The 230,686-nt window shown below is 40.3% G+C and carries 197 protein-coding genes, 10 pseudogenes and 5 riboswitches (2 of these 212 running past the window's edge); of the genes and pseudogenes, 125 read left to right on the top strand and 82 right to left on the bottom strand.

The annotated features are described in order from the left end of the window. The 6 genes from CZ382_RS18955 to glpX form a co-directional block, all read left to right on the top strand. A protein-coding gene (locus CZ382_RS18955) for an MDR/zinc-dependent alcohol dehydrogenase-like family protein (protein WP_088053548.1) crosses the window boundary here: on the top strand, positions 1-27 show its end. Its footprint begins 1,056 nt before the window's first position; 27 of the gene's 1,083 nt are visible here — the last part of the coding sequence; its start codon lies off the left edge, out of view; the stop codon is at positions 25-27. A 71-nt stretch (positions 28-98) separates the two neighbouring features. Continuing rightward, entirely contained in the window at positions 99-1,370 is a 1,272-nt protein-coding gene (locus CZ382_RS18960) for an MFS transporter (protein WP_088052719.1), read from the top strand. 362 nt (positions 1,371-1,732) lie between these two features. Beyond that, positions 1,733-2,737, top strand: a complete 1,005-nt coding sequence (locus tag CZ382_RS18965; protein ID WP_088052720.1) for a dihydroxyacetone kinase subunit DhaK — start codon at positions 1,733-1,735, stop codon at positions 2,735-2,737. Between the two features lie 14 nt (positions 2,738-2,751). After that, on the top strand, positions 2,752-3,408 hold the full coding sequence (gene dhaL / locus CZ382_RS18970) for a dihydroxyacetone kinase subunit DhaL (protein ID WP_088052721.1): 657 nt from the start codon (positions 2,752-2,754) through the stop codon (positions 3,406-3,408). Positions 3,409-3,535: 127 nt separating this feature from the next. Beyond that, a complete protein-coding gene (gene rpiB, locus CZ382_RS18975; protein ID WP_088052722.1) occupies positions 3,536-4,024 on the top strand; it encodes a ribose 5-phosphate isomerase B in 489 nt (162 codons plus the stop codon). 17 nt (positions 4,025-4,041) lie between these two features. Beyond that, the gene (glpX, locus tag CZ382_RS18980) at positions 4,042-4,989 is read left to right on the top strand and encodes a class II fructose-bisphosphatase (protein ID WP_088052723.1); all 948 of its coding nucleotides are present in this window, start codon (positions 4,042-4,044) and stop codon (positions 4,987-4,989) included. A 372-nt stretch (positions 4,990-5,361) separates the two neighbouring features. Here the strand turns inward: glpX and CZ382_RS24915 are convergent, their stop codons facing one another. After that, the gene (locus CZ382_RS24915; protein WP_088052724.1) at positions 5,362-5,637 is read right to left on the bottom strand and encodes a GNAT family N-acetyltransferase; all 276 of its coding nucleotides are present in this window, start codon (positions 5,635-5,637) and stop codon (positions 5,362-5,364) included. Next, positions 5,541-5,900, bottom strand: a complete 360-nt coding sequence (locus CZ382_RS24005) for a hypothetical protein (RefSeq protein ID WP_140392754.1) — start codon at positions 5,898-5,900, stop codon at positions 5,541-5,543. The genes CZ382_RS24915 and CZ382_RS24005 overlap by 97 nt, the downstream gene beginning before the upstream one ends. 141 nt (positions 5,901-6,041) lie before the next feature. On the opposite strand from CZ382_RS24005, the gene manA reads away from it, so the two are divergent. From manA to CZ382_RS19015, 6 genes are all read left to right on the top strand, one after another. After that, positions 6,042-6,998 (top strand): mannose-6-phosphate isomerase, class I, encoded by a 957-nt coding sequence (gene manA / locus CZ382_RS18990; protein WP_088052725.1) that lies wholly within the window; start codon positions 6,042-6,044, stop codon positions 6,996-6,998. Positions 6,999-7,105: 107 nt separating this feature from the next. Further along, entirely contained in the window at positions 7,106-8,236 is a 1,131-nt protein-coding gene (locus tag CZ382_RS18995; protein ID WP_088052726.1) for a hypothetical protein, read from the top strand. 236 nt (positions 8,237-8,472) lie between these two features. Then, complete coding sequence (locus CZ382_RS19000) at positions 8,473-9,189, top strand: FAD-dependent oxidoreductase (protein ID WP_088052727.1); 717 nt, start codon at positions 8,473-8,475, stop codon at positions 9,187-9,189. A gap of 487 nt (positions 9,190-9,676) precedes the next feature. Next, on the top strand, positions 9,677-10,945 hold the full coding sequence (codB, locus tag CZ382_RS19005) for a cytosine permease (protein WP_088052728.1): 1,269 nt from the start codon (positions 9,677-9,679) through the stop codon (positions 10,943-10,945). Continuing rightward, positions 10,946-12,214: a cytosine deaminase gene (locus CZ382_RS19010; RefSeq protein WP_088052729.1), complete on the top strand. Its 1,269-nt coding sequence runs from the start codon at positions 10,946-10,948 to the stop codon at positions 12,212-12,214. 97 nt (positions 12,215-12,311) lie between these two features. Next, positions 12,312-12,494 (top strand): gamma-type small acid-soluble spore protein, encoded by a 183-nt coding sequence (locus CZ382_RS19015; RefSeq protein ID WP_088052730.1) that lies wholly within the window; start codon positions 12,312-12,314, stop codon positions 12,492-12,494. 36 nt (positions 12,495-12,530) lie between these two features. Here the strand turns inward: CZ382_RS19015 and CZ382_RS19020 are convergent, their stop codons facing one another. Together CZ382_RS19020 and CZ382_RS19025 are read right to left on the bottom strand one after the other, a co-directional pair. Further along, positions 12,531-12,773 (bottom strand): alpha/beta-type small acid-soluble spore protein, encoded by a 243-nt coding sequence (locus tag CZ382_RS19020; RefSeq protein ID WP_088052731.1) that lies wholly within the window; start codon positions 12,771-12,773, stop codon positions 12,531-12,533. 295 nt (positions 12,774-13,068) lie between these two features. Then, positions 13,069-14,280 carry a dicarboxylate/amino acid:cation symporter gene (locus CZ382_RS19025; protein ID WP_088052732.1) on the bottom strand — a complete coding sequence of 404 codons (1,212 nt, stop codon included), beginning with the start codon at positions 14,278-14,280 and terminating at the stop codon, positions 13,069-13,071. A gap of 404 nt (positions 14,281-14,684) precedes the next feature. On the opposite strand from CZ382_RS19025, the gene CZ382_RS19030 reads away from it, so the two are divergent. The 7 genes from CZ382_RS19030 to CZ382_RS19060 all read left to right on the top strand — a co-directional run bounded on the left by CZ382_RS19030 (position 14,685) and on the right by CZ382_RS19060 (position 22,749). After that, positions 14,685-15,287: an ECF transporter S component gene (locus CZ382_RS19030; RefSeq protein WP_088052733.1), complete on the top strand. Its 603-nt coding sequence runs from the start codon at positions 14,685-14,687 to the stop codon at positions 15,285-15,287. A 247-nt stretch (positions 15,288-15,534) separates the two neighbouring features. Then, positions 15,535-16,302 (top strand): energy-coupling factor transporter transmembrane component T family protein, encoded by a 768-nt coding sequence (locus CZ382_RS19035; RefSeq protein WP_088052734.1) that lies wholly within the window; start codon positions 15,535-15,537, stop codon positions 16,300-16,302. After that, the gene (locus CZ382_RS24420; RefSeq protein WP_088052735.1) at positions 16,299-18,074 is read left to right on the top strand and encodes an ABC transporter ATP-binding protein; all 1,776 of its coding nucleotides are present in this window, start codon (positions 16,299-16,301) and stop codon (positions 18,072-18,074) included. The genes CZ382_RS19035 and CZ382_RS24420 overlap by 4 nt, the downstream gene beginning before the upstream one ends. A 232-nt stretch (positions 18,075-18,306) precedes the next feature. Further along, the gene (gene rbsK, locus CZ382_RS19045; RefSeq protein ID WP_088052736.1) at positions 18,307-19,221 is read left to right on the top strand and encodes a ribokinase; all 915 of its coding nucleotides are present in this window, start codon (positions 18,307-18,309) and stop codon (positions 19,219-19,221) included. A gap of 67 nt (positions 19,222-19,288) precedes the next feature. Then, on the top strand, positions 19,289-20,152 hold the full coding sequence (locus tag CZ382_RS19050) for an ROK family protein (RefSeq protein WP_088052737.1): 864 nt from the start codon (positions 19,289-19,291) through the stop codon (positions 20,150-20,152). Positions 20,153-20,408: 256 nt separating this feature from the next. After that, positions 20,409-20,517, top strand: a riboswitch (SAM riboswitch). A 73-nt stretch (positions 20,518-20,590) separates the two neighbouring features. After that, entirely contained in the window at positions 20,591-21,703 is a 1,113-nt protein-coding gene (locus tag CZ382_RS19055) for a 5-methyltetrahydropteroyltriglutamate--homocysteine S-methyltransferase (RefSeq protein ID WP_088052738.1), read from the top strand. A 182-nt stretch (positions 21,704-21,885) separates the two neighbouring features. Further along, complete coding sequence (locus tag CZ382_RS19060) at positions 21,886-22,749, top strand: hypothetical protein (protein ID WP_088052739.1); 864 nt, start codon at positions 21,886-21,888, stop codon at positions 22,747-22,749. Between the two features lie 265 nt (positions 22,750-23,014). Here the strand turns inward: CZ382_RS19060 and CZ382_RS19065 are convergent, their stop codons facing one another. From CZ382_RS19065 to CZ382_RS19085, 4 genes are all read right to left on the bottom strand, one after another. Next, positions 23,015-25,120 (bottom strand): SA1320 family protein, encoded by a 2,106-nt coding sequence (locus tag CZ382_RS19065; protein ID WP_088052740.1) that lies wholly within the window; start codon positions 25,118-25,120, stop codon positions 23,015-23,017. 15 nt (positions 25,121-25,135) lie between these two features. Further along, entirely contained in the window at positions 25,136-26,014 is an 879-nt protein-coding gene (locus CZ382_RS19070) for a DUF1672 family protein (RefSeq protein ID WP_159457838.1), read from the bottom strand. Between the two features lie 601 nt (positions 26,015-26,615). Beyond that, on the bottom strand, positions 26,616-28,283 hold the full coding sequence (locus CZ382_RS19080) for a M20/M25/M40 family metallo-hydrolase (protein ID WP_088052743.1): 1,668 nt from the start codon (positions 28,281-28,283) through the stop codon (positions 26,616-26,618). A gap of 33 nt (positions 28,284-28,316) precedes the next feature. Next, positions 28,317-29,696, bottom strand: coding sequence for an alanine/glycine:cation symporter family protein (locus CZ382_RS19085; RefSeq protein ID WP_088052744.1), 1,380 nt, complete (start codon positions 29,694-29,696; stop codon positions 28,317-28,319). Positions 29,697-29,930: 234 nt separating this feature from the next. Here CZ382_RS19085 and CZ382_RS19090 point away from each other — a divergent pair, with 234 nt between their 5' ends. Further along, positions 29,931-30,671 (top strand): IclR family transcriptional regulator, encoded by a 741-nt coding sequence (locus CZ382_RS19090; protein WP_088052745.1) that lies wholly within the window; start codon positions 29,931-29,933, stop codon positions 30,669-30,671. 51 nt (positions 30,672-30,722) lie between these two features. Here the strand turns inward: CZ382_RS19090 and CZ382_RS19095 are convergent, their stop codons facing one another. From CZ382_RS19095 to pruA, 3 genes are all read right to left on the bottom strand, one after another. Next, the gene (locus tag CZ382_RS19095) at positions 30,723-32,015 is read right to left on the bottom strand and encodes a Glu/Leu/Phe/Val family dehydrogenase (RefSeq protein ID WP_088052746.1); all 1,293 of its coding nucleotides are present in this window, start codon (positions 32,013-32,015) and stop codon (positions 30,723-30,725) included. 110 nt (positions 32,016-32,125) lie between these two features. Further along, on the bottom strand, positions 32,126-33,328 hold the full coding sequence (locus tag CZ382_RS19100) for an ornithine--oxo-acid transaminase (RefSeq protein ID WP_088052747.1): 1,203 nt from the start codon (positions 33,326-33,328) through the stop codon (positions 32,126-32,128). A 28-nt stretch (positions 33,329-33,356) separates the two neighbouring features. Beyond that, complete coding sequence (gene pruA, locus CZ382_RS19105) at positions 33,357-34,904, bottom strand: L-glutamate gamma-semialdehyde dehydrogenase (RefSeq protein WP_088052748.1); 1,548 nt, start codon at positions 34,902-34,904, stop codon at positions 33,357-33,359. 276 nt (positions 34,905-35,180) lie between these two features. On the opposite strand from pruA, the gene CZ382_RS19110 reads away from it, so the two are divergent. After that, complete coding sequence (locus CZ382_RS19110; RefSeq protein WP_407701310.1) at positions 35,181-36,578, top strand: sigma-54 interaction domain-containing protein; 1,398 nt, start codon at positions 35,181-35,183, stop codon at positions 36,576-36,578. A gap of 336 nt (positions 36,579-36,914) precedes the next feature. Continuing rightward, on the top strand, positions 36,915-38,345 hold the full coding sequence (nhaC, locus tag CZ382_RS19115; RefSeq protein WP_088052749.1) for a Na+/H+ antiporter NhaC: 1,431 nt from the start codon (positions 36,915-36,917) through the stop codon (positions 38,343-38,345). A gap of 154 nt (positions 38,346-38,499) precedes the next feature. Here nhaC and CZ382_RS19120 read toward each other — a convergent pair whose 3' ends face one another. The 3 genes from CZ382_RS19120 to CZ382_RS19130 all read right to left on the bottom strand — a co-directional run bounded on the left by CZ382_RS19120 (position 38,500) and on the right by CZ382_RS19130 (position 41,431). Continuing rightward, positions 38,500-39,150: an N-acetyltransferase gene (locus tag CZ382_RS19120; protein WP_140392755.1), complete on the bottom strand. Its 651-nt coding sequence runs from the start codon at positions 39,148-39,150 to the stop codon at positions 38,500-38,502. Further along, positions 39,147-40,259 (bottom strand): mandelate racemase/muconate lactonizing enzyme family protein, encoded by a 1,113-nt coding sequence (locus tag CZ382_RS19125; protein WP_088052750.1) that lies wholly within the window; start codon positions 40,257-40,259, stop codon positions 39,147-39,149. Before CZ382_RS19125 ends, CZ382_RS19120 begins: the two co-directional genes overlap by 4 nt. Before the next feature lie 62 nt (positions 40,260-40,321). Beyond that, positions 40,322-41,431, bottom strand: a complete 1,110-nt coding sequence (locus CZ382_RS19130; protein WP_088052751.1) for an amidohydrolase — start codon at positions 41,429-41,431, stop codon at positions 40,322-40,324. Between the two features lie 208 nt (positions 41,432-41,639). Between CZ382_RS19130 and CZ382_RS19135 the strand changes: the two genes are divergently transcribed. Further along, complete coding sequence (locus CZ382_RS19135; RefSeq protein ID WP_088052752.1) at positions 41,640-42,494, top strand: MurR/RpiR family transcriptional regulator; 855 nt, start codon at positions 41,640-41,642, stop codon at positions 42,492-42,494. Positions 42,495-42,511: 17 nt separating this feature from the next. Further along, a complete protein-coding gene (locus tag CZ382_RS19140) occupies positions 42,512-43,891 on the top strand; it encodes a YjiH family protein (RefSeq protein ID WP_088052753.1) in 1,380 nt (459 codons plus the stop codon). A gap of 247 nt (positions 43,892-44,138) precedes the next feature. Here CZ382_RS19140 and CZ382_RS19145 read toward each other — a convergent pair whose 3' ends face one another. The 5 genes and pseudogenes from CZ382_RS19145 to CZ382_RS19165 form a co-directional block, all read right to left on the bottom strand. Next, entirely contained in the window at positions 44,139-44,759 is a 621-nt protein-coding gene (locus CZ382_RS19145; protein WP_088052754.1) for an FMN-binding negative transcriptional regulator, read from the bottom strand. Between the two features lie 21 nt (positions 44,760-44,780). Then, positions 44,781-45,297, bottom strand: a pseudogene (locus tag CZ382_RS19150) (GNAT family N-acetyltransferase). 24 nt (positions 45,298-45,321) lie between these two features. Continuing rightward, positions 45,322-45,774, bottom strand: coding sequence for a MarR family winged helix-turn-helix transcriptional regulator (locus tag CZ382_RS19155; RefSeq protein WP_088052755.1), 453 nt, complete (start codon positions 45,772-45,774; stop codon positions 45,322-45,324). A 179-nt stretch (positions 45,775-45,953) separates the two neighbouring features. After that, positions 45,954-47,429 (bottom strand): alanine/glycine:cation symporter family protein, encoded by a 1,476-nt coding sequence (locus tag CZ382_RS19160; RefSeq protein WP_088052756.1) that lies wholly within the window; start codon positions 47,427-47,429, stop codon positions 45,954-45,956. Positions 47,430-47,444: 15 nt separating this feature from the next. Beyond that, positions 47,445-49,061: an amidohydrolase gene (locus CZ382_RS19165; protein WP_088052757.1), complete on the bottom strand. Its 1,617-nt coding sequence runs from the start codon at positions 49,059-49,061 to the stop codon at positions 47,445-47,447. Between the two features lie 399 nt (positions 49,062-49,460). Further along, positions 49,461-49,505, top strand: a riboswitch (PreQ1 riboswitch). Positions 49,506-49,589: 84 nt separating this feature from the next. Here CZ382_RS19165 and queC point away from each other — a divergent pair. From queC to CZ382_RS19195, 6 genes are all read left to right on the top strand, one after another. Continuing rightward, a complete protein-coding gene (gene queC, locus CZ382_RS19170; RefSeq protein WP_088052758.1) occupies positions 49,590-50,252 on the top strand; it encodes a 7-cyano-7-deazaguanine synthase QueC in 663 nt (220 codons plus the stop codon). After that, the gene (queD, locus tag CZ382_RS19175; protein ID WP_088052759.1) at positions 50,249-50,686 is read left to right on the top strand and encodes a 6-carboxytetrahydropterin synthase QueD; all 438 of its coding nucleotides are present in this window, start codon (positions 50,249-50,251) and stop codon (positions 50,684-50,686) included. The genes queC and queD overlap by 4 nt, the downstream gene beginning before the upstream one ends. After that, the gene (queE, locus tag CZ382_RS19180; protein ID WP_088052760.1) at positions 50,683-51,405 is read left to right on the top strand and encodes a 7-carboxy-7-deazaguanine synthase QueE; all 723 of its coding nucleotides are present in this window, start codon (positions 50,683-50,685) and stop codon (positions 51,403-51,405) included. Before queD ends, queE begins: the two co-directional genes overlap by 4 nt. 204 nt (positions 51,406-51,609) lie before the next feature. Then, positions 51,610-52,614, top strand: a complete 1,005-nt coding sequence (locus tag CZ382_RS19185; RefSeq protein ID WP_159457839.1) for a TAXI family TRAP transporter solute-binding subunit — start codon at positions 51,610-51,612, stop codon at positions 52,612-52,614. 26 nt (positions 52,615-52,640) lie between these two features. Next, entirely contained in the window at positions 52,641-53,138 is a 498-nt protein-coding gene (locus CZ382_RS19190) for a DUF1850 domain-containing protein (RefSeq protein ID WP_088052762.1), read from the top strand. A gap of 15 nt (positions 53,139-53,153) precedes the next feature. Further along, positions 53,154-55,112, top strand: coding sequence for a TRAP transporter permease (locus tag CZ382_RS19195; RefSeq protein WP_088052763.1), 1,959 nt, complete (start codon positions 53,154-53,156; stop codon positions 55,110-55,112). A gap of 531 nt (positions 55,113-55,643) precedes the next feature. On the opposite strand, the gene CZ382_RS19200 is transcribed toward CZ382_RS19195, so the two are convergent. The 3 genes from CZ382_RS19200 to CZ382_RS19210 form a co-directional block, all read right to left on the bottom strand. Further along, the gene (locus CZ382_RS19200; protein ID WP_088052764.1) at positions 55,644-56,231 is read right to left on the bottom strand and encodes a CalY family protein; all 588 of its coding nucleotides are present in this window, start codon (positions 56,229-56,231) and stop codon (positions 55,644-55,646) included. Positions 56,232-56,409: 178 nt separating this feature from the next. Next, positions 56,410-57,501 (bottom strand): glycerophosphodiester phosphodiesterase, encoded by a 1,092-nt coding sequence (locus CZ382_RS19205; RefSeq protein ID WP_088052765.1) that lies wholly within the window; start codon positions 57,499-57,501, stop codon positions 56,410-56,412. A gap of 132 nt (positions 57,502-57,633) precedes the next feature. Further along, a complete protein-coding gene (locus CZ382_RS19210) occupies positions 57,634-59,283 on the bottom strand; it encodes an alkaline phosphatase (RefSeq protein ID WP_159457840.1) in 1,650 nt (549 codons plus the stop codon). Between the two features lie 413 nt (positions 59,284-59,696). Here CZ382_RS19210 and CZ382_RS19215 point away from each other — a divergent pair, with 413 nt between their 5' ends. The 4 genes from CZ382_RS19215 to CZ382_RS19230 all read left to right on the top strand — a co-directional run bounded on the left by CZ382_RS19215 (position 59,697) and on the right by CZ382_RS19230 (position 65,435). Continuing rightward, on the top strand, positions 59,697-63,653 hold the full coding sequence (locus tag CZ382_RS19215) for a S8 family serine peptidase (RefSeq protein WP_088052767.1): 3,957 nt from the start codon (positions 59,697-59,699) through the stop codon (positions 63,651-63,653). A gap of 74 nt (positions 63,654-63,727) precedes the next feature. Beyond that, positions 63,728-64,210 (top strand): hypothetical protein, encoded by a 483-nt coding sequence (locus CZ382_RS19220; protein ID WP_088052768.1) that lies wholly within the window; start codon positions 63,728-63,730, stop codon positions 64,208-64,210. Between the two features lie 28 nt (positions 64,211-64,238). After that, positions 64,239-64,805, top strand: coding sequence for a signal peptidase I SipW (gene sipW / locus CZ382_RS19225; RefSeq protein WP_088052769.1), 567 nt, complete (start codon positions 64,239-64,241; stop codon positions 64,803-64,805). A 42-nt stretch (positions 64,806-64,847) separates the two neighbouring features. Continuing rightward, positions 64,848-65,435, top strand: coding sequence for a CalY family protein (locus CZ382_RS19230; protein ID WP_088052770.1), 588 nt, complete (start codon positions 64,848-64,850; stop codon positions 65,433-65,435). A gap of 37 nt (positions 65,436-65,472) precedes the next feature. Here CZ382_RS19230 and CZ382_RS19235 read toward each other — a convergent pair whose 3' ends face one another. Beyond that, positions 65,473-66,945, bottom strand: coding sequence for a glycine betaine uptake BCCT transporter (locus tag CZ382_RS19235; protein WP_088052771.1), 1,473 nt, complete (start codon positions 66,943-66,945; stop codon positions 65,473-65,475). Between the two features lie 255 nt (positions 66,946-67,200). Beyond that, complete coding sequence (locus CZ382_RS19240) at positions 67,201-68,919, bottom strand: IS1634 family transposase (protein ID WP_088050135.1); 1,719 nt, start codon at positions 68,917-68,919, stop codon at positions 67,201-67,203. A 387-nt stretch (positions 68,920-69,306) separates the two neighbouring features. After that, a riboswitch (cobalamin riboswitch) is annotated at positions 69,307-69,503 on the top strand. A gap of 489 nt (positions 69,504-69,992) precedes the next feature. Between CZ382_RS19240 and mmgD the strand changes: the two genes are divergently transcribed. From mmgD to proP, 8 genes are all read left to right on the top strand, one after another. Then, a complete protein-coding gene (gene mmgD, locus CZ382_RS19245) occupies positions 69,993-71,099 on the top strand; it encodes a citrate synthase (protein ID WP_088052772.1) in 1,107 nt (368 codons plus the stop codon). A gap of 145 nt (positions 71,100-71,244) precedes the next feature. Continuing rightward, entirely contained in the window at positions 71,245-72,684 is a 1,440-nt protein-coding gene (prpD, locus tag CZ382_RS19250) for a 2-methylcitrate dehydratase (protein WP_088052773.1), read from the top strand. Positions 72,685-72,699: 15 nt separating this feature from the next. Continuing rightward, positions 72,700-73,608 (top strand): methylisocitrate lyase, encoded by a 909-nt coding sequence (gene prpB / locus CZ382_RS19255; RefSeq protein ID WP_088052774.1) that lies wholly within the window; start codon positions 72,700-72,702, stop codon positions 73,606-73,608. Between the two features lie 128 nt (positions 73,609-73,736). Then, positions 73,737-73,838: riboswitch (TPP riboswitch) on the top strand. 107 nt (positions 73,839-73,945) lie between these two features. Beyond that, positions 73,946-74,542: an energy-coupled thiamine transporter ThiT gene (gene thiT / locus CZ382_RS19260; protein ID WP_088052775.1), complete on the top strand. Its 597-nt coding sequence runs from the start codon at positions 73,946-73,948 to the stop codon at positions 74,540-74,542. 430 nt (positions 74,543-74,972) lie between these two features. Further along, positions 74,973-75,776 (top strand): transporter substrate-binding domain-containing protein, encoded by an 804-nt coding sequence (locus CZ382_RS19265; protein WP_088052776.1) that lies wholly within the window; start codon positions 74,973-74,975, stop codon positions 75,774-75,776. Positions 75,777-75,859: 83 nt separating this feature from the next. Further along, a complete protein-coding gene (locus CZ382_RS19270; RefSeq protein ID WP_088052777.1) occupies positions 75,860-76,522 on the top strand; it encodes an amino acid ABC transporter permease in 663 nt (220 codons plus the stop codon). Beyond that, positions 76,519-77,241, top strand: a complete 723-nt coding sequence (locus tag CZ382_RS19275) for an amino acid ABC transporter ATP-binding protein (protein ID WP_088052778.1) — start codon at positions 76,519-76,521, stop codon at positions 77,239-77,241. Before CZ382_RS19270 ends, CZ382_RS19275 begins: the two co-directional genes overlap by 4 nt. 371 nt (positions 77,242-77,612) lie before the next feature. Further along, on the top strand, positions 77,613-79,127 hold the full coding sequence (gene proP, locus CZ382_RS19280; RefSeq protein ID WP_088052779.1) for a glycine betaine/L-proline transporter ProP: 1,515 nt from the start codon (positions 77,613-77,615) through the stop codon (positions 79,125-79,127). Positions 79,128-79,241: 114 nt separating this feature from the next. On the opposite strand, the gene CZ382_RS19285 is transcribed toward proP, so the two are convergent. Continuing rightward, a complete protein-coding gene (locus CZ382_RS19285; protein WP_088052780.1) occupies positions 79,242-79,583 on the bottom strand; it encodes a hypothetical protein in 342 nt (113 codons plus the stop codon). 597 nt (positions 79,584-80,180) lie between these two features. Between CZ382_RS19285 and CZ382_RS19290 the strand changes: the two genes are divergently transcribed. Beyond that, positions 80,181-80,522 carry a DUF2442 domain-containing protein gene (locus CZ382_RS19290; RefSeq protein ID WP_159457841.1) on the top strand — a complete coding sequence of 114 codons (342 nt, stop codon included), beginning with the start codon at positions 80,181-80,183 and terminating at the stop codon, positions 80,520-80,522. Between the two features lie 15 nt (positions 80,523-80,537). On the opposite strand, the gene CZ382_RS19295 is transcribed toward CZ382_RS19290, so the two are convergent. The 4 genes from CZ382_RS19295 to CZ382_RS19310 are packed head-to-tail and all read right to left on the bottom strand — an operon-like array spanning position 80,538 to position 85,239. Further along, the gene (locus tag CZ382_RS19295; protein WP_088052782.1) at positions 80,538-81,566 is read right to left on the bottom strand and encodes an aldose epimerase family protein; all 1,029 of its coding nucleotides are present in this window, start codon (positions 81,564-81,566) and stop codon (positions 80,538-80,540) included. After that, positions 81,563-83,056, bottom strand: a complete 1,494-nt coding sequence (galT, locus tag CZ382_RS19300; protein ID WP_088053550.1) for a UDP-glucose--hexose-1-phosphate uridylyltransferase — start codon at positions 83,054-83,056, stop codon at positions 81,563-81,565. The genes CZ382_RS19295 and galT overlap by 4 nt, the downstream gene beginning before the upstream one ends. A gap of 7 nt (positions 83,057-83,063) precedes the next feature. Beyond that, positions 83,064-84,056, bottom strand: a complete 993-nt coding sequence (gene galE, locus CZ382_RS19305; protein WP_088052783.1) for a UDP-glucose 4-epimerase GalE — start codon at positions 84,054-84,056, stop codon at positions 83,064-83,066. A gap of 1 nt (position 84,057) precedes the next feature. Next, entirely contained in the window at positions 84,058-85,239 is a 1,182-nt protein-coding gene (locus CZ382_RS19310; protein ID WP_088052784.1) for a galactokinase, read from the bottom strand. Between the two features lie 231 nt (positions 85,240-85,470). Here CZ382_RS19310 and glcP point away from each other — a divergent pair, with 231 nt between their 5' ends. Both glcP and CZ382_RS19320 read left to right on the top strand, forming a co-directional pair. Then, positions 85,471-86,832: a glucose transporter GlcP gene (glcP, locus tag CZ382_RS19315; protein WP_088052785.1), complete on the top strand. Its 1,362-nt coding sequence runs from the start codon at positions 85,471-85,473 to the stop codon at positions 86,830-86,832. Between the two features lie 41 nt (positions 86,833-86,873). Further along, on the top strand, positions 86,874-87,866 hold the full coding sequence (locus CZ382_RS19320) for a LacI family DNA-binding transcriptional regulator (RefSeq protein ID WP_088052786.1): 993 nt from the start codon (positions 86,874-86,876) through the stop codon (positions 87,864-87,866). Positions 87,867-88,085: 219 nt separating this feature from the next. Here the strand turns inward: CZ382_RS19320 and CZ382_RS19325 are convergent, their stop codons facing one another. From CZ382_RS19325 to gabT, 4 genes are all read right to left on the bottom strand, one after another. Further along, entirely contained in the window at positions 88,086-88,937 is an 852-nt protein-coding gene (locus tag CZ382_RS19325) for a YitT family protein (protein ID WP_230856043.1), read from the bottom strand. A gap of 27 nt (positions 88,938-88,964) precedes the next feature. Then, entirely contained in the window at positions 88,965-89,753 is a 789-nt protein-coding gene (locus CZ382_RS19330) for a carbon-nitrogen family hydrolase (RefSeq protein WP_088052788.1), read from the bottom strand. Between the two features lie 541 nt (positions 89,754-90,294). Further along, the gene (locus tag CZ382_RS19335) at positions 90,295-91,686 is read right to left on the bottom strand and encodes an NAD-dependent succinate-semialdehyde dehydrogenase (RefSeq protein ID WP_088052789.1); all 1,392 of its coding nucleotides are present in this window, start codon (positions 91,684-91,686) and stop codon (positions 90,295-90,297) included. 106 nt (positions 91,687-91,792) lie between these two features. After that, positions 91,793-93,106, bottom strand: a complete 1,314-nt coding sequence (gabT, locus tag CZ382_RS19340; protein ID WP_088052790.1) for a 4-aminobutyrate--2-oxoglutarate transaminase — start codon at positions 93,104-93,106, stop codon at positions 91,793-91,795. Between the two features lie 127 nt (positions 93,107-93,233). Here gabT and gabR point away from each other — a divergent pair, with 127 nt between their 5' ends. Beyond that, positions 93,234-94,658 (top strand): MocR-like transcriptional regulator GabR, encoded by a 1,425-nt coding sequence (gene gabR, locus CZ382_RS19345; RefSeq protein WP_235000477.1) that lies wholly within the window; start codon positions 93,234-93,236, stop codon positions 94,656-94,658. 50 nt (positions 94,659-94,708) lie between these two features. On the opposite strand, the gene CZ382_RS24920 is transcribed toward gabR, so the two are convergent. From CZ382_RS24920 to CZ382_RS19360, 4 genes and pseudogenes are all read right to left on the bottom strand, one after another. Further along, positions 94,709-94,807, bottom strand: coding sequence for a CobW C-terminal domain-containing protein (locus CZ382_RS24920; RefSeq protein ID WP_088052792.1), 99 nt, complete (start codon positions 94,805-94,807; stop codon positions 94,709-94,711). 35 nt (positions 94,808-94,842) lie between these two features. Beyond that, positions 94,843-94,944, bottom strand: a pseudogene (locus CZ382_RS23525) (GTP-binding protein); the annotation flags it as partial. Between the two features lie 60 nt (positions 94,945-95,004). After that, a complete protein-coding gene (locus CZ382_RS19355) occupies positions 95,005-96,669 on the bottom strand; it encodes a metal ABC transporter solute-binding protein, Zn/Mn family (RefSeq protein ID WP_159457842.1) in 1,665 nt (554 codons plus the stop codon). Positions 96,670-97,470: 801 nt separating this feature from the next. Beyond that, positions 97,471-98,880: an ISLre2 family transposase gene (locus tag CZ382_RS19360; protein ID WP_088052793.1), complete on the bottom strand. Its 1,410-nt coding sequence runs from the start codon at positions 98,878-98,880 to the stop codon at positions 97,471-97,473. Between the two features lie 106 nt (positions 98,881-98,986). On the opposite strand from CZ382_RS19360, the pseudogene CZ382_RS19365 reads away from it, so the two are divergent. Next, a pseudogene (locus CZ382_RS19365) lies at positions 98,987-99,334 on the top strand (permease); the annotation flags it as partial. 109 nt (positions 99,335-99,443) lie between these two features. Beyond that, the gene (locus tag CZ382_RS19370; protein ID WP_088053552.1) at positions 99,444-100,613 is read left to right on the top strand and encodes a pyridoxal phosphate-dependent aminotransferase; all 1,170 of its coding nucleotides are present in this window, start codon (positions 99,444-99,446) and stop codon (positions 100,611-100,613) included. Positions 100,614-100,893: 280 nt separating this feature from the next. Here the strand turns inward: CZ382_RS19370 and CZ382_RS19375 are convergent, their stop codons facing one another. The 3 genes from CZ382_RS19375 to CZ382_RS19385 all read right to left on the bottom strand — a co-directional run bounded on the left by CZ382_RS19375 (position 100,894) and on the right by CZ382_RS19385 (position 103,488). Beyond that, positions 100,894-101,283, bottom strand: coding sequence for a hypothetical protein (locus CZ382_RS19375; RefSeq protein ID WP_088052794.1), 390 nt, complete (start codon positions 101,281-101,283; stop codon positions 100,894-100,896). A gap of 151 nt (positions 101,284-101,434) precedes the next feature. After that, the gene (locus CZ382_RS19380; protein ID WP_088052795.1) at positions 101,435-102,814 is read right to left on the bottom strand and encodes a sensor histidine kinase; all 1,380 of its coding nucleotides are present in this window, start codon (positions 102,812-102,814) and stop codon (positions 101,435-101,437) included. Then, positions 102,811-103,488 carry a response regulator transcription factor gene (locus CZ382_RS19385; RefSeq protein WP_088052796.1) on the bottom strand — a complete coding sequence of 226 codons (678 nt, stop codon included), beginning with the start codon at positions 103,486-103,488 and terminating at the stop codon, positions 102,811-102,813. Before CZ382_RS19385 ends, CZ382_RS19380 begins: the two co-directional genes overlap by 4 nt. A 244-nt stretch (positions 103,489-103,732) precedes the next feature. Here CZ382_RS19385 and CZ382_RS19390 point away from each other — a divergent pair, with 244 nt between their 5' ends. Together CZ382_RS19390 and CZ382_RS19395 are read left to right on the top strand one after the other, a co-directional pair. Next, positions 103,733-104,767, top strand: a complete 1,035-nt coding sequence (locus CZ382_RS19390) for an ABC transporter permease (protein ID WP_088052797.1) — start codon at positions 103,733-103,735, stop codon at positions 104,765-104,767. A gap of 1 nt (position 104,768) precedes the next feature. Further along, the gene (locus CZ382_RS19395; protein ID WP_088052798.1) at positions 104,769-105,443 is read left to right on the top strand and encodes an ABC transporter ATP-binding protein; all 675 of its coding nucleotides are present in this window, start codon (positions 104,769-104,771) and stop codon (positions 105,441-105,443) included. A 214-nt stretch (positions 105,444-105,657) separates the two neighbouring features. Here the strand turns inward: CZ382_RS19395 and CZ382_RS19400 are convergent, their stop codons facing one another. The 3 genes from CZ382_RS19400 to CZ382_RS19410 form a co-directional block, all read right to left on the bottom strand. After that, on the bottom strand, positions 105,658-107,109 hold the full coding sequence (locus tag CZ382_RS19400; RefSeq protein WP_088052799.1) for a carbon starvation CstA family protein: 1,452 nt from the start codon (positions 107,107-107,109) through the stop codon (positions 105,658-105,660). Positions 107,110-107,253: 144 nt separating this feature from the next. After that, positions 107,254-107,979 carry a LytR/AlgR family response regulator transcription factor gene (locus CZ382_RS19405; protein WP_088052800.1) on the bottom strand — a complete coding sequence of 242 codons (726 nt, stop codon included), beginning with the start codon at positions 107,977-107,979 and terminating at the stop codon, positions 107,254-107,256. 4 nt (positions 107,980-107,983) lie between these two features. After that, positions 107,984-109,714, bottom strand: a complete 1,731-nt coding sequence (locus CZ382_RS19410) for a sensor histidine kinase (protein ID WP_088052801.1) — start codon at positions 109,712-109,714, stop codon at positions 107,984-107,986. A 144-nt stretch (positions 109,715-109,858) separates the two neighbouring features. Here CZ382_RS19410 and CZ382_RS24425 point away from each other — a divergent pair, with 144 nt between their 5' ends. Continuing rightward, entirely contained in the window at positions 109,859-110,065 is a 207-nt protein-coding gene (locus CZ382_RS24425; protein ID WP_088052802.1) for a hypothetical protein, read from the top strand. A 121-nt stretch (positions 110,066-110,186) separates the two neighbouring features. After that, positions 110,187-111,857, top strand: a complete 1,671-nt coding sequence (locus CZ382_RS19420) for an IS200/IS605 family accessory protein TnpB-related protein (protein ID WP_235000478.1) — start codon at positions 110,187-110,189, stop codon at positions 111,855-111,857. A gap of 170 nt (positions 111,858-112,027) precedes the next feature. Here CZ382_RS19420 and CZ382_RS19425 read toward each other — a convergent pair whose 3' ends face one another. From CZ382_RS19425 to CZ382_RS19435, 3 genes are all read right to left on the bottom strand, one after another. After that, entirely contained in the window at positions 112,028-112,756 is a 729-nt protein-coding gene (locus tag CZ382_RS19425) for an MmgE/PrpD family protein (protein ID WP_088052803.1), read from the bottom strand. A 430-nt stretch (positions 112,757-113,186) separates the two neighbouring features. Then, complete coding sequence (locus CZ382_RS19430) at positions 113,187-113,645, bottom strand: CoxG family protein (RefSeq protein WP_327365870.1); 459 nt, start codon at positions 113,643-113,645, stop codon at positions 113,187-113,189. 265 nt (positions 113,646-113,910) lie between these two features. Then, a complete protein-coding gene (locus CZ382_RS19435; protein WP_088052805.1) occupies positions 113,911-114,648 on the bottom strand; it encodes a YqjF family protein in 738 nt (245 codons plus the stop codon). A 222-nt stretch (positions 114,649-114,870) separates the two neighbouring features. Between CZ382_RS19435 and CZ382_RS19440 the strand changes: the two genes are divergently transcribed. Continuing rightward, on the top strand, positions 114,871-115,833 hold the full coding sequence (locus CZ382_RS19440) for a bile acid:sodium symporter family protein (protein WP_088052806.1): 963 nt from the start codon (positions 114,871-114,873) through the stop codon (positions 115,831-115,833). Between the two features lie 39 nt (positions 115,834-115,872). Continuing rightward, positions 115,873-117,555 carry a dihydroxy-acid dehydratase gene (gene ilvD, locus CZ382_RS19445; protein WP_088052807.1) on the top strand — a complete coding sequence of 561 codons (1,683 nt, stop codon included), beginning with the start codon at positions 115,873-115,875 and terminating at the stop codon, positions 117,553-117,555. A gap of 432 nt (positions 117,556-117,987) precedes the next feature. Here the strand turns inward: ilvD and CZ382_RS19450 are convergent, their stop codons facing one another. The 3 genes from CZ382_RS19450 to CZ382_RS19460 form a co-directional block, all read right to left on the bottom strand. Continuing rightward, positions 117,988-119,214 carry an IS4 family transposase gene (locus CZ382_RS19450; protein ID WP_088049366.1) on the bottom strand — a complete coding sequence of 409 codons (1,227 nt, stop codon included), beginning with the start codon at positions 119,212-119,214 and terminating at the stop codon, positions 117,988-117,990. Between the two features lie 226 nt (positions 119,215-119,440). Continuing rightward, on the bottom strand, positions 119,441-120,535 hold the full coding sequence (locus CZ382_RS19455; protein ID WP_088052808.1) for a branched-chain amino acid aminotransferase: 1,095 nt from the start codon (positions 120,533-120,535) through the stop codon (positions 119,441-119,443). A 383-nt stretch (positions 120,536-120,918) separates the two neighbouring features. After that, the gene (locus CZ382_RS19460; RefSeq protein ID WP_088052809.1) at positions 120,919-121,728 is read right to left on the bottom strand and encodes a DUF2935 domain-containing protein; all 810 of its coding nucleotides are present in this window, start codon (positions 121,726-121,728) and stop codon (positions 120,919-120,921) included. A gap of 170 nt (positions 121,729-121,898) precedes the next feature. Between CZ382_RS19460 and CZ382_RS19465 the strand changes: the two genes are divergently transcribed. The 11 genes from CZ382_RS19465 to CZ382_RS19510 all read left to right on the top strand — a co-directional run bounded on the left by CZ382_RS19465 (position 121,899) and on the right by CZ382_RS19510 (position 132,660). Then, complete coding sequence (locus tag CZ382_RS19465) at positions 121,899-122,837, top strand: LCP family glycopolymer transferase (RefSeq protein WP_088052810.1); 939 nt, start codon at positions 121,899-121,901, stop codon at positions 122,835-122,837. Between the two features lie 519 nt (positions 122,838-123,356). Then, complete coding sequence (locus CZ382_RS19470) at positions 123,357-124,346, top strand: sugar-binding protein (protein WP_088053553.1); 990 nt, start codon at positions 123,357-123,359, stop codon at positions 124,344-124,346. Beyond that, on the top strand, positions 124,343-125,782 hold the full coding sequence (locus tag CZ382_RS19475) for a sensor histidine kinase (RefSeq protein WP_088052811.1): 1,440 nt from the start codon (positions 124,343-124,345) through the stop codon (positions 125,780-125,782). The genes CZ382_RS19470 and CZ382_RS19475 overlap by 4 nt, the downstream gene beginning before the upstream one ends. Next, a complete protein-coding gene (locus CZ382_RS19480; RefSeq protein ID WP_088052812.1) occupies positions 125,770-127,200 on the top strand; it encodes a response regulator in 1,431 nt (476 codons plus the stop codon). The genes CZ382_RS19475 and CZ382_RS19480 overlap by 13 nt, the downstream gene beginning before the upstream one ends. A gap of 95 nt (positions 127,201-127,295) precedes the next feature. After that, the gene (locus tag CZ382_RS19485) at positions 127,296-128,594 is read left to right on the top strand and encodes an ABC transporter substrate-binding protein (protein WP_188725858.1); all 1,299 of its coding nucleotides are present in this window, start codon (positions 127,296-127,298) and stop codon (positions 128,592-128,594) included. Between the two features lie 94 nt (positions 128,595-128,688). Next, positions 128,689-129,627 carry a carbohydrate ABC transporter permease gene (locus CZ382_RS19490; protein WP_088052813.1) on the top strand — a complete coding sequence of 313 codons (939 nt, stop codon included), beginning with the start codon at positions 128,689-128,691 and terminating at the stop codon, positions 129,625-129,627. 68 nt (positions 129,628-129,695) lie between these two features. Then, positions 129,696-130,448: a carbohydrate ABC transporter permease gene (locus CZ382_RS19495; RefSeq protein WP_371871416.1), complete on the top strand. Its 753-nt coding sequence runs from the start codon at positions 129,696-129,698 to the stop codon at positions 130,446-130,448. Positions 130,449-130,690: 242 nt separating this feature from the next. Beyond that, a complete protein-coding gene (locus CZ382_RS24020) occupies positions 130,691-131,587 on the top strand; it encodes an RNA-guided endonuclease InsQ/TnpB family protein (RefSeq protein WP_407701311.1) in 897 nt (298 codons plus the stop codon). Beyond that, positions 131,581-131,772, top strand: a complete 192-nt coding sequence (locus CZ382_RS24925) for a zinc ribbon domain-containing protein (RefSeq protein ID WP_102414825.1) — start codon at positions 131,581-131,583, stop codon at positions 131,770-131,772. The genes CZ382_RS24020 and CZ382_RS24925 overlap by 7 nt, the downstream gene beginning before the upstream one ends. Before the next feature lie 228 nt (positions 131,773-132,000). Then, the gene (locus CZ382_RS19505) at positions 132,001-132,261 is read left to right on the top strand and encodes an AbrB/MazE/SpoVT family DNA-binding domain-containing protein (RefSeq protein ID WP_088052815.1); all 261 of its coding nucleotides are present in this window, start codon (positions 132,001-132,003) and stop codon (positions 132,259-132,261) included. Continuing rightward, positions 132,262-132,660, top strand: a complete 399-nt coding sequence (locus tag CZ382_RS19510; protein ID WP_088052816.1) for a type II toxin-antitoxin system death-on-curing family toxin — start codon at positions 132,262-132,264, stop codon at positions 132,658-132,660. 58 nt (positions 132,661-132,718) lie between these two features. Here CZ382_RS19510 and CZ382_RS19515 read toward each other — a convergent pair. Continuing rightward, positions 132,719-132,847 (bottom strand): annotated as a pseudogene (locus tag CZ382_RS19515) (N-acetylmannosamine-6-phosphate 2-epimerase); the annotation flags it as partial. A 6-nt stretch (positions 132,848-132,853) separates the two neighbouring features. Beyond that, the gene (locus tag CZ382_RS19520; RefSeq protein WP_088052818.1) at positions 132,854-133,645 is read right to left on the bottom strand and encodes an SDR family oxidoreductase; all 792 of its coding nucleotides are present in this window, start codon (positions 133,643-133,645) and stop codon (positions 132,854-132,856) included. A gap of 241 nt (positions 133,646-133,886) precedes the next feature. Continuing rightward, positions 133,887-133,933, top strand: a riboswitch (PreQ1 riboswitch). Between the two features lie 286 nt (positions 133,934-134,219). Here CZ382_RS19520 and queF point away from each other — a divergent pair. From queF to CZ382_RS19540, 4 genes are all read left to right on the top strand, one after another. Continuing rightward, entirely contained in the window at positions 134,220-134,717 is a 498-nt protein-coding gene (gene queF, locus CZ382_RS19525) for a preQ(1) synthase (protein ID WP_088052819.1), read from the top strand. Positions 134,718-134,771: 54 nt separating this feature from the next. Next, positions 134,772-135,407 (top strand): queuosine precursor transporter, encoded by a 636-nt coding sequence (locus tag CZ382_RS19530; RefSeq protein ID WP_088052820.1) that lies wholly within the window; start codon positions 134,772-134,774, stop codon positions 135,405-135,407. 453 nt (positions 135,408-135,860) lie between these two features. Then, the gene (locus CZ382_RS19535; RefSeq protein WP_088052821.1) at positions 135,861-137,270 is read left to right on the top strand and encodes an APC family permease; all 1,410 of its coding nucleotides are present in this window, start codon (positions 135,861-135,863) and stop codon (positions 137,268-137,270) included. Positions 137,271-137,680: 410 nt separating this feature from the next. Beyond that, complete coding sequence (locus tag CZ382_RS19540) at positions 137,681-138,868, top strand: M24 family metallopeptidase (protein ID WP_088052822.1); 1,188 nt, start codon at positions 137,681-137,683, stop codon at positions 138,866-138,868. A 31-nt stretch (positions 138,869-138,899) separates the two neighbouring features. On the opposite strand, the gene CZ382_RS19545 is transcribed toward CZ382_RS19540, so the two are convergent. Continuing rightward, the gene (locus CZ382_RS19545) at positions 138,900-139,865 is read right to left on the bottom strand and encodes a 2-hydroxyacid dehydrogenase (protein ID WP_088052823.1); all 966 of its coding nucleotides are present in this window, start codon (positions 139,863-139,865) and stop codon (positions 138,900-138,902) included. 175 nt (positions 139,866-140,040) lie between these two features. On the opposite strand from CZ382_RS19545, the gene CZ382_RS19550 reads away from it, so the two are divergent. The 7 genes from CZ382_RS19550 to CZ382_RS19580 all read left to right on the top strand — a co-directional run bounded on the left by CZ382_RS19550 (position 140,041) and on the right by CZ382_RS19580 (position 147,893). Beyond that, the gene (locus CZ382_RS19550) at positions 140,041-141,231 is read left to right on the top strand and encodes a M20 metallopeptidase family protein (RefSeq protein WP_088053555.1); all 1,191 of its coding nucleotides are present in this window, start codon (positions 140,041-140,043) and stop codon (positions 141,229-141,231) included. 137 nt (positions 141,232-141,368) lie between these two features. Further along, positions 141,369-142,367: a pyridoxal-phosphate dependent enzyme gene (locus CZ382_RS19555; RefSeq protein ID WP_088052824.1), complete on the top strand. Its 999-nt coding sequence runs from the start codon at positions 141,369-141,371 to the stop codon at positions 142,365-142,367. After that, positions 142,364-143,218 (top strand): D-amino-acid transaminase, encoded by an 855-nt coding sequence (dat, locus tag CZ382_RS19560; protein WP_088052825.1) that lies wholly within the window; start codon positions 142,364-142,366, stop codon positions 143,216-143,218. The genes CZ382_RS19555 and dat overlap by 4 nt, the downstream gene beginning before the upstream one ends. An 18-nt stretch (positions 143,219-143,236) precedes the next feature. After that, positions 143,237-144,370 (top strand): alanine racemase, encoded by a 1,134-nt coding sequence (gene alr, locus CZ382_RS19565; protein ID WP_088052826.1) that lies wholly within the window; start codon positions 143,237-143,239, stop codon positions 144,368-144,370. A gap of 143 nt (positions 144,371-144,513) precedes the next feature. Continuing rightward, positions 144,514-145,641 carry an RNA-guided endonuclease InsQ/TnpB family protein gene (locus tag CZ382_RS19570; RefSeq protein WP_088052827.1) on the top strand — a complete coding sequence of 376 codons (1,128 nt, stop codon included), beginning with the start codon at positions 144,514-144,516 and terminating at the stop codon, positions 145,639-145,641. Positions 145,642-145,936: 295 nt separating this feature from the next. After that, positions 145,937-147,019 (top strand): tartrate dehydrogenase, encoded by a 1,083-nt coding sequence (locus tag CZ382_RS19575; protein ID WP_088052828.1) that lies wholly within the window; start codon positions 145,937-145,939, stop codon positions 147,017-147,019. A 196-nt stretch (positions 147,020-147,215) separates the two neighbouring features. Beyond that, positions 147,216-147,893, top strand: a complete 678-nt coding sequence (locus tag CZ382_RS19580) for a hypothetical protein (RefSeq protein ID WP_088052829.1) — start codon at positions 147,216-147,218, stop codon at positions 147,891-147,893. A gap of 65 nt (positions 147,894-147,958) precedes the next feature. Here CZ382_RS19580 and CZ382_RS19585 read toward each other — a convergent pair whose 3' ends face one another. The 8 genes from CZ382_RS19585 to rfbA all read right to left on the bottom strand — a co-directional run bounded on the left by CZ382_RS19585 (position 147,959) and on the right by rfbA (position 155,077). Next, positions 147,959-149,653, bottom strand: a complete 1,695-nt coding sequence (locus CZ382_RS19585; RefSeq protein ID WP_088052830.1) for a DUF6044 family protein — start codon at positions 149,651-149,653, stop codon at positions 147,959-147,961. Beyond that, positions 149,616-150,737 (bottom strand): dTDP-4-amino-4,6-dideoxygalactose transaminase, encoded by a 1,122-nt coding sequence (rffA, locus tag CZ382_RS19590; protein ID WP_088052831.1) that lies wholly within the window; start codon positions 150,735-150,737, stop codon positions 149,616-149,618. The genes CZ382_RS19585 and rffA overlap by 38 nt, the downstream gene beginning before the upstream one ends. A 77-nt stretch (positions 150,738-150,814) precedes the next feature. Then, positions 150,815-151,090: a hypothetical protein gene (locus CZ382_RS23545; protein WP_140392756.1), complete on the bottom strand. Its 276-nt coding sequence runs from the start codon at positions 151,088-151,090 to the stop codon at positions 150,815-150,817. Between the two features lie 37 nt (positions 151,091-151,127). Then, positions 151,128-151,493, bottom strand: coding sequence for an EamA family transporter (locus tag CZ382_RS19600; RefSeq protein ID WP_088052833.1), 366 nt, complete (start codon positions 151,491-151,493; stop codon positions 151,128-151,130). A 2-nt stretch (positions 151,494-151,495) separates the two neighbouring features. Continuing rightward, positions 151,496-152,179: a GNAT family N-acetyltransferase gene (locus CZ382_RS19605; protein ID WP_088052834.1), complete on the bottom strand. Its 684-nt coding sequence runs from the start codon at positions 152,177-152,179 to the stop codon at positions 151,496-151,498. Positions 152,180-152,185: 6 nt separating this feature from the next. Beyond that, a complete protein-coding gene (locus CZ382_RS19610; RefSeq protein ID WP_088052835.1) occupies positions 152,186-153,139 on the bottom strand; it encodes a glycosyltransferase family 2 protein in 954 nt (317 codons plus the stop codon). Further along, on the bottom strand, positions 153,118-154,152 hold the full coding sequence (rfbB, locus tag CZ382_RS19615; RefSeq protein ID WP_088052836.1) for a dTDP-glucose 4,6-dehydratase: 1,035 nt from the start codon (positions 154,150-154,152) through the stop codon (positions 153,118-153,120). Before rfbB ends, CZ382_RS19610 begins: the two co-directional genes overlap by 22 nt. Continuing rightward, positions 154,145-155,077: a glucose-1-phosphate thymidylyltransferase RfbA gene (rfbA, locus tag CZ382_RS19620; protein WP_088052837.1), complete on the bottom strand. Its 933-nt coding sequence runs from the start codon at positions 155,075-155,077 to the stop codon at positions 154,145-154,147. Before rfbA ends, rfbB begins: the two co-directional genes overlap by 8 nt. Positions 155,078-156,028: 951 nt before the next feature. Here rfbA and CZ382_RS19625 point away from each other — a divergent pair. From CZ382_RS19625 to CZ382_RS19685, 13 genes and pseudogenes are all read left to right on the top strand, one after another. After that, the gene (locus CZ382_RS19625; protein WP_088052838.1) at positions 156,029-156,502 is read left to right on the top strand and encodes a hypothetical protein; all 474 of its coding nucleotides are present in this window, start codon (positions 156,029-156,031) and stop codon (positions 156,500-156,502) included. Positions 156,503-156,566: 64 nt separating this feature from the next. Beyond that, positions 156,567-157,514: a threonine ammonia-lyase gene (locus CZ382_RS19630; protein ID WP_088052839.1), complete on the top strand. Its 948-nt coding sequence runs from the start codon at positions 156,567-156,569 to the stop codon at positions 157,512-157,514. A gap of 145 nt (positions 157,515-157,659) precedes the next feature. Continuing rightward, positions 157,660-158,517: a glycosyltransferase family protein gene (locus tag CZ382_RS19635; protein WP_088052840.1), complete on the top strand. Its 858-nt coding sequence runs from the start codon at positions 157,660-157,662 to the stop codon at positions 158,515-158,517. A gap of 101 nt (positions 158,518-158,618) precedes the next feature. After that, positions 158,619-158,816, top strand: a complete 198-nt coding sequence (locus CZ382_RS19640) for an alpha/beta-type small acid-soluble spore protein (RefSeq protein ID WP_286170974.1) — start codon at positions 158,619-158,621, stop codon at positions 158,814-158,816. Between the two features lie 122 nt (positions 158,817-158,938). Beyond that, the gene (locus CZ382_RS19645; RefSeq protein ID WP_088052842.1) at positions 158,939-159,688 is read left to right on the top strand and encodes an alpha/beta hydrolase; all 750 of its coding nucleotides are present in this window, start codon (positions 158,939-158,941) and stop codon (positions 159,686-159,688) included. 59 nt (positions 159,689-159,747) lie between these two features. Then, positions 159,748-160,698 carry a dipeptidase gene (locus CZ382_RS19650; protein WP_088052843.1) on the top strand — a complete coding sequence of 317 codons (951 nt, stop codon included), beginning with the start codon at positions 159,748-159,750 and terminating at the stop codon, positions 160,696-160,698. 98 nt (positions 160,699-160,796) lie between these two features. Further along, positions 160,797-162,013, top strand: a pseudogene (gene fdhA, locus CZ382_RS19655) (formaldehyde dehydrogenase, glutathione-independent). A 615-nt stretch (positions 162,014-162,628) separates the two neighbouring features. Then, positions 162,629-163,459 (top strand): MIP/aquaporin family protein, encoded by an 831-nt coding sequence (locus tag CZ382_RS19660; protein WP_088052844.1) that lies wholly within the window; start codon positions 162,629-162,631, stop codon positions 163,457-163,459. Positions 163,460-163,477: 18 nt separating this feature from the next. Further along, positions 163,478-164,971, top strand: a complete 1,494-nt coding sequence (gene glpK, locus CZ382_RS19665; RefSeq protein WP_088052845.1) for a glycerol kinase GlpK — start codon at positions 163,478-163,480, stop codon at positions 164,969-164,971. A 148-nt stretch (positions 164,972-165,119) separates the two neighbouring features. Next, positions 165,120-166,112 carry a dihydroxyacetone kinase subunit DhaK gene (gene dhaK, locus CZ382_RS19670; RefSeq protein WP_088052846.1) on the top strand — a complete coding sequence of 331 codons (993 nt, stop codon included), beginning with the start codon at positions 165,120-165,122 and terminating at the stop codon, positions 166,110-166,112. A gap of 18 nt (positions 166,113-166,130) precedes the next feature. Continuing rightward, positions 166,131-166,751 (top strand): dihydroxyacetone kinase subunit DhaL, encoded by a 621-nt coding sequence (gene dhaL, locus CZ382_RS19675; RefSeq protein ID WP_235000480.1) that lies wholly within the window; start codon positions 166,131-166,133, stop codon positions 166,749-166,751. 6 nt (positions 166,752-166,757) lie between these two features. Beyond that, on the top strand, positions 166,758-167,129 hold the full coding sequence (gene dhaM / locus CZ382_RS19680) for a dihydroxyacetone kinase phosphoryl donor subunit DhaM (protein WP_088052847.1): 372 nt from the start codon (positions 166,758-166,760) through the stop codon (positions 167,127-167,129). A 177-nt stretch (positions 167,130-167,306) separates the two neighbouring features. Further along, entirely contained in the window at positions 167,307-167,852 is a 546-nt protein-coding gene (locus CZ382_RS19685) for a glycerol-3-phosphate responsive antiterminator (protein ID WP_088053557.1), read from the top strand. Between the two features lie 240 nt (positions 167,853-168,092). Here the strand turns inward: CZ382_RS19685 and CZ382_RS19690 are convergent, their stop codons facing one another. Next, positions 168,093-169,790, bottom strand: a complete 1,698-nt coding sequence (locus CZ382_RS19690; protein WP_088052848.1) for a M3 family oligoendopeptidase — start codon at positions 169,788-169,790, stop codon at positions 168,093-168,095. Between the two features lie 149 nt (positions 169,791-169,939). Between CZ382_RS19690 and CZ382_RS19695 the strand changes: the two genes are divergently transcribed. Continuing rightward, positions 169,940-170,170, top strand: a complete 231-nt coding sequence (locus CZ382_RS19695; RefSeq protein ID WP_088052849.1) for a DUF2164 domain-containing protein — start codon at positions 169,940-169,942, stop codon at positions 170,168-170,170. A gap of 309 nt (positions 170,171-170,479) precedes the next feature. Then, positions 170,480-172,039: an FMN-binding glutamate synthase family protein gene (locus CZ382_RS19700; RefSeq protein ID WP_088052850.1), complete on the top strand. Its 1,560-nt coding sequence runs from the start codon at positions 170,480-170,482 to the stop codon at positions 172,037-172,039. 100 nt (positions 172,040-172,139) lie between these two features. Here the strand turns inward: CZ382_RS19700 and CZ382_RS19705 are convergent, their stop codons facing one another. The 3 genes from CZ382_RS19705 to CZ382_RS19715 form a co-directional block, all read right to left on the bottom strand. After that, positions 172,140-173,351 (bottom strand): dicarboxylate/amino acid:cation symporter, encoded by a 1,212-nt coding sequence (locus tag CZ382_RS19705; RefSeq protein WP_088052851.1) that lies wholly within the window; start codon positions 173,349-173,351, stop codon positions 172,140-172,142. Between the two features lie 277 nt (positions 173,352-173,628). After that, the gene (locus tag CZ382_RS19710; protein WP_088052852.1) at positions 173,629-174,483 is read right to left on the bottom strand and encodes a CvfB family protein; all 855 of its coding nucleotides are present in this window, start codon (positions 174,481-174,483) and stop codon (positions 173,629-173,631) included. 576 nt (positions 174,484-175,059) lie between these two features. Next, positions 175,060-175,257, bottom strand: coding sequence for a DUF2188 domain-containing protein (locus CZ382_RS19715; protein WP_088052853.1), 198 nt, complete (start codon positions 175,255-175,257; stop codon positions 175,060-175,062). A gap of 80 nt (positions 175,258-175,337) precedes the next feature. Between CZ382_RS19715 and CZ382_RS19720 the strand changes: the two genes are divergently transcribed. The 4 genes from CZ382_RS19720 (at position 175,338) to CZ382_RS19730 (ending at position 177,826) form a co-directional block, all read left to right on the top strand. Then, on the top strand, positions 175,338-175,691 hold the full coding sequence (locus tag CZ382_RS19720; RefSeq protein ID WP_327365890.1) for a CHY zinc finger protein: 354 nt from the start codon (positions 175,338-175,340) through the stop codon (positions 175,689-175,691). 301 nt (positions 175,692-175,992) lie between these two features. Continuing rightward, on the top strand, positions 175,993-176,232 hold the full coding sequence (locus tag CZ382_RS19725) for an indolepyruvate ferredoxin oxidoreductase subunit alpha (RefSeq protein ID WP_088052855.1): 240 nt from the start codon (positions 175,993-175,995) through the stop codon (positions 176,230-176,232). Between the two features lie 149 nt (positions 176,233-176,381). Beyond that, a complete protein-coding gene (locus CZ382_RS24690) occupies positions 176,382-176,780 on the top strand; it encodes a hypothetical protein (RefSeq protein WP_308777464.1) in 399 nt (132 codons plus the stop codon). A 38-nt stretch (positions 176,781-176,818) separates the two neighbouring features. Continuing rightward, entirely contained in the window at positions 176,819-177,826 is a 1,008-nt protein-coding gene (locus tag CZ382_RS19730) for a Na+/H+ antiporter NhaC family protein (RefSeq protein WP_327366168.1), read from the top strand. Positions 177,827-177,944: 118 nt separating this feature from the next. Here the strand turns inward: CZ382_RS19730 and CZ382_RS19735 are convergent, their stop codons facing one another. Then, complete coding sequence (locus tag CZ382_RS19735; protein ID WP_088052856.1) at positions 177,945-178,175, bottom strand: hypothetical protein; 231 nt, start codon at positions 178,173-178,175, stop codon at positions 177,945-177,947. A gap of 241 nt (positions 178,176-178,416) precedes the next feature. Further along, positions 178,417-179,040 (bottom strand): sporulation membrane protein YtaF, encoded by a 624-nt coding sequence (ytaF, locus tag CZ382_RS19740; RefSeq protein ID WP_088052857.1) that lies wholly within the window; start codon positions 179,038-179,040, stop codon positions 178,417-178,419. Positions 179,041-179,342: 302 nt separating this feature from the next. Here ytaF and CZ382_RS19745 point away from each other — a divergent pair, with 302 nt between their 5' ends. Together CZ382_RS19745 and CZ382_RS19750 are read left to right on the top strand one after the other, a co-directional pair. Further along, positions 179,343-180,158: a ZIP family metal transporter gene (locus CZ382_RS19745; protein ID WP_088052858.1), complete on the top strand. Its 816-nt coding sequence runs from the start codon at positions 179,343-179,345 to the stop codon at positions 180,156-180,158. A gap of 230 nt (positions 180,159-180,388) precedes the next feature. Further along, on the top strand, positions 180,389-182,560 hold the full coding sequence (locus CZ382_RS19750; RefSeq protein WP_088052859.1) for a DNA topoisomerase III: 2,172 nt from the start codon (positions 180,389-180,391) through the stop codon (positions 182,558-182,560). A gap of 266 nt (positions 182,561-182,826) precedes the next feature. On the opposite strand, the gene CZ382_RS19755 is transcribed toward CZ382_RS19750, so the two are convergent. Then, a complete protein-coding gene (locus CZ382_RS19755) occupies positions 182,827-183,393 on the bottom strand; it encodes a DJ-1/PfpI family protein (protein ID WP_088052860.1) in 567 nt (188 codons plus the stop codon). 635 nt (positions 183,394-184,028) lie between these two features. On the opposite strand from CZ382_RS19755, the gene CZ382_RS19760 reads away from it, so the two are divergent. The 3 genes and pseudogenes from CZ382_RS19760 (at position 184,029) to CZ382_RS19770 (ending at position 186,004) form a co-directional block, all read left to right on the top strand. Then, a complete protein-coding gene (locus CZ382_RS19760) occupies positions 184,029-184,820 on the top strand; it encodes an MBL fold metallo-hydrolase (RefSeq protein ID WP_159457843.1) in 792 nt (263 codons plus the stop codon). Between the two features lie 356 nt (positions 184,821-185,176). Beyond that, positions 185,177-185,391 (top strand): annotated as a pseudogene (locus CZ382_RS19765) (SCP2 sterol-binding domain-containing protein). 202 nt (positions 185,392-185,593) lie between these two features. Continuing rightward, the gene (locus CZ382_RS19770) at positions 185,594-186,004 is read left to right on the top strand and encodes a hypothetical protein (RefSeq protein WP_088052862.1); all 411 of its coding nucleotides are present in this window, start codon (positions 185,594-185,596) and stop codon (positions 186,002-186,004) included. Positions 186,005-186,037: 33 nt separating this feature from the next. Here the strand turns inward: CZ382_RS19770 and CZ382_RS19775 are convergent. Next, positions 186,038-188,120, bottom strand: a pseudogene (locus CZ382_RS19775) (thioredoxin domain-containing protein). Between the two features lie 105 nt (positions 188,121-188,225). Here CZ382_RS19775 and CZ382_RS19785 point away from each other — a divergent pair. Continuing rightward, positions 188,226-188,804 carry a recombinase family protein gene (locus CZ382_RS19785; protein ID WP_088052865.1) on the top strand — a complete coding sequence of 193 codons (579 nt, stop codon included), beginning with the start codon at positions 188,226-188,228 and terminating at the stop codon, positions 188,802-188,804. A gap of 284 nt (positions 188,805-189,088) precedes the next feature. On the opposite strand, the gene CZ382_RS19790 is transcribed toward CZ382_RS19785, so the two are convergent. Continuing rightward, entirely contained in the window at positions 189,089-189,307 is a 219-nt protein-coding gene (locus CZ382_RS19790; RefSeq protein WP_088052866.1) for a hypothetical protein, read from the bottom strand. Positions 189,308-189,531: 224 nt separating this feature from the next. Then, the gene (locus tag CZ382_RS19795) at positions 189,532-190,941 is read right to left on the bottom strand and encodes an ISLre2 family transposase (RefSeq protein WP_088049839.1); all 1,410 of its coding nucleotides are present in this window, start codon (positions 190,939-190,941) and stop codon (positions 189,532-189,534) included. A 136-nt stretch (positions 190,942-191,077) separates the two neighbouring features. Between CZ382_RS19795 and CZ382_RS19800 the strand changes: the two genes are divergently transcribed. Continuing rightward, positions 191,078-191,275 carry a hypothetical protein gene (locus CZ382_RS19800; RefSeq protein ID WP_140392757.1) on the top strand — a complete coding sequence of 66 codons (198 nt, stop codon included), beginning with the start codon at positions 191,078-191,080 and terminating at the stop codon, positions 191,273-191,275. A gap of 41 nt (positions 191,276-191,316) precedes the next feature. Next, positions 191,317-192,069, top strand: a complete 753-nt coding sequence (locus CZ382_RS19805; RefSeq protein ID WP_088052868.1) for a PmeII family type II restriction endonuclease — start codon at positions 191,317-191,319, stop codon at positions 192,067-192,069. Positions 192,070-192,112: 43 nt separating this feature from the next. On the opposite strand, the gene dcm is transcribed toward CZ382_RS19805, so the two are convergent. Next, a complete protein-coding gene (gene dcm, locus CZ382_RS19810; protein ID WP_200809550.1) occupies positions 192,113-193,459 on the bottom strand; it encodes a DNA (cytosine-5-)-methyltransferase in 1,347 nt (448 codons plus the stop codon). A gap of 256 nt (positions 193,460-193,715) precedes the next feature. On the opposite strand from dcm, the gene CZ382_RS19815 reads away from it, so the two are divergent. After that, a complete protein-coding gene (locus tag CZ382_RS19815) occupies positions 193,716-194,900 on the top strand; it encodes a recombinase family protein (RefSeq protein ID WP_159457844.1) in 1,185 nt (394 codons plus the stop codon). 76 nt (positions 194,901-194,976) lie between these two features. On the opposite strand, the pseudogene CZ382_RS19820 reads toward CZ382_RS19815, so the two are convergent. Next, positions 194,977-195,159: pseudogene (locus CZ382_RS19820) on the bottom strand (DUF255 domain-containing protein); the annotation flags it as partial. Positions 195,160-195,754: 595 nt separating this feature from the next. After that, positions 195,755-196,081 (bottom strand): hypothetical protein, encoded by a 327-nt coding sequence (locus CZ382_RS19825; RefSeq protein WP_088052870.1) that lies wholly within the window; start codon positions 196,079-196,081, stop codon positions 195,755-195,757. 239 nt (positions 196,082-196,320) lie between these two features. On the opposite strand from CZ382_RS19825, the gene CZ382_RS19830 reads away from it, so the two are divergent. Beyond that, positions 196,321-198,627: a DEAD/DEAH box helicase gene (locus tag CZ382_RS19830; RefSeq protein ID WP_088052871.1), complete on the top strand. Its 2,307-nt coding sequence runs from the start codon at positions 196,321-196,323 to the stop codon at positions 198,625-198,627. A 645-nt stretch (positions 198,628-199,272) separates the two neighbouring features. Here the strand turns inward: CZ382_RS19830 and betA are convergent. Further along, positions 199,273-200,958 carry a choline dehydrogenase gene (gene betA, locus CZ382_RS19835; RefSeq protein ID WP_088052872.1) on the bottom strand — a complete coding sequence of 562 codons (1,686 nt, stop codon included), beginning with the start codon at positions 200,956-200,958 and terminating at the stop codon, positions 199,273-199,275. Between the two features lie 208 nt (positions 200,959-201,166). Then, positions 201,167-202,636, bottom strand: a complete 1,470-nt coding sequence (gene betB / locus CZ382_RS19840) for a betaine-aldehyde dehydrogenase (protein ID WP_088052873.1) — start codon at positions 202,634-202,636, stop codon at positions 201,167-201,169. Between the two features lie 258 nt (positions 202,637-202,894). Between betB and cudC the strand changes: the two genes are divergently transcribed. Then, complete coding sequence (gene cudC, locus CZ382_RS19845; protein ID WP_088052874.1) at positions 202,895-203,458, top strand: choline uptake/conversion transcriptional regulator CudC; 564 nt, start codon at positions 202,895-202,897, stop codon at positions 203,456-203,458. A gap of 34 nt (positions 203,459-203,492) precedes the next feature. After that, on the top strand, positions 203,493-204,389 hold the full coding sequence (locus tag CZ382_RS19850) for a glycine betaine ABC transporter substrate-binding protein (RefSeq protein WP_088052875.1): 897 nt from the start codon (positions 203,493-203,495) through the stop codon (positions 204,387-204,389). Positions 204,390-204,613: 224 nt separating this feature from the next. Here CZ382_RS19850 and CZ382_RS19855 read toward each other — a convergent pair. Continuing rightward, positions 204,614-205,134: pseudogene (locus tag CZ382_RS19855) on the bottom strand (type 1 glutamine amidotransferase domain-containing protein). A gap of 85 nt (positions 205,135-205,219) precedes the next feature. On the opposite strand from CZ382_RS19855, the pseudogene CZ382_RS24430 reads away from it, so the two are divergent. Together CZ382_RS24430 and CZ382_RS19865 are read left to right on the top strand one after the other, a co-directional pair. Then, positions 205,220-205,391 (top strand): annotated as a pseudogene (locus tag CZ382_RS24430) (winged helix-turn-helix transcriptional regulator); the annotation flags it as partial. A gap of 164 nt (positions 205,392-205,555) precedes the next feature. Beyond that, positions 205,556-206,665, top strand: a complete 1,110-nt coding sequence (locus CZ382_RS19865) for a glycerol dehydrogenase (RefSeq protein ID WP_088052876.1) — start codon at positions 205,556-205,558, stop codon at positions 206,663-206,665. 336 nt (positions 206,666-207,001) lie between these two features. On the opposite strand, the gene CZ382_RS24025 is transcribed toward CZ382_RS19865, so the two are convergent. Next, entirely contained in the window at positions 207,002-207,151 is a 150-nt protein-coding gene (locus tag CZ382_RS24025) for a hypothetical protein (RefSeq protein WP_188724824.1), read from the bottom strand. Between the two features lie 159 nt (positions 207,152-207,310). Next, entirely contained in the window at positions 207,311-207,730 is a 420-nt protein-coding gene (locus CZ382_RS19870) for a YmaF family protein (protein ID WP_159457845.1), read from the bottom strand. 204 nt (positions 207,731-207,934) lie between these two features. On the opposite strand from CZ382_RS19870, the gene CZ382_RS19875 reads away from it, so the two are divergent. Then, positions 207,935-208,390, top strand: coding sequence for a flavodoxin domain-containing protein (locus CZ382_RS19875; RefSeq protein WP_088052878.1), 456 nt, complete (start codon positions 207,935-207,937; stop codon positions 208,388-208,390). 82 nt (positions 208,391-208,472) lie between these two features. Here CZ382_RS19875 and CZ382_RS19880 read toward each other — a convergent pair whose 3' ends face one another. From CZ382_RS19880 to murQ, 4 genes are all read right to left on the bottom strand, one after another. Then, positions 208,473-209,120 (bottom strand): C39 family peptidase, encoded by a 648-nt coding sequence (locus CZ382_RS19880; protein ID WP_088052879.1) that lies wholly within the window; start codon positions 209,118-209,120, stop codon positions 208,473-208,475. 339 nt (positions 209,121-209,459) lie between these two features. Continuing rightward, a complete protein-coding gene (locus CZ382_RS19885) occupies positions 209,460-210,320 on the bottom strand; it encodes a MurR/RpiR family transcriptional regulator (RefSeq protein ID WP_088053559.1) in 861 nt (286 codons plus the stop codon). Between the two features lie 13 nt (positions 210,321-210,333). Beyond that, positions 210,334-211,797: a PTS transporter subunit EIIC gene (locus CZ382_RS19890; protein WP_088052880.1), complete on the bottom strand. Its 1,464-nt coding sequence runs from the start codon at positions 211,795-211,797 to the stop codon at positions 210,334-210,336. A 32-nt stretch (positions 211,798-211,829) separates the two neighbouring features. Next, a complete protein-coding gene (murQ, locus tag CZ382_RS19895) occupies positions 211,830-212,729 on the bottom strand; it encodes an N-acetylmuramic acid 6-phosphate etherase (protein WP_088052881.1) in 900 nt (299 codons plus the stop codon). Positions 212,730-213,419: 690 nt separating this feature from the next. On the opposite strand from murQ, the gene CZ382_RS19900 reads away from it, so the two are divergent. The 15 genes from CZ382_RS19900 to CZ382_RS19970 form a co-directional block, all read left to right on the top strand. Further along, positions 213,420-215,255, top strand: a complete 1,836-nt coding sequence (locus CZ382_RS19900) for a discoidin domain-containing protein (RefSeq protein ID WP_088052882.1) — start codon at positions 213,420-213,422, stop codon at positions 215,253-215,255. 419 nt (positions 215,256-215,674) lie between these two features. Continuing rightward, positions 215,675-216,946: a PTS sugar transporter subunit IIC gene (locus tag CZ382_RS19905; RefSeq protein WP_230856131.1), complete on the top strand. Its 1,272-nt coding sequence runs from the start codon at positions 215,675-215,677 to the stop codon at positions 216,944-216,946. Between the two features lie 27 nt (positions 216,947-216,973). Continuing rightward, complete coding sequence (locus CZ382_RS19910) at positions 216,974-217,918, top strand: GNAT family N-acetyltransferase (protein WP_235000515.1); 945 nt, start codon at positions 216,974-216,976, stop codon at positions 217,916-217,918. 30 nt (positions 217,919-217,948) lie between these two features. Continuing rightward, entirely contained in the window at positions 217,949-218,641 is a 693-nt protein-coding gene (locus tag CZ382_RS19915) for a PIG-L deacetylase family protein (protein WP_088052884.1), read from the top strand. Between the two features lie 12 nt (positions 218,642-218,653). Beyond that, positions 218,654-219,727: a DUF871 domain-containing protein gene (locus CZ382_RS19920; protein ID WP_088052885.1), complete on the top strand. Its 1,074-nt coding sequence runs from the start codon at positions 218,654-218,656 to the stop codon at positions 219,725-219,727. Between the two features lie 46 nt (positions 219,728-219,773). Then, positions 219,774-220,082 (top strand): PTS sugar transporter subunit IIB, encoded by a 309-nt coding sequence (locus CZ382_RS19925; protein ID WP_088052886.1) that lies wholly within the window; start codon positions 219,774-219,776, stop codon positions 220,080-220,082. A gap of 9 nt (positions 220,083-220,091) precedes the next feature. Continuing rightward, complete coding sequence (locus tag CZ382_RS19930) at positions 220,092-220,403, top strand: PTS lactose/cellobiose transporter subunit IIA (RefSeq protein WP_088052887.1); 312 nt, start codon at positions 220,092-220,094, stop codon at positions 220,401-220,403. A gap of 334 nt (positions 220,404-220,737) precedes the next feature. Further along, positions 220,738-221,697: an N-acetylglucosamine kinase gene (locus CZ382_RS19935; protein WP_088052888.1), complete on the top strand. Its 960-nt coding sequence runs from the start codon at positions 220,738-220,740 to the stop codon at positions 221,695-221,697. A 19-nt stretch (positions 221,698-221,716) separates the two neighbouring features. After that, entirely contained in the window at positions 221,717-222,595 is an 879-nt protein-coding gene (locus tag CZ382_RS19940) for a MurR/RpiR family transcriptional regulator (protein WP_088052889.1), read from the top strand. A 754-nt stretch (positions 222,596-223,349) separates the two neighbouring features. Beyond that, on the top strand, positions 223,350-224,651 hold the full coding sequence (locus CZ382_RS19945; RefSeq protein ID WP_200809567.1) for an ABC transporter substrate-binding protein: 1,302 nt from the start codon (positions 223,350-223,352) through the stop codon (positions 224,649-224,651). Between the two features lie 76 nt (positions 224,652-224,727). Next, positions 224,728-225,621: a carbohydrate ABC transporter permease gene (locus CZ382_RS19950; protein ID WP_088052891.1), complete on the top strand. Its 894-nt coding sequence runs from the start codon at positions 224,728-224,730 to the stop codon at positions 225,619-225,621. A gap of 37 nt (positions 225,622-225,658) precedes the next feature. Then, positions 225,659-226,501 carry a carbohydrate ABC transporter permease gene (locus CZ382_RS19955; protein ID WP_088052892.1) on the top strand — a complete coding sequence of 281 codons (843 nt, stop codon included), beginning with the start codon at positions 225,659-225,661 and terminating at the stop codon, positions 226,499-226,501. Positions 226,502-227,049: 548 nt separating this feature from the next. Continuing rightward, positions 227,050-228,777, top strand: coding sequence for a zinc ribbon domain-containing protein (locus CZ382_RS19960; protein ID WP_088052893.1), 1,728 nt, complete (start codon positions 227,050-227,052; stop codon positions 228,775-228,777). Between the two features lie 218 nt (positions 228,778-228,995). Continuing rightward, the gene (locus tag CZ382_RS19965) at positions 228,996-230,582 is read left to right on the top strand and encodes an ATP-binding protein (protein WP_088052894.1); all 1,587 of its coding nucleotides are present in this window, start codon (positions 228,996-228,998) and stop codon (positions 230,580-230,582) included. Between the two features lies 1 nt (position 230,583). Next, positions 230,584-230,686, top strand: partial view of a response regulator gene (locus tag CZ382_RS19970; RefSeq protein ID WP_088052895.1) — the start only. It continues 584 nt past the right edge of the window; the window shows 103 of its 687 coding nt (coding positions 1-103); it begins with the start codon at positions 230,584-230,586; its stop codon lies beyond the right edge, outside the window.

The raw sequence follows: 230,686 nt of genomic DNA on the forward strand, positions 1-230,686 counted from the left end.
TCTCTGAAAATTGTTTTAGAGCCTTAATCTAGTAGAATCGCGGAGGGGAAATGCTTTATCCCCCTCCGAACATCTTATTTAAAGGGGAGGGAAACTTCATGTTAAATAGTGAAAATTTTCTGGATAGAATCGGCATTACCAGTAAAATTTCTTGGGGATTTTTAGGCGTTCTTATTTTTATGATGGGGGATGGGCTTGAATTAGCCTTTATTTCACCTTATCTTGTCGATCAAGGGTTATCAGTGACGCATGCTTCTGCATTAGTTACCGGATATGGGATTATGATTGCGATTGCTTCCTGGTTTTCCGGTGTATTGATTGACATGTTCGGGGCTAGAAAAGTCATGCTTTGGGGCTTGATTTCCTATGTTGTTGGACATTCAGCATTTGTCGGATTCGGGGTTAGCAATCTAGATTATATGATCATGCTTCCGACTTACATGTTGCGTGGAATTGGTTATCCACTGTTTGCTTATGGTTTTTTGGTCTGGATTACATATCGGACGCCACAAAAACGTCTCGGTAAGGCGGTTGGCTGGTTTTGGTTTGTTTTCTCAGGTGGTATGAATGTTCTTGGAGCCGGCTTTTCGGCATGGGCCGTCACGCATCTTGGCTATATTAATACATTATGGTCATCTATTTTTTGGGTACTGCTTGGTGCATTTTTTGCATTGGTTGTTAACCGTGACAAACTGGAAAAGGTGTCCACTGCCAAAGGTGTTGATCAGATCAAGGAGCTGGCCCGTGGGATAACGATTGTCGTCAGGGAACCGAAAGTAGGGGTTGCAGGAATCGTTCGTGTTATTAATCAGGCTGCGCAATATGCCTTTCCGGTATTTTTGCCGACATACCTGGCGGCATATGGAATTCCAACGACAACCTGGCTGGGAATATGGAGCGCAATCTTCCTTTCCAATATCGTCTTTAATTTGATTTTTGGTGTTGTTGGCGACAGGTTAGGTTGGCGTAATACGATTATGTGGGTTGGCGGTGTTGGTTGCGGAGTGTTTACACTATTGCTCTATTATACACCGCAAATCATCGGTGGTAACCTAACTGTCATGACGATCGTGGGTATTTTATGGGGTGCCTGCCTGGCAGGTTATGTGCCGATTTCCGCGTTGGTACCTTCCCTTGTCAAAGAAGAAAAAGGTGCAGCCATGTCGATTCTGAATCTGGGCGCCGGACTTTGTGTTTTTGTTGGTCCTGCCATCGTGACTGTATTCTATGGCCTTGTCGGTGCGGTCGGTGTCACCTGGATTTTGAGCGGTCTGTATTTTGCCAGCACCATTATGATGGTTTGGGTTAAACTACCGAATAACGCAAAAACGCTTGATGATATTGATGAAAGGGAAGCAGCATTGGAGTAGAATTGCGTTGGCTGCAAAGGCCTTTTTTAGTCGGCCTACCTTAATATACGCTCACTTTGATGTCTCAAGACTCAGGCTCTTTCCGCTTTACTATAATCACAAAAAACATTGCTATTCCCGCGGGAATCGACGGCTTTCCGTTCCAATCAGCAAGGTTGGTGTATTAAATTAACAAATGGTAAAACCATAAGCGCGCGCTTGAGTGGAAATCGATGAATTAGCACATGTTCAGATTGTTCTTGGCTATATTTTCACTTTCGACTTATGAAATTCATTCGATTGATAGAATAATAATGATATAGTTTTAATACTCTTCGTTAAAATATGAAAATATGCATTAGAGGCAAAGGGAGCTGAATGTAATGAAAAAACTGATAAATAGTCCGGTAGATGTTGTAGAGGAAATGATAGAAGGGTATGTCATGGCACACCCTGATTATATAAGTCAACTGCCAACGAATAAACGGTCTCTTGTGACGAAAAAGGCAAACAAAGATAGAAAAGTTGGTATCCTTATTGGCGGGGGTTCTGGACATGAACCTGCTTTTATGGGATATGTAGGTGCAGGGATGGCAGATGGTGTAGCGGTAGGGAATATCTTTGCCTCCCCCTCCCCGGATCCAATTTTGGAGGTTACCAAAGCTATTGATAAAGGAGCCGGCGTTGTTTATTTATATGGTAACTATGCTGGTGATGTCATGAATTTCGGCATGGCAGCTGAGATGGCAGATTTAGAAGAAGACATAGAGGTAGGAATGGCTTTGGCGACTGATGATGTCGCATCTGCTCTAAAAGCGGAAAAAGAGAAACGTCGTGGTATTGCTGGTGAATTCTTTGTCTATAAAGCGGCCGGCGCTGCAGCTGATTTCGGATATGGCCTAAATGATGTCGTACGAATGGCGGAAAAAGCAAACGAAAATACACGTTCCATGGGTGTTGGCCTTACTCCTTGTTCCTTGCCACAAACTGGTGAACCAAGCTTTGAGATCGGTGAAGATGAGATGGAGATTGGGTTAGGCCATCATGGTGAACCGGGTATTGAAAAAGGAAAACTGGAGTCAGCAGATCGTGTTGCCGAGCGTCTTGTACGTGATATTTTGGCAGATATTGAAATAAATAATGGTGACGATGTGGCGGTTCTCGTGAATGGCTTAGGATCAATCCCCAGAATGGAATTATATATCGTTTATCGCAGGGTTGAACAACTGTTAAATGAACTTGGGATTACTATTTATCGCTCTTATGTGGGGGATTACATTACATCGCTAGAAATGGGAGGATGTTCGGTAACCTTAATGAAATTAGATGATGAATTGAAAAAAGCCGTTCACCATCCTGTTGATTGTCCAATGTTTGTTCAGAAATAAGGAGGATTAAAAAAATGGAATTGACAGCAAGAGAATTTAAAGCATATTTCAAAAAGGTGATTGACATGATCGAAGCAGAAAAGGATTACCTTTGTGAGCTTGATCGTAAATTGGGTGATGGAGATCATGGAGTCACCATGTCAATTGGCTGGCAGGCAGTAAAAGCTAAACTTGATAATGATCTGGTCGACGAGGAGGACTGCGGCAAAATTAGTATTGCTGTAGGGAAAACATTCTTAAATGCTGTCGGTTCTTCCGTAGGTCCGCTATACGCAACGGGCTTCATGAGAGGAGCTAAAATAATTAAGAATAAGGTAGTGCTAAATGGTGAAGATTTAGCGGATTTCTGGGTTGCCTTCGGAAATGGAGTAAAGGAACGGGGAAAGGCTAAGGTAGGAGATAAAACCATGGTTGATACACTCGACCCGTTTGTAAACGTTATAAAGAACAAATATGATGGGACACAGGATTTTTTGCAATTATTTCATGAAGCAGTAACTGCAGCAAAAGAAGGAATGCATGCAACGAAGGATCTTGCATCGAGGAAGGGGCGCTCAAGCAGGCTAGGTGAAAGGTCAATTGGTGTCCAGGATCCGGGTGCAACCTCTGCTTATTACATTTTAGCTACCTTTTTGGAGTTTATTGAAGACTATTCAAGAAAAGTAAGTTAGTTATTTTAAAGAATTTCGCAAATTAAATACAAATAACAGGAATCAGAGTATAGTTCTGATTCTTTTTTTGGAATGTAAAATGAAATTAGTCGATAAAATGATTTATACATTGAAAGGGGTTTTCACCATGAAAATCGCTATTGGAGCGGATCATAACGGGTACGAACTAAAAGAAGGGATCAAAAAATTTATAGAAGAAAATACCGATCATGAAATAGTTGATTATGGCTGTCATTCCTGTGATGCTGTTGACTATCCTGATGTGGCATTTGAGGTATCACAAGCGATTAGTGAAGGTAAACTCGAACGTGGCATTTTGATCTGTGGCACTGGACTTGGTGTTGCAATCGCTGCCAACAAATATCCTGGTATCCGTGCAGCAACATGTCATGATACGTACTCTGCTGAAAGAGCACAGTTGAGTAATAATGCTCAAATAGTAACAATGGGTGCGCAAATTATCGGTGTTGAAGTAGCGAAAAAGGTTGTGGAAGCATATTTGAATGTGGAATGGGCGGAAGGATCAAAACGTAAAGTAGATAAAATTAACGAAAAGGAAAAAGAATTTAGGAGCGGAAACTTTCAGGAAGGTGTAGCAAGTAATCAATGCTGTTGACTAGGGGGAATGATCTAATGCAGTCATTGCTATTAGATTTTTTAAACGTAACGGAATCAGCTGCAATTGCTGCTTTGCCATGGATTGGCAGTGGGGACAAAATCGCTGCTGATGGTGCAGCGACAAATGTCATGCGTGATACGTTTAATCAGATGAACATGAATGGAACGGTTGTGATAGGGGAAGGGGAAATTGATGAGGCTCCTATGCTGTTTATCGGGGAAAAATTGGGACTGGGTAATGGTCCTGAAGTTGATATTGCGGTTGATCCAATTGAGGGCACAACTCCAACGGTAAATGGGCAGCGTAATGCGATTACTGTCATAGCTGCAGCACCAAAAGGAACGTTGCTTCATGCACCGGATATGTATATGGAAAAGCTGGTTGTCGGTCCAAAGGCGAGGGGGAAAGTTAATATTGAATTGCCGCTCCTCGATAACATGAAAGCGGTAGCGCAGGCTAATGGGAAGAAAATGAAAGAATTAAATATCTACATTCAGGATCGACCAAGACATCAGGAATATATTGAGACGATCAGAGCGGCGGGTGCAAAAGTACACCTCTTCCATGACGGTGATGTGATTTATGCAACGGCAACTTGTATGGAAAATGCTGATGTCGATATGTTTATTGGGATCGGTGGGGCGCCCGAGGGTGTTCTTGGTGCCGTCGCTGTTAAATGTCTTGGTGGAGAAATGCAGGCTAGACTCAAGCCACGAAATGACGAAGAAATAGAGCGATGTTTGCAGATGGGCTTACCCGAAACGAAGCTTGTATTGAATCATCAGCAGCTCATTAGCTCGGATGATTGCGTCTTTACTGCTACGGGTGTTACCGATAATCTGCTTTTGAATGGCATCAGGACAGAGCATAGAAACCATATTACACAATCAATCCTTATTAACGGGAAAGAGCGAAAATTACGCTATATTGAAAGCAGGCATACGATTCACTCCAAAGTATAAGATTCACTAAGACATTCGCCATTGTGGGCGAATGTCAAGTTCATCTAAAAGGTAACGGCATAAGGTAGGAGCTATGATAAAATATTGTAAAGAAAACGGGATAAAATTAAAGGATTTGACTGGGAAAGAAAAGGAGTGATTTACCGAATAAGTCTTATTGAAAGCCCTGTGGGAGGTCGTCTCTCGACAGGGCACATCGTTACGATTCAGTAATTGAGAGGTGTGAAAAATAATCGATCGATAGCAACTGGAGAGATGATCGAGGGACGCTAAAAGTCGGTCAATAGACGTCTGAAAACGATCGAGAGATACTCGAAAATGATCGAGAAATAGACTGGAATTTGGCCAGGGATAATCCGAAAAAGGGAGTCGTTACACTCTCTTTTTTAATGAATGAAAAACACGATCCCAGGCAGTTTGCTGCTCGTTTGTAGTACAAACTGGTTTGAAGCCAAATTGATTGTAAATATGAATGGCAGCCAGACTGCTTTCTTGTGTTTTCAAATAGGCCTGCCGGTGATATTGGGAGAGAAGCTTCATTGCTTCAGCTATTAACGGTCTCCCGAGTTTTTTACCTTGAAACTCTGGTGTGATTTCAACCCAATGTAAACGCCCAATCGTTTCTTTATTCCATTCCCCCCAAACCAAGCCGTAGCAGTACCTGCAGCATGTCCATCAGAGGTTTCCAGAAAGATTATCCGCTTGGGCACTTCGTTTGGATGGGGTTTGAATTCATTGTTAAAACGTTCTATTGCTTTGTTTTCATCCGGAAATTCACCTGTTGCCGTCACGATTTTTGCCCATGTTTCACTATCATTTTTTTGTCGAAACAGGCGAAATCGGTAGCTGTTTGGAAGCGAGTTGTTTGGAATATCATCTAATTGATGTAACATATATAATGGGGTATTCAAAAACGATTCTCCTAACTTTTTGCAAGATATTCTTATTATACCATGGGGTACAGGGACGGGCATCTGTCAACAAGAAAGGGAGATTACCTGCTGCTGAAAGAAAGAGTCTGTCCTTGTACTCTAATCAATGGAGGGAAAAAGATGTATCAAGAGCCGATATTTTTAAAGCCTGTATTACAGGAACGTATTTGGGGAGGAAGTAAACTTTCAACATTATATGGTTATGAAATTCCTAGTGATAAAACTGGAGAAGCCTGGGTTATTTCCGCACATGATAATGGTCCAAGTATGATTACTAATGGCCCGCTTGCAGGGAAAACGCTGGCGGACGCTTGGAAGGAGCATGGAGAACTATTCAATAAACGTAAAGATAACAAGGAAGCATTTCCGTTATTGGTTAAAATTCTGGATGCTGACGATGATTTGTCGGTACAGGTGCACCCCGACGATCAATTTGCCCGGGAAGTGGAAGATCAGCCATACGGAAAAACGGAATGCTGGTATGTACTTCATGCAGAGCCGGGAGCTGAAATTGTTTTGGGACACCATGCCAAATCAAAGGAAGAATTAGTATCACGGATGAACAATGGGGAGTGGAGCAAGCTGTTGAAGCATGTCAGCGTTAAGGCTGGTGATTTCATCTATGTTCCAAGTGGTACGATACATGCGATCGGTAAGGGAATCGTCATTCTGGAAACCCAGCAGAGTTCGGATATTACGTATCGTGTTTATGATTATGATCGGGTTGGAGCAGATGGTCACAAGCGGGAGCTACATTTGGAACGAGCGAAAGAGGTTATCACTGTTCCGTATCAACAAGCAGCTCTCAGGCAACAGGAAGAAACAATTGGGGGTTTGACTGTGAAAAAGCTGGTAGAAGAGAAGTACTTCAGTGTTTATCATTGGATGTTGAATGGAGAGACAGTTCGGCATCTAGAGCAGGACTTTTTACAGGTAAGTGTTATTAATGGCAGTGCTACAATAAGAATTGATGGAAAGGCTTATAATATAGTAAAAGGCAATCACTTTATTTTACCCCATGGTATAAGGGAATATGAAATTGCCGGGAAAGCGGAATTTGTCCTATCGCATACGTAAGGAATGGTATCCCGGTTTAAAAATAATGAACTGGGGTATTTTATACATAAGAATCATGAGTTCGACAATTTTCCCAACCAGTATTTGCCTTAAAAGGAAGTGAAAATATGCTTAAATGTATGGCCATCCCCCTAATCATCGTTGGAGTTATACTACTTACAGCATGCAGCACGACAACAATGTCAAATAAGGGTGACCATGCTGAACAAGATCATGCATCAAAAACGGATCAATCAACTGACAGTCAGAAGACAAAGAAAGATCCGCAACAAAAAAACGATAAGGAAGCAATACCGGCGATGAAACCCTTTGAACCGATTGAGCCGCCAAAGGATGCCAGATCATTAGAGGACAATTATTCATCCGATACAAAAACACAGATGCCTGCTGCTGAAGCGCATGGGGAAGACAGCAAAAGAACGGTTCCACTCGGTCAGACCTTATTAAAAGGGAAAAAGGATTTCAGTAATGGGCCGTTAAAAAACAATCGGGTAGTCGCCTTTTATGGTACACCAAAATCGGAGAATATGGGGTTTCTTGGAGAATATTCTCCTGATGAAATGATGGACAGACTAAAGAAGCAGACAGAGGCTTATTCAAAGGCCGATCCCGAACGCCCTGCCATCCCGGCAATTGAACTAATTGCTACCGTTGCACAACGCACACCTGGGTCGGATGGCTTATATATTACCAAGCCAGATACAGAGGTAATTGATCAGTATGCAAAACTTGCCGAAAATAACGGAGCCTTATTAATTTTAGATATTCAGCTGGGGCAGGCACCAGTTATGCGTGAGGTGAGGGAAGTTGAGTCCTATTTAAAATTGCCCTATGTTCATTTAGCTATTGACACGGAATATAGTGTTGAAGAGGGTGAGATTCCTGGTGAAGACTTGGGACATGTCGATGGGACGGAAATCCAGGAGGCAGTCGAATATGTTGACAAACTAGTCGAAAAAAATAATTTGACAGATAAGATGGTGCTTGTCCATCAATTTGGTAATGGTATTGTTACGAATAAAGAACAAATCAAACCGACAGAACATGTTGAAGTACCGCTAAATTATGATGGGTTTGGTGAATCAACGGTAAAAATGAGTGCATATGGGAAACTGGTGCGGGATGAACCAATTCAATATGGTGGATTTAAGCTCTTTTACAAGAAAGATGAACCACTCCTTTCACCAGAAGATGTGTTGAAGCTTGATCCGGCCCCAGCTATTGTAAATTATCAATAATGCAAATAAAGGGATGGAACAAGGTGGAAGGCTCTTTTTCCCAGCTCCTTACTATAAGGGGCAAAGAACCTTTCCACCTCTTTGCGAGCACGGTTACGTTCAATTTCGATTATTTTTGGTATAATTAGGGTAATAATAAAATAAACTCGGAAGTAAATAAGTGTTTCGTCATGTACAAGTCCCCGCTAAACAATATATTATGGGGATTTTAATTATATAAAAGGGAGTTGGATAGCATGGCAAGCTATACGATTAAATTGTTGAAAAAGGAAATAATAGCGAACGAGACCATGGCGTTTCATTGGGAAAAACCAGATGGCTTTGAATTTAAAGCAGGACAATTTGGTGATTTTACCTTAATTGATCCAAGTGAGACGGATGAAGAAGGAAACACTAGAGCATTTTCGTTTGTATATGCACCGAGTGAAAATGAATTGGTTACAGCAACTCGTTTACGTGATTCCGCTTTTAAACGGGTGCTGAAGGATTTGCCTGTGGGCAGTGAAGTGAAATTTGATGCACCCCATGGTAATTTTACATTGCACAAAACAGAATCCACACCAGCTGTTTTTCTGATTGGAGGCATCGGTATTACTCCGATCCGAAGCATGATTGCTGAGGCTACTTATCAAAAAACGTCACATGATATGACATTGCTGTTTTCCAATAAAACCCCGGAAGATGCACCATTCCAGTCTGATTTAAAGGAACTGGCTGAGAAAAATCCAAATTTCAACTTTGTGCCCGTCATGACGGAAACGGATTCCGACGAATGGATCGGAGAAAGCGGCCATATTGACGCTGAAATGTTAAAACGACATGTTTCGGATATCAGTACACCGATTTATTACCTAGCGGGACCTGCCGGGATGGTTCAAGCAATGCACAAAATGCTGGTTGAGGCTGGCGCTAATGAGGATAATATTCGTGCGGAGGAATTTTCGGGTTATTAAGAGTAGTTATTAAAGAATAGGTTATCTAAGCAAAGTCGTTGATAATTTACTACGGCGTGCAGGTCACGGAATATTCAGGGCGTTCCTAGGCATCCTAGTTTTTCCATTGACAAAATAAATGGCATCTGCAATACTATAACTAATTAAATACTGGTACCTTTAATTCAGTCCCGTGAGGCTGACAAGGGAAGCGGAATGCAACATTATGGGTCTGATGTACACAAAAAGGGTGCATTGTCCCCTAAAAGTATAGGTGGCTGATGCCTATAAAAGCAGGCTTCTTGTCGGAACACGGCAGGAAGCCTGCTTTTTTGTGTTCAGCTTTCCGTATTACTTACTTAAATGCTGCACCAACCCGATTTGGTATCAGTTTCACATCATACAGGGTTTAAGATTAAGGCAAACTGAGATTTTACATGTTTTTATTCATACAGACTTTTTACAGTTTGCCAAGTTCAAAACGCCCCTGTTACAGGAGGAAATTGATATGAAAAAGATGGATTCAGAGTTTGCGTTAACAGCAGTACCGAAGACACATCGAAATGGATTTTGGAAAATGCTTGTCGTTATGCTTGGACTAACATTTTTCTCAGCCAGCATGTGGTCTGGTGGAACGCTTGGCCAAGGACTTTCATTTATGCAGTTTATGACAATTGTCATGGCTGGTAATCTGATTCTTGGGGCTTATACTGGCTCACTTGCTTATATTGCGGCAAAAACCGGGTTATCCACACATTTGCTCGCCCGTTATGCTTTTGGGGAAAAGGGCTCTTATTTATCATCACTGCTGCTTTCGTTTACGCAAATTGGCTGGTTTGGTGTTGGGGCTGCCATGTTTGCAGTTCCAGTTCACAAAGCTACGGGAATCGATACGTATGTATTAATCGGGATTGCGGGTATTTTGATGACGGCTACAGCGTTTTTCGGCATGAAAGCACTAGCAATCATCAGCTTCATTGCGGTACCATTGATTACAGTATTAGGTGGTTTTTCCGTTTTTCAAGCGATCGACATGCTCGGCGGGATGGGTGAATTGCTTACCTATCAGCCGAAAGAAGCTATCGGATTGGCAGCCGCACTCACTATCTGTATCGGATCGTTCATTAGTGCCGGTACCCTTACACCGGATTTTACCCGTTTTGCCCGTACGAAACGTTCAGCAGTTATAACTACGTTAATTGCTTTCTTTATAGGAAACACACTAATGTTTATTTTCGGGGCAGTTGGTTCCATTGCGACAGGCCAATCAGACATCTCTGAGGTAATGTTTATCCAGGGTTTGATCATTCCGGCAGTAATTGTTCTTGGCCTGAACATTTGGACAACTAATGATAATGCCCTTTACGCATCAGGTCTAGGACTATCCAATATTACGAAACTGCCTAAAAACAAAGTAGTGATTTTTAATGGAATTATTGGGACACTTGCTGCAATGTGGCTGTACAATAATTTTGTTGATTGGCTGACAATTCTGGGCTCGGCATTACCATCGATTGGAGCAATTATTATGGCTGACTTTTTCATCCTTCATCGGGGTAATTATGCGAAATTAGAGGATGCATGCTTCAAATCAGTTAACTGGGTGGCGTTGTTCGCTTGGGCTGCAGGTGTTGCGATCGCTAACTTGGTACCAGGCATTCCGCCGATCAATGCTTTAATTGGATCTGCTATTATCCATGTTATCGGTACAAAAATAGTTAATCAATTTACGGAAAAAGATGTTGTCATGAAACAGTTGGAAAAGGTGGGGCATTGAATGATTATTAAACAAGCGACATTACGAGGAAAAGAAGGAAAATGGAATATTGTAGTAAATGGGAAAACCATTACCGATGTTACAAAAGATGAGGTGGCAACGGAGGGGGAGCAGGTTATCGATGTGAATGGTTCACTTGTGCTGCCCCCGTTCATCGAGCCACATATTCATTTAGATACTACCCTGACAGCTGGCGAACCGGAATGGAATCAGAGCGGAACGTTATTTGAAGGGATTGAGCGCTGGTCGGAACGGAAAAAAACGGTGACAAAAGAAGATGTTAAAACAAGGGCGAAACAAGCTCTAAAATGGCAAATTGCCCAAGGGATTCAGCATGTACGTACACATGTTGATGTTACAGATCCAGCATTAACGGCATTACAAGCGATGTTGGAAGTAAAGGAAGAGATAGCGGAGTATCTTGATTTACAGATTGTTGCCTTTCCACAAGAGGGTATCCTATCGTATCAAAATGGGGCTGAGTTGCTAGAAGAGGCCCTGAAGATGGGTGCTGATGCGGTTGGTGGTATTCCACATTATGAATTTACTCGGGAATATGGTGTCGAATCGCTTAAAATCGCCTTTGATTTGGCTGAAAAATACGATCGGCTTGTAGACATCCATTGTGATGAAATTGATGATGAACAGTCCCGTTTTGTGGAAGTGGTGGCAAACGAGGCTTATCAGCGGGACCTGGGGAATCGGGTAACGGCCAGTCATACAACAGCGATGGGGTCGTATAATAATGCTTACACACAAAAGCTTTTCCGTCTATTAAAGCTGTCGGACATCAATTTTATTGCCAATCCACTTGTCAATATCCATTTACAAGGGAGATTTGATACGTACCCTAAACGTAGAGGATTGACACGTGTCAAAGAATTGCTTGAGTCAGGAATGAATGTTTGCTTTGGTCATGATGATATTTTTGATCCGTGGTATCCGCTTGGAACAGGCAACATGCTGCAGGTGCTTCATATGGGGATTCATGCTGCACAATTAATGGGGTATGAGCAAATTGTTAATAGTATTGATTTGATTACAAAAAATAGTGCGCGGACAATGCACATGACTAATAATTATGGTATCGAGCCAGGGAAAAAAGCTAATTTAATCGTACTTGATGCCGACAATGAATATGACACGATCCGTAAGCAAGCGACTGTCCGTTACGCTGTAAGAAATGGACAGATCATAGCGGAGACGAAACCGAGTGAAACGTTGGTTAAACTTGAAATTGATGAGCAGGTTGATTTTAATCGTAGTTAGCTTTTGTTGTGGGAACTCTTTTAAAAAAAGGGTTTCTTTTTTTGCATGATCGATAACCTTTTCGGAAAAGGTAAGGGTAAACAAACGAGGTGCTTATATGGAAAACAATAAAAAATACACCGTTGTAGGAACAGACATTGATGAAGTAAAACGAAAAAATGCACAATCCGGTATGTCATACAATGAGGTAAAAGCGTGGCTCGCAAAAACGACAGGTGGACACGGTACTAGTGTGTATAGCGATACGGACCCCAAGGATATACGGAAGGAGAATGAATGATTTTCGCTGGTCCTCAAATGAGCGACCAGCATACATTTAGTTTCGCTTCATTTGCTCTTGAGCCATTCTCACCATTTCCTTAACCATATTACCACCAATGGGGCCACCGACTTTCCCTGCTTGTTCGGACGTAAGTTTTCCATTATATCCTTTTTTTAGCGGAACTCCTTGCTCATTTGCAACTTCGTATTTTACATCGTTAGGATTATGGCTATTTACTTTGTATCCCTTTGCTTTCATAACTTGCCCTTTAAATTGCTCCAAATGCTTTTTCGCCATATCAATCACCTCTTATTCGTAGTATTTCCTGAAAGTGAATGTTCAATCTGGTGAATTAAGGTAGCTTATATGAAAGAGCCACACGCTCGACCTCGGTATTCACCTTAACAGGTCGGAATCGCACGCTTATTTGTACGATTGGCCGGGAATCGATCGAGCTTAGGACAAAGTCGATCAAGGAACACGGGCGTCACTCGCTTATTCATGAATACAAAAAAGCACCACATCTATGGTCATGTTCCCAATGATGTGGCGACTTCACTAGGATTATCTCTAATATTTAGGTTATCTATAATTAATTTTGATGCCTAAGCTCTTTTTCTGATCCTGCTACTACAACAGCTGCTGATGCATCGCCGACAATGTTGACAGAGGTTCTGAGCATATCAAGGATCCGATCAATACCAGCAATTAAGGCGATTCCTTCCAGCGGTAGTCCAATGGAAGTAAGTACCATAGTCAGCATAATGAGACCAGCACCTGGAACACCAGCTGTCCCAATGGATGCCAATACAGTTGTTAACACGACCGTTAGTAATTGAACGAACGACAGATTCAGGTCATAAAATTGGGCGATAAAGATAACCGACACACCTTGATAAATCGCGGTTCCATCCATGTTTATTGTAGCACCAAGCGGTAGAACAAAACTGCTAATTCTGTTCGATACCCCTAAATTTTCCTGTGCATTTTTGATTGTCACCGGCAATGTCCCCGCACTGCTTGCTGTACTAAAGGCAACGATTGCAGCAGGTGAAATTCCTTTAAAAAAGGTTAGCGGACTCATCTTTCCGTACAATTTAACGGCTGATGAGTAGACAAGAGCTGCGTGAATAATGCAGGCGACTAGAACAGCAAGAATGACCTTGATCAATGGCAGTAAAACGGATAGTCCATACTCACCAACAACTGGTGCGACTAGCCCCAGTACTCCGATTGGTGCAAACTTCATGATGATTCCGGTGATTTTATACATAATTTCGGCAAATCCATCAAAAAAGCGATAAATAGGTTGTGCCTTCTCACCTACAAGCGTGATGGCCAATCCGATGAATAAGGCAAAAAAGATAATTTGTAATATATTAGCTTCAGCTAAAGCGCTGAATGGATTTTCCGGTACGATATTTAACAATGTTTCGATTGTTCCCGGTGGTTCTTGTGCAGCAGCTTCTTTTGCCATTTCTGTATTCCCTGCTGAAATATCAAGTCCTTTTCCAGGTGAAAATGCAAATGCAACTGCTAAGCCAATGATAATGGCTAAAGCGGTAGTCAGCAGATAGTAAATAATTGTTTTTGCTCCCATACGCCCGAGCTGTTTCGGATCACCACTGCTGGAAACACCTACGACAAGTGTTGCGAGGATAAGCGGGGCAATAATGAACTTAATTAAGCGTAGAAATAAATCACCAAGGGGTGCAATCACATCAATGGAGTTACCGAAAATAACCCCGAGAATGATCGCCGCAACAAAAGCGATAAATATTTGAGTTACTAAATTTACTTTCATAGATAGATCCTCCTTGTTACAAAACGATAAAAATATTCTAATAGTATAATATTCGACGTAAATATATAAACTCCTGCAAGAAAATATTGGGAGTATATATTTGCTATGACTTCCCCCAGCTATATTAGGTAGATAATAAGTTTAATAGAAAACAATATTCTGTTGCTTTTTATTTGATTATATGTAAATATATGTGACAAGACATATGAATATCGATTACAGGTTTGAGAGGTGGTCACTTCCACTTATGTGATAGTATTCACAAGGGATTGCAGAAAATGTCGATCAAACAATAATGATTGGAGTGAGCAGGACTGATGAATTAACTGGTCCAACGAAAGCATATATTGTTTTAGGAAGTCTGCAGTTACCGAAACATCAAATCCATATAAAGGGGGAGAAACATGAGTAAGGAAAGTATGTGGTCATTTAAATTATCAACTGCTGCGATTGTTTTGATACCTGCGGCAATTGGGATAAACTATCTTGGAAAATTATTTGCCGGGTTGTTAAAGTTGCCACTTTGGCTTGATTCGATTGGCACTGTATTATCCAGTATGCTGGCAGGACCAGTGATTGGAGCTGCATCAGGTATTATTAATAATATTATTTACGGTATAACAGTTGATCCCATTTCAACAGTTTACGCAATCACAAGCGGTGCAATTGGTTTGATTGTCGGAGTTATGGCGTATAAAGGCTGGATTGCCAATGTCAAAAAGGCAATCGTTATCGGGTTTGTCGTAGGATTTGCCGCAGCGACCATTTCGACGCCACTAAATATTATTTTCTGGGGTGGACAAACCGGAAATGTATGGGGAGACGCATTTTATGCATTTCTCGTCTCCAAGGATATGCCTGTGTGGATAGCATCATTTGCTGATAGTATTGTTGTCGATGTGCCGGATAAAGTTGTTACGGTTATCATCAGCTTCCTGCTCTTTAAAGGATTGCCGAAAACACTTACGAATATTTATCGCAGTGATAATGAAATAAAAGAGCTTTAGGTGAATTGGTCGTTAGCAAAATGAAGCTTTGCCGATAGAAGTCTAACTCTAAAGATGCTGAAGCTTCTTGAAAAGTTGCTGAAGTTTGGCATAAAGTCGCTGAACCAAACCCGGAAGTTGCTGAAATACTGGAATAATCGCCTGAACATAGTCTGAAAGTCGCTGAACAGATACCCAATCATTCTGCAGTTGGAATATCAAATCCGACGGTGCATTGATTCTAACTTAGTGATAAGAGGTTGATAACATGAAGTCGATGACATTATATGTAGACAAAAAATCGCTCATGCACGATATCGATCCGCTTACAAAACTGCTTTATGTTATTGTCAGCATTGCGGTTACGTATATCCTGCCAATTCATACTTTCGTTTTTGCCGTCACCGCGATTAGTGTACTTTTGCTAATCATTGGCAAGGTCTTTAGAAAAATATTGCCAATTATTGCTATCGGCATAATCTTGATTGTATCGATCATTATCGTTCAAGGTGCGTTTCATCCTGATAATAAAACGGTTCTATTTTCACTGGGCGGATTTGCTTTTTATCAAGAGGGGTTATCGTATGCACTGCTAATTACACTTCGCGTAATAAATATGCTAAGTTCATTTGGCGTATTAATCTTGACGACAAAGCCTGATGAACTGATGGAACGGCTGATGAAAAAAGGGATGTCACCAAAAATTGGCTATGTACTGTTATCTGTTTTACAAATTATCCCGCAAATGCAAGCTACAATGGGAAAAATAACCGATGCCCAGCGTTCTCGGGGGATGGAGACAGAAGGTAATCTATTTGTAAGAATGAGAGCCTTTTTTCCATTAATTGGACCAGTTGTGCTTAATTCGCTGAATGATACACGTGAACGGGCAATTGCTCTGGAAATGCGTGGATTTAATACAAAACAGAACAAGACATTTCTTCATGCAAAGAAGGATTATCGCCATCAGGGGATCATTCAGTTGTTTTTGTATGTTGTTTTTGTCGGGGCGATCGTTTGGAGGATTTGCTTATGAGTATGATCGAGGTAAAAGGGCTGAAATATAAATATCCGGATACAGAAAAATTGGTGCTTGATAACGTGTCATTCACAATTGAAAAGGGTGAATTTATTGGACTAATCGGACGGAATACGGCCGGTAAATCGACACTTTGTTTTGCTTTGTCCGGGCTTGTCCCACATTTTTTCAAGGGGGCATACGGCGGAAAAGTAATGCTTGATGGAATGGAAGTTAAGCAACACGGTATGCCTGATATTGTTAGCAAGGTAGGTCTCGTGTTTGAAAACCCGTTTTCCCAAATTAGCGGTGCAAAATTCAACGTGTTCGATGAGATTGCGTTTGGGCTTGAAAATATTGGGCTGGAAAGGAAGGAGATGATCGATCGGATTGAAGAAAGTCTGACCTTGTTAAATATTAGTGATCTAAGGGAAAAGAATCCATTTGAGCTTTCCGGTGGGCAAATGCAACGGGTGGCGATTGCCAGTGTGATCGTAATGAAACCGGAAGTGATCATTCTTGATGAACCGACATCCCAATTGGATCCTCAGAGTTCTGAAGAGGTTTTTAAGGTTGTGGAGAATCTGACAAGAGAAGGAATTACCATTATTATGGCAGAGCATAAAATGGAAAAAGTCGCACAATATGCCGATAAAGTGCTGCTCCTTGATGACGGAAAACGAATTGCTTATGATAGCCCTGCAGCTATTTTTTCTTTGGAAGATTTATTTAATTATGGTGTTACTCCCCCTGTTATTACCAGGATGGCGAAAAAACTTGGGATAAAAAATCCGGAAACAGGTCATTATCCGGTTACGATAGAGGAAGTACAAGGGGAACTGGCTAAAGAAATGGAAAAACACGCTGGACAAAAAGCCATCATAAAGGAAAATAGGTCGGGAAGTAATGTGTGCCAAACGCAAAGTCGATCAGGAGCAGAGGAAAGTCGATCGATCGGCGTCCAAAATCGATCGGGTACAGATGAAAAACGATCAAAGTCGGAGTTAAAGGTGATGGATCTTCATTATAGTTATATAGAAGATATCGAGGTATTAAAGGGTATTGATTTAACGTTTAAGGATTTGTCGACGGGGATTATCGGGCAAAACGGAGCAGGGAAGACGACGTTTGTAAAATTACTCAAAGGATTGCTCAACCCGACAAAAGGGAAAATTTTACTTGATGGAAAAAACATTACCGAATCCACTGCAGCGGGAATCGCTAAGCAGATTGGCATGGTGTTTCAAAATCCGAATGACCAAATATTTAAAAACAAAGTAATTGAGGAAGTCAAGTTCGGCGCGCTTAATGTTGGTCAGAGAGAAGGGGATGCAGAGGCAAATGCAATAAACGCACTGCAGAAAGTCGGATTGGACGAATATAAGGAAAAGAACCCATACGACTTAAATTTATCAGAACGAAAAATGATTTCTATCGCTTCGATTCTCTCGATGAACACGGATGTGCTTATTTTTGATGAACCAACGATGGGACAGGATTACGCTGGAAAGGAAAAGATCAAGCATATCATCGAGGAGTTAAGGCGTGCCGGGAAGCTGGTTATTTGTATTCTGCATGACATGGACTTTGCAGCCGAAGTGTTTGAACGGATTGTTGTTTTTAACCAAGGTCAGGTGTTGTTGGATGGCGACCCAAGAAATGTCTTTTCGAATGAACCGGTACTGAAACACGCCGGTTTGGAACAGCCTTATGTGATGCGGATAGCTAAGCGGCTTGGTTTGGATGATAGTTATTTCGTGGAGGAGAAATTGATGGGGAGGCTGGGGTAGTATTCTATAAGGCTGGATTTTTGTTCATTAATTAGGAAACAGTTGAACTGCCGAGTTTGGCAGTTTTTAACTGAATGTGCATCCTTGTGTTTAGTCAGTCAGGTTTCCTCACTGAAACAACTGTTATATCATAGACTTTAAATCAATTTTCAGCTAATCTAATAGAAAGACTCTAAAAAATGTTTGGCATTTACCGACGTCATATATGTTAGATATGAAGGAGATGATTGGTGTGGATATTGCCGTTATTGGCTCGAACATGGTGGATCTAATTACATATATTGATAAAATGCCAAAAAAAGGAGAAACGCTTGAAGCACCCAATTTCGAGATGGGATGTGGGGGGAAAGGAGCGAATCAGGCTGTTGCAGCAGCTAAAATGGGTGCAAGCGTCACGATGCTTACCAAAGTGGGTGATGATATATTTGCTGACAATACGATTAAAAACTTGAAAAAATATGAAATTGATACGGAATTTGTACAGAAAGTCCCTGGAGTCGCAAGTGGTGCAGCACCAATCTTTGTCGATGCTAATTCCGAAAATCGTATACTAATTATAAAAGGAGCGAATCAGTATCTCTCACCTGAGGATGTCGATCAAGCAGCCGAAAAACTAAAAAAATGTCGTTTACTAGTTCTGCAGCTGGAAATTCCATTACCCACTATTTACCATGCAATTGAATTTGGTAATCGGCATCATATTCCCATTATTTTTAACCCTGCCCCGGCAACGAAAGAGCTGGATTTCAAGTATATTTCCATGTGTGATTTTGTTGTACCGAATGAAACAGAATTAGAAATGATAACAGGAATGGCGGTAGAAACAGATGAAGAGGCTCGAAATGCTGCCTTTTTTTTACTCGAAAACGGGGTGAAAAATGTCATTGTCACGTTAGGTCGTCGTGGTGTACTTTGGGTTACTAGTAATGACATACGTCGCTTTGATGCATATCAAGTAAAAGCAGTTGACACGACAGGAGCTGGAGACGCATTCATTGGCTGTTTTGCCCATTCTTTTGTGCGAAATGGAAATGTAGCGCAAGCGATCCAGCGGGCCCAAGCTTTTGCAGCATTGAGTGTAACGAAAAAAGGTACCCAAATTTCGTTTCCAGATGTAAAGGAATTATCAGCGTTTTTGGAAGGGTAATGGACTATAAAATAAAGTAGTATCGCTAATTCGTAAAAAACAAAGATGTAAAAAGGGGGATAAAACCATGCTCATAGGCGCAATAGAAGCTGGCGGAACGAAATTCGTTTGTGCTGTTGGCGATGAATCAGGAGATATCATTGCAAAAACTAGCTTCCCAACTAAAGACCCTGAGGAAACGTTTAAGGACGTTAACAATTTTTTTCGTGAATACAAAGTAGAAGCAATTGGAATTGGCTGTTTTGGTCCAGTTGATTTAGATAAAAAAAGTGATACATACGGGACGATTTTAAATACGCCGAAAACAAAATGGATACAATATGATGTGCTTGGAAAATTGAAAAAGGATTTAAAGGTACCGGTATATATCGACACAGATGTGAATGCTGCAGCACTTGCGGAGTACAAATATGGTGCAGGGCGAGATGTAAACAGCTGTATGTATATTACCGTCGGGACGGGAATCGGAGCGGGCTACGTTCAAGACGGGAATACATATGTTGGAAAAAGCCACCCGGAAATGGGACACGTGCTTATCCAGCAGCATGAAAATGATGCATTTCCAGGAGGTTGTCCGTATCATGGAAATTGTTTGGAAGGCCTTGCCTCAGGTCCAGCAATTGAAAAGCGTTATGGAAAAAAGGGGCATCAATTAGCTGCGGATTCCCATGTCTGGGAACTAGAAGCCTATTATCTGGCACAAGCGATCATGAATTATTTCCTGATTCTAGCGCCCGAGCGAATTATTTTGGGTGGTGGAGTCATGAAACAGCAACAGCTGTACCCGCTTATTCGGAGAAAGTTCCTGGAAATGATGAATGGTTATTTGACGATTGAAAATGCCGATACGTTTATTGTCGCACCCGAGCTTAACGACGAACAGGGGGTTAGAGGTGCGATGGCGCTCGTACCGGTTATGTTAAGAAATTGAATGGGGACGTGTGTGAATAGGGTAAGGTAATTAATCCATTCCTTATTCTTTCCTCCCATCTATCAAAGTGTACATTCGAAAAAAAAAAGCGGTAGCCATGCATGACATTAAGGGTTCAAGTAATCTTGCAATAATGTGAACACGAAACTATCTTTGTTCAATGGTAGGACAGATATTTCCAAAAAGTTCAAAATACAAAACAGTTGCAATTTCCCGTCAAACTGGTATGATGGATTCAACATTTTTATACAAGCAGTTCTTATCCAGAGAGGTCGAGGGATTAGCCCAAAGACGCCTCAGCAACCTGTCTAATCGTGGGCAAGGTGCTAATTCTAACAAGTGCTTGAAAGCTTGGAAGATAAGAAGATGACTATATTTATCCATAGTTCCTTCATATCGGAGGAATTTTTTTATTACATTTTTTAGGAGCTGATTGGGATGACAACAACAAAAATCGAAAAGAAAGCACCATTTCGAGGTGATCATGTAGGAAGTTTTCTGCGACCAGAGCGATTAAAACATGCACGAAGCCAATTTGCCGCTGGGGAAATTACCGGGGAACAATTGCGCAGTGTTGAGGATGAGGAAATCATCAAGCTGATTGAAAAGCAAAAGGAAGCAGGCTTGAAATCAATTACGGATGGGGAGTTTCGCCGTTCGTGGTGGCATTTTGATTTTTTGGAAGGACTGACTGGTGTGGAAGGTTACGATCCGGACAGCGGTTTGCAATTTGTTGGTATTGAAGCAAGAAATCGTTCCATTCGTGTTACAGGTAAAGTAGATTTTCATGATGACCACCCAATGCTTAATCATTTCCGATTTTTGCAAGCGCATGTAGGATCTGATTATGTGGCTAAGATGACGATTCCGAGTCCGAATATGCTGTTGCTTCGTGGTAGCATTGATCCAAATGTCTATGGAAATCTGGAAGCATTGCTCCCAGACCTGACGAATGCCTATAAAAAAGCTATTCAAGGATTTTATGATCTAGGGTGCCGATACCTGCAGCTTGATGATACATCGTGGTCATCCTATTTATCGGAAAAAGGACGAGCAGCCATTCGCGAGCAAGGTTATACACCGGAAGATATGCAGAAAATCGCGGCCCAAGCGATTAATGATTCACTTGAAGGACGGCCAGCTGATTTATTGGTTACCATGCATATTTGCCGGGGGAATTATCGTTCGCATTATTTTGCAGAAGGAGCTTATGATCCAGCATCCGAGACCATTTTTGGCGGGCTGAACGTGGATGGCTTATTTTTGGAATTTGATGATGAACGTTCTGGAGGATTTGAACCGCTCCAATATGTGAACAGGGAGGATTTGTCCGTTGTGCTCGGTCTCATCACAACTAAATCGGGTGAACTGGAGGGTAAAGAAAAAATCAAAAAACGTATTGGAGAAGCAAGTGAATACTTGCCATTAGACCAGCTATGTCTAAGCCCGCAATGTGGCTTTGCCTCAACCGAGGAAGGCAACGACATTAGTGAAGAAGACCAATGGAAGAAAATTCGGCATGTACTTGAAATTGCGGAAGAGGTTTGGTAATTTTCTTGTCAAAGGGTATTACAAATTGTACGACAAAAAAGATAAATATATTATAGTGAATTGGCGAGCGGCGAGAAACTGTTCGCCATTCTTTTGGTTAGGGGTATTGTTTTTTCAAATATGTTATGTTGGTAACAAAGAAATTTTCAATACAAAAATGTACGTTAAGGAGCTGTTTTACCTTGAAGGTAAGCAATGTTTACAAAAAGGGCGGTAGAGAAATAAACGAAGACGCTTGTGTAATGAATGAAAAAGCAGGGATTTATGCTGCGGTTGATGGTGCTACCGGGCTTGATGGTGTACCAGGCTATATTGCATCGCATGCTGTAAAGGAAGAACTAAATAAGGCAACAGCCGATCATTCTCTTTTTTCATATGTAAAATTAGCAAATGAAAGAGTACAAAAAGAAACAATGAAATATTATGAAGCAAACATAACAAAATCAAGTGTGACCGATTTTCTGGAAATTCCAAAGGTCGAAAGGAGCTCCACAGCTCTTGCTGCCATCAAACTAGCTCCTAATTATTCATTTCTGGAATATGTTCATGCTGCGGATTGTATGCTTTTTCTCCAATATGAAACAGGTGCTATAAGAATGGTTACGCTTGATTTAGTAGAGGATTTAGACAGTAGAGCGATTTATAAGCTTGTTGAAAAGCGAGAAAAAGATGCAAATCGTCATTTGACCCTGGGTGATTTGCGGGAAATGGTGAATCCGATTTTAGTAGAAAATCGCAGTAAAGCGAATACATATGGCGGATACAGTGTGATAGATGGCAGTGACGAGGTATTGGAATTCCTGGAGTTGGGCAGGATTTCATTAAATAGAGTTTCCAAGATTTTGTTAGTAAGTGATGGTTTGCTCCTGCCGCAGAAGCTGGATGAACCAGATGCATGGATCAAGACAGCTAATCTAGCATTTTCCGATGGTTTGGATCAGCTGGTGAAAGAGGTGGGGAAGCGGGAGGACGATGATCCACATTGTGTTACATATCCGCGGTTTAAAAAGATGGATGATAAAACAGGGATTTTGATTGAGTTTTAAGAGGAATTTCATTTAGTTTCCTAAAATGAAAATCCCATCAATTCATTATTGATGGGATTTTTGGGTGAATTTCCATATTATTTTTTATTTAACAGCATCCTCATTCCACCGACAATTACCTCCTCACCTGTCCGCTTTGTAATTCCACAACAATGACACTAGTGGTATCACTTTTCTCTTTTTTATCGACCACTTTCATTGAAGTTGTTTCATTAATGAAAGTTGGCCGAATGAATCTGGTGTCAGGGCACCAATTTTTTGTTTATCACTGGAGTGTTCCCAACTCAACCTGCCCATTCAGCATACTAATATTATTTCGCACCCCTTTGGAAACATCCCGTGCGGACTGGATTGCACTTCCTTTTTCGTTTGATAATTGGTATACGATATCATCAAACACTGTTTCCATTTCATCAAAAATGGCTGCAGCAGCAACATTATATAGTCGTACATTTTTGAAGTTGCCAGATTCAAATACTGCAGTTTCAATATATGGCTTAAAGTCGTGTACAACGGAAGGCAGATTTGAAGCAAGACGTCCAAGTCCCTTGCGAAAACCTTCGACTGTAGATTCCATTTCAACAACTGGTTGTTTTGCATCCCGTGCAGCCTCTTTGATCTTTTGATCATAATCGGTAAACATACTTACGATCCAGCCTGCGGGATTGCCATATAAAGCAATGTTAAGGGCTGCATCAATTCCTCCGATAATGACTTCTAATGCCTTTTCAAATAAGAGAAGGACTCCATCTGCAAGTAAAACAACTGGTGCCAAGCGGTCTGTTACAAAAACGTTAAAACTGGAGTATGCTATATCAACTTGCATCTCTCTTATTTTCATTCTGTTTTCCAAATAGGGCGAATCCTCCAGTGTAACGATTTCTGTTTCCGGTATGGTTCCCATTTCCGAAGTGGGACCAGTCTTTGTTTCGATGGCATCCGCCAAACTCGTATCTTTTTGATCGAAGGCTTTTGCTACACCTCGTATCTGGGATTCGTAGTTTGCTAGTTGGGAAATCAATTTATCTTTATTAGCCTGAATAATTTCATAATGTGCTTCCAATTCATCTACAACAGCATCGACAAATGCGTCTTTTCCACCTTCGAGCAGCTTTGGTATTTCTTCATAAATTATATTTTTTGCTCCTGAAACAAGGTCATCAATCGAATCGTTCAGGTCAGCAAGATGTTTCTTAGGCGGGGCAAAAAGCGTTTCTACGCTTATATCAGTTGATGTAATATGTTCGATGAGTTCGGCTGGCTTTGAATTAAGGATTGTATTAAGAAAATGGCATTTTTCTTCAGCAGTATCCAGCATACTGATAAGAAAATCAATACATGATTTAAGTGCATAACCTGTTAGGGCAATACCTTTGAATAACGGATCTCCTGCTGCTTCTTCCAGCATTCTTTCAAAAACTTCCTGCATTTCCGTTATACGCTGGTAAAATTTCGCGCCCTCAGATTTAACAATACTTACGGAATTATCTATATACCCGGCTGCCAAATCTAAACGGCCTTGCACATTATTTTTTATCCCGTCGGCCAGTAACATCATATTTTTCTTATTGATTTTTATTTCCCCTGCATTGCCACCATGTAAAGGCTCCCCTGTCCACAGGCTTGTCACGATATGGTCATCTGCACCAATATGAATAAAACCGTGACCGGGTTCACCTTCATTGCCTATTTTTACTTTAAACTCCCCATTTTTGTCCATGCCAACATATCCAGTATGATTTGAACCAAGAAGGGAAAACAACGGAAGGCCATTATTAATCGTATAATGACCCCCAGGAATACGATTATCTATTTGTAGCGCCTGTTCCGCTTTTGTTAAGGGATCGTATTTGCTGAAATAATTCGTGATGTGGGAGTAATCGTTGTCGGGATCAGGCATTCCCTCTGGGAGGATGGCCGGATTTAACGTGACAGCCTTGACATTCGGATGATCAATTGCGACAGCATTGGTAAGTGCACCGCCAAGCGAGTTACCGGTAATGGAAGTAACAGAGCCGATTTTTTCGTTCACTTCCTTAAAATAAGCTTTGGCATCCTCAAGTTGCGCAGGCGGGATATCACGTAAAAGTTTTGTATTTGTACCGATCCAGTCCTTGTCGAGTTGCTGACTACCGACGAATACGATGGTAAGTTCACCAGTTTCTAGATTTTGTACTGTTAAGGCATCAAGGCCGGAATCGGTGTCATATTTAGAATTTTTAACCCGGAAGTCTTTCCCGTTGACTGCAATCACTTCCGGTTTTTTGTACTTTTTATAGGCATGATACCCTGCAAGTTCTACTAAATCTGTATCTTGTGTCTTATCAATCTTCGCATGGCCATTTATCTTTGGTTCCGTTTTTTCAACCATTATAGTCCTCCTTTCCTACTGTTTCATTATTCCCTCTGCTAACGTTTTATCGATGGAGTTGTCTTTTTGTCCAATTGCTCGTTTACGATCAATGTAATTGTCATTCAAAATAATGGTATATTCGCCTTTTGGAATTCCTTCCATTTGCTTAATGTCATTGTATACTTTATCGTAAATCTTCTTGCTCGGCGCATTATCTTCCTCCATATAAAGTTCGATTCCAATTGTTAAGTAGCGTGGATTAAAACTTTTTTTCGCAAAGAAATCCTGCAATTCCTGTTTTGAAATAGATGGGTTATCCTGATATAATTCGTATAGCTTTTCAAAGGCATCCCCCGCGGGTGCAACCAAATAATAGTTGGTTGTATATCCTGTTCCCATCACATTTTGGATCGCCTCTACAGGTGTTCCCGTAACTGGATGTTCTTCCGTAACACTCTCCAAATAATCATCAAGCTTAGCAAATTCCTCTTCAAATGCCATTGCGTATAGTCCGCCCTGAATGGCATTTTCCACTTGGCCTTCCTGTGACCAGACGCGATCCGTTTGTACTTCCTTATTTTCCAAATCAACAGGAACAATCGCAAATGTGTAAAAATGGGGTTCACCAATTGATTCGACGAATACGGATACCCCATCAACGGCACTAACGATGTTATGAACCTTTACTTCCGTTTTGTACTTATCGTTAAAAAATTGCTTGACAGCCTGCTCGACTTCATCACGATGGGCGTTGGCAATTTCACCCGTTTCCTCATTGCTGTCACGTAATGTGTATCCTTCACCAGTATAGTCCTGGACTCTTACATAGTTTTCTTTTTCATATTTATTCATGCCTGCATCATCTTGATTTTGCTTCGTCTCTCGTTTATCTTTTTGTTCAGCATTTTTCACGTCCTGACAACCCCCTAATAGTAGTGCCGTACTTATTAGTAACACTGGTATTAAATTACGGAACTTTTTCATTAAAAACACCTCAAAGTTAAAAAATATAATACAGTTTATGCCCCATTTTAATCTAATTATAATTAAGTATACTGTAATAGGAGGAAAAAGCTAAGATGACATTAAAAAAATTCAAAAAATAATGCATGTGACATAGGTATAATGAACCTTATTGTGAATGATTTTTTTAATCTGATAGTAAAAAAGTATTGTTTTGAAGTCGTCATGGTGAAAGAGGCTGTTGTTGTTACTTATAACCAATCCACGCAAGCCTATTTAGGCGAGACGATTAAAGAAGGGATGATATTGAAAGGCTATTTCCCCAATAGAATATTATCCTGACACGAATATAATACTGCAGCAAGGTTTCGAACAGTATCAGCGAAAAGGAAAATATGGGACGGAGAAGGAAATAGGATTGCGAAGGGGATTGGGACATTTATGCTGGTTAGGGATTAGTAGAATTTGCGCTGATTGTTGCCATTTAGGAAGGACATGAACAGAGGGATTTGCTATCGATAGCAAATCCCTCTAACCCGTGAAATTTTAATCAGACCGGCGCGTACATATTCATGAAACTAACAGTTGCTTTGCGAATCAGATTAGGTAAAACCTGAAACGAATATGGCATGTAAACCCGCTCTGTCCACTTATGACCGTCTTTTCCATAAACCCCCATATTAATGGATGGTATATTTAAATTTTTTATTGATTGAAATGGCACCGGATAAAGTGTGCTCCATTCTGGTAAATTTTCAAGCAGTGGATTTAACTGATCCTCCGTTTCATGGATGGATAAAAAACTTCCGTCCGCTAAATAAGGGAAGAATTTTTTGATTGCAAATGTTTCGCTGGTCTCTTCCTGGGCATTCGCTAGTACGCCTTCTATAACTGCTTTTATATGATTATCGTTGGTTTCAGTTTCCTTTAAATAATTATGTGGTAAAAATGGGGGTGCAAAAAAGATAATCACACGTGCCCTTTTATCGGGATCAAGATCTTGCAACACACTTACAATGGAGAAACTAAGCTCTCGCAGGTCGGATGTGGTCCGCCTATTTAGCACACTCTCGATTGCAGGCCTTGGGTTGATACCACGATCTTGTAATTCCCTTATATATTCTGCGTATGTTGTGACCTTAATCTCCCAACTTAAATCACGAGCAGGCAATCCGGTTTTATTCAAAAATTGTTCAAATTGTTCGCGTAGATAACCTTCTACTTCCAGACATACCTGCTTTGTTTCCCTTACAAGCTGCTTAAGAACTTCTTCCGGTGTAGATTCATACAAGAAGTAATTAAAATAAATTTGACTGCTTGGTGCGGTTTGAACCGTATAGAACCTTTTCGTATCGCGCTGATACAAGCAAGAAGGCGGCAGAATAAGTTCTCCATCGATTTTTTCCGTCAGTCGATAATTATTATGAATTCGTTCGGTTATTTTAGCTGCAATGAAATTGGGATCAATCCCGGCAAGCGTATCTCCTACATGAACTTCGCGGCCATATATATGGAAACAAGGCAAGATTTTTCCGGCTGTTCCAGTATAAATATATTTTGTTTCGTCACCGTCGTATAATGGCGTGATAAAGTCCGTGTTGATGGCGAGCAAATATTCCACACCCTGTTCGTGTTGAATCCGTTCTAATTCACTTAATGCCCCAGTTATTCCGTGATGTTCGCTTTCTTCATCACCATTGATCATTAATAGCAAATTCCCGTTCAGTTCTTCAGGATGCTCCGAGAAGTAGAGGACGTTAGCAACATGTACAGCAGCACCACTTTTCATATCAACAGCACCGCGCCCGAACATCCAGTCCCCTGATTGGGCATCCCGTTGAACATCTGGGTCAGCATGGTGTGTTGTAAAATATACCCGCAATGCATCGGGTGAGAACGCTTTATCTTTTAACAGACCGAAGTCATCAATGCCCACTGTATCAATGTGGGAATGATAAATAATTGTTTTATTTGATTCGCCATTTCCTTTTATAAAGGCGAACAGATTTTTCCGGCCAATCGGATCATTAGGTATCTTCTGCAGCCATAAATGTGCTGGTTCACTGTGGAAATACGGGAAAGTCCGCAGCATCCGATAAAGCTCCTCCACAATCTCTATTTCACCATTTGTACCGTTGATACTATTAATGGTGACTAAACGCTTGGTAATCGTTTCCACTTGCTGTTTAGTTGATAGTGAATGAATTTGTTGATACATGGTTTGCATCTCCCATACGATAATATATATTTGTTAACCTATACTTCTCTCATTCTTTTTATCTTGCTTCACGTAGTTTTTAAAATAATCATCGGTAATGGAGCGGACCTTTTTACTCAGGAATAAGACGGCGATAACGTTTGGAACAACGACCATGGCCAACAGAAGATCAAGGAATTGCCAAATAAATTTTAGCCCGCCAATTGCTCCAATTAGAATTGCAACGATATAAACAAATCGCATGACCTTTGCAAATTTTAATCCATATAGAAATTCGGCCTGCTTCTCTCCATAAAATATGATAACGACAACGGTTGTGATTACAAATAGAAAAAGTGTTAAGGAGACAATTGAACCAGATACAGAATCTCCGAAAACAGGTGTAAATGCAGCCGTTACCATATTGGCAGCGTCATCTGGGCCAATTTGCTTCCAAGCACCGGATGTGATACAAACGAGGGCAGTCATTGTACAGACAACTAATGTATCCATGATGACTTCAAATACACCCCAGAATCCCTGTTTAGCTGGATGATCATTCTGTGCTGCCGAGTGAACAATTGGAGCCGTCCCCATACCAGCTTCATTGGAATATAGTCCCCTTGCAAGCCCCCAGCGAATCGAGGCTGCAACACCCGCACCCAAGAATCCTCCAGCAGCTGAAACGGGTTGGAAGGCATATGTAAAGATAAGCGCAAATGCCTCTGGAATCATATCGAAGTTAAACGCTAAAACAGTTAATGCCGCAATTAGGTAGATGATAATCATAAACGGGATTAACTTTTCCGATACCTTCCCAATTGTTTTCACGCCACCGTAGATAACTAAGCCAACCAAAATCATAACAGCAATACCTGTCCACACAGCATTAATTCCAAAAGAGCCTTCCAACGTTGTTGCAATCGAATTTGATTGGACCATGGTACTAGCGATAATTTCAATCATTAACGCAAAGGCGAAGAAAGAAGCTACCTTTTTCCATCCCAGCCCTTTCCGAATATAGTACATGGGACCCCCAACATATTCACCTTGGTCATTTTTTTGCCGATATTTAAGACCTAACACGACCTCAGCGTATTTTGTGGCCATTCCAATTAAGGCAACCGCCCACATCCAGAAAACAGCACCGGGGCCGCCAAGGGCAATTGCAACTGGTACACCGACAATATTTGCTGCCCCCATCGTGGAAGCAAGCGCTGAAGTGGTAGCTTGAAATGGTGTAACTGTCCCAGGTGCATTTTGTTTAGAAAAAATTTTGCCAAACGTCTGGCTGAAAATATGCGGCAGATGAATTATTTGAAAGAAACCAAGACGAAACGTTAAATAAATGCCTCCACCCAAAAGCAAAATTGTCATTGGTAATCCCCAAATCATTGTAGTTAAATCACTTATAAGTTGAGAAAATTTATCCACTGTGTGACCTCCTGAAAGTTTGTTTAGTAAAACGCTTACAAATCAGTATAAAAATTTTCATAATGTGGAATATAATCCGTAGTGTGGAATCAGTTTAAATTTTAAAATTACTTTACCTGTTTGTCAAGGTATTTTTCGAAACTATATTAAAGTCTGACTAGTCCGTAACTTGAAATTTACTTTAGAGGCTAACTTTTGGTAGAATGAAGTTTATATAATGGTAGGGGGATACGTATGATTCAATCGATTGAACGTGCCATGAAAATTATAGATGTTTTAGCACCAGATAATAAAAAAGAATCATGGACCATTGCAGAAATTGCCGAACGCACTGATTTACCAGTAAGCACAGTCTATCGTTTACTTGACACGTTGGCTTTCTTCGAATTAGTTGAACAGATTTCCGATAAAAAACAGTATAAACTGGGATATAAGTGGATGGAGCTTGGAATGAAACTATTCGATAAGCTTGACTTGCGTGAAATAGCACGACCAACACTGGAAAAATTAGCCCTTGAAGTAGAAGAGACCATTTACTTTAATATTCCAAAGGGGAATGACTCTATCATTATTGATCGGATTAATAGTCCTAGAAATATCCGGGTTGTAGATCCAATCGGTGAGCGAATTCCATTACATATTGGGGGACCAAATAGAACGATTTTGGCAAACATGCAGCCGCAGAAGGTAAAACAAATTTTGACCATGCTTGCAGTAGAAGGTGACGGGTTGACAAAGATGGAAGAGGCAATTGCGGATGCGAAGGAGAAGGGGTATTCCATAAGTTTTGGTGAAAAAACGAAAGGAACCGTATCCGTGGGTGCACCAATAATCGGATTTAATCAAAAGGTACTAGGAACGATCAGTGCTGAATTTTTGGAATATGATATCACGGATAAGCAAATAACCTTTATTATTGAAAAGGTTAAAAAGGCTGCCCAGACGATTTCCGAGCAGCTTGGAAAGCAGATATAGTTTTAAAGAGGAGTTGAAATGGGTATTACTCGCTTAAAACTTCCTACGATTTTAGGCCCAGCCTCTAAATTTAGCTGCCTCAGCAGTTCGGCGGATACCGACGATATAAGCGGCTAGGCGCATATCTACCTGATGTTTTTCAGCAGAGGCCATAACTTTATGAAATGAATCAATTAGAATTGTTCGCAATTTGGTCATCACTTCATCGGCAGTCCAGTAATATCCCTGGTTGTTTTGTACCCATTCAAAATAGGATGCTGTAACGCCACCGGCGCTTGCCAAAACATCGGGTACAAGCAGGATGCCCCGTTTTGTTAAAACTTTTGTTGCCTCTAATGTTGTTGGACCATTTGCTGCTTCAACTACAATAGATGCTTTTATATCTTTCGCATTTTCCATCGTAATTTGGTTGGCAATGGCTGCTGGAATGAGAATGTCACAATCCTGTTCAAACAATTTTTTATTGGAAATTGTATTATCGAATAAATTCGTCACCGTGCCAAAACTATCCCGTCGCTCTAATAAATAATTAATATCCAGGCCGTTTTCATCGTATAGTGCCCCGTATGCATCGGAAATACCAACGATTTTTGCTCCAGCATCATGCATGAACTTGGAGAGGTAACTACCGGCATTACCGAAGCCTTGGATAATAATTCGAGCATCTTTTAAATCAATGCCGCGCTTCCTGGCTGCCTCCTCTACGCAAATTGTAACCCCACGAGCAGTTGCGGTATCACGCCCCTCTGATCCACCAAGGACAAGTGGCTTTCCTGTAATAAATCCAGGTGAGTCAAATTCACTGATATGACTGTATTCATCCATCATCCAGGCCATAATTTGCGAGTTCGTATAGACATCTGGTGCGGGAATGTCTTTTGATGGTCCGACAATTTGGCTAATGGCCCTTACATAGCCACGACTTAGTGCTTCCAGCTCACGGAAAGACATCTCGCGTGGATCACAAACGATTCCACCTTTCCCCCCGCCATATGGTAAATTAACAATCCCAGATTTCATGGTCATCCACATGGATAGTGCTTTCACTTCTTGTTCGTTGACATCAGGATGGAACCGGACGCCGCCTTTAGTGGGACCAGCTGCATCATTATGTTGCGCACGGTAGCCGGTAAACACTTTAATTTTGCCGTTGTCCATTCTGACAGGAATTCGTACCGTAAGCATTCGTAAAGGCTCTTTCAGAAGTTCATAGGTTTCCTCAGAGTAGCCTAAATATTGCAGTGCTTCATGAATGATCGTTTGTGTCGATTTGACAATATCAATTGATTCGTTTTCCGTTTTAACCTTACCTTGATTTTCAGTTAAGGTATTTGTTGTCCCCATTTTTTGCACCTCGTTATTCATTTTGTAAAAACAAATATTATTCAATACGTACATAGTAGGGCACCAAGACTAAGTGCCCTTATGAACTTCTGCAGCCGGCTTCTTGTTCCTTAACGGGAAAGGACGTGCTTGATTTTATCGATTGCCCAGTCAAGCTCTTCCTTCGAGATGACAAGTGGTGGTGCAAAACGAATTGTATTTTCGTGTGTTTCTTTGCACAATACACCAGCCTCTTTTAATTGTTCACAATAAGAACGAACTGGATGGTTAAATTCTACCCCAATAAATAAACCACGGGTACGAACTGTTTTTAGTTCTGGATTATTCATTTCCTTTAATGCATTAGCAAAGTATTCACCTAACTCAAGTGATCTTTCGGGTAGTTTATCTTCCACAATAACATCAATCGCTGCTAATGATACCGCACAAGCTAATGGATTTCCTCCGAATGTTGACCCGTGGGACCCGGGTGTGAAGACGTCCATGATATCCTTATTAGCTGCAATTGCCGAAACTGGCATCACACCGCCACCAAGGGCTTTACCCATAACATAGATATCTGGTACTACATTTTCCCAATCACATGCAAACATCTTTCCGGTACGTGCAAATCCAGTTTGCACTTCATCAGCAATGAATAGAACATTGTTATCTGTACAGATGCTACGAACTTCTTTTAAGAATCCTTCAGGGGGAATAACGATACCAGCTTCCCCTTGAATCGGTTCTACAATAACAGCAGCGGTATTTGGCGTAATTGCTTCCCGAATCGCATCTGCGTTACCATATTCTACTTTGTGTACTCCAGGAACAAATGGACCGTAGTCTTTTGTAGCACTTGGATCATTGGACAAAGAAATTGCATTTAATGTCCGACCATGAAAATTCCCTTTCGCTGCGATAACTTCAGCTTTGTTATCTTCTACTCCTTTCACCTCATATGCCCAACGACGGGCTGCTTTGATTGCAGTTTCAACTGCTTCAACACCTGTATTCATTGGTAAAACTTTATCTTTTCCAGTCAACTCAGCAACACGTTTTGTCCATGGTCCGAGCAATTCATTATGGAACGCACGGGATGTTAACGTCACACGATCGGCCTGCTCTTTTAATGCTTGAATAATTTTTGGATGTCTATGACCCTGGTTTACAGCAGAATAAGCACTTAACATATCCATATATTTGTTGCCTTCCGGGTCTTTTACCCAAACACCTTCTGCTTCTGACACAACAACTGGAAGCGGGTGGTAGTTATGTGCCCCGTATTCTAATGTTTGTTCAATAATGGCGTTGGATTTTGTTGTGGTAGTCATATAGAATTCCTCCTTAAAATTTTTTACATTAAAATGACTCTGAGACAGTTTTCGCTTGCATATGAAGCGCAAGATAGTCTGGTCCGCCTGCCTTTGAATCGGTTCCAGACATTTTAAAACCGCCAAATGGCTGGTAGCCTACAATCGCACCTGTACAGTTACGGTTAAAATATAAGTTTCCAACATGGAATTCCATTGTTGCTTTATTAATATGTGCACGATTATTCGTGATCACTGCACCGGTCAATCCATATTCAGAGTTGTTGGCAATCTCAAGTGCATGATCGAAATCCTTTGCTTTGGCAAAGGCAACAACAGGCCCAAAGATTTCTTCTTGCATGATTCTTGCTTCCACATCAACATCGGCAATTATCGTTGGTTTAATAAAATATCCTTTGGAATCATCGCCTTCTCCACCTGCGACAAGGCGTCCTTCTTGTTTGCCGATCTCGATGTAGTCTGTGATTTTGTCATAAGCGGCTTGGTCGATAACTGGGCCCATATAAATGTCTTTTGTGGTCGGTTCACCTACTGTTAGTTCGTTTGTACGTTTCACAACTTTATCCAAGACTTCATCATAGACATCGTCATGGATAACGGCACGGGATCCAGCAGAACATTTTTGGCCGGAAAATCCGAATGCAGACGTGACGATGGCATCGACAGCAATGTCTATGTCAGCATCTTTATCAACAATGACGGTATCTTTTCCACCCATTTCGACAATGACACGTTTCAAATGATTTTGATTCTGCTGTACTTTTGCAGCACGGCTGTATAGTCGCGTACCAACGTCGCGGGAACCGGTAAATGTGATAAGCGATGTTTTTGGATGGTCAACAAGGTAGTCCCCAACCTCTGCACCGCTTCCAGGGATAAAGTTAATAACACCTTCTGGAATACCTGCTTTTTGTAATACTTCTACAAACTTCGCCGCGACAACAGGTGTTGTACTTGCTGGTTTTAATAGAACAGTATTTCCGGTTACAAGTGGTGCTACTGTAGTTCCTACCATAATAGCGAATGCAAAGTTCCATGGTGGAATCGTGACAGCCACCCCCGTTGGAATGTAAAAATAACGGTTATGTTCACCTGGTCTGGATTGTACGTTTTTACCTTGTTTTAATTCGATCATTTGACGCGCGTAGTATTCCATAAAGTCGATTCCTTCAGCAATATCTGCATCCGCTTCTTTCCATGGCTTTCCTGCTTCAGCTACAAGCGTAGCTGAGAATTCATATTTTCTGCGCCGTACAATAGCTGCAGCACGTACCAGAATATTAGCGCGTTCAACAGGATCTGTATATTGCCAGGTTTGAAATGCCTGATATGCGGTTTCAATAGCCTTTTCGGCGATTTCTTGATTAGCTTTTGATACAGAACCAATTACCTCTTCCTTGTTGGATGGATTTATTGATACAATTTTTTCCTCTGTTGTAATTTGTTCAGATCCAACGAGCAAATTGTAATGTTTGCCGAATGTTGCTTTCACTTGCTTTAGTGCTTCTTCCATTGCTTTACGATTTTCCTCAACTGTAAAATCCGTAAAGGCTTCATGTTTGTACGCTGGAAACATGGTATTCCCTCCAATTGATGTTTTCACCTTTATTATGTATGCAACTTCTGTGCCAACTTTTGTGGAGATGCTTTTAAAATTGTTTAAAAAGGGTTTTGAACCGTGTTGTAATAGGCTAATAACTTTTTTGAACCGTGGTCCATGAGAGATTTTCAGTTGCGGATAAATGCAAACAAATTTTGCATATACTGATATTTTATGTTTAGATGCAATCTTTTTTTGCACTTCGACTATTAAACTATTACAATGAAGGTAAAAGGGGAGAGGTGCGATGTTATGACTATGGAGCGAGATGAAATAGCAAAAATAGATATGAACAAATTGTATAAAACATTACTCGACGAAATTGATGTCGGGATTCATGTAATAAATGAAAAAGGGAAAACGATTGTGTACAACAAAAAAATGATGGAGATTGAATCCATGACAAGCGAAGATGTACTGGATAAAAATTTGCTGGATGTTTTTACATTCAGTGAAAAAGAAAACAGTACACTCGTTCAAGCGTTAAAGACGGGGAAAATTACAAGACGGGCAAAGCAAACATATTTTAACAATAAGGGAAAAGAAATCACAACAATTAATGATACGTTCCCGATCAAAGATAACGGTGAAATTACGGCCGCTGTCGAGATTGCCAAGGATGTTACGCAACTGGAGCGGATGATCAAGGAAAACGTGCTTCGTAAAGGGAATACAAAATTCACGTTTGATCAGATTATCGGAGAAAGTGAGGCGATGCTGTCTATTATTGAGGAAGCGAAACGCGCGACCCGAACATCTTCTTCCGTACTTATCGTAGGGGATACGGGGACGGGAAAAGAATTATTTGCCCAAAGTATCCATAATGGCAGTCATCGTTCAAGTGGTCCTTTTATTTCGCAAAATTGTGCAGCCATTCCGGATAGTTTAATGGAAGGGTTATTGTTTGGCACCAAAAAGGGGGCGTTTACTGGCGCTGTTGATCGGCCTGGCCTATTTGAACAGGCAAACGGCGGAACACTGCTCTTGGATGAAATCAATTCGTTAGATCCAGCGCTCCAGGCTAAATTATTGCGCGTTATTCAAGAGAAATCGATCAGACGGGTAGGGGATATGACAGATAAGGAGATTGATGTACGAATCATCGCTACAATTAATGAAGATCCAATTGATGCCATTAATCAAAATCGACTGCGGCGTGACTTATATTATCGCCTTAGTGTCGTATCTCTGTTTATTCCACCACTAAGCGATCGAAAGGAAGACATTTGGCTCCTGATCAACCATTTTATCAACAAATATAACACATTATTTCAAATGAATGTGAAAACAATCAGCAAAGAGGCCAAAGAGGTTTTATATCAACATGACTGGCCAGGAAACGTAAGGGAATTGGAGCATGCGATTGAAGGAACGATGAATATGATAATGGATGAGGAAGTAATTGATGTACAAGATCTCCCTATAAGTTTCCGGAGAAGGTACCCGAAGCATGATGACGACTTGGAAAAAGTGGCGATGGATACCGGCAATAAGACAGATATGACGTTACACGATAAAATGGAAGAAGCTGAGAAGACATATGTTTTACAAATTTTGCAAAAGAATGATCATAACATTTCCCATGCCGCAAAAATGCTTGGTATTAGCAGACAGAGTTTGCAGTATCGGGTTAGGAAGTTTGGGTTGTGATCTAAACTATCAACATTGAATGATAAGCAACTCTTGATGATATTTAGCATATGTGATTATTGAAGTGCAAAATAATTTTTCCTATTAGGCAATATTATTTTGCGCTTGCTGACCTAAAAGTATTGGTAATTGCAACTTTTGAACTTGGCATGTTACTTGCATAATAAATTGCAGGTGCTTTATAAGATTTTTTATAGACTAACAAAGGAGTTGTTTTTCATGAAGGCAAGGATTCTAGCGAAAACGGTATTTAAACATTCTCGAAAATGATAGCGTTATCAATTGCTGTTACTTTGATTGTAAGTATTTAAAATAATTTAGATTAGGGGTGCATTTATGAAAAAACAAATTAATATTTGGTGGGCATTATTGCCTCTTTTTGTCATGATTGTTGCAATGCTCTTGACGGTTGTTGTCTTTGAGCAAGCACCACATATTCCTCTTGTTTTGGGTACTGTCATAGCCTCACTTGTTACCTGGAAACATGGTTATAAGTGGAATGAGATAGAGGAAATGATGTATAAAGGTATTAAACTGGCACTCCCAGCAGTGGTTATTATTATGCTGGTAGGGTTGACGATTGGCGCCTGGATTGGCGGCGGCATTGTTGCTACTATGATTTATTACGGATTAAAAATTATATCACCGTCTGTTTTTCTTATTACAATCATCGTTATATGCGCAATCGTTTCCCTAGCGATTGGGAGTTCATGGGCAACAATGGGAACCATTGGTGTTGCTGGAATAGGGATTGGATTAGGTATGGGAATTCCGTCTCCGATGGTTGCAGGAGCAGTCATTTCAGGTGCCTATTTTGGTGATAAAATGTCACCATTATCGGATACAACGAACCTTGCTTCAGGTTTAACAAATACGGATCTGTTTGAACACATTAAGCATATGTTTTATACAACCATACCTGCTTTAGTAATTACGCTTGCAGTTTTTGGATACCTGGGTAAAGACTTTGGAGGAAACGGTATTGATTCTTCAGACATAACGCAAACATTGGCAGATATACAAAACAGCTTTGTCATTTCACCACTTCTGCTGTTGGTGCCACTTCTTGTTATTGTACTTGTGGCATTGAAAGTTCCAGCAATTCCTGCGCTGGTAATTGGTATTATTCTTGGTTCTATATGCGAGGTTGCTGTACAAGGTGATACAATAGGTTATGCAATTGGAGTATTACAAAGTGGTTATACAATTGAGTCTTCTAATGCGTTCATTGTCGAATTATTTAATCGCGGCGGCTTAGATTCCATGATGTACACAGTATCAATGACGATTGTGGCAATGACATTTGGGGGTGTTTTAGAGCATTCCGGTATGCTAAAGGCAATGATGGACCAATTGATGAAACTGGTGAAATCAACAGGTTCTTTGATAGGATCAACGATCGGATCTTGTTTCCTGACGAATGCTACTTGTTCGGAACAGTATATATCAATTGTCGTCCCATCCCGAATGTTTGCAAAAGTATATACGGATAAGGGGCTGCACTCCAAGAATTTATCCCGGTCATTGGAGGACGGTGGTACACTATCATCTGTATTCTTCCCTTGGAATACGTGTGGTGTTTTCATTTATGGGACGTTAGGCGTCCATGCATTTGCATACGCACCATATGCAATACTGAATTTCACGGTTCCAATCATCTCGCTGATCTTAGCATACACAGGTTTTTCGATTGTTAAATTAACAAAAGATGAAAAAGAAAAAATGTTAGCGTTGCATGAAGAAAAGATAGAAGAAGTTGCTAGGTAATCTATTAAATTGTGAATGAAATGATTGGATATTGGTCAGTAAAAAACCTTGATTGGCATGTAAGCCTTTCAAGGTTTTTTGGTGAGTGAGACGGCACTGGAACAATGCTGTCCCCCATCAGCGGCAGTACTTCACATACCAATCCCCATCCCGCTCATGAATAGCTGTTCCTCGGAAGCCCGATTGTATCCACTCCTGCTGTTCCTCTATTTTCCCTGCAGGGACCCAGTTCATTATACGTCCCATTCTTGGAATGGATCGATAAATCTTTGATAAAGATATAACGTAACTTCCCTTGATATTTTTCCTTCAATGCCACGATTTCCAAACCAAGGGAAAACTTGTCCTTTATACTTGGAATGTTCATCGGTGCAACAGTAGCACAAACATAACGAAACTTCTCGTAATCAATTTCATTCATTAGTATTTGTCCCATATATTTTTGCAGTCCATTACCGCGATATTCTGGATCTACATTTGAAATTTCGGAGTATATGACCTTTGGTAACTCAGCTTCCGGAAGACCAGCATCCAGCCCCAAATGTTCCTCATCCATCTCCGGTTGTAACATTGCACGGAATGCGATTAGCTTTTCATCGATGAATACACCAAGCATGAATCCTTTCCCTGTTAGGATACGGGTAAATTCTTTCCGGCTGAGCGGTGATAAAAAGGTATTGGAAACGAGTGCATTTTCAACTTTTGTCTGTAACTGTAGTATCAGTGGCAAATCATCGATCGTTAACTGTATTACATGAAAAATTTGTTCATTCGATAATGATCCTGTTGTAATTTGTTTTCTCATGGGCGCACAGTCACTTTCATAACGGTCAGTTCATCGAGTATAGCTTGATCGACAGCAACTCCTAATCCAGGTTTTTCAGTTAATCGAATATATGGAACATCATAACACAAATCCCCAATGTCCTTGGAGAATTTAAGCGGGCCTGTTAATTCAACACTTGTAATAACTTTTTTGGAAAAGGCAACATGAAACCCTGCAGCTGATCCAATTGATGATTCAACCATGGAACCGACCTGGCAATCTATTGCAGCCATTTCCGCCATGTGTGCAAGCTTCATTGCCGGGTAAATTCCACCACATTTCATTAATTTAATATTCACTTTGTCCGCTGCACGCTTGGCGATAATTTCCCGCATTTCCCGGAAACCGCGCATTCCTTCATCGATCATGATTGGGGTAGCAGATTTTGACTTTATTTCGACCATGCCGTCGATATCATCGGCTAGAACAGGTTGTTCAAGCCAGTCTAGCGAAGTTCCTTCCAGCATGTGAAGTGCTTGCAGAGTCTTTCCACTTGATTGCCACCCTTGATTGACATCAACACGGATAGCAATACCGTCTCCGACCTGATTCCGGACAGCTTGAATTCGTTTTACATCTTCTGTAATAGTTGTTCCTACTTTCATTTTAAATGAATGATAGCCCTGTTTTACACGGTTCATCGCTTCTTCAGCCATATCATCGGGTTCCCCAATACTTAATACATGGGTAATGGGAAATTCATCATGATACCGCCCGCCTAAAAGTGAATAAACAGGTATTCCTAACGCTTTTCCCACAACATCATAGCAAGCGATATCAATCGCTGCTTTTGCAGTTGGAACACCGTAAATGGCCTTGTTCATAAGATTATGGATGCGCTCTAAATGCATCGGATTTTCACCTAACAATTTTGGTGCAAGGATGGATTTAAGAGTGTGAAACGTCCCGCCCCGACTTTCGCCTGTCACGTGTTCATCCGCAACCCCCTCACCATACCCGATAATACCTGTATCGGTGGTAATTTTAACGATAATAGAAGGCATGGTATTTAGGTGCGCGTAACTAATAATAAATGGTTCAACGAGCGGCAAGTTAATCGCCATTATTTCAATTTCAGCTATTTTCATAGTAATACTCTCCTATCTGTAAATTATTGTTTTTTGTAGTAGTTAGAATTAACCAATGAAAGTCAACATTTCTCCGTACATTTTGTGAGTGTTTTGGCAAGTACCCTGGCCCCGATTTCAAGAGCCTCACGACGAAAAGTCATATTGGGATGGTGTAATCCTGGAGTCAAATCTGCACCAACACCAATCATGGTTGCTTTTAAATTAGGGTTCCGAATAGTATAAAAGTGGAAGTCATCACTTCCAGGTGTGATTACATCAGGCATTGTTTTGGCATTGCCGACCTCCTCCCGTATCGCTTCTTCTGCAATAGATGCTGCTTCCACTGCTACGATAGCACCAGGGGTCATATCAATCCATGCGGTCTGAATATCGACATTGTGTAATTGAGCGACATGAATTAGACCTTGTTCAATTTTTTCCTGGATTTGATATAATACATCATTTTTTTGAGCACGCAGGTCAATCGCAAAAGATGCTGTTCCAGGAATAATATTTATATTTTCTCCACCAGTTTGTATTTTTGTCAGTTTAATAGAATAAGGTTCAAACGGTGAGAAGTGAGTATTATTTAACAGTTGATGGACGGAAAATAGTACATCAATTGCATTTTTTCCTTGATGCGGCCTTGCTCCATGTGCATCGACACCTTGGATTTTTCCATCTAAAAAAACACCTGCTCCATGATGGATTGATGGGGTTACCTCGCCAAATGCGAGCTCTTCTATGGGGCGTAAATGGATACCGAACAAATAAGAGACATCATCAATCACACCACGCTCACTCATGGCATTCGCGCCATTCCCTTTCTCCTCTGCAGGTTGGAAGATGAAGCGAATACGTTTGGTAAAAGTTTTATTTTTTAACATGAGCAGTGCACCTAGCACCATCACCATGTTTGCATCATGTCCACAAGAATGGTTAGCTTGTAACCTTCCATCCACCTCTTGATATAATGCATCGATATCAGCACGGACAGCAATAACTTCTTCACCTTCACCGATTTCTGCCACGAGTCCAGTAATGTCACTAAAACGATAATAAGAAACGTCCATAGTTTCTAGAATTTCCGCAAGCTTATTTGTTGTTTCCGTTTCCTTCCAGCTGACTTCCGGATGACTGTGGAAATAATGGAACCACTTATGTATGGACTGTTTTGTCGTTTCATTCATGAAAGTCACTCCTTTTTTAAAGTTGTAAATTGTTTACTAGTAGAATAAGGGTTTTTGTCGGACATAAAAGCGATTGTGTTACTCGTTAACATCACTAATTATCTTTATAATTAAAAATATCACAATTGGCATTGAATTTGAAGTATAAAATACATTATAATATAACAAATGAAGTTTTTCCTGCAAAATAAACTAGAAAGGAGTACGTATGAAATTAAAATCAATCACTGAAATCATCAAAGAAAACTATTTGTTGTTGTCGCCCGGTCAAAAAAAGGTCGCTGAATTTATTACTCAAAATATTGCTGAAGGTGCATTGCTTACTGCTTTTCAAATGGGAAACAGGGTAGGCGTAAGCGAAACTACCGTTATACGACTTGCTTATGCGCTGGGATTTAAGGGCTATATCGAAATGCAGAACGCAGTACGTCAAAACTGGCTGAGAAAACAGCATCCGGACACCAAAGAAGAATTTCCCCAAGAAACACACACCGATGAAAAGAGCATATTTAGAAAAGTTATTGAAAAGGAACAATCCGTTTTAACTCAATTGTTAGAGCAAATAAACACCGATGAGATTTGGCATGTATGCGATCAGTTGATTCAGGCAGATCGAGTGTATATTGGTGCTTTTGGAAGTTCATATGGTGCCGCCTATTGGTTATATTATACGCTTAGGCAATATAGGGAAAATGTATTGATTTCGAGTCCAACGGGTTTTTCACTGGAAGACATATATGGTCTGAATCAGCAATCTGTTCTAGTCATCTTTTCCTTTCCAAGGTATCGCAAGCAATCACTTGAGTTGATAGAACGCGCTCAATCGCAAGGTGTCAAAACAATAGCCGTTACAAACAGCCAGCTCTCCCCGGTTGGACAACTTGCAGAGGTTACGTTGACAACTGAAAAAAATGCGGATTCAGGTCACCATTCTATTGCATCTGTCATCAGTTTAGCAGAAATCATTTTAGCAGGGATAGAGGAACGGGATCACGATCGGGTTAGCCTTCGTCAACAAAAGCTGGAACAAGTTTATACAGAACACGGGTTATTTTTAGAATAATAAATAGGGGTGATTAAATGAATGAAATGCCAAAAGCAATAAAAAAAAACGATGTTAAAATGTTTACAGTTGGTGACATATTAAAATTCCTGATTCCGTCATTATTTGGAATTCTCTTATTTGTTGTGCCGATCTCAACCGATGAAGGAATGACGATCCCGGTAGCTTTTTTTGCTGAACTGATTAACAACTCCTTTAGTAAAATAATACCTTCCATAACTGTATGGATTATGGCTCTTTCTTCGATAGGTACTATTATTGCTGTAATATGGAAGCCTAAGTTTATTATTAAAAATAATTATTTAAATACGTTGTTGAATGTCGGTTTTTTCTGGCTGACTGCTCGTTTGCTTGGTGCTATTTTTGCAATAATAACGTTGTTTAAAATTGGACCGGCAATGATTTTTTCGGAGGATACTGGCGGACTTCTGATTTACGATTTGATTCCGTTATTATTTTCAATGTTCCTATTAGCAGGGCTGCTTTTGCCGCTTCTATTAAATTTTGGGTTACTGGAGTTTTTTGGCGCATTACTTATAAAAGTAATGAAACCTTTATTTAAACTGCCGGGACGTTCATCGATTGACTGTTTGGCCTCATGGGTAGGGGATGCCACAATTGGTGTTCTATTGACAGCAAAGCAATATGAGGATGGTTACTATACGAAACGTGAAGCAGCGGTTATTGCGACTACTTTTTCTGTTGTATCTATTACATTTACTATTGTCGTTATTTCATATTTGGATTTGGAGCAGTATTTTCTGCATTATTATGGGACAATCGTTATTGCTGGACTTGTTGCTGCTTTAATCATGCCGAGAATACCGCCTTTATCAAGAAAGGCAGACACAGGCTATGAATATACCGATTTGAAGAAGGAAACAAAAATCCCTGACAACGTCTCCAAGGTTAAATGGGGTTTCCGTCAAGCAGTATTAAAGGCAAAAAAAGGCAATGGGCCCGGTTCTGTACTGAAAGAGGGGGTACAAAATGTACTTGATATGTGGCTGGGGGTTCTGCCAATAGTAATGGCGATCGGTACAGTTGCGTTGGTTATCGCAGAATTTACTTCATTTTTTTCCATTATAGGTAAACCGTTTGAACCAATTTTGTCCTTGATGCAGGTTCCGGAAGCAAGCCAGGCTGCACAAACGATGGTAGTTGGATTCGCAGACATGTTTATGCCCGCCGTAATTGGCAGTGGTATTGAGAGTGAAATGACACGATTTATAATAGCTTGTGTATCCGTTACGCAATTGGTTTACATGTCGGAAATGGGTGGGTTGATACTTGGTTCAAAGCTGCCAATCACTATCCTTGATTTAATCTGGATATTCCTGTTACGAACATGTATTACACTTCCGATCATTGTGGTAATTGCTCATATCATTTTCTGACTGTTGCAGCTTATCACGTTCGCTAAAGTCAATAATGTTGGCGTTTTCATTGGGGGCATTAGAAAATTGCGGGTTTTATAGATTTAGCAAATGACAACATAAAAAATCGACTCCTTTACAACGGATAGGAATCGATTTTTTATGTTGGCTACTTAAACTCCCCCTTTATTTTAAGTACAATCTTTTACAGTCTGAACAGAAGCCGGTAATATGGCAGTCCCGTTTTTAGGGTTGAATAAAAGTGGGGTTACATGTGATTTTTTAATCTTTTTTCCATCAGTTCTGCCACTTGTTTCGAATTTGAACTTCCTTCATTTTGCAATTTATCAATGATGTTGGAATAATCCGTTTCATTTCGATTTTGGCTTAACTTGTAAGCAGCTTGCACTTCCTGCATTTTAATTTTAAACCCAACTATACCTTTGATTTGTTTTTTAGTTTGTGAAGAAAGATTTTTCCATAAAGCAGCATTGTTGCGATGCTGTTCATATTTTTCTAATAGTAGTATGAGGTCTTCTTGCAATTCTTGTTCACTCATAATACTTGCGGTTCCATATACGTGGACAGATTGATAATTCCATGTTGGTACATTTTCAGACCCATACCAAGAAGATGAAATGTAAGCATGTGGACCTTGATACATAACAAGGACATTATCATTATCCTCGAGCGTTTTCCATTGAGGGTTCGCATAGGCCACATGCCCAGTTATATAGCAATCCTCTCCTTGTTTATGTAACTCCAAAGGTAAATGAGAGGCAATGGGTTTACCTTGTTTTGTCGTTACAATTGTTCCAAAAGAGTTCCTTTGAATAAATTCTCTAATTTCATCAAAGTCCGTGACTTTAAAATACTTAGGAATATACATAATAATCCACCTTTCAAAAAGTTATATGAGTGTTCTAGTCATTATAAAGTCTATTTGTTCTTCATCACCCATATAAAAAGAGTGGGCTCCAGTTTGGATAAACCCCATTTTCTTATAAAAAGCGATAGCATTTTCATTTTTTTCCCATACACCCAGCCAGACTTTCTTTTTATTACGTTCTATAGCAATTTCCATAGCTTGATTTAGCAGAAGTTTACCAAGCCCGTGTTTTTGAAATCTGTTCTTTATATAAATCCTTTCAATTTCAAGTGATTCATCATCCATTTCTTCAGACTGAGCATCATTTGTATTAACCTTTAAATATCCTGCGACTTCATTCTTGAAATAAACAAAAGAATTCCGATGAACTGTTGGCAAATTCTTTTTCCAATTGATTTAAGTTAAATGCCCTTTCCAAATAGGCATTCATATTTTCAATTGAATTCTGATTCCCAAATGTTTCTTTAAATGTTTCGTAACTAATTTCTTGAAGTTTGTGTATGTCTTCATGGGTACACTGTTTTATATGTGTTGTCATCTATCATGTCATTCCTTTATAAAATCAATAGTTTCTCTTGTTTCCCTTTTTTACAAATTCCCAGTCTTTTTCTATATTTTTTCTTACCCTTTGAAGAAGATTGAAAATGGTTTCCACTTCTCTTTCGGAAAACCCCTCTAATGCAACGATATTAGAATACTCATTTTCTCTTAATATAAAAGGATAAACATTTTTCCCTTTCCCTGTTGGAAAGAGCTTTTTAATTTTTTTGTTATGTATATCTTCTTTTTTTTCAATAAAGCCATTTATTTCAAGTTTTTTTATAGCACGCGCTGCTGTGGTACGATCTACTTTTATCATCTCAGCCAGCTTTTCTTGAATGATTCCTGGGTTTTCGCATATTCTCACGAGGTATAAATACTGCCCCTTTGTAAGGTCATACTCTTTAAATTCTATATTACTTATAGAATCTAGTGCCCTAGCAATCATGCCGATTTCACGAAGAATTTCTTTCATAAGTAACTCCTTAGCACACATTTTGTTGCAAATGCAGTAAATGAGCATGTATTAAATTTAACCCAAATTTGTTGCATTTGCAACAAAAATAGGAAAGTTCGCTACGATCTTAACCTAAACTACCTCAAGTATGAAAAAAGGGAGGCAGACAAAGGTCCTCTCCCATATTACACAGGCTCCTATAAAACATCCTCCTTATCCACCGAACCCTTCTTCTCATCCTCATAAAACAATGCAAAATCAGGATCAATTTTTCCAATCCCCAAATATCTTGCTTTGTAATCATGAAGCAATGCGAAGAATTTTTTGCTTAAAATCAGAATGACGACGACGTTGATGAAGGTTGGAATTGCCGATGTAATATCCGCGAAATACCAGATAGTTTGACCTGGCAGACCAAAGCTGACAGCATAAATGACCATTAGTGTACCTGGGATAGGATAAAACCAATTAAAAAATTTTAAGAACCATTTTTTAATTTTTACGTTCTTGTTTTTAAACAAGTGGCGAAGCAGTATCTCGTAATATAAGTACCAGCCTGATGTAGTTGTTAAACCAAACAGGAAAATGGAAAGGGTAATAATAATCCGGCCGAAATCGCCAACACCGGCTTCAAAGGCTGACAAGGTCAGTTCTGCACCTGATAATCCTGTGGCCCATTTGCCAGTGATGATAATCGTAAATGCCGTTATCGAGCAGACAATGATGGTATCCACAAAAACTTCAAAAGCACCCCAAATTCCTTGTTTTACCGGGTGATCTGTCTTCGCTGTAGAATGAACCATAGGCGATGTTCCCCAGCCGGCTTCATTACTGTAAACTGATCTGGCTAGACCCATGCGAATAACCTGAGCAACTGCTGCTCCTGTGAATCCGCCTACTGCTGCGGTCCCGCCAAATGCCCCTTGAAAAATAATGGAGAATACATTTCCGATTTGGCTGAAGTGGCTCAAAATAATAAAAATGCCGGCGAGCACGTAAAACAAGACCATAAATGGAACAAGTTTTGCTGCAACTTTGCTAATGTGTTTAATGCCGCCGTAAATCATATAATAAATGAGCAGCATCAGTGTAATTGAAACAGGGATCATGCCAATATCAAACGTTGAACTTACGGCTTCGGAAATAGTGTAATTTTGCAGGGTTACAAAGAAGGTCCCAAAAATACCAAAGCCAAACAGAACAGCAGGGATCATCCAGTATTTAAAATTTCTTTCCTCCCCAAGCCCTTTTTCCATATAGTAAGTTGGTCCGCCATATGGATCTCCGTTTTCATCGGTGTTTCGGTAGTGAACGGAAAGCGTTACCTCAGCTGTCTTGATGATCATGCCAAACAAGGCGCAAATCCACATCCAAAATACCGCACCAGGGCCGCCAACAGCAATTGCCGTGGATACACCACCGATATTTGCAACCCCTACCGAACCGCCGATTGCCGTACTCACTGCTTCAAACGAGGAAATGATTCCTTTTGATTCGGCGTCAGATTCCTTCTTTTTAAACACCTTCATGAGTGTTTCTTTTAAAATATGTGGTAAATAAGCGAACTGAAACAGTTTACTTCCTATTGTAAAATATACTCCGGCAAAGAGAATGGTCAAGATGAGGGGGAGCCCCCATAGGAACGATGTGATGGCCTGTAATATATCACCCATAAAATTATCCCCCTCCTATTGGTCCTGTGGTACCAGACTTTTTTCGTATTTTACGTCCCCATTAATAATGGTCATTTCGATATCCGTGTTCAATAATGCATCTGGGTCTTCCATCTTAAATGGATTAGCGGAGTAAACGGTCATGTCTGCCAGTTTCCCGCGTGAAATAGTTCCCTTTACTGTTTCTTCATTTGTCGGATAGGCACCCATTTTCGTAAATAAGTGAAAAGCTTCCGTCATTGTAAGCTTTTCCTTTGCATTCCAGCCATTATGGGTTTGTCCGGGAACCTTTCTTGTGACTGCAGCATGGATTCCCAGGAGCGGGTCAACCGGTTCGACTGGTGCATCAGAGCCTCCTGCACAAATAACTCCAGATTCGATTAACGTTTTCCAGGCATAGGCAAGCTTAATTCGTTCTTCACCAAGCCGGTCCTCCACCCAAGGAAAGTCACCGACAACAAAACGGGGCTGAATGTCTGCAATCCGGCTTGGTGTTGCCAGACGTTTGATGAGTTCGTTGTGTGCCACTTGTACATGAATAATCCTGTCACGGTATGCAACTGGCGGAAATTGATCCAAAACATCCAATACATTTTCAAGTGCTTGGTCACCAATCGTATGTACGGCAGTTGGCATCGAAAGCGAGCGAGCATTTTTAACAATCTCGTAAAGTGTGTCTTGATCAAACATAGCTTTCCCATATTCATCGGGTGCATCACTATAAGGTTCTGATAATAAGGCAGTTCTCCTGCCAAGTGCACCATCGGCAAAAATCTTTATCGCACCTATTTGCAATGTTTCATTTCCGTAACCAGCATACATTCCATTTTCCCTGAGATCTTTCAAAAACTCATGATTGATTAATAGATTACAGCGGAGTCCTAGTTGCTCCTTGTTCAGCAACTCATTGTAAAGCTTATACGTTTGATTAAGTCCACCTAAAAAAAGCGGGTCATTTGTATGGACACTTGTTAGCCCTTTTGTGATGGCAAATTGTATCGCCTGTCTTAAGGTATTTTTCAGTTCATCATACGTTCTTTCAGGTATATGTTGGGTTATAAGATCGGCAGCCGATTCTAACAGTAAACCGGTTGGCTTCTTCGTTTGTTCGTCAATCACAATAGTTCCGCCTTCAGGTATCGTCATCGATGGATGGTAATGACAAACCTCTAGCGCCTTACTATTTACTAGTGCAGCATGGCCACATACTCGTGAAAGAAATAGCGGATGAGATGGACAAGCTTTGTCTAGTTCCTCAATCGTTGGAATACAACCTTCGATAAAAAGATTTTCATCCCAGCCTCTTCCCTGTAACCATTCCCCTTCGCTTAGTGTCCTCGCTTTCTGCTGAATTTTCCGGAAGATTTCCTGTTTGGATGTAACACTGGTTAAATCCAGGTTAAGAAAATTTTGGGCAACTGCTGAAAGGTGCAAGTGACTATCGATTAACCCTGGAGTTACTGTTTTTCCATGTAAATCAATAGTTTTAACCTCCTGACGTTGCCAGTTGAGTACCATGTCTTCGGTAGTTCCCATGTCAATAAATCTGCCATTTTCCACAACAACCGCTTCAACGGCAGGTTTTACTTGATCGAACGTGTAAAAATTTCCGTTCGTATAGATTTTTCTCATCTGGTGATCTCTCCTTACTGAAATATGTGAGGCGTTTCAAATGGGTAAAATATTATGAAAAAGGCCATAATAGTTGATTATAAATATTCCGATTATTTATAAAATAGCAAAATTAGAAGATAGAGTCAATGTTTATTTAAAAAAAGGGGAGAACTTGCCCAGAAAAATCAATGCCAATAAAAGATATTTTTTTTGTTAGCACTATAATATTTTCAGAGTGTGGCACGTACTAATTTTAAATGGATGTGCTACGTATTTTACTTAAGGAACTAATAAAATGGAAGAGTATTATACGTCAAAATCTTGTTATTTCTAATACCAATAAGCTTCTATCCACGTGACAGGAATTTTCATACATGCTAAGCTAGATATGCAATTAAATCAAAAATCTGCATGTAAGCAGGAGAGGTTCGAAACCATCCCTCTATAAAAAACTAGGGAGACAAGGCAGCGTGCTTCTTAGTGCTGTCTTTTTTTATGGTGAATGTTTGAATCTCTTCCTTTTAACAAAAGGAGAGGGGAAAAGAAATGGATAATCAAAATGCAGTAGTTGTTTTTAGTGGCGGACAGGATAGCACGACATGTCTGTTTTGGGCGTTGAGGGAGTTTGCGCATGTCGAAGCAGTGACATTTCAATATGGGCAGCGCCATATTGCAGAGCTGGAATGCGCAAAAGAGATTTGTGATGTATTAAACGTCCGGCAACATGAACTGGACATGACTCTGTTAAACCAATTGGCACCAAATGCCTTAACACGCGATGATATCGAAATTACAGATGACGAGGGGATGCCGTCAACATTTGTGCCTGGCAGGAATTTGTTATTTCTATCCTTTGCTGCTGTTCTCGCAAAACAAACCGGTGCCAAACATATTATTACCGGAGTAAGTCAAACCGATTTTAGTGGTTACCCGGATTGTCGGGATAGTTTTATCAAATCCCTTAATGTAACCTTAAATTTGTCGATGGATGATCAATTTTTGATACATACACCATTAATGTGGCGGGATAAGTCGGAAGTATGGGAATTAAGTGATCAGCTTGGTGCGTTTGAATTTGTAAAAGAGCATACATTAACTTGCTACAACGGGATTAAAGGAGAAGGTTGCGGGGAATGCCCTTCCTGCAAACTCCGTCAAAAAGGGTTAGAGCAATATGAAATGCGCCGGGGAGATGAGGTGACGAAATGATCCAACAAATCTATCCCGTTCCTGCCCATAACTTTTTGTATGAGTTAAATAAAGATTTTCACTTTGCCGCCGCCCATTATATTGCAGACGAGGAGGCTGGAAAGTGTCAGTATACCCATGGCCATACGTATTTTGTAAACGTAACGATTGCTGGTAATACACTGGATTCCACTGGTTTTCTGATCAATTTTAAAACGATCAAAGATTTAATCCATAATCGTTTTGATCATTCCACGTTGAATAAGGATCCTGCGTTTTTAGATGCTCAGGGAGACTATTTTCCGACAACCGAGGTGGTGGCGAGAAGCATTTACGATATTATACAGGGGCATTTAGAAACGTTGGCAAATAAACCGGTATGCCTGCAAGTCTTTCTACGCGAAACCCCGACTAGTTATTGTATCTATCGACCAAAAGGGGGAGCGGAACGTTGAAACTGCCTATTCTGGAAATTTTCGGCCCAACGATTCAAGGGGAAGGAATGGTAATTGGGCAAAAAACCATGTTTGTTCGAACCGCGGGCTGTGATTACGCTTGCTCATGGTGTGATTCGAAATTCACTTGGGATGGCTCAGAAAAAGAGAAGATTAACTTGATGGAGCCAGAGAAGATTTGGCAGGAACTAAATCAGCAGGCAGGTGGCCGTTTTGCGCATGTAACTATATCTGGCGGCAATCCCGCTTTGCTTTCTGGACTGGGAGCCTTTGTTGATTTATTACAAGCAAACCAGATAAAAATCGCCCTTGAGACACAAGGAAGCAAGTGGCAGCCTTGGTTTGTCAATATTGATGAGCTAACCCTATCGCCAAAGCCGCCCAGTTCTAAAATGAAAACAAATTTTGCTATCCTTGATAATATGATTGCTTCATTAAAGGAAAAACAGAAAGGATCCTGCAGTTTAAAGATTGTTATTTTTGATTTGACTGATTTAGAGTATGCGAAGAGGGTTCATTTGCGATATCCAGATGTTCCGCTATTTCTGCAAGTTGGCAATGATCAAACGGAAAATGTAGATGACGATAAGCTACTGCACTATCTGTTAAATCGGTACGACTGGTTAGTACAAAAGGTAATGGAAAGTAAGGCCTTAAAAAATGTTCGGGTGTTGCCCCAGCTCCATACTTACCTATGGGGAAATAAGCGGGGAGTATAAAAGACACTGAATATAAGAGATTTGTTTATTGCTACGGAAAGAAAGGATGCTATCTGCATATCCTTTCTTTTTTTTGACGCTTTTTTAAAAGGTGGCCAAGCTGACCAGGACAATCATGAAATTCAGTAAACTTGCATAATCATTATTAATACCCGATCAGCATGTACACATCTTAAAAATATAAGCCAAAGGGAGGGGAAAATAGTGAAAAAATTATTTCCGGCTCTATGTTTATTCGTTGTATTTATAGTTGCTTTAAGTGCTTGTAACAAAAATAGTGATGGTGAAAATGGTGATAATGATGCTGGCAGTGACAACGACCAGCCACTGAAAGGTGAGTTTATCACGATTCTTACTGGTGGCTCTTCCGGTGTCTATTATCCACTTGGAGGGGCAATGGCAAAAATTTACCAGGATATGGGGGCAAATGCCAATAGCCAGTCAACAGCAGCTTCTTCAGCCAATGCCACAACATTGAATCAAGGGAAAGCGGAAATTGGTTTTTCCATGGGAGATGCTGCTGCCGACGCCTATGAAGGGATCGACAGCTTTAGAGAACAAGGGGCACAGAAAAATTTGCGATCGATTGCCTCATTATATCCAAACTACTTGCAGATCGTTGCTACCAAAGAATCAGGCATTAAAACGGTGGAAGATTTAAAAGGGAAAAATGTTGCAGTAGGAGCGCCCGCTTCAGGGACTGAAATTAGTGCGAAGCGAGTGTTGGAAGCATATGACATGACGTATGACGATATTGAGGAAGACTTTCTATCGTTCGCTGAAGGGGTGGAAGGGATTCAAAACGGGACAATCGATGCGGTTGTTATTTCGTCTGGACTTCCGAATGCTGGTGTTTTGGAACTGCAAACAAACAAGGAAATTGTCGTTGTAGAAATTGCTGAAGATAAAGTCTTGGAAATGCAAAAGGATTACAATGCGTTCTTTCCGACAACAGTACCAAAGGACGTATACGACATGGAAGATGATGTCGCAACAATTGGCGTTAACAATGTATTGCTTACCCATAAAGATGTATCTGATGAGATGGCATATCAAATGACAAAGGGGATATTTGAAAATCTTGATCAGTTAAAAGATACCCATAACGCTGCAAAAGACATAAATATCGAAGATGCCTTACAAAATCTTCCGGCACCACTTCATCCGGGAGCGAAAAAGTATTTTGATGAACAGGGGATAACGGAATAAATATTTCTTCACAGAGGGTCATTCCAATGTTGAAAAATATCATCATTTATTGCGGATTGGTTTTGGTCGTGGCTGGGATCCTGATGGTTCCAGTTCAATCCGGTTTATTACTAACGAATAATAAAGGGAATTCGTTGTACTTTTTTCCATGGGATAAAGACGAGGACGTAACAATTGGATGGAGACATTCAGTCGAGTTAACACCTTGGGAAGAGACTTACATGATAACAAAGACCGGTGAATTGTTATTAAAATCTACCACCTATAAATCTTACGGAGCTGGTACTCCTGATACAGATGGGAAGGTGGAATTCCTTGCGAATGAGTTTGTTCGTGTGACAGGGATAGAACGAACCATTCCATATTACTCGCTTTTCTATGTTCCGATGTCAAATTATTATCTTGAACAACAAACGAAAAAATATCCACTTTCACAAGTTGTTCCTGATAATATTAACGTTCAGATTCATTACAAAGTGGTTAGCATGTATGAGTGGTTGTGGCTGAAAATCAAGCGATTGTAAGGAGGGATGGACCAAATGCATAACGGACAAGTGGTTAAACATTCTGAAGAACTGACAGAAGAGAAAAAAAAGCAGCTTGTTGGGAAATACGATTCAGAGTCCAGATTCAGAAATTTGAACATACCATGGATGGTTAGAATGGTTACGCTTTTAGCGGTTGGCTTGGCACTATTCCATCTTGTTACTTCTTTTACCGGCCCATTAGTTACATTGAAACATCGGGCCCTTCATACCGGTGTTATTTTAGCCCTGGTGTTTTTGCTGTATCCATCACGCAAGAGAGCACCACAAAGACGAGCAACAGTCGTCGACTTATTGTTAGCGTTATTGTCTGTTGCAACTATCGTCTATATTTTTGCCGATTATTCAGGTATTGTCAGTCGAGCCGGGTTGCCAAATCAAAACGACCTGCTTTTTAGTATACTCATTGTCATTCTCGTGCTTGAAGGTGGGCGTCGTGTTGTTGGCAATGGGTTAACGCTTTTGGCCTCGTTATTTTTACTTTATGCTTATTTTGGTCCATACCTTCCTCGGGTTATTGCACATCGGGGGTATGCAATAGATGATATAGCCACTTATATGTATTTAACCACAGAGGGGATATATGGGACAGCGATCGGGGTATCGGCTACATACATCTTCTTATTCGTCTTATTTGGTGCATTTTTGAATCGGACAGGGATGGGGCAGTTATTTAATGATGCTGCAATGGCAATTTCCGGTCATACGTCGGGAGGACCGGCAAAAGTGGCTGTCATTTCTAGTGGATTTCTCGGATCGATTAACGGTTCTGCAATAGCAAATGTTGTGACAACTGGATCGTTTACGATACCTTTGATGAAGCGGACGGGCTACTCGAAAAACTTCTCTGGTGCAGTTGAAGCTGCTGCATCTGTTGGCGGTCAGGTGCTTCCGCCGGTAATGGGGGCCACAGCTTTTATTATGGCGGAAACATTAGGGAAACCATACGCCGAAATTGCTCTTGCTGCGGTTCTTCCAGGGGTTCTCTACTACATGGGTGTGATCACGGTTGTTCACCTTCGTGCTAAAAAGCGTGGCCTAAGGGGATTATCGCGCAAAGACCTTCCAAATATGAAGCAAGTTATCAAAGAACGGGGACATTTGTTAATACCGCTAGTTATTTTAATCTATATGTTATTTGGCGGTTTTACCCCGATTTATGCCGCTGCATGGGCGATTATTTCGACCGTTGTCATTGCCATGTTTAGAAAAACAACCCGATTAGGTCCGAAGAAAATTGTGCAGGCACTGGAAGAGGGAACGCGCAGTGCACTTGGCGTAGCAATGGCATGTGCCATGGTAGGGATTATTGTTGGTGTTGCATCTTTGACAGGGTTCGGACTAAAAATGACGACCGCTATCCTTGTATTGGGTCAGAACACGCTTATTTTAACATTGTTTTTTACCATGCTTGCTTCGATTATTTTAGGCATGGGATTACCGTCAATTCCAACGTATATCATTACATCTTCCATGGCAGCACCGGCCTTAGTAAAGTTTGGTGTCGATCCTTTTGTTTCCCATATGTTTGTGTTCTATTTCGGCATTTTGGCAAATTTAACACCCCCTGTTGCGCTTGCCGCGTTTGCTGGTGCAGGAATTTCCGGGGGTGATCCGAATCGAACCGGTTTTAATTCTTTAAAATTGGCAGCAGCTGGTATTCTGGTTCCATATGTTTTTGTATATTCTCCTGAATTGCTCATGCAAGGAACAAGTGCATTAGAGATTATTTGGGTAACTATCACTGCAGCATTAGGTATCATTGCCTTAGGAGCAGGATTGGAAGGATATTTACTTACAGACGTTCATTTACCTCTCAGGATTTTGGCAGTAATTGGTGCAGTAACGTTGGTTATCCCCGGATTATGGACAGATATGATTGGCCTTAGTTTGGTCATTATTGTGTTAGCAATACAAATGGTGAAGAGAAAGAGAAGCAGTAATATTGAATAATTGTTGGGGTAGATTGCTTGGTAAAGCAGGATAATTTGGTGGATTATTTCTATAGGTTTGGAAAGGATTCCAAAAATAATTTTTTTATAGTAAAAAACCTAGGTATATCCTAATAGTGCGTGTTCAAAAAGTCGCCGGATGAGAAGCAAGAAGGTCGAGGCGGCGTAGCTTTGAGCACCGGAGTGTACATAAAAAGGTACATGAGGAGCGGAAAAGCAAGCGGGCGATACGATTCGCCGCTTATCATTTGGTGACTTTTTGAACATCCTCTAATAGATAAAACTAGGTTGATAAGGACATCTAAGGTATGAATTTTTTTGTTCGACATTCTGGGAATGATCGTATGTGAAATCTCGTATTTCGAACCATAGCGAAATTGGTTTCGTTCCCTCTCTTAATGTAAATCAATATTACTCCTTATCGACACCGTAACTATTCAAATTAGTAAATAGAAAGGTCAATAGCAAGTGAAAAATATTTTAACCCCCACAACTTTAAAGTTGTGGGGGTTAAAACTTTTCTATTAAACTCTTACTTTTCTTCACCAGTTGTTTGTTCTGCTTTAAATGTCCATTCCAGTTTTAAGGTATCTCCTTGGAATTCATTTTGATCCTTTCCGTTATCAACAAAATTAAACTTTACTGCAAAGTCGTCAATAGTGCCAGCGGGAAGCCCCTCTTCACCAAATTGGGGGTAAAAGATGTGTTTGTTTATCGTCTCAGGCTTCATCTTTTTTAGCTCTGCCAGCGTTGTTTTGTAGATAACTTCATCCAATTTATCAGCGTTGTATAGAAACTCAACTTCGATATACTTGCCAAAGTCATCTGTGTTATCTTTTTTAGCATCAATAATGGAATAGTCGGTTTCTAACAATACCTTTGCAATATCCAGTGTGCCATTGTTTTGCAATTCAAACGTACGAACCATGTGATCACCAGGTTTTATATTGTCCAAATTGATAATTTCGGTAGGCTCTGCAGTCAGATCCAAGGTACCTGCTGCGAATGTATTTTGTGTCACTTCATCATCACTGAAATATGCGTACGTTCCTCCTCCTATCATTGTTAATCCAAGTGTTGCGGACAGTATACCAATGCCAAGTTGTTTTTTAATTCCCATCCTGTATTCCTCCTTGTGTGTTGTTTTTTATAAAAAACCGATGAAGTATGTTCTGATACTTGAAACGATGCTGTTCCAATTTTTCTGCCATTTTATTCAATTATTCGAACACGCTGTTACGGGGTAACTTGAAATAATGTTAGATTACTGTTTTCATCATGAAACCAAATTCCACCCCTTACCACTTTCCTATAAGAAAAGTAGCCTCATCAAGCAGTACATTAAATGCCCGGTCAGAAATCAACCCATTTTCTTTTTGTTGGTTCAGCAGTGTATTAAAACCGTTCATGTGCTTGATAACTTTCTCATGCAATCCTTTTTCTTCATACTGAGTTACTGCGGTTAAGTGTACTTTTAACGAATGTGCTTCGGTACTGGATAATTCTTTTCCTTCAAAACGCTCGACAAGTGTTTTAATGGTAGTTGCACTAGCTGGCATATTTATAAGTATTGGGTAATCTGTAATAATCCCATCGACGCCCCACTCTGTAAGTCTGACAGCCCATTCTCTGTCTGTGACAGTGTATGGCCAGGTTTTTAGCTTATGCTGATGAATACGATCAACCGTATCTTGATCTAGTAACCCTTTGTTAGGATTAGCATAATCAGCATACGTTTGAAAGCTTGTTAACTGTTCATTAGTGATTTTACCTTCAATTGTCTGCGCATTACTGATTAACACCCCGGTTGAAACTGACGGCAGTATTTCGTGAAACTGCTTAATAGATTCCCAATTAAAAGATTGAACAATTATATCGCTGTTATCCGTTGTCCCCATGTTTCGTTTCAATAGTTCGTCTGCTACTTTCTGTTCAATACCCGGGTAAAGTTCCGGATTTTTTAATTCTATTAGAATACCAATTTTCCCCTTGTAGCGATCTAATGCTTCTCCGAGGGTAGGAACTGTTTCCCCTGCAAATGATTGATCAAACCAGCTTCCGGCGTCTAGTCGTCTGATTTCTTCAAAGGTAAGATCTTTAATTGCTCCAGTGCCATCAGTTGTACGATCTACTGTCGTGTCATGCATAAGAATTAACTTTCCGTCTTTCGTCATCTGAACATCAAGTTCAAAGTAATCCGCATTAAATTCGATTGCTTTGTCAAAGGCGGCAAGCGTATTCTCCGGTGCCTGTCCAGATGCCCCCCTATGGGCAACGTTTACCGGGGTACTTCCGCTGGTGCTTGCAAATGCATTGGTCACAGGAAACATTACTGCGATACCAATGATAAGTACTACGGCGGTTAAAAATTTACTCCGTATTTTCTTCATATGCTTCCTCCTCGTCTTATCCACTTAATAGGAAAGTGGTGAATTCGTTACGTTCCTTTCATATATATGATGATAACTTATTTTATAGACTTGTAGAGGTCACCAGGTCACCCCCTCCCGGTAAAATAAAGGTTATTGCCATTTTGCCAACAATGATTCTGTTCCTTTTGTTAAGGCATCATAGGCATTTGTGGAAATAAGGTCTTTTTGTTTCTGTTGATCAAGTAATAGATTAAAATTCGTTAAATGCTTGATAACTTTTTCAGCCGCACCTTTCTGCTCAAACTTACCCACTGTAGTTAAATGGATCAGTAGTGATTGTGCTGCATCATGATTTGTAATTTCACCATTTTCCTCAAATTGTTGAACCTGCTCCTTTAAATCCAGTGAAGTTAATGATTTTGAAGTTGTTTTGCTTATTAATTCTGCGATTTTTGTGTTGTCGATTGTTCCAGTAAGTCTTTCTGATAATGGACCGTATGCATAGACTGGTACATTAACCCCTGTGTGTCCTGTCGTTGTCCAGCCAATCAATGCCCGTTCACTGATAATTTTAGCTATCGCCCCGGCAGCATCTTCATCTGTTTTAATTAATTGTTCTTCTTCTTTTTTCAAATCTTTGATACCGGTATACTCCGCCATTATTTCGGCAATGTTAGATTGTTCTTTATTAAATTGGCTGCTGATATATTCTGGTGTCCGTTTCACATTTTGCACTACTTCTTTATTAAACCCGTATACACCGTCCGCCCCAATGGACATACCACCAGTTTCATGGTCGGCTGTTACAATTACGATTGTGTTTTTATCCTTTTTTGCGAATTCTAGTGCTTCCTGAACCGCCTTATCAAATGCCAGGGTTTCTTGAATATTCGTTGCAGGCCAGTTTGCGTGTCCAGCGTGGTCAATACGTCCACCTTCCACCATAAGGAAGAAACCATCTTTATCATCTTTAAGTACATTCAGTGCCTTACCGGTCATCGATTGCAGACTTGGTTCACCGGTCAGATCCCGGTCTAATTCATATGACATATGACTTTCATTAAATAAACCTAACAATTTGTCTGCATCCGCATTCTCTAGTTCTTTTTTATTTTCAATTAGTTTGTAACCTTTTTCTTTAGCTGCGTTCAAGAGATTTTTTCCATCTTCACGTTTCCCACCCTCGTCCTTTGGAAGAAAATGACGCTTTCCGCCACCGAGTAAGACTTCAATGTCGTGATTTAGCAGCATTTGTTCAGCTATGTTGTTTTCTTCATCACGGTTTCCAATATGGGATGCGAAGGCAGCTGGTGTAGCATGGGTAATCCTTGCTGTCGATACGAGACCAGTAGACATGCCGCTTTCTTCAGCAGATTCGAGCACAGTATCAACATTAAAATGTTCCTCGTTTTCATGATGTTCTTCGTTCTTTGGCGCCTTTCCCAACACTCCATTGTCTGTTTTGTGTGTGGATGAAAAAGCAGTTGCTGCTGCCGCTGAGTCTGTAACCGTATTGTCATGTGAGAAGGTCCGTGCATATCCGACATTGGTAAATTGATCCACGATTAAATCTTCTGCCCCGTATCCGCTTCCTTTATAGTAAGCTGCTGCAGATACCTGATTCTGTCCCATCCCATCGCCAACCAAAAGGATTACATTTTTGGCTGCGTCTTCATGTGCGGGTTGAAGATTTTCGCTTTTTGCATCGCCACTTGCTGTTGTTACTATGCCCAGGGCAACCGATGTGCTTAACACTCCAGCAAGGGTGACTCCAACCAGCTTTTTGGCATTTTTTTTCATTCCATTCCCCTCCATTTTTTGTATTTCCTATCCCTATCTACCTTAATGGAGGAATGTTGAATTACTATTAATCTATCGTTAAGAAACTGTAAATATTAAATTTTTTGTATTCTTATGTTGGTTTTAACTATATATAATAGAGATGACAAAACGTTTATAGTTAGCCTTTCTTGAAGGCTATGTTTAGAAAGGCTGCCAAATGATAGAGCAGGGTGAAGATTTTCTGCATGATGACTTAAAGCAAGACCTTATACCTATACAAAGACTATTTTCATAAACTAATTGAGACTATTTGCACTAGTACTTCTATTTTTAATTCGATAATGTTAGAAATGACTGAGTATTTAAATGAAACACGTTGCAAAGGAGGGGGAAAGTTCCTATATTTCAATTAAATCTAAAGGGGGAGAAATATGCTAAAACGAATTTCAGTCGTGATATTGGCCTTACTGCTGGCATTCAGTAATTATTTCTATGTAAGTGCAGCCGAAATCACAGGGAAAACACTCCAGCAGCATACGGAGAAAAAGGTAAAACCAGACGCTAAAAAGCTGAAAGAAACGACAGATCCTAATAAAGAAGTTAGAGTAATTGTCGAATTAAAAGAAGCAGCACCAATAGAGAAAGCTACTAAAAAAGGCGTTACATTTAATAGTTTGCAAGAAACGGAAAAAAATCAGCTTCAGCAAGCGGCAAAACAAGAACAAAAAACGGTCAAAGATAAAATGAAGACCGAAAAAATTGAGGCTGATTACTTACAGGAATTTACTACCGTCGTAAACGGATTTAGTGCCGAAGTCAAACAAGGGGATATTGAGTTCATTAAAAAGATTCCTAACGTTGGCAAGGTACATATCGTAAATGAGTATAAGCGACCGGAAGTAAAACCGGAGATGAAATATAGCAAGGAATTGGTAGAGGCGCAAAAAACATGGCGTGATTATGGTTATAAAGGGGAAGGGATGACGGTCGGGGTCATTGATACCGGGATTGATCCGTCACACCGTGATATGATCCTATCCGAGAATACAGAACCTGCCCACACAAAGCAGTCTGTTGACCAAACGGTAGCTGATCAAGGGTTGCCAGGTAAATTTTACACGGAAAAAGTCCCATATGGTTATAACTACATGGATGAAAATGACGAAATTCTTGACAATATTCAAGGAGCATCCATGCACGGCATGCATGTTGCCGGAACGGTTGGCGCCAACGGAGACGAGGATAATGGCGGTATTAAAGGGATAGCCCCGGAAGCACAGCTGTTAGCCTTAAAGGTTTTTGGAAATGACCCGGAAATGCAGTCAACCTATGGCGATATTTATGTAAAAGCAATTGATGATTCTATTAAACTAGGTGTCGATGCATTGAACTTGAGTCTTGGCTCTCCTGCAGGGTATGTCGATCCGGGTGCACCCGAGCAGCAGGCAGTAAAACGCGCGGTTGACAATGGAGTACTTGTATCAATCTCTGCCGGAAACTCGAACAAGTTTGCGGAAGGATTCTATTATCCGCTTGCCTCGAATCCGGATTATGGTCTGAGCGGTTCACCGGGAGTAGCAGAGGATTCACTGCAGGTTGCTTCCTATGAAAATACGTATATGGATGTTGATGCGGTGGATTATACGATTGATGATACAGAAGGCAGTGCACCATTTCTTTCCGCTGGCAATACAGATCCGTCTGATTATGTAAAGACATCGTTTGAGGTCGTTGAAGCCGGACTCGGCGCACCGGAGGATTTCGCCGGAAAAGATGTAAAAGGAAAATATGCCCTGGTTCAGCGCGGTGAACTGGCATTTACGGATAAGGCATTAAATGCTCAGGAGGCTGGAGCGGAAGGGGTAATTATCTATAACAATACAGATGGCATTGTGAGTATGGCAACAGATAATGCGATCGAAATACCGCAGCTGTTCATGTTGAAAAATGACGGGGACAAGCTTGCAGCAGCTTTAAAAGACGGTAAATCCGTTACATTGAATTTCAATGGTGGTACAGCAACGATCAATAATCCGGGTGCTGGAAAAATGAGTGATTTTACGTCTTGGGGACTGACCCCGAACTTGGACTTTAAACCAGAAATTACCGCTCCAGGCGGACAAATTTTATCAACCTTGAATAATGATGAATATGGGTTGATGAGCGGTACGTCGATGGCTGCACCACATGTAGCAGGCGGCGGAGCACTCGTCTTGCAGTATGTCGATGACAAATTTGGACTTGATCACGCTGACCGGGTTGCCATGGCCAAAAATATCATGATGAATACAAGCAAGCTGGTGAAATTAGACGGGGCTTATGTATCCCCGCGTCGTCAAGGTGCTGGTTTGATGCAGCTGCATGCAGCACTATCAACACCAGTTATTGTTACAGAAGCAAAGAAAAACGAAGCGAAAGTAGCGTTAAAACAAATAACCGATAATGAGGTAACATTTGAACTGACTGCGAAAAATCTAACAGATGAAGCGGTTACCTATGATGTAAAGGCTAATGCCCAGACTGACCAGCCTGTAGCAAATGGTAATGATACACTGGTCGTTCCAAACCAATTCGCGGCACTGGAATTGGATAAAGTGGCTACGGTCAATGGAGAAGCGGTCAGTCAAATCGAGGTTCCGGCAAATGGGGAAGCCACCGTTACGGTAACGGTTGATGTAAGCAGTGTTGACGAACAATTGGGCGAATTTTTCACGAATGGTTACTGGCTGGAAGGATTTGTAACACTGACAGATCCAACAGACACGAATCCGGAAATTTCGGTACCATACGTTGGCTTTAAAGGTGAGTGGGATAAGGCACCGATCATGGACAAGCCGATGTGGGATGATGAAACCTATTATGGCATGACTGGTGTTGCCACATTCCAAGGAAAAGATGAAGAGGGCAATGATCAATATGGTTTTCTCGGTGAAGATCAGCAAACGGCTGAAATAGATCCGGAAAAGATTGCTTTCTCGCCAAATGGAGATGGGGTTCAGGACGATGCTCTTGTTATTTTGTCATTCCTGAGAAATGCAAAAGAAGTAAAATTTAACGTATTGGATGAAAACAAGGAAAAAGTACGCACGATTACGACAGAATCGTATGCGACAAAGAATTACTATGATGGTGGACGAGCCCCAATGTACTCCTTATCTTCGTCTAGAAAATGGGACGGAAAAATTGCTGGAAAACAGGCACCTGAAGGAAAGTATTTTCTCCAGGTTGAGGCCGTAATTGACTATGATAATGCAGCGTGGCAATCACTTGAGCTTCCGGTCGTACTTGATACAACAGCACCTGATCTGGATGCAAAGTTTGATGAGACAACGCAAAAAGTTACAGTAGATACAGAGGATAATCCAGAGGGAATTGGGCTTGCCTACTGGGATGTACAGATCGACGGGAAATCCATTCTTGACAAACCATATGCGGATGGTGAGACGGAGCACAAGCTAACGAAAAAGCTGCAGCCAGGTCAAACGCTAACAGTTGTTGCTGTTGATTATGCCGGTAATGAAACATCAAAAGAGGCAGTTACGGGAGAAGATACAACAATGCCAGATCTGCATCTGAAAACACCGGAATTTCTAGGGGTGGAAACAAGCAGGGAAGTGGAATTCACCGGGTATGTAACAGATAAATCCGGAATTAAAGAAGTGACTGTTGATGGTGAAAAGGCCAAGGTTGTCTATAACGAAGAACAAGATCGGTATGACTTCTCTGTGACAATAAAACATAATAAAGATGGCTACTTTTTCCATCGTATTAAAGCGGTAGACAATGCTGGTAATGAAGCAGAAATCGGCCGCAGATATTTTGTGGATACGGAAAAGGCCAAACTGAAGGTGAAGGCTGCCAAGAAAACGGATGCTGATACCATTCAGGTTGCAGCTACAGTTACAGACAATTTTGATGACATTCGCCTATATGTGAATGGAAACGAAATTTATAAGCATGAGCTTTCTGAACCGTATGGTATGAACGGTTTTGAAAAGAAGATTAACGATATTCAGTTAGACCTGAAAGACGGTAAAAATGAATTTGAATTCAAAGTAGTGGATCTTGGCGGGCATGTGACGAAAAAGACCATCGTCGTAGAGAAAGAAGATGGAGCTACTGAATCAAATGTTGAAGCAATGCTGACACTTGTTGACCAGTATCAGCAAAATGGAGAAATCAAAAATCCAATCGTTACACGTCTATTAAAAACGCAATTGACGGCAATCGGCCATTATGCCGATAGTGGATTACAGAATAAAGCTGTCAAGCATATGAAGAACTTCAAATCAGCAATTGATTATTACAAGGACAATAACCTGATAGCAGAAGACGCTGCAAAGACACTGAATAAACATGCTGATAACCTGATTGAAAAATGGCAATAACTTTTTAAATAAAAACCTCTGTGGCAAGTACACAGTTTGTCACAGAGGGATATGCTTTGTGAAGGAGTTTTATCATGATTTTCCGTACAAAAAAGAATTCTGGATGGAAAATGTATATTCTATTCCCGCTTGTTACCGGATACCTGTTATTTTTTACCATCTCGCAATTAATCACGCCGACAACGGCATATTTTACGGATAGCCAAACCGTTGATGGAAGACTATCCACGTCGGATCAATTTGGTGAAGCAGAAACGGAACCTGCGAGCGGGGATAATATTAAGGAAGAAGAACAAGCGGAAGTGGAAAACAAGGATCAGGAAAATGAAGCAGGCGATGTGGAACAGGATCAACAGGCTAGTGAAGATAAGACAGATGCAGATAAGCAGGATAAAGTCTTGACGGATGAAGGTAAGGATGAAACATCGAATCAATCAGAAAGAGCCGATCAGAAGGCTGCATCAGAAGGATCAGAACAAGAAGTAAAAGCAGCAAATGACAAGCCAACAACAAAATCTGAGGGAAATGAACAGACGGAGCCAAGCGGAAAAGAATGATGGAAAAGGGCATCGGAGTGATGTTTGTATGAAAGCAAAAAGTATTTTAAAGCTGATCAGCAATATTGTAACAACCCTATTGTTTATTGTGCTGCTCGTTACGTTATTTGCCGTGATATCGATGAAAGCTTCAGGTGGTGAAGCAAGTATATTTGGCTATCAAATCAAGACGGTCCTTTCCGGGTCAATGGAACCAGACATTCAAACCGGATCGATCATAACGATAAAGTCTACTGATGGGCAGCAGACCTTTCAAAAAGGTGATGTGGTTACATTTAAAACAGAAGAAGATATTTTTGTGACACACCGGATTGTGCAAGTGAAGGAAGATGGACAGCACTATATTACCAAAGGAGATGCGAATGACGCGCCCGATATGGATCCTGTCTCACCAGGAGATATTGTCGGGGTATATACAGGATTTACGGTTCCGTATGTCGGGTATGTTATGAATTTTGCTAACTCCAGAGAGGGTGCTGCGTTAATGTTAGTGTTACCTGGTGTTTGTCTGCTTTTATACTCTATGGTAACGATTTGGCGTGCATTAAGACAAATCGATAAACCCAAAGGTGATGTAGGGACAGACGCGAAATAGGCAGTTATGTTTTAACCAATAAAATGAAGGGGGAAGTTTTAGATGGGTTTAAAGAAACAACTTGGATTGGGTATTATGTCGGCTGTGCTTGGTTTAACGTTGATTGGCGGGGGGACTTATGCGTATTTCAGCTCCAGTAAGACAACCAATAATACATTTGCGGCAGGAACATTGGATTTAGCTGTGGAACCAACGACGATTATTGATGTAGACGGTCTGAAACCAGATGATTCTGTCATACGCGATTTTGAATTGCAAAACAGTGGATCATTGGATATAGCGAAAGTACTGCTGGAAACGAATTATAGCGTTATCGATGCGGAGGGCAATAATACTGACGATTTCGGCAAGCATATTCAGGTTGAATTCCTGTACAATGCGGATAAGCTGGATGAGGTAATCTATGAAACAACGCTGGCAGATTTGAAAGAGATGACACCGGAAGCAGTTAACGAAAGTGTTTTTTTACCAGCATTTGGTGAAAAAGGTCTTGAAGCAGGAAGTTCAGATGATCTTGTTGTAAAGTTTAATTTCCTTGATAACGGTGAAGACCAAAATCAATTCCAAGGTGATTCACTAAAACTTGAGTGGAAATTTAATGCACAACAAGCGGCTGGTAAAGAGCAATAGTTTTTCGAGTGACAGGCACCCAGTCGGGTGCCTGTCACTATTTTACTTCTTTACTTAGTGCCTTAAACAATGCTATTACCATTAAAATCATGACAAATGAAAACGGTAGTGCGGCGATGATAATGGTGTTCTGAATCGCTGTTAAACCGCCGACATAGAGCAAAATTAGTGCTACGGCAGATTGAGCGATACCCCAAATGATTTTGACTTGATTCGGCGGTATCAGGGAACCGTTCGTTGATTGTATACCGAGAACAAACGTCGCTGAATCGGCAGAGGTAATGAAGAATGACGCAATCAGCAAAATCGCAATGATGGAAAGAATGAACGATAACGGCATTTGATCGAACATATTAAACAATACGAGTTCTGTTGCATAGTTTGTCAAGTCAGTACCACTGTTTTGTACATCTCCAGCAGTTGTACCAAATGCGGCAAACCAGATGGAAACAAATAATGTTGGTGCGACCATTACACCGAGTAGAAATTGACGAATGGTTCTTCCTTTAGATACACGTGCAATGAACATGCCGACAAATGGTGCCCAGGATATCCACCATGCCCAGAAGAAGATTGTCCAATTGTTATGCCAGGCACGATTATCTCCCTCAAGTGGTGCGGTTCGGAAGCTCATTTCTATGAGGTTCTGCATGTATTGCCCAAACGTTTCAGTAAACATATCAAGAATCAATAATGTCGGACCAACAATTATCACAACGACTAGTAATAAAACCGCAAGTACCATGTTTGTATTGGATAAATATTTAATTCCTTTACTTAAGCCGGACCAAGCGGATGCAATGAAAAGGATTGTTACGATCAGAATAATGATAAACTGTGAGAAAAAGCTAACTTCTACACCAAATAAATGGGAGAGTCCCCCATTAATCTGGGCTGCCCCAAAGCCTAGTGAGGTTGCAACCCCAAAAACCGTCGCAAACACTGCTAGTACATCAATTAAAACCCCAAGCGGACCATTCATTTTCTCTCCGAACAATGGTTTTAATGTGGCCGAAATTAATCCCGGTTCTTCTTTGCGGAATTGGAAGAATGCCAATGCTAGTGCCACAATGCCATACATCGCCCAAATGTGAACTCCCCAGTGGAAATAAGAATAGGAAAGACCTTCTTTGAAGGCTGCATCCGTACCAACTTTTTCTGTTGCTGCATCAAGGGCATAGTTAAATAGTGGCTCAGCAGCACCATAGAACACGAGCCCGATTCCCATCCCCGCAGAGAACAGCATGGCTATCCATGTAGGAGTTGAAAAATCCGGTCGCTCTTTGTCCTTGCCTAGACGAATTTTACCGTATGGACTAATTGCAATGATAATAGAAAGAATAATCATGGCAGACATAAGCAGCATGTAATACCAGCCAAATGATGTCGCAACAAATGCTTTAATGTTGCCGGTTATTTTCTCAAATTGCCCGGGAAACAGAGCACCTAATATTACTGCCAGGATAACTAAAACCAAAGTGATGTAAAAAACCCTTGTAACTTTCTTCATGAATCCCCCTGAAAAATTTTGACATAGTAATAACGATACCAAAGACTTTAAGACGGTGCAATTTTATTCTTAGATTATCCAATAAACGGGGTAATCATTTATCGATAACAGCTATTTATCTAAGATGAGAATTATTGTAATCTTAAAAAATGAGTGATATACTCTCGTCTTTGACAGTTTTTGAAGGGTAAAACCTCCCGAAACCTTGTTATTGAAAGGTTTTGGAAGGTTTTTTTTACTATCAAAAGTTGAGTACTATTTTGTCTTCTTCAATTGTTTTAAAATTTTTTTCATGTCCTTTATCGGAACAATTTCATAGTCTGTTCGAAACCCAAACACCTTATGCAACTTATCCGTTAATTCATCCCGCTCATAAAGTGGAACATAACCTTCACCGGAAACTTCCATTACCTCCATATTTCGTAATTTTTGAATGACTGCGGGACAAGTGAATGCCTCTTCTAATTTTTGCTCTACTATACGATAGGTTAGTAAGGCAAGAAAACAAGTAAGAAAATGGGCTTCGATCCGATCTTCTTTTCGTACATACACAGGTCTTGATTTTAGTTCACTTTTCATGATGCGGAAACTTTCTTCAATTTCCCACCGTTGTTGATTAATACGAATCAATTCCAGTGGATCAGATTCCAGATTAGTGCACACTCCATAAAACCCGTCATACTTTGCTTCTTTTTGAATCGATCCCTCATCAATTGAGAAATGGGCCTTTTTAGCGACCTCTCCGTCTCCTGTAGTATACTGGGCCTGAATAAACCGCGCAGGATCATTGGGTCTTTTCTTTTTAAGAGAAGATGGTTTTTTCACTTTTTTCAGAGCTCGTTCGATTTGTCTCTCCCGAATGGTTTGTTGATAATTTTTATATTTTGGTGAAAAAGTGACAAGAAGCCGTTGTTCTAAATTTCCTTCTTTAATCCAACGCTCTTTGAAATAAGTTGTTTGATTTTCGGAACTGTCATCAACATCAGAAAGATGAATGGCTTTATCGCCTGGCCTTACATGCCACCCAGAAGGGTCAAGTGCCCATTCTTTCAGATGTTTTTTTAATTTCTTGATGGATTGTGTAGTAATGAATCCACGCTTGCCTAACGTGTTATATATCCGATTTTTTTCAGAAGATAGGCCTGCATCCGTACAGACAACAAACTGGGATAGCTCAAAGTCTTTTAAAATTCTTTTTTCTAAAGGCTTAAGAGACCCTTGTTCGTTGTCATTTCCTCTGAAAATAGAAAAGGCAAGGGGAAGACCAGAGGCGTCCATAAATAACCCCATTTGAACTATCGGATTTGGCCGATTTTCTTTTGATATTCCGAATTGTTTATCCCCATCCTCCTGTTCGATTTCGAAATAAAAATTGGTACAGTCGTAATACAAAATTTTTTTGTGACGGTTGACCAATTTCAAGCTGTTTTTATAAACCGTTTGTTGAATAAAATCTGTTTCCTTTTTCAGCACATCTAACGCGCGATACAGTTGGTGGGGCTCGCATTGAATGCCTTCTAATAAGGATTGCGCTTGTTCAAACGAGTTCTTTTTAGACGTAGGATGCAGCACACGCATATAAATTAATTTAGACAGGATTTCATTGAGGTCATAATGAAACTGATATTTTTCCTGAATGGTCCTTGTCGTGTGCTGTAAACCCAGTTGGTAGTAAACGGATTGTAAAAACAAATAACCAACATTGAACGAGCGTCGCTGATTGTGCTCAACGATTTTTCGCGGATTATATTTTGCGATAATGACCGCGCTTTTTTGTTTCTTTTGTTCCGTTAATTTTTTTGCATAGGCCCGCGCCCATTCCTCCGGATCCACACCCGGATGTTTTTCACGGATCTCCTTTTCATTTCCAAGCGCTTCCACAACTTTTGTCGTTGATTTTCCGTTGATATCACGGACATTTTCGATGACGGAATAGGAAACGGAATTCTTGGACACACTCTTTTTAATGCGCATCACTATCCCTCCATTTCCTTTAGATACGTCTAATATAACATAGTACTAAATAGTACTCAATAATAAAATTAAAAATTTGACAAAAAAATAAGCCCTCACAAGGCTTACAGTGTTTTTTTGGAAGTGAAACTGTCAAACTCCCGCACCTAATATTACTGCCAGGATAACTAAAACCAAAGTGATGTAAAAAACCCTTGTAACTTTCTTCATGAATCCCCCTGAAAAATTTTGACATAGTAATAACGATACCAAAGACTTTAAGACGGTGCAATTTTATTCTTAGATTATCCAATAAACGGGGTAATCATTTATCGATAACAGCTATTTATCTAAGATGAGAATTATTGTAATCTTAAAAAATGAGTGATATACTCTAAGAGACAAATTGAATAGGTTTAGGATATAGGTGCGGCAAATTCATTCTATTTATTGTTTAAAGGGGAGTCAGGTCGAAATCCGTAACTTGTCCGCAAACTTTATATGGGAACGATTCGAGCGAGGCACTGTATTCGTTTGTATGGAAATGGGAAGGGCCAAAGGTAATGACCATGACCAGGGAGACCTGTTTATGTCCAATAACAACCTGCGAGGAGTCGTGTTACGTGCAAATAAACAGATGTGCATGTTTATATATTTTCTCCCTCGAAGCATGTTACAACTTCAATATGGGAGTTGTTTTTTAATGTATAAGAGGATGTTCAAAAAGGCACCAAATGATAAGCGGCGAATCTCTTCGTTGGCTTGCTTTTCCGCTCCTCATGTACCTTTTTATGTACACTCCGGTGCTCAAAGCTACGCCGCCTCGACCTTCTTGCTTCTCATTCGGCGACTTTTTGAACACGTACTATAAGGCCCAAATTAACACCCATCTGGAGCATTTTCTTTAAAACCCCCTTTGCAAGTGGCATTAATAGTGATTTCGTCGTTGCTTAAACCTCTCAATTACAAGTTGTCAACAGGCAAATTTGTCCATGCGCAAAAAGCTTTAGTCAAAAAGAAATATTACTTATTACTTTTTTTGAAAGGGGTTTCAAGTTTGTCCATAATGAACGGAGAGGATGGAGGAGATCTTTATGAAAACAGATGCTAAGTTTGTACCAGGGCTTGCGGGAGTAGTTGCAGCAGAAACAGCGATTTCATTGCTTGATACCGAAAAAGAGAAAATCGTGATTAAAGGGCATGATTTAATAGCGCTATCGAAGGATAAGGACTACTTGGATATTGTGAACCTTTTGCTTGAAGACACACTGCCTGATCAAACAACAAAAACAAAGTTGGAAGAAAAATTGAAAGCGTTATATGATGTTCCGACTGGTCTAATCGCAGTTTTTAAATCATTACCGAAAGCAACACACCCGATGGATGGTTTAAGAACCGGCATCTCCGTACTTGCAGGTTATGATGAACAGATTGATGACCGTTCTTTAGCGGTAAATAAAAGCAGGGCATACGATCTCTTGGCAAAACTGCCTACTATTACAGTAAATAGTTATCGAATACTAAATAACCAGGAGCCGGTTCAACCGCAGCAGGAATTAGCTTATAGTGCCAACTTTTTATATATGATCACTGGAAAGGTTCCGACCGAACAAGAGGCGAAGATTTTTGATCGATCCCTTCTATTGTATAGTGAACATGAAATGCCGAACTCCACATTTACTGCGAGAGTGATAGCATCAACGCAATCGGATTTATATGGTGCCTTAACAGGGGCGGTTGCGTCACTGAAAGGTAATTTGCATGGTGGTGCCAATGAGGCTGTCATGTACATGTTGCGTGAAGTTGATTCAGCAGCTTCCTTTGAAGAATTACTAATGAAAAAGCTAAGCCGAAAAGAAAAAGTTATGGGCTTTGGACATCGGGTTTATATGAATAAAATGGATCCAAGAGCATTAATGATGAAGGAATCATTAAAGCAACTTTGTGAGAAGAACGGAGATTTCTTATTACTGGAAATGTGTGAGGCTGGGGAAAAGTTGATGAAGCGGGAGAAAGGTTTATATCCGAACCTGGATTATTACGCTGCTCCAGTTTATTGGCTGCTCGGGATTCCAATTCAGTTATATACACCTATCTTTTTCAGTGCACGAACAGTTGGATTAAGTGCGCATGTGATTGAACAGCATCAGCATAATCGTATATTTCGCCCACGGGTCCATTATATTGGCAAACCGTATTAATTTGTGATTTGACTATCGGAAGGTGATGTCACGAAAAGCGTGTCTCGGATTTGCCGACAAAATTCAGTTAATCGCCATGCCGACATTTGAGATAATCAAGGCTCACGTAACCTGCCACATAAAAAGGATAGAAAGGAAGAGGATTGTGATTAAAGTAGATGAAACAAATAAAACCGATGTACTACTCGAGGAAATTGCCGATTATGTTTTAAACAAAGAAATTATAAGCACAGAAGCATTTACGACCGCTCGTTATGTTTTGCTTGATACTTTAGGATGTGGAATTCTTGCGCTTAGCTATCCGGAATGTACGAAGCTGCTTGGCCCGGTTGTGCCTGGGACGGTTGTGCCAAACGGAACTCGCGTCCCCGGTACTTCCTACGTACTTGATCCAGTAAAGGGAGCTTTTAACATTGGTTCCATGATTCGCTGGCTGGACTATAATGATACATGGCTAGCTGCTGAATGGGGGCACCCTTCCGATAACTTGGGTGGAATCCTGGCAGTTGCCGACTATGTAAGCCAGGTCCAGGTAGCAAAAGGGAAGGATCCGCTTACCATTCATGATGTATTGGAAATGATGATTAAAGCACATGAAATTCAAGGTGTTCTTGCACTGGAAAACAGTTTAAACCGTGTTGGGCTGGATCATGTGTTATATGTGAAAATAGCAACAACCGCTGTTGTTACAAAAATGTTAGGCGGTGGGCGCGAGGAAATCATTAATGCATTATCAAACGCCTGGATTGATAACGCAAGTCTTCGTACGTATCGACACGCACCAAATACTGGATCGCGTAAATCTTGGGCTGCCGGAGATGCAACGAGCAGAGGTGTATTTTTGGCAATGTTGGCTGTTAAAGGCGAGATGGGTTACCCATCTGCATTGACCGCTTCTGGTTGGGGGTTTCAGGATGTCTTATTTAATAAACAAACGTTAACATTGAGTCGCCCGTTCGATGCCTATGTGATGGAAAATGTCTTGTTTAAGGTCGCTTACCCAGCAGAATTCCACGCACAAACAGCTGCAGAGGCAGCGGTTCAGCTGCATCCAGAGGTAAAAGATAGACTCGATGAGATTGATAAAATAATGATTACCACACATGAATCGGCTATTCGGATTATTGATAAAAAAGGTCCATTAAATAATCCGGCAGATCGGGATCATTGTATCCAATATATAACAGCGGTTGGACTATTACATGGTGATGTTACGGCAGACCATTATGAAGATGAAGCAGCTGCTGATCCTAAAATTGACAGATTACGGGATAAGATGGTGGTAACAGAAAACAAACAATATACAAACGATTATCTAAATCCGAACAAGCGCTCAATCGCTAATGCTGTCCAAGTTTATTTTAAAGACGGAACGGCAACTGCAAACGTGGAGTGTGAATATCCTTTAGGGCATCGGTTTAGAAGAGAAGAGGCATTTCCGAAGATCAAAGAAAAATTTACTGCCAATCTTGCAACACATTACACCTGGAAGCAACGGGAAAAAATTGAGGAAGTGTGTTTCGATCAAGATAAAATTAATTCTATCAAAGTGAATGCATTTATGGACTTATTTGTTAACGCGTAAAGGAGGACATCGTGTATGGCATGGATAGTGGATCAACAGGCCTCACAAGCAGAACTGGCAAACCAGTTTAAGGAGCTAATCAATGAAAAATCAATTTTGCAAATCCCTGGAGCCCATGATGCAATGGCAGCACTAGTTGCGAAAAATGCTGGGTTTAAGGCACTTTATTTATCTGGAGGTGCATACACCGCAAGCAAAGGGCTTCCAGACCTTGGGATTGTGACCTCGACCGAAGTGGCGGAAAGAGCGAGGGATCTTGTTCGGGCAACGAATTTACCTGTGCTTGTTGATATTGATACAGGATTTGGCGGGGTTCTTAATGTTGCTCGTACAGCTCGGGAAATGATCGAAGCCAATGTCGCGGCAGTACAAATAGAGGACCAGCAACTTCCGAAAAAATGTGGTCATCTTAATGGGAAGCAGCTTGTTTCTAAAGAGGAAATGGTTCAGAAGGTGAAAGCGATTAAGGAGGTAGCCCCGTCACTCGTTGTTATAGCACGTACAGATGCACGAGCAGTAGAAGGTCTGGAAGCTGCCATTACAAGGGCACAAGCATATATTGAAGCTGGTGCTGATGGAATCTTCCCGGAAGCATTGCATACCGATGAAGAATTTTGCTTATTTGCCAAAAAAATAGCTGTACCACTGCTTGCCAACATGACGGAGTTTGGCAAGACTCCGTATATTACTGCTGAAGCCTTTGAAGAAATGGGCTTTCGCATGGTTATTTATCCGGTAACTTCTTTACGAGTGGCTGCTAAGGCTTATGAACGAATTTTTCGTTTGATTAAACAGGAGGGGACACAAAAAGATGGTGTCTCTGATATGCAAACAAGGAAAGAGTTATATAAGACAATTTCTTACGATGATTTTGAGGAGCTGGATGAAACAATTGCCAAAACAATGTTGTCCAGTGACCAATAGAAAAATATGCAAGTCTTTTGATTTTCAAGCGATGACTCCGATTCGATGTTAAAGATAATTTCTGGAGTCAACGTCCTTTTCTACTACTTAATTAAATTTATGTTATGATAAAGATAATAAAATAACAACGCAACCACAAGGGGAGCGTAAGGCTGAGAGAGAACATGTTTTGTTCTGACCCTTTGAACCTGTTAGTTAGTACTAGCGTAGGGATGTGGTGATTAAAAACAGTGGTTTACTGATTTCTATGGAAAAGAACAGTAACTTGACTGGTTTATCTGTATTCACTTATGTCTTCCTTTTGGTGCGTTAAAACAAAAAAGGGAGGCATTTTTTGATGAAAAAATTAAGCTTGCAAACGATGATTGAGGTGGCCATTTTCGCGGCATTTGCATTTGTTTTGGATTTATTGCCATCATTCCATTTTGGACCGTCCATATCTATTTCCTTTTCCATGGTACCAATATTTATTGTTGCCTTTCGCTGGGGTTTTTTTGCGGCTTTTGTATCAGGATTTCTTTGGGGGCTCCTGCAGATTGCACTCGGTGAGGCATGGATTCTCACACCAACACAAGCATTTATTGAATATTTTATTGCCTTCGCATGTATTGGCTTTGCCGGTCTTTTCATCAGACCAATCAAAGGGAATTTGCTAAGGGGACGAAAAGGGAATGCACTCATGTGGATTGTCATCGCGACATTGGTCGGTGGTGCTGCTCGCTATTTTTGGCATTTTGTTGCCGGCGTGATTTTTTTCAAAAAGTATGCGATCGAAGCGGGGAAGTCACCAATTATTTACTCATTGACGATGAATGGGATCACGTATATTGCTTCTTCAATAGCCTGTGCGATTGTGTTAGTCCTAATCATTTCGAAGGCAGGTCAATTAATTACGTCGGCAAAGTCTGCTAAGGATCAGCGTATGGTTAGTTGAAAAGTACAATCTCATTAAAAACAGCCAAGCATAAAAAGGTGTTTGGCTGTTTCTTATGGAATTACTTGTTATGCTTATAGTCTGGATTAAAGCTATACCGGGATCTATACGGTGATCTAATAAATGTGTTTATCTTCTGCCAATACATCAGCTATTTTTTTCGTTGGACAACGGTTACGCAACTCAACCTCGTAAGCATTTAAGGAAATAATAAATGATTGTCAAATTTAGCCGTTTTTTAGACGCAACTATCAGAATCATCCGTATTTAATAGGTATTTGTAATAATTAAAGGAATAACCGGGATTACATTATCACTATCCGAATATAAGCCCATCTATCCTTTTAAATGATTAAGTATCCGTTTTTTCTAAAAAATGAATCTTTGTTAAAGTTAATAGATACGACACTATTTAAGGGGGACTTTCGTAATGCAAAAAGGATATGGCAAATTTTTAAGCACTGTTTTGCTCTCATTTATTATCGTAATCGGACTTTCTGCATGTGGATCTGACAAAGAAGCGGATGGAGATGCCCAAAATGGCAGCGGTGATTTGAAAGACGAATATACCGTTGTAAGTGATACATCGTTTGTACCGTTTGAGTTTAAAGAAGACGGTGAATATGTCGGGTTTGACATTGAGTTGATAAAAGCAATAGCGGCTGAGGCAGGGTTTAAGATTAATTTAGAAACAACGAACTTTGATGGAATTATCCCCGGTCTGCAAACAGGTCAATTTGATATCGCTATTGCCGGGATCAGCATTACCGAGGATCGGGCAAAGAAAATCGATTACAGTGACGCTTACTATCAGTCAGGTTTACGCATTGGCGTGGCGGTTGACAATGACTCGATCAAAGGTATTGAGGATCTGGAAGGAAAGACAATTGCTACACGTCTAGGTTCTACAAGTGCTGCCTATATTGAGAAAAATATTGATGGCGCTGAAGCTAATCAGTACGAACAGCTTGACCAGGCTTATCTGGCAGTTGAAAACGGCAGCGCGGATGCAATTTTGTATGACGCACCAAATGTTGCCTATTATATTAAAACAAAAGGTGAAGACAGTCTGAAAATGGTTGGCGATTTGTATCAGGCTGAGGATTATGGTATTGCCATTGCAAAAGGAAATGACGCATTGGTTAAAGCCATTAATGAGGCATTGGCAACACTGAAGGAGAATGGTAAATACGATGAAATCCATGAAAAGTGGTTTGGTGAAAAGCCTGAATAACTGAACTCTGCAGGCTGCTTTATCGGGTGTAACCATCCAATCGTTACACCCTTTTTTACTTCATATAATAGGAGAGGTGAAAGATGTTAGGACGATTTAATTGGGCAGGAGTTATCGATTTTTTACCACAACTAGCAACGGGTTTATATTACACCCTCCTTATTTCAGTGCTAGGGTTATTTATTGGCTTTATTCTGGGGGCTATTTTTGGGTTGGGACGGATTTCGAAAAACAAGTTAATTTATGGGATATCGAGTATATATGTCGAGGTAATACGCGGAACTCCAGTTTTGGTGCAGGCGATTTGGATCTTTTTTGCATTGCCGCTTATTATTGGTCATACGTTTGAATCGGTCACTGCGGGTGTCATTGTTATCGCGCTAAATTCGGGAGCGTACATTGCAGAAATTGTTCGTGGTGCTGTTCAGTCGATTGAAAAGGGACAAATGGAAGCAGGTCGGTCTCTCGGTTTGGATCACGGAAAAACAATGCGCTATATTATTTGGCCACAAGCTTTTAAACGTATGATTCCTCCGCTGGGCAACCAGTTTATAATCAGTATTAAGGACACTTCTCTTTTATCCGTTATTCTTGTTCCAGAGCTGATTTTCCAGGGGCGCTTGATTGCAGCAAATCATTTTAATGCAGTTGAAATTTATACAACGGTTGCATTGTTTTACCTTGTGATTACGTTAACTTTATCCCTTGTTTTACGTCTCGTAGAAAGAAGGTTGGATATTCAATGATTGAAGTGAAGGATCTCTATAAAAAATTCGGTGATTTGGAAGTTTTAAAAGGCATTAATTGCAAGATTGCAGAGCAAGAAGTAGTTTGCGTAATTGGACCAAGTGGATCAGGAAAAAGTACGTTCCTTCGCTGTTTGAACATGCTGGAGGAAATGACTAGTGGTGACGTCGTCGTTAATGGCTATCATTTAAACGATCCAAAGACGAATATTAACAAAGTACGGACAGAGGTAGGCATGGTATTTCAGCAATTTAACCTTTTTCCGCATCGGTCGGTTATGGAAAATATTATGCTAGCACCGAAAAAGGTACGAAAGATCAGTGATAAAGAGGCAAGAGAGCGTGCCCTTGGATTATTGGAAAAGGTCGGATTAAGTGATAAGGCAGACATGTATCCAAGCCAGCTTTCCGGCGGGCAGCAGCAACGTGTCGCAATTGCTCGGGCACTGGCAATGGAGCCAAAGGTAATGTTGTTTGATGAGCCAACTTCCGCGCTGGATCCGGAATTGGTTGGTGAGGTACTGGAGGTCATGAAACAGCTGGCACTTGAAGGGATGACTATGGTGGTTGTAACACATGAGATGGGATTCGCCAAAGAAGTAGGGGACAGGGTGCTATTCATGGATGAAGGAATTATCATGGAGGAAGGCGATCCAGAAAACATTTTTACCAACCCGGAATCGGAGCGGACGAAAGGCTTTTTGAATAAGATTTTATAGCTTTTATAGTTGGGGTAGATAAATGCGGCGTATCCACGGGAGCGCTGCTTATTTATTTCTTTATATATTTGGAAATAGTGAAAGTGTTTAAATTGGTGAGAATCCGGGTATTACATTTTCGTATCAATGCTAAAAGGGGGAATGTAATATGAATAGGAACGCAGCGTGCAATCTTAAGGTCTGAGCACGCAATCCTGGGCTCAAGCGCATATTTTTTAGCTCCCACCGTGATTGCGTTCCAAAGCCATGAGTCATTTCCGATTTATGGTAAGGCCGGATTTACGTGATTGTAACTTTTCCAAAATAGAAAACTGCAGAATAGGGAACATTGAAAACGAGATAATGTTGCAAAATCAACAAGGAGGAGTATGATGGACCAGGACAAAGATGGAAAAAGGCGATCTAAGCTATCTCTGAAAAAAAGAAAAAAGCATCAATTACATAAAGATGATATTACCGTAGTTGATACAGATGTTGCGAAAAAGGCTGTTGTCGCAACGGCGATGGGGAATGCCATGGAATGGTTTGACTTTGGCATTTATTCCTATTTAGCGGCAACCATTGGGAAGGTGTTTTTCCCGGAAATGGCTGGTCCGACGCAGCTGGTATTTAGTTTTGCAACGTTTGCGGTAGCATTTCTTGTCCGGCCGATTGGCGGTATGTTCTTCGGTATGCTGGGCGACCGGCTGGGCCGGAAGAAAATTTTGGCTATTACATTAATTATCATGGCACTAGCTACCCTTAGTATTGGCTTGATACCTGGGTATGCCACAATTGGTATAACTGCACCGATACTATTATTGATAGCGCGATTAGTTCAAGGATTCTCAACGGGCGGTGAGTATTCGGGGTCGATGACCTTTATCGCGGAGTCTGCACCAGATAAACGTCGAGGTGTCATGGCCAGTGGATTGGAAGTTGGGACATTAGTTGGTTACATTGGCGGATCCGGGATTGTTACATTGCTAACATTTATTTTGGGTTCGGAGACTATGCTTGATTGGGGATGGCGGATTCCGTTCCTAATTGCGGCACCGATCGGATTCATTGGTCTGTATTTACGTACACACCTTGAAGAAACGCCAGCATTTGAGAAAATGGAAGAAGAAAAAGAGAAAGCAGAAAAAACAGGCGAATCAAAGCATGTCTCGATGAAGGATATCCTCATTCATCACCGGCGTCCACTTTTAATCGGCTTGACATTGGTCTTTTTTTATAATGTGATTGATTATACCGTTCTAACCTACATGCCTTCCCATTTAACCGCTGTTCTTGGATACGGGGAGACGAAAGGGCTGCTCTTGATTCTGATCGTCATGTTTATCATGATTCCATTCGTTTTATTAATGGGCCATTTCGGTGACCGGATTGGCAACAAGCGAATTATTCAAAGTAGTCTGATTGGTATAATTGTGCTTGCCATACCATCATTCATGCTGATTAACAGTGGGAATAACTGGCTTGTTTTTGCCGGATTATTAATTTTGGCAACATTGCTGGCCGCTTTACTGGGAACAATGCCATCGCAATTGCCTTCACTCTTCTTCACAAATGTAAGGTATGGAGGGTTGGCGATTACGTATAATATTTCCACTTCGCTATTTGGTGGAACTGCACCGTTACTGGTGGCATGGCTGGTTGATGTAACAGCAAGTCAATTGGCTCCGGCATATTACGTTATTTTCGCATCCATAATCGGGATTGTCGTTGTTACCCTTTTCCTTAAAAACACTTCAGGCAAGCCGCTTCGTGGATCACCACCAGCTGTTCAGGAAAAAGAGGAGATCGAGGAAATATTGGAAAACACCGATGATGCGCTATGGTGGAGGGAGGAGAAGAAAAAGATTGATCGGCATATAAATGATGCGGAAAACAAAAACGATTGACTATTGTGCATTATAGGTAGTTAGTTAATAAAAGTGTCCAAGGTTCCCTGGACACTTTTGTTTGCCATTAAAAAATCTATAGCGGTTCATTGTGGAATGGCGAAAAGAATTGCATTAAGCATGACGATGGTATCTTTTGTCCAGAACATTAATTTTTTCCGTATTAAGAACGATTTGATTAAAATTGCGGTCGATTTTGCCAGAATGTACATCTAGCTTTTCCGTATTGCGAACAATTTGATCGAAGTTTCGATCGATTTTCCTGGAATTTTCATTAATTTTTTCCAGTAATTGATTGATATCGCTTTTTGTGGCCATGTCATCCAGATCACTTTTCATAGCAACATTTTCCAAGTCGCTTTTCATGGCTACGTTTTCTAAATCACTTTTTACGACCATAGTAGACTTTATTTCCCTAACTTCATCAACCAGTTGTTGCAATAACTGTTCTTCCATTAGTTTTCACTCCCTTCATTACAAATTTCTCATACTTAAAATATACCATGGACAAACTGTAACAACAAACAGTTAAAAATGTTGGAAATCGCTATAAAAAAACAATTTAGCATTGCTATTTCTATTAAAATGGCAGATTGACAGTTCTATTAATGAATTTGAGGATAAAAAACAAGCGGAAAATTAAATTTAGTATTTTTAATAGTTTTTTAGGTTAAGAAAAAAAGATGCTGAAGAATGTTTGAAAGTTGCTGAACATGGCCAAAAAGTCTGCTGAATAAGAGCTAAAAGTGCTGAAGATTCTCTGGAATGTGCTGAACTAAGCCAGAAAGTTGCTGAACCCCCTCATAAGCAAACCAGGAATCTGTTTAAACCAACAATAGGCCGCGTTTTCCCAGCTAAAACAGAAAAGTCAATTTTAACTTTGTGTCCGAAATTTTTCGGTAAAATTAAAGTTCTCTCATGGATTTACCAACTTTGCTTACAAAATCTCCTGCAAAACCTTTATTTCTATTCCCGAAAATAATATTTACCGTTTTGACTTTTTCAAATTTGGAGTTTACGCTCAGGTTAAATTCAGTCAGAGGGGATTTCACTGTGTGCAAAATAGTAAAAGTAAAACCTATTTCATCGCGAAGTGGCTGGTTGTTATGTAATTTTGCTAATGGAGAAAAACGTTTTGTGAATATACAGCCGTTTATGGTTGGGGTAATGGAAAACTTAAAAAATCCAGCTATATTCAACGATGTTTATATCGATCATATAGCTGGAACGATTGCCTGGCCAGATAATCTCAAGCTTGATCCTGCTGTGCTTTATGACCATGGCATTCGTATAAAAAATATCCGCAATCTAGGTGAAATGATAGAGCAGCATGTGAATAAGGATAGATCTTCAAGCATCATTTTAGTCCCTGTTATAAAGGAACAAATAAAATAACCGAACCCCAAGTTTTTACGTAAAAACATCAAACGAAAATACCGTGCGTTTCTTATACATTTCTCCCTGTTGTAACATAATACTCGGAAAATCGTGTTTAAGTGATGCAGGTGTGCCTTGGGTTTCAAAGCATACACCCAAATGCTTCGCAGACACTCCTTCTCTTAATTGCGACTGGTCATCCAGTCCGTTCCCTGTATACATGACCATACCAGGCTGATTGGTTTTGACAGTCATCATACGTCCTGATTGTTGTTCACGTACGACCACTTTTCCTTTATCTGCAAACAGAAAATAATGATCATAACCAGAGCCGGCAATGGCATGTTGCTTTAATTGATCATGAAAACCATCACCTAGCAAACGTCCTTTACGGAAATCAAAAGTCGTTCCGGCAGTTTTCAATCCGTTTCCGGTTGGAATCAGTTCATCGTCAAGCTCGATTATTTTGTCGCTATCAAAGGTGACATGATGCTGATCCACGGTCGCTTTAAGGTCACCGTTCAAATTAAAATAGGAATGATTCGTTAGAGTGAGCGGTGTCGTTTCATCTGTGCTCGCCTCATAATCAAGTATAAGGTCATTATTCGACAACAGTGTGTAGGTAACCGAGACATCTACATTACCTGGATAATTGCTATCACTATCCCGACTGGTGTGGCTGAGTTTTAACCCAACTGCACCATTGTTCTGAAAAGGTTCCACTTTCCAGATAACGGAATGGAATCCATTAGAACCGCCATGCAGGTGGTGGTCACCTTCATTTTTTTCCAAGTTATAGGTATCATCGTCCAATTCGAATGAGGCGCCCTGAATTCTGCCTGCAACACGACCGATGATTGCGCCGAAAAAATTGGGGTTAGCCTCGTAATCAGCGTAATCTCGATAACCTAGTACAACGTTTTCAATGTTACCGGCTCTGTCGGGGGCCATTATTTTTGTAATAATCCCGCCGTAATTAAGGATACTGACACTCATTCCATGATCGTTTTCAAGTGTATACTCGGTCCATTTATCCCGAATGGGCTGCTTAGAAATATTCATCTATCTACCACCTGCTTATTCAATGTCGTTATAAATCGCTCGATCGCTTGCCTATCTTTGAATACACCGGCATCCTCGAGTACCCGGGAAAATTTCTGTGCTAATTCATCCTGTAAAATCTGTTCTGCCTTTTTCGGATCACCAATTACACCATACTTCGTTTTGAGTTCGTTTGCCCAATCAAGGTGGTATTCCGCAACATTGCTTGCTTCATCAAGTAAAAATTGCTTGATTTCAGCAAGTTCATCCTTAAGTCTTGCTGGCAATACGGCAAGCCCCATCACTTCAATAAGACCAATATTTTCCTTTTTGATGTGCTGGACATCGGCATGCGGATGAAAAATCCCCAGCGGATGCTCACTAGACGTTCGGTTATTTCGCAAAACTAGATCAAGTTCGTGTTTACCATCCCGGATTCTGGCGATTGGTGTAATCGTATTATGTGGAGTTGCTCCGGAATAAGCTAACACGTCAGCAGCTTTATCTGTGTAATTGCGCCACGTCGTAAGGATATGGTCGGCTGCACTTAACAAATGTTCCCTATCTTTACTTTTAAGCCTGATCACAGATAAAGGCCAATTTAGGACGGAGGCCTGAACATGATCGAACGGCTTTAGTACAAAAGTAAAGGCATCACGAGCCTTTGTCATGGCAAATTCGTAACGTCCTCCTTGATAATGGTCATGACTTAAAATAGAACCGCCAACGATCGGTAAATCGGCATTGGATCCGATAAAATAGTGCGGGAATTTTTCCGTGAACAGAAGCAGCCGTCCAAAGGCGTCCTTATCTATTTTCATATTCCGATGTTCTTCTGCAAGTAAAATACAGTGTTCGTTGTAATATACATATGGCGAATATTGCAAGTACCAGTTTTCTTCTAAAAGCGGTACTTGAATAACTCGGTGGTTAGCGCGTGCCGGATATCCAGTCCGACCAGTATACCCTACGTTCTCCACGCATAATACACACTTTGGATAGTGAACGGTCCGTTTCATTTCGCGTTCCCGTTTAATTTGTTCCGGGTCTTTCTCCGGTTTGGATAAATTGATCGTAATATCCATTACACCATATGTTGTTTCTGCTTTAAAATGAATATTTTTCTTGATCCGGTTCGTTTGAATATAATTACTGTTCCTGCTCAATTTGTAAAAATAATCTGTTGCTTCCTCTGGTGAATGCTGATATTTCTCCTGAAAGACAGCATTAACAACAGAAGGGCGGGCGACAAAGCAGTTCATAATGTTGGCAGCAAGCATTTCCTTCTCGTCAAATACATCCGCAATTACGTTATGATCGATTGCATAGCTGACCAATTTCTCCAGTAGATCGGGAATCGTACCATTCGTCGGATTATCAACATGTTCAGGAAATGATTCCAAGCTAAGCAAATGCATTACCTGGTTGCGAACATAGATATGATCCGCTTTTTCGATTAACTTTTCACGGATTGCGCGTTGGATCAGTCCTGCCAAATCGTGATAAATCATCATTGGTTTACTCCTCCCTATAGCCGTTCGGATGGGATTCATGCCAATTCCAGGCATCTTGCATAATCTTTTTAATCGATGTCCGGGCAGGATTCCAGCCAAGGACATTTTTTGCTTTATCTGAGCTTGCAATCAAGACGCTTGGATCACCTGCACGACGTTCGCCAGATTCTGCGGGAATTTCTTTGCCTGTTACTGTGCGTGCCGTTTCAATCATTTCTTTTACGGAAAATCCTTGACTGCTGCCAAGGTTGAAAACGTCGCTTTTACCACCGTTTTTTAAATAACCCAGCGCCAAAAGATGAGCCTCAATCAGATCCTCAACGTGAATATAGTCGCGGATACAGGTGCCATCCGGTGTATCATAATCCTCACCAAAGACCGTAATATGTGGCCGCTGACCAAGTGCCGCTTGCAAAATAATCGGAACGAGATGGGTTTCCGGACGATGATCTTCCCCAATTTCTCCAGATTCACGTGCACCAGCAACGTTGAAATACCTTAATGATACATAACGGATATCGTGCGCTTGTTCAGTCCATTTCATAATTTTTTCCATTGTCAGCTTTGTTTCGCCGTATGCATTAGCCGGATTGGTTGGCATTGTTTCGGTAATCGGAACAGATTCCGGTTCACCATAGGTAGCGGCAGTAGAAGAGAAAACGATATGTTTTACATCGAATTCCGTCATCACCTTCAGCAGCACCTGTGTCCCGTAAACGTTGTTATCAAAATATTTCAGCGGTTTTTCCATTGATTCGCCAACAAGGGAATTTGCGGCAAAATGGACAACGGCCTCGATGGACTCTTTTTGAAATACGTCACGCAAAAAATCGATGTTCCGGATATCCCCTTGATAAAATGCGGCCTTTGGATGAATTGCCGCTTTGTGTCCAGTCTCCAAGCTGTCCACCACGACAACATCCTCGCCCCGATCGATCAATTGATAAACAGCATGGGAGCCGATATAGCCCGCCCCGCCTGGTACTAATATACTCATGTTAATGTACTCCTTCCCTGATTTGCTTGGCACCGTCACTGATTGCCGCGGTGTAGAACGTTGCATCGTAACCGATCATTTCGCGGTATTTGCGATTTACGTTTTGCTTAAAGCTTGCTTGTTTATCTTTTTCAACGATAGCAATCGCACAGCCGCCGAATCCGGCACCAGTCATACGGGCACCAATTACCCCTTCTTGTTCGCAGGCTGCCTGCACAAGACAATCAAGTTCTTTCCCGGTCACCTCATAATCATACTTTAGTGAATGATGGGAATCATTCATTAGTTTTCCAAAACCGTCTAAGTCACCTGCTTGTAGTTTCTTTAAAGCTTCAACGGTACGAACATTTTCGGAAACGGCGTGTTTGGCCCGCTTGCGGTTCGTATCATCTTTAATCAGCTGCTGTTGCTCCAAAAATTGTTCGTTCGACAATTCTCCAAGACTGGTAATGGAAAGTTCTGTCTGTAAGTCTTTCAGTGCCTGTTCACATTGCTGGCGTCGTTCATTATACTTGGATCCGGCAAGTGTCCGTTGTTTATTAGTATTGATAATCATAATACAATAGTTATCAAGTGAAATCGGAGCATATTCATATTCCAATGTTTGACAATTTAATAGAATGGCATGATCTTGTTTACCCATACCAATCGCAAACTGATCCATAATTCCGCTGTTTACCCCGATATACTCATTTTCTACTTTTTGTCCTAACTTTATCATTTGCATACGGTCTATTTCCAGGTTGAATAAGCCTTCCAGCAAAACCCCTGTTACCATTTCAATTGACGCCGAGGATGATAGGCCGGCACCATTCGGAATATCCCCATAAAAAAGTATATCAGCACCATTGGTAATGGGAAAGCCTGATTCGCGAATGAGGTGGATCATTCCCTTTGGATAATTGGCCCAGTCATCCTGAACACAATAGGTCAAATCCGCAAGATCGCAATGGATCATTCCACTTCCCGGGAAATTTAACGAATAAAACCGGAATTTCTGATCATTACGTTTCCGTCCCACTGCATATGTGCCAAAGGAAATTGAAGCAGGGAATACATGCCCACCATTGTAATCGGTATGTTCCCCAATCAGGTTAATTCTCCCGGGTGCAAAGAATTGGACTGGTTTTTCAGTTGTTTTGAATATTTTCTGGTATTGCTGAAGTAAATCCTTCATCATCATTCCCCCCTACAACATTAATAAAGTTTTAACTATAATTAGTTTACTATGAAAGCGGTTTTTTCTCAATAAATATTTATTGTTTTATTAGTAAAATACATGTATTATTTTAGTTAAAATATATGTCATTCCATTTCTTTTTTGTTTTTTTTCATTAAAATAAAGGACTTTACAACAAAAAAGTGAAAGCGTATACTCAAAATTATACTACAGCTTAGAAAGGTTTGACAGAAGATGAAGAGTAAAATAATTAGTAAAAAAATGATTTTTTTCCTTGGCGCTTTAGGAGGGCTTTTGTACGGGTATGATATGGGAGTTATTTCTGGTGCACTTCTTTTTATAAAGGATGACATCCCATTAACTAGTTTCACGGAAGGACTGGTCGTTAGTTCCATGCTAATCGGGGCGATTTTTGGTTCCGGTTTCAGTGGTCCGTTGTCTGATCGCTTTGGCCGGCGCAGATTGGTCTTTATGATTTCCATTGTTTTCATTCTTGGTGCTCTTGCACTCGCGGCGGCACCCAATATGACCGTGCTTGTTATCGGCCGGTTAATAATTGGATTAGCGGTTGGTGGATCAACAGCGATCGTCCCTGTTTATTTATCAGAAATGGCACCGACAGAGCAGCGTGGTTCATTAAGTTCATTAAACCAGTTAATGATTACGATTGGTATTCTGTCATCTTATTTAGTGAATTACGCGTTTGCTCCAATCGAGGGCTGGCGCTGGATGGTAGGGTTGGCGGTTGTTCCATCGTTAATCCTGATGATTGGTGTTTTGTTTATGCCAGAGAGTCCAAGATGGCTGCTTGAACATCATAGTGAAGCAGCAGCACGGGCAGTAATGAAATTAACACGAAAACCGGAACAAATCGATCCGGAAATTGACGAAATGAAAGAAATCAATCGTCTATCTGATAGTACCTGGAAGGTGTTATCATCCTCCTGGCTACGACCCACTCTTATTATTGGCTGCTGTTTTGCACTATTTCAGCAGATTATTGGGATCAACGCGATTATTTATTATGCGCCAACCATTTTTAGTGAAGCTGGCCTTGGTGATGCAACAGCCATTTTAGGAACGGTTGGAATTGGGACCGTGAATGTGATCATTACGATTTTTGCGATTATGATTATTGACAAAATTGATCGAAAGAAATTGCTTATTATCGGAAATGCTGGTATGGTAGCTTCATTAATTATCATGGCTGTCTTAATTTGGACGATCGGGCTTGAGTCAAGCTTTGGAGCATGGATTATTGTTGCCTGCCTGACATTATTCATTATTTTCTTTGCATTTACATGGGGACCAATTTTGTGGGTGATGCTTCCAGAACTATTTCCAATGCGCGCCCGTGGTGCTGCAACCGGAATTGCTGCGCTTGCCCTTTCCATTGGAAGCCTTTTAGTTGCACAATTTTTCCCAATGATGTCAGATGTAATGGGAATTGGGCAAGTATTTCTTGTTTTTGCTGTTATCGGTATCGCAGCACTTATTTTTGTAATCAAATTTTTGCCGGAAACTCGCGGGCGGAGCCTTGAGGAAATTGAAGCAGAATTACGACGCCGTACTTCTGCAAAAGGGGTGAAGGAATAATTGCGGTTTCCAGATTAGCAGAAAGAATCGGAGCTGAGTAGATGGCAACTATAAAGGATATAGCAAAAAAGGTAAATTTATCAATTGCTACCGTGTCACGGGTGCTTAATGATGACCCGACACTGTCTGTTGGCGAAGAAACGAAAAGGCGGATTTTTCATGCCGCAGAAGAGTTGAATTATCAAAAACATTTGATGAAAAGGGTAAAGAAGCAACTGCGAATAGCGATCGTTCAGTGGTACACTGAACAGGAAGAATTAAATGATATGTACTACTACGCAATCCGTGCAGGTGCTGAAAAGCAAATAGAAAACAAACAATATGAGTTTATCCGGTTATTTCAGCATGCTGACCAAAAGATCATTAAAAAGATTGACGGAATTATTGCGATCGGAAAATATTCAGAATCACAAATGAAACAACTGCAGCAATGGTGTCCAGCTGTCTGTTTTGTTGATAATCGTTATGCCTTTCCTATGTATGATTCCGTTGTCGGGGATTTTCATCTGGCAACGGTAAGTGCCTTAGCCCATTTTATTAGCCGGAAGCATACGAAAATCGGCATGTTGGCTGGTGAGGAAAAATTTACAGATTCAACGGAGATGCTTGCGGATCCAAGATATGAAAGCTTCCGGCGATACATGAAGGAAAAGCAATTATTCAAAGAAAAATATTGCTTCAAGGGACCGTTTTCTGTAGATTCTGGTTATCAAATGATGGAAAATGCAATTCGGACCTTAAAGGATGATTTGCCTTCTGCCTTTTTTTGTGCAAATGACTCCATTGCAATTGGTGCGCTTCGTGCATTAAGCGACCATCGCATTGACGTACCTAATAGGGTTGAAATTATCGGTTTTAATGACGCTAGTGTAGCCAAGTATGTTTCCCCATCACTAAGTACAGTAAGGGTTCCTACTGAATTAATGGGAGAGACAGCGGTGTCGTTATTGGAAGATCGTATTTTTTACGGGAGGACTGTTGCCAAACAGGTAACATTGGCGACTGAGCTAGTTATAAGGAACAGCAGCCGCTGAAATATTTTTGCTTAAGAAAGGTATCGGATAGCCTCCGATACCTTTTTTCATCTACCTATTATTTCCAGGGAAAACGAAACTTTTTCACCTGCTTATTCGTCTATTGATGTAGCGGATAAAAAACGACGACTTATAAATAAAGAAGATGTGGAACGATTCGCTAAAAAAGGGAGGCAATAAGCCCTTAATTGTCTCCCGGGTTTACTTTCTTTCAACAACTTATCCCTTCGCCAATGTACCTTTATACCCTTTGCGAAAAATTTCCTGTACACCATGAACAGTAACGTAGGCATCTGGATCGATAGCCTCTATAATTTTTTTTAAATGAACAATTTCCTGCTTGTTAATAACAAGATACAGTACCTCTCTGTCTGCTTTTGTATAACCACCTTTTCCTTCCAAGACAGTGATCCCGCGAGCCATTTTATTCGTTACCTGATCAAGTACTTCATCCGGTTCACTGGAAATGATCAGGACCGCTGATCGTTCGTTAGCACCTTCCACAATGACATCAATCACTTTTGCCCCTACATATACGGATACTAATGTGTACATGGCTTTTTCCTGACCGATAATAAAGGCCGAGCCTGCAATCACAAGAATATCAATTACCAGCATTCCTTTGCCGACACTCCAGCCGAGTAATTGGTTTGCCAGGCGAGCAAGGATTGCTGATCCACCAGATGTACCACCAGCGCGGAAAATCATGCCAAGTCCGATCCCGACGGTTAATCCGGCGAACAGGGCTGCAAGTAATGTATCACTATTAATTTCCTTCCCAATATCAACCGTTACATGCAGAAAGATGGAGGAAAAAATAATGGAAACGATTGTATACCAGATAATTCGTTTGCTGAAAAAGCGGTAGCCAATTGTGACTAGTAAGCTATTGAGGATGAAATTAACAATTCCTGGTGACCATTCGAACAAATAGTACGTTACAATTGTAATACCGGTCACTCCGCCTTCGGATAAGCGGTTGGGGATGGCAAAGTAGTTAATTCCCAGCGCAAAAATAAGAGAGCCGATTATAATCAGGATGATATCTTTTGCAGTTCGATTCATTACCATAAACCTCCTTATCCGATCAGTAAAGTCCTATTCGTACATTTCCGGAACCCTGCTTGCAAACACAGGCACATCTCTTCTGATTTTTGAAACAATGGACAAGTCCAATGTCGTCGTGATTGTCCCCGTATTTTTTGCACTTCCCGTTTTAAGTTGTGTTCCCCAGGGATCAATAATCATGGATTTTCCAGCATATTCTGTACCGTTATACGTACCAACAGCATTACTGGAGACCACGAAAAATTGGTTTTCTATTGCCCTGGCAAGCTGCAGTGCTTTCCAATGGTCTTTTCGAGCGGCCGGCCACTCTGCTACAATATGCATAACTTGCGCACCGTCCAATGCCAGCTGTCTGGAAAGTTCCGGGAAGCGCAGATCATAACAGATAATGAGTCCCATTTTAACATGATCCAGTACAAATGTATGTACTTTTTTTTGCCCGCCAGTTAAATACTGATGTTCATTGAGCATTGGTACAAGATGAATCTTATCATACTGGTAGACGAGCTCTCCGTTACGATCAAATACAAGACTAGTATTATAAAATTTGTCCGCTTTTTGATTGCCGATTGATCCGCCAACGATATTAATGTTATGGGTTTTGGCAAGGCTGCTTAGGAAAGAGGCTGTTGGTTCCCCGTCCCGATCAGCCGTATTTGCTAGTTCTCCTAGTGCATAGCCTGTATTCCACATCTCAGGCAAGAGTACCGTATCAGGCTGTTCTTCTTGCACAACGTTCTCAATCCACTGCTTTACATTTTGTCGGTTCGCTTCAGGGTTCCCTGCAATAATTTCCATTTGATAAATAGCATATTTCACCTATCATCCACCCCTTCTTCTTTCATTGTGAGTCTTTTCTCTATCATAGTATAAAGTGGATGGAATTATCATGTTCTTTGTTTACTTTTTAAAAATTTATTATGGTACTTTAGGCAGGCCGCCATAAAAATAGATGACTAATGAGTTCGAAGTTATAAATCAAAAAAGTGTTGTATAGGAGTGAAGACAAATAGAAATAAAAAGTAGTTGCAAATCCCCAATATTAGTGATGAAAGAATAAAATTGGCAGCTAAGCGTTACAGAATATACATAGCGCTTACCTCTGATAGAATCTTACTTAGATAGAAAGAACACTGCAAGATTGTTAAAAATGGTTAGCATCCATTACTTGATGAAGCATAGGTAAAAGAAAGCCCAAATACAATATGTCGTCAACCTGTAGGGGATTTGGTCTTTACTGATTGAAAAACTAGAGACGTTCAAAAAGTCAAAAAAAACCAGCCCCGAATTAAGAATTTCTTCCAAAAGGATACGTTACATTAGGGCTGGCTTCCTAATCATATTTTTTCAACTTTAAAATTTACAATCCCCCAACAGACATATACTTCGTCTCTAAGTAAGGTTCAATACCTTCAATTCCGCCTTCACGTCCAAGGCCGCTTTCTTTCATTCCGCCAAATGGTGCATGGGCAGCTGAAGGCCCTCCATCATTCCAGCCGATGATACCGAATTGCAGATGATCATGCAGGTAAGTGCCTGTCCGGTAATCGTTTGTAAAGAAATAAGCCGCAAGTCCGTATGGTGTGCTATTAGCCAGTTCAACAGCTTCTTCAATCGTTTTGAAACTGGTGATGGGTGCTACTGGGCCGAAAGTTTCTTCATGCATGATTGTCATATCTGTTGTCACATTTTTTAAGACGGTCGGATAAATAAAGAAAAAGCCTTTCTCTTGGTCGGCATCATATTTATCTCCTAACACGACTTCTGCACCTTTTTCTTTTGCATTATTAATTTGGTCAACAATTTTAGTATAACCCTTTTCGTTAATAATTGGTCCAACGTCTATTCCATCGTTTAGACCATTTCCAACGGTGAGTTTCCTTACTTCAGTAACAAATTTTTCTGTGAATTTATCCACGACATTTTCATGGACAAGTATCCGGTTAGCACAGACACAGGTTTGTCCCGCGTTTCTAAATTTTGTGCCGACGGTTTGTTTAGCTGCATAATCAAGATCCGCATCCTCTGCTACAATCAATGGTGCATGGCCACCTAATTCCATTGTGACATGTTTGACTGTATCAGCACTGTTCTTGATGAGATTTTTACCGACAGGGGTTGATCCGGTAAATGTGATTTTACGTACATAATCACTATTAGTAAATAAATCACCAATAACACTGCCCCGTCCGTTTACGTATTGGATGGCATCTTTCGGAATACCCGCTTCATGTGCCAGGTCAATGAATTTCATACCTGTCAATGGCGTCTCGGATGCAGGTTTGACGATGAACGTACATCCGGCAGCCAGGGCAGGTGCTGCTTTTCTGGCCATCATCGCTGCTGGGAAATTCCAGGGGGTGATGGCTGCAACTAGTCCGATTGGCTCTCTCGTAACAATAATTCGCTTTACTTCAGTGTTAGCTGGTATCGTTCGTCCATAAACTCGTTTTGCTTCTTCTGCATACCAATCAAGGTAGGCAACGGAATAATCGACTTCACCTAATGATTCACTTAATGGTTTTCCATTTTCTTCTGTCATGATTTTTGCTAATTCATCTTTGTTCTCGATTACCTTTTCTGACCATTTTTTGATTAGGCGGGATCGTTCATGGGCATTTATTTTTGACCATTTTTTAAAGCTTTCATGGCCGTCCCTGAGAGCCTGTTTGACTTCCTCATCCGTATTAATTTTAACCTCCTGGATCAATTCTCCTGTTGCAGGATTGGTGACATTAAAATAACTTGCCATAATCGGTAAAGCTCCTTTCGATAATTAAGATTAGATACATCCAATGTTATGCTGCATGCTTTACAGTTGTTGATATTCCCTTATTCCCTAATGAAATAACATGATATTAATGGGAAACGTTGGCAAACGCCTTTTCCAGAATATTTAACCCCTTGTCCAGTTCCTTCTCTGTAATAACGAGTGGTGCAAGGAAACGGATAACATTGCCTTTGATACCAGCGGAAAGTAGCAGTAGACCATTTTCGTTAGCATATTTGATAATGCTGTTTGTTTTTGCCTTATCTGGAGCTTTGTTTAGGCGATCCTCAACGATTTCCACAGCGACCATGGAGCCAAGTCGACGGATTTCACTTGCAAATTCGTGTTGTTCAGCTAATTCACGCAGTTTTGCTTCGATTTTTTGTCCGATCATTTCTGATTTTTGATTTAAATTTTCTGCTTTTATAATGTCGATAACAGCTAATGCAGCAGCGCATGCAACCGGATTTCCAGCATATGTTCCACCTAATTCCCCGGGAGCTGCAGCACTCATGATCTCTGTTTTTCCAACAACACCGCTCAAAGGTAAGCCGGCAGCCAATGATTTGGAGACCGTTATGAGGTCCGGTATGACATCAAATTGTTCAATAGCAAATAATGTACCCGTACGCCCGAATCCTGTTTGAATTTCATCGGCCACAAAGACGATACCATGTTCTTTGCAAAATTCATGGACAGCTTGAACGAATTTTTTCGGAGGAATAACAAAGCCGCCTTCACCTTGAACTGGTTCCATGACCACGCAAGCTACCGTTTCTGGTGCAACGGTAGTAACAAAAAAATCCCTAAAATCTTCAATGACCTGATCGACATAGGCTTCTTCAGTCATTCCTTCTGGTCTATGGTAAGTGTATGGATATGGAGCTTGGTACACTTCCGGTGCAAACGGGCCGAACCCAAATTTATATGGCTTTACCTTACTGGTCATACTCATTGTCATGTTTGTTCTTCCGTGGAATCCGCGGGTAAATGAGACAACCGCCTGTCTTTTAGTATAGCGTCGAGCAATTTTGACCGCATTTTCAACGGCTTCTGCTCCAGAATTTAGTAATAGAGCTTGTTTATCAAAATCGCCAGGGGTAATTTCGCATAATTTTTCAGCAAGTTCAATGTAGCCTTCATACATCATCACATTAAATCCAGGATGTAAAAACTTTTCTGCTTGTTGTTTGACTGCTTCGGTAACTTTGGGATGGCTGTGACCTACATTTAAAGTACCAATCGCTCCGGCAAAGTCAATCCATTCATTCCCATCGATATCTGTAACCGTTGCACCAGTTGCTTTTAGCGCAATGTTCTGGTTACCGTTACTAACCCCTCTTGGGATAAACCTTTCCCGTTTGCTTTGTAAATCGGAACTGCTTGGATGTATTGTTGTCATTTTATTTTTCCTCCTTTGCTTGATTAAGATTTTTTTAACTTAAATATGGTAATAGTATGACAATAATCTGGTACAATGAAAAGTACCAGTTGTTGAAAGATATAGGAACCAGATGGAGGTGAATTTTTTGCAAGTATTCAATTTAGCTAGCAATAGCAACGTGAACTTCAAATATCAGCAAATTTATAATTGGGTTAAGGAAAATGTGTTGGCAGGGAAACTGCGGGCGAATGAAAAGCTGCCGTCCAAAAGACAATTGGCTGATGAATTAAAGGTTGGTGTCAATACAGTTGCCAACGCTTACGAACAACTACTTGCGGAGGGATATATTTATACGGTTGAGCGTAAAGGATATTTTGTTGAAAACATCACTGTCTTTTCCAATCAGGAAAAGGCTGTTCAGAGCAAATTGCCCAATGATCTAAAGGAAGGAAACGATAGTAAAGAAGGATGGCTCTCCTTATCACATATGTCAGCAGATATTTCCCTGTTTCCTTTTAAGGATTGGATGAAATGCGAGAACAGAGCAATAGATGAACATAGAAGGGAACTAGCTGAGCTTGGCCATCCTCAAGGCCCTTATCTGACAAGAAAGGCCATTAGCCGAATGATTGCTTTAACGCGTGGAGTAGTTTGCGAACCGGAACAAATCATTATCGGTGCCGGCACACAATTACTAGTCCAGCAATTGATGGAGATGCAAAATAAAAAAAGCATCATAGCTATTGAAGATCCTGGTTATTCCCGCCTTTATCGATTATTGAACGATATGGGATTTACCGTTAATCCGATAGAGCTGGATAATAAAGGCATCAATATCAAAAAAGTAGAATCGTCAAATGCAGATTTTCTATTTGTTACACCATCACACCAATTTCCGACTGGTAAAATTATGCCGGTGACAAGGCGGATAGAGTTATTGAACTGGGCAGCGGGCGCTGAAAACAGATATATTATTGAAGATGATTATGATAGTGAGTTCAAGTATGAGACAAACAGTATTCCTTCCTTGCAGAGTCTTGACCGTAATCAACGTGTCATATACACTGGCACGTTTTCAAAAACGTTGTTACCAGGTACCCGGATTAGCTATATGGTCTTGCCTCCTGACTTGCTGAGGAAGTACCGTAAGCATTATCCGGATATCATGCAATTCAGCAATTCACTTGCTCTTTTTGCATTGCATTATTTTATCGAAAGCGGGGCTTATTCAAGACATATTAAACGAATGAATCATCATTACGAGGTGAAACGAAACCTATTAATCGAACAGTTGCGTAAAAAATTTAATGATCAAGTGTGCATTGAGAATATACCAGCAGGTCTTCATTTTATAGCCCAATTCAAATCTGTTAAAACGTATGATGAAATCGAAGCCTGTGCTAAAGAGGGAAGGCTTGAACTATATACGATGCGGCGCTTCATGCTTAAAAATAAATATAAGGAAAATGGCAGGATTGAGCTTGTTATTGGTTTTGCTAATATTGACGAGGGTGAAATCATGGAGGCGGTGGAGAGGCTGTATTGGGTTATCGTATTTGACGATGGATAAGTGCCTGTCAGCTAACGTAATCATTACGTTTTAATGTATAAAATTTTTCACTACTGAAAACAGTAGTGAAAGCCTTTTATCAATTCTTCGATGTTCAAGTCTTTTCCAATGAAAACCATTTCGCTTCGTCTTTTTCCTTGGGCAACCATTTTCGATCATTTGTACTGAAAAGTAACATATTCGGGTCATCGTTAAGCACCCTGTTTAGTAATGTCTTTTTTCCTGAACCGAGAAAGCCAGTTAGAATCGTAACCGGGATTCTATTGTCTCTCAACAAATTTACCATGCCTCCTAATATAAGTACCATCCCCAAAGCATGATTCGGCTTTGGGGAGAGAAACTAGTGCTATTTCGTAACTTGGTCGAGTATTTTGAGATTTTTATCCATTAAAGAAATATAATCTTTATTGTTTTTAATATCCTCTTTCGTTAGTACAGATAGGTTGTGAATGGTTAAAGCTTCGGCACCAATCTGTTCCTGGATAACCTCTGAGAGACGGTTTGGACTGTTCTGTTCATATAAGATATAATCTAAATCAAATTTTTCTGCCTGTTCAATTACTTCCTTTAATTCTTTTTGTGACGGTTCCTCGCTGGTAGATAAACCACTTATTGCGATTTGTTTCACTCCATAGCGCTCTTCCCAATATCCGAAAGCAGCATGTGGTACAATAATGTGTTTGTTCTCCTTTGTTTCCAGTAATTGTTGGTATCGTTTATCCAAAGCGATTAGTTCTTTTTTCAACGCTTTAAAGTTTTTGCTGTACCTGGCTTCCTCGTCTGGGTTTAATGCAATTAATTCATCCCTGATGATTTTGGACACTTCTATCATACGTAATGGATCGATCCAAATATGCGGATCGTGACCACCTGTATGATCATCAATCACAATGGTTACCGGATCTGATTCAGCGATAACATTATGATTTTCATCAAAAAGTGCTGCTTTAATTTGCTGGCCGTTAGTAGCAGTTTCTCCTTTATAGGTATTGCTTAACTGACCTGAAACGGTTTCCCAATCTTTTGCATCAGGATTTAATGTATACCAATGCCAATGATTATGACCAGATTCATTACTATGGGCTGCCGTTAGTTCAATTGTATCTCCAGTATGGTAATGAGCACGCAATCCCTCAATGGTAATCGATTTATGGTCGTGTTTTTCAGTACGACCATGCTCATGATCCTCACTCCCATGGTCGTGGGCTTCTTCCCCGTGTTCATCGTGTTCATGATTGTGACCGTGATGATCATTAATCGCAATGGTTACAGGCTCTGACTCGGCAATAACATTATGATCCTCATCAAAAAGAATCGCCTTGATTTGCTGACTATCTGCAACCGCCTCGCCTTTATACGTATTGCTTAACTGATCCGAAACGGTTTCCCAATCTTTTGCATCAGGATTTAATATATACCAATGCCAATGATTATGACCAGATTCTTCCTTAGGACTTGCAGTTAACTCAATCGTATCCCCGGTATGATAATGGTCTTGCAGTCCCTCGATGGCAATAGATTTATCGGCGTGATTATTGCCTTCTTCGTGGCCATGCACGTCTGTTTTTCCATGATCATCTCCTTCTTCGCCATGATTGTGTTCATCCTTATTTTCATGATCATGCCCTTTATGTGAATGGCCATGGAATAGATCTTCATGCTTACCAATTTCAATTAACTTTACATCTTGTGACCCAAGCGCATCTGCAATACCTTCAGCAAAACCTTCCATACCAGCACCTAAGTAAATGAATGCATCACTTTTCGCAATAGCTGTCATTTCTTTTGAGGTAGGTTCATATGTATGCGCATCTGCACCAGGTGGAAATACCGACTTTGCTGAAACTGTATCTCCGCCAATCTGTTCAACCACATATTGAAATGGATAAACTGTCGTGTACACAGTCAATTCTGGGTCATCAGATTTAGTTGAAGCTTGATTGGATGGCGTACAGCCAATCGTGATCATCCCCACAATGAATAGCAGGGTTACAACTTGAAAAATTTTCATTTCTCGCATCCTTCCTTTTCAAAAAAGTGAATTTTACTTTTACATCATACCGTAATGATTACGATTTGTAAATAGTAATGATTACGGTTTATTTATTAAGGATAAAGAACTTAATTAAGAAGGGGATGGAAATGTCTAATGTGCAGGTACCTGACATGATAAATAACGAGGCAAAAAAGAACCATAATACAACGTAATTTTAGTACGTAGAATACAAAAATAACCACCTTTCAAAAGATTAAGGTGGTTATTTTTTTTAAAACTCCAGTGTAAGCTGTCATTTGCAGGGGTGTTGCCTCAATATTGATTGAGTCGGTACGCTGTAAGTTTTTCGTTTAACTTAAAAATAGAAGAGCAGGATGATTATTGATTTGTAAATCGTAATAATTACGAATAATGTTGCATATTCTATTATACGAGGTTATCAGTCAGCATAATAAGAGAAATAGCATCTCTAAAAAAGTTCTAGTATTTCATAAAGAAGAATAGGATGGATTGGGTACAATACGCAAAGTCGAACTAATTATTTCAGTAGAATTAGTAGATTGGCGTCAAAGGAGGAGTATTAAAATGCTTAGTAAAAACCACTTATTGATTGATATTACAGGGTTATTTATTTTTTGTCTAGTTATTTCAATTACCACGTATGTGTCAAGTTTTTCTCGACGTTGCTTTCATACCAATATTCCGGGCATCATCATTTTGTACACTTTGTTCGGCTACCGCGCTGTCGCTTGCTGGCCCTGATGTTGTGGTAACGTTCTACAACCCAAGAACGTAACCCCAACATCAGGGTATTATTTATTTAAAGCTTTTAACTAAATGACCCATGGCTGTAGAATGAGCCGTATATAAGCCTATAGCGCCCTGTTTAACCCCCACTGATGGACGGGTTGGATTACGTAAAATCTCCGACATTCTTACAATCCTTTTCACTTCTCGTTGCTTTCTAGCACTTCTGTGTTGATGTTTTACATACACGTTCCGCAATGTTTGGTTTAGGATCCCTTGTTTCACTTTAACCATGGCTTCTCCGCCTTCTGAACTCCAATGCATGCCTCTCTTTTTCATGCGGAAAGAAATGTGCCTTTGATTGGATTCCATCGCTCCCAGGCTTCTTGCGCCCTTCGGTGGATTTTCTACTACTTCTCGCCAGTCGAAAATTCGCTCCCAGTTGTTTGTAATATACGTGCGAAATGCTTTTACCTTTTCTATTCTTTTTGCATCGTCTAACGTGCTCTCATACGTATCTAGCCATAACATAAAATCATCCAGGTTATGATCTTTCAGTGCCTTTTTGATGCCATCCTTATACTCGCTCTGGCCGCCACCTAAAGCGCGATTTAACGCCTGTGAAACATGGTAATGATCTAGTTGATTCAAAACAGGTAAATTGGATTGGGAAAAGGCTTCTTGAAACTTCTCGGCTGTATATCCCAAACCTCCATCGCTATTTGTGACAACCTGTGTATCCTCAAGTGAATAGCAGTGAGCTGTAAGAGCTTGCACTTCCTTCCAAAAATCTGGCGTTGATTGTGTTGTCATAATTACTTTTGGTTCCCGTAAAGCTACTCGTTTCCCATTCCTCTCCCAACCTTCATGGACAACGGCATGACGCACTTCTAGGCTTTTTTTCTTCTCTTTACCACGCACAAAGACACCGTCTGCCTCCGCATAAAGATACTCCACCTTTTTCCCCTCTGGTAAGGAAGCCGCCTCATCCAATTCCGTCACCATTTCCTCATCTGCCTGTGCTTGTGCTTTTCCAACGCGCCTTACAATGTTTCCAACCGTTGTATGACTAAGATTAACTGCCGTCCATTCCTTTAATACACGTGCCGTTTCACGATAGGTACTTTCACTAGCCAACTCTGCCACTTTTACTTCCACCAATGGGCTATGTCGTTGGCTCTTTCTTAGCCCCAACCATTCATCGAAAGGGTAATGCGAATCTCCATTTTCATCAGCCATAAGCGTGTGACGAAAACGTACAGCCCCAAAGGTAAACTGGACGGTTTTCCAATCTTCTCGCTTCACTATCCAACCCATGGCCTGTTTATTTTCGTTTATGACCTGATTTAATCGTGTAAATACTTCCCCCAATACTGAAGCAAATACTTCATACATGAACAACCGAATGCTTTCCTCTAATTCAATTAAATTACCGGTATTCTTTATTAGTTCATTGATATTTGATATAATATTCCCCATGGAAAGGCCTCTCTCTGAAATGTATTTGCCTGGTCAAAGCATACATTTTATGATAGAGTGCCTTTTCTTTTTTTGCTAGAATATAGCTCAAATACCCTCGAGAAATATTTTACACATAGCAATTACCACATTCGGTGAGTCTATAAAATGGATGGTAAACTTGCCTGAATCTGTTTATCAGATGAATATGCTATTTTTGAGTATCTTAATAGAAGCTTTACCGTTTGTCTTAATAGGTGTATTAATTGCGGGAATTATACAAGTGTTTGTAACAGATGAACATATCAGAAGGTGGATTCCCAAAAATAGATTTATGGCGGTAACGATGAGTTGTGTTGTCGGTGCGTGCTTTCCAGCCTGTGAATGCGGGATTGTCCCAATTGTTAGAAGACTAGTAGCAAAAGGAGTGCCGATTTATGCCGGTATTGGGTTCTTGCTTACAGGCCCATTTCTTGTAGAATATGTGAAAACAGAAAGGTAGTGTACTACAAAATTCCCTTTACAAACAGTTATATCATCGCTATCATAAATACCAATTACTTACCGGGGGAGTGATGGATACGATGCAGAGATTTGAACAGTCGGAGATGCTGAAGCGGCTGCCGGATCAGTTTTTTGCGAAGCTTGTAAAAAAGGCCCAACAGTTAAAAGATCAAGGGCATGACATTATTAATCTAGGGCAAGGAAATCCAGATTTGCCGACACCGGAGTATGTAGTACATGCATTGCAAGAAGCAGCCAAAGATCCTGTCAATCATCAATATTCCCCATTTCAGGGGTTCGATTATCTGAAGGAAGCGGTTGCAACGTTTTATAAAAAGGAATATGAAGTCGATGTTGATCCGAAGCAGGAGGTTGCGATTTTATTTGGGGCAAAGTCTGGACTGGTGAGCCTTAGTCAATGCTTGTTAAATCCTGGTGATATTACATTGCTTCCAAATCCCGGTTATCCGGATTATCTGTCAGGGGTTGCAATGGCAAACGCGAGCCCTGAGTTTATGCCGTTAACCAGGGAAAATGACTTTTTACCTGATTATAAAAAAATATCAGCAGATACACTGGGTCGGGCGAAACTTATGTTCTTGAATTATCCAAACAACCCCACTGCGGCTACGGCAACAAAAGACTTTTTTGACGAAACGGTTGACCTTGCTAAGCAGCATAATTTTTGTGTTGTCCATGATTTTGCTTATGGTGCGCTTGGGTTTGACCAGAAGCCGCATAGTTTCTTGCAGTCTGCTGGAGCAAAAGATATTGGTATTGAGATTTATACGCTATCCAAAACATACAATATGGCAGGTTGGCGTGTTGCTTTTGCTGTCGGGAATCGTTCTGTAATCGATTCTATTAATCTGATTCAGGATCATTTGTATGTCAGTCTGTTTGGTGCCGTGCAAAAGGCAGCAGCGGTAGCATTGACTGCTGATCAGGCCTCGGTGAAGCACTTGCGGAATACATATGCCCAGAGACGGAATCGGTTTATTTCCGGATTGAACCGGATCGGCTGGAAGGTGGATCTACCAAAGGGTACGTTTTTCGCTTGGCTGCCAGTTCCAAATGGCTATACCTCCGAAGAATTTGCTGATCTACTGTTGGAACAAGCGCATGTCGTTGTTGCCCCCGGAAATGGCTTCGGATCACAAGGGGAAGGCTATGTACGTGTTGGCTTGCTGGATTCAGTGGAACGGCTGGATGAAGCGGTTGTGCGGATCGGTGAATTAGAGGTATTTTAGAAATATGCTAGAAACCTGTTTGCAAGTGAGTAAGGTTTAGGGAAATGCGCAAGGTAATTGCCAAGCTTACTGCAAATAAAGTTAGTATGGTATACATCATACATGATGGCAATAGGATTTTGATATCGAACAGCCATTTCATAAGCGGTTTATATAGCAGCTAAAACAAATCCCTTTTGTAGTGGGTAGACATGTTTGGTTTATAACCAATTGTCTATACAAAAGGGCTAATTATCAAATTTGTGTTTCTACCCATGCAGCAAAGTGTGTAGCAGGGATCTTATTTTTCTTCCCTATAAAATAATGTGATAAAGAAAAATAGAATAAAGCTTAAAAGTAATGCAACACCTCCACCTATATAAAAGGTCAGTGTTAATCCTTCCCGCAGATTAAATGGTTTAACCATGTATAACCACATACCTGCTGTTAAGCCGACAGAGCCTATTATTGCGGTCCAAACATGTATCCTGGTTAAAATCGTTTGGGATGATTGGAAAACCTTATAGAAAACTGCCCATCCAAAAAGAGTTAACCAGCCAACGACCAGGATATGTGCATGAACGGGACGAAATGCATATGAACCAGAACCCGCCATATGGGCGCCTAAAATTGCTCCTATCACTCCAAAAATACCTGCAAATTGTAGTAGTATTTTACTATTTTTGTCCATGCTGATAATCCCCCATTGTTTGTTATTGAATACTCTTCTATAATGTACTTCCTAAATATGAACAGAAGATGAATAAAAGATTACAAAAAAAGTCATGCAATACCAATGGATTAATTTCCACTGTGTTGCATAACACAAATAAAAGATAATATTAATTTACAGGCAATTCAACAACGAAAGTAGTTCCTTCTTTTTCTCTACTTTTTACATTAATCTGACCACCATGCAGTTTAACAATAGTGGCAACAATTGATAGGCCCAGTCCTGTTCCCTCAACTGAACGTGTACGCGCGATATCCACCCGATAAAAGCGATCAAATATTCTTTCCATATCTTTCTTATTCAATCCTATGCCTGTATCTTTAAAAGTTACGAATATCGATTTTCCTCTTTCTTCAATCGATATTTCAATACTACCATTAGGTTTATTGTATTTAATAGCATTTGTTAACAGGTTATCCCAAACCGTATTAAGTAAAGACGGGTCACCGGTGATTTCTACATCGGGTAATAAATATTCAAGCATCATACCTCTTTCCCCAATGAGCCACTGATTGTTTCGTACCAGTTCTTTAATTTGCTTTCCTACATTAAATTGCCTTTTATCCATAATATCCTCATTACTGTCTAAAGAAGCAAGAAGTAATAATTGTTTGGTTAATATAGACAGTCTTCTAATTTCACCATTAATGATAGAAATGTAATGCCCTCTTTCTTCTGGACTTATTGATTCATTTTCCAATAGGTTTGTATACCCTTTTATATTGGATAAAGGTGATTGTATATCATGAGAAATGTTTGAAATGAATTCTTTCCTCATGTCATCCATTTGTTCCAACTTTCTGGCCATCCGCAAAAAACTGTGGGAAAGTTCTCCCAGCTCATCGTGGCGAGTAACATCAAGTTCAACATTAAAGTCACCACTGGAAAGTGATTTTGTAGCTTTTGTTAGTTCTGAAATTGGCCTTACTAAATATTTTGTACTAAAAATTACCATAACGATACTCAAAACAATCGTCAATGCAAGCAGCCACCCAAATAAAATATGCATCTCGTTAAATAGAAGTTTTATGTCTGGTCTAAGGAAGAGAGCATACTTTTTCCCATTATGTGTTAACGGTACACCAATCGTATTCTTTAATTCATTTGCAAAAAATCCTGTTACAAATGTTTCCCTTGGAAAATGAAGAATGCCATGATATATATCGCCATTTAGTACATAATCTATTGTTGAATTAGACAAGGTCTTATCACGGAACGGTGAGCCAAAAAATGATCCCCTTCCAGAATTCTCTGCCAAGTATATTTGATATCCAATTGAAGAAATGTTCTTCAGATAATCTTCTAAATTGATATCAGGATGCTCGTCAGCAAATGTAACGATTTCTAGTGCTATTTTTGTGTTTTTTTGGTCATTATAGGCTTTTAATTTTTGTTGATAATATGTATTGGAAATTAAAAAAGCAATAATACCGCTTAAAATCATAATTCCAATCGTAATTACAACAAATTTAACATAAAGGGATCTCATTTGTGTGCCTCCAATAAATAACCGACCCCACGCACTGTTTTAATTTGAAAATCATCCGTTAATTTGGAGAATCGTTCCCTTAATCTTTTAATGTGGACATCTACTGTTCGTTCATCCCCTTCATAATCCAATCCCCATATATGTTCAATTATGTGGTCTCGGGAAAGCACTTGCATCGGATTTGACGTTAGAAAATACAGCAATTCGAATTCCTTTAAGGGCAGAAGGATTGTTCGATCCCCAATCTGAACTTCATAGTTGTTTTTATTTATGGTCGTATTCCCTAAGTGAATAACAGATTCATCTGATTGTTTATCATACCTTCGTAATAAAGCTTCGATTCGAAATTTTAATTCCCTTGGTTCGAATGGCTTGACCAGATAATCGTCCGTCCCAGATCGAAAACCTTCCTCTTTGTCTTCAATTTGATTTTTTGCTGTTAACAGGATGACTGGAATATCGTATTTTTTTCGTATCTCTCTTGTTAATGCATAGCCATCTATGAAAGGCATCATCACATCCACAACGGCTAAATCACATGCCTCTCTTTTAAGAATCCCTAAGGCTTCGGTACCATCTTTTGCTTGAAATACGTTATAACCCACTTCGGATAAGTGGATATGGACTAGCTGTAAAATATTGATGTCGTCATCTACAATCAGAATATTTGTCATTTTGCATTCTCCTGTTTTATGAAAAAATTTCTTTTCAGTTTAAATTAAAAATACATCGAATAACAACTAATTTCAAACCAGTCAACAAGACCATTATATCTGATCCGAAAAAATTCGCCCCAGATTTTTTCCGAAGGGCTTATACATTGTTAAGTGTGAATTTAAAAATGTAATGACCTGTTCATCCTCTGTTCACACAGGAATTATAGACTGGGGATGTAAAGCAGAGATTGGAGGAATAATAATGAACCTTGCATGGAAAGAAATGAAGAAAAATAAAATAAGGTTTTTAATTTTAGGTTCAATTGTTTTTTTGATTAGCCTATTAACGTTTATTATATCCGGTTTGGCAAATGGGTTATCACAAGATAATGCTGCATTAATCAAAGATTTACCAGACGGACAATTTTACATGAATCAAGATGCAGATGAAACCTATAATCTGTCGAGAATAGATGGCAATACCAAGGGAAAGTTGTTAAATGAATGGAATGATGCCGCAGCACTGTCCATTCAAATGGGCTTTCTGAATGAAAAGAATGGCAAGCAGCAAAGTGTTGCATTTGTTACCTCAACCGATTCAAAGTTGTTTAAGGATGTAAAAGCGGGAGAGATCATATTAGATCGTTCTATGAAGAGTAAAGGGTTAAAAGTTGGCGATATTTTAACAAATAATCAATATAGTGGAGAGTTTATTGTAAAAGGTTTTGTTGACCAAAAGAAATTCAGCCATGCCCCTGTCGCCTTTATTAATATGGAGGACTACAAAGAAATTTATGGAGCAGATAAAATGCAATTGATTTTTGTGCCCGGGAAAGATAAGGCACAAGAAGTTGCTGGACTACAGTCATTTTCCAAGAAGGAATTTCTCAATACGATTCCAAGTTACAGTGCAGAGCAAATGTCTCTCAATATGATTGTTTGGTTTTTAGTCGTCATTAGTGGAATGCTTTTCGCCATCTTCTTCTATATGATGAACGTCCAAAAAATTGGATTGTACGGCATATTAAAAGCAATCGGATTGAAAACGAGTGCCTTATTCAAAATGATGTGGACACAAATGCTATTTATTACCATTTTAGCACTTGGTTTATCTGTTGCACTCAGTCAAGGGTTTAATATGATTGCACCCAAAGAAATGCCATTCAGTTTGACCCTTGAAACAACAACGCAATTGTCGATGATTTTTTTATTTATTGGATTTATAGGAGCGACTCTTTCAGGAATACAAATCAAAAAAATTGAACCATTACAAGCGATTCAACAAGGAGAGGTTTAACATGGAATTTTTTACAATTGAAGAAGTGAAAAAGTCATTCTCTAATGGTGAAGTGAGGGAGGAAGTACTAAAAGGAATCAATCTTTCGCTTCAAAAAGGTGAGATAACCGCATTAGTGGGTGCTTCAGGGTCCGGAAAAAGTACACTGTTGACAATAGCGGCGGGGCTTCAACCCGCATCAGATGGTCAGGTTATATTTGAAGGAAAAAACCTAAATGTCATGAATCAAGAACAAGTTCGGAAAATACGGGCAAGTAAATTTGGCTTTGTCTTCCAGTTTGCACATCTCGTTCCTTTTCTTACGGTAGAAGAGCAACTCATGTTAATGCTGAATGTTTCAGAATCCAAATTAACGAAACATGATAAAAAAATGGAAATTGATAAAATTTTGGAATCGGTAGAAATGGAACATCGGAGAAATGCCTATCCGCCTTCATTGTCTGGCGGGGAAAAACAAAGAGTTGCAATCGCTCGCGCCATTATCCATAAACCTGCAATTCTTTTTGCAGATGAACCAACAGCAAGTTTGGATTCAAAAAGATCTAAAGATGTTATGTCATTAATTCAAAGCTTAACTAAAACGTTAAACATTACTACCCTAATGGTTACGCATGACGAAGAAATGCTTGCTTATGCTGATCATACCATTAAAATGAGTGATGGTTTAATTTTATAACTTGATAGAGCCTAATCCTTATGCTCTATGAAAAGATTTATACTAACGACTTTTGAGGGATTAATAACAGGAATCAGGTATCGGCGAAGTTCACCAGTAACAGACATGCTTTGCTAATTATTTCCCGGGTAATATTTAGCAGGTCTAAAGAAGGAATAATAAAGCAAGCCACTCCTTTTATACGGGAGTGGCATGCTTTAGTTTATAAAAATTATTAAGCTGTCTTCCCCCAATTGGACACATCTTCTTCAAGTTTAATATTTTTATTCCGTGTGTTATTGGCAGCGTAAAAGAAAATACTGATTAGAACGATGGAAATAATGGCGGCCCCTATATAAGACGTTTTTAAAGATAAGCCAAATCCAATACTGGCATTTAAGATATAAGTTGTTGTAGCCATTAGCATAAAAGCTGCTGGGATCAGTGAGACGAAATAGTTTTTCTTTGCAATATAGAGATACATAGAACCGACAAAAAGGGCGATTACTGCTGTTGACTGGTTAGCCCATGAGAAATAGCGCCACAACAATGTGAAATCTATTTGGGTCAATGCAATTGAAATGATGAACAATGGTACAGCAATGACTAACCGACTGGGAATTTTAGTTTGTGAAAACTGAAAGTAATCAGCAATAATCATTCGAGCACTTCGGAATGATGTATCTCCAGATGTGATTGGTAGGACGATAACCCCTAAAATTGCCAGTGTTCCACCGATTGAGCCTAGCATTAATGTTGATGCTTCACTAACCACTGCTGCTGGGCCACCGTTAGCAAGGATTTCGTTCAAACCATTTGGACCATGGAACAAGCTCATGCCTGCTGCAGCCCAGATCATAGCAATAATACCTTCGGCGATCATCATGCCGTAAAAAATCTTCCGACCGTGTTTCTCACTTTGTGTTGTACGAGAAATGATCGGTGTTTGTGTAGCATGAAATCCGGACAATGCACCACAAGAAATCGTCAAGAATAATAATGGAAATATTGGGGCATTATCTGGATGCATATTTGTCAGCGTCAGTTCGGGAATTGGTGCTCCGGTAATTACCATCCCAGCTGCAACACCAACCGCACTAATAATTAACAATGCACCAAAGATTGGATAAAAACGTCCAATAATTTTATCGATTGGAAGAAGTGTTGCCAAAATGTAGTAAAGGAAAATGGCACCAATTAAATATCCCATTCCAACCCAACCATTCATTAAGTTATGCAATAATTCAGCTGGAGCTGTTACAAATACAGTTCCAGTCAGCAATAATAGCAATATAGTGAAGACGTTTACAACATGCTTCATAAATTTGCCCAAAAATTTCCCGGCAAGTTCAGGAAGGTGTGCACCCCGATTGCGAATCGAGATCATTCCAGTTAAATAATCGTGAACTGCACCTGCAAAAATACAGCCAAGGACAATCCAGATGAAGGCAACCGGACCATAAAGCGCTCCCATAATTGGTCCGAAAATAGGGCCAACTCCAGCGATATTCAATAACTGAATCAATGAATTTTTCGGTGTATTCATTGGTAGATAGTCAACACCATCCCGGCTTGTATAGGCAGGTGTCTTTCTTTCTCCCTTGACCCCGAACATCTTTTCTATAAATTTACCATATGTGAAGTATCCGACTATCAATAAAACAACCCCAAATAAAAATGTGTACATATTCGTTCCCCCTCGTGTAATCCTTGAATGAATTCGTTTACAATAAGTTTAAGGGAAAATGTCACAAAAAGGCCACTTTTGCCATAACATGTGGAATCTTAAGGATAAGGTGTAAAGATTTAAGCTTAACATGTTTAGTTAAAATCATAATTCTAGTCGTTTGCGTAATGTTTTTACATAGTTTCGGCTTACAGATAGTTTTTCATCACTGTCGTCTAGTTCAAGCAGATAGGCGCCATTAAACCAAGGTGTTAACCTGCTGACATAGTTCAGATTAACAAGGTAACTTTTATGTATCCGGAAAAAAGAGTAGGGAGCTAGGCGACTTTCCAGCTCTTTTAATGTTATTTTCACTTGAAATGCATCCTTTTTTGTAACGATTTTCGAAAACTTGTTTTCATGATAAATATAGAGAATTTCTTTTGGAAAAAGGTAATGAATTTCCCCTTCAGATTCAATGGCAAGCTTTCCAAATTTCGTGTCGCCAGATTCTTGAGAGTGAAGAAATTTGTTTTCGATTCGTTGAACGGTTTGTTTCAACTGGTCTTCGTCATATGGTTTTAGTAAATAATCGAGTGCTTCAAGGCGAAATGCCTCTGCTGCAAATTCCGGGTAGGCGGTAGCGAAAATGATGAATGGCACCTTTTTCAGTTTCCTTAATGATTTGGCAGCCTCCATTCCATTGATCTTGGGCATTTCTACATCCAAAAATACAACATCAGGCTGAAGTTGAAGCGCCTTTAAAACTGCATCGGATCCGGAATCTGCTTCGCCTACCACCTGTATGGAAGCAAAATTAGATAGTAAGTGTTTTAACTCGTCCCGAGCGTAACGTTCATCATCTACAATCAGTACTTGGATCTGTTTCATGACTTCACCTTCTCTTGGGTATCTGGAAGGAGACCTTGGTCCCATGCCCATACGAACTGTTAATCTTAATCCCGGCTTTTTCTCCGAATGTCATTACTAGTCGGCGGTTAACATTGTATAATCCTACGCCTGTCCCAGTTTCGGATGTTATTTTTTCTTTGCCTAGTTTAGTAATTCGCTCCGGGGTCATTCCTTTTCCATTGTCTTTTACGGAAATATGTATTGTTTCATTTTCTTCCTGCAGCGAAATGTGGACGACAGCATCCTGTTCCAGATCCTTGATTCCATGTTTAATGGCGTTTTCCACGATTGGCTGTAATGTCAGCGGCGGTAATCTTTGGTTCAGAACATGGCTATCTACATCATATTTTATCTGAAGTCTATCGACAAACCGGGCTTCTTCAATTTCCAAATAGGCCTGTACCTGTTTCAGTTCCTGCTCTAATGACACCATCGTTGTTGTTGTGCTCATAACATTGCTGCGTAAAAAATGGGAAAGTGACACTAACAATTTTCGTGCCTTGTCCGGATTAATTCGGATCAGGGAAATAATAACATTTAATGAATTAAATAAAAAGTGCGGACTGATTTGTGCCTGGAGTGCTTTGATCTCGGCATTTTTGGCTAATTGGTATGCTTGATCAGCCTCCGCAATTTCTAATTGATTACTGAGCAACGAACTTAATCCTGACATGAGCTCAATACTGGCATCTGTCATTTCCTTTTCTGATTTAAAATATAATTTAAGCGTTCCGATTGTTTCCTCACGCTGTTTTAATGGGGCTATAATTGCAGCGCCAAGTGGGCAATCAGCTACGGAACAATGTATGACATCCCCATTTGCAATAAGCAGTTCACCACTTCGGATAGCCTCCTTGGTAATGTCTGTTCGTAATGGACTACCTGCAATGTGATGATCACTGGCCAATCCAACGTGGGCCAAAATAGTTGATTTATTCGTTATCGCGACTGCACCGGGTTGAATTTCACGATATAATATGTCACATACGGCCCGTGCGGATTGATTATTCATCCCTTTTCTTAAATAACCAAGTGTTTGCTCGGCAATACGCAACGTTTTTTGCGCTTGTTGGGCACTTGCCTTTTCTTTTTCGTTCACGACATTTTGAATGATCAGGAGGAAAATCGCCGAACCAATTCCGTTGGCGAGAATCATCGGGATCCCAATAACATCAACAAGTAACAGTGCCTTATCAAATGGTTTTGCTAAAACGAGGATGACTGCCATCTGAAGCGTCTCTGCTAGTGCACCGATCCCAAATGCAACAAGTAGCTTTACATGTTTTCCCTTTTCACGGAATGCCCCTGCAATAAAACCGGAAAGAATTGTTGCAACCCCGCACGCGAATGCAGTAAATCCGCCAAGGTACATGCGATGAATCCCAGCAACAAGGCCGGCTCCAATCCCGACTTTGTAGCCGCCAAGCAGACCAGCAATGACAATACCGATTACCCGGGAATTGGCAATTGCCTCGTCAGAAGCAAGATCAAGTGCAAAACTATTAACACGATGTGTTTCAGTATCAAATGCAACACCGAAATAGGTACCAACGATACCAAATAGGCCAAAGAACAATATTGCGATATACTTCTGGTTTCTGCTAAGCCCGTCGCGGTGTATCATATCCTGGAAAAAGTGAAACCGGGTCAGCAGAAACGCCGCAGTGACAATGATTCCTAATCGTTCAAACATTATAAAGAGCAGTTCCAGCATAAGGTTCGCCTCCTTTTCGTAGGTAGCCTGGTAGATTATCACTATATTAATTTAAAAATGGTGAAAGTTAAAGCGAATCGTATGCTTTGGAGGAGAGCTGTTGTTTTATGCTTAATCTATTGCCTTCATGAATAGGAAAGTAATATGATATATATAATAGAGGAATTTCATTTTCGTTCTTTAAGAGAGATAAAAGTAAAAGGGGATACGGGGATACGTTTCATGATTATTGGATTAACAATTATTTTAATTCTCGTACTATTTTTGCCTTTTACAAAAGTAGTTGAACGGAATTTGGAAGTATTTTTATCTTCCATTGGCGAGAAGACCCCTTCCTCAAGGAATGTATAGGGTGAAACTCAATGAGTAGGTAGGGGATGAATCGCCTCTCCAAGGGAGACTTTTTGAAGTTGACAAGAACTTGTATTCGAGTGATAATAGGCATAGATGGAAGAAAAGGGGCTTTTAAGGGATGAGCACAAAGGCATATTTCTCTAATCGAATCTATAAAAATACACTTTCCAATTCAGTTGTTGGAGCTATTCGCGATTGCTTATCCCGCTTCAACCGTGCAAAACAGTTCGTATTGAATACCTTGGTAAAGGAAAAGCGTTCGGGCCAGAATAGGCGGGAAAAATCGATCCATTTACACGTCAAGGAAAAATATCAATTGAACGATTATTACGCCAACAGTGCTGTTCAAGCTGCCAAGGCCCAATTAAAAAGTCTGGACGAGCTGAAAAAAATCTATATCGAAAATAAGTCAGCACAAATCCGTTCCATCAAACGGAAATTAAAACAGGAACGCTCCAGATTAACCACCTTAAGAAAAATCAAAACATCCTTCATCAAAGACAAACCTAAATTTCCTAAGCATGCAAGAGAACAAAAACAAGGCAATTACTTTGTCGTAAGCTATAAAAAGAAGACAGACATCTATTATCATGCGTATCAATTTGAACATACGTATCTTGATCCAACGATACAACAACGTAAAACAAGAATTGGCTTTCTGACGTCAAGGCTGAACCGGAAAGAAGAGGAATTAAAACAGTTACGTACCTATATTTCAAGTGTTGTATTTGGTTCAAAAAAGCGATTCAAATCGCAACATACGAGGGATTTCTACATAGACAATCATGACGCTTGGCTGGAGGAATGGCAACAATCTCGCTACCATAAAATGATTCTATCTGGACGGAAAGATGCTGCGAATGGTAATTTTGTGTTCAATTATGATATAGAAAATAAACAGATCCATTTCAAAACACCAAGTGGGGTTTTCATTAACATGGAACAAGTTCATTTCCCATATGGCCAGGAAAAAGTGGCATCTGCCATCCAAACCCAACAGAACTGCAAAAATAAGAAAAAGTATGGAAAACCGATTGCCTGGTCCCTTGAAGATAATGGTGATTACTATATAGTCAAATGTATGATTGATGTTGAAACCAATTCACAAACAAACTATTCGAAATTCGATGGGGTCATTGGCGTAGATTGTAATGTCGATCATTTCGCCATTGCCAACATCAATGCAAAAGGCCAGTTGCTTTCATCCTGCACATTACCATTTAAGCTGGAAGGCAAAACGTCAGGGCAAATTACCAAGATCATCGAAGCTGAAGCGATTGGAGTTGTAGCTATTGCCCTGAAAGCGAACAAGCCAATTGCTTTGGAAAGAATCAATACGACCACTTCCAACGTATCGAATCCGTATGGCAATAAAAAGGCAAACCGGAAAATGGCCATGTTTGCTTATAAGAAAATGATCGCCGCCATTAAATCCAGAGCAGAGAAAATAGGGGTGACTGTATATGAGATTAACCCAGCCTACACCAGCCAAATTGGCAAAATGAAATACATGAAACGATTCGGGATATCCATTCACCAGGCGGCAATCTATGTAATTGCCAGAAGAGCAATGGGATTTCGTGAAAAACTTCCACCAGTGTTGCGTGCACTATTACCGGAGAAGATGATAGGTGCGCATCATTGGGCGCAGTGGAGGTACGTTTCCAACCACCTGAAGAAAGTGCATACACATGCCTTCTATCTTGCAGAGCTTTTTGATGTAGACAGGTTTCACAAAACAGGTGAATTCTTTGTTTCGGGTGCTCTTGGCCCGCTAGACGTGGGTTAATTCAGCGTTGCCACAGGACGTGGCGCTCTTAGCTGAACATCCTTTGCTCTGGAACAAAAACGTTTGTCGAAATTAAAAAGCAGAAAAGCCGCTTTCTAGTTGAACGGAAAGCGGTCGTACAGCAGTGTACGTCTGATTATTTCAGAATCCCCCGCTTCAAACGATCTTTGTTAAGCGGTGGGTAGTTCAATCCCTTCAAAAATTTCACGCGGACCTGTGATACCGAAGCTGGCAAGTAAGGTTGCATGAACGGCACCCATTGCGGTATTAGGGAATGCGAGTCCTTTCCAGTTTGAAAGCTCACCAGTTCTGGTAACCCGTAGTGAATTATAGCTAGTTCCTGCGATCGCCACAGCATTAGCGATTTGTGCATTAGTTAGGCCCATCGCCCGTGCTGCTCCAGCTGCTGCACCATATGCACCTTGGACGGTATGGTCAAAACCGTGGTTTCGAACCGGCGCTACGTCTGATAAGCGGCTTTGTACTTGATAGGCGATGGCTAATGCCAAGAGTAAGTCACGTCCACTTGCTTTGGCATATTCACTTGCTGCCAGTACTGCTGCAATATTATCTGAGGGATGACATGTTTCATCCTTTGCTAAATAAGAGTCATTAAAATCCAGGTAACGAACTGCCGCACCGTTATGGAACGTTGCATAGTCGGGGGTCGTTTTTCCACCACCGATTAACGTGACAATTGGTTCGCCACCTATTGTTTTTGTCATTTGATGAATCGCTTCAACTGGTTCGCTAGCCAATGCACCGATTGCACAGCCGATTGAATCAAGTACTCGGGCTTTCAGCGCTTTTACCGCTTGTTCCGAAAGATCTTCATAGCGAACATCATTGGCCCAATTACCAAGCTGTTCGACCATCGTAGACGAAAGCTTTTTCGTCATTTTGAACACCTCCAGATTGTATTGTATAGCTGTATCAGGCCCCTTACGTTAACAATGCAACTATACGGAAGAGGATAAGATCAATTCCTCATCTATCCTCTACATTTTTAATGGCACACCTTTTTGTGATAAAAATTAATTATTTAAACTTGTAAAAGTGATAGTAAATTGTAATACATTGTGATAGGTTTTTCTTTTATCCGTGATTAATAGGGATTGTTCACCGTTGAACTTGCATGCAGGTAAAATTAACGCCGTATTTTTGGGGAAAAATGCGGCATTAATTCTTCGAGGTTAAATTTGAAACTTATGCGGGTGAATGCTAAAGGGAAATAAGGGATGGGGATTTCTGGTGTTTTATTGATTAGGACAGTACAAAAGCACAGTTCGCTGTTTTGATTAGTGATCCGTGCTTTTGTGCTTCTCGTATTCATACAGATACAGCCTGCCGTCTAACCACCTTTTCAGCAATTGCCTCCGTTAATTGCTTTGTAGTTTTAGGAACGAATGATTTCAAAACAGAATTGATAACAGGTCCCATCATGCCTTTTGCGGAGACACCGAGATAACTAGTTATTTTGGTTCTGTTCTGGCCTAACGCTTTTGCTTCAAAGTACCCGCCGCCCTTAACGTTTTCGGTTAAGCCTGTTAAATTAAATGTTACTTTTGTCGGTTCGTGCCATTCTGTGATGTCAATTTGCAGGTGGACTGTTTTTTGAACGATACCGACATCACCTTTAAATTTCCATGTTGATTGTCGTTCGTGTAAAATGTTGTGTTCTACATACCCTGGAACTAATGGAGCCCATTTATTCATATCGCTCACAAATGTCCAGACATGTTCAATTGGAATATCCAATTCAGTATGATGTGTTCCGCTTGGCATCATGTTATCCTCCTTGTCGGATGATTGATTTTATCTTCCAATCATCGTTTTTGTTTGCCTGTTGATTATATGATGCAGGGGATCACTTTAGAACTATATGACAGTGATAGCGGGACTGTGCAGTTTAATTTCTTGAAAAGCCAATGAGTGATTAGTTAATTTCAATTACACCGCTTTAAACAGGGGGCAGTATTATGAAACCGGATGAGTACAGTTGCTTTACCTTGAATACGTAGGATACGAGCAGGAAAGAAAGGGTCACTGCCTCTTATACCTCCTTCCTTACCATCCAAAATAACGCAATTTTGGAAGAAGCATATTGTTTGATAGGCTGTTTTTCCAATACGCTCGCAGGTATGCAAGGTGTTACTAGCTGATGCTCTATAACGGCTTCTGCTTGCTGTATTTCCCATCGTCTATGATGGATCCCTGCTCGGAACAGGGAGCCAAATTTGTACGTCCAAAGATAATAACGCTCCAGTAACCAATCATTCAGGCTGTCTTTTTGCGGGGTAAATGGCTCGCCAACCGGACGATAGCTCACGTTAAAAACAGCAGACTCTTCCCCGATACGGCGACTGTTAAACCGAAAAGTATCCCCGCTTTTCCTCATGTCCATGTTTGCATAAAAATAAGGCAATGTTGCCATTCTTGCTCCGAGGACGGCGTGTACTTTGTTTGCATCCAAACTGAAAAAATATACGCCCTTCATTCCATTACGTTTTACATACGTTCGAACGTTCAATTCCAGGTAGGAACGAAAATAGGGGATTTGCGGCATATTACGCAATCGCATTCTGCTCACCTTAAACGGAATGATGGTAATCCATGCATCTTTATCATAGGTATCCAATTCTAGTTCAGGCGGGATAAGATCTTCCATTACGTTTTTCGGTACTGGCCAGTGCAGGAATAACAAGTCATCCCACTTTTGCATCATGACCCAGGGACCTTTAGGCAGAGGGTCCTCCCTGTGACTAGTACTTTGAACGATTTTGTTGTACATGGTTTACCTCCTAAAAAGCGTGGTAGGATTATTTTCCCAAAAAAGAATAGAATGATACGAGAGCAAAGCCAAATTTTTTATTCAGGTAAAGTCAAGTAACACTAGTAAAGTAAGCGCTGTCGTAATGTATTTTTTTAATGAAATGGGTAATCAAAATATTACTATTCTATTGAAATATTGAGAAATTAAATTATAATAGAGAGAATTAAAGGAGGGAAAAGGTTGAAAACATTAGAGAAAATCAGTAATTTTGCTGGGAGTACATTTGCACTATGGGTCATTTTGTTTGCTGTTTTAAGTTTCTTTTTACCAGGTGGATTTACCTGGATTGAACCGCATATCTCACTGCTTCTCGGGGTTATTATGTTTGGGATGGGATTAACCCTTTCATTAAGCGATTTTAAAGCAGTTTTTCAGGCCCCAAGAAGTGTCTTTATTGCAGTATTGGCACAGTTCATCGTTATGCCGCTGTTGGCTTATGGACTCGCTACCATTTTTCAATTGCCTCCAGAAGTGGCAGTTGGGGTTATATTGGTAGGATGCTGCCCTGGTGGTACCGCCTCTAATGTGATGACTTTTTTGGCAAAGGGAAATACTGCCCTGTCTGTATCGGTAACAGCTATATCTACATTACTGGCACCCATTTTGACCCCGGCACTGACATTGCTTTTGGCAAGTAAATGGCTTCCTGTATCAGCGGGAAGTATGTTCATGTCGATCGTGAAAATTGTGCTGATTCCAATTGTATTAGGAATTGTGATGCGGTTATTATTCCAAAAACAAGTGGAAAAAAGTGTTGCAGCTTTACCACTTGTCTCCGTAGTTGGGATTGTCGCGGTTGCATCTGCGGTTGTTGCCGTTAATACAGAAAATATTGTCAAAGAGGGTTTACTGATTTTCGCCATTGTCGTTTTACATAATGTGTTAGGGCTTGCGCTCGGTTTCCTTTTGGCAAAAGCTTTGAGACTGAATTTTCGCGATCAAAAAGCAGTTTCGATCGAAGTCGGGATGCAAAATTCAGGGCTTGGCTCTACTTTGGCATTGACCCACTTTTCGCCAATTGCAGCAGTTCCGAGTGCGATTTTCAGTGTATGGCACAACATTTCGGGTCCCGTTTTGGCAACATGGTGGGGTAAGAATAGCGATGATACAGAGCGACCGATAAATAGCGATAAAACTGCTTGATTTTTTATATTGAAATAGCTTAGGAAAGGGTGTAACAACATGAAAAAAGATTTACGTATCAATAGCAACGTATTCAGTGAAGGAGCAATGAAAGCACCCAACCGTGCAATGTTGCGTGCTGTTGGAGTTTCAGATGAGGATTTTAAAAAACCAATGATTGGGGTTGCCAGTACTTGGAGTGAGGTAACACCCTGCAATATCCATCTTGATGATTTAGCGATTAATGCAAAAAAAGGCGCAAGAGCAGCAGGTGGTGTCCCACTTGTTTTCAATTCGATTACCGTTTCCGACGGGATTTCGATGGGGACACAAGGGATGCGCTATTCGTTGCCAAGCCGTGATGTTATCGCGGACTCGATTGAAACCGTCGTGGGAGCGGAAAATTTAGATGGGCTCGTTGCTATCGGTGCTTGTGATAAAAATATCCCCGGTTGCATGATTGCCATTGCAAATGCGGAAGTTCCTGCAGTGTTTGTGTACGGTGGTACGATTGCTCCGGGATCTTACAAGGGAAAAGATATTGATATTGTATCGGTTTTTGAAGGAGTGGGAAAACATAATAACGGAGATATTAACGATAATGAACTAAGAGGAATTGAATGTCATGCCTGCCCTGGTGCCGGTGCATGCGGTGGAATGTATACAGCGAATACGATGGCATCCGCTATGGAAGCCATCGGCATGAGTTTGCCGGGAAGTTCGTCCAATCCGGCAGAATCACCCGAAAAGGCAAAGGATTGTATAACAGCGGGTGAGGCTGTTTATCATTTGCTGGAAAAGAGAATTTATCCAAAAGACATCATGACAAAAGAAGCGTTTGAAAATGCGATAACAGTTGTAATGGCACTCGGTGGATCAACAAATGCGATCCTGCATCTGCTCGCTATTGCACATGCGGTAGAAGTAGATTTGAGCATTGACGATTTTAACCGGATGCAGGAAAAAGTGCCACATCTTGCTGATTTAAAGCCTAGCGGTAAATATGTCATGCAGGATCTTCATCGTGTTGGAGGTGTACAGGCTGTCATGAAACTGCTTTATGAAGCAGGCTATCTGCACGGGGACTGTTTAACGGTCACCGGAAAAACGGTTGCTGAGAATTTGGCAGATGCGCCTTCTTTAACAGAAGGACAAGATATCATCATGCCATTTGATAATCCGAAACGTGCAGACGGCCCATTAATTGTTTTAAAAGGCAATCTTTCACCAACCGGGGCTGTTGCCAAAGTATCCGGTGTCAAAGTGAAGCGGCATACTGGCCCTGCCCGGGTATTTGATACAGAAAAGGAAGCAACGGCTGCGGTTATGAATAATGAAATCAATGATGGCGATGTCATTATCATTCGTTATGTTGGTCCAAAAGGCGGCCCGGGCATGCCAGAGATGTTGTCGATCTCCAGCATTATTGTCGGCAAGGGTATGGACGAAAAAGTGGCACTATTAACTGATGGCAGATTCTCTGGAGGTACTCATGGCCTTGTTGTCGGGCATATTTCACCAGAAGCCCAGGATGGCGGCCCAATTGCCTTTGTAAAAGAAGGGGATCTGGTAACGATTGATTCGGAGAAGAAGGAAATCTCCATGGATGTTTCCGATGAGGAGATGAAACGTCGTAAACAAGACTGGGTCGCCCCGCCATTGTACAAAAAAGGTATTCTAGGGAAGTATGCCCATAATGTTTCGTGCTCATCTAAAGGTGCAGTGACGGATTTCCGGAAGTAGGAATGATCAAATGAAATAAAGATAAAAGCTGGTAGTCCAGATGTGTAAAGCAGCACATTTTGGACTAGCAGCTTTTTTGCTTTTGGCAGGGATATTTCGTTTAGGTAGTGTCAAAAGTATTCATTTGACGATCATGACTCTCACCATTTACATGTAAAGTGTCAGGAAAAACGGAATTTATTATACGAACAGGCAATTATAAAAATCCCCAAAGAACCAACGGAAAATTAGATTTTGGCTTAATTAATACAAAAAAGGTCACTAGCGTTGCATAAAAAATAAAAGATCTAGTCAACCATTTTGATTTGTAACTTATTTACATTTATCAATTATAAAGAATATTCAGTCTCACCTTCTTCGTGAATCAGAGAAAAAAAGATAATAGGGCTATAAAGGTAGTCCTTCATCCATTTTTTGGAATTCATTAGTTATTTAAACGAGTGGATCGTACGTTAGATCATCTAAATGTAAAACATCTCCTGATTCATATTGTGCTAAGGTTTCTTCAAATATTCGCTGATGCTGCATCTTTCGGCGTCCGTTGGATGTTCGATCCGGTTTTTTGAAAAGTTCTTTTATGAAGCTCGAAAGACTTTTAGACCAAAAATCACTTACCCAATTGAACATTTCCAGTAATGTACCTTTATATCCTAATTTGTTTTTCATTAACAGATTTAAGCAGAATGTAATCATCGCGATGTAAATCTGGTTGAATACGGCATTTTCGCTTTGTCCGTAAAATTTTATCAAGACCAAATGCTGCTTTATCCATTTGAAAAACAATTCGATTTGCCAACGTGTACGGTAGAGGTCACTAATTTCTTGCGCGCTCACTTTTGCATCATTGCATACAATCGAAATGAGGTTGCCTTTACTATCCAATGTTTCTACCAAATGTAAAGGATGTTTCATATTTCCGATTTTCACCATCGCATCACGAATGATTGCAGAGGATGGATCTACAGGTAGTTCCTCTATCACGTGAACGATCGTATTTGCTTTAATTCTGGTGACAAATCGAATTCCGTTTGCACAATAATACTCAAATTTGCCAAAGTCGAAATAGCCGCGGTCGAATACGTGAAGCGCATCTTTACCCAAAATTAATGGGTCTAACTGTGTGACATCTGCTGGCTTTGCAGGAGTAAGAATCACGTCATTTGGATAAGAAACACCATCACAAAAATTGACGGAAGTATGTAGCTTTATTCCAGCTTTTGTCTCTCGGAAAACGGCCCATTCATATTGGCTAAGGCACATCGAGATCGTTGATGAATCGATTAAATGTATCTTTCCAAGTGCCTTATCTGCTTGCTTGGAACCGAGTTCTTGATGCAATTTTTGAACCAGATGATGCAGGATAACCTGAAAAATTTCAGGCGGTATTTCACCCAGCTTTCGTGAAAGCTGAGATTTACTAATACGCTTTATGCCAACAAGTCTTTGTACCATTTTCTTGCGTTTTACATTATCGCTTATCCGCCCAAGACTCTTTAATTCTTTCAGCTGAGCATAAATGAAAGTTCTGATAAACGTGAGTACACCAAGCTTTTTTACATATTTATCGATTTGGGCATGGTCAATCATTTTTTGTATAACTTTTGTATCCAGTGGATGAATGTATTCCTTAAATACATGTTTTATGGTATTATTGTCCATGTTAGCTCCTTATAGTTAGGGATTTGGACTGGACTACCATACCCTAATTATAAGGCTTTTTTTATGACTTTTAAAGGTTAAATTGCCATTATTGCCAAATTTCACATAAAATATATTTCTTGACTTTTATATTTTATTTTCCTGCAACGCTAGTGAAAAAAGGTAAAGTATTGCGTTAAAAAATGCGTTAAAAAAGAGACACCTGCATAAAGGTGTCTCTCCCATCTTATCTAACCAGCTGCTCCACTTCCTCAACCTCAACAATCCAATCAAATGGATCAGATTCTTTCCCATACTGGATTCCGGTCAATGTATCATACAGTCTTTTAGCAATTTTACCGGTCTTTCCGTGGTTGATGACAAAATCTTCATCGTTCCATGTCAGCTGACCGATTGGCGAAATGACGGCAGCTGTACCTGCACCGAATGCTTCTTCCAATGTGCCATCCTTATTTGCCTTGGCAAGCTCCTCCATGGAAATTTTTCGTTCAACAATAGGAACATTCCAATGTTTTAACAGCTTAATAACTGAATTTCGGGTTACCCCTTCCAGAATACTGCCGTTTAAAGCTGGAGTCACTACTTCACCATTGATTTTAAAGAATACATTCATACTGCCGACTTCCTCAATGTATTTCTTTTCAACACCGTCCAGCCACAATACCTGGGCGAATCCTTGATCGGCAACCATTTCCTGCGCCTTTAGACTGGAAGCATAATTTCCACCTGTCTTTGCTTCACCTGTTCCACCCAAAACTGCCCGGACATACTGGTTTTCTACAGCAATTTTTACCGGATTAATACCTTCTTTGTAATACGCGCCGACCGGTGATAGAATAACAATAAATTGATAATGACTTGATGGTGCAACGCCAAGGTATGGTTCGGTTGAAATAATAAATGGACGAATATATAGTGATGTCCCTTCAGCCCTTGGGATCCAGTCTTTTTCTACCGCAACAAGCTGTTTGATTGCTTGAAGAGCAAATTCTTCATCGATCGGTGGAATACACAAACGGTTATTGGAACGATTTAGCCGCTGCATGTTTTTTTCCGGCCGGAACAATTGCACCTTGCCCTCCGAAGTAAGGTATGCTTTTAATCCTTCAAAAACGGATTGACCATAATGAAAAATCATCGCCGATGGATCCAGGCGAAGCGGTTCATATGGAGTGATCCGCGCATCATGCCAGCCTTTCTCATCGGAATAATCCATAATAAACATATGATCGGTAAAAATTTTGCCAAACTCCAATTGATCGGAATCGGGTTTTTCTTTCCTTGTCGAACAAAGATTCATTTGAATTGACTGTTCTTCCATGGCACTATCTCCTTGTTGTAAAAATTTATTCAACTTTGTTTCATGTTAATCAACAAATGATTAAATACTATTGTAGTACTTATCGGATTAGAATTACAACCCCTTATAATGAAAAGATTTTTACTTTTCTGTTTAGAATTAAGCAATTTAGCCAAAAATTACATTATTTCACATTTAAGGTGTCTAGTCACACCTTGAATTTTGTCGAATATTATTCGGATGAGGGCAGGTGGTGCTCCCGATTTTTTGCTACATGATTAGCTCTTATTATATTCTGCCAACGTAGCTCATCATGATCAGTCAGTTATCTGGAGTGTAAAAATTTGACAATTTGCTAGATAAAAAAACAGGAACAGCTCTGTCCCTGTCTACCTGCTCAAAACCTAACCAGGATCCTTCACCCTTGGCTTTGTCGGGTCACAATTAGGTGTTTCCGTGTTTGCGGAGTCAGCCAGTTTAATTAAGTAGTAGCACTCCTCCCTCGCCATGTGATCGGCCATTAATGCGGAAAATGTACCTAATACCTGGTCAGATAGCTCCATTTCTTCCAATTCATGCAAAAAAGTCCGAAATAAATTCATTTCTATTTCTACATCGCTATTAAATCGTTTTAATGCTGGAAACGTTTCGATGTTCGCGCGGAGAAAACCAGTTAGATCAACTGCTTTCAAATAAAATTGATCGAAGTGCTTGGTAAATGTATGACTTTTTTCCTTCAGCCTTTTTTCCACCCCGTCCATCCGATCATTGATTGCTCCGGCGTGACCAGAGGCATCCATCAGCCATAATAAATGATGATGCAATTCGTGAAAAATTGGCGGGATTTCCCCTTTCTTCAGATAACGTAAGACAAGCTGGTATTCCTCTAATTCATTAACCATGTGATTGATAAAGGTGGGGGTAAGGTGAATCCCGAAATTGCTGGTCAAGTGACGTCTAATAATCGATAGCTTAAATTCTTTTAACTGTTCAGCGGCATCCTCAGCAGCTTCTGCCAACGAAATAGCATTTGTTTCATTGAGTGATCGGGATTGATTCAGAAGGTGGTCGAAATGATGGATAAAATGGTTCGCTGTTTCAATATCCTGTTTTTTAGACGGATAAAGTGAATCGTGAATAAATCTTGAATGATCCCTCAGTACTTGCAGCCAGAATTGATGTTCAAATGCAGCACTTTGTAAGTAATCAGCCAAACGGAACAACTCCTTTATATGATCCTCATCTATTTTATTCACCTGCTAGCTGTTCCTATTACATTGATTTTTTAAAATTTCAATATCGAAAAATAGCGAAATGTGGTAAAATAATATAGGTTAATATCCCTAGTCAGGTTTAAAATAACAAGAAATACGAGGAGTCTAATATGAAAAGAACAAAGAAAAATAGCAAGTCAAAAAAATTATGGCTGAAAATACCGCTTGTCATTATTCTGTTACTTGTATTAGGTGTCGGGGTGTATGCATATTCGGTCTATCATAACGCAAAAGAGACTGTAAATAATAAAATGCATGAGCCGGTAGATGCAATCGATCCCGACGTTACGAAGAAAAAGGTGAAAGCGACTGAACCATTAAATATATTACTGCTTGGCATCGATCAGCGCTCCAATGATAAGGGTCGTTCGGATGCTTTAATCGTATTGTCGCTTGATCCGGCGAACGACAAAATGCAACTGATCAGTATTCCGCGTGATACAAGAACGACGATTATTGGTAAAGGATTTGCTGATAAAATTAATCATGCCTATGCATATGGCGGATCAGATATGTCTGTCGCTACGGTGGAAAACTTTCTTGATATCGACCTCGATTATTATGTACGGATGAATATGGAAGGGCTTCAGGAGCTCGTTGATCAGCTCGGCACCATTTCCGTGAACAATGAAATTGCCTGGAATGATGGGAAGTACGATTTTACCACTGGTCCAGTTGAAATGGACGGTGACAAAACGATGCATTTTGTGCGGATGCGCAAACAGGATCCAAATGGTGATTTTGGCCGGACAAAACGGCAGCGTCAGGTTATTGAAGGCATTGTTAATAAAGGAGCGAGCGTTGGATCCGTTGGTAAAATTAATGGTGTGATCGATATTCTCGGTCACAATATGGCAACAAATCTTGATTTTGACGATATGAAAAAACTGCTGAGAGGTTATAAAGATACGAGAAAAAATATTGTAAGTTACCAAATGAAAGGATCGGGGACATATATTAAAACGAATGGTAAGGACATATATTATTTGGTTGTCCCTGATGAGGAAATTTCCAAGGTTCATGGGATGATATCCGGCAATGGGCAATAAACTTACATCAAGACTGCAAAAGAATATAGAAGGATAGGTGGGGCGCACCTTGCCCGTAGAGATCCAATTCGTTCAAAGGGATGAAGGCCCGCATGTCTTCAACTGCACTAGTGGTCCTGTGGGTTGAAACCCCGCTGAATGAAATTTCACTATTACCTCAGCAAAATCGAAAACCTGTGCATTGTTATGATGTACAGGTTTTCGTTTAAACAGAAACACGATTTTCGTTCAGAAATGATAGTTTAGTTACAAGAGACGAACTAGCTGCAAAGCAAAATTCAGGAGGAAGCAGGAACATACATAAATGAACTGCTTTTTCAATTTAATTATTCATATCTAAATATAAATATGGGAAACTTACGCGAATGGCTGATAATACTTCTTGCTTCAGAAAGCAGCCAACAAGCCAACAGGTTAATCGATATAAATGATCGTGAACGGGAGCCGGATAATCATGTTCTTTATTTTCATGGTAAAATAAGTCTACGGATCATATCGGAAAGTAAAGCAGGTGAAAAAATGAAACCGGATTCAAAGCTTTTATTGTATACATTTAGTGGCGTAATTTTTACGATTAGCTTTATTGGTATGCTTATTTATGGGTACAAAACGTTTTATATCGAAACGAATGATGTGGCGTCTGAAGACTATGGATATCACTTTGCCTTGATTGCCGAAGAATCCGATAATGATTATTGGCGGCTGATTGAGAAAGGCGCAATGGAGGCGGCAGAGGAAAATGATATTTATATTGAATATGTCGCACCGGCAAAAGCGGATAATGAAAAAATGCTGAAATTACTGGATCGCATGATATCCGCTAAGGTAGATGGGATAATCACACAGGGAGTTGAGGGTGAACGGTTTGTTAATTTGGTACATAAAGGAATTGAACGGGGAATCCCAATTATTACAGTTGATACGGATGTCCAGAGCAGTGAGCGAAAGGCATATGTAGGAACAGATAATTTTTACGCCGGTCAGCTTGCTGGCAAGGCGTTGCTGGAGAATACGGAGGGTGAACAGTATGTCGGCATTGTTACAGGGAGGTTTGACGCAATTAATCAGCAGGAACGGATTGCCGGGTTTAAACAAGCAGTTCAGGGGAATGATCGGATCCATATTGTCGAGATGAAAGAATCAAATATTACAGTGGTTGGTGCATCACAGGCAACTTATTCCATGTTAAAACAATATCCGAAGATTACGGCATTATTCGGAACGAGTGCGCTTGATGGGATCGGCATCATTGATGGCCTTGAGGAGATTGTGCCGAATAATGATATGTATATTATAGCCTTTGATGTCTTGCCTGAGACATTGAATTTAATCAAACAGAATAAAATAGATGCAACCGTAGCACAGTATCCGGAAGAAATGGGCTATCAATCGGTAAATGTTATGATTGAATTGCAAAGGAACGACCTTTTAGAAACCGAGCAATATACCGGAACAAACATTATTAAGAAGGAAGATTTACTGCAGGACCGAATTGGTGATACAAAATGAAAACAATCAAGGGAAAACTATTAGTCTATTTTTTCGTATTTGTTATTCTTTTTCAGGTCACGGCCATTTCGATATTTGTCAGTTCCAATAAGCTGACAAATATATATAATGACAGCTTCCGGCGATTTCTATTATTAAATTCGATTTCCCAAAATTCTGAGGAACTGTATGCGGAAACCCATAAATTCGTTATGGAAGCAGATCCGGCTAAAGTGAAAAACTATTATACGGCAAAAAGTGCTTTGCAAAATGAGAAAGATAAGGTAGCATCCTCCTTCTATGATATCGACCCGATCGAAATGAAGAATTATCGTAATTTGCTAGAGTCGTTTATTCATGAAAGTGAGTTAACGGTTGGATTTGTCCTAAGGGATGATATTGAGCAATATACCTATCATCTGGAAGAAACCCGGAATGCTTCAGAATACATTCAGGAGGCAACATTGGAATTAATTGATCTCGAACTGACGGCATATCAATCATTTTACCAGGATTTACAATTGCGAAACAATTCTTTTTTCTATTTTATTGTTTTCTTGTTTATTTCGACGATCATGCTCGCCATCTTTTTTGCTTTATGGTTTTCCAATGGCATCACAAGGCCGATAAATAAATTATCAAGGGCGGCAAAGGAAGTTTCGGAGGGAGACTTAGTAGGGAGCCCAGTAATCATTCGCTCTATTGATGAGCTGAAATTGCTTGGTGATACATTTAATAGTATGCGATCCAATATTCGTGAACTTGTACAGGAAATAAAGGATCAATCGGAATTGGACAGGCTGCTGAAGGATATGGAGTTAAAACATCTGCAAAGCCAGATTAACCCGCACTTTTTATTTAACACGTTGAATACATTGTCGAAAATGGCCTATTTGGAGGACGCAACATCAACGTCTTCACTTATTGATTCCGTTGCGACTCTGCTCCGCCACAATTTGGGAGAGATAGACAGTCATGTAACATTAAAAGATGAAGTAAAGGTAGTGAAGGATTATTTTCACATTCAAAAGACCCGTTTTTCGGAGCGGATTCAATTTGAAATGAATGTTGACGAGAGCTGTTTAACGAATCAAGTACCCCGGTTAACTTTGCAGCCTTTGGTGGAGAATGCATTCATTCATGGAATTGAAGAAAAGGAAGAGGGGGGGACTATCGTACTGAATATTTCTCAGAATAGCCATCATGTAATCGTAATGATCCAGGACGACGGTGTTGGTATGAGTGCAAATAAAATCGCTCAAGTCATGTCACTGGCGAAACAGCAGGATGCACATGTCGGGCATTCGACCGGGATTGGTTTGACAAATGTTATTCGCCGTCTGCAGTTATTTTATGGGCGGCCACATGTAGTAGAGATTCATTCGGAAATCAATAAAGGGACAACCATTTCATTGTTTCTTCCAAAAAAACAGGGGGGTAACGGATGCGCATACTGATTGCGGAGGATGAACTGCTGGAACGAAAAGCTATGATCAAGTTTATTGAAGCCAACTTTAATGATATGAAGGTAGTGGGGGAAGCACCGAACGGAAGAAGGGCCATTGAATTGGCACAAACAGTAAAGCCCGATATCATTTTTATGGATATAAAAATGCCCGGTTTAAATGGACTGGAAGCAATTGAGAAAATCCGTCAAGTTAATTCCGCCGTTAAATTTATTCTCGTATCGGCATACGATTCATTTGCTTACGCGAAGCAAGCGATGCAGTTTGGGATAAAGGAATATATTTTAAAACCGGGAAAAAAAGAGGAAATCGTGAGGGCTATCCTTCGTGTGCAAAAGGAAATTTTATTTAAACAAAAGAAAGATGAAGAAACATTGAAATCGAACGAGCTGGTCAAGGAACACTTGTTGACGAAACTGATGAAAAATCCGGTTGATGAAGGGGCGAAAAGCATTCAGCGACAATTTTTTCCAGTGTGCAAAAATGGCTATTTTCTTGTTGTCCAAATGGAAAGAGACATTCCTCTAGAGAACTTTTACAGTATTCTGGAAAAGCATCTTACAACACCATTTATCATGCAACATCATGACGATCAATATACCATTTGCGTATTTACACCAGGAAAAGTGAATAAGGCAGAGATTCTGCATGCTGCAAGAGGAGTACAGCTCGAGCTTGGAAATGATAGTTTTGTCGGAGCGGGCAATCCTTCTGCCACAATTGATGATTTACCCAAATCTTATCAGGAGGCATTCACGGCATGTTATGAGCTGGAAAAGGAAGGATCAAGACATTATGGGTTTCTTAACAAGAAGGAGAATTCTATCCATCGTGACAAATCAATGTCCAGATTAATAGAAATAATTGAACGGGGAAATGATCAGGATGCAGTGCATTTGTATAAAGAGGATCTCCGATATTTCGGGACACGTGATGTAGACGAACTATACTTGCGAATAAAAGATATGATGATGGAACGGGGATTAGCAGTCCCGGAACGAAGTCTTTCAGAATTGACAACTGAAAAGGATTGGGAAAAGTTTATCACGGCATGCTGTTTGCGCATGCAAGACTACTATCAATCAAAACAATATATCGAAAAAGCAAAGACGTTCATGCAGCAGCATTTCCAACGTTCGCTTACGTTGGAGGAGACAGCGCTTCATGTCGGTTTGAGCCCCAATTATTTTTCCAACTTGTTTAAACAGGAATTTGGGACAACGTTTATCGACTATTTGACCAAAATTCGTCTGCAGAGGGCAAAGGAATTGCTGGAGGAAAACAGGTTTTCGCTGAAAGAAATTAGTTCAATGGTTGGATATAATGACCCGAATTATTTCAGCAGGGTGTTTAAAAAGCATTTTTCCGAGTCACCGAAGCATTTTCGGCAAACGATCTTAAAAAAATGAAGAGAATAGTAAAAATGTGCAGGAAATTTTTCGCCGTTTCACACAGATCTTTTTTATACTGGTTGTAAGCGTTAACAAATAAGGGGGAATTATTAGTGAAGAAAGCGTATGGATTTATCCTATTCCTGGCATTGGCGCTTGTCCTCGCTGCATGCAGTTCGGATTCATCGGGGAAATCTGATGGGGATTCGGAAAGCAAAAGTGGCGACAGTGATAGTGCTGGTGGCAAAGTGGAAATTTTTAGCTGGTGGACTGGTGCCGGTGAAGAAGATGGATTGCTTGCTCTAATTGATTTATTTAAAGAAAAACATCCGGACATCGAAATTGAAAATGCTGCTGTTGCCGGTGGGGCAGGAACAAATGCGAAAGCAGTACTTGCGACCAGAATGCAAGGGGATGATCCGCCATCAACATTCCAGGTTCATGGTGGCGCTGAATTGAACGAAGGCTGGGTTGCTGCTGGTAAGATGGAGCCACTGGATGATTTTTATGAAGAGAATGAGCTAATGGATAAGTTTCCGGAAGAATTGATTGATTTAGTGAGTAAAGATGGAAAGATTTATTCGGTTCCGGTTAATATTCATCGTGGGAATGTCTTGTTCTACAATATGAAGGTGTTTGAAGAAAATGGAATTGAGGTACCAACAACCTTTGATGAGTTCCTTGCAGCTGCCGATAAATTGCAGGCAGCGGGTATAACGCCGCTTGCCTTAGGTGATAAAGAGGGCTGGCCGGCTACACAGGTGTTTGAAAATATATTGTTAGGTGTATTGGGACCAGATGATTACAAAAAGCTTTTTGCCGGTGAAATTGGCTTTGATGATAAACGGGTTAAAGAAGCTGTAGATAAATTTGATAAAATACTGGATTACGCCAATGAAGATCACGCCTCGCGCAATTGGCAGGATTCGGCGCAGCTAGTTGCAAATGGCGAAGCTGCAATGATCAACATGGGTGACTGGGCAAAGGGATACTTTAACAATGATTTGGATTTGGAAACAAATAAAGACTTTGGCTATTTTGCCTTTCCGGAAACAGACGGTGATTTCATGGTTATAACGGATACATTTGGTTTGCCAAAGGGTGTGGAAAATCCGGACGATGTAAAAGAATTCTTAAAGGTTCTTGGATCTGTAGAGGGACAGGATGCGTTTAACCCATTGAAAGGATCGATTCCAGCACGGGTGGATGCGGACAAATCCAAATATGACGAATACGGCAAAGACGCAATGGAAGACTTTAATAATTCACGTCTGGTTCCAAGTCTTGCCCATGGGTCAGCAGCATCAGAAGGGTTTTTAACAAAGGTGAATCAAGCAGTAAATATTTTTGTAACGCAACGTGATGCAGATAACTTTACTCAAGCATTACAAAACGCAGCATCAGAGTTGTAAAAATAAAAAGAAATGAGGCTGCCTCATGTTAAGGCAGCCTTGAAATTTTTAATGGTATACAATTTACAACCTCTCTCGTTAGGAGGCTTTTCATGTGGAGAAAGAAATACAAATAAAACGCAAGAGAAGATTAACAAAAGACCAATGGACAGCAATCGCTTTCTTAATTCCGTCTTTTCTCTTAATTCTGGTTTTTGTTTATGGATTTATCGGCTGGACAGGGTATGTTTCACTAAGCAATTGGAATACATTGGTACCGGACTTTTCGTTTGCCGGGCTGAAAAATTATATCTTTTTATTTCATGATTTCCGGTTTCAGGCTGACCTGAGAAATACGTTATTTTTCACTGTCCTCTTTATCGGTCTGGTCATCATCCTTGGAATGGGGATTGCCATCTTAATCGACCAGAAATTAAAAGGGGAATCCATTTTCCGCAATATCTTTTTGTTCCCAATGGCGTTATCGTTTATTGTTACCGGTGTCGTTTGGCAATGGCTGTTGAATCCGTCTACTGGATTTAATCATTTTTTGAGCAAGGTCGGAATTGAGCCAAAATGGTATACCGATACAAATGTACTGGCGGGGTTTGAGTGGGGAAATATTGAGTTTGGTTTGCCTGTTGCGATTATTGCGGTAGTCATTGCGGCTGTCTGGCAAATGACCGGATTCTCGCTGGCGATGTATCTGGCTGGATTACGCGGTATCCCCGAAGAATTGCGGGAAGCGGCCAGGATGGATGGAGCAAGTGAGTTTCAGGTTTATCGAAAAGTAGTTTTGCCGATGCTTTTGCCGATTACTGTAAGCGTCATAATTATCATGGCCCACATATCGTTGAAAATATTTGATTTAATTTATGCGATGACGGGATCAGGAGCAAATTTTGTTACCGACGTGCCTGGTGTTTACATGTTCGAGACAACCTTCAGAGGAAATTATTATGCAAATGGTGCTGCTATCGCCATCATCATGTTACTGTTAGTTGCGATATTTATTGTTCCTTACCTATGGAATAGCAGAAAGGGGGATCAGTAATGGCAGCTGCAAATGTATGGAAATTCTTTAAGTATGCAATTTTGATTTTACTTGCTATCCTGTTTCTAATGCCTGTTTATGTCATTATTGTAACAAGCTTGAAACCGCTGGATGAAGTATCATTGGAACAGATGTGGGCATTGCCAACTTCGATTGATTTTAGTTCTTATGCAGCGGCATTTTCCAACCTGGCACCTAATTTTATGAATAGTATCTACCTCGTTGTGCCGGCAACATTATTGTCTGCATTGCTTGGTGCGATGAATGGCTATGTGTTATCAAAGTGGCGGTTTAAAGGCGCAAATACGATCTTTACGATTATTTTGTTTGGTATGTTTATCCCGTATCAAAGTATTTTAATTCCTCTAATTCAATTTTTACGAACAATTGATTTGTATAATACGATTACGGGATTGATCCTGGTGCATGTTGTATACGGGTTGCCGATTACAACGTTAATGTTCCGCAATTTTTATGCCAGTATTCCCGACACGATGATTGAAGCTGCCAAAATTGACGGGGCGAGCTTTTTAGGGATTTTCAGGCATATCATGATTCCGTTGTCGATTACGGGATTCGTGGTCGTGGCAATTTGGCAGTTTACGAATATTTGGAATGAATTTCTATTTGCGGTAACGATTACGACTTCTGACAAACAACCGATTATGGTTGCTTTGCAAAATCTATCCGGCAGTCAAATCGTGCAATGGAATGTGCAAATGGCCGGAGCATTGCTGGCAGCCTTGCCTACGTTACTCGTTTATATCTTTTTAGGAAAGTATTTTGTGCGTGGATTGTTGGCGGGATCGGTTAAGGGGTAGGCTGTTATTTATTTCATCTATTATCCAGTACGTGCTGGATAATAGATGTTTTTTATTGCCTATTTCTGCGAATGGGTGTGAAATTGGAACGTTATTTAACTGCCTTCCGAAAGAAGTCTCCCTCTTCAAGCCTGTTACTGGCAACCCCTAAAGGCTAAGGGGGAGATGAATTTCGGTTTGCTTTCGTAAAATGCTTGTAAACCCCAAACGCATGATCCATAATAGGGTTAGGAGGTGCATTCATGTTACTGAATCAAAAATATGAAATTTTCCCTTCATCTGAACAAATAGAAATACTGGAGACCTGGCTTTCCTATTGTCGGCTAACATACAACTCTGCACTTCTCGACAAACAACGTAAATACAGACAATCGAAGGAATCGTATAGTCGTTTTGACATGCAAAAGCAATTGAAACAAGACAAGCAAGAATGGGAATTCCTAAAAGAAATACCATCACAAGCCTTACAAGAAGTGTTCCGCCGCCTAGACCATGCATTTACCAAATTCTTTCGAAAAGAAGCGAACTACCCTAAACTCAAAAAATACAAGGATTACAACAGCATGACCTTCCCACAATTTGGCTTCAAACCGAACACACATCATCGCTATGCAGCATCTTTTACAGAAAACGGCAAGTTACAACTATCCAAGCTCGGGCAAATTCCTATTCACTTACATCGACCAATGGAAGGCACAATCAAACAACTCCTCATCAAGCGACAAGGCAGTCGCTGGTATGCTATTTTCAGTGTCGAAGGACAAGCATACCCAGCACCAATCAATCGTGATCTTGCAGTTGGCATTGATGTAGGGATAAATAAATACGCAGTTCTGTCCGATGGAAAAAGCTTTGAAAACCCTACATTTATTCATAAAACAGAAAAGAAACTTAAAAGAGCGCAAGCAAAACTTTCTAAAATGAAACGCGGATCGGCAAATTATGCGAAACAAGTGAGCAAAGTCCATTTGTTTTATGAAAAGGTAGCGAATCAGCGAAGAGATTTTTTACATAAATTAAGCTACCATTTGGCGAAAGACTATTCGATCATTGCCGTAGAGGATCTCGAAATCCGTCATATGGTAAAAAATAAACGTTTGTCTCCTATAAATGTGAACGAAATGGAGGCATCTTGCTAAAAGTCGATCCAGCATTCACGTCACAGGATTGTTCTACATGCGGAACACGAGTAAAGAAATCTCTTTCTATTCGTACGCATATTTGTAAAGGATGTGGAACAATCCTGGATCGTGACCACAATGCAAGTCTTAATATATTGCGTAAAGGAATGGAACAGCTGGATCAGATGGTGGCCTTCGACTAAATGAGAACACGAAAAACTGTAGAGCAAGGTTGTGTCCGAACAGTCTAAACAAAGCCTGTGGAGACAATGTAAGACGTCTTAGGAATCCCCTAAGATGCAATGGTCTGTGAAACAGGAAGCCCTACCTTCAAGCATTCCGAAATGATGATAAGGTGGGGTCATTCACAAATAGTGTATTAAAATAGCCGGAGTAATGTTATAATAATTATAACATTATAACAAAATGAGGTGTATGAACTGGATAAGTCGGAAAGAAAGATAACAAAGGTTGGAAATAGCTATGGTATAACAATACCGAAAGAATTCTTGAAAGAAGCTGGAATTTCTTACGGTGATAGTGTTGAGATCGAACAAAAGAATGGTGAGATTACCATGCGTAAAAAAGAAGAATTCAAACTGCCAGAAGGAATTAGTCCTGACTTTTTTGAGGTCTTGGAACGAAATACAAAAAAACATGATGAAACAATTCGGGAATTGGTGGATCGATAAATGCGGTATCTGACGTTTAAGGAAATTGCAGCCATTAGCCAGTATATAATTGAACGATTTAGTCCCGGTGAACAAATTGGTATTAAATCAGTTGAGTTACTGGATTCGGCAGTACATCGCCCACAGCAATCAGCATTTGGTACTGATGCATATGCAACAGTATTTGAAAAAGCCGGAGCACTGTTTGAATCCGTTGCACAAAATCATGCGTTTCATAATGCGAATAAACGGACAGCATTTCTGTCATTAACACAGTTTTTATCCTATAATGGGTACGATTTTCAAATGGATAGCCAAAAGGAACAGGCTGATTTTACCGTAGATGTTGTTAATAAAAAATATACATTCGATGAGTTAGTGAGGATTATTGAAAAGTACAGTACTCGTATGGATAAATAGTGAAACGAAGGTCAATCCAAAAAGGCCAGCCTTTAAAACAGGCTTGCCTTCAGTTTTTCTATTCCATTTCCGCTACAAATCGTTTGGTAATATCCCGTGGCCGTGTAATGGCACCGCCGACAACGCTTGAGAATGCACCAAGTTCTATACACCGTTTGTCCATTTCCGGTGTCATCACATTCCCTTTTTAAGTTTACAATGCTTTCACCAATCCACCATCAACGACAAGTGTCTGTCCGGTAACATAGGTGTTGGCTTGTGAGCATAAATAGACGACCATATTCGCAAATTCTTCAGGCTCTCCGTACCGCTTCATCGGTATCCCTTGCTCCGTCCTTTGCTTTAAGTCATCCACATTCATGTTTAATTTTTCTGCTGTTAATTTATCCAGGCTGGCAACACGATCAGTCGCGATTCTGCCAGGTCCGACGGTATTAATTAAAATATTATGTTCCGCAAGCTCCTGTGATAGCCCCTTCGCCAGGCCAACAATTCCTGCCCGAAACGTGTTTGACAAAATCAGATTATCCAATGTTTGCTTTATCGATGAAGAAGCAATGTTAACGATGTGTCCACGCTTTTGCTCCTGCATGTATGGCAGTACTTCCCGAATCGCCCGGACAAAGCTTAACAGGTTCAGTTCAAATGCATGTTGCCATGCTTCATCATCAAAATCCTGAAACATCCCGGCAGGTGGCCCACCAGCGTTGTTCACCAGAACATCAATGGTCCCATTTTTCTCAGCCGCTGAAGTGATTAATAGTTTAAGCTCATCTGGTTTCGTAATGTCACAGACCATATAGTCGACATTTTCATTACCAGTTTCTTTCCGTATCTCATTTTTTGCCTTCTTCAGTTCATCTTCGTTCCGGCTTGAAATAAAAACATGTGCACCTTCAGACGCAAACAATTGTGCAGTTGCTTTGCCTAATCCTTTGCTTGAGGCCATTACGACGACGGATTTTCCTTGTAAACCTAGATTCATTAGTATTGCCTCCTATTAATAGTTTTTTGACAGATTATTTTAGTTTTTGCTTTGTTTATCTAGATGTTCAGAACTGGGTGTTCATCTTAGTATGTATCAATAATCGCTTATTTGTAAATATTTTCGCATATCCAGTTTCATATCGGTTTTCCTAGCTGGGAGCCCATCTATCGGATTGACAACCCATCCCCGTCACTATATACTATTCTAAGAATATGAATACTGCATATTCATTCAAATACCGGGAGAGGTTCTTAGCTTAAACCCTCTATAAAAAACTAAGGACAGATGACACGATTATGAAGCCATGTGCCTCCTTGGGCCGTGGTTTTTTTGAAAGTAAAGAAAGTATATAGTTTTTAGCGATATTAATTCATGATCGAGAAGAGCCATGTCCAGCTCCAGCGCCCAGCAACTAGCAAACTTCACACTCCTTCACTACGATAAGTCAACATCGGTTCGCTTCCAGCTCACCGTGTTTCCTTTATCTCATTGCGGAGTGCTCCAGTTTGTACGTTGCTAAACGGGCGCTTCCGCTTTTCTTATTGCTTATAAACGAAAAGGAGGTTTTAAAATGGCAGGGAGACGCGATGATGAATTGAAGGATATCACCCTTTTAGGTAGCCAAGGAACAACTTATGCATTTGATTACACACCAGAGGTTTTGGAAACATTTGATAACAAACATCCTAACCGGGACTATTTTGTCAAATTCAATTGTCCGGAATTCACGACACTTTGCCCGAAAACAGGGCAGCCTGACTTCGGAACCGTGTACATTAGTTATATCCCCGATGAAAAAATGGTTGAAAGCAAATCGTTGAAACTATATCTTTTTAGCTTTCGTAATCATGGGGATTTTCATGAAGACAGCATGAATATTATTATGAACGACCTGATTGAACTAATGGATCCGCGGTATATTGAAGTGTGGGGGAAATTCACTCCACGCGGCGGAATATCAATTGATCCATATTGTAATTACGGAAAGCCTGGAACTAAATTTCTGCAAATGGCCGACCATCGGATAATGAATCATGATCTATACCCCGAAAAAATAGATAACCGCTAAGTAAATGAGGGTAGCTAAGTCCTTTTCTTAATAAAAGAAAGGGTTTTGGGTTATATGTTTGTCTATTTAAATGCATTATTTGTGGGACTTTTACTAATATCAAATATTCTAGGCGTAAAACTATTTAGTGTTGGGGGATTTATTTTGCCGGCTGCCGTTATTGTTTATGTGGTAACTTATCTGATTACTGATGTGATCGGTGAAGTCTACGGGAAAGCAGCTGCAAGAAGAACTGTACAGGCAGGTTTTGTAACACAGGTTATCGCATTGATCTTTATTTTTATTGCTATCCAGTTACCGGCAGCACCGGTGTTTGGAGCACAAACTGAATTCGAGCAAATCTTAGGCGGGAGTTTCCGTGTCATACTGGCAAGCTTGCTTTCTTACATCGCCAGTCAAAATCTCGATGTAACGATTTTCCATCGTTTAAAGGCAAAGCATGGCGAGAAAAAACTTTGGCTGCGGAATAATGTATCAACAATGACAAGCCAGTTAATCGATACTATAATTTTCATTACCATTGCCTTTTGGGGAACGGTTCCCGGAAGTGTTCTGTTAGGGATGATTATAACACAGTATGTATTTAAATTCTGCATTGCACTGGTTGACACACCGCTTGCATATTTACTGGTGAGGGTATGCAGAAAGTCAGCCAGCCATGCAACAAGTGAATTAGTCGCTGCAAAATAGAAAAATTTCAGAAACCAATTGACTTTAAACTGATTTTTTGCTAGATTGATAATAATAAGATAGTAACCAACTGCTAAATCTAATTGACTCTGCTGCTGAAGCAGGGCACATCCTTAGGTTATAACCAGTTATACAGGTAGGAACATGTTTATTTTGTGTTGCTTGTATGACTGGTTTTTGTTTTTTAAATGTAATGTCGGGAGGTCTTTTCATGGAGAATTTAATCGAGCTGGACAAAAGGTATTACATAGAGACTTGTAACTACGCTTTAATAGAGAATACAAGTCGGCTAACTGGCTGATATCTTCTATTCAGATTGTTACTGACTTCCCTGTAATATTCGCAAACAAAAGGATGGTTTTCCTGAAATATATGAATAACCTGGATAGGGCAAAATACATTTTAAATTAACGAAATATTAGCATTATGTGAGAATTGATTGGAGGGAAATGGATGAACAATGAGCAAAAGTTACTGAAAATCTTGGGAAATAAGGATGTGCTGGCGCTTGCTTTTGGCGCCATGATTGGCTGGGGCTGGGTGGTAACAGCGGGGTTATGGGTTACAGAGGCCGGGTCACTTGGTGCGATTCTTGCCTTCGCAATTGGTGGTATACTAGTAATTTTTGTTGGGCTTACTTATGCGGAACTAGCTTCAGCACTTCCGTTGGCAGGCGGTGAGCATGTCTATAGTTACAAAGCGATGGGACGGCTTGCCTCTTTTGTGACGACTTGGGCGATTATTCTTGGGTATGTATCAGTTGTAGCTTTTGAAGCTGTAGCACTGCCAACAGTTTTTGAATATTTGATTCCAAATTATAGTCAAGGATATTTATACACGATTGCCGGATGGGATGTTACCGCAACCTGGGCCGGTATTGGTATTGTAGGTTCATTGATTATCACCTGGATTAATTATCGTGGTATTAAGTTTTCTACAGCGATTATGTTTATTTTAACCTTATTGATTGCGATTGCAGGTATATTACTAATCACTGGGAGTACGGTTGGTGGAAACGTTACAAATATGCAGCCGTTATTTGAAAAAGGTATTGCCGGATTGTTGACGGTTATTATTATGACTCCGTTTATGTTTGTCGGTTTTGATGTCATTCCGCAAGCGGCTGAGGAAATCAATTTGCCGCAGAAACGAATTGGACAATTATTGATTTTTTCTGTTTTACTTGCAGTTGTCTGGTATATAGCTGTTATTTTTGGGGTTTCACGTATACTTACTCCTGCCGAAATCAGTGAGTCCAATTTGGTCACGGCCGATGCGATGGCTAAAGCATTTGGGGATAGCCAGTTAATGGGTAATATTCTTGTGCTTGGTGGTGTCGGCGGTATATTAACGAGCTGGATCGGATTCTATGTTGGTGGAAGCCGGGCGATCTATGCACTTGCTAATGCGGGTATGCTTCCGAAAAGCCTTGGGGAACTGCATCCGAAATATAAAACACCACATAAAGCAATCCTATTGATTGGAGGACTCTCGACTGTTTCTCCGTTACTTGGACGAAGAGCACTTGTATGGTTCGTTGATGCTGGTGGATTGGGACTTGTCGTTGCCTGGCTAATGGTAGCAATTTCATTTATCATTTTACGAAAAAAGGATCCGGATATGAAACGCCCATTTAAACTTCCAGGTGGCACCTTCCTTGGCTGGATCGCAGTAGTACTGGCACTCGGAATTTCCATACTATATATGCCTGGAATGCCTTCAGCCCTAGTCTGGCCTTATGAATGGGCGATCGTTGGATTATGGATTATCTTTGGAGCAATCCTTTATAAAGTATCCATCGTAAAGTATGGTAAGGAATATGCCGATGAACATATGAGAAAAGAGATTGATCGGATCGCCTAGCATCATTTTTAAAAGGGAACAATTGCCCATATCGGGTAGTTGTTTCTTTTTTGATTTTCTGTCTCCAACAAGATGAATGAGGATTTAAAATAATCTAAATAGTCATTGACATAAAAAAATGTCCTAATCTATAATGTAACTAACATAATGTCGACAATCGGCACGTTTTTAAAATTGTTCCGCATATAATTGAATATGCATGTTATATAGAAAGTACACTCCTAAAATTTTCTTTAACCTCCAGAAGAAATCGATTGTCGCAGCACTAATCCACAAAAAACTCACTTACTCTACTATAAACTATCATCCTAAAAATATTTGGCTGCAACATGGAAGCGCATTTAATCAAGAGAATGCTAGTTGGGTTCCGTTATACAGGACAGATTAATGTACGAGAGGATGAGATGGATATGTTAACATTTCCAATTACAGAATTTCAGGGGCGTTTAGCTAAAACAAAACAGCGAATGGCGAATGCCGGAGCTGATATTTTATTAGTGACAGATCCGGCGAACATGAATTACTTGACAGGATATGATGCCTGGTCGTTTTATGTTCATCAGTTGCTCATTTTGTTAATCGATGAAGACCAGCCAATTTGGGTCGGACGTGGTCAGGATGCCAGTGCAGCTGCCCATACAACTTGGCTCGACAAGGATCACATTATTCCATATGCCGACTACTACGTGCAGTCTGCAGAAAGACATCCAATGGACTTTGTCTGTGATCTGTTAAAGGGGCGAAAACAAGATAAACAATCGATCGCTGTAGAGCTTGACGCGTATTACTTTACTGCAAAAAGCTATATGCAATTGGTACAGGGATTACCAAATGCCTCGTTTACAGATGGTACGAATATGGTCAATTGGGTTCGGATTATTAAGTCAGAAAAGGAAATTTCTTATATGAAGCAGGCTGGGAAAATTGCGGAGAAGGCGATGCAAACGGCTTTTGACTCGATTAATTCAGGGGTAAGAGAATGTGACGTCGTAGCGGATATTGCTCATGCACAGATCAGCGGGCTAGAAGATTTTGGTGGAGATTATCCGGCAATTGTTCCATTGCTGCCAACTGGTGAGAAAACATCTGCCTGTCATTTGACTTGGACGGACGATAGGTTTAAACAGGGAGACCCGGTGATTATCGAATTAGCCGGCTGTTATAAGCGTTACCATTCACCACTTGCCCGAACTGCAGTAATCGGCATGCCATCCGAACAGATGCAATATGTTGCGGATTGTGTTGTTGAAGGATTGAACGCAGCGCTTGATGCAGTTAAACCGGGCATTACTTGTGAGGAACTGGAAATGGTCTGGCGAAAGGTCATTGAAAAAAACGGTATAAAAAAGGAATCGCGCATGGGTTACTCGATGGGGCTCAATTATCCGCCGGATTGGGGAGAGCATACAGCAAGTCTCAGGCCGGGAGATCGCACCGTACTTGAACCAAATATGACATTTCATTTAATCCCTGGTATTTGGATGGAAAATATGGGTGTGGAAATAAGTGAATCATTTCGTGTAACCGAAACTGGGTGTGAAATACTTGCTGACTTTCCACGTGAATTACTAATTAAACCAAATATTCGGCTTGCATAGGGACTGCTTTCGGTGACAGGTAGTACTCCTGTCACCATTCAATTAAATTCGGTGGTTTTCGGTCATTCAAGCCTTCTTCCAGATTATAGGCAGCAAGCTCTGACATTTTTAACTCTGTTTCAAAAGTAGACGATCCGATATGTGGGGTGGTCACAACATTTTTCATCTGCAACAGTGGATTGGTCACATCAACCGGTTCAGTCTCAAATACATCTAAGCCGGCTGCTGCAATTTCACCGTTTTGAAGTGCATGGATTAATTCCCGCTCCACGACTGTTTTGCCTCTGGAACCATTAATGAAGATGGACGACTTTTTCATCAGCTGAAATTCACGTCTTCCTATCATACCCTTTGTTTCTGGAGTTAGGGGAGTGATCAGGCAAACGAAATCGGATTTGCTAAGCAATGTGTCGAGACTGCAATAGGAAGCGGCAAATGTGTCCTCAACATCTGGCTTCCGTGTTCGGCTATAGTATAAAATATCCATATTAAAGCCGAATCGGGCTCGCTGTGCTATTGCTTTACCGATTCGCCCCATGCCGATAATGCCAATTGTTTTGTGGTGAACATCGGTGCCAAAATGTTCCGGCCCAACCGCTTCTTGTTTCCATTCGCCGTTTTTTACAAGCTGATCAAGTTCAGGTATTCGTCTTGCTGTTGCAATAAGAATACCGAATATCGTATCTGCCACCGTATCGGTAAGTACATCCGGCGTATTTGTCGCCATAATATTCCTCATGCTTAGCTGCTCCAAATCAAGATTATTGTAACCGACAGATACATTGCTGACGATTTTTAGATTAGGTGCTCGCTCTAGTAATTCGCGGTCAACAACCAACTCCAATCCGATAATCCCTTCCGTTTCATGTAAAAATTCCAGAAATCCCGGATCGGTTTTTGTATCGATGTTTTTAAAAAAGCGAACATCATACTTTCTTTGTAACGCTTCTAAAACAGGTTTTTCCAAGCGATTGTAAGCAATAATTTTTTTCCTCATCCTATTCCCCCCGTTTTGTTTCCTGCTATCCTAAAAATATCCTCTAATGATATAGAAGTCAATATGAAAATATAAAATTTAAAATAATTGGAATAGTAATTGACGATTGGAATAGTCTGAATTATGATGAATATATATTCGAGGAGGGAAGGCTGTGGTAGAGAAAAATCGAGCAATGCTTGACAGAGCAAACGCGATGATGAAAGAGCTTATAAAATGGCGCCGCTACCTCCATATGCACCCGGAATTAAGTTTTCAAGAAGTGCAGACATCAAAATTTGTTACCGAGGTGTTAGAAAAAATCCCAGGAATGCGGGTTGAAAAAGGGATAGGCTTTCCGACAGCAGTTGTTGGTACATTATCCTCTGGTTCGGGGCCGACTATTGCGATTCGTGCTGATATGGATGCATTGCCGATTCAGGAAGAAAATAATCATCACTACATATCACGACATAAGGGTGTCATGCATGCTTGCGGTCACGATGCTCACACTGCGATTTGCTTAGGCGTTGCCAGTTTACTAGGTGACATTTTCCAAGGTGATAAGATGCACGGAACCGTTAAATTTTTATTCCAGCCTGCTGAAGAGATGGCAGATATTGCTGGTTCAACAGGTGCACAATATATGATCAAAGCAGGCGTGTTGGATGATGTTGACTATATCATGGCACTGCACATGAGCCCGGAAAATCCGCTTGGCGAAGTGAAGATGCATGACGGTTACAGCATGGCCAATGTAGATGTGTTTGCTGCAACAGTATACGGTACTGGCGGACATGGGGCATATCCTCATTTAGGAACCGACCCGGTATGGATGCTTGGACCGGTATTACAATCTTTGCACGGAATAGTGGCGAGAAGAGTGTCTCCACTTGAAGCGGCAGTAATTAGTATTGGCAGTATTCATAGCGGTTCGGCGAGCAATGTCATTCCATCTGAAATAGAAGTAAAAGGAACCATTCGCAGCTATCATCCCGATGTCCGGAAAAAATTGCATGCCGAGCTGGGAAAGGCCTTTTCAGTAGTCGAGATTTTTAATGGAGATTATCAATTAACGATAACACCTGAAGATCCGGCATTAAAAAATGACGCTAAAGTTAATCACCATATTAAGCGAGTGATAAACGACCTGCATCCTGATTTTACGATTTTGGAAACCGCATTCGGTTTAGGAGGAGAAGATTTTGCACATATGACACAGGCTGTTCCAGGGGCAATGTTCTTTTTAGGATGTGCAGTTGAAGATGGAATAACTCGTGATTTACACACACCAAATTTTGATATTGATGAACAAGTCTTACCTGTTGGTGTATCAATTCTAGCAGAAGCTGCAAGGCGATATTTGCTGGACCATGAAGCCGATTGAGTTGTCTAATTTGTATTGATATGAAACGCACGCCACAACCCGTGTAATAACGAGGGTGGATCGGAACTCGCATGAAAGAAAGCAGGCAGAATCACCATCAAGAAAACCGCACACCAATCAATAAAGGGAGGTAAAACATGCCAGAGAAACCTGTTACCCTACGCGATATTTGGCAAGCACGAAAACGAATTACTTCCATTTCGGAAAAGACCCCATTAATATATTCTCCGGGACTATCCGAAATTGCCGGGACTTCTGTTCATCTGAAATTGGAAAATTTGAATGTGGGCGGTTCGTTCAAAATACGGGGGGCAGCAAATAAGATCCTCCATCTGACAGAGGAAGAACGAAAATGTGGAGTGACAACGTTCTCTACTGGAAATTTTGGGATGAGTGTTGCCTATATCGCAAGAAAACTGGATATTCATGCAACGATTTGTATTTCCAATCGGGTTCCCAAAGCGAAAGTAGAAACATTAAAACGTTCAGGGGCACATATTGAAATTTACGGCGACGCACAGGATGATGCCGAAAAGCGGAGTTATCAATTGGAGCAGGAAAAAGGGCTGACCGTAATCCATCCGTTTGACGACCCTGATGTCATTGCCGGCCAGGGAACTATCGGGTTGGAACTGCTTGATGAGTTACCGGAAATCGATACCGTGATAGGTGGATTATCAGGTGGCGGCCTCCATTCCGGTTTAGGAATTGCTCTAAAATCGACTGATCCGGAAATACAGGTTATCGGGTTATCAACAGCCAAGGGTGCTGCCATGTATGAGAGTATCAAGCAGGGTAAACCAGTCTCGATACAAGAAAATAACACCCTTGCTGATAGTTTGTTAGGCGGGATTGGCATTAATAACCGTTATACATTTAACATGGTGCAGCAATACGTTGATCAGATTGTTTTATTAACCGAAGAAGAATTTGCTCAGGGAATAGGGTTCATGCTCAGTAAACACCGGATGGTAATTGAAGGAGCAGCAGCATCTGGTATTGGAGCAATTTTAAATCATCAAATCCCTTTAGGTTCCCATGTAGTGGTTATCATTAGCGGAAACAGTGTCGATATGCCGGTCATTTTAGATGTTGCGGAAAGATATACATGTAACAAAGGGGAGGGCTTGCTTTGAGTAAAATATTATATAATAATCAGATTATCGGACGGAAAAATATGATTGACATCGAAGACCGAGGCTACCAATTTGGAGATGGAATCTATGAGGTTATCGGGGTTTATAATGGGACACCACTGATGTTGGATGACCATATGGAACGACTTGCAAGAAGTGCCAAAGAGGTAAGGCTTACACTGCCAAGTACGATAAATGAACTAAAAAATAAGCTTGTTCAACTGGTTGCAGCTAATGATTTAAATGAAGGTATTATTTACATGCAAATCACCAGGGGAACTGCCGCAAGATGGCACGAATTCCCCAAAAACGAAGTTCCACCCGTTACCATTGCCTATACACGAGCAGAAGAACGCATGACAGCTGTTGAGGACCAGGGTGCAGCGGCTGTCCTTGCGGAGGATATTCGCTGGCTGCGGTGTGATATTAAAACACTCAATTTGCTTCCCAATGTACTTGCCAAACAAAAAGCGGTTGAACATCAAGCCATCGAGGCCATCCTTCATCGCGGAAACACTGTTACTGAGGCAAGCGCATCAAATGTGTTCATCGTAAAAAATGGTGAATTGTACACTCATCCGGCAAATAATTTTATTTTGAATGGTATTACCAGGAAAAAGGTTTTGCAGTTAAGTAAAGGATTAAACCTGAAAGTGAATGAAACAACGTATTCAGTTGATGATTTATTGAAAGCAGATGAAGTGTTTATAACTGCAACAAAACTGGACATCGTACCAATTTTGAAAATCGATGATCAGATAATTGGTTCCGGTGTGCCGGGTGAAATTACCAAACAGATTTTGCAAGCATTTCGTTCACTTTATGAGCGGGATAATCCAAACAGGGTATGATAGTGGAGGTGTTATGTTTTGCTACATTCACCATTATTTAAATTCCAACATCCTACCGTTGCTGAAATAGATTTGTCAGCTTTCAAGGAAAATGTCCGCCAGATAAAACAACTGATAAATACTTGCAAACTATTAGCCGTGATCAAAACAAATGCTTACGGGCATGGGATTATTCCAATCGGGAGGAAAGCTGTTCATGCTGGAGCAGATGGCCTTGGTGTTACAACAGTTGAAGAGGGAGCCCTTCTCCGGGACAACGGGATTGATGTACCAATTCATATTTTAAGCGCGATCACATTAGAAGAGGTGGATGCGGTTATTCGTTATCGATTAACTGCTTCGATTTCATCCGGGGAAATTGCACGAGCAATCAGCAGGACGGCCGTACAGTTTAATCAAACAGCTATTGTACATCTCAAAATAGATACTGGTTTGCACCGTTTTGGAGTTGATCCCAAACGGGCAATTGCCTTTTGCCGATCATACTATAACCTTCCCAGTCTGAAATGGGAGGGGATCTATACCCACTTTTCCAGTGCCGATGATGGGGATTTTGCAACGACGGAACAGCAATTTGCTCTGTTTTTGGACACCGTATCCAAGTTAAACATGAACGGATTTAATTTCCCGATTCGCCATGTCGGAGGTTCAACGATTGCGATCGAGAGAAGTGACATGCATCTTGACATGGTTAGATCCGGGATTGCACTATTTGGATATCCTCCGGCTCAAAGACAACGGGGGATTATTTCCCTAAAACCAGTGTTAAAGCTGAAATCGAAAATAGTCCAGATACATGAATTACCTGCTAATACCCGTGTCGGATATGGAGGTAAATATGTTACACGTTCTATAGAAAAAATTGCCGTTGTGCCGATTGGGCATGGGGATGGGTATCAGCGGGCATTATCCAGTAAAGGGGAAACGCTTGTACACGGAAAAAGAGCCAAGATCGTTGGAATCATCTCGCTTGATCAGACGTTAATTAATGTTACCGAAATTCTTGATGTCAAAGAAGGGGATGAGGTGGTTTTAATTGGCAAGCAAGGTAATGAAGAAATTTCCGCACGTGAAGTTTCCGGCTGGGTGGATAGCATTGTTGATGAAGTGCTGGCAAGCTTAATGGAGCGAATTCCACGGATATACGTTTAACTGCCTTCCGAAAGAAGTCTCCCTCTTCAAGCCTGTTACTGGCAATCCCTAAAGGCTAAGGGGGTGATGAATTTCGGTTTGCTTTCGTAAGATGCTTGCAAACCCCAAACGCATGATCCATAATAGGGTTAGGAGGTGCATTCATGTTACTGAATCAAAAATATGAAATTTTCCCTTCACCTGAACAAATAGAAATACTGGAGACTTGGCTTTCCTATTGTCGGCTAACATACAACTCTGCACTTCTCGACAAACAACGTAAATACAGACAATCGAAGGAATCGTATAGTCGTTTTGACATGCAAAAGCAACTGAAACAAGACAAGCAAGAATGGGAATTCCTAAAAGAAATACCATCACAAGCCTTACAAGAAGTGTTCCGTCGCCTAGACCATGCATTTACCAAATTCTTTCGAAAAGAAGCGAACTACCCCAAACTCAAAAAATACAAGGATTACAACAGCATGACCTTCCCACAATTTGGCTTCAAACCGAATACACATCATCGCTATGCAGCATCTTTTACAGAAAACGGCAAGTTACAACTATCCAAGCTCGGGCAAATTCCTATTCACTTACATCGACCAATGGAAGGCACAATCAAACAACTCATCATCAAGCGACAAGGCAGTCGCTGGTATGCTATTTTCAGTGTCGAAGGACAAGCATACCCAGCACCAATCAATCGTGATCTTGCAGTTGGCATTGATGTAGGGATAAATAAATACGCAGTTCTGTCCGATGGAAAAAGCTATGAAAACCCTACATTTATTCGTAAAACAGAAAAGAAACTTAAAAGAGCGCAAGCAAAACTTTCTAAAATGAAACGTGGATCGGCAAATTATGCGAAACAAGTGAGCAAAGTCCATTTGTTTTATGAAAAGGTAGCGAATCAGCGAAGAGATTTTTTACATAAATTAAGCTACCATTTGGCTAAAGACTATTCGATCATTGCCGTAGAGGATCTTGACATCCGGCATATGGTAAAAAACAAACGTTTGTCAAAATCCATTTCCGATGCAGGATGGGGCATGTTTCGAAACATGCTCTCCTATAAATGTGAACGAAATGGAAGTATCTTGCTAAAAGTCGATCCAGCATTCACGTCACAGGATTGTTCTACATGCGGAACACGAGTAAAGAAATCTCTTTCTATTCGTACGCATATTTGTAAAGGATGTGGAACAATCCTGGATCGTGACCACAATGCAAGTCTTCATATATTGCGTAAAGGAATGGAACAGCTGGATCAGATGGTAGTCATCGACTAAATGAGAACACGAAAAACTGTAGGGCAAGGTTGTGTCCGAACAGTCTAAACAAAGCCTGTGGAGACAATGTAAGACGTCTTAGGAATCCCCTAAGATGCAATGGTCTGTGAAACAGGAAGCCCTACCTTCAAGCATTCCGAAAGGATGATAAGGTGAGGTCATTCACTAGAATCAGACAATGCAGGAAGTATACCATAAAATTGCTTATGGGCTTTTTACAGTAACATCTCTGTTTGCAGGTAGTATTGGCTATTTTTAACAAAACAGGTTTTATGACACCATACAGGAGGTTACGATGAAGAATTTTCAAATCGCACTAATACCAGGGGATGGAATTGGACCAGAAGTCGTTGCAGAAGGGGTGAAAGTTTTACAAGCAATTGAGGGAATGGACGCGTCTATTTCGTTCTCATTTACAACGTTTCCCTGGGGATGTGAATATTATCTTCAGCATGGCAAAATGATGGATGATGATGGGCTGGAGCAGTTGAAACCGTTTGATGCGATATATCTTGGGGCTGTTGGGTATCCAGGTGTTCCGGACCATATATCATTACGTGATTTGCTTATCAAAATACGAAAACAGTTTGATCAATATGTTAATTTGCGGCCAGTTACATTGCTACATTCTTCATTGACACCACTGAAAGCAAAAACAGAAAAGGACATTGACTTTCTCGTGATCAGGGAAAACAGTGAGGGAGAGTATGCAGGTGCCGGGGACTGGTTATATAAAGGAATGCCGGAAGAGGTCGTATTGCAGACCGGTGTATTTTCCCGGAAAGGTACCGAACGGATCATCCGCTATGCCTATGAGGAAGCCCGAGAGTCAAACCGGACATTGACAAGTGTCAGCAAAGGTAATGCGCTAAATTATTCGATGGTTTTCTGGGATGAGGTATTCGCTGAGGTCGGGAAAGAATATCCGGATGTAAAGACTTATTCCTATCTCGTTGATGCGGCAAGCCTTTATTTTGTTACCAATCCAGAACGATTCGAAATCGTGGTTACTTCCAATTTATTTGGTGACATTTTAACGGATATTGGCGCTGCAATTACAGGCGGTATGGGACTGGCGACCGGCGCAAATGTGAATCCAGAGAAAACATTTCCGTCCATGTTTGAACCTGTCCATGGTTCTGCTCCGGATATCGCCGGTAAAGGTATTGCCAATCCGCTTGCTGCTATTTGGTCAATCAGCCAGCTGATGGACTTTTTTGAAGAAGGACAATGGGGAAGAGCTATCCTCCATACGATAAAACGAATGCTTGAAGATAAGGAACAGCTAACACCGGATCTGGGTGGAAAGGCTTCTACCAGTGAGGTTGGTGACCAGTTTGTTGAATTGTTGAAACGATTAACGGTTGGTAGAGAGTAGGTTACAAGAGTATAGGATCCCGGTTTCGAGGTTTTATCGAAACCGGGATCCTATTTGTCTGGAAAATTATCTTCTAAAAAAGGATTTTATAAATTAATGTCGAACTATGTAAATAGAGAATTTTACCTATTATGTCTAAATAGTGAAAGATAAAATCGGAACAGATTGGTTTTTTCATAGAGGATGATGATCACGGATGGACGTAAAAAAAGAAGCAGTAGGAATTATAGCAACGATTTTACTTGTTATCCCACTGGCAGGGGGAGGCTTTTGGATTGTGAAAAGCCTAACAAGCAACCCTGCTGCATCGAAAACGGATGAAAATAGAACCTTTCTTGCTCGTAACCATTCTAGTAATAGCCTTACGAACACGCAGAAAACATTGTCAATTGCATTTTTAGACCAAGATGAAGTAGAAAAAATGGTATTGGAAGATGAAGCAGAACTAGTAGATGATGGAGATGAATATATGATAAACACGGATATGAACAAGGCCGGTGGCGAGTCCGCAGTCTCATGGAGCTCCGAGAACCAAACTGAGTCAGGCGGCAGTACTGTAACTAAAAGTAGCGGCTCTAACAACAGGAGTATAGGCAACCAGACTAGAACAGAAAGCAAGTCTGAAAAAAAGGACAGCGAGGATAAGGTTGATAAGCAGGACAATAAAAAGAATACTGATCATATGGATAAGTCAAAAGAGCAGGATGATAATGCTACAGACAAGGATAATAACCAGGGTAACGTAAAGCCAGAACAAGGAAATAATAAAGAAGAGGACTCCGGTAACGGTTCAGATGGTAACAGTTCAGCTGAAGAACCGTCAAAAGAACCCGGCAAGGATGAAGTGAAAGATGGGGGAGAAATGAAGGACTAGACCAAATTCTGGCAGCTATAATGCCTTTAATACGCCCCGCAGTATCTAATACTGTGGGGCGCGATTTACCTCATAACTCTATACAAATAAACCTGCCACGGCAATCCATTCTTTACAAAATTTCGCTCATACTGCAATCCGTTTTCTCGATAATTTTCAATTGGCAATGCTGAAAAAATATACTCCCCGCCCAGATCTTTTAAGGCATCGGTATTAATAGCAAGATTCTCAATTGTTTTCTTGCTGTTTTTGCCAAACATATAGTGTTTTCCCAATTCATCCACGAACATGTATGCTCTGCCGCCCCATGTATCGTAATAGCTTTTTAGCGAGGGATTTTTATTAAGCTCCGGAGCGATCACTTTCCGGAATTTATGTTTATATACTAATGGATAGCTGTTGTTATATGTATCCAGTGTATAAAATCCATTGTATTGTGCAATTGTCGGGTGCATCCCGATGCTGACAACACGGTATGTGGACTGATCCTTGCCGATATAATCCTCAATCTCCTGAAATAATTCGACAGCATAAAATTGTTTGAATGTCGGTGTACCAATTTCGCCGTATTTTGTTTCTTCGTTCAACTGAAAAAGCATGGTGCATTGTACGATAATCAACACGACAACGAATGGCTTGAAAAATTTAAAATGCTTCCATAAGATGGTCAATCCGATGGCAAAACATATATACCAAATCGCCGGGTCAAAAAAGTGAATGCGGCTGAAATTGAACGTGTTAGCGACCATAAAATTATCTTTAACCACGCGCCAGCCTTCCCAATACCAGAGAGCATACCATAGGGAAAGGAACACATTAAAAAGAAAAAAGGCCAAAAGCTGTTTCGGATTCAATTTCCGGTAAGCAGCCACCAGTAAAGCAAGACCAATGACTGGAAATATGATTAAAAAATGGATTGATAAATCATGGGTATGGCCATTGATCAAATTGTGCAGAAATAAATCAAATGTTCCAGGTAAATCCTTATGACCAAGGTTTAATTCGCTACGATGTGATGTAAAACCATTCTCAAAAAACATGGAATAAATGAGCAAGTAATTTTTAATTAGATAAATACTTGTCATTCCGGCAATTGCTGCGAAAAACGGCCAGTTAATTCGTTTTTTACGAATCCAATCGATTAGCCAAAATAATCCCATCAGACTAAGAAAGAAGACGAACGTTAAAACAAAATTTGAGAAAAATGGGATCAAAAATAAGGTAATCCAATAATATTTCGGCGCTGTTTTTCCCTGTGAACGGATTGTCAGAAAAATATGTAATGCAAGCGGCAAACCGGCAATCGATAATAAGCCGGATGGCCAATATGGCAAAAGGGCGAATCCAAGCGCCGCCCCAGCTGTTATAAGTGGTTTATGCTCACTTTTGAGAAGATTTTTTTTCAGCAGCAAATACATCCCAAAAAACGCAACAAACCGCATTATCGTTTGCCCGATGATATAGGCGGTTATTGGCTTGAATAAAACATACAACCATACCATCGCATCAAGTCCGGATGGTAACGTACTTCGTGGCAACCCGTTTATCACATTTGGCAGTGCGACATCCTTCAAAGTGAAAATATGGCCGCTGTCGGCAAGGAGTTTGTACCAGACAATGTTCGAATCCAAATTATCGTGCACACGAATGTGAGTATCTTCACCAAGTACGTAGTATGGCATTAAATAGGCAAGAATAACCAAGCAAGCGATCAGCGGATATTTATGTTTGGTAATACGTGTAAATAGTGTTGACCACATGATCGATTGCCTCTTCTCCTAGTCCATAATACAAAGGTAAACGTAATAATCGTTCACTTTCCGTCGTTGTATAATGATCGGTACCGATGAACTTCCCGTATTTTCTTCCCGCATGGGAGCTGTGCAGTGGTACATAATGGGATACTGCCATAATACCATATTGTTTTAAATAGCTGATCAATCCGTCACGTTCACTTTCATTTTTTGTTTTGATAAAAAACATGTGGGCATTATGCTCGCAATTTTCCGGGATAAACGGGATTGTAAGGTTGTTGACTGCTTGAAGTCTCCGCTCATATTGCTGCCATGACCGTTTGCGATCCTCGGTAATTGTTTCCGCATGCTCAAGCTGTACGGACAGGTAAGCAGCATTTAAATCACTTAATAGAAAGGATGATCCAATGTCACGCCAAGTATACTTATCTACCATGCCTTTTTTAAACTGTTGCCGATTTGTCCCTTTTTCTTGAATGATTTCGGCTCGCTCTACAGCATTTTGGTCATTGATGATAAGTGCGCCACCTTCCCCGCACGTAAAATTTTTCGTTTCATGAAAGCTAATTGTGCCAAAATGACCAATCGTACCAAGAGGCTTTCCATTATATGTACTCATTAGCGCCTGGGCTGCGTCCTCAATAACCCATAATCCGTAACGGTCGGCTATGTCCATTATGGCATCCATTTCACAGGCAACTCCAGCATAATGAACAACGACGATTGCCTTCGTTCGCTCCGTGATAGCTGCTTCAACTAGTTCTGGGTCAATGTTCATCGTTTCCGGTGTAACATCGACAAACCGAATGGATGCGCCTCTGATTGCAAAGGCATTAGCCGTTGATACAAAGGTGTATGATGGCATGATAACCTCATCCCCCACGGAAATATCGGTTAAGATGGCGGCCATCTCCAAAGCTGCCGTACATGACGGGGTCAACAAGGCCTTCTCGCATCCTAATTGGTTTTCCAACCAGTCGGTACATTTTTTCCCAAAGGGGCTGTTGCCTGATAGTTTACTATTTTTGATAGCATCTGCTATTGCCATTTCCTCGCTTCCGACTGCACACGGTTTATTAAATGGAATCATGTTTTCACCTCGTTAAATTGGTTTACTCTTGCCGAGCCTAAAGAAAGGTTGCTAGCTCCGTCCCCTTGAACTGCCAGTCAAACCGGGAAGTCGCTGATCTCCCTTGGAAAGTCGCCGATCAGATTGGGAAATCCGCTGATCGAATCGGGAACCCCGCTGATCGAATCGGAAAACCCGCTGATCGAATCGGGAACCCCGCCGATCGAATTGGGAAATCCGCTGATCGAATCGGGAACCTCGCTGATCGAATCGGGAAAATCGCCGATCAAATCGGAAAATCCGCTGATCAAATCGGAAAACCCGCTGATCAAATCGGGAACCCCGCCGATCGCCCCGGGAAACCCGCCGATCACCCTGGGAAACCCGCTGATCGCATCCGGAAGAAACTTCTTACAATGACTGGCTCGTAACGACAATACCAAGCACAATCAAAGCTAGCCCAACAACTTTCTGTATTGTCACTGGTTCGTTAAACAATAAGATGGAGAATATAAATACTAGAACGAAAGAAAGGCTCATAAATGGGTATGCATAACTGATATTAAACTTGGTCATCGCAGCCATCCAAAACAGGGAAGCAACAAAAGCGGAAAGAAAGCCGGATAAAATAACAGGGTCAAGCAGCAGCTGCAATAAAAAAATCAATTTATCCTTCCATACTTCTGGCAGACTTCCGGCTTTATCAATCTTCCATTTCAAAATTAATTGCCCATAAACGGTAAAAAAGATGGTGCCAAATATATATGCATATCCCATAGCTACACTTCCGCCGGGGACGGGCCGTTTAATTTGTGATAGACATCAATTGTATTTTTCAATTTGAAACCAAGTATGATAAACAAATTCAACGATGCAACGTTGGCAGCAGAAATCGACGTTCGAAGCCGGTCGTGCCCATCGTTAAATTGTGCCTGACATCCCTTGCTGGTGAAAGCTTTGGCGAGCCCCTTACTGCGAAATTCCTCCTTCATTCCAAGTAATAGCACTTTTTCACCCTCATACCCATAAAAACCTGCCAGCTGATCCTGATAATAAAGAGCAAAAATCTGATCCTTCATCTGTAAATCCCTGACCCAATTCATATAACGCAAGTCAGCCAGCGAGGAGGGAATATGAAAATCGCGATGGAAGCGGCCATGCATAAAAGCTTCTTCCGCGATTGCCAGTACTTCTTCCTTTGCATAATCTTTGGAAATGGATGTGCCTTCCCGCTCAAAAGCGACCAAATTTTCCTTTTCGCAAACTGGCTCAATTAATGTGTCCATATAATAAAAGTCATGCTTTAAAATTTGTTCCGGGTTCTCCATTGGTTTTACTTTAATCGTGTAATGCCCCTCATATTGATCAGTTTCCTTTAGCGCTTCCTCCGACACTGAAGTAACCTCATACGTTGGAATCCGAAAATTCCGTTCATCCCACGGGGTCGGGCGTAAGTATTCCATTAGTGATCAGCTCCGTTCGTTATGTAATTCATCTGTCGTTTCACGAATAAGATAAAGTGGTCTGCCTTTTGTTTCATTAAATACTTTTCCAATATACAACCCAAGCACACCGATATTGAAAAAAATCAGTCCGCCGATGAAAAAAATCGATACCATCACACTGGTCCAGCCCTGGACAGGTTTAGCAAGAAAAAAATATCGGGCAAATAAATACACTCCGTACAAAAACGAAACAAACGAAATCAAAAAACCAAATTGAATGGATAGTCGGAGCGGTTTATTGGATTGGGATATGATCGCATCTGTTCCAAGTGTGATTAACTTTTTAATGTTATAAGATGATTTCCCCTCTTTTCTGGCATTATGTTCGACCTCTACAGATCCCGTTTTATAGCCCATCCATTGGATAAATAGTGGAAAGAACCGATTCTGTTCCCTCATACAGCGAAAGCCTTCCACTACTTTTTTCGAACTGATGCTGAAATTGGCGATGGTATGATCCGAATTTCGTCCGGTAAAAAAATCGTAAATACGATAAAAAAGCTGGGATGATTTACGCTTAATCCATTTATCCTTCCTTACTGTACGATTGCCAAAAACGACTTCATACCCCTCAAGTGCCTTGTGATATAAGGTTGCTATTTCCTCTGGCCGATCCTGTAAATCACAATCCATCACCACAACCCAGTCACCATTCGTATGATCGAGTCCAGCCGTGATGGCATGATGCTGACCAAAGTTACGAGCCAGATCAATTCCTTTAATCCGGTCATCGTTTACGCTGAGCTGTTTGATCGTTTCCCATGCATGATCGGGACTTGCGTCATTGACTAAAATAATCTCAAGTCGGGCTGGTATGGCTTCAATTGTTTTTTTGATGCGATTACATAGTTCAATTAAACAGGCCCTGCAGCCATAAACAGGGATGACAACGGAAATTAGTGGGTTACTTTTTCCCATTTGTTCACATACCATTCTACTGTTTGTTTGATTCCCTGCTCGAACGTCATTACTGGTTTCCAGCCCAATGTTTTTCTTGTTTTCGTGTCATCAACAGCATACCTGCGATCATGTCCGAGGCGGTCCTCTGTATACGTGATTAAATCGGCAAAGTGCTCAATCGATGCACGTGCCTTGATGTCGGGTTTCAGTTGATCAAGAATTTGACAAATCTTTATTGCAACTTCAATATTCGTCAACTCGTTCCCGCCACCAATATTATACGTTTCCATCGTGTTCCCATGATGGTAGACAAAATCAAGTGCCTGGCAGTGATCGGTCACATAAAGCCAATCACGAATATTTTTCCCATCACCGTAAATTGGTATGGACTCCAGGGAGAGTGCTTTTGCGATGATGGTCGGGATCAGTTTTTCCTCGTGTTGTCTTGGCCCGTAATTGTTGGAACTGCTTGAAATGACAGTGTTCATACCATACGTGTAGCCAAAACTTTTGACAAGCAAATTGGCACTGGCCTTTGACGCGCTGTATGGATTGCGCGGATTATATGGTGTTTGTTCATTAAATTTCCCGGTTTCATCAAGTGATCCATATATCTCGTCGGTCGAAATTTGGTGAAAACGTCGCTCATGAAGTACGCCTAGTCTCTCCCAGGCATTTCGGGCAGCTTGCAGAAGTACCGTTGTTCCAACAACATTTGCTTCAACAAATTGTTTGGCATCCTGAATAGATCTGTCAACATGTGATTCCGCAGCAAAATGGATAACACCTGAAATAGGGAAATCTGAAAAAATAGACTTTACTAATTGCTCATCTGCAATATCACCATTGATAAAATGATAATTTGGCAGATCTTTTATCTCATTAAGGTTTTCCGTCGATCCGGCGTATGTCAGCTTATCAATATTGACGAGCTGATATTCCGAATGTTCTTGTAAAAAATACGTAATGAAATTGGATCCAATAAATCCTGCTCCACCAGTAATGAGGATAGTTGGTTTTTGGTTATTCATTTTCGACCAGTCCTAACATTGGGTTACGGTCGATGGCTTCCCAATATTGCTGTGTATGCTTGCGGTTAGCAATTTCCAGCAAATATTTACCATAATCGTTTTTTTCCATCGACTTCCCTTTTTGGTATAATATTTCTTTTGGTATATATCCCATATAATAAGAGATTTCTTCAAGGCAAGCCAACTTAAATCCTTGACGTTGCTGAATATTTCTTACAAAAGCTGCGGCCTCAAATAGTGATTCATGTGTCCCGGCATCCATCCAAGCAAAGCCTCTTCCTAACAATTGAACGTTAAGCTGTCCGCGTTTCAAGTATTCCCTGTTCAAATCGGTAATTTCTAATTCACCGCGGTTAGAGAACCGAAGTTTACGAGCTAGGTCAACCGCACGATGATCATAAAGATATAATCCGGTGACAGCGAAATCGGATTTCGGTTCCGCAGGTTTCTCTTCAAGAGAAAGTACCTTTTGCTGATGGTCAAATTCAACGACGCCAAACCGCTCCGGATCCTTTACCCGATAACCGAAAACCGTTGCATGCTGATGATGTTTGATTGCATTCCGAAGCATTGTTGTAAACCCTTGACCGTAAAAAATGTTATCGCCAAGAATTAGTGCGACATTGTCTTTTCCAATGAAATCCTCCGCTATCATGAATGCTTCGGGAATGCCATTTGGTTCCTCCTGTTCCTGATAGGTAAGTGAAATGCCCAATGTTGAGCCGTCTCCGAGCAGTTCCTCAAATCTGGGGCGGTCACATGGCGTACTGATAATCATGATGTCTTTTATGCTGCCTAACATTAATACCGATAATGGATAATAAATCATTGGTTTATCAAAAACTGCCAAAAGATGTTTATTGATACTGTTTGTAGTTGGCGATAATCGGCTTCCACTTCCACCAGCCAGTATAATGCCCTTCATGGATACCATCCCTTTGCTTTTTTAATACGTGCGTATAGTCCATACCTCTTAACAAGCTATTACCTTTTTCATCGAAAGTTAATCTTACAATTTTGTTTCAATTTGATTAGCTCAAGTTTCAGCTAGAATGCCTATGGCAATATTTCATTTTTTATTTGGTTACTACATCCTTGTTTGGCTTAATTAAAAAAATGTGTTATTTCCTTATAGCGCGTTTCAAAAAGTCGCTAATGAGAAGATCGACTAAAAACGCCACCTCAATAGCCAACGGATACTAGCATTTCGCGTAGGTTATCAGAAAGTCGAGGCGCAGCGCAGCTCGAGCATTGGGCTTGTTATAGGAGGTGCTGATTTCTGCGCTTGGCGAAAGAGGGCGGTTTTAGCAGAAGAATCTATATCGCCAGCGCCCGAGTTCGCCACCTGCCATTTGGTGACTTTTGAGTATCCTTTTTATACTACTTATGTAAACCCTGCCAGCAATTATCTATTTCAGACTAAACAGTAGAGGGAAAATTGAAAAATGTCAACTAAAACAGCATATTTCAGTAGGTTACTACATTTCCAAATTGAAAATTAAATCCGTTATATCAACGGTTACGGGGCGTTATATACCTTGCTTTGGACCGATCACAAGATTTATTTGGAATTAAGGTAGCGTAAAAATACCAAAAATTTAGAGGGGAAAAATAAGTCATCATTTTCATTTATAGTTGAAATTATAAGAAAAAAATGATGGCCGATTTGGCCGATTTAGGTTTAATAGGCTAACAGGTACAGTAGTGTTTGGAACTAAAGGTGGTGGTTTTGCATAGTTTTTTCATACTGTGTTCCAATGTTTGGGAAGTAATAATCCAGCATTTTTGCGGTAACCGTTTCAGGCATAACGTTATACTATTTGCTTCGGTAGTTGAATAAGAATATAGAGGACATATGATGAGGAGACGATTGGGTATGAACAAACATCGTCAGGGCATGGGACTGGTTATTCTGCTGCTTGCTATTGTTGTTATTTGGATTACAGCATATTTTTACCTCCACAAGTCTCCAGAAGACATGGCGGTTGCAGCAGTTGATACATTTTATACATACGAAAAGAATGGGGCATTCTCCGATTCATGGGCAATGTTTCATCCGCAAATGAAGGAGAAGTTTGATAAAGTACAATACTTGCAAATTCGCCCACACGTGTTCATGAATGACTTCGGTGTTACAACGTTTACATATACACTTGGGGAACCGGAAGAAGTGAAGGATTGGCAAATGGAGGAGGGAGCGGAACCGATTGACCTTGCATATAAGGTAACGGTAACACAGTCATTCGGTGGAAAGTTCGGCAACTTTAGTATTATTCAGGATGTATATGTGACGGCCGTCGATGAAGAGTGGGTAGTGCTTTGGGATTATCGGGACAGTCCTGGCAAATAAATTGCTCAACCAAGACAAAATATTCTAAACTAAATATTATAGTAAAAACAGGAGGCTGGAAAACATGATAACGATAACCGAAATCCACCGGGCACGCGGACAAATTTCAGATATCATCAATGAAACACCTATCATCACTTCCAAACAATTATCTTCGTTATGTGGAAATAACGTGTATCTTAAGGGAGAACATTTGCAGAAAACGGGTGCTTTTAAAATCAGAGGAGCGACAAACAAAGTGAAGCAAGCTGTTAAAGCTGGAGCAACCTTTGTGACGGCTGCTTCATCCGGAAATCATGGCCAGGCAGTAGCATACATTGCCGATATTCTTGGCATTGATGCAACCATTGTTGTACCCGAGGATGCAACCAAAAGTAAAATTGCTGCCATTCAAGGATACAACGGAAAGATTGAAAAATGTGGTTTTACATCAGCAGAACGGCTGCCCCGGGCTCAGGAATTAGCACGGCTCGAAAATGGTGTTTTTGTTCCACCATATGATGATCCATTAATTATTGCCGGACAAGGAACGATTGGACTGGAAATACTGGAACAATTGGATGATGTAGATGTAGTTGTCGTTCCGATCGGAGGAGGTGGATTGATTTCCGGTATCTTAACCGCGATAAAAGAAACGAAGCCGCAAGTAACAGTAATTGGAGTCGAACCGGAAATGGCAAATGATACATATTTATCGCTGGAAAAAGGAGAGATTACTGCTATTCCGGAAACAAGAACGATTGCAGACGGTCTCAGAACAAGTCAGCCAGGTGATAGGACGTTTCCGATTGTACAAAACTATTTGGATGCATTAGTGCTTGTCAGCGAACATGAAATACGGCAGGCCATGTTCTTTGTGCTGGAAAGAATGAAGCAGCTAATCGAGCCATCAAGTGCGGTCTCTGTCGCTGCTGCAATGTTTAATAAACTACATACACAGGGGAAAAACGTTGTATGTGTACTTTCGGGGGGAAATGTAGATGTCGGTAAATTGAGCAGAATTTTACCGTAATGAGGATTATCCAGTTTCAACATTTTTTATGAAATAGCTAAAAATAGGACAATCTTATCTGTCAGCGTAAACTATCGCAGAGTATAATGATAATAATTCTAAATATTGTAATTCGGGTAATAACTATATTTTGGGGAGTGATCCAATGTCCCAGAAACTTGCCGTGGCAATCCTTCATGGAGCAGGAACACCCGAAGCAGATTTTGCGGAAGAAATGATGCGTCTAATTACCAAAGATTTTACGAAAAAGCTTCATCTGGACAATGCCGAACAAGAGCTGGTGTTTGAACCTGTGTTTTGGTCGGTTGTATTTGCAGATGAACAGGCGGCCCTTTGGAAGCAAGTACAAGAAAATGCCAATTTACATTATGATCGGTTGAGACGGTTTACAATTGAATTCCTTGGTGATGCGATTGCCTATCAGCCAACTGTCAGCGGCGATCAAAACTATGATAAGGTGCACGCGATATTCGCGGAATCCCTTTCACGTCTGAAAAATAGAGCGGGCTCAACTGCACCGTTATGTGTGATCAGTCATAGTCTTGGCAGTATCGTTGCAAGTAATTATTTTGCTGACCTGCAATTCAGACAAGAGAAAATCGGCATGCGGACGAAGCAGCGGATGAATAATACCCCGTTGGAAAAAGGGGAAACGCTGTCACTCTTCTATACAATGGGAAGTCCGCTGGCGTTATGGTCAGTACGTTATGTTGATTTCGGATCACCAATTCATGTACCTTCCCCTTTATTAAAACAGTATCATGCTAATGTCCAAGGGGAATGGCTTAACTTTTACGATAAAGATGATGTGCTGGCATATCCTTTGAAATCAATAAATGAAATGTATGAAACGAATGTAACGAAGGATGTAGCAGTAAATGTCGGGGGGATGTTTACAAGCTGGAATCCTCTATCACATAGCCGCTATAACGAAGACGATGATGTGATTACGCCGATTGTCGATGGACTTGTTAAGACGTGGAAAAAAGTAAATGAGCAGTAAGCGTCATGAACCATCTTTTGACAGGGATAGACAAGTACGGAGAACCAAAATATACAAGTGAACAGGTAAATCTGTTCGAAAACCCACAAGGAGTGATCAGTGTGGCAAGAAACAATAATGAATTGTTGGTGCCTGGTGCGGAAAATGCAATAGACCAAATGAAAGAGGAAATTGCAAATGAATTAGGTGTCAAGCCTGGAGCAGACACGACTGCACGTGAAAACGGATCGGTGGGTGGCGAAATGGTCAAACGAATGATCAAAATCGCCGAACAAAGTATGCAAAATGGCAAACGATAGCTAATGTGCTGTAGGTCAGTAAGCATACCGAAAGAGGACTCTTGTTAGGGTCCTCTTTTGATACCGTTTTTATTATGATAAAATATTTTTAAAATAAATAATTTTTTAGAAGGGTGAAGAATATGGCTGAATTTCATATTATGAAAGATGCGGAGGAATTTTACTACCCAGGAAATAATACAGGTGTCCTTGTCATTCACGGGTTTACAGGTTCAACGCAAAGTATGCGGTTTTTGGGGGAGCAGCTGGCTGAAGCGGGTTTTACGATTTATGGGCCAAGATTAACGGGTCACGGAACCGCTCCGGAGGATATGGAAAAGTCAACCTATCAGGAATGGATCCAAACGGTTGAGGATGGACTGGAAAAATTAAAAGCAACCTGTTCAGCCGTTTTTGTCACAGGACTATCAATGGGCGGTACCTTAACATTGTACTTAGCGGAAAATCATCCGGAAATTAAAGGCATCGTGCCAATTAACGCAGCAATAGAGATGCCTGAACTGATCGAAACGTATGAACAGCTCCGTTTCACTGATACGAAGTTTGTTGACGGCATCGGTTCCGACATCAAAAAGGAGGGCGTCGAGGAACTTGCCTATCCGAAGACGCCTGTGAAGTCAATGGGTGAGCTAATCAATTTGTCCAAACTAGTCAGAAGTAATTTAGCAAAAATAAATGTACCCGCACTCATTTTTTCATCAACGGTTGACCATGTTGTGCCACCAGAAAATTCACAGGAAATCTATGAATCCATCATATTCGAAAATCGTTCGATCATTAAGTTGGAAAATAGTTTCCATGTAGCAACATTGGATAACGATAAGGAATTGATCGCGGAGAAAAGTATTGAATTTATTAAATCAATCATGTAGTTTGATAGAGAAGAGCGTGTTCAGTGACACGCTCTATACTACTTAAAGGGGTCTTTGACGTGAACATAATTGATACACATTGTGATGTTCTGCTGAAACTGCAAATGGCAAAACGGGGGGAAATGTTTGGACTTGAGCCTATCCATTTTCAGGATTCAGCTCAATTGGACAGCAGTTTACATAATTTAAAAGAAGGCAGTGTTAAGGTCCAATTCTTTGCCATATTTATTCATCCCGATGTACCTTCAGATGAAAAATGGCAGCACGCGCTCGAACAGATCGATTTATTTTATACAGAGGTAGTTGGCAAAAATCCACAGGTGAAGCATATTAAAGATTGGGCAGACTTTGATACATTGCAGGACGGGGAGATGGGCGCTGTTTTGACGCTGGAGGGTGCGGATGCATTCGGAAATGATCTAATGAAATTGCGCCATTTGTACCGGCTTGGTGTTTTATCGATTGGTTTGACATGGAATAATGCCAATCTTTGTGCTGACGGAGCAGAGGAACCGCGTGGTGGTGGCTTAACGGTTTTAGGTAAGGAAGTCGTTAAGCTGAATAATCAGCATCATGTTTTTACCGATGTCTCACATGCCACTGTGAATGGATTTTGGGATATTTTGGAGCTGGCGGATTACCCGATTGCAAGTCATTCCAATGCGCGTGGGATTTGTAACCACCCACGTAATTTGTATGATGAGCAAATTGAGCAGATGTTCGCGAATAACGGGCTGATCCATGTCGTGTTTCATCCACTCTTTACAAGTGGTGACGAACAGAACGCCAAGATTGCTGATTTGCTCAAACATATCGACCACTTATGTGCACTTGGCGGAGTACATCAGATTGGTTTTGGTTCTGACTTTGATGGAATCAGCCACTACATTAGTAATCTGGAAAATGCAGCGAAATATCATAACCTGATTAATGCGCTGTTGAAACATTATAAAGAGGAAGAGGTAAAGGGCTTTGCATACCGTAATTTTTTACGCCATCGACCTTTATAGGTAAAAGGTTTGATAAAAGAAGCATGTTTAAATACTCCAGATCATAGAATGATAGCGTGTACATGTGTACAACTATCTGATGTAAAGGAGTGGTTCATATGGCTGGTAATCGTGGGGTTGCCTATGTACGGCCAGGAGAGGTTGAGGTTCAGGATATTGGCTATCCGGATTTAGTATTGCATGATGGACCTGGGGTAAATCCACTTAACGTCGGCAGAAAATGCAATCATGGTGTCATTCTTAAAGTTGTTACCACGAACATTTGTGGCAGTGACCAGCATATGGTCAGAGGTCGGACAACGGCGCCAAGTGGGTTGATTTTGGGGCACGAAATTACGGGTGAAGTAATCGAAGTTGGCAGTGATGTCGAGTTTATCAAAAAAGGGGATTTGGTTTCAGTTCCATTTAATATTGCTTGCGGCCGTTGTCCAAGCTGCCGGAGACAGGATACCCATATTTGTGAGAATGTAAATCCGGATCGGTCAGGATCGGCATATGGTTACGTTGACATGGGCGGCTGGGTTGGTGGCCAGTCGGAATATGTCATGGTTCCTTATGCCGATTTCCAGCTTTTAAAATTTCCTGATAAAGACAAGGCTATGGTAAAATTCTTGATCTAACCATGCTTTCGGATATTTTCCCAACCGGATATCATGGGGCAGTCAGTGCAGGTGTCAAAACCGGATCAACTGTTTACGTTGCCGGAGCAGGTCCTGTTGGATTAGCAGCGGCGCATTCCGCACAGCTTCTTGGTGCATCGGTTGTCATTGTTGGTGACATGATTGAAGAACGGTTAGCACAGGCAAGAAGTTTCGGATGTGAGACAATCAACTTGCGGGCACACGACAATGTTGGGGAGCAGATTGAGCAAATCCTAGGTATTCCTGAAGTGGATTGTGCAATTGATGCGGTTGGTTTTGAAGCAAGTGGTCATGGTGAGGGTGCAGTGGAAGCGCCAGCAACCGTACTAAACACAGTTATGGATATTACAAAGGCAGGTGGGAAACTTGGCATCCCTGGACTTTATGTAACGGGTGATCCAGGTGCAGTTGAGGCCGATGCGAAAGAGGGGACGTTAAGAATCAGACTAGGGTTAGGCTGGGCCAAGGCACATACATTTGTTACGGGACAAACACCAGTAATGAAATACCATCGTGATTTAATGAAGTCGATTTTAAGCGGAAAAGCGCAAATTGCCAAAGCGGTAAACGCAACATTAATTTCGCTTGATGAAGCTCCAAGCGGATATAAAGAATTTGATGGCGGTGCATCGAAGAAATTTGTCATTGATCCGCATGGACTGGTGCGAAATTAATCTATAAATCTATAAAAACTGATAAAACTCATGAAACCACTACTGATTTCGTGAGTTTTTTATTTTTGGATTAGCCGAGTCGATTTTAGGGAAAAGAAGTTTATAACAAACCAGGGAGTTGCCTGGGAATGAAGGATTTGCCAATAAAAGTGTAAAATAACTGACAAGCGGTGGAGGTTGTTATAACCGCCCGAAAACCACCGTTAAGTGTCCAAGCCATGGTTGACAGGAGCAAACCAATGGCTACTTTAGCATATATTCGTAACTATTTCCTAATAATATATTTCATATAAGCTAGCGGGATTTTTATGATTCGAGAATGAAACATGCATAAACTGCATATATTTTTGTAATCTGATCCTTTTGATAAACCAACTTGGGACATGGAATAATGCGGAACTCTCCAATGAAAATCCGGACAACCATTGACAACGGTTACAATAAAAATTATAATTATCGTAACAAGTTAATCATGTGGTGGAGATATGGAGACCCGCATTTCAGTAGTACCTTCGTTGGGAAAGGTATGTCTATTGAAGTGTGGGTCTTTTTCTTCATTATTTTTTTCTTGTTATGAAACCGGTTGTATTAGAAATTTATAAAGGGGTGTAAAGTATGTCTGAGTTTTTAGCTGAATTAATTGGTACGATGATCCTGATTATTTTAGGGGGAGGTGTTGTTGGCGGTGTTGTTCTGAAGGCTACAAAAGCAGAAGGTTCCGACTGGATTGTTGTTACAGTTGGCTGGGGTCTTGCAGTAGCAATGGGTGTTTATGCAGTCGGAAACTTTACTGGTGCACATATAAATCCTGCTGTGACATTAGGATTTGCAGCTGCAGGAGAATTTCCTTGGTCAAAAGTTCCAATGTATATTAGCGCGCAAATGATTGGTGCAATCATTGGTGCCTGTATTGTATTTCTAAACTATTTGCCACATTGGAAGGAAACAAAAGATCAGGCAGCAAAACTTGGGGTATTTGCAACGGATCCTGCTATTCGCAGCCCTTTCTCCAATCTGGTCAGTGAGATTATCGGGACATTTGTCTTGTTGCTGGGATTGATGTTTATCGGTGCTAATGAAATTACGGAAGGATTAAATCCGCTTATTGTAGGTGCTTTAATCTTGGCAATTGGTGTATCGCTAGGTGGGGCAACCGGATATGCGATTAACCCGGCACGAGACCTGGGTCCAAGAATTGCCCATGCACTTTTGCCAATACCAGGAAAAGGTGGTTCAGATTGGAGTTACTCCTGGATTCCAGTCGTGGGTCCGATTATCGGTGGTATTTACGGTGCGGTTTTCTACAATGCCATGTTTTTAAGTGAATTTTCAGCGTTTTTTTGGGTGATGAGTGTCATTGTTGTAGCAATTTTAATTGGTGCTGCAAGTTCTGAATTGAAGAAAGGGAGAACAGCTAATAAACTGGAGGAAACAATAAAAAATTAATTAGGGAAGGAAATGATTATGAGTAAACAGTATATTTTATCCTTGGATCAAGGTACCACAAGTTCAAGGGCCATTCTTTTTGACCAGAGTGGTACCATAATCGAAACAGCACAAAAAGAATTTGAGCAATTTTTCCCACATCCCGGCTGGGTTGAACATGATGCGAATGAAATCTGGAATTCGGTGCTTGCCTGCGTGGCCGAAGTGTTGCGAAAGGCTGATGTTGAGCCAACTCAAATAGCTGGAATCGGTATTACAAATCAACGGGAAACGACGGTCGTTTGGGACAAAAACACTGGGAAGCCTATCTATAAAGCAATCGTCTGGCAATCCCGGCAAACGGATGGCATTTGTAAAGAATTGCGTGAAGCTGGTTACAACGAAATATTTAGAGAGAAAACCGGTTTACTGATTGATCCGTATTTTTCCGGAACAAAGGTGAAATGGATTCTTGATAATGTCGAAGGTGCAAGGGAAAAAGCAGATAAAGGTGACTTATTGTTTGGAACAATGGATTCATGGCTTGTTTATAAACTATCCGGCGGGAAAACCCATATTACGGATTACTCCAATGCTTCCAGGACACTGATGTTTAATATTTATGATCTGAAATGGGATGATAAACTACTAGATATACTAAACGTACCGAAAAGCATGCTGCCGGAAGTTCGTCAGTCGTCTGAAGTATATGCCAATACAGTTGACTATCATTTCTTTGGTCATGAGGTACCAATTGCTGGTATCGCCGGGGATCAGCAGGCGGCATTGTTTGGTCAAGCATGTTTTGATAAAGGAATGGCTAAAAACACTTATGGAACGGGCTGCTTCATGTTAATGAATACAGGAGAAGAAGGCGTTCAATCGGAAAATGGATTACTGACAACATTAGCTTGGGGCGTTGATGGGAAGGTAGAGTACGCGTTAGAGGGAAGTATTTTTGTTGCTGGATCTGCTATCCAATGGTTGCGTGATGGATTGAAGGTTATTGAAGACGCTCCACAAAGTGAAGATTTCGCTACAAAGGTCGATTCGACGGATGGTGTTTACATGGTTCCTGCTTTTGTTGGACTGGGGACACCGTACTGGGATAGTGAAGCGAGAGGTGCAGTCTTTGGCTTAACCCGCGGGACAACGAAGGCACACTTTATTCGGGCAACCCTTGAATCACTGGCATATCAGACAAAAGATGTGTTAGATGCGATGATCGCCGATTCCGGTATTGATTTGAAAACCTTACGTGTTGACGGTGGGGCTGTGAAAAATAATTTCTTAATGCAGTTCCAAAGCGATATTTTAGGTGTACCAGTGGAGCGGCCGGTTGTGCAGGAAACAACCGCCTTAGGTGCAGCATATTTGGCAGGTCTTGCTGTCGGGTATTGGAAAGATAAAGACGAAATTTCCAAGCAATGGCAAAACGAAAAAACATTTACAAATGAGCTGGAGGAAGAAAAACGCACCAAGCTTTATGATGGATGGAAAAAAGCTGTACGAGCAACAAGAGAATTTAAATAAGCCGTAAAGGGACCAACTACTGGGGTTGGTCTCTCTTTTCAGGTATTCTTAAATCAGGTAAGGAAATACTAGCAATAGGGGATGTTCAAACAGTCACCAAATGATAAGTGGCGACTTTTTGAACACACACTAACAGGGAGTGAATTGGATGAAGAAAATAGTGAATGACCCGGAGCGAGTCGTACAAGATATGATTCAGGGACTTGTTACTGCACATCCAGGTAGTGTAAAACAGTTACCTGATACAACCGTCATTACCAGGAAGGATGCGCCCGTTTCCGGAAAAGTTGGACTCGTCAGCGGTGGTGGCAGCGGTCATGAACCTGCCCATGCTGGATATGTTGGCAAAGGAATGTTGGATGCTGCGGTGGCTGGGGAAGTTTTTACCTCGCCAACGCCAGATCAAGTTTTGGAAGCAATTAAAGCAGTTGACAGTGGTGCAGGTGTATTGCTGATTATAAAAAATTACACTGGTGACGTCATGAATTTTGAAATGGCAGCGGAAATGGCGGAAGCAGAGGGAATTCAAGTGGAAAAAGTGGTTGTCAATGACGATGTTGCAGTAGAGGATAGTTCATTTACCTCTGGCCGCCGTGGAATTGCGGGAACTGTATTTGTACATAAAATTGCCGGGGCAATGGCAGAAAAAGGCGGTTCTTTGCAAGAGGTTAAGGCTGTGGCGGAAAAGGTTATCCGTAATGTACGTTCGATGGGAGTGGCGACAAGTCCGTGTACGGTTCCAGCGGCAGGAAAACCTAGCTTTGAACTTGCGGATGATGAGATGGAGGTTGGTATCGGGATTCACGGGGAGCCTGGAATTGAACGGAAAAAAGTTGCAACAGCAGATGAAATCGCTGGTGAATTAACGGACAAAATTCTTACTGACTTAGATTTTGCTAATAGTGATGTTGCTGTTATGATTAATGGGCTTGGAGCCACACCGGAAATGGAATTGTATATTGTCAACGGAAAGGTACAAGCAATCTTGGCGGATCAAGGAATGAATGTCTACAAAACGTTTGTCGGTGAATTCATGACATCGTTAGAAATGGCCGGCTGTTCGGTGACATTATTAAAATTGGACAATCAGTTGAAAGAATTATTGGATGCACCGTCAACTGCTCCGGCTTTTTATAGTTAATGGAAGGGGGTAAGACTTGTGGAAATTTTTCAAGTTGAACATGCACGTAAATGGATGAAAGCTACGAATGAAAGAATACAGGAAAAAAAGCAGGAGCTAACGGAGCTTGACCAGGCAATTGGTGATGGGGACCACGGCATTAATATGGCTCGCGGATTTCGGGAAGTAATGACCAAGCTTGATGGCGAACCCTATCAGCATGTCGCAGATGTAATGAAGGACGTGGCAATGACATTGATGTCCAAAGTAGGCGGTGCTGCGGGTCCATTGTATGGGACGGCATTTCTGAAACTATCAATGGCTTTCAAAGGGCAGGATGTCGATTACCCTCTATTCACCAAAGGAATGGAAGATGCAGTAGCTGGGGTGAAGCAACGTGGAAAGTCGGAGGTTGGCGAAAAAACCCTTGTCGACGTCTGGTCAGCTGTCTTAGAAAAGCTCCAGGAAAACGATCATTTTGATGGGAGTCTGATGCTTGATACAGCAAAAGCAGCGATGGAGAACACAAAAGAAACAATGGCAACTAAAGGACGAGCTGCCTACTTGAAAGAGCGATCAATTGGGCATCTTGATCCAGGATCTGTTTCATCATTTTATTTGTTTGAATCTCTTGCTGGTGTTATTCGTGAAGGAGTGTGATAGAGAATGGCTTACGCAGGTATTGTCCTGATTTCCCATAGTCCAAAGGTAGTTGAGGGAATTAAAGACATCATCAGGCAAGTAAACCAGGATGTGGCGATTGAACTTGCCGGCGGGACAGATGATAATCAAATTGGCACAAGCATTGACAAAATACTAAAAGCAATCGAGCGAGCCGATGAAGGTAAAGGTGTGTTGCTGGTCTATGATTTGGGAAGTGCTAAAATGAATGCGGAAATGGCAGTGGAAATGACTGATCGAGAACATATTAAGATTGTTGAAGCTCCACTGATTGAAGGGGCCTACGTTGCGTCAGTTGAAGCAGGAATGGGAAAATCGGTTGATGAAATTATTGCAACACTTGAGCGCGAATTTTAATGCTAAAATGGCTGTTTCAGTGTAGTTAATTGGGACAGCCAATTTTGTTTAAGACAAGCTTTGCGAAAGAGAATATAGCTAAGATATAACACGCAGGAATTTAAATTGACCATTTTCCTATGGGAATTTAAACAATTATGATATTCTCAGAACAATAATTTTTTTGAGGTGATCATTATCGCAGAACTTAATGGAATACTACCAGCTGTGAGGGATATGAAAGACTTTGAGAAATTGCTTACCAGCGATCATGAATACATCATTTTTTTGGAATCAAGACTTTCGCAAATTAAATCCCTTGTCAACTATTCCAAGCGCAACAATAAAAAAGTACTTGTACATGCGGATTTAATTCAAGGATTAAAGACAGATGACTATGGTGTTGAATTTATTTTCCGGGAAATAAAACCTGATGGGATTGTATCAACAAGAGGAAATGTCATTTCACTGGCAAAGCAGCATGATATTTTGGCCGTACAGCGAATGTTTGCTGTGGATTCCCATGCGCTGGAGAACACTATCCAGATCATCAATCGGGTAAAGCCTGACTATATCGAAATTATGCCTGGCATCATTCCAGCTTTAATTACGGAGGTGTCAGATCGGACAGGTATACCGGTGATTGCTGGCGGGCTAATTAGAACAGATGCAGAAGTACAACGTGCGTACGATTCCGGTGCCAAGGCGATTTCGACATCTGACAAAGCACTATGGGGGCTTTGATTGCCCTGCCTTTGTGCGTTTGTTTTAACCTATCCAAACCATGTTAGCGACTCGGCTGAGAAGAGAAACCTTAACGGGAGCAGGGAACCATCAACCCGAGAGCAAGAATATAGATTGGAGCGTTAGAGCATTAACTCGAGCGGAAACATCAGCGTTATCAGAGAAAATAGATCACATATCACTACTATCTCTAAAGCCGAAACAAAAAACTGCCCGAATTAAATCAGGCAGTTCCATTCATTATAATGCTTTATCGTCAACAGATTCCAGCCATTCCTCAATCGTGTCAACAACCGACTCCACGCAACCTTCCTTAAACGGGGAGCGTAAATTTGCAGCTTCGACAAGTCCTAAGAATGATTTAGATCCGCCTAGTTTACATAAATGTAAATAATCCTTCCATGCTTCTTCGTGGCTTTCACGGGATCGCTTCCAGAATTGAAATGCACAAATTTGCGCTAGTGTATAATCGATGTAATAAAATGGCACCTCATAAATATGTCCTTGACGCTGCCAAAAGCCACCCGCTTCCAAATAATCATTTCCGTCATAGTCACGATGCGGAAGATAAATTTCTTCCAATTTCCGCCAAGCCTGTTTACGTTCCTCGGTTGACCATTCTGGATTTTCGTAAACAAGGTGCTGGAATTCATCGACCGCAACCCCGTATGGCAGAAACTCTAATCCGCCGGCAAGGTGTGAGTACTTATATTTATCGGTATCTTCCTTGAAAAATAGCTCCATCCATGGCCATGTAAAAAATTCCATACTCATCGAATGAATTTCTGCTGCCTCCGAGGTTGGAATTAAATATTCCGGAATACCGATGTTACGACTAGAGTAAAATTGAAAAGCATGACCTGCCTCATGTGTAAGCACATCAATATCCCCGGAGGTTCCGTTAAAGTTTGCGAAAATAAATGGGGATTGGTAGTCTTCGATGAACGTGCAGTATCCACCAGCCTCTTTCCCTTTTTTAGCTTCCAGGTCCAGCAAATGCCGATCAAGCATAAAGTCAAAAAATTCTTTTGTTTCCGTAGATAGTTCTTCGTACATTATCTTGCCGTTTTCGATAATCCATTCCGGAGAACCCTTTGGCTCGGCATTTCCACTTTTGAATTCAAATGGTTCATCATAAAACTTCAAGGAATCTACCCCGATTCGCTCCGCTTGTTTTGCGTAGAGCTTTGTCACAAGTGGAACGATTGAATCGCGCACCTGTTTGCGGAACACGTTAACCATTTCCGCATCATAGTCTACGCGCTGCATCCGTAAATAGCCAACATCAACAAAATTTTCGAAGCCGAGTGTTGTGGCAATTTCATGTCGTACTTTAACTAGTTGATCGTATATGGAATCAAATTTTTCAGCATTTTCCGCGAAAAAGTTGGCACTTGCTTTGGCCGCCTGTTTCCGTATGGCACGATCCTTACTTTGTGTGAGTGGACCAAGCTGTGCTAATGTATATGTTTTCCCATTAAGTTCAATCTGAGCCGAAGCAACCAGTTTTGAATACTCTGATGTCAGTTTATTTTCCTTTTGCAATAAAGGTATGATCTCCTGTGAAAATGATTTAATTTCACAATCAGCTAGTTGAAAAAGCTGGCTTCCCCACTGGTTTTCCAGCTCTTCATGGTATGGCGATTGAACCAATTCCTTATAGAAATCGGTGCTTAGACCCCTAATTTCCGGCTCCATTTCATCAAAAAAATCACGTTCTTCTTGGTAAAACGCATCATTGGTGTCAATTGATGCCCGAATGTACACCAAATTGAATAAAGTTGATAGTCTGTCTCGAAACGCGTTGATTTCCTTAATAGCTTTTGTTGCCTCATCAACGGAAGCAGCGGTTATAAAATTATCAAGCAACTCGTTGAAAGACACTTTTTCTTTTTCCAGGTTTGGCCGTTCATATGTATAATTTTCAAATGTCTGCATAATGTGCCCCCTTTTTAGTTAGATACTATTTCGACAAAGAGAAAAGAATTCCTGCTCTTTTACGAAATTTGCCGGCAATATATCGATGGAAAAGTAACATTGTTATAATGGTGACAAGAAGTATTGTTTTGAAATGGAAGGAGAATAAAATGAAAGCGAAATTCGAACTAACGAAGGAACAAAAGAATGAAATGGCAAAACGAATCAAGGGATATTTTGAGCGGGAACGGGACGAGCAAATTGGTGATTTGGCTGCACAATTGATACTTGAATTTTTCATCGAAGAGCTTGGGCCGATGTTCTATAATATTGCGGTCGAGGATTGTCATACTTATATGGCGGAAAAGTTGGAGGATATGTTTGAAATTCAAAAGCGTTGAAATGTCGTTATCGGAAAATCCCTAGTACATTGGGATCTCATAAAACTTCGATTATGATGATAAGTAGAATTACTATATTCAACTGAGGGAGCCTGAAAGTGAATAAAATTATCACGTGCTAGTGTCGGCGTTGCAACAGGACTCCCGAGAACTTAGCCGGCCTCGGTCCTTTTTATCCTCCTTTTTGAACACGCTCTTTAATCGTGGCATTTAATGGCTGTCATTCTTTTTTACGCCCTTAAGACGGATACTTTTCCTAAGTTGATACATTCTAAACCTATAAGATCATGTTTAAAGGAAGGGTATTGGATGAATATAGCAAATGTGATGACAATTATCGGGTTTGTAGCAGTTGTTATCGTATTACTTGTGTTAATTATTATTGGGATATATTTATTTTTTGTTGACCGTACGCAAAAGCAGCACCCGGTACTAAGAAACTATCCAGTTTTAGGACGCGTGCGATACTTTTTTGAAAAAATTGGCCCGGAACTGCGTCAGTATTTCTTTAACAATGACAATGAAGGGAAACCATTTTCGCGCCGGGATTATCAGCATATTGTCAAAACAGCAAAATATAAGCGTGATGTAATCGGGTTTGGATCACAGCGGGATTTTGAGTCAGCAGGATTTTACGTACGCAACTCCATGTTTCCGAAACTTACGGAAGAGCTGAAAATGGACAGGGACACAAAGGTGACGACACAACGGTACTTGTTACTAAAAGACCCCCTGTTTACAGAACGAGAAGAAAAACTGGAAGAAAATGAATCCCTTGCCTATTTGCTTGAGGAGGATGATGCAATCGTCATTGGAGAGAATACGCGACAGCCTTTTATTGCCAAGGGACAAATCGGTATGTCTGCGATGAGCTATGGTGCGCTTGGAAAAAAGGCAATAACAGCACTGTCGGAAGGGTTGGGAATTGCCAAAGGTACATGGATGAATACCGGTGAAGGCGGCTTATCCGAACACCATTTAAAGGGTGGCGTTGACATTATCATGCAAATTGGCCCCGGGTTATTCGGAGTTCGGGATAAAGATGGCAGCTTTGACTGGGATGAATTGCTTGAGAAAAGTAAAATTCCTCAAATAAAAGCGTTTGAATTGAAACTGGCACAGGGGGCTAAAACACGTGGCGGTCATATCGATGGTGAAAAGGTAACCGAAGAAATAGCGAGAATCCGCAAAGTAGAACCATTTAAATCCGTCGATAGTCCGAATCGCTTTACTGAATATAGTGATATACCGTCCTTATTTCATTTTATTGAACGCATTCGTGAACATACCGGAAAACCTGTTGGTATGAAAATTGTGATTGGCAGTCCGGACGAAGCCGAAGAATTAGCCAAGCATATAAAAGATCTGGGAAAGAACCCGGATTTTATTACAATCGATGGTGGCGAAGGCGGGACTGGTGCATCATATCAGGAGCTGACTGACAGTGTTGGGCTGCCAATCAAATCATCACTCCCACTGGTGCATGAGGCATTAGTTAAATACGGCGTTCGTGACCGGGTAAAGATCATTGCTTCAGGTAAATTATTTTCTCCAGACAGGGTTGCAATTGCGCTGGGAATGGGCGCTGATCTTGTTAACGTAGCACGCGGGTTTATGATTACGGTCGGCTGTATTCAAACATTAAAATGTCAATCCAATGTCTGTCCGGTCGGTGTTGCAACAACAGATCCGGAGCTGCAAAAAGCTCTTGTTATTGATGAGAAAAAATGGCGAACAGCAAACTATGTAATTACGCTCCGAAAAGGATTATTCCGGATCGCTGCAGCAGCAGGACTTGATTCCCCGGTTAAATTTGCCAAGGAGCATGTTGTATACAAGGATGAAAAAGGTAATATTCAGCCATGGTAAAGCGCATTGAAACACGGGCGGTGAAGAGTAAGCATAAACGCTTCAAACATAACTTGAGTGCGCAAAAAAAGTATTTTGCACACCCAAGTTTATATTTAGATTATGCAGAGGCTGCTTCGCCAACAACTCGTTTTCTCTCCGATTCTTCAATCACAACACTTGCGGACGCATCACCGATAATATTTACTGACGTCCGAAACATATCCAGAATCCGGTCAACACCTGCAACAAGTGCAATCCCCTCCAAAGGCAGGTTAACAACTGCAAGTGTCATTGTTAACATAATTAACCCTGCACCAGGTACCCCTGCAGCACCAATCGAAGCAAGGGTGCCAATTAGTGCTACCGTCAGAATTTGCGTAAAGGAAAGATTTATGCCAAAATACTGGGCGACAAAGACGACAGTAATTCCTTGATATATTGCTGTTCCGTCCATGTTTATTGTTGCACCTAATGGTAAAATAAAGCTTGATGTCTCTTTTGACACGCCAAGGTTATCTTCCGTGTTTTTCATTGTAATCGGTAATGTTCCAGAACTGTTGCACGTGCTGAACGCCACCGCTGCAGCCGGAAAGATTCCTTTAAAAAACAGCAGCGGATTCATTTTGCCAAGTGATTTTACTGCAACTGAATAAACCACTGCAACATGGACGATACATGCAACAATTAGTGCAAGTATTAATTTTATCAATGGCAATAGAACGGTGAGGCCGTATTCCCCAACAACCGGTGCCAGTAAACCAAAGATTCCGATTGGTACCAGTTTCATAATTACACCGGTTATTTTATACATAACTTCGGCAAATCCGTCAAAAAACTGTTGAACCGTTGCTGCTTTTTCCCCAACAAGTTTAATGCCAATGCCGGTAAAGAGAGCGAAAAAGATAATTTGCAGCACATTAGCGGAAGCCAGTGCTTCGATGGGGTTTAGTGGGATAATGTTTAAGATTGTTTGCACAACACCGTCCGTTTCGCTTGGTTCAACAGCCGTTTCACTTACTTGCAGATCCATACCGCTTCCGGGTGAAAAGGTAAATCCGGCGATAAGACCGATTGAGATAGCTATAAAGCTTGTGATTAGATAGTAGGATATCGTTTTGCCACCTAAACGCCCTAATCTTTTAATATCTCCAGCGTTTGTGACCCCAACAATGATGGTTGACAGGATCAATGGTACGATAATGAATTTAATTAACCGGAGAAAGAAATCACCAAGCGGCTGAATATACGTGGTTTTATCGCCAAAAATCAAGCCGACGATAATTGCCAAAACAAAAGCCCCGACAATTTGCCAGATAAATCCTTTTTTCATCGAATCCCCCTTTAAAAGAATAGTTAAGTTTACATAATTACCTCCTTCCAGATCAGTCGTATTGCCAATGTAGTTGTCGTTGTCCTGACCCACACACGCCAGATCCGTTTGTAAAAAGGCGAGCAGCTATTAAAGAGGATAAAGGATAGCTAAGTACCTTGCTTGCCTTATTATCATTGTATTCATATAGGAGATGGAAAATTCAAATTTCTATGAAGCTAAAAAAGCAGCCTGAGGTAATCGCTGCTTTCATCATTCGCTATTAATAGGTATATTTTTACTTTAGGTAGGTGTTCCCGTCATATTGTTCAATTTTTCCATCCTTCATAAGTTTGCCTAGTGCACGTTTGAATGCCGCTTTGCTGATTTGAAATGTACCACGTATATCTTCAGGATCACTCTTGTCACTAAACGGTATAATGCCACCTTTTTCTTCCAAGTGGGATAAAATTGCTTCAGCATCTTCGCTAATACTGTCTTGTTTTAGTGGGCGGAGCGAAATATTTAGTGTACCATCATCTTTTACTTCAATTACACGTCCGTTTACCCATTCTCCAAGACGTGGTTCCCTTTTTCGTTCTGTGTGATGGATGAACCCGCGATAGCCCTCATTCGTAATAACTGCCGTTCCTTCTTTGCTGGTTCGGTATACACGTCCGCTAATTGGTGTATTTAACACATTTTCCGGAGCTAATTCCCATTCCCTGGCAAAGACACCCTCAGTCGCTGGAATTGCGAGTAAACGTCCTTTGCGATCTTTCCCTAACGTAACGTACAGCATATCACCGGTTTTGGGCCATACAGTTTCAAATAACGGCAGCTCATCCTTCGAGACAAGTATTTCTTTTGCAATGCCAATGTTGACAAATGCACCTAAATTCGGAATTACTTCTACGACCTCTGCCCAATCATATGTATCCATTCGGATTGATGGGAGATGGGTCGTTGCAACCGTTTGTCCTTTTTTATCCAGATATAAAAATACCTCAACAGGCTGACCCTGCTCCAGTTCATGTTCTGTTTCATTATGATGCATGAGCACCTCATTTGTATTTTTTTGTAATACATAACCGGTCTCGATTTTGCGCAGGACGGTCATGGTTTGAATAGTTCCGATTGGTAAAGTGTTCATCGTACAACCTACTTTCACTTATAAAGTTATGTAATTGGAAAAGGGGCACCTTCATGATTAAGGTACCCCTTTGATTACTAAAGTAACACATAAGCTTTACATTTTATTTTTTGCCCGAAAATGATCGGGTGGGAATTCTTGTTATTGTTAATCAATTGATGCTAATTTACGTCGTGAGAAATCTTAGTTTTGTTCAGGAATTCACTCATGCCGCGGTCTTGTTCCACTGGGTGTTTTCTAACTTAAGCAACGTCAGCCCTACCTGCTCTGACGTCCTTGCGACCCCTTAGTCGCGCCAGTGTGAATAAGCATGGTCAAAAACATTACGTAGAATGCCAGTTTATCTTAGTTGTTACTTCTTATTTATAATCATCCCATATGTGTACTAGTATGTCAATAGATTAGTCATTTTTCTTGGCCATAGGTTAAATAACTGTTCTGCTGTATGAACTGCTATACTAATGTTTCGACTAAAAATTCTGCGTGTTGGTATATCATGGTGGTGTTAAGGTGTAAAAAGGATATAAATGCCGGTATGGAGCGATCATACCGACAGCGTATTCGTTTGATGCACGATTAAAATATTTTCTCCTCCACAACCTGATGATATTTATCCAGGATGGTTACTTTACTTGGTTTATTTTCCTTTGCTATTTGTTCTGCTTTTTCAATGGCATCATCTTTTGCAGCATACTCATTTGTTGGTGCTACATCTTCAAGCTTTACATACCAGGCAGTAACATCCTTATTTGGTGTGACACTATATTTATACATTTGCAACACTCCTTGTAACTTCTTGGTTAGTTTTCTATTCCCGAAGGCTGGTATAATAAAACTACCAAGGGGGGAATATGATGCATGAAGTACATGGCGCAATTGATACGGAAACCAGATGTCGTCATTATCACGGAGAAAATGATCGGATAGCAATAAAATTTTACTGTTGCGGGGAATATTTTGCTTGCTACAAATGCCATGTGGAAAAAGGCTGTGGATATACGAAGGTATGGCCGCAAGCTGAATTTGGTCGGCGGGCTGTTCTTTGCGGAGCATGTGGAACGGAACTGACAATTCAAGCATACTTGGATAGTGGTGCCTTATGCCCTGAATGTGGTGCAGGCTTTAATCCGGGATGTGCGCTGCATCAGCATTTATATTTTGAGACAGGTTGTAACATGCAAAATCGATCGGGAGCACTTCGGGGTTAATCGAGAAGCAAACAAAATCGATCGAGCAATACATGAAATCGATCAGGAACATCCCGAAATTGATCAAGAACAACGTAAAACCGATCGATCAACACGGAAAGAAAAAGAAGGCATAAGTTTTTCCAGATCAAGAAATTAACACACAAAATACAATGAAATTATCAAAAAGCGCAAAACGCTGTCTGTCATTCCTGAAATCTTTATAAATGGAGTGCTATAATAAGCGAAACACTTGAAAAATGCAGGGAATATAGTATTAAATTAACTTGGAACCTTATTTTAAACGGGGAGGGAAAAAGTAGTGGCTTTTGTAATACTGGAACCATGTGGCAAAGAGAAAGCAGCAGAATGTGTCAGCGTTTGCCCTGTTGATTGTATAGAGGAAGGTCCAGATCAGTTTTATATTGATCCGGATGTTTGTATAGATTGTGCAGCATGTAAGGCAGTTTGTCCCGTGAGTGCAATTGAAGAGGAATATGATCTATCGTCTGATCAAGAAATTTATTTGGAAAAGGCTGAGAATTTTTTCAGAGATCGGTAGCAAAAAGCGAACGGCTCAGATCCCATCACAGGAATCTGAGCCTATTTTGCTTTTCTTATTTTTATGATAAGGTTAGTAAGAGAGTGGGCAAACGCTTATAAATTGCGGTTGCCAATATTATATTTTAGGGAAAGATGGGGGAGAGAAAGATGGCAAGTAACCAAAAGGAGCTGGCTCAGGTTACCGGAAGTAAGCGCATACAGAGGCTGGATTTTCGTTTTGGAGCATTTGGGGCAGCAGTTCCCCTGATATTTTTCGTTGTCTGGGCAATAACGATAAGCGTGTTAAAGCTTTCGTCGGAAATCGGACTCGTGATGGGGGCGCTTATTGGACTGACACTCGGTTTGTTTTTTAGTAAAAGCAAATTGGCTGACTATGCGCAAGGTATATTTGATGGATTAGCACAGCCGGTTGGGGTTGTCGCAATTGTTGCCTGGTTTTACGCAGGGATGTTTGCGCAAATTTTACAAGTAGGAGGTTTAGTTGAAGGGCTTGTCTGGCTTGGTGGCGTTTCAGGAGTTGAGCTTCGATTTTTTCCACCGCTGTAGGAACTGGCTATGGTACAACGGTTGCGTTTTGTACCTTGATGTATCCTGCCGGTGTTGCGGTTGGCGGGGATCCGACCATGTTATTTGCAGCGATCCTGGCTGGCGCGGTGTTTGGTGATAACCTGGCACCTGTTTCCGATACAACCATCGTTTCCGCGACAACACAGGATGCCGATGTTCCGGGCGTTGTTCGCAGCAGGTTCAAGTATTCGATAATGGCAGCAATTCCTACTATTATTTTATTTGCCATATTTGGCGGTGGCGAAGATATAGCCAATGCAAATCAGGAAGCTCTAAATAAAATGATGGATTCAACTAACCCGACTGGATTGGTTATGCTGATTCCATTTGCACTCGTTCTTCTATTAGCATTAACCGGACAGCATCTTGTTACCTCGCTAACTTGGGGAATTATTGTTTCCATACCACTGATTGTTTTTATGAATTTGGGCTCACTCGCAGATATTATTAGCTTTAATAAAGATTCCGACAATGTTATTTCAGGAGCTCTAGTGGACGGCGTAATGGGCTATATGAATATGGCGATTCTGATTTTGCTTATCGTTGCCGCGGCACATTTAATGAAACTTGGCGGTACAATGGCCGCACTAACGGGTGCGCTGGTTAAGTGGATTAAAAATTCCATTCGCCGTGCAGAGCTAGCGATTTGGGGAATTGTGGCCTTGCTAAACAGTGCAATAACCATTAATACAGCTGCTGAAATTGCCGCGGCACCATTTGTAAAAGAATTAGGTGAAAAGTATAAAATTCATCGATATCGCCGGTCAAATATGCTTGATGCCGTAACATCGGCATTAGGGTATATTTTCCCGTGGGGTGCACCGGTATTACTTGGCTGGTCAACGATTAAACTAATGCAGGAAACGTATGACTGGCTGCCGGTTGTTACACCAACATCGGTTTTCCCGTTTGTTTTTCAAGGCTGGTTACTGGTGATCGTCATGCTGATTGCGGCAATTACAAGCTGGGGACTCCGGTTTGAAGGCAAAAATGGGGAAGAATTAAAAGAACGGCCACGAGATTAAATACTTTCCGGCTAGTTCGAGCGGGGAATATGTTTCGTTCTCGCTCGGGTTTTTTAATGTCGAAATCATGCTGACAAACACTCCTATGTTATACTAGGGAACAGCATTACTAGTATATTTATTGATGTGGCTGGGCAACAACCCAACCCGGCGAAACATCAACCCAACCCGGTGAAACATCAACCCAACCCGGCGAAACATCAACCCGTCTTGCTTGATACATAATTATGCATGTGTTTTTTCTTCCATCTTTAGGGTATTCATTCATATATACCAATGAAAGGATGGAAAACATGATACGAACGATATTAATGGTAATTGGTGCAATTGTAGTGATTGGCTGGATCATCTCAATCTTGTAATGTAATGGCTGCCGGGTTGATTATATAAGCCTTTTTGGCAGTTCTCTTATGGTTGGAATGATCATGAAACTGCTTTAATGTAAAGGATTATATGGTAATGAAGCGCAACATTGCCAGGGTTCGGGCAATGTTAACAATCCCAGCGGACACGTAGATAAAGCGTGCAATCTCCAAGTATGGGAATCGCTACCTTTTACAAGAATCAATTTATCCACGATCCTTTGCAGACTATATCATATTATAAATCCCCAGTGCTATTAATAAAAATGGTGGCAGCAGGGTCATTTTTTTCATCCATTTGCTATTGGATAGAAATATGCCGATATGGATGCCGCCAAAAACCAGTATTCCGCTCATGAATGCTACAAGGCTTGCTGTTACCAATGGTGAATAACCAAGCATTGCTGCACCTAATCCGGCTCCAAATGCATCTAGCGCGAGTGCAAACCCAAGTAAAATGGCTTCCTGGATCGAGATAACTCCTGATTGGTCCAGATCCGCCTGCTGTGGTTCTTTTAGTACCGATTTAAATTGGTTGAGCTGGGAAACGCTATTTTCTGATGGATCAACAGCATCATCTGTTCTTGATCTCAATACATTCCACAAACAAAATATACCAATTGAAACTAAGATTAACCCGCCAATTATTTTTGCGGTATAAGCAGAAATATAAGAAGTTATCATGCTTCCAATTGTCATCGAAGTTAAAACGATAACACCGGAGCAAAGCATGATAATGAATAGGGCGATAAGCGGTACACGAATCCGGCGCATTCCATAAGCTATTCCAACGCCAAATCCATCCAAGCTAACCGCGATAACTAAGAAGAATAATCCTGTATAAAACAGCATATTTATCATATCCTTTATCAGCTTCTAAAAACATTGTATGGAAAACCGGCTTCATTGTGAGGCTTGAAGAAAGCCCATTTCCACAAACAAGGTAATGCTTTAATTTAGTTGATGTTAAAATTCAGTCGGATTTCACGGAACTGCTTGGATTATATAATTGACAAGAAATATAAAAGTGCCGTAAATTTGATTTATCCAAGAAAATATTTAATGTAAAAGGGGATAAACGGCAACATTTTAAACATGCACTATAGGGTGAATATACGAATGATGAATATATAAAAGGGACGTGAAGTGACATCATGATCGATTATTTTCTGGATTTAAATATTCTGGTTCAGGTAACCATTGCCACATTGTTTACCTGGGGGATGACTGCTCTCGGTGCTGCAGTTGTATTTACAAGCAAAAATATGAATCAAAAATTTCTTGATAGTATGTTAGGCTTCGCTGGTGGGGTTATGATCGCAGCGAGTTTTTGGTCCTTATTGTCACCAGCGCTGGAAATGGCAGAAGATGGACCATTGCCAGGCTGGATTCCTGCAGCAATTGGTTTTTTGCTTGGCGGTTTTTTTCTATGGAGCGTTGACAAAATATTGCCCCATTTGCACCCGCGCGAACCTCTGGAAAGTGCAGAGGGGATCCATCCTGAGAAAAAGAAACGGAGCACATTGCTTGTTTTTGCGATAACTTTACATAATATTCCAGAGGGTCTTGCTGTCGGGGTTGCCTTTGGTGCGGTCATGGCCGGGTACGATTCGGCCTCATTAGCCAGTGCTGTGGCATTAACGATAGGGATTGGCATTCAGAACTTCCCGGAAGGTGTCGCAGTTTCGATGCCACTCCGCCGGGATGGGATGTCCCGGAGGAAAAGTTTTATGTATGGACAGTTTTCCGGTATGGTTGAACCGATATCCGCGATTATTGGCGTATTGGCCGTATCGTTTGTTCAACCACTGCTGCCATACGCACTAAGCTTTGCGGCCGGTGCAATGATTTTCGTTGTTGCGGAAGAAGTTATCCCAGGCTCCCAAGAAGAAGGAAATAAAGATTTAGCATCAATAGCACTAATGATCGGCTTTACGGTAATGATGATTTTGGATGTAGCGTTGGGGTAAAGGATGTCGCCATGGGGTGTTAAAGGCTGATCTGATTTAATTAGATCAGCCTTTTTAAATAAACAGAAGGTTAATTTCATAATAAAATTCGCTATTCGTCTAAATCACCGGTCTGATAGCCTGCCTGTAAGGCTGATACTCGCGTTTTTCTGTGTTTGAAAAGAGGTGTCGAACTTCATTTTGTGATAAAGTAGAAAGTAGGGATTTATCATAGAGAAAGGATTTTTTACATGAGTAAAACGGTTGTACTAGCAGAAAAACCATCCGTCGGCAGGGATATTGCCCGTGTATTGCATTGTTCAAAAAAAGGCAATGGCTATCTGGAAGGATCAAACTACATCGTCACATGGGCGCTTGGGCATTTGGTAACCTTGGCCGATCCAGAGGTTTATGATGATAAATATAAAACATGGAAGCTTGATGATCTACCGATGCTTCCTCCGCATTTGAAATTGGTTGTGATGAAAAAAACAGGTAAACAGTTTAGCGCAGTAAAGACACAATTGAACCGCAAAGATGTCGGCGAAGTTGTTATTGCAACGGATGCTGGACGTGAGGGAGAACTCGTTGCCCGCTGGATTATTGAAAAAGCACGTGTCCATAAGCCTTTGAAACGTCTCTGGATTTCATCCGTAACCGATAAAGCGATTCGTGATGGATTTAAACAGTTGAAGCTTGGGAGTAAATATGAAAATTTGTATGCTTCTGCCGTTGCCCGTTCGGAAGCGGATTGGTATGTTGGCCTGAACGCGACCCGCGCATTGACAACAAAATTTAACGCCCAATTATCGGGTGGCCGGGTACAGACACCAACACTTGCGATGATTGCAGCAAGGGAAAAGGAAATTCAGTCATTTAAGCCGGAAAAGTTTTACGGAATCGAGGCAAAAACGACGAAAGGCTTTAAACTAACGTGGCGTGATGCAAAAAACAATAGCAGGATTTTTTCCAAAGAGCGAGCAGAAAAATTAGTGCAAGCGGTAAAAAATAAATCGGCAGCAGTTGTTAGTGTCGATAAAGTTTTTAAAAAGAAACATGCACCACAGTTATACGATTTAACCGAACTGCAGCGTGATGCAAACCGGATTTTTAACTTTTCCGGAAAACAAACACTATCACTAATGCAAAAGCTGTATGAGCAGCATAAAGTACTGACCTATCCACGAACAGATTCGCGGGTGATCACAACCGATATTGTTCCGACATTGAAAGACCGTGTGAAAGCATGTGGTGTCGATCAATATGCACGTATTGCCGGCAAAGTGGTAAAACGGGACTGGAAGCTGCCGAAATCGGTTGTCGATAATGCGAGAGTTTCCGATCACCATGCGATTATTCCAACTGAACAACCGGTAAATTTGGTGGATTTAACCGAGCAGGAACGCAAAATCTATGATCTGGTTGTCAAACGCTTTTTAGCTGTATTGTCCGCTCCATACGAATATGAACAAACCACCATTGTAGCGGAGATTGGCAATGAACGCTTTTCAGCAAAAGGAAAAATTGTCAAGCAGCAGGGCTGGAAGGAAATTTACGATCGAAATGGTACCGATGAAGAGGATGCAGATGATCAGCGTTTACCAGCAATGGAAAAGGGAAACACGTTTGCGAATTTGCGAGTAATGATGACAAGCGGGGAAACGAAGCCACCGGAACGGTTTACGGAGGGGGCGTTACTGCAAGCAATGGAAAATCCGGTTCGCTACATGGCCAAGGACGAAAAACATTTGGCCGGAACGATTAATAAAACCGGCGGACTCGGGACCGTAGCAACCCGTGCAGATATTATTGAAAAGCTATTCAACAGCCAGTATATGGAAATGAAAGGAAAACATATTTTCATTACGTCAAAGGGACGGCAGCTGCTTGACCTGGTTCCGGAAAAATTGCGTTCCCCTGCCTTAACAGCAGAATGGGAACAAAAACTTGGTGCTATTGCTGATGGTAAGCTGAAGAAAGAACGTTTTATCGCAGAAATGAAGGATTATGCCAGCGAGGTTGTTCATGAGATCAAGACGAGCGATGCCAAGTTCAAACATGATAATATGACAGGAACGAAATGTCCGAAATGCGGCAAACTAATGCTGGAGGTTAAAAATAAACACGGACGCATGCTTGTCTGTCAGGATCGCTCATGCGGCCATAAGAAAAATATCGCGAAGAATACTAATGCACGCTGTCCAAATTGCCATAAACGTATGGAACTACGCGGTGAAGGTGAAGGTCAAATGTTCATTTGCAAATGTGGACACAGGGAAAAACTGTCAACATTTAATGAACGGAAACAGCGGGAGAAAAAGACCCACGTATCGAAAAAAGACGTCAACAAGTATTTAAAAAAACAGGATGATGGCTTTAAGAATAATGCTTTGGCCGAGCAGCTGGCAAAGCTGAAGAAATAAGCTTTAAATTGGTTAACCGAGGAAAAAGCGAATGAAGAATGTTCTTCATTCGCTTATTGAAATTGGGTATTCGTTAATAGTTTGGATTGTTCTTATTTTACCTTCTATACAAAAAAGCGCCAGTTGAAATTCTGAGTTTCTATGCTGGAGATGATTCGCTTGGACGACATACCAACATCATTTTCGGGTGTTGGTATTAATTTTTGCAATCATTCATTCAACCTTTTGTGATAGTTATCCATACGAAAAACCGAAGCCCTTAAAAATTACACCTCTACACTAGCCTGGTTTACCTGTTTGATAAATTCCTTCATCAACCCAGGCAGATCTGGCCAAGCGTGTCCGGATACAAGGTTGCCGTCCGTATGCAAGGCTTCCTCAACATAACTGCCACCAGCCGCTTCCACTTCCGGTTTACACGCAATATAAGCTGTCATTGCCCGGCCTTTCAGATGTTCTTTTACTGTTGTAAGCACAAGACTTGCATGGCAGACAGCAGCGATTGGTTTATTCGCCGCAAAAAAGTGGCTGACAATTTCCGGGACATGTTCGTTAAGCCGAATATGTTCAGGAGCACGGCCACCAGGGATGATCAGTCCGTCATATTCTGCTGGATTGACATCCTCGAATGTTGCTGTTGCTTCGATTAGGTATCCCTCTTTCTCCGTGTATGTTTCCCATCCGATAAAATCATGGACAACCGTATGGAGCTTCTTCACACTGGATGCGGCTATTGTTGTCTCGTACCCTTCCTCCAGACAGCGGAAGTATGGGTAGTAGATTTCCAGTGCTTCTACTGCATCACCTGCGAGAATTAAAATCTTTTTTGCCATGAATGATTCCCTCCTTGGAACATTGTTACATTAACTATTCTATTTTGGAACGGGAAAATCCTTCATGGAAATACAATCAGAAAGATGCCAGAATTTTTCTGTATTTACGGAATTACCGATCAGACACGGAAATTAGCCAATTGGACGCAGAATATTGCCGATCATGAGTGGAAAGTCGCTGACCGAAACGGAAAGTTTTCATTCGTAAGGCAAAAATTCTAATCGTGAATCCGCGTAACAGTAAACGAAGCGAAAATACACTGCTGTTATTAGTCCTCCACGTAATAAGGAAGCATCACAGTATCCATCCATAAAGATTATCTCATCTAAGGTTATGGAAAAAGAGCTTAAGAATATTTTTCCTAAGCTCTTTCTGCATTATCCTACTACATTTCATTTAAAACTTATAGGATTTCTATTATCATATTATTGTCGATAATCCCGTGATTTGTTGCTGAACCAAAATTAATTTAAAATTTGGCAAATTAGACAGTGATATCGATTTAACTTTATTCCATCTGACCAGATTATAATTTGTGACAAATTAATTGACACCAAACCTTCAATAAAAGGGATAGCATTTTTACTTTTAATCGTGTTAAATAAAGGATAGACCTAGAAAAGGGATGAAAAAAATGAAGTGGAAGCAATACGAAGATATAAAAGTAGTAAAAATTGCGGTTAACCCCTTTTTTCCGATCATGTCTGTTTACCTGTATTTCGTTGATGGGATGCTTGTTGATACAGGCCCACGCATTCAAAAACGAAACCTGAAGGGCGTTTTTCCATCATGGGATATCAGGCAAGTGGCACTAACCCATTCCCATGAAGATCATACGGGAATGGTCTCGTGGATTGCGAAACATACGGATGCAGAAATATTTTGTCACGAAGAGATGGTACGAGAGGCGAACAAAAAAGCCCGTATCCCTTGGTACCGGGAGCTGTTTGTTGGGCCGCGTTTTGCTTTTTCACCCAAGCCCTACCCTGATAGCATTCGGACTTCAACTCATACCTTTTATCCAATTCATACGCCTGGTCATACGGAAGATCATGTCTGTTTATTCGAACCAAACAAGGGATGGCTCTTCACAGGAGATTTGTACATTACACCATATCCTAAAGTATTTATGAAGGAAGAATCCATTTCAGGATATATTGAGTCGATTAAAAAGCTGAACACTTATGATTATCAAATCGTGTTTTGCGGTCATGAGGGGATTATCCGTAATGGAAAAGAAATGATGACCCGAAAATTGGCTTATTTGCAAAAGACAAGAGACGAGATTATTCGTCTGAATCGTTTGGGATATACAGAACGGGAAATTAGTAAACGAATGTTTCCTGAGAATGTCAGGTTGGAAAGAATCACATTTGGTTCTTTTTCACGAATGAATCTTATTCGGTCATGTTTAAGAAATCATTAGGTGACAAAGTAAACCGAATCAATCGCTATACGATCGAATAAACCTGTATCATGCAACATCAATAAAATAATCATCGATTACAAGCACCGTTCTTAATATGTAGGAAGAACGGTGCTTTTTTTGATCCACTTAAGCAATGAAATACAAAGATAGGGTAATAAACCGGGTAACAGATAAAAACCCGACATATTACGGAATATGTTTTTACAGCTTCTGAATGTACGATAGCTCTAACGACGGACGAAGGAGGAGAAATAAACTTGGCAGAAATAAAAATTATTTTCCGTGGGATTGATGCCGCATTTAAAGAAGATCCAAGTCGCGCAAAGGGAGTAGAAGCAATTTACCAGTTTGATTTGGACGGAGGAGAGGCAGGAGTGTACCAGCTTATTCTGCGTGGTGACGATAGCTATGCTGCTGAAGGTGAAAAAGAAAAGCCGGATTGTACATTGAAAATCGCTTCAGAGGATTTCGCAAAAATTTGAGCGGCCGACTTAAGATAAAGGGAAATATGGGGCTAGCTTTAAAGCTTCAGGATATATTATCTTCCTATAACTCAGCAACACAATAAATTGTTTCCATCAGCCCTGTAAGCACACCATCTGCAGGGTTCTCTTGAAATAGTCCAGGATTGATAACATTCAGAAAGAAGCTTTACGCGATAAACGGGGAGGAATAGATGTGATAGCGTTTCAACCGACAGAAGACGAATCAGCCGAGCTTATAATGGAAGATTGCTTTGTTCCGGATGAAAACTTGCATTAGTAGATCTGATGGATACCATTAAGAAAGATCTAACAGAATTAAAGACATCTATTATGAAGGATGAGAATGCCTTTCCGGATGAAGCATTTGAAAAGATAGTGGAACATCTAAAAGCCATTGAAATTGGCGAGGAAGAATTAGAAAATAAAGATAGCGGAGACAATGACAATAAGGAAAACCAACCAAAAGAAAACAGTGATAATGATAATACAGGGGATACAAATAAAGAAGGCGATGAAAATGAAGATAAGGCCGTGAATGACGATTCCGACAAAAAGGGGGATCAGAAATCAGAACCACCCGCAAAAGAAAATTCATCCGGAAAAGAAGCTGACAAGGAAAAGGACAAAGAGGAAAATGGCGGGTTGCTGAATAAGGTAACGGATCTTACTGATGAATTGTTTGATAATACTTCGTAACAGATTTAAAAATGGAGGGGTTAACCTCCATTTTTAATGGATACGAATGTTATGCAGCGCTTCATTCACATCCGTAGTCGGCTGCTTGCAAGCAAAATTCTCACAAACATAAACAGTCGTTTTATCCCCGATTTTCTTATATTCAGCTGCAAACGGTGCAACGCCAGCAAAATCTTTAGCAGATTCGCTGGCGAGTACTGTTACATGAGGTAAAAATTGTTCCTTAAGCTGGTTAAGCAGTTTTTCCCTGTCCGGATCAATTTCATCGCCAAGTATGACCACTTCTTTTGTCGGGTTTTCCGTTAGCAACAGACTCTGGAGAAAATGGGTGCTCGCATGTGCATGTTGATGCAGATCTTGATAGAAAGTGGAATACATCACCTCCGCTTTATCACGATATTTTGCTTCCCCGGTTAAGAACCCTAAACGGACAAGCTGCACCGCCGCAACGCTATTTCCAGACGGCAGGGCACCATCATAGACTTCTTTCTCCCTTGAAATCAGTTCCTCACTGTCATTTCCATTAAAGTAAAATCCACCATGATCGTTATCCCAGAATAAATCGATCATGCTGTCAGCAAGTGTGCTAGCCTTTTTTAGATGGTCGAGTGAAAATGTTGTGCTGTACAATTCCAGATATGCCCATAGCAGAAAAGCATAATCATCGATGTAGGCATTGTATTTTATTTCACCATCCCGATAGCGAGCCTTTAATCGATCACCTTGGACAAGGTTTTCCTCGATAAATGCCAGTGCTTTTTGGGCTGCCGTGAGATAATGTGTCTCTTTAAAAACTTTTCCCGCTTTTGCAAGAGCCGCAATCATAAGGGCATTCCATGATGTCAATATTTTATCATCCACGTGCGGGTATACCCGTTTTTCCCGTGTAGCCAACAATGTTTGCCGGGCTTGTTCCAATTCTTTTTGTAAAATTTCAGGTGTAAGATGAAATCCCTCGGCAAAGCCTTCGACATCTGTATTGATCAGGTTTGGGATATTTTTTCCCTCAAAATTACCATAAGGCGTCAGGTTATACACTGTTGCGTATAAATCACCCAGGTCCTCACCTAGTACATCAAAAATTTCTTCATAATCCCACACGTAATATTTTCCCTCTTCACCTTCCGAATCTGCATCGATAGCGGAATAGAAGGCTCCCTCCGGACTTGACATCTCTCGCATCACAAATTCGATAATTTGTTCCGCAATCTTTTTATAAAATGGCTCTTTTGCCACTTGATAACATTCTGTAAAAGCCATCAACAAAAGGGCATTGTCGTAGAGCATTTTTTCAAAGTGGGGGACGAGCCATGCCCTGTCCGTGGAATAACGGGAAAAGCCGAAACCTACATGATCATAAATCCCGCCATCAGCCATGGATTGTAATGTCTTTTCTACCATATCAAGGGCTGCGGTGTTTTCGGCAAAGTGGTAATGACGCATTAAAAACAGCAAGTTCTGTGGTGCAGGAAATTTTGGCGCTGTTCCAAATCCACCGTATTCCATATCGAATGTGTTGCGTAGCTGATCAAATGCTTCGTTCGTGCTATCCAATGTTAGATTTTCATTACTTTTAGCAGTCGCACTTTTTTGTAATGCATCCGTTACACTTTTTGTAACCTCACTGATGAGATCTGAATCGTTCGTGTATTTTTGGTGAAGCTGTGTTAGTGCCTCAACTAGGCCTGGTCTGCCATACTTACTTTCTTTCGGAAAATAGGTACCAGCATAAAACGGAATTTTGTCCGGTGTCATGAAAATTGTAAGCGGCCACCCTCCTTGACCCGTCATCATCTGGCAAACCTTCATGTAAACAGCATCCACATCCGGGCGTTCCTCACGGTCGACTTTAATGGCGATATAGCGTTCGTTTAACAGGTCCGCAACTTGTTTATCTTCAAATGATTCATGGGCCATGACGTGACACCAATGGCAAGTGAATTGTTACACCAAGCTAGGAGTAGCCAATAGAAACAAATACTGGCTTATTTTCTGCCTTAGCTTTGGTAAAAGCCTCATCTCCCCATGCATACCAGTCTACTGGATTATAAGCATGTTGGAGCAGGTAGGGAGACTTTTCATGTATAAGTCTATTGGCTTGATTATCCTTAGTCATAGTGTAAACCACCTTCTTTCTATATTATATTTTAAGGTTTTGATTATGTCCTAGTATAACTCAATAAGGCTGTCACATTCAAAAAACATTAGGAGGCAACAAGACATGGCAGTATATGGTTATATGAGAATTAGCACAAACAAAGAGGAGCAAAAGTTTGACAGACAGGAATCACAGTTATTGGAACATGGAGTCAGCAAGGACAATATCTATGCAGACAGAATCTCAGGAAGTCAGAAAAGCAGACCTGCATTAGACAAGTTATTGGCTGACTTACATGAAGGTGATACTGTTTTAATCCTTTCTATAGACAGATTATCAAGATCAGTAAAGGATTTGCTTAAACTGGTTGAAATAATAAAGGAAAAAGGGGCATCCCTAAAGTCTATTCAGGACAGTTGGTTGGATACCTCAGGAAACAACATCATGAGTGACTTCTTGTTACAGATATTTGGGGCATTGGCAGAAATGGAAAGAAAACAGATTGTTAAAAGAGTGAATGAGGGTATAGCTGTTGCAAAGAAAAAAGGTGTCAAGTTTGGTAGACCTACTGCAAACAAAAACAAAGTAGCCTATGCTATTGAGCTGTACCATAAAGGTGAACATACCACCAAACAGATTGCTGACATTTGTGGCATCAGTAGAAGAACTTTGTACAATTATTTGAGTAAAAGAAAGTATTAAATTATCATAATATACAACAGAACAGACAGGGAAGATATTAAAATGAAAATAGGTAGAATACAGAGTTTGGTATAAGGCAACAGCAAGGAATGGATGGAAATTTTATGAGGTTACATTAGTTGTGGAAGATAATTTTGGTAATATTTTGGTTGTACAGAGGGAGGGGATATTTGACAAATATGTACAAATTGGAAACCTATCAGGCAAAGGTGATAAATTATTAAAGTCTGACATATCATTGTCCTCTATATAGTCAATTCTATCATCAAAAGCAGTTGCCAATTTCAACACCTCTTTTCAGCCTCCTCTTTGTATCTTCCTGCCTCCATATCCTCATAAACCTGTTTTACTTTTTTAGCCCATGTGTCAATATCAGGCTCCCCTTTTGTTATAACTGTGACTTTCTTTCCTGCCACTATGTTTTCAACCTCTTTGCAGGGTACTTCCTTGCCATCTATAATTTCAACCCATTCCCTTAATACTTTTCTGTTAGTTTGAATCATGTTGTCAGCTCCTTAGTAGTTTTCAATTATATCATCAACATATATACTTGTATAGATGCCTTTGAAACAAGTATGTGTCAAGTTTTTCTCGACGTTGCTTTCATACCAATATTTCAGGCGCTCCCATTTTGTACACCTTGTTCGGCTACCGCGCTGTCGCTTGCTGGCCTCATTTTTGACAGAACGGTCTTAAAAACCAAAGACCGTTCCATCAAAAACGAGGTTTATTGTAATATTTTAAATAAGTTACCTATGGCTGTTGAATGAGCCGCATATAAAGCGACAGAACCTTGTTTTACACCAATAGATGGTTGTGTTGGCTGACGTAATAATTGGGCCACTCTGACAGCTTTTTTTACATCCCGTTGTTTCCTGGTACTCCGTTCATTGCATTTCAGATAAGCGTTACGCAATGTATTATTCAACATGCCTTGTTTGATTTTCACCATTGCCTCCGCACCATCATTACTCCAATGCATTCCACGCTTTTTCATACGAAAAGACACATGCCGCTGGTTGGATTCCATAGCACCGAGTTTCCTGGCATCTCTAGGGCTGTCTGTTACAATATCCCGCCAGTCGTAAATGCGTTCCCAATTGTTGAGAATGTAACTGCGAAAGACGTTGATTTTCTCCATCTGCTTATCGTCTTCCAATGTGCTTTCGTATGTATCTAATTGAAGCTTGAATGCTTCTAAATCATGTTCCTTCAGTGCCTTTCTTCCTGCATCTTTATAGGCATTTCCTGCACTGCCAAATGCACGGTTAAATCCTTGTGAGATATGATAGTCATCCAGTTGGTTTAAAATCGGTTTATTCGATTGGGAAAAAGCAGCTTGAAACCTTTCAACTGTATAACCCGGGCCACCGTCACTGTTAGTAACAACCTGTGCGTCTTCCAGTGTATATCGGCTGGATGCCATCGCCTGCGTTTCATCCCAAAATGCATCTGTAGATTGCGTTGTCATAATTACTGTCGGTTCCTTAAGGGATACACGTTTCCCGTTTTTCTCCCATCCTTCATACATGATCGCATGGTGCACTTCCATACTCTGTTTTTTTTGGAGTCCGCGGACAAAAACACCATCTGCCTCGGCATAAAAGAAATCAACCTTTTTTCCTTCTGGCAGGGACGCTGCTTCATCCAACTCTTTCACCATCTCTTGATCCATCTCTGCCTGGGCTTTACCCACAGTCTTTACCATATTTCCTACTGTTTGGTGACTTAAACTTACAGGTGTCCATTCCTTGAGAGTACGGGCCACTTGCCGGTATGTACTTTCACTCGCCATTTCAGCTACTTTCAGTTCCACCAATGGACTGTATCGCTGCCTATCCCGCAGACCAATCCACTCATCCAATGGATAGACTGCTTTTCCCTTTTTATCCCACATCAACGTATGATCAAAGGTAACCGTCCCAAACATAAATTGTACACTTCTTGAATCTGTGGTTTCCACTTTCCAGTCATCTGCACGTCTTTGTGCCACAATGACTTGATTTAATTCACTGAACATACGCCCCACCAAAGAGGAAAAGAAGTTATACATTAAAATTTGAGCTCTCTCTTCAAACTCCACTAGATTCGTGGTATTCTTTATTAATTCATACAGCTTTGATATAATATGATCCATGAGAAGGCTTCTTTCTAAAATGTATTATGCCGTGCAAAGCATACATTTTAATGATAGAGCGCCTTCTCTTTTTTGGCTATCAAAAAGTACCGCAATTACTACCGAGTATAATTTTACACATACTTGAAACAATGTATTGGTAAAATATTTTGAAATGCCTGAAATAAAAGGAATGGCTGAAAGGGCTATATGGTTAGGGAATGATGAGACTCATTATGTAAGAAGGTGGGCAGATAAAGATATAAAGGATTTAAAAAATCTTATTGATTTAACTGTTTATTTCATCAGCATGAAAATTAAAGCTAAAAAATATAAGAAAGAAATGGTAAGATAGACTATAAAGGGTAAATTTTCCTATTGGGAAGGAGGAATGATATGAGCAGCCAGTTTAATGAGATTATTGAGAAAGCTAAAGAATTTTTCAGGCAAGAAATTGCCCCCAGTTATGTTACCAATACAGAGAAACTGACAAAGCTAAAAGAATTTAACTTAAACCCTTTTTTAGATAAATATAAAGCCAGTTTTCTAACAGGTAATGATGACCCTGAGAGCATAGCCAGAGCTTTAGTATACCCTAGGGTATTAGGTACATCTATTAATACTACATTTGGGAATAAGTTACAAAAGTTTTGTAGTGAAGTCTTAGAAGGTTTTGCATCAACAACATCAGGGATTGACATTGAATATATTGATAAGTTAGATGGAAGGAGAAAGTATTGCCAAATTAAGGCAGGCCCAAATACTATTAATAAAGATGATGTAGAAACAATTAAAGGTCATTTTGCAGGTGTTAAAAACCTTGCAAGGACTAATAATCTTAATGTGGGTCTTAATGATTTAGTGGTAGGTGTTTTTTATGGTACACCTGATGATTTAAGTGGGCATTATAAGAGAATAAATGAAGAATACCCAGTAATTATTGGTGCTGAATTTTGGTATAGGCTTACAGGTGAGAAAGACTTTTATCAAAGGCTTACTGATGCTATAGGGGATGTTGCATCAGAGTATGATGGTTCTGAACTGATAGAAAAGGTAATTAAATCACTTGCAAAAGAAATTAATGAAAATTTAAAACCTAAGAACTTAGAGGTAAGAGAAGTTGCTGAGGAAAAAGAAAAATATGAATAATACTGTAATGAGGATGGATGCTTTTTACTGCATCCATCCCTTTTTAATTCAGTTTGTTAAGGACATTTACAATAGATAGTCCAATAGCTTTTGCCATGTTTACAGGAACAGCATTTCCAATTTGCTTATAAGCATTACCTACAGAGCAGTCAAATTCCCAACTGTCAGGAAAGCTCTGAATCCTTGCATACTCTCTGACTGTGAATGGTCTTGTTTCATCAGGATGACATCTTTCTGTCTGTTTCTGAGCAGGTGAGCATGTTAGGGTTAAGGATGGCTCATCCCATGATAACCTTCTAGCCATGCCTGTTCTACCCCCTCCTGAATAATAGCTTTTACCCATGTAATCTTTGGCTATTTCATCAGGCAGGTCTCTCCAATAGCCTCCAGCAGGTACAAGGTCTAGTACCTTTCTTTTAGACTCAGGATATTTTACCCCAACAGATACAGGAACATCCTTGAGAATATCCTTTAGAGTTAACTCATAGCCATAAGGCTTGGGGAAAAAGTATTCTAGTCCTTCTTGTTCTACTAGGTCATTTCTAATTCCAACAATTACAATTCTTTCTCTCTTTTGGGCTACATCATAATCCAATGCCCTGAGGACTTTCCATTTTACTGTATAACCAATATCAGAGAAAACCTTTAGCATAGTCTTTAAAGTGTTACCTCCATCATGATTAACAAGTCCTCTTACATTTTCAGCTAAAAACACTTTTGGTTTTAGTTTATCAAGGATTTTGGCATAGTGGAAAAACATTGTGCCTCTAGCATCTTGTAAGCCACCTTTTTTCCCTGCATAGCTAAATGCCTGACAAGGGTAGCCTCCTGATAGGAGGTCAAGCTCTCCAACAGCAGGAGCATTAATATAATTCTCTATACCATTTTCAGTAACCTTTTCAATGTCCTCTTCTACTACATTCCAATTAGGTCTGTTTTTTCTTAGAGTCTGGCAGGCATGTTTATCTATTTCAACATTTCCTATTGAGTCAAAACCTGCATACTCAAGACCTAGTCCTAACCCTCCTGCACCTGCAAACAATTCTAATACTGTATACTTTTTATAAGCTTTAGTATTTCTTACCTCAACAAAATCATTTAGGTTATTTTGGTTAACTTTCTTTTGGTTCTTACCTTTTTTGTATATTACCTTCTTAGGAATTTCCACCTCTACACCAAAATCAAACTCCATCTGTTCAGTGATGTCCTCTAAGTTTACCTCAAGTTTTTCACATAGCTTCATAGCATTAGATTTGATAGGATTAAAGTTAGGTGACAGTAACATAGAGAGTTGATTTTTGCTTACACCTAATTGCTCAGCTAACTCTTTTTGAGTAGCTATACCATGTCTTTTCATATGTAATCTTACTTTTTCTTTACTTATATACATTTGTAACCCCCTGCATAGTTAAATATTATTTTAACTTTTATTAGGGTTATTATATATGCCTGTACTCTGTGAGTCAACAAATTAAGACAAATATTTTTTGATTTGGTATTATATTTTAGTGAGCTTACTATTATTCTATTGATAGGGAAAGGCTGAGAGCCTTTGCTTTATTAAAATTTTGAGAAACAAATGGAGGATAGATACATGGTTCTAACTGATGAACAATTAGACCTTTTATTAGAAGATGAGGAACTCAATGGGTACAGAAGAATATGAAATAGATGATATGGTTACAGATTTTAAATCTATTATTGCAAAGCAGGAATTTCAAATGATTAAAAAGAGGCTTAGGGCAGGTAAAAAAGCTGGAGCAATGAAAGGTAATTGGGTAAATGGTAAAGCCCCATATGGTTATGAATACAGCCATAAAACCAAAAAGCTAATACCTGATACAACTGGAAATCCTTCACCTGTTGAAATTGTACAATCTGTTTTTAATGATGTTTGTAAAAACAATATGAGTACCTCAGAAATAGCTTATAAACTTAATAGAAAAGGTATTTATACAAATAGTGGTGCTTATTGGTCAAATACAGCTATAAGTAGAATGCTCAAGCAGGAGGTTTACTTGGGTAAAACAATATATGGTAAATCCTCAGGCTCAGGGCATAAAAACAAAAAAACAACTCCTCTTAAATTTAAGGACAAGTCTGAGTGGATAATTGTAAATAATGCACATGAGCCAATTATTTCAGAGGAAATATTTGAGGATGTACAACAAATAATGGGCAGGAGTAAGAAAGTTATTGCTACAAGGAAATCAAAAATATCTGCTTTATCAGGTTTAATCAAATGTAAATGCTGTGGGGCAGGTATGTATATACAAAGGAAACCTAACAATAAGAACATAATTAGAAATTGTTGGAAGAAGGATGCCTTTGGAAATAAGTGTGGCAACAAAGGGATAGCTGAAAGTAAGGTCATTAATAGGATACTTATTGAAATTAAAAAGTACAGGGATGAGTTGGCTCAGATATTGGAACAAGGTCAAGGAAATGATAAAAACAGGGATGCCATTTTAAAGAACATTGCAGACTTAAAAAAGGAATTAAAGCAGTTAGAAGCTAAAAAGGATAGATTAGATGACTTTTTAGAGGATGGTGTCTATACAAAGGAAAAATACCTGTCTAGGATGGATAAGCTGACAGCAAAAGAAAAAGATGCAGAAAGTGAAATTGAGCTGTTAAATAATCAACTTAAAAAGCAGGATGCTGTACAGGATAAAGACAAAATTGCTTTGCTAGATACAGTTTTAAATAATTTTGATCAGGTTGTATCTGAGGAAGATAAAAATAGGGTGTTTAAATCAATAATCAGTCATATAGATTTGAAAAGGTTGTCTGATGATGATGAGGGGGAAATAACTGTAAATTTTCTTTAAGCCTTATTGAGTAGTAAAAGATATTGGGGCAAAAACCTTGATATACCAATGTTTGACTAATGGTTTAATAAAAATCGTGACACCAATGACATGTGCTGTAGCCGATGGACAGGAAAATAGGTTTATTTTCTTGTTTTGCTTTTTCGAAGGCTTCCTCACCCCATGGGAACCAATTTACCGGGTTGTATGCGTGTTGGAGCAAGTATGGGGATTTTTCGATGATTAGTTTATTTGTTTTTTTGTTTTTATTTGATGTCATTCGGGTTCACCTTCCAATATTTTTTGGCTCTTCGCTTTATAGTGTTTAAATTCAGCTTACTAGTGTTCTGTGATCACACCATTCATGTTCGCTGAGAACGGTTTTTCCAGCAAAAGCGGGCAAGGGAATGGGGTCAATTGCTCGCTCAACATCATTTGTAACATGAAAAACAGCCCAAATTTGCTTGAGATATGAGAGCCAAAATTAGGTACTAAGGAGAACCAAAAATCAGCTTGTTTTCCTGTTTTGCTTTTTGGAAACGCTTCGTCACACAATGGGAACCAATTTACCGGGTTTATAACGGCAATAAGCGGTTGGGAAAAGGTGCGACATCTTATTGCATAACGCAACTACAAGACCTAAGCCCTTGTTGAACTTAATTGGATAGGTGGGAGTAAAGTAGTGCAAAATGTATTAGAACTATTAAATCTAGATGGTAAAATAGAAAGCTGGTTTATCTTATGGTTTTCCTTGTCATTTCCATAATAATGCTTATTATTGTGACGGTCACGGTTGATCCGCTGACTATTTTAATGCCTTTGTATCTTTATAATACCCGTTACAAAGAAAAGACACTCAAATGAGTATCTCATCATTATAAAGCCTTATCTTTCGGAGTCGCTTCAATTTCTACTTCCAGTTCTCCTGACGCTACTTGATCAAGATGCCACCACCATTCCTCATATGGCTCCATGGAACTTGAAAAATCGTAAATCCTTTCTACATGCTGAACCATACGGTCTACATTTTCAAGTAATTGCAGGTCATATTTCATCAGAAGAATACGTTCTTTTAATGTCATATTGTGAGATTCTTTATTTAAACGGCTGCGGAGATGTAACATATCCATTGTTTCAAGAGGATTCACTTCGAAATCAGTAACATCTTGACCATATTGTTCGATATATTTCAGGTAATTCATTTTATGAACACCTCCCTGATTTTTCTCCGCCCAATTTTCTATATTATACATGCAAAATACTAATCGTAGTGAAAACTAATTGAACGGTTAAATGATAATATGGATAAAACAGACAAAGGTGAAAAATAACTTCCTCTTGTCCACATGACGTCTCATAAATGTTATGATAATTTTGTTTAAAACATTTATTTAAAGGAGACGATAATTATAACAAAAACATTGTCCAAATGAGGGTTACGATGAAAAACGTTGAAAATGAAATTCATAATGCATATCAAGAAATCGAGCGGTTAAAGGTAGAGAATGATCAATTAAGACAGCTTTTGCAGCAACATCAGATAGAAATTCCAAATCGCAATGATCAAGAGTATGGACAATCCGATGCAAAGGAAGCAAAACTTAGGAAAAGAATGGCTATTTTCAAAAGCCTATTCAAAGGAAGAAGTGATGTTTTTGCATACCGCTGGAAATTGAAAAATGGAAAAGTTGGATACTCTCCGGCGAAAAAATCCGGTAGTGGATATCATATCCCGCTGACAGATCAGCAAATATACGATCATTTGTCTGGAGAGAAGACAATTGGGCTTTATCCGCTTTTGCTGGATAATACTTGCTGGTTTTTGGTGGTAGATTTTGATAAAAAAGATTGGAAGAAAGATGTGAAAGCATTCATTCACACGTGCAAAATGATGAAAATACCGTTTAGCATGGAAAGATCTCGCTCAGGCAACGGAGCACATATCTGGATCTTTTTCAGCGAACCTGTTCTTGCAAGGGTGACTAGAAAACTTGGTAAAATACTTTTAGCAAAAACAAAAGAAACGTTTGGAAATAACGGATTGAATTCCTATGACAGACTTTTTCCAAATCAGGATACAATGCCAGAAGGAAAACTGGGAAATTTGATTGCACTTCCATTACAAGGTATCCCCAGAAAACAAGGGAATAGTATTTTTATAGATGAAAATTTTCAGCCATACTCAAACCAGTGGTTGTATTTATCGAACATAAAAAAATTGAACAAGCATGAAGTTGAGTTGATTGTGAAACGTTTCGATACGGAAGAAAAAAAGCTACGTGTTCATGAAAGTATACCTCATACAGAAAAGATGCCAAAAAAAATTAATGTGATATACAAAAACGGTATTTATATTCTAAAACAGGGTATTCCTGGTTATTTGCTGCAAGAAATAGTGCAGCTTGCAAAATTCAGTAATCCGGCATTTTACAAGGCCGAAAAAAAGCGGCTGTCCACAAAGCAAATCCCGCGAATTATTGACTGCTCAGAAGAGACGGTGGATCAACTACTTTTGCCGCGAGGATGTATGGAAGAACTGGTGGAGATGCTGAAGAAGAAATCAATCAACATCGTAATGGAAGATGAAACAAATTATGGTATACCCATTGGTGTTGAATTTCAGGGTGAATTATCTGTGCAGCAAATGGATGCCCTTCAGCAAATGCAGGCTCATCATACCGGGGTTTTATCTGCAACAACTGGCTTTGGAAAGACGGTTGTTGCAGCGTCCATGATTGCCAAGCGTAATGTCAATACACTGGTGATTGTCCACCGCAATCAATTGATGGAACAATGGAAAGAACGTCTAGCAGCATTTCTTGATATTGATCCAAAGTCAATTGGGATCATCGGAGGTGGTAAAAACACAGCAAAAGGAATACTTGATATTGCCACCATCCAGAGTCTGAGCAATAAAGGTGATGTAAAAGATATTATCCAGAAATACGGTCAGGTTATCGTTGACGAGTGTCACCACTTTTCTGCATTCACCTTTGAGAAAGTTCTAAAGAAAACCAATGCAGCATATGTTTATGGCTTGACTGCAACGCCGAAGCGTAAAGATGGACACGAATCGATTATGAAAATGCAACTTGATCCGATTCGCTATAAAGTAACTGCCAAAGACCAGGCAAAGGTACGTCCTTTTAAACACATTTTAATACCGAGGTTCACTTCTTTTAAAAGTGCAGATAGCGAAAAAGATATTCAGGAGCTATATTCGGAACTCGTACATCATGAAGCTCGTAATGATATGATTTTTAACGATGTGTTAAAAGAATTGGATCATGGCTCATTTCCGATTATCTTAACGGAGAGAATCGAACATGTTAAGGAACTTGAGAAAAAGTTTCAACGTTTTGTAAAAACCATTATTGTGCTAACAGGTGAACTAAGCAAAAAGGAAAAGGAACAGCGATTGAAAATCCTGGAGACATTGTCGGATAACGAGGAACGATTGGTCATTGCGACAGGAAAATATATTGGCGAGGGTTTTGATAATCCCTGCTTGGATACGATGTTTTTGACTATGCCAATATCCTGGCCAGGCACACTGCAGCAATATGTTGGCAGATTGCACCGCTTGCATGCAGATAAAACGGTTGTGAAAGTCTATGATTATGTGGATGTAAAGGAAGCGATGTTTGAGAAGATGTATAAAAATAGAAGAAAGGGCTATAAATCGTTGGGGTATGTAGTGGCGGGAGCAGAGACTGGTAGCGTGACACAGCAATTGAATTTGTTTTGAATGAATGATGCCTGGATTTTGCTAGTACTCGGTGTATTTGGCAAAACGGAGAATAATGGGAGCGGAAGGCACCTCTTCAATCAAATTTCCGGGAAATTCAAATTAGTTAATTTATTGCAACGTTCACTGATAGTTCATATAATTATAGTATGTATGCTAATCCTGCCCGAAAAGGTGAATAGTTTATGAAAAATATGGTTAATAAAACTACCCAAAATTAGGGGAAGACTGCCAACGTTAGTGATACTGTATATACACTTACTATTGGAAGGTGGATATAATCTGTCTTACAGTGGTCAATACAAATAAATAAAATTGATCTTGGTCCGGATGTACAGATGAAAAATGCTGTGTTGAAGTTGGAAATAGAAGTAATCGCTATACAGAATATGGCGGTGAATTTGTCACTAATACAGTAAAGCCTAAGACTTGCATATTTAAAATGCAAGGAAAACTAAACTGAACCCTTTCTCCCCCTATTAAATGAAAATAAATGGAGATGGCGGATAGATATCTGAGCCCCCATCCCCAACAGACTGAACTACTGGAAATCGGTTATTCCAGTAGTTCAGCTGTAAGTGATATCACAATCATTTTTTCTGTCCATGATTTTCTATTCTATTGGTAAATAGGTTTATAGTTAACTTACCCTACTACTGTGCCTGCGTCTACCGGATGAACGCTATGACGGTAATAGTCCATATACTCAGGCTTCATCGGTTTTTGTCCACGAATGATGTCCGCTGCCTTTTCGGCCAACATCAACACCGGTGCATGGATATTTCCGTTCGTCGTATGAGGCATAGCAGAGGCATCAACCACCCGTACGTTGTCCAGGCCATGAACCTTCATGGTGAGCGGATCTACAACAGACATCGGATCTGAATCGGGACCCATTTTTGCCGTGCAGGACGGATGGAGTGCCGTTTCGGCGTCATTCGCTACCCACTCCAGAATTTCCTCATCCGTTTGAACAGAAGGCCCAGGTGAAATTTCGCCCGAATTATAAGGTGCTAACGCCGGCTGCGAAAGGATTTCCCGTGAAACTCGTACTGCTTCAATCCACTCACGCCGATCCTCTTCGGTAGACAGATAGTTAAATACGATACTTGGATGCTGAAAAGGATCACGTGAACGGATCTTCAGGCTTCCTCTGGAGTTGGAATACATTGGTCCAACGTGTACCTGGAATCCATGCTTCGCGTCCGCTTTTTGTCCGTCATATCGAACCGCAAGCGGGAGAAAATGAAACATTAAATTCGGATATTCAACATTTTCATTCGAACGGACGAAACCGCCACCTTCAAAATGATTAGATGCTGCCGGTCCGGTGCGCCCGAGTAGCCATTGTAAGCCGATCCAAGGCATTTTTGCTTTATTTAAGCTAGGCATTTCCGAAACAGGTTGCGGACAAGCATGCTGAATATATACTTCGAGATGATCCTCCAGATTTTCACCGACACCTGGCAGGTCAACGATCGGTTTAATGCCAAGCGAGTGTAAATGGTCAGCGTCTCCCACACCTGACAACTGAAGGAGCTGCGGCGTGTTGAATGCACCACCGGAAAGGATAACTTCTCCTGCATTAACGTGATAAGTTTTCCCATTTTTTTGGTATGTCACACTGTTGGCTCGCGTACCATCAAAATTGATATTGGTAACAAAAGCGCGCGTTTCCACAGTTAAGTTTTTGCGTCGCATAGCAGGCCGCAAATACGCACGTGAAGCGGACACTCGTCTGCCATTATGGACATGACTATCGAATGGACCAAACCCTTCCTGGCGATAACCATTTACATCGGGGGTTCTCGAGTAACCAGCCTCAACAGCTGCATCAAAAAAGGCTTGAAATAAAGGATTCGTGGCAGGTCCGCGCTTTAATTTAAGTGGACCGTGGTGACCTCGATATTCATCAGATGGATCTGCTCCATGGGCTGTTTCTAGTCGCTTAAAATATGGCAGACAATGTGCATAGTCCCAAGTTTCCATACCTGGGGCAGCCCCCCACCGTTCATAGTCCATCGGGTTGCCACGCTGGTAAATCATGCCGTTGATGGAACTCGATCCCCCGAGTACTTTCCCTCGGGCATGCGCAACGTGCCGTCCATTCATATAAGGCTCAGGGTCAGAAGCATATATCCAGTCATAAAAGCGATTACCTGACGGGAACATCAAAGCTGCTGGCATTTGAATAAATAGATCCCATGGATAATCACTACGCCCCGCTTCCAGGACAAGCACACTGCTCGATTTATCTGCACTTAGACGGTTGCCGAGTACACAACCCGCACTACCGCCACCAACGATGACATAGTCGTATGTTTTTTTCATCTGTAAGACCTCCTTGAAGATTATAAATGCAAAGTGTGTAAAATAACGTATAAAATGTTCATCCAAAACTTCTTCCGCTGCTGACATTAATTGGAATAATATTGAACTTTATGAAAGATTTACGTAACCAACATAATAGATTAGGATTGAGATTCCGATGAATATGCTTTCTTCATTCAGGAAGCAACAACCTTTTAGGAAACAATCATTAAAACCAATTAATCGGCTCCGGGTTCAGGTTATGGAAAACATGTTTCGTTTCCTGGTATTCTTCCAGCCCGGTTTTTCCCAATTCGCGGCCAATACCGGATTGTTTAAAGCCGCCCCATGGTGCATGGGGGAAGTATAGGTTAAAGTCATTGATCCAGACCGTTCCCATCCGCATTTTGGCTACACAGCGTTCGGCTTTGGCTATATCTTTTGTCCAAACTCCGCCGGACAGTCCGTAAATCGAGTCATTTGCTAGGTTGATAGCCTCGTCTTCAGTGGTAAACTTCTCAACCGTGATGACCGGGCCAAACCCTTCGTTTTGAACAACGCCCATGTCAGTTTTACAATTAGTAAGAATGGTAGGTAAATAGAAAAAGCCATTTTGTAATTCAGGATCTTCTGGACGTTTGGCACCGATGGCAACCGTTGCCCCTTCCTTGATTCCCATTTCTACATAGTTGATTACTTTATTTAAATGTTCTTGGGAAATAAGTGGCCCCATTTGCGTCGTTTCATCAAAGCCATTACCAAGTTTGATGTTTCTTACGCGTTCTACCAACTTCTGAACAAATTCATCATGGATGCTTTCTTCCAAAATTAATCTTGTACCAGCAGAACAAATTTGCCCAGCATGGAAAAAAACCGCATTCATCGCCTGGTCAATCGCTGTTTCCAAATCGGCATCGGCAAAAATAACGTTGGGGTTTTTGCCACCAAGCTCCAAAGCCAGCTTTTTCACGTTAACACTAGCAGCCTGCATGATCTTTTTCCCAGTTTGAATGCCGCCAGTAAACGAAATAAGATCAACATCCACATTGTTGGATAGTTCGGCCCCAACCGTATCTCCCGGACCAAGGACAAGATTGGCCACACCAGCTGGTACACCCGCTTCTTCGATTAATTGAAAAACTTTTACATGGGTTAGTGGGGTGATTTCGCTTGGTTTGATCACTAATGTGTTGCCGGCAGCAAGTGCAGGTGCTAATTTCCATGATGCCTGTAATAACGGATAATTCCATGGTGTGATTTGCCCGCAAACACCAACAGGCTCCTTAACAACCTTACTAACGGAATTTGGAATAGGCGAATCAATGATTTCTCCACCATCTTTATCGGCCAGTTCTGCATAGTAACGGAAAACGCCAGCAATATCATCCATATCCCCGCGGCTTTCTTCTACCGTTTTACCGGTATCAAGCGATTCCAGTTCCGCTAACGCTTCTTTATCGCGTTCAATTAAATCTGCAATTTTACCTACAATTCGCCCGCGAACTGTCGCAGGTGTTGTTGGCCATGGTCCATAATCAAACGCATTTCTTGCAGCGGCAATGGCTTTTTGTGCATCTGCTATATCACCTTCAGCTGCAACTGCAACGACTTCTTGATTAAATGGATTGATAATTTTTCTTGTTTTATTCGAGATGGAATCGACCCATTTCCCATCGATGTACTGTTGTTTAATGGCCAAATCTATCCCTCCTTGTAATCTTATGTTAATTTTGTTAAGAAAAAATTTAACGTTTTGAACAAAACAAATCTAACATGAACTTTTTTATTTGTCAAAAAGAAAAAACTTAAAATAGTTGCGGAATCCAGTGATCTTAATAGATTTAACAGGGGTACATTTTATAATATGATTTGACAATAAATTTTAAGACGTTAACATTAAGTTTGTAAAAAAATAATTTAACAAATTAAATTTTTTTGATGGAATGGAGGTGGGATGATGGAAAATGAAAGGAATAATCAAGCTAGAAACAAGCTTGATGAGGCAAAAGATCAAGTAATTGGTGCTATCTCCGAAACGATGGATTTATATGGTGTAACGCCCTCTGCAGGGAAGTTGTATGCGATGATGTATTTTAAAGAACAAATGAATCTGGATGAGATGCGCCAGGAGCTTGGGATGAGTAAACCAAGCATGAGTACAAGTGTCCGTAAACTGCAGGATAATGGCATGGTGAAAAAGAAATTCCAGCGTGGTTCCAGAAAACATACGTACGTAGCGGAAAAAGACTTCTTCCGTTCCTTCATGTCGTTCTATTGCCAAATGTGGGATCGAGAAGTAACGATGAACATGGAAGCTATTAAACAAGCAGAGATAGATTTACAGGAAATTTATCAAGATGATACAATCGCTGCCGATATTCGTGATGAGGCAAAAGCGGATTATGAACTGCTGGAATCATCAAAAGTATATTACCGCTGGCTGGGCCGGTTAACGGACAGCATTCGCAGCGGGAAAATTTTTGAGTTTTTACCGAAAAATCCAGAAGAAGAAAACAAATAATTTTAAACAAACATGAAAAGGGGTATGTAATTTAATGTTTTTTAAAAAAAGTTATGTGTTAATTCTATTCGTTGCTTTAGTAGCAGGACTTGCTGCATGTGGAAGTAATAGCAGTAGTGGAACATCCAAGGATTCAGGTGAAGAGACAGATGGAAAGAAAAAGATTGTGATGGGGCAGACAAATTGGGCAGAAAACATTGCTGTTACTAACATGTGGGACGTTATTCTGGAAGATAAAGGCTACGATCTGGAATTAAAGATGCTTGATATGGGCACCCAAATGGCGGCTGTTGCCAGTGGTGATCTGGATGTCAGCCTTGAAGTATGGCTGCCGGTGCAGGATGCAAGTTATCTGGAGCAATATCAGGATCAGGTGAATTTTTCCGAGGAGACGTGGTATGACACGGCAAAGGTTGGGTTGGTCGTACCAACGTATATGGAAGATATTAATAGTATTGAGGATTTGAATGCACATAAGGACGAATTTGAAGGTGAGATTACTGGTTTTGAACCTGGCGCAGGGACAATGGAAGTTACCGAACAATTGATCAAGGAATACGCCCTTGATTTTGAACTTGTTCCTAGTTCCGAACCCGCAATGATCACGTCAATTGGTGAAGCAATCAAAAATAAAGAGGCAGTCGTTGCCCCATTGTGGAGTCCGCATCGTGTGTTTTCGGAAATGGATTTAAAATACTTGGAGGATCCGAAAAAAGTTTATGGTGATGTGGAAAAAATTCACCATGCAACCCGGCACGGCTTCGCGGACGATTTTCCGAAAGTGGATCAATGGCTGAAAAATTGGAAGATGGATGATGAAGCCATTGGCCAGCTAATGAGCTATGTCAATGATGCAAATAGTCCAAAAGAAGGTGCGGCAAAATGGGTGGAAGAGAATCAGGATTTGGTTAATGAATGGCTGGGAGAATAGGATAAGAAAATAAATAAATATTTTGCCTGATAAATGTCAATTCCTTAATAAGAGGAATTGACATTTTTTAAATCAAGCTGTCGTTAATTAGGCTGAAGTCCAATCGATATTAAAATACAATTTAAGATCACTTTGCCTAAAGTGAAAAGCCCCCTATACCAAACTAACATAAGGAGCTCTTTTTTTATGTGAAACTGTTCAGGACGCTACTTTTACCTGATATCTTATATTTTTTCAAGTAAAGCAAGCGATTCACGATTGAATGCAGGAATGTCTTCGGGTTGACGGCTCGTTATTAATTGATCGCCACAGACAACGACTTCCTCGTCAATAAAGTCCACTCCGGCATTTACAAGATCAACCTGAATGGATTTATATCCCGTCGCTTTACGGCCGTTAAGTGCTTTAGCAGTAATGAGTAGCTGCGGTCCATGACAAATAGCTAAAACTGGCTTTTTCTCATCCATAAAGGCCTTGCTGAACTTCACGAAGCGTTCATCTGCACGTAATATGTCCGGTGAAAAACCGCCAGGAATCAGCAAAGCATCAAAATCATCAGGTTTCACATCATTAATCGATGCATCCACCGTAACCTTGGCATCACCATTTTTACTGTAACAGTGTTGCCTTTTTCATTTTCGATAACAGTTAGTTCGTGACCCGCATCTTCCAATGCCTGAGCAGGATCTGTATATTCTACATCTTCAAACATATCTGTAAGTACAACTGCTATTTTTTTGCCCATTTCAATCTCTCCTTTTATTATTTTTTGGTCGGATGTTCGCCATTTTTATATTCCCCGGTTATAAAATTTCGTATTCACATAAGAGGAATTGCAAAGGTTGTTTCTAAAAACTTCTCATAAGGTATTGCTCAACAGCTGCAGGACTAATGGAGGATGGAATTATTAATCGCAAGGTGTATCCCGAGGTTCCTCCCAAGGTTGAATATTTCATGACAGAACTTGGTATGACATTATTGCCCATTGTTGAAATGATGTAAGAATGGGGGAAAAAAACGGATTAACGAAATTAATCTTTAAGAATGAACGTTTGAAGAATTTTTCTATACAAGGGTTTATTTGTCAAAATTGAAGCATCCTATTAGAAAGGGTATAATTCCTAAACGAATCCCATACTACAATATCAAAAGAAAGGATGTTTCGAATGTCGGAAAGAGTCTTTATTAGCCCATCAAAATATGTCCAAGGTAAAAATGTGATTGAAAAAATAGGATCTTACTTGAGAGGTATTGGCACTCAAACTGTTGTAATCGCGGATGAAACAGTATGGAACATAGCCGGCCATAAGGTTGTGAGTGAATTAAAGCAAGCGAATTTTTCTGCTAAAGAGATCGTTTTTAATGGTGAGGCTTCCAAGGAAGAAATTAAAAGAATTACGCAGGCTGCTAAAAATGAACACGCGACAATTGTGATAGGTGTTGGGGGCGGAAAAACACTTGATACAGCAAAAGCCGTGTCTGATGAATTGGACGCTTATACGGTTATCATACCAACTGCTGCATCGGCAGACGCACCGACAAGTGCACTTTCTGTTGTTTATTCTGATGATGGGATTTTTGAAAATTATCGATTTTATAACCATAACCCAAATTTGATTCTTGTGGATACAAAGATTATAGCAGAGGCTCCACCCCGTTTGCTAGCATCTGGCATAGCAGATGCATTGGCCACATGGGTAGAGGCAAGAGCTGTTATAGCCTATGGAGGTAAGACGATGGCCGGAGGTATTACAACCATTGCAGCTGAAGCAATTGCTGAAAAATGTGAACAAACTTTGTTTCAATATGGCCATCTTGCTTATGAATCTGCAAAGGCAAAAGTTGTCACACCAGCTTTGGAAGCTATTGTGGAAGCTAATACGCTTCTAAGCGGTTTAGGGTTTGAAAGTGGAGGTTTAGCTGCAGCGCACGCCATTCATAACGGCTTCACTGCACTTGAAGGAGAGATTCATCATTTAACTCATGGTGAAAAAGTAGCGTTTGGAACCCTTGTCCAATTGGCTTTAGAAAAACATTCATTAGCAGAAATCGAACGGTATATTCAATTTTATATCAGCTTAGATCTCCCTGTTACATTGGAAGATATAAAATTAAAAGATGCCACAAAGGAAGATATTCTGAAAGTCGCCAAGGCAGCAACAGTCGAAGGGGAAACCATTCATAACGCATTTAATGTGGCAGCTGACGAGGTTGCGGATGCCATCATTGCCGCAGACCAATATGCGACAGCGTACAAAAAAAGCTATCGGTTATGAAAACTGATAGAAGTTATGAATCTAAATGAGATTACCACGTCTTTTAGCAAAATACTGGGACGTGGTATTTACTTATATGAGTTAGTGCGGGCTGTATAGCATCTGTAATTGTTTCATTCGACCGTTGAACGGGAAATTTAAGGACGATATAAGAAAAGCAACAGGTAATTAAGACTTTTGGATCCCAAGAAGTGTACTAATGGAAAATCAAGCCATTAAAAATCTAAAAACCATCGTAAAATGCTCAAGCAACAAGAAGGTTCAAAGTTTTACGTTTGTTGTTAAAAGATCAATAAGAATAATTTTCCGCTTAACTACCTTTATGTATGTTTTAAATTATGAAAGATCTTTCTCGTCATCAACTGTTTCAGCAATTTTACTTGCTACCCAACGTTTTGCGGTTTCCTCATCAATTTCATATTCTTTGCCCGCCCGCAGTAAATCACCATGATAGGCAGTTTGCACGTTCATTTTAACTTTGATCATTTGAATGGCTCCTTTAAAAATAGTACCAAGAAGAGGTTATCTGCTTAAAAAGTTTCCAAATTAAACCTCGTACAATGACTATTATACCTATTTTTACGAAGGTTGACTATAGGGAAACAGAGTAAGAGCAATTCAACTCTCACTCCAAAAAATATCCTGTCAGCTCTTTGATGCTCTGGTAAATCCTTTAATCGTGTGTGTATGGCCATCATTTTCGGTCGTTTTTATTTCCACATAATGGGTATGATAGCCGTTTGGTAAAGAAATTGGTGGACTAGTATGGGCTTCATAATAATGAATATGGCCATCGTCAAACGTGGTATTTCCCCATATTTTGTGGACGTGGCCTTCCTGTGTTTCAATTGGGGTACTTGTTACACCAGGATGTAAATGGTTGTGTTTGTCATTACACGTTGTTGAGCCGTAATGAGCATGTGTATGTCCTTGCCGTTCACCGCCTCCTGTTTGGGCTTGCGTCATTTCGTTCCGCTCTCCGGGGATTTTTTCCTGCTGCCAGTTTGGGTGGACCGGATGATAGGCGCCGTATCCGGGAAATTGTCTTGCGTAATGATGATACAATGTACTACAACTCCTTTTATTTTGTATCATAAATAGGCTATGTTTGGGCGTCTTGTACGGTTACAAAGTAATGATGAATAATGACATAAGATTGTCACATTATTTTTTGCTTTTATGTGAAAACTAACTGTATTAATTGAAAACAATTCTCATTATCAAGTAAAATATAAGTGGTACTAATCAAGGTTTGGGGGATGATTTCGAATGGCTAGAATTATCATGATGGATGCCAGTATGACGGGAAGCACTGAGATGATGGCAGACGCAATTGGTGATTATATAAAAGGAGCAGGACATGAATTAGTGCGCAAGTCATTTGATTTTGACGAGATTGATGTCCAGGAATTATTGGATTACGATGGGATTCTGATTGGTTCTTATACATGGGATGACGATTTGCCGTATGAAGTGGAGGATTTTTATGAAGAATTGGACGAGGTTGATCTGACGGGAAAACTTGTTGGGGTTTTCGGTTCATGTGATTCGTTTTACGATTCTTATGGTGCCGCGCTTGAGACAATTGCCGCCAGAGTACCAACAATTGGCGGAACCATGTACGAGGAAAAGTTAAAAGTTGAGCTTGAACCAAATGATGAAGATATTGAGCATTGCAAGCAATTTGCAGCCGGATTTTTAGAACAGCTTAGTAAGATGGGATGAGTGGATTGCCTGCTAGCCTTTATATAATTTTAAAAAATCAATTCCCCCTCTTATCGGTTGAGGGGGATTTACATAGACTGCGTTATTTTTGCTTAGCTTCCGATTCCTTAAGTGTTGGTTTATCAATGTCCAACGTCACAGCACGCTTCCCCATTGATGCCCAATTACATTCAAATAAATTTCGGTTATATTGCTCCTCTTTTCCAGTATAAGGATCATTTACAATGATATGTTCTCCATCGATTCCGGTTATGACAACCGCGTGTTCATAACGGTACCAATCAATAACAACTCCATTTGCATCTTGCCATGTTTTACTGTGAAACGTCTCATTCTGGTCAATCGTCGTCCATGCCATGACAGGCTTTTCTAAGCGCACAATATCCAGCAATGATTCAAAGTCCCGACCCGTTAAATTAATTCCTTTACCAGGCATGAACGCTTCGATCGTTGCTAAAATCGGTTTATCAAAAACACCAAAGCTGCCATCATCTGAATACGGATCACCAACGAATTGCTCGTGCGGATTTGCCCCATACCACTTACCATCTGTCAATCTCACTTTTTCCCCTTTAGGAAGTTTTTCTACAACGTCATATTTACTTATAGAAAGGCCTGCCCATCCCAAGAGCATCGCTAATGATGTAGCCTCACAGCCGGTAGGAAGATCGGGATATTGGTTGTAGACCGGAACACCGGCGATTTTGACCAAAGCACGTTTTTGTACCATAAAAAACTCCCCTCTGCATCACTTGATTTATGTTTACTATACTATATTCCTACAGTGATTAACATTTTTGTATAAGATTGAGCAATTATTTAGTGTACTCCAAAAAAGCTTATGCAAAGTTCTGCACATCCTTGGAAATTGTAGAGAAGTTTTGGAAGGAATGGGGAATTGGACTTATTAGGTTAGAGTGATTGTTTTCAGCTGGATTCTTGGGAGGCTGCTTTTTTATGGGTTAAGATTTAATAATTTAGCCATAGCTTTTCAAAAATATATCTTTTTTCCGATTACCAAAAATTAAAGTGCCAGACACCATATGATATCTGACACTCCAAATTTGTATTAGCTGTTTTCCTTATGAAAAAAGGTTTGAATGCTTATTTTTGATTCTTTTAACATATTCAGTATTTTCTGGGAGTTTTTATTTACATAGGCATAATAAAGCATGTCGATTGTAAATAATTGTGAAATTAATGATGTTGTTGCCGCACTTCTTAGCATAACCGCTTCACCTCCATGGTGAATGATTGGATAGTCCACCAGTTTCGCCAATGTACTATTTTCATATTGAGAAATGCCAATTGTGTGCAACTTTCTTTGTTTAGCAATCTGTGTCAATTTAATGATTTCATTGGTTTCACCTGAATTAGATATTGCCATAAACAAACTTTGCTCACCAGCATTAATTAAAGAAGAACTCAATAAATGATGATCAAGCATATTTACCACTGTCTTGCCGATTCTAGAAAACTTTTGTGTAAAGTCTTCCGCAACGACGTGTGATGCACCTATACCGTATACATAGATAGTTGTACAACTATCCAATAATTTCGTAACTTCCTCAATACGGGTTTTATCTAAGTGATTCGCTGTTTGTGAAATGGATTGATTAAATCTTAAAGCTAATTTTTCAGAAATCAATGACACATCCTCATTAGGTGTGATATCTGTATACAAGTCTTCATCGACACCAGAGGCATCGGCATATAATCGGATTTTTAATTGAGAGAAACCCGACAATCCAATAGAACGGCAGAAACGGACAATGGTTGCTGGACTAACTCCAGCTTTTTGCGCTAGTTCATTTGTATTATAATTTACCGTTTCCACTGAATGTAGCAGAATATATTCACCTATCTTTTTTTCCGCCTTTGAAAGATCATTTAATTTTGATTTTATTTGTAGTATGATATTTTCTTCCAAAACAGTTCCCAACCTAGTCTATTTTAGTTTCCTCCCGAATATCTTTAGGTACGCCAAAGAGATAAGTCGCAATAAATCCACCAATATACCCTGCTACTAATCCGATTACATATCCCATCCAATGTCCATTAGCGATAAGCGGAATAAGCGGAATACCACTTGGACCAATGGCAATCGATCCAATATTGCCAATTCCGGCAATCACAGCACCACCAATACCACCACCGATACATGCCGTAATGAATGGACGACCTAATGGCAATGTAACACCGTAGATTAACGGTTCACCAATTCCAAGAATTCCAACTGGCAAAGCTCCTTTAATTAATTGAGTTATTTTTTTGTTTTTTCTACATCTAACCCATAGGGCAAATGCTGCGCCAACTTGACCTGCCCCAGCCATAGCCAAAATAGGTAATAAAAGCGTATAACCGGATGAATTAATCATTTCAATATGAATAGGTGTTAAAATTTGGTGTAATCCAAACATAACCATCGGTAAGAAGAACAGACCTAAGATGAATCCTGCAAACATACCGCCTACATTTAGAACCCAGGTGATAGATCCTACAAGAGCATTTGATACGACACCTGCAACAGGCATGACAATGAATATTGTGAATAGCCCAACTACTAATAATGCAATCGTAGGTGTTATAATGATATCGACAGCATTTGGAATGATTTTGTGCAATCTTTTCTCAACCAAAGATAGAACCCATACAGCAAAAATAACACCAATAATACCACCTTGACCAGCCAACAACTCATGGCTGTTAAAAATATTTGTAAGTGGAGCCTCAGGGTTCATTCCGGGTAGCATCGTTATTGCACCGATGATACCACCTAACCCTGGTGTAGCACCAAATTCATTGGCGCTGTTAATCCCAACATAAATGACCAAATACATAAATAGTCCATTTTTAATGATATTTAATGTAGTAACAATGGATTGCCAATCTTGGCTGATGCTTTTGGCGGTCAAAAGGTTATCAAAAATCGCTGCAATACCACCGATAATACCAGCACCAACGAAAGCAGGTATTAGCGGAACAAATATGTTTGCAATTGATTTTAATAACCGTTTGAATCGTGAATTGTGGTTATGTTTCGCTTTCTCCTGTGCTTTTCTTTCAGCAGCTTTCGCCTCAACCATTTGTCGATCGGTTAATGCTTGTTCAGTTTGATCGGAAGGTTTGTCAGGGAAAGCTTCACCGAGCTTTACGCCAGCATCAGCAACCATGATATTTGCAACCTTGTTGACAATCCCTGGTCCGACAATAACCTGTAATGTATCATCCTCAACAACACCAAGAACCCCATCAACAGATTTAAGACCGTCCATGTCTACTTTACTATAATCTTTAATTGTCATACGGACCCTGGTCATACAATGGATTAGTTTTTCTACATTCCCTATACCACCAACTTTGTCATAAATCTCTCTAGCTAATCGTTGTTCCTTTGATTCAGTCATCTTGAACAGTCCCCCTTATTATGGAAATAGCGTTAGAATCCAGGCTCAATGACATTTCTTATAAATCCTTTACTATCCGTTAACCTCTGTTTTGCCTCTTCTTTGGAAAGGCTGGTTAAAATCATAATAATCGCTAACTTAACGTTATTGTCAGCTTCATGGAAGAACTGGTCAGCTACTTCATAACTACAGTCAGTTGCTTCCATAATAATCGATTTTGAACGTTCTACTAATTTATCGTTCGTTGGCTTAACATCAACCATTAAGTTTTTATAAACTTTTCCTATACCTATCATGGAAGCTGTTGAAATCATATTTAGTACTAATTTTTGCGCTGTTCCCGATTTTAATCTTGTTGATCCGGTTAGTACTTCTGGACCAACCTGAACTTCTATATTTATACCAGCATGCTTACTTATTTCAGCATTTTTGTTACAAGCAAGGCTTGCGGTTGTTGCACCGACCTTTTTCGCATATTCCAGAGCGCCAATAACATAAGGTGTTCTGCCACTGGCAGCAATACCGAGAACGGTATCTTTATCCGTTAAATGTATATTTTTTAGATCCTCTTCGCCCAAATTGCGGGAATCCTCTGCACCCTCGACCGCAACGGTCATAGCGGAAATACCGCCAGCAATTAATCCTTGCACCATGGACGGATCGGCATTAAATGTTGGTACACATTCAGCAGCGTCTAGTATTCCTAATCGACCACTCGTACCTGCACCGACATAAATCAAATGTCCACCCAGCTTAAATGATTGCTTAACTGCTTCTACAACTTTCTCAATTTGCGGCAATTCTTTTCTTACACTTGTTGGAACACGCTTATCTTCATCATTCATTAATCGTAAAATATCAATCGTAGATAACGTGTCTATGTTCATTGTATTCTTGTTCCGCTGTTCTGTAGTGAGTCTGTCTAAGTTCATCGTGTACCTCCTTAATATCAGCTATCTTAAACTTTGTACCAAAGGCACTTTCAATAAAACGCTTACTTTTTAACTAAGCATTTTATCATAAGATAAGAAACCAACTTGGCTCTGCATTCGAATGGCCATCATCTAAATGAAAATTTTGCTTTTAATAGTATATCGTCCTCCGGGTCCTGTCTACACTATTAAGTTCGGTAAAGTATATAAATTATGATGTTTCATACAAAAGTATATAAAATTAGGCTCTATTCTCCTCTCAGCAGCATAAATACAGAGAATCCAATCAATAGATTATCATCCTCTCTATTTTAATAGTCATTTTGGAACCAAATTTTACTATCTTTTATAATTTTATTTTAAAACAAATGAAATTATATTTCAATCACAATTAAAAAATATGTCAAATAGGAATTACCATTTCATTTTACACAGAATTAAATTATTAATGCTATTGAAAGTGAAATGTGTATAAACCAAAAGGAAAAATTAAAATGGTACAGTTTTTATGGACAAATTCTTAATTACGAAAACAGTTATACTGTTAATAATTCGGGAATAAGTAAATTTAGGGAGCGTTTTTTTAAAGAATTAATTTACCAGACTTAATCGGGTGAGGAGTCGTTTCATAAGATGTACTACTATGAAAAAAATGCTATTTAAATTCATTAAAAATAGGAGGAATATTTAATGGTTGATAACGAAATTAAAAAAGCTTTTTCAGAAAGTCAAAAGGAAAAAGCAAATATAAAAGTTTATTATAATAAAAGGTCAAGGAAAATAAATAAAGAAATATATGGTTTGCATACACCTGCATGGAATGAAACGGTTTTTAAAAACGGTGTTCTTGCTCCAAGATTAAAAAGGGAACTGACAAGAATTAATTTGGGATTTCTTGTCTATCCAGGTGGTAACTATGGCTATGACTTTATCTGGAATTCTCTTAACTTGCCTACAGAAATGGATACGGATCAATTTCTCTATTTAAATGAACTATTAAACACAACCGCAAAAATCAGTGTTAACCCAAATGCATCTCCACAACTTGCTGCTGATTGGATTGATTATGTAAACAATCAGAAACAGGCCGGAGTTCAATATTGGGAGGTAGCTGATGAACCATATTTAACGATGAGCGCTAAAGAATTTATCATAAAAGTTAAAGAATTCGTACCTGTCATGAAAAGTATTGATCCTAGTATTAAAATTATCGCTAACGTATCGGCATCCGATCGTGACTTTACAAAATCCGTTATTGAAGAGGTGGGTGATTACATTGATGTTTATTCCATCCATTCCTTGCCACTGCCGCCATCGCAAAAATTCAGTCAAAGTTCTCCGTATTCAAAAGAACATATGCAAAACTTTTTTAGAGACTTACTTGAGACACCAGAGGGACTAAGAAATGAACTAAATCGGGTAAAATCTTGGGTTAAGCAGGTTCAGAGAGATAAAAAAGTGGAGTTCCATGTTGGCTCTTTTAATTCAGTCTGGTCCTATCCAGAGGACTGGACGGTAAATTCCCTACCTGTTGGATTATGGGTAGCTGATATGTTGGGAACGTTTGCTGAAGAAGAAGTTGATGCAGCAGCCTATTGGGCATTGATGAATCCTTACCCACCGGGCAATGGTGATTACGGGTTATTCAGTCCAGAAATGAAACCTTATGTAAATTATTATCCTTTTTATTTGTATACGAATTATTTTGGAGATATGTTAATTGAAACAAAGTCAAATACAGATCATTTGTCAACGTATGCAAGTACGAGTGAAGATGAAAACTATTTATACATTATGATCATCAATAAATCTCCAACAAATAATGAAATAGTGCAATTTGAGTTAAATAACTTTAAACCTGAAGGGAATGCAGAAGCTTGGATATTGGATGGGCCGACAGTAGCAAACCACGTTTATGATTATGGTCTACGAAAGGAAACCATTCATACTGTAAGTAAAAATGAGAAATTTACATGGACTGTTCCTGCTTATTCCGTTGTTGCTATTAAAATTCCAGGTGAAAAACTTGAATCCTCTCTAGAAAAAAGCCCGAATCTTGCCAGGGATAAACGTGCCATTGCTTCATCTGCTGCTTTTAATACTGATTTTAAGTATGCCAAAACAAATGATTTTATACCGGACAGAGCAATTGATGGAGACGACATGACACGTTGGGCTTCTAAAACTTTTCAAAGAGATGATGAATTTTTCGAAGTTGATCTTGGGCAAATGCAAACTTTTAATCGAATAAGGATAAATTGGGAGTATTGGGCGACCCAGTATGAAATATACGTGTCAAATAATCGCTACTCATGGGAGAAAGTAGCAGATCAATCAAATGCCGAAAGAGAAAAAGAACCTCCACAACCAGTTGATATAATTAATTTTGATCAAACAATTCAGGCGCGTTATGTCAGAATTGTAATGTACGAAAGACCAGCCAATACAGGAGTAAAAGCAGGCACATCTCAATGGACTCCCGATGCTTTCTCCATATGGGAATTAGCTGTTTATTTAAAACCATAATTTAAAAATTGACCCGAACAATAAAGGATGAACCCCATTGTTCGGGTTTTTGTCTCGTTTTAATCCTTTGATCTGTTGGAATACCAATTTAATGAGCCATAATTTATCATAAAATAACCATAATCGAAAATAGTTTTATTGTAACCACCTGTTTCCATTTTTAAAAGAATGAGAGCAATTTTTTATAATTCTAAAATTATGTTTCAAATAATATAATAAACTATTGAAATTAAAAATCGGTAAGCTTATAATATAATTGTAATCGGTTACACACTTGTTTACAGAAAGGGAGGAATATAATGCTCGAAAATTTAACGACTAAGAAAAGAAATAAACGAACAATATAAACTTTTTACTCTATTAAATCAGGTGGGCGGATTAAAAAGTAATTTGTTATACAATGGAAGGGTGTGGAAAGTATGTCAATGATGGATCGTTTAACAAATGTAGTAGAAAACAAAATTGCACCACCTTTGATTAAAATATCAAGAAACCGTTATCTTGATTCCATTCAAAAAGCTTTTATCGCTTTAATGCCAATTATTATTATTGCTTCATTCTTCGTTCTGCTGGCTTCCTTTCCGATTCCGGCATGGCAGAAATTGATTGAACCAATCAGTTCATATTTTTGGGCTGGAAATAGTGCGACCATGGGGCTGCTATCAATTGGTTTATCATTAGGAATTGGCTTCTTTTTATCTGGATATTATAAACAGACGGATGATAAAGTCGATCCTTTTTCTGGGGCAATTATTAGTTTGTTCAGCTTTTTGATGTTATTCCCAATTGGAACCAATGATGAAATTGGTGCTTATCTACCTGCGGATAACCTTGGGAGCACAGGAATGTTTGCTGCAATTATTGTCGGGATAGTCAGTATTGAAATTTACCGTTTTATGGTTAAAAAGAATATTGTTATGAAGATGCCCGAAGGTGTTCCACCAATGGTATCTAACGCTTTTACATCGCTGATACCTATTTTCGTAACAATTGCTTTATGGTGGGTTATTCGTTATTTACTGCAAATTGATATTGTAGACTTGATCATGGCAGCGTTTAAACCAATTGTAGCAGGTGGGGCAAGCTTTATTGCTCAATTTATTGGCGTTTTCCTTGACAGATTACTCTGGTTTGTTGGTATCCATGGGACAAACGTTGTAACATCCGTTATGCAGCCGATTTGGTTGGACATGCTTGGACAAAACGCTGCAGCTGTTGAGGCTGGAAAAGTAGTACCACATATCGCAAGTGAACAGTTTTTAAATTATTTTGTTCGAGTTAGTATGTTGCCATTAGTTATTTTGATGTTAATGTCAGGGGTTAAACGATATAAAACGTTAGGAAAATTAGCTTTGGCACCATCGATTTTTAATATTGCGGAACCAGTAATATTTGGATTGCCAATTATTTTAAACCCAATTTTATTCATTCCTTGGGTATTTGGATATCTTATCATTTTTGTATTCAGTTATTTGGTAATTGCTTCCGGTTTAGTACCAGCACCCTATATACTGCTTCCTTGGACAACTCCTGGTCCAATCGGTGCATATTTAGGTACTGGTGGCAGCTGGGCAGCAGCCATATTGTCAACATTGAATTACGTCATTATGTTCTTCATCTGGTTGCCATTCTACCGGATCTTGGAGCGTCAAACCTTAAAAGAACAGAATGAACAGGAAAAAGAATCATAAAAGGATGAGGTGAGCGAATTGAAAGAAGTGACAATAAGACCATATGAGTATACGGATGAAAAACAGGTTATCCAGGTATGGAATAAATGCCTGGTGAAGGATCCGGTTAGTACAGAAATGTTTCATTCAAAAATATTACTTGATCCAAATTTTGATAATGATTTATGTTTAGTGGCAGTAGACGGTCAAAAAATCGTTGGTTACTCTCTGGGAATGGTGCGTAAATTTCCTTATGAGGAAAGAGGAATGGAGCCGGAACGTGCCTGGATTCCTGTTATGTTTGTCCACCCTGATTATCAGCAACAAGGGATTGGAAAGCAATTGGTAAAGAGTTTGGAAGAAAAATTTGATCAATTGGAGAAAGCGAATATAACGTTGGGAGCGTACAGCCCAAATTACTTTTTCCCAGGACCTGATAAAGACGCTTACGGAGATTCCATACCTTTCTTTGAATCCCTTGGCTATGAAGTATTGGGAGAAGCAGTCGGCATGGATATGGTGTTATATAATTTCACGATTCCAGATAAGATCCAGGAGATCAAAACAAATTTACAACAGGAACAAGGGATACAAATAATTCCATTCTCTAAAAGATATACATTACCGTTACTGCAATTTCTAAAAGAAAACTTTCCAGGTGGCTGGGTGCGGAATATCCGTGAAACGTTGGAAAAATTCAAAGGTGAGGAAAGAGTTTTATTGGCCATTGATCATAATGATTCGATAGTTGGTTATTGCCAACGAGCAATTGATGATTTGGAAGGGCATTTTGGTCCGTTTGGTGTATCGGAAAAATTACGGGGTAAAAAAATTGGAAGTGTATTATTTTACGAAATGCTGATGGATATGTACAGCCGCGGTATTTATCATGTTTGGCTGGCATGGACTGATAAGGATGCCCAACGATTTTATGACCGTGCAGGGATGAAAGTTATGAAACGTCATGCAACAATGAAAAAGTTTAAAAAATAGTGGAAGTAATGAAAAAGGGAGGAATATAAAATGACAGAACATCATCTTATGTCGATTGGTGCACATGCACTTGATGCTGAATTAATGGGTGGCCCTGTTGCAATTAAATATACGAAAGAAGGACACAAAGCTTCCTTTGTTCATATTACAAGAGGAGAAAGGGGAAATAAGAAAAAAACTCCTGAGGAATATGGTAAACAATTAGAGGTGGAGATGCCTAAGGTTGCTGAAGCAATGGGTGCGAAATCAATTTGGACAGGCTATATTGCAGGCCAATTGCCTTCACAAGAAGAAATACAAATGGATCTCTGTAAATTACTAAGGGAAGAAAAACCGGATATTGTTATTACGCATTGGAGAGGAAGCCTTCATCCGCGCCATGTTATGACACATGATGCTGTTCTAGAAGCGGTGAAGCTGGCTGCTAACCCCGACGTCAATACAGAACAAGCGACCCATAAAGTGGAATACGTTTATTTCGGTGAAAACTGTGAAGATCTAAACGGATTCATCCCACAAATTTATGTGGATATTGAAGACACGTTTGACCAGTGGTTTGAAGCTGTTTCCCACTATGAATTATTCAGAGCAAATGAGGCTAATGTTCCATACCAGGATTATTATCGGACAATGGCTACAATAAGAGCCGTTGAAGTTGGGAATCAAAAGCTTTCCAAGGCATTTATGGTTCCAACAAGAACGCAAAATTATTTACACGATTAAGAGGGGATCTTTATGATTGGTATTTCGGTCTATTTAGCAAAAGATAAAGAGGAGTTCAACAAAAAGTGGATTGAAAAAGCTGCAAAGAACGGCTTTTCTTCTATCTTTACATCACTTCATATCCCTGAGGATGACCCGACCGCATATAAGGAATTTTTGGTTAACCTTGGAGCGAATGCGAAAGAAAATAACATGCATTTGTTTGCCGATATTTCACCTGATTCTTTTCGGCATCTTGACTTGAACACCCGTGACGTCAAGCAATTACTGGCATGGGGTGTAACAGGCCTAAGAGTCGACTACGGATTTGGGGCAGAAGCGATTGTAAATTTATCCAAGCAGATCAAGGTTTCATTGAATGCCAGCACATTAACCAAGTCTTTTTTACAGGAATTAATTGACCTTGGGCTAAATACGCAAAATACAGAAGCAGCACATAATTTTTATCCGCGGCCTGAAACTGGGCTGGATAGAGACTACTTGATCCAGAAAAACAAACTGTTAAAGAGTTTTAAAATCGGTACTTCAGCTTTTGTTCCAGGTGATGGGGAGAAACGTCAGCCGTTATTTCAAGGACTGCCAACTCTAGAGAATCATCGTCATGAATCACCAGTAAACGCCTATTGTGATCTTGCGGAGAATTGCGCTGTTGATTCTGTCTATATTGGGGATCCGTCATTGAATGAGGAAACGCTTGCCAGTTTTAGCTTATTAGGAGAAGGGATTATTCCAATCCGCTATCAAGGAGAACGTGTAAGTGAATTTACTGACTTTTTCAGCTATCTGAATGGCATAAACAGCAATCGCCCGGATCCGGCCAGGGATGTGATTCGAGTTGAGGGGTCCCGGGTTGAATTTCATCGTTCCAATTTATGTTCAAGAAATACAATTAAACGTTCCAAAGGCGCAATTACAATTGATAATGAAAAATACGGGAGATATGCTGGAGAAATCCATATTGCCTTAAAAGAGTTGCAGGAGGATCCAAAAGTTAATGTGATTGGCCATGTAATTGAGGAAGACCTGCAATTGTTGGACTACATTGGCGGAGGAGGAAAATTTTATTTAAAGAAAGTAAACGAGTGAATTGCAATTGTTAATGAACAAAATAATTTAAAAGGAGAAATAAATAATGAATATATTATTGGTTTGTAGTGCAGGGATGTCAACGAGTCTATTGGTAACCAAAATGGAAAAAGCAGCACAGGAAAAAAACAAGGATTATAAAATTTGGGCTGTTGCAGAGGCGGAAGCAAGCAAACATATTCCAAACGCGGATGTTGTTTTAATCGGACCGCAAATGCGTTTTTGGAGAAAGGATGCTGAAAAGCTTGCTGCACCACATGGCGTTCCGGTTGATGTCATTAGTACAATTGATTACGGAATGAATAATGGATCAGCAGTGTTGGAATTCGCAGAAAAACTGGCAAATGAGGAATGAGGGAACCAAATGGATGAAATGGAATCAATTTGCTTTCAGATTATCAGTAATGCAGGAACAGCAAGATCGTTGTTGATTGAGGCATTGCAAGAAGCAAGAGAAGGAAATTTTCCGGAAGTAGAAAATAAACTGAATGAGGCTAATGAATATTTTGTTCAAGCACATAAAGTCCATGCCGAATTAATTCAAAAGGAAGCACAGGGTGAAGGTGTACCATTCTCCTTGCTATTTATGCATGCGGAAGATCAATTGATGAGTACAGAAACGATCAAGCATATGGCTAAGGAAATGATACATTTGTATAATAAGATAGAAGGGTAATAATCCCTATTTTTGTATTTTAAAAAGGTTGTCGTACACAATTGGCGACAACCTTCCTTTCCTTTTAACGGTACAGCTCATGGACTCCGATTTTTCGAAAAAGCTAAAATCATGCGGTTTGTTGTTTTAAACAGTTATGTATTAGTGAACGGCTTGGAGATGGTTCCTTGTGGATTCTGTCTTTATTAAATGCCACTAAATTAAGCTTTTGCCGAAATTTTTATATTCATGATATGAAATGAATAATACTAAAATTGTAATCAGAATATACTTGGTTAAAGTTTATAAATTTATAGAAATTATATAAATGACGGATTTCTGAGGTGGATGGAAAATGGAGTATGTAATCGGTATAGATGGCGGCGGTACGAAGACAGATGCAATGCTTGCAACGACAAACGGAATTGTTTTAGCGAAAACATCTGCGGGGCCTTCTAATCCTAATATTGTTAAAAGGGATAGGCTTGTACAAAACATCAAGATAATTTTGCGCAGTCTTGAAAATCAGGTTCCGAATGCAAGTAGAATGGTTAGTTGTTTATTCGCAGGTATTTCCGGAGCAAGTAGTACGGAAGCGAAAGAGGTATTATATGAAATATTAGAGCAGCTCGTTCCAAAAAATGTTCAAGTTTGTATCGAACCTGATACAATTAATGCGTTATATTCAGGCACTTACGGTAAGCCAGGCATTGTTCAAATCCTAGGGACAGGTTCAATAACATATGGAATCAACAAAAAATTAGAGCACGATCGCGTTGGTGGATGGGGTTATTTGTTTGGTGACGAGGGAAGCGGGTATGACATCGGCAGGCAGGCGATTACTACGGCTTTAAAATTCCAGGATGGACGCAATCCGAAGACTGTTTTACTTAATATGCTGCTTGAACATTTTGTTGTCGACAACAGTTATGAGCTGGTTCATAAAATTTATTCGTCAAAAAACCCGAAAGAACTAATATCTCCACTATCAAAAATGGTTTTTGAAGCTTATCGAAAACATGATTTTGCAGCACAACAAATCATTCATAATGTGGTAAAAGAAGTAACCCTAAATATCAAAATATTACATAAGAAACTTTTTTTATCGGGTGAAAAAGTGGAGGTTGTATTATGCGGTGGAGTTTTTCGCGATAGGGATCTATTACCGGAGTTATTAAGAAAGGAATTGTATCCCTATTTGGATGTTATACTTCCGGTGATGCTGCCAGTAGGCGGATCATTAATTGGTGCGTTTTTAATGAAAAATATGGAAATAGAAGATAGCGTAATTAAAAATATTATTTCAGCATTTTGACAGAAGTTGGTGATTATTCATGTCACATGTTAAAGGTGGACTGGTTATTTTAAAAGATTTACTGCATTCACTGCCACCATCTGAACAAAAAATAGCGCAATATATTTTAGACAACCCTGAGGAGTCTATTTTGTTAACGGCTGCTGCTTTAGGCAGGAGAAGTCAGACAAGCAGCGCAGCAGTAATCAGACTATGCAAGTCGGTAGGCTTTTCCAGTTTTCAGGAATTAAAAATTCGTGTATCAGGAGATTTGCGGGAGAAAACTAGTATTGGTTATCGAGATATTGAACCGAATGAAGACTATCGAAATATTATTGATAAAGTTACTTCCAACACAATCCAAGCTTTAAAAGAAACAGTCGATATCATGAATGTAGGAAGCTTGGAGAAGGCTGTAGACGCCCTAACAAACGCAAAATCGATTATATTTATCGGATTTGGTGCTTCCTATCTTGCGGCGCTAGATGCGGAGCAAAAATTTTTAAGAATTGCTAAGCAAACAAATTCATTTTCCGATGTTCATAGTGCAGCAACTTCGATTGCAAATAAAGGAAAAGGTGACGTGGTAGTTGGAATTTCTTTTTCAGGTAATACACAAGAAGTGACCAAATTGTTGGAACTTGCCCAGCAAAAGAAGGCAACAACGATTAGTATTTCCAAGTATGGCAATTCAATTGTTGCAGATCTTTCGGATATACAACTGCATACATCAGCTGCAAGGGAAGCTACGTTCAGGAGTGGCGCTACCTCTTCCCGTATTGCACAATTACATATAATTGATATTTTGTTCATGTGTGTGGCATCTGAAGAATATGACAGGACAATCAAGCATTTGGATGAGACAAGGGAGGCAATTTCTTTTATAAAGGAGGAATCCTCCATAAAACGCAAGAAATAAAATGCCATGAAGACAGGTATAAAAAATCTTTCGGAATAAGAACAATAAACAAGAATTATAAGGTGAAACTCAATTCAATAGGGGGTTTCCGACGCACAGGACGCGCTAGTGCAGGGGAATGCATGCGGACGTGACGGTTTATCCTGCCCTTCCTCCCCCACTGAATTAGCCTGAGGCCCACGCGATGTAGGCCACAAAGACGAAGACATAAGGACGTGGCGTTTTTAGTCTTTGTTCCTAAAATCGAATATTTACGGGTTGTTTATCCTACACATTCTGAGTTTTTGGTTTACTCACGCTTAGATATGGGTGTATTATAGCCCGTTAATGCGTGATAAAGAAATAGATGTGCTGAACTAATCACTAGTCCAGCACTTTTTTTATGGAAAATTTCATTACACTTGACAGGCAGCAAGATACCACTCCACGACTTCAAAGAATTAAGAGTAGACAACTGCGGGATAACCGCTGTAAAAGGATCTCTTTAACAACATTTCCTTATGGAAGGGCGCCGCGCTGAATCAAGTTACACTTATAAGGAATGTCCCAAAGAATCTATACATATAGTGTAAAGACAAAGATATTATCGTGACATAAGAACTATAAATGAATGAATCAATTATTAATAACCTTTTGAAACAACATGGATGTTTCATTACAATCATGTGTTTCACATAGATTTTTTAAAACAAAGGGGGCAAACAAGTTGAAGAAGTCAAGATATGGTTTCTGGTTTCTTGCTCTGGCAGTTCTCATGCTCATATTAACTGCAGCTTGTTCATCAGATGACGAGAAATCAAGCGGAGGAGAAAAGTCGAACGATGGTGGCAGCAGCTATGGCGAAATTTCCGGTGACCTTGAAATTCAATACTTCGTCGGTGGCTACGGTGATTCGTGGTGGAAGGAAGTGATTGGTGACTTCAAGGAGAAATATCCGGATGTGAACATTAAGGAGCATGCAGGACCGAACATTAACGAAGAAATGCGCTCGCGCTGGGTTTCGGGAGATCCGCCCGATGTCGTATACATTGACGGTGCTGGGTCAAGCGAAACGCAAATGGTGGAAGATGGTCAGCTGATGGATTTATCAGATTGGGTTAAAGATATAAAGCTTGAGGATGGAACGCCGTTGATGGATAGTTTTATTGTTGATCCTGCAACATATGACGACGGGAAAATCTATAGTTTACCACTTGTGTTTGATACATGGGGAACCTGGTATGATAAAGCATTATTTGAGGAAAAAGGATATGAGGTTCCGACTGATTTTGAAAGCTTTATGAATTCGATGGGTGAGATTAAAGATGGGGAAGGCATTTCGCCATTTGTTACAACAGGACAGCATCCATATTACTTCTTGCGTGGTGTGTTATACCCGGCATTTGCGGCAGCAGGTGGAGAAGAATTGCTTGCTGATGTGATTGATGGTGCTGAGGGTGCCTGGACGAGTGAACCTGTTTTACAGGTCATGAAAAAAGTAGAAGAAATGCAGAAAGCCGGATATATTGATCCAGGATTTGGTGCATTGAATCATACACAATCGCAAATGAATTTCTTGCTGCATGATAACGCATATATTCCAGTAGGTTTCTGGCTGCCAAATGAAATGGCAAACGATACACCGGAAGATTTTGAATACGGATTCGTTCCATCACCAATGAATGATAAAGGAGAGCCAGGTGTAGTTGTTCCAGATTTACGACCGCTTGCAATCGCGAAAGAAGCGGAAAATCCGGAAGCAGCAAAAGCATTTGTTGAATTTGTCTTTACGAAAGAATATGCAACTTTATTCTCTGAGCACACGGGTGCAATTATGAACTTAAAGGGTGTGGATCTTTCAACCAACGAAAATGTTCCACAGTATTTGATTGATGCGAATGCCATGATTAATGACCCGGAAAAAGTACAAATTTATAATAAACCACATCCAATGAGTGCCGATTTGGAAACACCGATTAGCGATTCACTCGTTTCCTTAATGCTTGGTAATATTTCCGCAGAAGAATTTGTTAAAGAAGCGGAGAAGGCTGCGGAGAATTACCGAAATAGTAAATAGGTGTTACGGTATGGGATATAGAGGAATAGTCCTTCATATCCCATACTGTTCATTTTCTGGGAGGGCAGGTGATGAAATGGTACAGTCGAAAAAGCAAAAATATCTGTTTCTGGCTTTTTGTTTAGTTCCGACCTTTATTATGTTTGCTATTTTTACGTTATATCCTTTATTTAGTGGTTTGTACTATTCTTTTTTTGATTGGTCGGGATCAGCAGATAATAAGGAACTCACTGGCTTTGCCAATTATATAAAATTATTCCATGATGCGATTATCCCTGATACGATCATTCATGACTATTTCCTTGTTGTGACAAAGGTTATCGGGATTATGGTTCTAGCTTTGTTCTTTGCTGTTGCCTTGACCCAATTAAAAATAAAAGAAGCACCTTTCTATCGGATTATCTTTTTCTTTCCTAATATTATGTCAGTTGTAGTTATCGGGATCTTATGGACATTCATTTACAATCCGACGATGGGATTTGTTAATTCCGGGTTGGAGTTTCTTGGCTTGGAAGAGTGGGTAAGGCCGTGGCTAGGTGATGAAAAGTGGGCTTTACCAAGTTTGGTATTACCATCAATTTGGGCAGGTATCGGTTTGTTTATGCTTATGCTAATGGGAGGAATCACCAATGTTTCCAAGAGCTATTACGAAGCGGCAGAAATGGACGGGGCGAATGAATGGCAGCAATTTTGGAAAGTAACACTACCGCTTGTCTGGCCACAAATTAAAATTTCAATTCTTTATATTGTTATAACCACGTTAAATGGTTCGTTCATCATTGTTCAAATTATGACAGGCGGGGGACCGAACAATGCTACACATGTGATGGGATCGTATCTGTACCAGCAGGCGTTTAAACAATATAACTTTGGCTACGGGGCAACCATTGGTGTAATGATTTTAATTCTATCATTAGTGACGGTATTAATTCTGCAATTTTTTATGCGAAGGGACAAAGTGGAATATTAGTCCATCGTTATGGTGAATCAGGGAGGGGGAAATATACGTGAAGCGAAGTGTCGGTCAAATTCTTGGACGAACAGGGATACGGATTCCATTGATTCTCTGGACAATTGCGGTGTTGTATCCGATTTTCTGGATGTTTATCGGTTCGTTTAAATCGAATGCCGAGATATATCGGAATCCTTGGGGGTTTCCAGAGACATGGAATTTCCAAAACTTTGTCGATGCCTGGACAAATTATAATATTGATACGAGTGTGTTTAATAGTTTACTTGTAACATTAATCGGTGCTGTACTTACATTGGTATTGGCTATCCCAACTGCCTATGCCATTGAACGGATTAACTTCCGAGGCAGTAAAGTACTATTTACAGTATATGTTTCGGCAATGATGATTCCAATGGTACTGGGCTGGATCCCGTTGTTCTTTTTACTGTCAGATTTAAACTTACTGGATAATATTTTCGGCTTAGCGATCGTGTATGCTGTAAGCCAACTACCATTCAGTATTTTTGTATTAACAAGTTTTATGAGTACGATTCCGAAATCATTAGAGGAATCAGCAGCGATGGACGGTATTACCCCATATGGTACCTTGTGGAAAATTATTACCCCGCTTACCATGTCGGGGATTATCACGGTAACGATTATGAATGCCATCCAGTTTTGGAATGAGTATTTTATGGCGTTAATCTTTTTACAATCACAGGAAAACTATACATTAGCCTTGGCAATTGACTATATCAGTAATGAGGCCCAATATTCGAATGCTTGGGGTACGCTGTTTGCTGGATTGGTGATTGCAATTGTTCCGGTGATTATTTTGTACGCAATCTTCCAGCGGCGCATTGCAAAAGGCATGACAGAAGGCGCTATTAAAGGATAAATAAAGCGGCAACCGGTTTGTGCGGGTGTCGCTTTTTTTCAGTAATTATTTATGCAGTTGGGGTCGGACAGTATTTTGTCCAATTTGGATAGTATTTACTTGATTTTTGGACAGTATTCCCCCAGATTTGGACAGAAATAGTTCCGCTGTGGATGGTTTTTCTGCGCCTTGGATAGAAGCTTGTTCAAGGGTGCTATCTTGCTGATACCATTTTTCTCAGTGATAAACAAAGAATGGCCGGAATCTATGCTGCCTGTAATTCTTCCAGGGTATTTGCTTCCGTATTTCTAATTAAAGCGTCTCCTCCGCATACAAGAAACAGTTTACTTTAATGCTTCCTCAGTTAAAACTACATCCAAAACATTCCGTTTCAGGCTTAAATGCCAAATAAACCCTCTTCCTCACGAACAAACCTAATTCAGCACCGTTTTCAGGTCTTAAGCATCATTTGACTTTTTATCAAAATATTACAACCAATTCATTCCGTAATATAGTATAATTGCACTATCGCATTTTTTTATATAAAGGAAAAAGCAAGGAGGAATTTTATGAAGTTTTGTAAGCATTGTGGAGGGGAGATTTCTGATAATGCGAAGTTTTGCAAGCACTGCGGACAGGATTTAACAAATGGCAGTCAGCCTAATAAGGAAGTCCCTGAGGGTAACGAAGAGCAAAAGGAAAAGGATTCGTACATACCGGATTCTGAAAAACAAACAAATCAGGAAACACCTGATAGTGGGCAACCTGCTACAGAAAACGTTCAGGAAGCAAACGAAGAGCAAGTTGGACAAAAGCCAGTCCAGCAGCCTGAACAACCGGATCAGCCAAACCAGTCACTTGAACAACCGGCACAGCAGTCTAATCAACCAGCGCAGCCCAACCAGTCAAAATCAGGTGGTCTGGGTGCTTCCAAAAAAACAACTGGCCAACCATCAGGTAAAAAGTTGTCCAAAAAATCCAAGATCTTAATGGCCGTCGCGGGGGCAGTTATTGTATTATTAATTGTTACTTACCAGGTAGGGGCATCCATGACTTCCAAAGAAAAGATGGTTGAGAAATTTGAAGAGGCCATCACGAAGAAAGATGCGGAAACCGTTGCCGATCTTTTAAAGGCAGACAGTAAAAAGATCAAAATCAATAAAAAATCGGTTGAAGGTTTCATTGATTACTATTCAGAAAATCCGAGTGAATTTGCTTACACGATGGATCATTTGAAAGGTCAGGTAAAGCAATTCGATAAAAATTCGAAACTGGCCAAGGCTAGTGATGACGGATACACTTACGCCCTTAATCTAGTGGAAGATGGCAAGAAGTTCTTGATCTATGATAATTACAGTATACAAGTAAGTCCCGTTTACTTTGAGGTTTCTACAAACTACAAGCATACCGATATTATGTTAAATGGAGAGGTTATTGCGACATCGGATAAGGATGATTTCAAGAAGGAAGTGGGTCCGTTTCTTCCAGGTATGTATAAGTTTACCGCCAAATACAAAGGTGAATTTGTTGAGTTGACTGCTGAAGCAGAAAGCACCAACTTCGACCCGAATTATTCTGACAATGTAGAGCTTTATATTGAAGGGGACGACGTTACATTCTATTTACCGTACGATATGGAGCTTGATAATGTAAAACTTTACATTAATGGCGAAGATACGGGAGTGAACATAGTTGAAGAGAGTACGTTCGGCCCCGTGCTGGCGGATGGTTCTATGACGGCATCATTTGAAGCAAAATTTCCTTGGGGCACAATGAAAACGGAGGATATACCGATTGAATCGAGTTCTCTTGATGTTGAATTTAAGACAAGTGATGAACTGAAAGAAACAATGAAGGACACGATCATCAAGTTTAATCAAGAATATTTAGCAGCGACTACAACTGCCGATAAAAAGAAATTAACAACTGCAACCGCAGATCTGGCAACTAATATTGTTGATGATGCCAAGAATGCAAAAGAAGCCGATCAGTATTATAAAGGCAAATTTATCGGCGTTGACTTCGATACGGATTCATTTAAGCTGACAAACTTTGGAGACGGATGGACCGCAAAAGTTGATACGGTTACGATTTTTGAAGAGGATACCTGGTATGGAGACGATAAACCTAAACTTGAGAAAGTTTCCGAGGAATATGGTTATGAATTAGTATATGACAAGGACAGTGAGCAATGGAAAGTGAACAACATCGGATGGGCTGGATCAATGAAAGCCGATAAAATGGTCGAATATCGGGAGAAAGATCCAAAAGTTTTTACATCTGCATGGCTGAAATAGGTTCATTGTCTGGCATCCTACGCTCAGGCTATTAATTTGGCTTGGGCGTTTTTTGCATTATCGATTATCTGCCAAAGCGAAGTAAGATTGCTTTTCCTGAAAGAAAAATAAGGCACAGGTACTTGTTTCGCTCGTGTTTTTAGTATCATCATCTTATAATTAACAAACTATTATGATAAGTTTTAAATGATAGATTCAAAGAGAGGTCATATACAACAATGAAACGGGTTAGTTTGCAAACGAAAATTTTAGGGTTAATTACATCACTGATTTTGTTTGTCACCATTTTGCTGGCAGGTATCATTTCCTATATGGAATCGGAAGAAACAGAAGAAAATATCGGGAAACGAGCATTAAATGTTGCGACAGCTGTTTCATTTATGCCTACCGTGAGAGAAGCATTTGAATTAGATGATCCCGCGACAGTCATTCAGCCATTAGTGGGAAAAATCAGGAAGAAAGTGGGTGCTGAATATATTGTAGTCGGAAATGCAGACAGTATTCGGTACGCACATCCAGATGAAAGTAAGCTAGGAAAACATATGGTGGGCGGGGACAATGCGAAAGCCCTGGTGCATGGCCAATATTACACATCAAAAGCGACAGGGAGTTTAGGTCCCGCTTTACGTGGAAAGGCACCGATTTTCAATGATCAAGGTAACATTATCGGGATTGTTTCGGTTGGCTTTATGGTAGAAGATATTAAAGTGATCGTTTTGAAGAAACTGCTGAAAATCAGTAGTGTTGCATTGCTTGTATTGGTTTTTGGCATTATTGGCGGAGTGCTGTTGGCTCGCAATATCCGAAAAGATACACTCGGCCTTGAACCATATGAAATCGCTTCATTATATCGGGACCGGAATGCAATTTTACAATCGATCAAAGAAGGTATCATTGCTATTGATAAGGATGGCTACATTTCCATGATGAATCCATCGGCAAGGAAGATTCTTTCCTTACATCACGACATTAAGTTTAAGAAAATAGAGGAGATCATTCCGAATACGGAAATGTACCAAGTATTGCAGACCGGGGAATTAAAAAAGGACGAAGAAATGGCTTTGAAAGATAGAGAGATTATAGTTAATCGAACTCCTATTATCGAGAATGGTAAAGTGGTGGGCGTTGTTGCCAGTTTCCGTGATAAAACGGAAGTAAACGAAATGCTGAATGCTTTATCAGATGTCCGGAAATATTCGGAGGATTTGCGGGCACAGACACATGAATTTACCAATAAATTATATGTTTTATCCGGGCTTTTGCAGTTAGGACATTATGCCGAAGCAATCGAACTCATCCAAAAAGAATCAGCATTGCATTTAAATCAGAATAAAGTAGTTTTTGAACAAATCCAGGACAAAACCGTTCAGGCTATTCTTTTAGGAAAAATCAGCAAAGCTTCTGAGAAGAAAATAAGCTTTACCATTGACGATAACAGCTCGTTAGATATAGTTCCAAAACAGATTGATATGGTAAAATTAATTACAATTTTAGGCAATTTAATCGATAATGCGATGGAGGCAGTGGAAGCTAACGAAACAAAACAGGTTACCTTTTTTACAACAGATTTGGGAGAAGACATCATTTTTGAAATAGCTGATAATGGAAGAGGAATTCCGGAAGACACCATTGCAAACATTTTCGAGACAGGTTTCTCGACAAAGGGAAAATTTGATCGGGGTTATGGGTTGGCATCTGTCAAGGAAATTGTGGACGAATTGAAAGGATCCATTGTTGTTGATAACCAGCCTGATGGTGGGGCAGTTTTCTCTGTATTTATACCTAAAAAAGTGGGGGGAAGGTAAAATGATAAATGTTATTATAGCAGAAGATGATTACCGGGTTGCCGGGATCCATGAGGAATTTCTCATTAAAATGACTGGACTTCATGTTGTCGGTAAGGCATTGA

The organism is Virgibacillus dakarensis, assembly GCF_900155625.1.
GTDB classification, from domain to species: Bacteria; Bacillota; Bacilli; order Bacillales; family Amphibacillaceae; genus Lentibacillus_C; species Lentibacillus_C populi.

Bases quoted from the DNA above. Each gene is read 5' to 3' on its own strand.
- CZ382_RS19950 (WP_088052891.1), top strand. From the start codon at position 224,728: ATGGTACAGTCGAAAAAGCAAAAATATCTGTTTCTGGCTTTTTGTTTA.
- CZ382_RS19080 (WP_088052743.1), bottom strand. From the start codon at position 28,283: ATGTATCAACAAATTCATTCACTATCAACTAAACAGCAAGTGGAAACG.
- CZ382_RS19760 (WP_159457843.1), top strand. From the start codon at position 184,029: ATGAAGTGGAAGCAATACGAAGATATAAAAGTAGTAAAAATTGCGGTT.
- CZ382_RS19000 (WP_088052727.1), top strand. From the start codon at position 8,473: ATGGCAAGCTATACGATTAAATTGTTGAAAAAGGAAATAATAGCGAAC.
- galE (WP_088052783.1), bottom strand. From the start codon at position 84,056: ATGAGTATATTAGTACCAGGCGGGGCGGGCTATATCGGCTCCCATGCT.
- CZ382_RS19220 (WP_088052768.1), top strand. From the start codon at position 63,728: ATGATTTTCCGTACAAAAAAGAATTCTGGATGGAAAATGTATATTCTA.
- CZ382_RS19370 (WP_088053552.1), top strand. From the start codon at position 99,444: ATGCAGAGATTTGAACAGTCGGAGATGCTGAAGCGGCTGCCGGATCAG.
- CZ382_RS19510 (WP_088052816.1), top strand. From the start codon at position 132,262: ATGCGGTATCTGACGTTTAAGGAAATTGCAGCCATTAGCCAGTATATA.
- CZ382_RS19035 (WP_088052734.1), top strand. From the start codon at position 15,535: ATGAAGTCGATGACATTATATGTAGACAAAAAATCGCTCATGCACGAT.
- queD (WP_088052759.1), top strand. From the start codon at position 50,249: ATGATCCAACAAATCTATCCCGTTCCTGCCCATAACTTTTTGTATGAG.
- CZ382_RS19890 (WP_088052880.1), bottom strand. From the start codon at position 211,797: ATGACTGAATCAAAGGAACAACGATTAGCTAGAGAGATTTATGACAAA.
- CZ382_RS19660 (WP_088052844.1), top strand. From the start codon at position 162,629: ATGTCTGAGTTTTTAGCTGAATTAATTGGTACGATGATCCTGATTATT.
- CZ382_RS24920 (WP_088052792.1), bottom strand. From the start codon at position 94,807: ATGGTTGCCCAAGGAAAAAGACGAAGCGAAATGGTTTTCATTGGAAAA.
- CZ382_RS19600 (WP_088052833.1), bottom strand. From the start codon at position 151,493: ATGGGATATGCATATATATTTGGCACCATCTTTTTTACCGTTTATGGG.
- CZ382_RS19470 (WP_088053553.1), top strand. From the start codon at position 123,357: ATGAAACCGGATTCAAAGCTTTTATTGTATACATTTAGTGGCGTAATT.
- CZ382_RS19435 (WP_088052805.1), bottom strand. From the start codon at position 114,648: ATGTACAACAAAATCGTTCAAAGTACTAGTCACAGGGAGGACCCTCTG.
- CZ382_RS19790 (WP_088052866.1), bottom strand. From the start codon at position 189,307: ATGATTCAAACTAACAGAAAAGTATTAAGGGAATGGGTTGAAATTATA.
- rffA (WP_088052831.1), bottom strand. From the start codon at position 150,737: ATGATTCCATTTAATAAACCGTGTGCAGTCGGAAGCGAGGAAATGGCA.
- CZ382_RS19335 (WP_088052789.1), bottom strand. From the start codon at position 91,686: ATGGCAAGTTATTTTAATGTCACCAATCCTGCAACAGGAGAATTGATC.
- CZ382_RS19430 (WP_327365870.1), bottom strand. From the start codon at position 113,645: ATGATGCCAAGCGGAACACATCATACTGAATTGGATATTCCAATTGAA.
- manA (WP_088052725.1), top strand. From the start codon at position 6,042: ATGTATCAAGAGCCGATATTTTTAAAGCCTGTATTACAGGAACGTATT.
- CZ382_RS19320 (WP_088052786.1), top strand. From the start codon at position 86,874: ATGGCAACTATAAAGGATATAGCAAAAAAGGTAAATTTATCAATTGCT.
- CZ382_RS19825 (WP_088052870.1), bottom strand. From the start codon at position 196,081: ATGAATTACCTGAAATATATCGAACAATATGGTCAAGATGTTACTGAT.
- murQ (WP_088052881.1), bottom strand. From the start codon at position 212,729: ATGAACTTAGACAGACTCACTACAGAACAGCGGAACAAGAATACAATG.
- CZ382_RS19570 (WP_088052827.1), top strand. From the start codon at position 144,514: ATGTTACTGAATCAAAAATATGAAATTTTCCCTTCACCTGAACAAATA.
- CZ382_RS19160 (WP_088052756.1), bottom strand. From the start codon at position 47,429: ATGGGTGATATATTACAGGCCATCACATCGTTCCTATGGGGGCTCCCC.
- CZ382_RS19195 (WP_088052763.1), top strand. From the start codon at position 53,154: ATGCATAACGGACAAGTGGTTAAACATTCTGAAGAACTGACAGAAGAG.
- CZ382_RS19355 (WP_159457842.1), bottom strand. From the start codon at position 96,669: ATGAAAATTTTTCAAGTTGTAACCCTGCTATTCATTGTGGGGATGATC.
- CZ382_RS24425 (WP_088052802.1), top strand. From the start codon at position 109,859: ATGATATATATAATAGAGGAATTTCATTTTCGTTCTTTAAGAGAGATA.
- mmgD (WP_088052772.1), top strand. From the start codon at position 69,993: ATGAAAACAGATGCTAAGTTTGTACCAGGGCTTGCGGGAGTAGTTGCA.
- CZ382_RS18965 (WP_088052720.1), top strand. From the start codon at position 1,733: ATGAAAAAACTGATAAATAGTCCGGTAGATGTTGTAGAGGAAATGATA.
- CZ382_RS19140 (WP_088052753.1), top strand. From the start codon at position 42,512: ATGAATGAAATGCCAAAAGCAATAAAAAAAAACGATGTTAAAATGTTT.
- CZ382_RS24020 (WP_407701311.1), top strand. From the start codon at position 130,691: ATGTTACTGAATCAAAAATATGAAATTTTCCCTTCATCTGAACAAATA.
- CZ382_RS19055 (WP_088052738.1), top strand. From the start codon at position 20,591: ATGACAACAACAAAAATCGAAAAGAAAGCACCATTTCGAGGTGATCAT.
- CZ382_RS19165 (WP_088052757.1), bottom strand. From the start codon at position 49,061: ATGAGAAAAATCTATACGAACGGAAATTTTTACACGTTCGATCAAGTA.
- sipW (WP_088052769.1), top strand. From the start codon at position 64,239: ATGAAAGCAAAAAGTATTTTAAAGCTGATCAGCAATATTGTAACAACC.
- CZ382_RS19145 (WP_088052754.1), bottom strand. From the start codon at position 44,759: ATGTATATTCCTAAGTATTTTAAAGTCACGGACTTTGATGAAATTAGA.
- CZ382_RS19215 (WP_088052767.1), top strand. From the start codon at position 59,697: ATGCTAAAACGAATTTCAGTCGTGATATTGGCCTTACTGCTGGCATTC.
- CZ382_RS24690 (WP_308777464.1), top strand. From the start codon at position 176,382: ATGGCAAGTAACCAAAAGGAGCTGGCTCAGGTTACCGGAAGTAAGCGC.
- CZ382_RS19190 (WP_088052762.1), top strand. From the start codon at position 52,641: ATGTTGAAAAATATCATCATTTATTGCGGATTGGTTTTGGTCGTGGCT.
- CZ382_RS19380 (WP_088052795.1), bottom strand. From the start codon at position 102,814: ATGAGATCCCTTTATGTTAAATTTGTTGTAATTACGATTGGAATTATG.
- queF (WP_088052819.1), top strand. From the start codon at position 134,220: ATGGCAGGGAGACGCGATGATGAATTGAAGGATATCACCCTTTTAGGT.
- CZ382_RS19965 (WP_088052894.1), top strand. From the start codon at position 228,996: ATGAAACGGGTTAGTTTGCAAACGAAAATTTTAGGGTTAATTACATCA.
- CZ382_RS19285 (WP_088052780.1), bottom strand. From the start codon at position 79,583: ATGGAAGAACAGTTATTGCAACAACTGGTTGATGAAGTTAGGGAAATA.
- CZ382_RS19935 (WP_088052888.1), top strand. From the start codon at position 220,738: ATGGAGTATGTAATCGGTATAGATGGCGGCGGTACGAAGACAGATGCA.
- CZ382_RS19465 (WP_088052810.1), top strand. From the start codon at position 121,899: ATGAAAAGAACAAAGAAAAATAGCAAGTCAAAAAAATTATGGCTGAAA.
- CZ382_RS19265 (WP_088052776.1), top strand. From the start codon at position 74,973: ATGCAAAAAGGATATGGCAAATTTTTAAGCACTGTTTTGCTCTCATTT.
- CZ382_RS19400 (WP_088052799.1), bottom strand. From the start codon at position 107,109: ATGTACACATTTTTATTTGGGGTTGTTTTATTGATAGTCGGATACTTC.
- CZ382_RS19360 (WP_088052793.1), bottom strand. From the start codon at position 98,880: ATGGGGAATATTATATCAAATATCAATGAACTAATAAAGAATACCGGT.
- CZ382_RS19020 (WP_088052731.1), bottom strand. From the start codon at position 12,773: ATGGCGAAAAAGCATTTGGAGCAATTTAAAGGGCAAGTTATGAAAGCA.
- CZ382_RS19750 (WP_088052859.1), top strand. From the start codon at position 180,389: ATGAGTAAAACGGTTGTACTAGCAGAAAAACCATCCGTCGGCAGGGAT.
- CZ382_RS19945 (WP_200809567.1), top strand. From the start codon at position 223,350: ATGCTCATATTAACTGCAGCTTGTTCATCAGATGACGAGAAATCAAGC.
- thiT (WP_088052775.1), top strand. From the start codon at position 73,946: ATGAAAAAATTAAGCTTGCAAACGATGATTGAGGTGGCCATTTTCGCG.
- CZ382_RS19420 (WP_235000478.1), top strand. From the start codon at position 110,187: ATGAGCACAAAGGCATATTTCTCTAATCGAATCTATAAAAATACACTT.
- glpK (WP_088052845.1), top strand. From the start codon at position 163,478: ATGAGTAAACAGTATATTTTATCCTTGGATCAAGGTACCACAAGTTCA.
- gabT (WP_088052790.1), bottom strand. From the start codon at position 93,106: ATGACAACAATACATCCAAGCAGTTCCGATTTACAAAGCAAACGGGAA.
- CZ382_RS19575 (WP_088052828.1), top strand. From the start codon at position 145,937: ATGAAGAATTTTCAAATCGCACTAATACCAGGGGATGGAATTGGACCA.
- CZ382_RS19770 (WP_088052862.1), top strand. From the start codon at position 185,594: ATGGATACCATTAAGAAAGATCTAACAGAATTAAAGACATCTATTATG.
- CZ382_RS19805 (WP_088052868.1), top strand. From the start codon at position 191,317: ATGAGCAGCCAGTTTAATGAGATTATTGAGAAAGCTAAAGAATTTTTC.
- CZ382_RS19200 (WP_088052764.1), bottom strand. From the start codon at position 56,231: ATGGGAATTAAAAAACAACTTGGCATTGGTATACTGTCCGCAACACTT.
- CZ382_RS19905 (WP_230856131.1), top strand. From the start codon at position 215,675: ATGTCAATGATGGATCGTTTAACAAATGTAGTAGAAAACAAAATTGCA.
- CZ382_RS19715 (WP_088052853.1), bottom strand. From the start codon at position 175,257: ATGTATAAATATAGTGTCACACCAAATAAGGATGTTACTGCCTGGTAT.
- CZ382_RS19925 (WP_088052886.1), top strand. From the start codon at position 219,774: ATGAATATATTATTGGTTTGTAGTGCAGGGATGTCAACGAGTCTATTG.
- CZ382_RS19450 (WP_088049366.1), bottom strand. From the start codon at position 119,214: ATGGACAATAATACCATAAAACATGTATTTAAGGAATACATTCATCCA.
- CZ382_RS19720 (WP_327365890.1), top strand. From the start codon at position 175,338: ATGCATGAAGTACATGGCGCAATTGATACGGAAACCAGATGTCGTCAT.
- codB (WP_088052728.1), top strand. From the start codon at position 9,677: ATGAAAAAGATGGATTCAGAGTTTGCGTTAACAGCAGTACCGAAGACA.
- CZ382_RS19630 (WP_088052839.1), top strand. From the start codon at position 156,567: ATGATAACGATAACCGAAATCCACCGGGCACGCGGACAAATTTCAGAT.
- CZ382_RS24025 (WP_188724824.1), bottom strand. From the start codon at position 207,151: ATGATCAAAGTTAAAATGAACGTGCAAACTGCCTATCATGGTGATTTA.
- CZ382_RS19555 (WP_088052824.1), top strand. From the start codon at position 141,369: ATGCCAGAGAAACCTGTTACCCTACGCGATATTTGGCAAGCACGAAAA.
- CZ382_RS19395 (WP_088052798.1), top strand. From the start codon at position 104,769: ATGGAATTTTTTACAATTGAAGAAGTGAAAAAGTCATTCTCTAATGGT.
- CZ382_RS19710 (WP_088052852.1), bottom strand. From the start codon at position 174,483: ATGAACACTTTACCAATCGGAACTATTCAAACCATGACCGTCCTGCGC.
- queC (WP_088052758.1), top strand. From the start codon at position 49,590: ATGGATAATCAAAATGCAGTAGTTGTTTTTAGTGGCGGACAGGATAGC.
- dhaM (WP_088052847.1), top strand. From the start codon at position 166,758: ATGGCTTACGCAGGTATTGTCCTGATTTCCCATAGTCCAAAGGTAGTT.
- CZ382_RS19530 (WP_088052820.1), top strand. From the start codon at position 134,772: ATGTTTGTCTATTTAAATGCATTATTTGTGGGACTTTTACTAATATCA.
- pruA (WP_088052748.1), bottom strand. From the start codon at position 34,904: ATGTTTCCAGCGTACAAACATGAAGCCTTTACGGATTTTACAGTTGAG.
- CZ382_RS19735 (WP_088052856.1), bottom strand. From the start codon at position 178,175: ATGATCCAGCCAATCACTACAATTGCACCAATTACCATTAATATCGTT.
- CZ382_RS19580 (WP_088052829.1), top strand. From the start codon at position 147,216: ATGGACGTAAAAAAAGAAGCAGTAGGAATTATAGCAACGATTTTACTT.
- CZ382_RS19535 (WP_088052821.1), top strand. From the start codon at position 135,861: ATGAACAATGAGCAAAAGTTACTGAAAATCTTGGGAAATAAGGATGTG.
- CZ382_RS19100 (WP_088052747.1), bottom strand. From the start codon at position 33,328: ATGACTACCACAACAAAATCCAACGCCATTATTGAACAAACATTAGAA.
- CZ382_RS19010 (WP_088052729.1), top strand. From the start codon at position 10,946: ATGATTATTAAACAAGCGACATTACGAGGAAAAGAAGGAAAATGGAAT.
- CZ382_RS19375 (WP_088052794.1), bottom strand. From the start codon at position 101,283: ATGGACAAAAATAGTAAAATACTACTACAATTTGCAGGTATTTTTGGA.
- CZ382_RS19025 (WP_088052732.1), bottom strand. From the start codon at position 14,280: ATGAAAGTAAATTTAGTAACTCAAATATTTATCGCTTTTGTTGCGGCG.
- ilvD (WP_088052807.1), top strand. From the start codon at position 115,873: ATGAAAAAAGATTTACGTATCAATAGCAACGTATTCAGTGAAGGAGCA.
- CZ382_RS19230 (WP_088052770.1), top strand. From the start codon at position 64,848: ATGGGTTTAAAGAAACAACTTGGATTGGGTATTATGTCGGCTGTGCTT.
- CZ382_RS19645 (WP_088052842.1), top strand. From the start codon at position 158,939: ATGGCTGAATTTCATATTATGAAAGATGCGGAGGAATTTTACTACCCA.
- rfbB (WP_088052836.1), bottom strand. From the start codon at position 154,152: ATGAATAACCAAAAACCAACTATCCTCATTACTGGTGGAGCAGGATTT.
- CZ382_RS19705 (WP_088052851.1), bottom strand. From the start codon at position 173,351: ATGAAAAAAGGATTTATCTGGCAAATTGTCGGGGCTTTTGTTTTGGCA.
- dhaK (WP_088052846.1), top strand. From the start codon at position 165,120: ATGAAGAAAATAGTGAATGACCCGGAGCGAGTCGTACAAGATATGATT.
- CZ382_RS19815 (WP_159457844.1), top strand. From the start codon at position 193,716: ATGGGTACAGAAGAATATGAAATAGATGATATGGTTACAGATTTTAAA.
- CZ382_RS19700 (WP_088052850.1), top strand. From the start codon at position 170,480: ATGAATATAGCAAATGTGATGACAATTATCGGGTTTGTAGCAGTTGTT.
- CZ382_RS19520 (WP_088052818.1), bottom strand. From the start codon at position 133,645: ATGAATCTAGGTTTACAAGGAAAATCCGTCGTCGTAATGGCCTCAAGC.
- CZ382_RS19850 (WP_088052875.1), top strand. From the start codon at position 203,493: ATGTTTTTTAAAAAAAGTTATGTGTTAATTCTATTCGTTGCTTTAGTA.
- CZ382_RS19210 (WP_159457840.1), bottom strand. From the start codon at position 59,283: ATGAAAAAAAATGCCAAAAAGCTGGTTGGAGTCACCCTTGCTGGAGTG.
- CZ382_RS19480 (WP_088052812.1), top strand. From the start codon at position 125,770: ATGCGCATACTGATTGCGGAGGATGAACTGCTGGAACGAAAAGCTATG.
- CZ382_RS19405 (WP_088052800.1), bottom strand. From the start codon at position 107,979: ATGAAACAGATCCAAGTACTGATTGTAGATGATGAACGTTACGCTCGG.
- CZ382_RS19900 (WP_088052882.1), top strand. From the start codon at position 213,420: ATGGTTGATAACGAAATTAAAAAAGCTTTTTCAGAAAGTCAAAAGGAA.
- CZ382_RS19880 (WP_088052879.1), bottom strand. From the start codon at position 209,120: ATGGTACAAAAACGTGCTTTGGTCAAAATCGCCGGTGTTCCGGTCTAC.
- CZ382_RS19795 (WP_088049839.1), bottom strand. From the start codon at position 190,941: ATGGATCATATTATATCAAAGCTGTATGAATTAATAAAGAATACCACG.
- CZ382_RS19155 (WP_088052755.1), bottom strand. From the start codon at position 45,774: ATGAAAGAAATTCTTCGTGAAATCGGCATGATTGCTAGGGCACTAGAT.
- CZ382_RS19830 (WP_088052871.1), top strand. From the start codon at position 196,321: ATGAAAAACGTTGAAAATGAAATTCATAATGCATATCAAGAAATCGAG.
- rpiB (WP_088052722.1), top strand. From the start codon at position 3,536: ATGAAAATCGCTATTGGAGCGGATCATAACGGGTACGAACTAAAAGAA.
- CZ382_RS19695 (WP_088052849.1), top strand. From the start codon at position 169,940: ATGAAAGCGAAATTCGAACTAACGAAGGAACAAAAGAATGAAATGGCA.
- CZ382_RS19065 (WP_088052740.1), bottom strand. From the start codon at position 25,120: ATGGTTGAAAAAACGGAACCAAAGATAAATGGCCATGCGAAGATTGAT.
- CZ382_RS19690 (WP_088052848.1), bottom strand. From the start codon at position 169,790: ATGCAGACATTTGAAAATTATACATATGAACGGCCAAACCTGGAAAAA.
- galT (WP_088053550.1), bottom strand. From the start codon at position 83,056: ATGATTTATCACGATTTGGCAGGACTGATCCAACGCGCAATCCGTGAA.
- CZ382_RS19050 (WP_088052737.1), top strand. From the start codon at position 19,289: ATGCTCATAGGCGCAATAGAAGCTGGCGGAACGAAATTCGTTTGTGCT.
- CZ382_RS19270 (WP_088052777.1), top strand. From the start codon at position 75,860: ATGTTAGGACGATTTAATTGGGCAGGAGTTATCGATTTTTTACCACAA.
- CZ382_RS18960 (WP_088052719.1), top strand. From the start codon at position 99: ATGTTAAATAGTGAAAATTTTCTGGATAGAATCGGCATTACCAGTAAA.
- CZ382_RS19960 (WP_088052893.1), top strand. From the start codon at position 227,050: ATGAAGTTTTGTAAGCATTGTGGAGGGGAGATTTCTGATAATGCGAAG.
- CZ382_RS19135 (WP_088052752.1), top strand. From the start codon at position 41,640: ATGAAATTAAAATCAATCACTGAAATCATCAAAGAAAACTATTTGTTG.
- CZ382_RS19015 (WP_088052730.1), top strand. From the start codon at position 12,312: ATGGAAAACAATAAAAAATACACCGTTGTAGGAACAGACATTGATGAA.
- CZ382_RS19545 (WP_088052823.1), bottom strand. From the start codon at position 139,865: ATGAGGAAAAAAATTATTGCTTACAATCGCTTGGAAAAACCTGTTTTA.
- ytaF (WP_088052857.1), bottom strand. From the start codon at position 179,040: ATGCTGTTTTATACAGGATTATTCTTCTTAGTTATCGCGGTTAGCTTG.
- CZ382_RS19235 (WP_088052771.1), bottom strand. From the start codon at position 66,945: ATGAAGAAAGTTACAAGGGTTTTTTACATCACTTTGGTTTTAGTTATC.
- CZ382_RS19625 (WP_088052838.1), top strand. From the start codon at position 156,029: ATGAACAAACATCGTCAGGGCATGGGACTGGTTATTCTGCTGCTTGCT.
- CZ382_RS19875 (WP_088052878.1), top strand. From the start codon at position 207,935: ATGGCTAGAATTATCATGATGGATGCCAGTATGACGGGAAGCACTGAG.
- CZ382_RS19540 (WP_088052822.1), top strand. From the start codon at position 137,681: ATGTTAACATTTCCAATTACAGAATTTCAGGGGCGTTTAGCTAAAACA.
- CZ382_RS19410 (WP_088052801.1), bottom strand. From the start codon at position 109,714: ATGCTGGAACTGCTCTTTATAATGTTTGAACGATTAGGAATCATTGTC.
- CZ382_RS19920 (WP_088052885.1), top strand. From the start codon at position 218,654: ATGATTGGTATTTCGGTCTATTTAGCAAAAGATAAAGAGGAGTTCAAC.
- CZ382_RS19755 (WP_088052860.1), bottom strand. From the start codon at position 183,393: ATGGCAAAAAAGATTTTAATTCTCGCAGGTGATGCAGTAGAAGCACTG.
- CZ382_RS19030 (WP_088052733.1), top strand. From the start codon at position 14,685: ATGAGTAAGGAAAGTATGTGGTCATTTAAATTATCAACTGCTGCGATT.
- proP (WP_088052779.1), top strand. From the start codon at position 77,613: ATGGACCAGGACAAAGATGGAAAAAGGCGATCTAAGCTATCTCTGAAA.
- CZ382_RS19785 (WP_088052865.1), top strand. From the start codon at position 188,226: ATGGCAGTATATGGTTATATGAGAATTAGCACAAACAAAGAGGAGCAA.
- CZ382_RS19205 (WP_088052765.1), bottom strand. From the start codon at position 57,501: ATGAAGAAAATACGGAGTAAATTTTTAACCGCCGTAGTACTTATCATT.
- cudC (WP_088052874.1), top strand. From the start codon at position 202,895: ATGGAAAATGAAAGGAATAATCAAGCTAGAAACAAGCTTGATGAGGCA.
- CZ382_RS19455 (WP_088052808.1), bottom strand. From the start codon at position 120,535: ATGGAAGAACAGTCAATTCAAATGAATCTTTGTTCGACAAGGAAAGAA.
- CZ382_RS19745 (WP_088052858.1), top strand. From the start codon at position 179,343: ATGATCGATTATTTTCTGGATTTAAATATTCTGGTTCAGGTAACCATT.
- CZ382_RS19240 (WP_088050135.1), bottom strand. From the start codon at position 68,919: ATGCGCATTAAAAAGAGTGTGTCCAAGAATTCCGTTTCCTATTCCGTC.
- CZ382_RS19915 (WP_088052884.1), top strand. From the start codon at position 217,949: ATGACAGAACATCATCTTATGTCGATTGGTGCACATGCACTTGATGCT.
- CZ382_RS18995 (WP_088052726.1), top strand. From the start codon at position 7,106: ATGCTTAAATGTATGGCCATCCCCCTAATCATCGTTGGAGTTATACTA.
- CZ382_RS19475 (WP_088052811.1), top strand. From the start codon at position 124,343: ATGAAAACAATCAAGGGAAAACTATTAGTCTATTTTTTCGTATTTGTT.
- CZ382_RS19310 (WP_088052784.1), bottom strand. From the start codon at position 85,239: ATGATGATGAAGGATTTACTTCAGCAATACCAGAAAATATTCAAAACA.
- CZ382_RS19940 (WP_088052889.1), top strand. From the start codon at position 221,717: ATGTCACATGTTAAAGGTGGACTGGTTATTTTAAAAGATTTACTGCAT.
- dhaL (WP_088052721.1), top strand. From the start codon at position 2,752: ATGGAATTGACAGCAAGAGAATTTAAAGCATATTTCAAAAAGGTGATT.
- CZ382_RS19090 (WP_088052745.1), top strand. From the start codon at position 29,931: ATGATTCAATCGATTGAACGTGCCATGAAAATTATAGATGTTTTAGCA.
- CZ382_RS19325 (WP_230856043.1), bottom strand. From the start codon at position 88,937: ATGGTAATGAATCGAACTGCAAAAGATATCATCCTGATTATAATCGGC.
- CZ382_RS19585 (WP_088052830.1), bottom strand. From the start codon at position 149,653: ATGTGGTCAACACTATTTACACGTATTACCAAACATAAATATCCGCTG.
- glcP (WP_088052785.1), top strand. From the start codon at position 85,471: ATGAAGAGTAAAATAATTAGTAAAAAAATGATTTTTTTCCTTGGCGCT.
- CZ382_RS19610 (WP_088052835.1), bottom strand. From the start codon at position 153,139: ATGGGAAAAAGTAACCCACTAATTTCCGTTGTCATCCCTGTTTATGGC.
- CZ382_RS19635 (WP_088052840.1), top strand. From the start codon at position 157,660: ATGTCCCAGAAACTTGCCGTGGCAATCCTTCATGGAGCAGGAACACCC.
- dcm (WP_200809550.1), bottom strand. From the start codon at position 193,459: ATGTATATAAGTAAAGAAAAAGTAAGATTACATATGAAAAGACATGGT.
- CZ382_RS19550 (WP_088053555.1), top strand. From the start codon at position 140,041: ATGCTTGACAGAGCAAACGCGATGATGAAAGAGCTTATAAAATGGCGC.
- rfbA (WP_088052837.1), bottom strand. From the start codon at position 155,077: ATGAAGGGCATTATACTGGCTGGTGGAAGTGGAAGCCGATTATCGCCA.
- CZ382_RS19425 (WP_088052803.1), bottom strand. From the start codon at position 112,756: ATGACGAAAAAGCTTTCGTCTACGATGGTCGAACAGCTTGGTAATTGG.
- betA (WP_088052872.1), bottom strand. From the start codon at position 200,958: ATGAAAAAAACATACGACTATGTCATCGTTGGTGGCGGTAGTGCGGGT.
- CZ382_RS19605 (WP_088052834.1), bottom strand. From the start codon at position 152,179: ATGGAATACTTACGCCCGACCCCGTGGGATGAACGGAATTTTCGGATT.
- CZ382_RS19930 (WP_088052887.1), top strand. From the start codon at position 220,092: ATGGATGAAATGGAATCAATTTGCTTTCAGATTATCAGTAATGCAGGA.
- CZ382_RS19730 (WP_327366168.1), top strand. From the start codon at position 176,819: ATGTATCCTGCCGGTGTTGCGGTTGGCGGGGATCCGACCATGTTATTT.
- CZ382_RS19095 (WP_088052746.1), bottom strand. From the start codon at position 32,015: ATGGGGACAACAAATACCTTAACTGAAAATCAAGGTAAGGTTAAAACG.
- CZ382_RS19865 (WP_088052876.1), top strand. From the start codon at position 205,556: ATGTCGGAAAGAGTCTTTATTAGCCCATCAAAATATGTCCAAGGTAAA.
- CZ382_RS19495 (WP_371871416.1), top strand. From the start codon at position 129,696: ATGCCTGTTTATGTCATTATTGTAACAAGCTTGAAACCGCTGGATGAA.
- nhaC (WP_088052749.1), top strand. From the start codon at position 36,915: ATGAAAAAACAAATTAATATTTGGTGGGCATTATTGCCTCTTTTTGTC.
- CZ382_RS19110 (WP_407701310.1), top strand. From the start codon at position 35,181: ATGACTATGGAGCGAGATGAAATAGCAAAAATAGATATGAACAAATTG.
- CZ382_RS19390 (WP_088052797.1), top strand. From the start codon at position 103,733: ATGAACCTTGCATGGAAAGAAATGAAGAAAAATAAAATAAGGTTTTTA.
- glpX (WP_088052723.1), top strand. From the start codon at position 4,042: ATGCAGTCATTGCTATTAGATTTTTTAAACGTAACGGAATCAGCTGCA.
- CZ382_RS19125 (WP_088052750.1), bottom strand. From the start codon at position 40,259: ATGAAAATAGCTGAAATTGAAATAATGGCGATTAACTTGCCGCTCGTT.
- CZ382_RS19385 (WP_088052796.1), bottom strand. From the start codon at position 103,488: ATGACAAATATTCTGATTGTAGATGACGACATCAATATTTTACAGCTA.
- CZ382_RS24420 (WP_088052735.1), top strand. From the start codon at position 16,299: ATGAGTATGATCGAGGTAAAAGGGCTGAAATATAAATATCCGGATACA.
- CZ382_RS19275 (WP_088052778.1), top strand. From the start codon at position 76,519: ATGATTGAAGTGAAGGATCTCTATAAAAAATTCGGTGATTTGGAAGTT.
- prpB (WP_088052774.1), top strand. From the start codon at position 72,700: ATGGCATGGATAGTGGATCAACAGGCCTCACAAGCAGAACTGGCAAAC.
- CZ382_RS19295 (WP_088052782.1), bottom strand. From the start codon at position 81,566: ATGAATATTTCTAAGCAGCCCATTCGGGATAAATGGACCGAGTATACA.
- CZ382_RS19130 (WP_088052751.1), bottom strand. From the start codon at position 41,431: ATGAATGAAACGACAAAACAGTCCATACATAAGTGGTTCCATTATTTC.
- CZ382_RS19120 (WP_140392755.1), bottom strand. From the start codon at position 39,150: ATGAGAAAACAAATTACAACAGGATCATTATCGAATGAACAAATTTTT.